Annotated in this window: 219 protein-coding genes, 2 tRNA genes and 1 riboswitch (2 of these 222 running past the window's edge); of the genes, 117 read left to right on the plus strand and 104 right to left on the minus strand. The window is 65.6% G+C overall.

The genetic code is table 11. From position 1 onward, the window contains the following. Positions 1–333 carry the start of a PQQ-dependent dehydrogenase, methanol/ethanol family gene (locus RXV95_RS04700; protein WP_338467853.1) on the minus strand. It extends 1,809 nt beyond the left edge of the window, so only the first 333 of its 2,142 coding nucleotides appear in the window; the start codon lies at positions 331–333; its stop codon lies beyond the left edge, outside the window. Between the two features lie 249 nt (positions 334–582). On the opposite strand from RXV95_RS04700, the gene RXV95_RS04705 reads away from it, so the two are divergent. From RXV95_RS04705 to RXV95_RS04740, 8 genes are all read left to right on the plus strand, one after another. Further along, a complete protein-coding gene (locus tag RXV95_RS04705; RefSeq protein WP_338467854.1) occupies positions 583–2,229 on the plus strand; it encodes a choline dehydrogenase in 1,647 nt (548 codons plus the stop codon). A gap of 79 nt (positions 2,230–2,308) precedes the next feature. Next, the gene (locus RXV95_RS04710) at positions 2,309–2,983 is read left to right on the plus strand and encodes a response regulator transcription factor (RefSeq protein WP_338467855.1); all 675 of its coding nucleotides are present in this window, start codon (positions 2,309–2,311) and stop codon (positions 2,981–2,983) included. Continuing rightward, positions 2,980–3,984 (plus strand): ATP-binding protein, encoded by a 1,005-nt coding sequence (locus RXV95_RS04715; protein ID WP_338467856.1) that lies wholly within the window; start codon positions 2,980–2,982, stop codon positions 3,982–3,984. Before RXV95_RS04710 ends, RXV95_RS04715 begins: the two co-directional genes overlap by 4 nt. Before the next feature lie 50 nt (positions 3,985–4,034). Then, complete coding sequence (locus RXV95_RS04720; RefSeq protein ID WP_338467857.1) at positions 4,035–5,132, plus strand: efflux RND transporter periplasmic adaptor subunit; 1,098 nt, start codon at positions 4,035–4,037, stop codon at positions 5,130–5,132. Between the two features lie 4 nt (positions 5,133–5,136). Continuing rightward, positions 5,137–8,226: a CusA/CzcA family heavy metal efflux RND transporter gene (locus RXV95_RS04725; RefSeq protein ID WP_338467858.1), complete on the plus strand. Its 3,090-nt coding sequence runs from the start codon at positions 5,137–5,139 to the stop codon at positions 8,224–8,226. Beyond that, positions 8,219–8,518, plus strand: coding sequence for a DUF3240 family protein (locus RXV95_RS04730; protein ID WP_338467859.1), 300 nt, complete (start codon positions 8,219–8,221; stop codon positions 8,516–8,518). Before RXV95_RS04725 ends, RXV95_RS04730 begins: the two co-directional genes overlap by 8 nt. Beyond that, a complete protein-coding gene (locus tag RXV95_RS04735; protein WP_338467860.1) occupies positions 8,515–9,780 on the plus strand; it encodes a TolC family protein in 1,266 nt (421 codons plus the stop codon). Before RXV95_RS04730 ends, RXV95_RS04735 begins: the two co-directional genes overlap by 4 nt. Before the next feature lie 77 nt (positions 9,781–9,857). Beyond that, the gene (locus RXV95_RS04740; protein WP_338467861.1) at positions 9,858–11,351 is read left to right on the plus strand and encodes an acetyl-CoA acetyltransferase; all 1,494 of its coding nucleotides are present in this window, start codon (positions 9,858–9,860) and stop codon (positions 11,349–11,351) included. Here RXV95_RS04740 and RXV95_RS04745 read toward each other — a convergent pair. After that, positions 11,348–12,589 (minus strand): CaiB/BaiF CoA-transferase family protein, encoded by a 1,242-nt coding sequence (locus RXV95_RS04745; RefSeq protein WP_338467862.1) that lies wholly within the window; start codon positions 12,587–12,589, stop codon positions 11,348–11,350. The two genes, RXV95_RS04740 and RXV95_RS04745, sit on opposite strands and share 4 nt — an antisense overlap. 50 nt (positions 12,590–12,639) lie before the next feature. On the opposite strand from RXV95_RS04745, the gene RXV95_RS04750 reads away from it, so the two are divergent. Continuing rightward, positions 12,640–13,116, plus strand: a complete 477-nt coding sequence (locus RXV95_RS04750; RefSeq protein WP_338467863.1) for a MaoC family dehydratase — start codon at positions 12,640–12,642, stop codon at positions 13,114–13,116. A gap of 74 nt (positions 13,117–13,190) precedes the next feature. Beyond that, complete coding sequence (locus tag RXV95_RS04755; protein WP_338467864.1) at positions 13,191–13,565, plus strand: VOC family protein; 375 nt, start codon at positions 13,191–13,193, stop codon at positions 13,563–13,565. 44 nt (positions 13,566–13,609) lie between these two features. On the opposite strand, the gene nusB is transcribed toward RXV95_RS04755, so the two are convergent. The 4 genes from nusB to hisG are packed head-to-tail and all read right to left on the minus strand — an operon-like array spanning position 13,610 to position 16,579. Then, a complete protein-coding gene (nusB, locus tag RXV95_RS04760; RefSeq protein ID WP_338467865.1) occupies positions 13,610–14,056 on the minus strand; it encodes a transcription antitermination factor NusB in 447 nt (148 codons plus the stop codon). Further along, positions 14,053–14,580 (minus strand): DUF1993 domain-containing protein, encoded by a 528-nt coding sequence (locus RXV95_RS04765; RefSeq protein WP_338467866.1) that lies wholly within the window; start codon positions 14,578–14,580, stop codon positions 14,053–14,055. The genes nusB and RXV95_RS04765 overlap by 4 nt, the downstream gene beginning before the upstream one ends. Further along, on the minus strand, positions 14,577–15,902 hold the full coding sequence (gene hisD / locus RXV95_RS04770; protein ID WP_338467867.1) for a histidinol dehydrogenase: 1,326 nt from the start codon (positions 15,900–15,902) through the stop codon (positions 14,577–14,579). Before hisD ends, RXV95_RS04765 begins: the two co-directional genes overlap by 4 nt. Next, positions 15,902–16,579 carry an ATP phosphoribosyltransferase gene (gene hisG / locus RXV95_RS04775; protein ID WP_338467868.1) on the minus strand — a complete coding sequence of 226 codons (678 nt, stop codon included), beginning with the start codon at positions 16,577–16,579 and terminating at the stop codon, positions 15,902–15,904. The genes hisD and hisG overlap by 1 nt, the downstream gene beginning before the upstream one ends. Positions 16,580–16,637: 58 nt before the next feature. On the opposite strand from hisG, the gene RXV95_RS04780 reads away from it, so the two are divergent. Then, the gene (locus RXV95_RS04780) at positions 16,638–17,720 is read left to right on the plus strand and encodes a DUF2332 domain-containing protein (RefSeq protein ID WP_338467869.1); all 1,083 of its coding nucleotides are present in this window, start codon (positions 16,638–16,640) and stop codon (positions 17,718–17,720) included. A gap of 9 nt (positions 17,721–17,729) precedes the next feature. Here RXV95_RS04780 and RXV95_RS04785 read toward each other — a convergent pair whose 3' ends face one another. From RXV95_RS04785 to RXV95_RS04805, 5 genes are read right to left on the minus strand one after another with little or no spacing between them, the layout of a single operon-like run. After that, complete coding sequence (locus tag RXV95_RS04785) at positions 17,730–19,073, minus strand: low temperature requirement protein A (protein ID WP_338467870.1); 1,344 nt, start codon at positions 19,071–19,073, stop codon at positions 17,730–17,732. Continuing rightward, positions 19,066–19,971: an alpha/beta hydrolase gene (locus RXV95_RS04790; RefSeq protein WP_338467871.1), complete on the minus strand. Its 906-nt coding sequence runs from the start codon at positions 19,969–19,971 to the stop codon at positions 19,066–19,068. The genes RXV95_RS04785 and RXV95_RS04790 overlap by 8 nt, the downstream gene beginning before the upstream one ends. Continuing rightward, positions 19,971–20,795, minus strand: a complete 825-nt coding sequence (locus RXV95_RS04795; RefSeq protein ID WP_338467872.1) for an SDR family NAD(P)-dependent oxidoreductase — start codon at positions 20,793–20,795, stop codon at positions 19,971–19,973. Before RXV95_RS04795 ends, RXV95_RS04790 begins: the two co-directional genes overlap by 1 nt. Before the next feature lie 39 nt (positions 20,796–20,834). Continuing rightward, positions 20,835–21,278, minus strand: coding sequence for an NUDIX domain-containing protein (locus tag RXV95_RS04800; protein ID WP_338467873.1), 444 nt, complete (start codon positions 21,276–21,278; stop codon positions 20,835–20,837). Continuing rightward, positions 21,275–21,550 (minus strand): BolA family protein, encoded by a 276-nt coding sequence (locus RXV95_RS04805; RefSeq protein WP_338467874.1) that lies wholly within the window; start codon positions 21,548–21,550, stop codon positions 21,275–21,277. Before RXV95_RS04805 ends, RXV95_RS04800 begins: the two co-directional genes overlap by 4 nt. Before the next feature lie 39 nt (positions 21,551–21,589). Here RXV95_RS04805 and RXV95_RS04810 point away from each other — a divergent pair, with 39 nt between their 5' ends. Then, positions 21,590–22,180, plus strand: a complete 591-nt coding sequence (locus RXV95_RS04810; protein ID WP_338468499.1) for a DnaJ domain-containing protein — start codon at positions 21,590–21,592, stop codon at positions 22,178–22,180. 87 nt (positions 22,181–22,267) lie between these two features. Further along, complete coding sequence (locus RXV95_RS04815; RefSeq protein WP_338467875.1) at positions 22,268–24,745, plus strand: zinc-dependent metalloprotease; 2,478 nt, start codon at positions 22,268–22,270, stop codon at positions 24,743–24,745. A 49-nt stretch (positions 24,746–24,794) separates the two neighbouring features. Here the strand turns inward: RXV95_RS04815 and RXV95_RS04820 are convergent, their stop codons facing one another. The 6 genes from RXV95_RS04820 to RXV95_RS04845 form a co-directional block, all read right to left on the minus strand. Beyond that, positions 24,795–26,420 carry an acyl-CoA dehydrogenase family protein gene (locus RXV95_RS04820; protein WP_338467876.1) on the minus strand — a complete coding sequence of 542 codons (1,626 nt, stop codon included), beginning with the start codon at positions 26,418–26,420 and terminating at the stop codon, positions 24,795–24,797. Positions 26,421–26,477: 57 nt separating this feature from the next. Then, positions 26,478–27,734, minus strand: coding sequence for an acetyl-CoA C-acetyltransferase (locus RXV95_RS04825; RefSeq protein WP_338467878.1), 1,257 nt, complete (start codon positions 27,732–27,734; stop codon positions 26,478–26,480). A 33-nt stretch (positions 27,735–27,767) separates the two neighbouring features. Continuing rightward, positions 27,768–28,745, minus strand: coding sequence for a nitronate monooxygenase family protein (locus RXV95_RS04830; RefSeq protein ID WP_338467879.1), 978 nt, complete (start codon positions 28,743–28,745; stop codon positions 27,768–27,770). A gap of 53 nt (positions 28,746–28,798) precedes the next feature. After that, complete coding sequence (locus tag RXV95_RS04835) at positions 28,799–29,956, minus strand: acyl-CoA dehydrogenase family protein (protein WP_338467880.1); 1,158 nt, start codon at positions 29,954–29,956, stop codon at positions 28,799–28,801. 243 nt (positions 29,957–30,199) lie between these two features. Next, positions 30,200–30,646 (minus strand): hypothetical protein, encoded by a 447-nt coding sequence (locus RXV95_RS04840; RefSeq protein ID WP_338467881.1) that lies wholly within the window; start codon positions 30,644–30,646, stop codon positions 30,200–30,202. A 90-nt stretch (positions 30,647–30,736) separates the two neighbouring features. Beyond that, positions 30,737–32,350, minus strand: coding sequence for a phosphoenolpyruvate carboxykinase (locus tag RXV95_RS04845; RefSeq protein ID WP_338467882.1), 1,614 nt, complete (start codon positions 32,348–32,350; stop codon positions 30,737–30,739). Between the two features lie 290 nt (positions 32,351–32,640). On the opposite strand from RXV95_RS04845, the gene RXV95_RS04850 reads away from it, so the two are divergent. The 8 genes from RXV95_RS04850 (at position 32,641) to RXV95_RS04885 (ending at position 38,718) form a co-directional block, all read left to right on the plus strand. Then, the gene (locus RXV95_RS04850) at positions 32,641–33,408 is read left to right on the plus strand and encodes a response regulator transcription factor (RefSeq protein WP_338467883.1); all 768 of its coding nucleotides are present in this window, start codon (positions 32,641–32,643) and stop codon (positions 33,406–33,408) included. Positions 33,409–33,427: 19 nt separating this feature from the next. Further along, entirely contained in the window at positions 33,428–34,990 is a 1,563-nt protein-coding gene (locus RXV95_RS04855) for an ATP-binding protein (RefSeq protein ID WP_338468500.1), read from the plus strand. 9 nt (positions 34,991–34,999) lie between these two features. Continuing rightward, complete coding sequence (locus RXV95_RS04860; protein ID WP_338467884.1) at positions 35,000–35,425, plus strand: HPr kinase/phosphatase C-terminal domain-containing protein; 426 nt, start codon at positions 35,000–35,002, stop codon at positions 35,423–35,425. A gap of 160 nt (positions 35,426–35,585) precedes the next feature. After that, positions 35,586–36,506: an RNase adapter RapZ gene (rapZ, locus tag RXV95_RS04865; protein WP_338467885.1), complete on the plus strand. Its 921-nt coding sequence runs from the start codon at positions 35,586–35,588 to the stop codon at positions 36,504–36,506. A gap of 157 nt (positions 36,507–36,663) precedes the next feature. Beyond that, on the plus strand, positions 36,664–37,074 hold the full coding sequence (locus RXV95_RS04870; RefSeq protein ID WP_338467886.1) for a PTS sugar transporter subunit IIA: 411 nt from the start codon (positions 36,664–36,666) through the stop codon (positions 37,072–37,074). Further along, positions 37,071–37,412 (plus strand): HPr family phosphocarrier protein, encoded by a 342-nt coding sequence (locus RXV95_RS04875; protein ID WP_338467887.1) that lies wholly within the window; start codon positions 37,071–37,073, stop codon positions 37,410–37,412. Before RXV95_RS04870 ends, RXV95_RS04875 begins: the two co-directional genes overlap by 4 nt. Positions 37,413–37,453: 41 nt before the next feature. Then, positions 37,454–38,263 (plus strand): RNA methyltransferase, encoded by an 810-nt coding sequence (locus RXV95_RS04880; protein ID WP_338467888.1) that lies wholly within the window; start codon positions 37,454–37,456, stop codon positions 38,261–38,263. Between the two features lie 53 nt (positions 38,264–38,316). Then, positions 38,317–38,718 (plus strand): META domain-containing protein, encoded by a 402-nt coding sequence (locus RXV95_RS04885; protein ID WP_338467889.1) that lies wholly within the window; start codon positions 38,317–38,319, stop codon positions 38,716–38,718. Between the two features lie 72 nt (positions 38,719–38,790). Here RXV95_RS04885 and RXV95_RS04890 read toward each other — a convergent pair whose 3' ends face one another. The 4 genes from RXV95_RS04890 to recR form a co-directional block, all read right to left on the minus strand. Next, positions 38,791–39,783, minus strand: coding sequence for a hypothetical protein (locus tag RXV95_RS04890; RefSeq protein WP_338467890.1), 993 nt, complete (start codon positions 39,781–39,783; stop codon positions 38,791–38,793). Between the two features lie 2 nt (positions 39,784–39,785). Next, positions 39,786–41,261, minus strand: coding sequence for a DNA recombination protein RmuC (gene rmuC / locus RXV95_RS04895; RefSeq protein WP_338467891.1), 1,476 nt, complete (start codon positions 41,259–41,261; stop codon positions 39,786–39,788). 68 nt (positions 41,262–41,329) lie between these two features. Next, positions 41,330–41,896, minus strand: coding sequence for a peptide deformylase (gene def / locus RXV95_RS04900; RefSeq protein ID WP_338467892.1), 567 nt, complete (start codon positions 41,894–41,896; stop codon positions 41,330–41,332). A gap of 122 nt (positions 41,897–42,018) precedes the next feature. Further along, positions 42,019–42,615 carry a recombination mediator RecR gene (gene recR / locus RXV95_RS04905; RefSeq protein ID WP_338467893.1) on the minus strand — a complete coding sequence of 199 codons (597 nt, stop codon included), beginning with the start codon at positions 42,613–42,615 and terminating at the stop codon, positions 42,019–42,021. A 60-nt stretch (positions 42,616–42,675) separates the two neighbouring features. Between recR and fmt the strand changes: the two genes are divergently transcribed. The 4 genes from fmt (at position 42,676) to RXV95_RS04925 (ending at position 46,097) form a co-directional block, all read left to right on the plus strand. Then, entirely contained in the window at positions 42,676–43,581 is a 906-nt protein-coding gene (gene fmt / locus RXV95_RS04910) for a methionyl-tRNA formyltransferase (protein WP_338467894.1), read from the plus strand. Continuing rightward, entirely contained in the window at positions 43,581–44,330 is a 750-nt protein-coding gene (truA, locus tag RXV95_RS04915) for a tRNA pseudouridine(38-40) synthase TruA (RefSeq protein ID WP_338467895.1), read from the plus strand. The genes fmt and truA overlap by 1 nt, the downstream gene beginning before the upstream one ends. Further along, positions 44,330–45,439 carry a zinc-binding dehydrogenase gene (locus tag RXV95_RS04920; RefSeq protein ID WP_338467896.1) on the plus strand — a complete coding sequence of 370 codons (1,110 nt, stop codon included), beginning with the start codon at positions 44,330–44,332 and terminating at the stop codon, positions 45,437–45,439. The genes truA and RXV95_RS04920 overlap by 1 nt, the downstream gene beginning before the upstream one ends. A gap of 103 nt (positions 45,440–45,542) precedes the next feature. Then, positions 45,543–46,097: a ferritin-like domain-containing protein gene (locus RXV95_RS04925; RefSeq protein WP_338467897.1), complete on the plus strand. Its 555-nt coding sequence runs from the start codon at positions 45,543–45,545 to the stop codon at positions 46,095–46,097. An 81-nt stretch (positions 46,098–46,178) separates the two neighbouring features. Here the strand turns inward: RXV95_RS04925 and cobS are convergent, their stop codons facing one another. Beyond that, entirely contained in the window at positions 46,179–47,171 is a 993-nt protein-coding gene (gene cobS / locus RXV95_RS04930; protein WP_338467898.1) for a cobaltochelatase subunit CobS, read from the minus strand. Positions 47,172–47,446: 275 nt separating this feature from the next. Here cobS and RXV95_RS04935 point away from each other — a divergent pair, with 275 nt between their 5' ends. The 8 genes from RXV95_RS04935 to RXV95_RS04970 all read left to right on the plus strand — a co-directional run bounded on the left by RXV95_RS04935 (position 47,447) and on the right by RXV95_RS04970 (position 52,010). Beyond that, positions 47,447–48,094 (plus strand): TetR/AcrR family transcriptional regulator, encoded by a 648-nt coding sequence (locus RXV95_RS04935; protein ID WP_338467899.1) that lies wholly within the window; start codon positions 47,447–47,449, stop codon positions 48,092–48,094. Further along, a complete protein-coding gene (locus RXV95_RS04940; protein WP_338467900.1) occupies positions 48,078–48,731 on the plus strand; it encodes a glutathione S-transferase family protein in 654 nt (217 codons plus the stop codon). Before RXV95_RS04935 ends, RXV95_RS04940 begins: the two co-directional genes overlap by 17 nt. A 107-nt stretch (positions 48,732–48,838) precedes the next feature. Continuing rightward, positions 48,839–49,618 carry a VOC family protein gene (locus RXV95_RS04945; protein WP_338467901.1) on the plus strand — a complete coding sequence of 260 codons (780 nt, stop codon included), beginning with the start codon at positions 48,839–48,841 and terminating at the stop codon, positions 49,616–49,618. A 48-nt stretch (positions 49,619–49,666) separates the two neighbouring features. After that, positions 49,667–50,293 (plus strand): glutathione S-transferase family protein, encoded by a 627-nt coding sequence (locus RXV95_RS04950; protein ID WP_338467902.1) that lies wholly within the window; start codon positions 49,667–49,669, stop codon positions 50,291–50,293. Continuing rightward, positions 50,290–50,769, plus strand: a complete 480-nt coding sequence (locus RXV95_RS04955; protein WP_338467903.1) for a VOC family protein — start codon at positions 50,290–50,292, stop codon at positions 50,767–50,769. The genes RXV95_RS04950 and RXV95_RS04955 overlap by 4 nt, the downstream gene beginning before the upstream one ends. Position 50,770: 1 nt before the next feature. After that, entirely contained in the window at positions 50,771–51,211 is a 441-nt protein-coding gene (locus RXV95_RS04960; RefSeq protein ID WP_338467904.1) for an SRPBCC domain-containing protein, read from the plus strand. 197 nt (positions 51,212–51,408) lie between these two features. Continuing rightward, positions 51,409–51,771, plus strand: a complete 363-nt coding sequence (locus RXV95_RS04965; RefSeq protein ID WP_338467905.1) for a hypothetical protein — start codon at positions 51,409–51,411, stop codon at positions 51,769–51,771. 38 nt (positions 51,772–51,809) lie between these two features. Beyond that, positions 51,810–52,010, plus strand: coding sequence for a hypothetical protein (locus tag RXV95_RS04970; RefSeq protein WP_338467906.1), 201 nt, complete (start codon positions 51,810–51,812; stop codon positions 52,008–52,010). 23 nt (positions 52,011–52,033) lie between these two features. Here the strand turns inward: RXV95_RS04970 and RXV95_RS04975 are convergent, their stop codons facing one another. Beyond that, entirely contained in the window at positions 52,034–52,690 is a 657-nt protein-coding gene (locus RXV95_RS04975; protein WP_338467907.1) for an alpha/beta hydrolase, read from the minus strand. A 194-nt stretch (positions 52,691–52,884) separates the two neighbouring features. On the opposite strand from RXV95_RS04975, the gene RXV95_RS04980 reads away from it, so the two are divergent. From RXV95_RS04980 to RXV95_RS05005, 6 genes are all read left to right on the plus strand, one after another. After that, on the plus strand, positions 52,885–53,985 hold the full coding sequence (locus tag RXV95_RS04980) for an aminotransferase class V-fold PLP-dependent enzyme (RefSeq protein WP_338467908.1): 1,101 nt from the start codon (positions 52,885–52,887) through the stop codon (positions 53,983–53,985). Further along, the gene (locus RXV95_RS04985) at positions 53,982–55,061 is read left to right on the plus strand and encodes a cysteine desulfurase family protein (RefSeq protein ID WP_338467909.1); all 1,080 of its coding nucleotides are present in this window, start codon (positions 53,982–53,984) and stop codon (positions 55,059–55,061) included. The genes RXV95_RS04980 and RXV95_RS04985 overlap by 4 nt, the downstream gene beginning before the upstream one ends. A 2-nt stretch (positions 55,062–55,063) precedes the next feature. Beyond that, entirely contained in the window at positions 55,064–55,396 is a 333-nt protein-coding gene (locus RXV95_RS04990) for a 2Fe-2S iron-sulfur cluster-binding protein (RefSeq protein WP_338467910.1), read from the plus strand. A gap of 42 nt (positions 55,397–55,438) precedes the next feature. Next, positions 55,439–56,596 carry an iron-containing alcohol dehydrogenase gene (locus RXV95_RS04995; RefSeq protein ID WP_338467911.1) on the plus strand — a complete coding sequence of 386 codons (1,158 nt, stop codon included), beginning with the start codon at positions 55,439–55,441 and terminating at the stop codon, positions 56,594–56,596. 355 nt (positions 56,597–56,951) lie between these two features. Continuing rightward, a complete protein-coding gene (gene parC / locus RXV95_RS05000) occupies positions 56,952–59,237 on the plus strand; it encodes a DNA topoisomerase IV subunit A (RefSeq protein WP_338467912.1) in 2,286 nt (761 codons plus the stop codon). A gap of 26 nt (positions 59,238–59,263) precedes the next feature. Then, positions 59,264–60,037 (plus strand): SDR family NAD(P)-dependent oxidoreductase, encoded by a 774-nt coding sequence (locus RXV95_RS05005; protein ID WP_338467913.1) that lies wholly within the window; start codon positions 59,264–59,266, stop codon positions 60,035–60,037. 40 nt (positions 60,038–60,077) lie between these two features. On the opposite strand, the gene RXV95_RS05010 is transcribed toward RXV95_RS05005, so the two are convergent. After that, complete coding sequence (locus tag RXV95_RS05010) at positions 60,078–62,132, minus strand: thioredoxin family protein (RefSeq protein ID WP_338467915.1); 2,055 nt, start codon at positions 62,130–62,132, stop codon at positions 60,078–60,080. 168 nt (positions 62,133–62,300) lie between these two features. Between RXV95_RS05010 and RXV95_RS05015 the strand changes: the two genes are divergently transcribed. Beyond that, on the plus strand, positions 62,301–63,992 hold the full coding sequence (locus RXV95_RS05015) for an alkaline phosphatase family protein (RefSeq protein WP_338467916.1): 1,692 nt from the start codon (positions 62,301–62,303) through the stop codon (positions 63,990–63,992). Positions 63,993–64,006: 14 nt separating this feature from the next. After that, a complete protein-coding gene (locus tag RXV95_RS05020) occupies positions 64,007–65,239 on the plus strand; it encodes a UbiH/UbiF/VisC/COQ6 family ubiquinone biosynthesis hydroxylase (protein ID WP_338467917.1) in 1,233 nt (410 codons plus the stop codon). Between the two features lie 31 nt (positions 65,240–65,270). Here RXV95_RS05020 and RXV95_RS05025 read toward each other — a convergent pair whose 3' ends face one another. Genes RXV95_RS05025 through hemC form a run of 3 tightly spaced genes read right to left on the minus strand, consistent with a single transcriptional unit; the run spans position 65,271 to position 67,880 of the window. Next, the gene (locus tag RXV95_RS05025; RefSeq protein ID WP_338467918.1) at positions 65,271–66,227 is read right to left on the minus strand and encodes a mitofilin family membrane protein; all 957 of its coding nucleotides are present in this window, start codon (positions 66,225–66,227) and stop codon (positions 65,271–65,273) included. 11 nt (positions 66,228–66,238) lie between these two features. Further along, positions 66,239–66,922: a uroporphyrinogen-III synthase gene (locus RXV95_RS05030; protein WP_338467919.1), complete on the minus strand. Its 684-nt coding sequence runs from the start codon at positions 66,920–66,922 to the stop codon at positions 66,239–66,241. 13 nt (positions 66,923–66,935) lie between these two features. After that, positions 66,936–67,880: a hydroxymethylbilane synthase gene (gene hemC, locus RXV95_RS05035; protein ID WP_338467920.1), complete on the minus strand. Its 945-nt coding sequence runs from the start codon at positions 67,878–67,880 to the stop codon at positions 66,936–66,938. Positions 67,881–67,925: 45 nt separating this feature from the next. On the opposite strand from hemC, the gene tsaD reads away from it, so the two are divergent. The 6 genes from tsaD to RXV95_RS05065 all read left to right on the plus strand — a co-directional run bounded on the left by tsaD (position 67,926) and on the right by RXV95_RS05065 (position 74,935). Beyond that, positions 67,926–68,990, plus strand: a complete 1,065-nt coding sequence (gene tsaD, locus RXV95_RS05040; protein ID WP_338467922.1) for a tRNA (adenosine(37)-N6)-threonylcarbamoyltransferase complex transferase subunit TsaD — start codon at positions 67,926–67,928, stop codon at positions 68,988–68,990. Then, positions 68,987–70,003 (plus strand): NAD(P)H-dependent glycerol-3-phosphate dehydrogenase, encoded by a 1,017-nt coding sequence (locus tag RXV95_RS05045; RefSeq protein WP_338467923.1) that lies wholly within the window; start codon positions 68,987–68,989, stop codon positions 70,001–70,003. The genes tsaD and RXV95_RS05045 overlap by 4 nt, the downstream gene beginning before the upstream one ends. A gap of 3 nt (positions 70,004–70,006) precedes the next feature. After that, entirely contained in the window at positions 70,007–71,530 is a 1,524-nt protein-coding gene (locus RXV95_RS05050; RefSeq protein ID WP_338467925.1) for an oligosaccharide flippase family protein, read from the plus strand. A gap of 113 nt (positions 71,531–71,643) precedes the next feature. Beyond that, positions 71,644–73,338, plus strand: coding sequence for a VWA domain-containing protein (locus RXV95_RS05055; protein ID WP_338467927.1), 1,695 nt, complete (start codon positions 71,644–71,646; stop codon positions 73,336–73,338). A gap of 103 nt (positions 73,339–73,441) precedes the next feature. Next, positions 73,442–74,182, plus strand: a complete 741-nt coding sequence (locus RXV95_RS05060) for an OmpA family protein (RefSeq protein ID WP_338467929.1) — start codon at positions 73,442–73,444, stop codon at positions 74,180–74,182. A gap of 156 nt (positions 74,183–74,338) precedes the next feature. Continuing rightward, on the plus strand, positions 74,339–74,935 hold the full coding sequence (locus RXV95_RS05065) for a hypothetical protein (protein WP_338467931.1): 597 nt from the start codon (positions 74,339–74,341) through the stop codon (positions 74,933–74,935). Positions 74,936–75,044: 109 nt separating this feature from the next. Here RXV95_RS05065 and RXV95_RS05070 read toward each other — a convergent pair whose 3' ends face one another. From RXV95_RS05070 to RXV95_RS05095, 6 genes are all read right to left on the minus strand, one after another. Next, complete coding sequence (locus RXV95_RS05070; RefSeq protein WP_338467932.1) at positions 75,045–75,605, minus strand: hypothetical protein; 561 nt, start codon at positions 75,603–75,605, stop codon at positions 75,045–75,047. Further along, positions 75,605–77,125 (minus strand): peptidase S10, encoded by a 1,521-nt coding sequence (locus RXV95_RS05075; protein WP_338467933.1) that lies wholly within the window; start codon positions 77,123–77,125, stop codon positions 75,605–75,607. The genes RXV95_RS05070 and RXV95_RS05075 overlap by 1 nt, the downstream gene beginning before the upstream one ends. Positions 77,126–77,245: 120 nt before the next feature. Then, positions 77,246–77,566: a HigA family addiction module antitoxin gene (locus RXV95_RS05080; RefSeq protein WP_338467934.1), complete on the minus strand. Its 321-nt coding sequence runs from the start codon at positions 77,564–77,566 to the stop codon at positions 77,246–77,248. After that, positions 77,538–77,816: a type II toxin-antitoxin system RelE/ParE family toxin gene (locus RXV95_RS05085; RefSeq protein WP_338467935.1), complete on the minus strand. Its 279-nt coding sequence runs from the start codon at positions 77,814–77,816 to the stop codon at positions 77,538–77,540. The genes RXV95_RS05080 and RXV95_RS05085 overlap by 29 nt, the downstream gene beginning before the upstream one ends. A gap of 167 nt (positions 77,817–77,983) precedes the next feature. Beyond that, positions 77,984–80,170, minus strand: coding sequence for an excinuclease ABC subunit UvrB (gene uvrB, locus RXV95_RS05090; protein WP_338467936.1), 2,187 nt, complete (start codon positions 80,168–80,170; stop codon positions 77,984–77,986). 58 nt (positions 80,171–80,228) lie between these two features. Beyond that, complete coding sequence (locus RXV95_RS05095) at positions 80,229–82,436, minus strand: penicillin acylase family protein (RefSeq protein WP_338467938.1); 2,208 nt, start codon at positions 82,434–82,436, stop codon at positions 80,229–80,231. A 156-nt stretch (positions 82,437–82,592) separates the two neighbouring features. Here RXV95_RS05095 and RXV95_RS05100 point away from each other — a divergent pair, with 156 nt between their 5' ends. Next, positions 82,593–84,170, plus strand: coding sequence for an AMP-binding protein (locus tag RXV95_RS05100; RefSeq protein WP_338467939.1), 1,578 nt, complete (start codon positions 82,593–82,595; stop codon positions 84,168–84,170). A gap of 87 nt (positions 84,171–84,257) precedes the next feature. Next, the gene (locus RXV95_RS05105) at positions 84,258–85,205 is read left to right on the plus strand and encodes an alpha/beta hydrolase (protein ID WP_338467940.1); all 948 of its coding nucleotides are present in this window, start codon (positions 84,258–84,260) and stop codon (positions 85,203–85,205) included. A 77-nt stretch (positions 85,206–85,282) separates the two neighbouring features. Here the strand turns inward: RXV95_RS05105 and RXV95_RS05110 are convergent. Beyond that, positions 85,283–85,373, minus strand: a tRNA-Ser gene (locus RXV95_RS05110). A gap of 285 nt (positions 85,374–85,658) precedes the next feature. On the opposite strand from RXV95_RS05110, the gene RXV95_RS05115 reads away from it, so the two are divergent. Continuing rightward, positions 85,659–86,525: an EipA family protein gene (locus tag RXV95_RS05115; RefSeq protein WP_338467941.1), complete on the plus strand. Its 867-nt coding sequence runs from the start codon at positions 85,659–85,661 to the stop codon at positions 86,523–86,525. A 163-nt stretch (positions 86,526–86,688) separates the two neighbouring features. Further along, entirely contained in the window at positions 86,689–87,861 is a 1,173-nt protein-coding gene (locus tag RXV95_RS05120) for an amino acid aminotransferase (protein WP_338467942.1), read from the plus strand. Between the two features lie 346 nt (positions 87,862–88,207). Here RXV95_RS05120 and RXV95_RS05125 read toward each other — a convergent pair whose 3' ends face one another. From RXV95_RS05125 to RXV95_RS05160, 8 genes are all read right to left on the minus strand, one after another. Then, positions 88,208–88,414: a hypothetical protein gene (locus RXV95_RS05125; RefSeq protein ID WP_338467943.1), complete on the minus strand. Its 207-nt coding sequence runs from the start codon at positions 88,412–88,414 to the stop codon at positions 88,208–88,210. Next, positions 88,411–89,031: a riboflavin synthase gene (locus tag RXV95_RS05130; protein WP_338467944.1), complete on the minus strand. Its 621-nt coding sequence runs from the start codon at positions 89,029–89,031 to the stop codon at positions 88,411–88,413. The genes RXV95_RS05125 and RXV95_RS05130 overlap by 4 nt, the downstream gene beginning before the upstream one ends. Positions 89,032–89,048: 17 nt before the next feature. Next, entirely contained in the window at positions 89,049–89,993 is a 945-nt protein-coding gene (gene ribD / locus RXV95_RS05135) for a bifunctional diaminohydroxyphosphoribosylaminopyrimidine deaminase/5-amino-6-(5-phosphoribosylamino)uracil reductase RibD (protein WP_338468501.1), read from the minus strand. A gap of 34 nt (positions 89,994–90,027) precedes the next feature. Beyond that, positions 90,028–90,498, minus strand: a complete 471-nt coding sequence (locus tag RXV95_RS05140) for a hypothetical protein (RefSeq protein WP_338467945.1) — start codon at positions 90,496–90,498, stop codon at positions 90,028–90,030. A gap of 42 nt (positions 90,499–90,540) precedes the next feature. Further along, the gene (locus RXV95_RS05145; protein ID WP_338468502.1) at positions 90,541–93,507 is read right to left on the minus strand and encodes an L-glutamate gamma-semialdehyde dehydrogenase; all 2,967 of its coding nucleotides are present in this window, start codon (positions 93,505–93,507) and stop codon (positions 90,541–90,543) included. A gap of 121 nt (positions 93,508–93,628) precedes the next feature. Then, positions 93,629–94,381, minus strand: coding sequence for a SprT family zinc-dependent metalloprotease (locus tag RXV95_RS05150; RefSeq protein ID WP_338467946.1), 753 nt, complete (start codon positions 94,379–94,381; stop codon positions 93,629–93,631). Beyond that, positions 94,374–94,826, minus strand: a complete 453-nt coding sequence (locus RXV95_RS05155) for a YcgN family cysteine cluster protein (protein WP_338467947.1) — start codon at positions 94,824–94,826, stop codon at positions 94,374–94,376. The genes RXV95_RS05150 and RXV95_RS05155 overlap by 8 nt, the downstream gene beginning before the upstream one ends. Further along, complete coding sequence (locus RXV95_RS05160; RefSeq protein ID WP_338467948.1) at positions 94,823–95,467, minus strand: SCO family protein; 645 nt, start codon at positions 95,465–95,467, stop codon at positions 94,823–94,825. Before RXV95_RS05160 ends, RXV95_RS05155 begins: the two co-directional genes overlap by 4 nt. 67 nt (positions 95,468–95,534) lie before the next feature. Between RXV95_RS05160 and RXV95_RS05165 the strand changes: the two genes are divergently transcribed. Both RXV95_RS05165 and RXV95_RS05170 read left to right on the plus strand, forming a co-directional pair. Then, a complete protein-coding gene (locus RXV95_RS05165; protein ID WP_338467949.1) occupies positions 95,535–96,170 on the plus strand; it encodes an ankyrin repeat domain-containing protein in 636 nt (211 codons plus the stop codon). 45 nt (positions 96,171–96,215) lie between these two features. Continuing rightward, positions 96,216–96,875: a COQ9 family protein gene (locus RXV95_RS05170; protein WP_338467950.1), complete on the plus strand. Its 660-nt coding sequence runs from the start codon at positions 96,216–96,218 to the stop codon at positions 96,873–96,875. A gap of 51 nt (positions 96,876–96,926) precedes the next feature. On the opposite strand, the gene RXV95_RS05175 is transcribed toward RXV95_RS05170, so the two are convergent. After that, the gene (locus tag RXV95_RS05175; protein ID WP_338467951.1) at positions 96,927–97,931 is read right to left on the minus strand and encodes a sulfotransferase; all 1,005 of its coding nucleotides are present in this window, start codon (positions 97,929–97,931) and stop codon (positions 96,927–96,929) included. Positions 97,932–98,228: 297 nt separating this feature from the next. On the opposite strand from RXV95_RS05175, the gene RXV95_RS05180 reads away from it, so the two are divergent. The 3 genes from RXV95_RS05180 to ssb are packed head-to-tail and all read left to right on the plus strand — an operon-like array spanning position 98,229 to position 100,890. Further along, complete coding sequence (locus RXV95_RS05180; RefSeq protein WP_338467952.1) at positions 98,229–98,486, plus strand: FeoA family protein; 258 nt, start codon at positions 98,229–98,231, stop codon at positions 98,484–98,486. Next, a complete protein-coding gene (locus RXV95_RS05185; protein ID WP_338467953.1) occupies positions 98,483–100,333 on the plus strand; it encodes a ferrous iron transporter B in 1,851 nt (616 codons plus the stop codon). The genes RXV95_RS05180 and RXV95_RS05185 overlap by 4 nt, the downstream gene beginning before the upstream one ends. A 26-nt stretch (positions 100,334–100,359) precedes the next feature. Further along, positions 100,360–100,890: a single-stranded DNA-binding protein gene (ssb, locus tag RXV95_RS05190; protein WP_338467954.1), complete on the plus strand. Its 531-nt coding sequence runs from the start codon at positions 100,360–100,362 to the stop codon at positions 100,888–100,890. 55 nt (positions 100,891–100,945) lie between these two features. Here the strand turns inward: ssb and pspF are convergent, their stop codons facing one another. Then, a complete protein-coding gene (pspF, locus tag RXV95_RS05195; RefSeq protein ID WP_338467955.1) occupies positions 100,946–102,022 on the minus strand; it encodes a phage shock protein operon transcriptional activator in 1,077 nt (358 codons plus the stop codon). A 182-nt stretch (positions 102,023–102,204) separates the two neighbouring features. Between pspF and RXV95_RS05200 the strand changes: the two genes are divergently transcribed. The 15 genes from RXV95_RS05200 (at position 102,205) to RXV95_RS05270 (ending at position 109,003) form a co-directional block, all read left to right on the plus strand. Then, complete coding sequence (locus RXV95_RS05200) at positions 102,205–102,372, plus strand: hypothetical protein (RefSeq protein WP_338467956.1); 168 nt, start codon at positions 102,205–102,207, stop codon at positions 102,370–102,372. Positions 102,373–102,476: 104 nt separating this feature from the next. After that, positions 102,477–103,229: a phage shock protein PspA gene (gene pspA, locus RXV95_RS05205; RefSeq protein WP_338468503.1), complete on the plus strand. Its 753-nt coding sequence runs from the start codon at positions 102,477–102,479 to the stop codon at positions 103,227–103,229. 3 nt (positions 103,230–103,232) lie between these two features. Further along, the gene (gene pspB, locus RXV95_RS05210) at positions 103,233–103,541 is read left to right on the plus strand and encodes an envelope stress response membrane protein PspB (RefSeq protein ID WP_338467957.1); all 309 of its coding nucleotides are present in this window, start codon (positions 103,233–103,235) and stop codon (positions 103,539–103,541) included. Beyond that, positions 103,538–103,918, plus strand: coding sequence for an envelope stress response membrane protein PspC (gene pspC, locus RXV95_RS05215; RefSeq protein ID WP_338467958.1), 381 nt, complete (start codon positions 103,538–103,540; stop codon positions 103,916–103,918). Before pspB ends, pspC begins: the two co-directional genes overlap by 4 nt. 39 nt (positions 103,919–103,957) lie before the next feature. Beyond that, positions 103,958–104,275 carry a hypothetical protein gene (locus RXV95_RS05220; protein WP_338467959.1) on the plus strand — a complete coding sequence of 106 codons (318 nt, stop codon included), beginning with the start codon at positions 103,958–103,960 and terminating at the stop codon, positions 104,273–104,275. After that, entirely contained in the window at positions 104,272–104,622 is a 351-nt protein-coding gene (locus RXV95_RS05225) for a hypothetical protein (protein WP_338467960.1), read from the plus strand. The genes RXV95_RS05220 and RXV95_RS05225 overlap by 4 nt, the downstream gene beginning before the upstream one ends. Continuing rightward, on the plus strand, positions 104,619–104,906 hold the full coding sequence (locus tag RXV95_RS05230; RefSeq protein WP_338467961.1) for a hypothetical protein: 288 nt from the start codon (positions 104,619–104,621) through the stop codon (positions 104,904–104,906). The genes RXV95_RS05225 and RXV95_RS05230 overlap by 4 nt, the downstream gene beginning before the upstream one ends. A 28-nt stretch (positions 104,907–104,934) precedes the next feature. Next, positions 104,935–105,189 carry a hypothetical protein gene (locus tag RXV95_RS05235; protein WP_338467962.1) on the plus strand — a complete coding sequence of 85 codons (255 nt, stop codon included), beginning with the start codon at positions 104,935–104,937 and terminating at the stop codon, positions 105,187–105,189. A gap of 29 nt (positions 105,190–105,218) precedes the next feature. Continuing rightward, positions 105,219–105,452 (plus strand): hypothetical protein, encoded by a 234-nt coding sequence (locus RXV95_RS05240; protein ID WP_338467963.1) that lies wholly within the window; start codon positions 105,219–105,221, stop codon positions 105,450–105,452. Then, entirely contained in the window at positions 105,449–105,640 is a 192-nt protein-coding gene (locus RXV95_RS05245) for a hypothetical protein (RefSeq protein ID WP_338467964.1), read from the plus strand. The genes RXV95_RS05240 and RXV95_RS05245 overlap by 4 nt, the downstream gene beginning before the upstream one ends. Positions 105,641–105,737: 97 nt before the next feature. Beyond that, positions 105,738–106,154: a SufE family protein gene (locus RXV95_RS05250; protein WP_338467965.1), complete on the plus strand. Its 417-nt coding sequence runs from the start codon at positions 105,738–105,740 to the stop codon at positions 106,152–106,154. A 4-nt stretch (positions 106,155–106,158) separates the two neighbouring features. Further along, positions 106,159–107,433, plus strand: coding sequence for a DUF3422 domain-containing protein (locus RXV95_RS05255; RefSeq protein WP_338467966.1), 1,275 nt, complete (start codon positions 106,159–106,161; stop codon positions 107,431–107,433). Positions 107,434–107,661: 228 nt separating this feature from the next. Next, the gene (locus tag RXV95_RS05260) at positions 107,662–108,042 is read left to right on the plus strand and encodes an STAS/SEC14 domain-containing protein (RefSeq protein ID WP_338467967.1); all 381 of its coding nucleotides are present in this window, start codon (positions 107,662–107,664) and stop codon (positions 108,040–108,042) included. 68 nt (positions 108,043–108,110) lie between these two features. Beyond that, positions 108,111–108,461, plus strand: coding sequence for a YbaN family protein (locus tag RXV95_RS05265; protein ID WP_338468504.1), 351 nt, complete (start codon positions 108,111–108,113; stop codon positions 108,459–108,461). 206 nt (positions 108,462–108,667) lie between these two features. Next, positions 108,668–109,003, plus strand: coding sequence for a DUF202 domain-containing protein (locus tag RXV95_RS05270; protein WP_338467968.1), 336 nt, complete (start codon positions 108,668–108,670; stop codon positions 109,001–109,003). Between the two features lie 41 nt (positions 109,004–109,044). Here RXV95_RS05270 and RXV95_RS05275 read toward each other — a convergent pair whose 3' ends face one another. From RXV95_RS05275 to RXV95_RS05285, 3 genes are all read right to left on the minus strand, one after another. Continuing rightward, positions 109,045–109,446 carry a hypothetical protein gene (locus RXV95_RS05275; RefSeq protein ID WP_338467969.1) on the minus strand — a complete coding sequence of 134 codons (402 nt, stop codon included), beginning with the start codon at positions 109,444–109,446 and terminating at the stop codon, positions 109,045–109,047. A 234-nt stretch (positions 109,447–109,680) separates the two neighbouring features. Then, positions 109,681–109,773: a hypothetical protein gene (locus RXV95_RS05280; RefSeq protein ID WP_338467970.1), complete on the minus strand. Its 93-nt coding sequence runs from the start codon at positions 109,771–109,773 to the stop codon at positions 109,681–109,683. 180 nt (positions 109,774–109,953) lie between these two features. Continuing rightward, a complete protein-coding gene (locus RXV95_RS05285; RefSeq protein ID WP_338467971.1) occupies positions 109,954–110,508 on the minus strand; it encodes a sterol desaturase family protein in 555 nt (184 codons plus the stop codon). A 177-nt stretch (positions 110,509–110,685) separates the two neighbouring features. On the opposite strand from RXV95_RS05285, the gene RXV95_RS05290 reads away from it, so the two are divergent. The 8 genes from RXV95_RS05290 (at position 110,686) to RXV95_RS05325 (ending at position 116,467) form a co-directional block, all read left to right on the plus strand. Then, positions 110,686–111,084, plus strand: a complete 399-nt coding sequence (locus tag RXV95_RS05290; protein WP_338467972.1) for a hypothetical protein — start codon at positions 110,686–110,688, stop codon at positions 111,082–111,084. A gap of 111 nt (positions 111,085–111,195) precedes the next feature. Continuing rightward, complete coding sequence (gene leuC / locus RXV95_RS05295) at positions 111,196–112,647, plus strand: 3-isopropylmalate dehydratase large subunit (RefSeq protein ID WP_338467973.1); 1,452 nt, start codon at positions 111,196–111,198, stop codon at positions 112,645–112,647. Next, entirely contained in the window at positions 112,644–113,138 is a 495-nt protein-coding gene (locus RXV95_RS05300) for a DNA-deoxyinosine glycosylase (protein WP_338468505.1), read from the plus strand. The genes leuC and RXV95_RS05300 overlap by 4 nt, the downstream gene beginning before the upstream one ends. Positions 113,139–113,200: 62 nt before the next feature. After that, complete coding sequence (locus RXV95_RS05305; protein WP_338467974.1) at positions 113,201–113,374, plus strand: hypothetical protein; 174 nt, start codon at positions 113,201–113,203, stop codon at positions 113,372–113,374. An 80-nt stretch (positions 113,375–113,454) separates the two neighbouring features. Further along, positions 113,455–114,057, plus strand: coding sequence for a 3-isopropylmalate dehydratase small subunit (gene leuD / locus RXV95_RS05310; RefSeq protein WP_338467975.1), 603 nt, complete (start codon positions 113,455–113,457; stop codon positions 114,055–114,057). 90 nt (positions 114,058–114,147) lie between these two features. Next, entirely contained in the window at positions 114,148–115,146 is a 999-nt protein-coding gene (locus RXV95_RS05315) for an NADPH:quinone oxidoreductase family protein (protein ID WP_338467976.1), read from the plus strand. A 182-nt stretch (positions 115,147–115,328) separates the two neighbouring features. Next, positions 115,329–116,024, plus strand: coding sequence for a hypothetical protein (locus RXV95_RS05320; protein ID WP_338467977.1), 696 nt, complete (start codon positions 115,329–115,331; stop codon positions 116,022–116,024). 50 nt (positions 116,025–116,074) lie between these two features. Next, positions 116,075–116,467 (plus strand): hypothetical protein, encoded by a 393-nt coding sequence (locus RXV95_RS05325; RefSeq protein WP_338467978.1) that lies wholly within the window; start codon positions 116,075–116,077, stop codon positions 116,465–116,467. Positions 116,468–116,482: 15 nt separating this feature from the next. On the opposite strand, the gene RXV95_RS05330 is transcribed toward RXV95_RS05325, so the two are convergent. The 3 genes from RXV95_RS05330 to RXV95_RS05340 form a co-directional block, all read right to left on the minus strand. Beyond that, positions 116,483–117,103, minus strand: coding sequence for a trimeric intracellular cation channel family protein (locus RXV95_RS05330; protein WP_338468506.1), 621 nt, complete (start codon positions 117,101–117,103; stop codon positions 116,483–116,485). A gap of 16 nt (positions 117,104–117,119) precedes the next feature. After that, complete coding sequence (locus tag RXV95_RS05335; protein WP_338467979.1) at positions 117,120–118,451, minus strand: amidase family protein; 1,332 nt, start codon at positions 118,449–118,451, stop codon at positions 117,120–117,122. 78 nt (positions 118,452–118,529) lie between these two features. After that, entirely contained in the window at positions 118,530–118,949 is a 420-nt protein-coding gene (locus RXV95_RS05340) for a VOC family protein (RefSeq protein WP_338467980.1), read from the minus strand. A gap of 121 nt (positions 118,950–119,070) precedes the next feature. Here RXV95_RS05340 and RXV95_RS05345 point away from each other — a divergent pair, with 121 nt between their 5' ends. Next, entirely contained in the window at positions 119,071–119,475 is a 405-nt protein-coding gene (locus RXV95_RS05345; RefSeq protein WP_338467981.1) for a UrcA family protein, read from the plus strand. 50 nt (positions 119,476–119,525) lie between these two features. Here RXV95_RS05345 and lpdA read toward each other — a convergent pair whose 3' ends face one another. The 8 genes from lpdA to RXV95_RS05385 all read right to left on the minus strand — a co-directional run bounded on the left by lpdA (position 119,526) and on the right by RXV95_RS05385 (position 129,816). Beyond that, positions 119,526–120,923, minus strand: coding sequence for a dihydrolipoyl dehydrogenase (gene lpdA, locus RXV95_RS05350; RefSeq protein ID WP_338467982.1), 1,398 nt, complete (start codon positions 120,921–120,923; stop codon positions 119,526–119,528). Between the two features lie 23 nt (positions 120,924–120,946). Beyond that, positions 120,947–121,474, minus strand: coding sequence for a DUF1877 family protein (locus RXV95_RS05355; protein WP_338467983.1), 528 nt, complete (start codon positions 121,472–121,474; stop codon positions 120,947–120,949). Positions 121,475–121,513: 39 nt separating this feature from the next. Beyond that, complete coding sequence (gene odhB / locus RXV95_RS05360; protein ID WP_338467984.1) at positions 121,514–122,743, minus strand: 2-oxoglutarate dehydrogenase complex dihydrolipoyllysine-residue succinyltransferase; 1,230 nt, start codon at positions 122,741–122,743, stop codon at positions 121,514–121,516. Between the two features lie 47 nt (positions 122,744–122,790). Further along, a complete protein-coding gene (locus RXV95_RS05365) occupies positions 122,791–125,616 on the minus strand; it encodes a 2-oxoglutarate dehydrogenase E1 component (RefSeq protein WP_338467985.1) in 2,826 nt (941 codons plus the stop codon). Positions 125,617–125,886: 270 nt separating this feature from the next. Beyond that, positions 125,887–126,777, minus strand: coding sequence for a succinate--CoA ligase subunit alpha (gene sucD, locus RXV95_RS05370; protein WP_338467986.1), 891 nt, complete (start codon positions 126,775–126,777; stop codon positions 125,887–125,889). 66 nt (positions 126,778–126,843) lie between these two features. Then, on the minus strand, positions 126,844–127,806 hold the full coding sequence (gene mdh, locus RXV95_RS05375; protein WP_338467987.1) for a malate dehydrogenase: 963 nt from the start codon (positions 127,804–127,806) through the stop codon (positions 126,844–126,846). Positions 127,807–127,985: 179 nt separating this feature from the next. Next, entirely contained in the window at positions 127,986–128,327 is a 342-nt protein-coding gene (locus RXV95_RS05380; RefSeq protein ID WP_338467988.1) for a hypothetical protein, read from the minus strand. Between the two features lie 202 nt (positions 128,328–128,529). Then, positions 128,530–129,816 carry a cell wall hydrolase gene (locus tag RXV95_RS05385; RefSeq protein WP_338467989.1) on the minus strand — a complete coding sequence of 429 codons (1,287 nt, stop codon included), beginning with the start codon at positions 129,814–129,816 and terminating at the stop codon, positions 128,530–128,532. Between the two features lie 172 nt (positions 129,817–129,988). Then, a riboswitch (cobalamin riboswitch) is annotated at positions 129,989–130,175 on the plus strand. A 109-nt stretch (positions 130,176–130,284) separates the two neighbouring features. Here RXV95_RS05385 and RXV95_RS05390 point away from each other — a divergent pair. From RXV95_RS05390 to RXV95_RS05405, 4 genes are read left to right on the plus strand one after another with little or no spacing between them, the layout of a single operon-like run. After that, positions 130,285–132,153 (plus strand): TonB-dependent receptor, encoded by a 1,869-nt coding sequence (locus RXV95_RS05390; RefSeq protein ID WP_338467990.1) that lies wholly within the window; start codon positions 130,285–130,287, stop codon positions 132,151–132,153. Beyond that, positions 132,150–132,992, plus strand: a complete 843-nt coding sequence (locus tag RXV95_RS05395; RefSeq protein WP_338467991.1) for an ABC transporter substrate-binding protein — start codon at positions 132,150–132,152, stop codon at positions 132,990–132,992. The genes RXV95_RS05390 and RXV95_RS05395 overlap by 4 nt, the downstream gene beginning before the upstream one ends. Next, on the plus strand, positions 132,989–133,951 hold the full coding sequence (locus RXV95_RS05400) for an iron ABC transporter permease (protein WP_338467992.1): 963 nt from the start codon (positions 132,989–132,991) through the stop codon (positions 133,949–133,951). Before RXV95_RS05395 ends, RXV95_RS05400 begins: the two co-directional genes overlap by 4 nt. Next, a complete protein-coding gene (locus RXV95_RS05405) occupies positions 133,948–134,700 on the plus strand; it encodes an ABC transporter ATP-binding protein (protein ID WP_338467993.1) in 753 nt (250 codons plus the stop codon). Before RXV95_RS05400 ends, RXV95_RS05405 begins: the two co-directional genes overlap by 4 nt. A 77-nt stretch (positions 134,701–134,777) precedes the next feature. Here RXV95_RS05405 and RXV95_RS05410 read toward each other — a convergent pair whose 3' ends face one another. The 5 genes from RXV95_RS05410 to RXV95_RS05430 form a co-directional block, all read right to left on the minus strand. Next, complete coding sequence (locus tag RXV95_RS05410; RefSeq protein ID WP_338467994.1) at positions 134,778–136,832, minus strand: M13 family metallopeptidase; 2,055 nt, start codon at positions 136,830–136,832, stop codon at positions 134,778–134,780. 101 nt (positions 136,833–136,933) lie between these two features. After that, positions 136,934–139,126: a M3 family metallopeptidase gene (locus RXV95_RS05415; RefSeq protein ID WP_338467995.1), complete on the minus strand. Its 2,193-nt coding sequence runs from the start codon at positions 139,124–139,126 to the stop codon at positions 136,934–136,936. Positions 139,127–139,422: 296 nt separating this feature from the next. Beyond that, complete coding sequence (locus tag RXV95_RS05420; protein ID WP_338467996.1) at positions 139,423–139,629, minus strand: hypothetical protein; 207 nt, start codon at positions 139,627–139,629, stop codon at positions 139,423–139,425. Positions 139,630–139,701: 72 nt separating this feature from the next. Next, a complete protein-coding gene (locus tag RXV95_RS05425; RefSeq protein ID WP_338467997.1) occupies positions 139,702–139,944 on the minus strand; it encodes a hypothetical protein in 243 nt (80 codons plus the stop codon). 433 nt (positions 139,945–140,377) lie between these two features. Further along, entirely contained in the window at positions 140,378–141,022 is a 645-nt protein-coding gene (locus RXV95_RS05430) for a septal ring lytic transglycosylase RlpA family protein (RefSeq protein ID WP_338467998.1), read from the minus strand. Positions 141,023–141,171: 149 nt separating this feature from the next. Between RXV95_RS05430 and uvrA the strand changes: the two genes are divergently transcribed. Both uvrA and RXV95_RS05440 read left to right on the plus strand, forming a co-directional pair. After that, entirely contained in the window at positions 141,172–144,084 is a 2,913-nt protein-coding gene (gene uvrA, locus RXV95_RS05435; RefSeq protein ID WP_338467999.1) for an excinuclease ABC subunit UvrA, read from the plus strand. Positions 144,085–144,232: 148 nt separating this feature from the next. Then, the gene (locus tag RXV95_RS05440) at positions 144,233–145,051 is read left to right on the plus strand and encodes a hypothetical protein (protein WP_338468000.1); all 819 of its coding nucleotides are present in this window, start codon (positions 144,233–144,235) and stop codon (positions 145,049–145,051) included. Here RXV95_RS05440 and RXV95_RS05445 read toward each other — a convergent pair. Then, on the minus strand, positions 145,048–146,304 hold the full coding sequence (locus tag RXV95_RS05445; RefSeq protein WP_338468001.1) for a DNA cytosine methyltransferase: 1,257 nt from the start codon (positions 146,302–146,304) through the stop codon (positions 145,048–145,050). The two genes, RXV95_RS05440 and RXV95_RS05445, sit on opposite strands and share 4 nt — an antisense overlap. Before the next feature lie 1,502 nt (positions 146,305–147,806). On the opposite strand from RXV95_RS05445, the gene RXV95_RS05450 reads away from it, so the two are divergent. Both RXV95_RS05450 and RXV95_RS05455 read left to right on the plus strand, forming a co-directional pair. After that, on the plus strand, positions 147,807–148,541 hold the full coding sequence (locus tag RXV95_RS05450; RefSeq protein ID WP_338468002.1) for a hypothetical protein: 735 nt from the start codon (positions 147,807–147,809) through the stop codon (positions 148,539–148,541). A 186-nt stretch (positions 148,542–148,727) separates the two neighbouring features. Continuing rightward, positions 148,728–149,162 (plus strand): CHRD domain-containing protein, encoded by a 435-nt coding sequence (locus RXV95_RS05455; RefSeq protein ID WP_338468003.1) that lies wholly within the window; start codon positions 148,728–148,730, stop codon positions 149,160–149,162. Between the two features lie 965 nt (positions 149,163–150,127). Here RXV95_RS05455 and RXV95_RS05460 read toward each other — a convergent pair. Beyond that, a complete protein-coding gene (locus tag RXV95_RS05460; protein WP_338468004.1) occupies positions 150,128–151,357 on the minus strand; it encodes an argininosuccinate synthase in 1,230 nt (409 codons plus the stop codon). A 38-nt stretch (positions 151,358–151,395) separates the two neighbouring features. Further along, positions 151,396–152,727 (minus strand): MATE family efflux transporter, encoded by a 1,332-nt coding sequence (locus RXV95_RS05465; RefSeq protein ID WP_338468005.1) that lies wholly within the window; start codon positions 152,725–152,727, stop codon positions 151,396–151,398. 131 nt (positions 152,728–152,858) lie between these two features. Here RXV95_RS05465 and RXV95_RS05470 point away from each other — a divergent pair, with 131 nt between their 5' ends. Further along, positions 152,859–153,968, plus strand: coding sequence for a transporter substrate-binding domain-containing protein (locus RXV95_RS05470; protein WP_338468006.1), 1,110 nt, complete (start codon positions 152,859–152,861; stop codon positions 153,966–153,968). Positions 153,969–154,016: 48 nt separating this feature from the next. Here the strand turns inward: RXV95_RS05470 and RXV95_RS05475 are convergent, their stop codons facing one another. From RXV95_RS05475 to rlmN, 3 genes are all read right to left on the minus strand, one after another. After that, on the minus strand, positions 154,017–155,288 hold the full coding sequence (locus RXV95_RS05475) for a cyclopropane-fatty-acyl-phospholipid synthase family protein (RefSeq protein ID WP_338468507.1): 1,272 nt from the start codon (positions 155,286–155,288) through the stop codon (positions 154,017–154,019). Positions 155,289–155,420: 132 nt separating this feature from the next. Beyond that, positions 155,421–155,774, minus strand: a complete 354-nt coding sequence (locus RXV95_RS05480) for a glycine zipper 2TM domain-containing protein (RefSeq protein WP_338468007.1) — start codon at positions 155,772–155,774, stop codon at positions 155,421–155,423. Between the two features lie 166 nt (positions 155,775–155,940). After that, positions 155,941–157,185, minus strand: coding sequence for a 23S rRNA (adenine(2503)-C(2))-methyltransferase RlmN (gene rlmN / locus RXV95_RS05485; protein WP_338468008.1), 1,245 nt, complete (start codon positions 157,183–157,185; stop codon positions 155,941–155,943). A gap of 274 nt (positions 157,186–157,459) precedes the next feature. On the opposite strand from rlmN, the gene RXV95_RS05490 reads away from it, so the two are divergent. Next, positions 157,460–158,131, plus strand: coding sequence for a porin family protein (locus RXV95_RS05490; RefSeq protein ID WP_338468009.1), 672 nt, complete (start codon positions 157,460–157,462; stop codon positions 158,129–158,131). A 66-nt stretch (positions 158,132–158,197) separates the two neighbouring features. Here the strand turns inward: RXV95_RS05490 and RXV95_RS05495 are convergent, their stop codons facing one another. The 6 genes from RXV95_RS05495 to RXV95_RS05520 form a co-directional block, all read right to left on the minus strand. Continuing rightward, positions 158,198–158,692, minus strand: a complete 495-nt coding sequence (locus tag RXV95_RS05495; protein WP_338468010.1) for a hypothetical protein — start codon at positions 158,690–158,692, stop codon at positions 158,198–158,200. After that, on the minus strand, positions 158,692–159,324 hold the full coding sequence (locus tag RXV95_RS05500; protein ID WP_338468011.1) for a phosphoglycerate mutase family protein: 633 nt from the start codon (positions 159,322–159,324) through the stop codon (positions 158,692–158,694). Before RXV95_RS05500 ends, RXV95_RS05495 begins: the two co-directional genes overlap by 1 nt. 118 nt (positions 159,325–159,442) lie before the next feature. Next, the gene (locus RXV95_RS05505) at positions 159,443–159,646 is read right to left on the minus strand and encodes a hypothetical protein (RefSeq protein WP_338468012.1); all 204 of its coding nucleotides are present in this window, start codon (positions 159,644–159,646) and stop codon (positions 159,443–159,445) included. Then, complete coding sequence (locus tag RXV95_RS05510; RefSeq protein WP_338468013.1) at positions 159,646–159,828, minus strand: DUF4169 family protein; 183 nt, start codon at positions 159,826–159,828, stop codon at positions 159,646–159,648. The genes RXV95_RS05505 and RXV95_RS05510 overlap by 1 nt, the downstream gene beginning before the upstream one ends. A 1-nt stretch (position 159,829) precedes the next feature. Beyond that, positions 159,830–160,318 (minus strand): transcription elongation factor GreB, encoded by a 489-nt coding sequence (gene greB / locus RXV95_RS05515; RefSeq protein ID WP_338468014.1) that lies wholly within the window; start codon positions 160,316–160,318, stop codon positions 159,830–159,832. Between the two features lie 10 nt (positions 160,319–160,328). After that, positions 160,329–162,290 carry a lytic transglycosylase domain-containing protein gene (locus RXV95_RS05520; RefSeq protein WP_338468015.1) on the minus strand — a complete coding sequence of 654 codons (1,962 nt, stop codon included), beginning with the start codon at positions 162,288–162,290 and terminating at the stop codon, positions 160,329–160,331. A 149-nt stretch (positions 162,291–162,439) separates the two neighbouring features. Here RXV95_RS05520 and dapA point away from each other — a divergent pair, with 149 nt between their 5' ends. The 6 genes from dapA to recA all read left to right on the plus strand — a co-directional run bounded on the left by dapA (position 162,440) and on the right by recA (position 168,815). Then, positions 162,440–163,321 carry a 4-hydroxy-tetrahydrodipicolinate synthase gene (dapA, locus tag RXV95_RS05525; RefSeq protein ID WP_338468016.1) on the plus strand — a complete coding sequence of 294 codons (882 nt, stop codon included), beginning with the start codon at positions 162,440–162,442 and terminating at the stop codon, positions 163,319–163,321. Positions 163,322–163,380: 59 nt separating this feature from the next. Then, the gene (gene smpB / locus RXV95_RS05530; protein WP_338468017.1) at positions 163,381–163,863 is read left to right on the plus strand and encodes an SsrA-binding protein SmpB; all 483 of its coding nucleotides are present in this window, start codon (positions 163,381–163,383) and stop codon (positions 163,861–163,863) included. A 105-nt stretch (positions 163,864–163,968) separates the two neighbouring features. Continuing rightward, entirely contained in the window at positions 163,969–164,535 is a 567-nt protein-coding gene (locus RXV95_RS05535) for a DUF2062 domain-containing protein (RefSeq protein ID WP_338468018.1), read from the plus strand. Continuing rightward, positions 164,536–165,141, plus strand: coding sequence for a DUF2062 domain-containing protein (locus RXV95_RS05540; protein WP_338468019.1), 606 nt, complete (start codon positions 164,536–164,538; stop codon positions 165,139–165,141). Beyond that, entirely contained in the window at positions 165,138–167,546 is a 2,409-nt protein-coding gene (locus RXV95_RS05545) for a response regulator (protein ID WP_338468020.1), read from the plus strand. Before RXV95_RS05540 ends, RXV95_RS05545 begins: the two co-directional genes overlap by 4 nt. Before the next feature lie 198 nt (positions 167,547–167,744). After that, entirely contained in the window at positions 167,745–168,815 is a 1,071-nt protein-coding gene (gene recA, locus RXV95_RS05550) for a recombinase RecA (RefSeq protein WP_338468021.1), read from the plus strand. A gap of 171 nt (positions 168,816–168,986) precedes the next feature. Here recA and RXV95_RS05555 read toward each other — a convergent pair whose 3' ends face one another. Next, complete coding sequence (locus tag RXV95_RS05555) at positions 168,987–171,092, minus strand: elongation factor G (protein ID WP_338468022.1); 2,106 nt, start codon at positions 171,090–171,092, stop codon at positions 168,987–168,989. A gap of 134 nt (positions 171,093–171,226) precedes the next feature. Here RXV95_RS05555 and RXV95_RS05560 point away from each other — a divergent pair, with 134 nt between their 5' ends. From RXV95_RS05560 to RXV95_RS05575, 4 genes are all read left to right on the plus strand, one after another. After that, positions 171,227–172,057, plus strand: a complete 831-nt coding sequence (locus RXV95_RS05560) for a class I SAM-dependent methyltransferase (protein ID WP_338468023.1) — start codon at positions 171,227–171,229, stop codon at positions 172,055–172,057. Positions 172,058–172,159: 102 nt separating this feature from the next. Further along, the gene (gene alaS, locus RXV95_RS05565; RefSeq protein WP_338468024.1) at positions 172,160–174,811 is read left to right on the plus strand and encodes an alanine--tRNA ligase; all 2,652 of its coding nucleotides are present in this window, start codon (positions 172,160–172,162) and stop codon (positions 174,809–174,811) included. A 32-nt stretch (positions 174,812–174,843) separates the two neighbouring features. Continuing rightward, a complete protein-coding gene (locus RXV95_RS05570; RefSeq protein WP_338468025.1) occupies positions 174,844–175,296 on the plus strand; it encodes a tRNA (cytidine(34)-2'-O)-methyltransferase in 453 nt (150 codons plus the stop codon). Positions 175,297–175,354: 58 nt separating this feature from the next. Next, a complete protein-coding gene (locus tag RXV95_RS05575) occupies positions 175,355–176,281 on the plus strand; it encodes a glutaminase (protein WP_338468026.1) in 927 nt (308 codons plus the stop codon). 55 nt (positions 176,282–176,336) lie between these two features. On the opposite strand, the gene RXV95_RS05580 is transcribed toward RXV95_RS05575, so the two are convergent. Beyond that, complete coding sequence (locus tag RXV95_RS05580) at positions 176,337–178,118, minus strand: cation:proton antiporter (RefSeq protein WP_338468027.1); 1,782 nt, start codon at positions 178,116–178,118, stop codon at positions 176,337–176,339. 137 nt (positions 178,119–178,255) lie between these two features. On the opposite strand from RXV95_RS05580, the gene RXV95_RS05585 reads away from it, so the two are divergent. Beyond that, on the plus strand, positions 178,256–179,599 hold the full coding sequence (locus RXV95_RS05585; RefSeq protein WP_338468028.1) for an alpha-amylase family glycosyl hydrolase: 1,344 nt from the start codon (positions 178,256–178,258) through the stop codon (positions 179,597–179,599). Positions 179,600–179,920: 321 nt separating this feature from the next. Further along, positions 179,921–180,865, plus strand: a complete 945-nt coding sequence (locus RXV95_RS05590) for an OmpA family protein (protein ID WP_338468029.1) — start codon at positions 179,921–179,923, stop codon at positions 180,863–180,865. A 75-nt stretch (positions 180,866–180,940) separates the two neighbouring features. Here RXV95_RS05590 and RXV95_RS05595 read toward each other — a convergent pair whose 3' ends face one another. The 3 genes from RXV95_RS05595 to RXV95_RS05605 all read right to left on the minus strand — a co-directional run bounded on the left by RXV95_RS05595 (position 180,941) and on the right by RXV95_RS05605 (position 184,577). Further along, entirely contained in the window at positions 180,941–182,605 is a 1,665-nt protein-coding gene (locus RXV95_RS05595; protein WP_338468030.1) for a GNAT family N-acetyltransferase, read from the minus strand. A gap of 98 nt (positions 182,606–182,703) precedes the next feature. Beyond that, a complete protein-coding gene (locus RXV95_RS05600) occupies positions 182,704–183,357 on the minus strand; it encodes a hypothetical protein (RefSeq protein WP_338468031.1) in 654 nt (217 codons plus the stop codon). Beyond that, complete coding sequence (locus RXV95_RS05605) at positions 183,354–184,577, minus strand: NADP-dependent isocitrate dehydrogenase (RefSeq protein ID WP_338468032.1); 1,224 nt, start codon at positions 184,575–184,577, stop codon at positions 183,354–183,356. The genes RXV95_RS05600 and RXV95_RS05605 overlap by 4 nt, the downstream gene beginning before the upstream one ends. Positions 184,578–184,752: 175 nt before the next feature. Here RXV95_RS05605 and RXV95_RS05610 point away from each other — a divergent pair, with 175 nt between their 5' ends. Next, on the plus strand, positions 184,753–185,517 hold the full coding sequence (locus tag RXV95_RS05610; protein WP_338468033.1) for a crotonase/enoyl-CoA hydratase family protein: 765 nt from the start codon (positions 184,753–184,755) through the stop codon (positions 185,515–185,517). A gap of 88 nt (positions 185,518–185,605) precedes the next feature. On the opposite strand, the gene RXV95_RS05615 is transcribed toward RXV95_RS05610, so the two are convergent. Together RXV95_RS05615 and RXV95_RS05620 are read right to left on the minus strand one after the other, a co-directional pair. Next, positions 185,606–185,680: transfer RNA gene (locus RXV95_RS05615), tRNA-Val, on the minus strand. 115 nt (positions 185,681–185,795) lie between these two features. Continuing rightward, the gene (locus RXV95_RS05620) at positions 185,796–186,179 is read right to left on the minus strand and encodes a response regulator (RefSeq protein WP_338468034.1); all 384 of its coding nucleotides are present in this window, start codon (positions 186,177–186,179) and stop codon (positions 185,796–185,798) included. Between the two features lie 176 nt (positions 186,180–186,355). Here RXV95_RS05620 and RXV95_RS05625 point away from each other — a divergent pair, with 176 nt between their 5' ends. Continuing rightward, positions 186,356–187,315 carry an N-formylglutamate amidohydrolase gene (locus tag RXV95_RS05625; protein ID WP_338468035.1) on the plus strand — a complete coding sequence of 320 codons (960 nt, stop codon included), beginning with the start codon at positions 186,356–186,358 and terminating at the stop codon, positions 187,313–187,315. A gap of 283 nt (positions 187,316–187,598) precedes the next feature. Here RXV95_RS05625 and RXV95_RS05630 read toward each other — a convergent pair whose 3' ends face one another. After that, the gene (locus RXV95_RS05630; protein ID WP_338468036.1) at positions 187,599–188,387 is read right to left on the minus strand and encodes a SapC family protein; all 789 of its coding nucleotides are present in this window, start codon (positions 188,385–188,387) and stop codon (positions 187,599–187,601) included. Positions 188,388–188,537: 150 nt separating this feature from the next. Then, positions 188,538–189,965, minus strand: coding sequence for an FAD-binding oxidoreductase (locus RXV95_RS05635; RefSeq protein ID WP_338468037.1), 1,428 nt, complete (start codon positions 189,963–189,965; stop codon positions 188,538–188,540). Between the two features lie 154 nt (positions 189,966–190,119). Between RXV95_RS05635 and RXV95_RS05640 the strand changes: the two genes are divergently transcribed. Next, positions 190,120–190,725: a hypothetical protein gene (locus tag RXV95_RS05640; RefSeq protein ID WP_338468038.1), complete on the plus strand. Its 606-nt coding sequence runs from the start codon at positions 190,120–190,122 to the stop codon at positions 190,723–190,725. A gap of 56 nt (positions 190,726–190,781) precedes the next feature. Here RXV95_RS05640 and RXV95_RS05645 read toward each other — a convergent pair whose 3' ends face one another. Continuing rightward, positions 190,782–192,488, minus strand: a complete 1,707-nt coding sequence (locus RXV95_RS05645) for a sulfatase-like hydrolase/transferase (RefSeq protein WP_338468039.1) — start codon at positions 192,486–192,488, stop codon at positions 190,782–190,784. 320 nt (positions 192,489–192,808) lie between these two features. On the opposite strand from RXV95_RS05645, the gene RXV95_RS05650 reads away from it, so the two are divergent. Together RXV95_RS05650 and RXV95_RS05655 are read left to right on the plus strand one after the other, a co-directional pair. After that, entirely contained in the window at positions 192,809–194,209 is a 1,401-nt protein-coding gene (locus RXV95_RS05650) for a DEAD/DEAH box helicase (RefSeq protein WP_338468040.1), read from the plus strand. An 18-nt stretch (positions 194,210–194,227) separates the two neighbouring features. Next, positions 194,228–195,424, plus strand: a complete 1,197-nt coding sequence (locus RXV95_RS05655; protein ID WP_338468041.1) for an MFS transporter — start codon at positions 194,228–194,230, stop codon at positions 195,422–195,424. Positions 195,425–195,437: 13 nt separating this feature from the next. On the opposite strand, the gene RXV95_RS05660 is transcribed toward RXV95_RS05655, so the two are convergent. From RXV95_RS05660 to RXV95_RS05670, 3 genes are read right to left on the minus strand one after another with little or no spacing between them, the layout of a single operon-like run. Continuing rightward, a complete protein-coding gene (locus RXV95_RS05660) occupies positions 195,438–196,601 on the minus strand; it encodes an FUSC family protein (RefSeq protein WP_338468042.1) in 1,164 nt (387 codons plus the stop codon). Further along, complete coding sequence (locus RXV95_RS05665) at positions 196,598–198,904, minus strand: UvrD-helicase domain-containing protein (protein WP_338468043.1); 2,307 nt, start codon at positions 198,902–198,904, stop codon at positions 196,598–196,600. Before RXV95_RS05665 ends, RXV95_RS05660 begins: the two co-directional genes overlap by 4 nt. Before the next feature lie 46 nt (positions 198,905–198,950). Beyond that, positions 198,951–199,826 carry a LysR substrate-binding domain-containing protein gene (locus tag RXV95_RS05670; protein WP_338468044.1) on the minus strand — a complete coding sequence of 292 codons (876 nt, stop codon included), beginning with the start codon at positions 199,824–199,826 and terminating at the stop codon, positions 198,951–198,953. 95 nt (positions 199,827–199,921) lie between these two features. On the opposite strand from RXV95_RS05670, the gene RXV95_RS05675 reads away from it, so the two are divergent. Beyond that, on the plus strand, positions 199,922–201,019 hold the full coding sequence (locus RXV95_RS05675) for a YeiH family protein (RefSeq protein WP_338468045.1): 1,098 nt from the start codon (positions 199,922–199,924) through the stop codon (positions 201,017–201,019). A gap of 27 nt (positions 201,020–201,046) precedes the next feature. Here the strand turns inward: RXV95_RS05675 and gltX are convergent, their stop codons facing one another. The 3 genes from gltX to RXV95_RS05690 all read right to left on the minus strand — a co-directional run bounded on the left by gltX (position 201,047) and on the right by RXV95_RS05690 (position 204,715). Next, entirely contained in the window at positions 201,047–202,384 is a 1,338-nt protein-coding gene (gene gltX, locus RXV95_RS05680; protein WP_338468046.1) for a glutamate--tRNA ligase, read from the minus strand. Positions 202,385–202,503: 119 nt separating this feature from the next. Continuing rightward, on the minus strand, positions 202,504–202,941 hold the full coding sequence (locus RXV95_RS05685; protein ID WP_338468047.1) for a hypothetical protein: 438 nt from the start codon (positions 202,939–202,941) through the stop codon (positions 202,504–202,506). 103 nt (positions 202,942–203,044) lie between these two features. Continuing rightward, complete coding sequence (locus RXV95_RS05690; RefSeq protein WP_338468048.1) at positions 203,045–204,715, minus strand: NAD+ synthase; 1,671 nt, start codon at positions 204,713–204,715, stop codon at positions 203,045–203,047. Between the two features lie 104 nt (positions 204,716–204,819). Here RXV95_RS05690 and RXV95_RS05695 point away from each other — a divergent pair, with 104 nt between their 5' ends. After that, the gene (locus RXV95_RS05695) at positions 204,820–205,755 is read left to right on the plus strand and encodes a ribose-phosphate pyrophosphokinase (protein WP_338468049.1); all 936 of its coding nucleotides are present in this window, start codon (positions 204,820–204,822) and stop codon (positions 205,753–205,755) included. A gap of 45 nt (positions 205,756–205,800) precedes the next feature. On the opposite strand, the gene RXV95_RS05700 is transcribed toward RXV95_RS05695, so the two are convergent. After that, on the minus strand, positions 205,801–206,742 hold the full coding sequence (locus tag RXV95_RS05700) for a helix-turn-helix domain-containing protein (RefSeq protein ID WP_338468050.1): 942 nt from the start codon (positions 206,740–206,742) through the stop codon (positions 205,801–205,803). Positions 206,743–206,916: 174 nt separating this feature from the next. On the opposite strand from RXV95_RS05700, the gene hisN reads away from it, so the two are divergent. The 5 genes from hisN to RXV95_RS05725 all read left to right on the plus strand — a co-directional run bounded on the left by hisN (position 206,917) and on the right by RXV95_RS05725 (position 209,854). Further along, positions 206,917–207,699 (plus strand): histidinol-phosphatase, encoded by a 783-nt coding sequence (gene hisN / locus RXV95_RS05705; RefSeq protein ID WP_338468051.1) that lies wholly within the window; start codon positions 206,917–206,919, stop codon positions 207,697–207,699. A gap of 26 nt (positions 207,700–207,725) precedes the next feature. Next, positions 207,726–208,184: a gamma-glutamylcyclotransferase family protein gene (locus RXV95_RS05710; protein WP_338468052.1), complete on the plus strand. Its 459-nt coding sequence runs from the start codon at positions 207,726–207,728 to the stop codon at positions 208,182–208,184. 87 nt (positions 208,185–208,271) lie between these two features. Continuing rightward, on the plus strand, positions 208,272–208,511 hold the full coding sequence (locus RXV95_RS05715) for a hypothetical protein (protein ID WP_338468053.1): 240 nt from the start codon (positions 208,272–208,274) through the stop codon (positions 208,509–208,511). A gap of 172 nt (positions 208,512–208,683) precedes the next feature. Next, positions 208,684–209,238, plus strand: a complete 555-nt coding sequence (locus RXV95_RS05720) for a hypothetical protein (RefSeq protein WP_338468054.1) — start codon at positions 208,684–208,686, stop codon at positions 209,236–209,238. Positions 209,239–209,533: 295 nt separating this feature from the next. Beyond that, entirely contained in the window at positions 209,534–209,854 is a 321-nt protein-coding gene (locus tag RXV95_RS05725; RefSeq protein ID WP_338468055.1) for a hypothetical protein, read from the plus strand. Positions 209,855–210,055: 201 nt separating this feature from the next. On the opposite strand, the gene rsmD is transcribed toward RXV95_RS05725, so the two are convergent. Genes rsmD through RXV95_RS05740 form a run of 3 tightly spaced genes read right to left on the minus strand, consistent with a single transcriptional unit; the run spans position 210,056 to position 212,568 of the window. Further along, complete coding sequence (rsmD, locus tag RXV95_RS05730) at positions 210,056–210,622, minus strand: 16S rRNA (guanine(966)-N(2))-methyltransferase RsmD (RefSeq protein WP_338468056.1); 567 nt, start codon at positions 210,620–210,622, stop codon at positions 210,056–210,058. Continuing rightward, positions 210,619–211,383 (minus strand): ribosomal large subunit pseudouridine synthase B, encoded by a 765-nt coding sequence (locus tag RXV95_RS05735; RefSeq protein WP_338468057.1) that lies wholly within the window; start codon positions 211,381–211,383, stop codon positions 210,619–210,621. The genes rsmD and RXV95_RS05735 overlap by 4 nt, the downstream gene beginning before the upstream one ends. 9 nt (positions 211,384–211,392) lie before the next feature. Further along, positions 211,393–212,568 (minus strand): aromatic ring-hydroxylating dioxygenase subunit alpha, encoded by a 1,176-nt coding sequence (locus tag RXV95_RS05740; RefSeq protein ID WP_338468058.1) that lies wholly within the window; start codon positions 212,566–212,568, stop codon positions 211,393–211,395. A gap of 82 nt (positions 212,569–212,650) precedes the next feature. On the opposite strand from RXV95_RS05740, the gene RXV95_RS05745 reads away from it, so the two are divergent. Next, on the plus strand, positions 212,651–214,009 hold the full coding sequence (locus RXV95_RS05745; protein ID WP_338468059.1) for an MFS transporter: 1,359 nt from the start codon (positions 212,651–212,653) through the stop codon (positions 214,007–214,009). Positions 214,010–214,017: 8 nt separating this feature from the next. Here RXV95_RS05745 and RXV95_RS05750 read toward each other — a convergent pair whose 3' ends face one another. The 4 genes from RXV95_RS05750 to trpB are packed head-to-tail and all read right to left on the minus strand — an operon-like array spanning position 214,018 to position 218,242. Beyond that, positions 214,018–215,325, minus strand: a complete 1,308-nt coding sequence (locus RXV95_RS05750; RefSeq protein WP_338468060.1) for a folylpolyglutamate synthase/dihydrofolate synthase family protein — start codon at positions 215,323–215,325, stop codon at positions 214,018–214,020. Between the two features lie 27 nt (positions 215,326–215,352). After that, entirely contained in the window at positions 215,353–216,201 is an 849-nt protein-coding gene (gene accD, locus RXV95_RS05755; RefSeq protein WP_338468061.1) for an acetyl-CoA carboxylase, carboxyltransferase subunit beta, read from the minus strand. Next, the gene (gene trpA / locus RXV95_RS05760; protein WP_338468062.1) at positions 216,198–216,995 is read right to left on the minus strand and encodes a tryptophan synthase subunit alpha; all 798 of its coding nucleotides are present in this window, start codon (positions 216,993–216,995) and stop codon (positions 216,198–216,200) included. Before trpA ends, accD begins: the two co-directional genes overlap by 4 nt. Next, positions 216,992–218,242, minus strand: a complete 1,251-nt coding sequence (gene trpB, locus RXV95_RS05765) for a tryptophan synthase subunit beta (protein WP_338468063.1) — start codon at positions 218,240–218,242, stop codon at positions 216,992–216,994. The genes trpA and trpB overlap by 4 nt, the downstream gene beginning before the upstream one ends. Before the next feature lie 284 nt (positions 218,243–218,526). Here trpB and RXV95_RS05770 point away from each other — a divergent pair, with 284 nt between their 5' ends. Continuing rightward, the gene (locus tag RXV95_RS05770; protein ID WP_338468064.1) at positions 218,527–218,991 is read left to right on the plus strand and encodes a hypothetical protein; all 465 of its coding nucleotides are present in this window, start codon (positions 218,527–218,529) and stop codon (positions 218,989–218,991) included. 72 nt (positions 218,992–219,063) lie between these two features. On the opposite strand, the gene RXV95_RS05775 is transcribed toward RXV95_RS05770, so the two are convergent. The 4 genes from RXV95_RS05775 to purB all read right to left on the minus strand — a co-directional run bounded on the left by RXV95_RS05775 (position 219,064) and on the right by purB (position 222,085). Continuing rightward, positions 219,064–219,708 carry a phosphoribosylanthranilate isomerase gene (locus RXV95_RS05775; protein WP_338468065.1) on the minus strand — a complete coding sequence of 215 codons (645 nt, stop codon included), beginning with the start codon at positions 219,706–219,708 and terminating at the stop codon, positions 219,064–219,066. Positions 219,709–219,718: 10 nt separating this feature from the next. Beyond that, positions 219,719–220,393, minus strand: coding sequence for an orotidine-5'-phosphate decarboxylase (gene pyrF / locus RXV95_RS05780; protein ID WP_338468066.1), 675 nt, complete (start codon positions 220,391–220,393; stop codon positions 219,719–219,721). Then, positions 220,390–220,704 carry a lipopolysaccharide assembly protein LapA domain-containing protein gene (locus tag RXV95_RS05785; RefSeq protein WP_338468067.1) on the minus strand — a complete coding sequence of 105 codons (315 nt, stop codon included), beginning with the start codon at positions 220,702–220,704 and terminating at the stop codon, positions 220,390–220,392. The genes pyrF and RXV95_RS05785 overlap by 4 nt, the downstream gene beginning before the upstream one ends. Before the next feature lie 67 nt (positions 220,705–220,771). Then, positions 220,772–222,085 carry an adenylosuccinate lyase gene (purB, locus tag RXV95_RS05790; RefSeq protein ID WP_338468068.1) on the minus strand — a complete coding sequence of 438 codons (1,314 nt, stop codon included), beginning with the start codon at positions 222,083–222,085 and terminating at the stop codon, positions 220,772–220,774. Between the two features lie 276 nt (positions 222,086–222,361). Here purB and RXV95_RS05795 point away from each other — a divergent pair, with 276 nt between their 5' ends. Beyond that, the gene (locus RXV95_RS05795; protein WP_338468069.1) at positions 222,362–224,701 is read left to right on the plus strand and encodes a mechanosensitive ion channel domain-containing protein; all 2,340 of its coding nucleotides are present in this window, start codon (positions 222,362–222,364) and stop codon (positions 224,699–224,701) included. Here the strand turns inward: RXV95_RS05795 and RXV95_RS05800 are convergent. Next, positions 224,663–224,836, minus strand: the end of a protein-coding gene (locus RXV95_RS05800) for an NRDE family protein (RefSeq protein WP_338468070.1). The gene runs 552 nt beyond the window's last position; the window shows 174 of its 726 coding nt (coding positions 553–726); its start codon lies off the right edge, out of view — the gene reads right to left on this strand; the stop codon is at positions 224,663–224,665. The genes RXV95_RS05795 and RXV95_RS05800 overlap by 39 nt on opposite strands.

Genomic DNA, 224,836 nt, shown 5'->3' on the forward strand with positions numbered 1-224,836 from the left:
GTCATAGGCGTTGACCTTGGACCAGGCGGTGCTGGTGTAAAGCACCCCGTCGTGCATCAGCGGGGTCGCTTCCTGCCCGCGCGCGGTGTCGAAATCGGCGTACCAGGCAAGGCCCAGCTTGCCCACGGTCTGGTCGTTCACCTGATCCAGCCCGGAAAACCGCGTCTCGTCGCGGTCGCCGCCATAAGTCAGCCATTCGCCCGCCGGCGTGTTTGCAATCATCGCGTCCGTCACGCCCGAGGTTGCGGCATCGGACGGCGCGCCCGCACCATCGTGCTTCGCACAGGCGGCAAGCGGCAACAGCGCAGCGGCTAACAGCAAGCGGTATTTCATCGGCAATTTCCTCTCCGTCACTCGAGCCGTTTTCCGGCCTCAAGGATCGCCCGGCGCGATTCGAGCGGGTTCATGCCACTGAAATGGCTTAGGGTGAAACCCCTAATCTTGCCGGGCCGTGCAAGAAGACGTGCTCTGGCCGATTTCGCGGCAGCCGGAGGCGGCGCCGCACATTGCCCGCTTGCCTTGCGCCGTCTTCTTGGTGACAAGAGTGTAAACAAGCAAACGGAAGAGGATTTCAACAAGGTCATGGCGGATTCGTCGTTCGATTATATCGTGATCGGTGCGGGCAGCGCGGGATCGGTCCTTGCCGCACGATTGAGCGAAGACCCGCAGACGCGCGTGCTGCTGCTGGAAGCGGGCGGCACGAATACCTCTGTCCTTGTCCGCATGCCCGCCGGCGTGGGCGCGCTGATCAAGCAGAAGGGCAAGCACAACTGGGGCTTCTGGACAGAGCCGGAACCGCACATGGACGGCCGCCGTCTGTGGCAGCCGAGGGGCAAGGGGCTGGGCGGCTCTTCTGCGATAAACGGCATGATCTATATTCGCGGCCATGCGCGCGATTACGACCAGTGGCGGCAGATGGGCCTTGAAGGCTGGTCCTATGCCGAGACGCTGCCCTATTTCAAACGCGCCGAGAATTTCCAGAACGGCGCGGGCGAATACCACGGCGGCGAAGGGCCGCTGGCCGTCAGCTGGGGCGAAAGGACGGGGCATCCGCTGTATCGCGCCAGCATCGAGGCCGGTATGCAGGCGGGGCACAAACTGACGAACGATTTCAACGGGTTCGAACAGGAAGGCTTCGGCAAATACCAGCTTACCATCCGCGACGGCCAGCGCTGGAGCGCGGCGCGCGGCTATCTTGCGCCCGTTGCGGACCGCGCGAACCTGACGATCGTGACCGGCGCGCGCACGCACCGCGTTACGATAGAGGACGGGCGCGCGACGGGCGTCGAATACAGTCTTGGCGAAGGCAAACCGGTCGAACGCGCCGGCGCCGCGCGCGAAGTGCTGGTCTGCGCCGGTGCGTTCCAGTCGCCCCAGATCCTGATGCAATCGGGCATCGGCAATCCCGATGCGCTGGCCGCGCACGGCATCGCCCCTGTGCTTGAACGCAAGGGCGTGGGCGAGAACCTGCAGGACCATCTGGACGTATCGCTCAACTGGGCGTGCCCGCAGCCGGTCACGATCTACAGCCAGACAAAAGGGCTGAAGCAGTTGAAGGTGGGGCTGCAATACCTGCTGACGGGCAAGGGCGCGGGGCGGCAGAACGGGCTGGAAACCGGCGCGTTCCTGAAATCGCGGCCCGACCTCGACCGGCCCGACCTGCAACTGCATTTCGTGCTCGCGATCATGCAGGACCATGCCAAGGTGCGCGCGAAGCAGGACGGTTTCACCATGCACGTGTGCCAGTTGCGCCCCGAAAGCCGGGGGCGGGTGTCGCTTTCGTCTGCCGATCCCTATTCCGATCCGTCGATCCTGATGAACTTCCTTGCGACCGAGGAAGACCGGCGGGCGGTGCGTGAAGGCGTGAAGATCGTGCGCAACGTGGTTGCGCAGCCCGCGTTCGATCCCTTCCGCGGCGAAGAACTGGTGCCGGGCGACGGCGTGCGGAGCGATGACGAGATAGACGCCTTCATCCGCGCCAGGGGTGAGACGATCTATCACCCGGTCGGCACCTGCCGGATGGGCGCGCCGGGCGATCCGATGGCCGTGGTCGACAAGGATTGCAGGGTGATCGGCCTCGACGGGCTGCGCGTGGTCGATGCATCGGTCATGCCCACGCTGGTTGGCGGCAACACCAATGCGCCAACGATCATGATCGCCGAAAAGATCGCGGACACGATCCGCGGCCGCGCCGCCCTGCCGCCTGAAGAGGTGCCTGTCGCGGCCTGACGGAGCCGCGAAGCGCCGTCAGCGTCTGGTCAGGCCCGGGGCGCTATCCTACCTTGTGGATGCGAAAGATGGGCGGGCCGTGCGGATACTGATCGTAGAGGATAACGAAAGGATCGCGAAGCTGACCGGGGCCGGGCTGGCGGCGGCGGGCTTTGCCGTCGATCTTGCGCCCGACCTTGCCAGCGCGGACGACGCACTTCGCCTGGCGCAATTCGATGCGTTGGTGCTCGACCTGGGTCTGCCCGATGGCGACGGGCTGGAGTGGCTTCGCGCAAGGCGCCGCGCGCACACGATTCCGCCCGCGCTGGTGTTGACCGCGCGCGGCGCGCTGGATGACCGCGTGGCCGGGCTGGATGCGGGCGCCGACGATTACCTGGTCAAGCCGTTCGAGGTTGCCGAAGCGGCCGCGCGGCTGCGGGCCTTGCTGCGCCGCCCCGGCACGCGGTCTGACGTGGAACTGGAAATCGGGCCGTTGCGCTTCGATACCAACCGGCGCGATTGCGTGGTCGACGGCAAGCGGCTCGACCTTGCCCGGCGCGAGGCCGACCTGCTTGAGCTGTTGATGCGCAAGGCGGGCAGCGTGGTCAGGCGGCAGGCGATAGAGGACGCGCTCTATTCGTTCGACGCGGCGGTTACTCCCAACGCGGTGGAGGCGACCGTATCGCGCCTGCGCCGCAAGCTGGACCAGGCCGGATGCGGTGACATGCTGCATACCGTGCGCGGTGTGGGATACCTGCTGGAAGAACGCGAATGAGCGATCGCGCCTCGCTCGAACGCCGCCTTACGGGCGGGCTGGCGCTGGTCGGCGCGCTGGGCGCGCTGCTGCTCCTGCTGTTCATCGCGATCGAATACGGGCTGACGCTGCACGTTCTGGCCGACCGGCACGAACTGCCGACGGTCGTTCACGAACTGACCGAACACGTCGTTATCCCGATCCTGGTGCTGATCGTGCCGATGACGCTGGCCGCGCGCTGGGTGATCCGCGCGTCGCTGCGCCCGCTCGAACGCCGGGCGCACGAAATAGACGAAGCCTCCGCGCAGGAACGTGGCTTCCGCGTCGATGTGACCAGCCTGCCCAGCGAAGTCCTGCCCTTTGCCGACGCGGTAAATTCCCTGCTCGACAGGATCGACGACGCCACGCGCGAACAGGAAGCCTTCGCCGCCGACGTCGCGCATGAATTGCGCACGCCGCTTTCGGTGCTGGCGCTGGAGATCGACCGGCTGGACCATCCGGCGGCAGAGCGGCTGCGCGATGACGTGGGCCGGATGCGCCGCCTGATCGACCAGTTGATGATCCTTGCCCAGCTCGACATCGATGTGCCGCAGGCTGACGATGCGCCGGTCGATCTGGTTTCCGTGGCAGAGGACGTGGCCAGCCTGATGGCGCCCATCGCGATCAAGCAGAAGCGCAACGTTGCCGTGGACGTCATGGAGAACGCCACGGTAAACGGCCGACGCGAAGCGATTGTGGCGGCGGTGCGAAACCTCGTCGAAAACGCGCTTCGCGTGACGCCCGAAAGCGGCACGGTCACGATTGTCGTCGGGCCGGGCCGGGCGATTTCCGTGCGCGACGAAGGTCCGGGGCTTGCCGAAGAGGCGCTGGAAATCCTGCGCAAACGCCACTTGCGCGCGGAAAATGCCAGCAGCCGGGGCGCGGGGCTGGGGCTGGCCATCGTTTCGCGCATTGCCGCCGCGCACCACGCGCGGCTGCTGACGCTGCCGGCCGAAAAAACCCTGCGCATCGCGTTCGGGTAATTTACCATACCGTCAGGCACCGGTCAGCTTGCGGGCCTAGTCCGGCGAGCATGACAAGGACAGGTGGACTTTTCCGGACAACCGCGGCCGCGCTTGCGCTGGCCGCTCTCGGCGCGTGTTCCGGCGGCGGCGACAGCGCTGCACCGGAAGCCAGGGCAAGTGTCGCGCCCGGTGTGATCGCGGTCAGCAAGGACCAGGAAACGCGCCTGGGCCTGAAGTGGGCGCAGGCGGCATCGGCAGGCCAGGCGGCGATCGCGTCGCTTGCCGCGACAATCGCCCCGCCGCCCAACGCCCGCGTCGCGGTTACGCCGCTTTATCCGGGGGTCATCAAGCGCATTTACGTTGCGCCGGGCGATACGGTTCGTGCCGGTCAGCCGCTCGCGCTCGTTTCCAGCCCCGACGTCCTGATGCGCGGCGCGGACCTTGCGCGCGCGCAGGCCCAGTTGCGCGTTGCCCAGGCCAATGCCGGGCGGCTTGGCAAGCTGGCGAAGGAAGGCGTGATCGCGGGCGCGCGGGCGGACGAAGCGCATGCCCGGCTCCGCCAGGCGCAGGTCGACGTAGCCGAACAGCAGCGCCTGATCGGCATGGCCGGCGGTTCGGGCCGTTCGGGGACTTATACGCTTTCCGCCCCGATTGCCGGGCGCATCTCTAAAATGACGGCGGAGGCCGGCAGCAGGGTGGACACGATGGAAGCGCCTTTCGTGGTCGATTCCGTCGCCGATTACGAGGTTTCGGCACAAGTGCCGCAAGACCTGATCGGCACGATCCGGCCGGGTATGACGGTGAAGGCCGGCGGCGTTTCGGGCAAGGTATCCTCTGTCGGCGACGTGCTGGACCCGCAGACCCGCGCCGCCACGCTGCGCGCGAAAATCCCGGCGGGTGCGGGCATCGTCAGCGGCGGATCGACCACTGTCACAGTGTTTGGCCCCGCGCCTGCTGGAGCCGTCACCGTGCCGGGAACGGCGGTGACCAACCTGGGCGGCAGCGACGTGGTGTTCGTCCGCGCCGGCGGCGGGGTTACACAACGCAAGATCAAGGCCGGGCCGACAGTCGACGGACGCACGCTGGTGCTTTCGGGCCTGAAGGTGGGCGAACAGGTGGCGGCAACCGGAACGAGCGAACTGAAAGCGCTCGTCCTGGCGCAGTAAGCCCATGCTGCGATCCCTCGTCGCTTTCGCGCTGTCCTATCGCGCCTTCATCGTCGCGGTCGCGCTGGTCGTGGCCGGGCTGGGGGCGTGGGCCTTTTCGAAACTTCCCATCGATGCCTATCCGGATATCTCCACCACGCAGGTCAAGATCATCCTGAAAGCGCCGGGCATGACGCCCGAGGAAGTGGAATCGCGCGTCATCACGCCGATCGAGATGGAGATGCTGGGCATCCCCGACCAGTCGATCCTGCGCTCCACCGCCAAATACGCGATTGCCGACATCACCATCGATTTCAAGGACGGCACCGATATCTACTGGGCGCGCCAGCAGGTGGCCGAACGGCTTTCGGGGGTGATGGGAGACTTGCCGGCATCGGTGCAGGGCGGCCTCGCGCCGATCTCCACTCCGCTGTCCGACATGTACATGTTCACCATCGACGGCCCGCAATCGCTGCAGGAAAAACGCACGCTGCTCGACTGGACGATCCGGCCAGCGCTGCGCACGGTTCCGGGCGTGGCGGACGTGAATTCGCTGGGCGGATTTGTCCGCACCTTCGAAGTGCGGCCCGATCCGCAAGCCATGGCTTCGGCGGGCATTACGATGGCCGATCTTCGCGGCGCGATCGAAAGCGGCAACCGCAACGACGGATCGGGAAGGCTCGCCACTGGCGAAGAGGCGCTGATCGTGCGCGCGGTGGGCGCGATCCAGACGCTGGACGATCTGCGCGCGGTCGTGCTGCGGTCATCACCCGCGGGCATCTTGCGCATCGGCGACGTGGCCACCGTCTCTACCGGCAGCCTGACCCGCTATGGCGCGGTAACCAAGGACGGCAAGAGCGAGACGGTGGAAGGGCTTGTCATCGCGCTTCGCGGCGCGGACGCGCGCGCCGTCGTCTCGGGCGTGAAGGCGCGCCTTGCGGAACTTGAGCCGAGCCTGCCGCCCGGAACCAAGCTGAACGTGTTCTATGACCGGTCGGACCTGGTCGAAAAGGCCGTGGGTACGGTGGAGGAAGCTCTGCTGGAAGCGACCGTGCTGGTCGTGCTGCTGCTGATCCTGTTCCTGGGGGACTGGCGCGCGGCGGGGATCGTCGCGGTCACGCTGCCCATGGCGGCGTTGATTACCTTCCTGGTGATGCGCGGCGTGGGGTTGACCGCCAACCTGATGAGCCTGGGCGGCCTTGCCATCGCCATCGGCATGCTGGTGGATGGCGCGGTCGTGGTGGTGGAAAATATCGTCGAACGGCTGGAGCACGGGGCCGATCATCCGGACAAGGGGCAGAAGCCGCGCCTGAACCTGATCTTCCGCGCGGCAGCCGAAGTGGTTGTGCCGGTGTTTTCCGGCATCCTGATCATCGCGCTGGTGTTCATGCCGCTGCTTTCGCTGCAAGGGCTTGAAGGCAAGTTGTTCGCACCGGTCGCGCTGACGATCGTGATCGCGCTTGCCGGATCCTTGTTGCTGGCGCTGACGGTCGTGCCGGTGCTCGCGTCGTTCGGGTTGCGCGGCCACGGCGGCAGCGATCCGTGGATCATGCGCAAGGTCGCGCCGCGCTATCACGCGCTCCTGCAAGGCGCATTCGCGCGCAAGAAGCTGGTCTATGGCCTTGCCGTGGGCGGTCTTGCGGTTGCGGTGGTGGCCTATGGCGCGGTGGGCAAGACTTTCATGCCGACGATGAACGAAGGCACGATCGTGATGCAGCTTACCAAGCTGCCGTCGATCGGGCTTGCCCACTCGCTCGAAGGCGACATGGCCGCCCAGCGCGCGGTGATGAAGGCGGTGCCCGAAGTCACCAGCGTCATCAGCCGCACCGGGTCTGACGAGATCGGGCTGGACCCCATGGGCCTTAACGAGACCGACAGCTTCGTGACGCTGAAGCCCCAGTCCGAATGGCGCGGCGGGATCGGGGATATCGTGGAAGGCATGCGCACGGCGATGCATGGCCTGCCGGGAATACAGGCGAGCTTCACCCAGCCGATCGACATGCGCGTGTCCGAAATGCTGACCGGCGCGCGCGGCGATCTGGCGATCAAGATCTTCGGGCCGGACCTCGATACCCTGGCGAACCTTGCCGGGCGTATCCAGAAGACGTTGCAAGGGATAGACGGCACGGCCGAGGCGATGACCATGGCCAACGACGAGGTCGACTATATGCGCATCGACGTTGACCGCGCGGCGGCGGGGCGCGTTGGCATGCCGGTGGACCAACTGGAGGATGCCCTGCGCGCGCAAGTGGAAGGGCTGCACGCGGGCGTCGTGGCCGAAGGGCAGAAGCGGGTGCCCATCGTCATTCGCGGAAACGAGGATATCCGCAACGATCCGGCCCGCTTTGCCAACCTGCAATTGCACACGCCCGCCGGCATGACCGCGCGCGCCAGCGATATCGCCACGGTCGAGCGCACGACCGGTCCGGTGAAGCTGAGCCACGAGAACGGATCGCGCTATGCATTGGTGCAGGCGTTCGTTTCGGGCCGCGACCTTGTCGGCTATGTCGATGAAGCGAAGGCGGCCGTCGCGAAGCAGGTGCCGCTTCCGGCGGGTTATCGCCTGGTCTGGGGCGGCCAGTTCGAAAACCAGCAGCGTGCCTCCGCGCGCCTGATGCTGGTGGTGCCCGCCGCGCTGGTGCTGATCTTCCTGGTCTTGCTGGCCACGCTGCGTTCGCTTCGCGCTTCGGCCCTGATCCTTGTCAACATTCCCTTCGCGATGGTCGGCGGGATCGTGTCGCTGTGGATTTCGGGCGAATACCTTTCGGTCCCGGCATCGGTCGGCTTCATCGCGCTGCTGGGTATCGCGGTGCTCAACGGCCTGGTGATGGTGTCCTATTTCCGCCAGCTGCGCGACGAAGGGATGGAGATGGCGCAGGCCGTTCGGCAAGGGGCGGAACGGCGGCTGCGGCCGGTGCTGATGACCGCCACGATCACCGCCTTCGGCCTTGTCCCCCTGCTGTTTGCCAGCGGTCCGGGGTCCGAAATCCAGAAGCCGCTGGCTATCGTGGTGATCGGCGGGCTGGTCAGCTCGACACTGCTCACGCTGGTGCTGCTGCCGATCCTGTTCGAACGATTTGGGGAAGCAAGGGGGAAGGAGGTGTCCGATGTCTAGCCTGCTGTTCACCGTCCACGCCCACCGTTCTGACGAGCAAGCGCTTGTCGATGCGCTGGCGGGCACTGCCCATGCGGCGATCCACGTGCGCAGGGAAACCGTGCACGGCAGCGATTTCAGCGACGCCAGCACGTCGGAAAAGGTCAGCGGCACGCTTGACCGGATCGCGCTTGAAGTCGTGATCGGCGAAGATGCGCTGGACGCGGCGGTTGCCGCGATCGGGGCTTGCCGCCGCGAATATCCGGCGCGCTGGATGGCGCAACCGCTTGCCGGATCGGGGCGGGTGGCATGAAGGCGCTGCGCACTCTTGCGGCAACGCTGCTGTCGGGCGCGTGCCTGGCGGGCCTTGCCGCCGTTCCCGCCCATGCGCAGGAACGCGCTGACCTGCCGCCGCCCGGACTGGTGGCAGAGACACTCGATACGCATCCTTCGGTGGAAGCCGCCGGTTCGGACGTCGATGCCGCGCGTGCCGATGCGAAGATGTTGCGCAAGGGCCCGCACGAAGTGACGTTCGTGGGCAGCTACATCCGCCGGACGGTGGATCGCGAAGGCGGCTTCGACGAATTCGACGGAACGCTGGAACGCGGCATCCGCCTGCCCGGCAAGGCGCGGCTCGATCGCGAGGCGGGCCGTCTGGGCGTGGAGGAAGCGCGGAACAACCATGAGGATGCGCGCCATCAGGCCAGCCTGATGCTGATGGACGCATGGCACGAACTTCTGCGCGCGGGCGCGCTGGCACAAGTCGACCGGGCCGAGGTGTCCAACTACGAAAAGCTGGTCCGGGCGGTGGAGCGGCGCCACCAGTTGCGCGACGCCGCGCAGCTCGATGTCGATCAGGCGCAGTCCGAACTGGCGCTGGCGCGCACCCGGCTGGCGCAGAGCGAAGCCGGTGTCTCCGCCGCAAGGGCACAGCTGGGCGGCCTGTTTCCTGCCTTGCCACTTCCCGAGTCGGTGCCCGAACCCGTTGCCCCGGAACTGCCGGTGGCCGGCGTTTCGACCTTGCGTGATCTCGTCGTTTCGCGCAGCCATGAAATCGCCGCGGCAGAACGCAAGGCAGAGCGCTATGGCGTTCTGGGTGAGCGCGCGATGCGCGACCGCGTGGCCGATCCTACCGTGGGTGTGCGGCTGTTCAGCGAACGCGGCGGGGCGGAACGCGGCGCGGGCGTTGTGCTGTCCGTGCCTATCGGTGGCGGATATCGCAGCGCGGCGGCGGAAAAGGCGGGCGCCGCGGCATCGCGCGCGCGGCTGGAAATGGTGAACGTGCGCCGCCAGGTGAACGCCACCGCAGATGTCGATGCCAGCAACGCCCGCGCGCTATACGCAGCGTGGCAGCGCGCACGCGATGCGGTTGCAAGCGCCGATTCCGCCGCCGGCCTTTCGCGCAAGGGCTATGACGCGGGCGTGGCCGACCTGGCGGACCTGCTGGTGGTGGAACGCCAGGCGCTGTCCGCGCGGCGGGCCGAAGTGGAAGCGCGGGTTTCGGCGCTGCGCGCGATCATGAAGCTGCGCGTCGATGCGCACGACCAGTGGGCGCCGCTTGACGACATGGATTGATCGCGCGCGCGTTTCCGCCTTGCCCCCGCACCGCCGCTGCGCCTAACCGGTTGCAAACAGCAACGCGGGAGTAAGGAATGGACCCGGAAAACCTGCCGGTGATCGTCGGCGTGGGACAGGTTAACGATCGTCCGCAGGATGCGGCCGGAGGGCTGAACCCTGTCGGCCTGATGGCGGCGGCGCTGCGCAAGGCGGAAGCCGATGCTGGCGCGGAAAGCCTGCTGGCCGATGCCGAATGGCTGGGCGTTGTGCGCCAGATTTCCTTCCCGGACATCAAGGATGCCGGGCCGCCCGTTGCCGAAGTGATCGGCGCGGATCGGGCAGAGACGTTCCAGACGCACGGACCCAACGGCGATAGTCCCGTCATGCTGCTGAACGAAGCGGCCAATCGCATCGGTGCGGGCGAGATAAAGGTCGCGCTGGTGGCAGGGGCAGAGGCCTTGCGCACCGCGGCGGCCAAAGTCGCGGCTGCCGAAGGCGGACGCAAGCTCGACGCCACGCGTGAGGCTTCGCACCGCAGGAAACTGGGCTATCCGCAAAGCCACGGCCTCGTCGCGCCGGTGGATGTCTATCCGCTATACGAAAACGCGCTGCGCGCATCGCTGGGCCAGTCGCTGGAAGAGGCGCAGGCCGAAAGCGGGGCGATCTGGTCGCTGTTCTCGCAAGTGGCGGCGGAAAACGAGAACGCGTGGATTCGCAATCCGGTGAGCGCGCAGGACGTTGTCACGCCGACGGAAAAGAACCGTCCCATCGCCTGGCCCTATACCAAGCTGCAGGTCGCCAACGCGGCGGTGAACCAGGGGGCGGGTTTCATCGTTACAAGCGTGGGCGAAGCGCGCCGCCGCGGCATTCCCGAAGCCAGGTGGATCTATGTCGGAAACGGCGCCGCCGCGCACGAATCGGACGATTTCATGGCGCGCGACCGGTTCGACCATTCGCCCAGCATGGAGGTTTCGATCCGTCGCACGCTGGAGCTCAATGCGCTCAAGCCGTCGGACCTCGACGTGGTAGAGCTCTATTCGTGCTTCCCCTGCATCCCCAAGCTGGCGCGGCGGGTGATAGACTGGCCGCTGGACAAGCCGGCCACGGTGTTCGGCGGGCTGACTTTCGGCGGCGGACCGATCGGCAATTACATGAGCCACGCGATAGACAGCATGGTTGACGTGCTGCGCGCCAAAGGCGGGACGGGGCTGCTTTTCGCCAACGGCGGGTTTGCAACGCACAACCACACAATCGCGATCAGCGGCAGGCCGATCCCGGCGGCGAGCTTTCCCAAAAGCTACGATTTCCAGGCAGAGGCAGACGCGGCGCGCGGGCCTATTCCCGCGATGGCAGAAGACTATGCTGGCCCCGCGACCATCGAGACGTTCACCGTGTTCCACCACCGTGACGGCACCCCGCGCGCGGGCGTGGTCGTGGCGCGCACCCCATCGGGCGAACGCACGCTGGCGCATGTTCCGGGGGACGACACGGAAACCATCGCCCGGCTGACGAGCGGCGAAACGGAGGCGGTGGGCACGGTGGGCACCATCGAACCGGGCGAACCGCTTCGCCGCTGGCGGTTCGCCTAAAGGCTCTCTGCAATCACGCCGGCGGCGAGCAGGACATCTATCTCGCTTTCGGCAAGTCCCAGCCGCCCGGCCAGGACGGCGCGCGTGTCCTCGCCCGAACGCGGTGGGGCATGGCGATAGGTTGCGGGGGTTTCCGAAAGCTGCGGCGGGAAACCCAGCACGCGCACTTCCGTCCCGTCGGACCGGGTCATCTCGCGCACCAGTCCGCGCGCGGCGATCTGCGGATCTTCCAGCACTTGGGGGATCGTGTTGACCTTGCCGCCGGGCAGCTTTGCCGCCTCCATTGCCGCAATCAGGTCGTCAGAGCGCCATTCGGCAATCGCGGAGGCAAGCGCTCCGATCATCTCGTCACGCCGCGCGATGCGTCCGGCGTTCGTGGCAAGGCCGGGGTCTTCGGCCATTTCATCCAGTCCCAGCAAACGGCAGAACTGGTGAAACTGCCGATCATTGCCCAATGCCACCAGCACCTGCCCGTCGCTGCAGGCAAAGTCCTGATAGGGCAGTACGGTGGGGTGGGCGTTGCCCATCGCTCGCGGCACCAGCCCCCCATTGAGCCACCCGGCAGACTGGTTCGCCGTCAGCGCCACCAGCGTATCGAGCAGCGCGTTGTCGATTCGCTGGCCCTGTCCGGTAACATCGCGGTGGTGGAGCGCGGCGAGCACCCCGATCGCAAGGTATAGGCCGGTGGTAAGGTCCGCTATCGAAACGCCGGCCTTCAGCGGGCCTGCCCCCGGTTCGCCCTCGGGTCGCCCGGTCACGCTCATCAACCCGCTCATCCCCTGGATCAGGAAGTCATAGCCACCCTTGTCCTTGTAGGGGCCATATTGGCCGAAGCCCGTGATCGAACCATAGATCAGCGCCGGATTGGTCTTGCGCAGGCTTTCATAGTCCAGCCCGTATTTCTCGAGCCCGCCCGCGCGGAAGTTTTCCAGCACGATGTCGCTGTCCGCCGCCAGTTTGCGCACAAGTTCCGCCCCTTCGGGCCGTGCGATGTCGATTGCGACCGAACGCTTGTTGCGGTTGGCGCACAGGTAATAGGCCGAATCGCCCGAACCGTCTTCAAGGAACGGCGGCCCCCATTTGCGCGAATCGTCACCGTGGCCCGGCTGTTCGATCTTGATCACTTCGGCGCCAAGGTCGCCCAGGATTTGGGAACACCACGGCCCGGCAAGAATGCGCGACAGGTCGAGCACGCGAATGCCGGCAAGCGGTCCGGCGGGTTTTTCGGATTCGGTCATCGCCCGCTTCCTTGAGCAAGCCGTGCTGCTGGTGCAAGGGTGCGCACGCATTGGAGAGACGGAGAATGACGATGCCCGGTGTTTGGTTCGACGAGCTTTCGGTAGGGCAGCGTTTCGATCACCCGATCCGCCGCACTGTGACGGATACCGACAATCTGCTGTTCACCACCATGACGCACAACCCCGCTTCGCTGCACCTGGATGCCGAGGCGATGAAGGACAGCGAATTCGGGCAGATCATTGTCAATTCGTGCTTCACGCTCAGCCTGATGGTGGGCGTTTCGGTAGGCGATACCACGCTGGGCACGGCAGTCGCCAACCTTGGCTGGGACGAAGTGCGCTTTCCCAAACCGGTGTTCATCGGCGATACGCTGAACATCGTCACCGAAGTGCTGGAACTGCGCGATTCGAAATCGCGCCCCGGTGCGGGGATCGTCACCTTCCGGCACGAGGCATGGAACCAGCGCGGCGAACTTGTGGCGAGTTGCAAGCGTTCGGGCCTCCAGCGCAAGAAACCGGCCGACTGAGCCAAAGCCTGCTTGACCGGGCCGGACGCGCCCATACAAGTGGCAAAGCGCAACGCAATTTTTGGGAGAAGCGCATGTACAGTCACATGATGGTGGGTTCGAACGATATCGCCCGCTCGAAGAAGTTCTATGACGCGGTGTTTTCCGCGATTGGCGGCAAGCCGGGCATCCAGGATGAAAAAGGCCGCCTGATCTATATGCACAAGGGCGGTACGTTCCTTGTTACCGCGCCGATCGACGGGCAGCCCGCAACCCACGCCAATGGCGGCACCATCGGCTTTGCCATGGATACGCCCGAACAGGCCGATGCCTGGCACAAGGCCGGCATCGATGCCGGCGGCAAGGCGATCGAAGATCCGCCGGGGCCGCGCGAAGGCAGCCCGTTCTATCTCGCCTATTTGCGCGATCCCGATGGCAACAAGCTTTGCGCCCTGCACATGCTGGGCTGATCGATCCTATCCCCCTCCCGCTTGCGGGAGGGGGATAGCCATACCTATCCGCGGACCTGTTTGGCGATGGCGTCCAGCAGTCCGTTGACGAACTTCGCTTCTCTCGCCTCGAAAAAGGCGTGCGCGACATCCACGTATTCGCTGATCGAACTGGCCTTGGGCACATCGTTGCGCGCGGCAAGTTCATAGGTGCCGGCCCGAAGGATCTGCAGCATCGTCTTGTCCAGCCGGGACAGCGACCATCCGTCCGCCAGCCGCCCCTCTATCAGCGCATCGAGTTCGGTGCGGCGGGCGTCCACGCCTTTCACCACATCGTCGAAAAAGGCGACGTCGGCCTCGGCGTATTGGTCGTCCTCAATTTCCGCACCAAGGCGGTGCATGTGAAATTCGTCGAGCAGCAGCGCCATGGGGGTCTTCTCCATGTCGAGCTGGTAGAGCGCCTGCACCGCGGCAAGGCGGGCGGCGGAACGGGCTTGCGATCCGGTTTTCATTGGGTTTTCTTCATTCGCACCGCGCCAAGATAATCGCGCTTGCCCACGTTCACGCCCTTCCACCGGGCGATGTCATAGGCAGTGGTGATGTGGAAATAGAAGTTGGGCAGCGAGAACGAGAGCAGGAAGTCTTCGGCAAGATAGGGAAACGCCCGCTCGCCAAAGCGAAACTCTGTATCGCGGCCTTCAAGCGCATTGATCCGGTCGGCCGGCATGGCCTCAAGCGCGGCGATGGTCTCAGCGATCATCGCTTGCTGTTCGGCAAAGGTCGCGGGTGGGGTGGTGGTGTCGGGCGAGAACGATCCCGCTTCGGTGCCTTCGATGGCGCCCAGCGAATGCACTTTCGCGGACTTCACCTGATAGGAAAAGTCCAGCATGTCGTCGGTCAGTTTCGCGGCGGTGATTTCCGCGTGGTCGAGGCCGTTCGCGTCGCAATGCGCTTCGGCCTTCGACAGCACGCCCGAAAGCGCGCGCAGGCCGCGAACGAAATCGGGGATCAGGATCGCGTGGAGGGTAAGGCTCATGGCTGGCTCTCCTTGGATTGGCTGGCATTCAACTGGCTGGGCAGGCGCAATGCGACAGAGCGGGCGTGCGCCGCAAGCCCTTCGGCCTCGGCCAGCGCAACGGCTGCGGGGCCGATCGCGGCCAGCGCCTCGTCATTCGCGGCGATGAAGCTGGTGCGCTTCATGAAATCCAGCACCGAAAGGCCAGAGGAAAAGCGCGCGCGCCGCCCGGTGGGCAGAACGTGGTTCGGCCCGGCAACGTAATCGCCCACCGCTTCGGGCGTCATGCGGCCAAGGAATACCGATCCGGCGTGGCGGATGCCTTCGAACAGCGTTTCGGCATCGACCGCCGCGATCTCCACGTGTTCGGCCGCCAGTGCGTTGGCCAGGCCGGGCGCTTCGGTCAGCGATGGCACCACGATTACCGTGCCGTGGGCCTCCCAGCTTTCGCGCGCCGCCTTTTCGGTTGGGAGCCTGACGAGCTCGTCTTCCACCATCGCGATCACGGCCTTTGCAAAGTCCGCATCGTCGGTAATCAGGATGGATTGCGCGGCGGGATCGTGTTCGGCCTGCGAAAGCAGGTCGGCGGCGATCCAGCGCGGGTCGTTGTCACTATCGGCAATCACAAGGATTTCGGACGGCCCCGCCACCATGTCGATGCCGACAACACCGTAAAGCTGGCGCTTGGCCTCCGCGACATAGGCGTTGCCCGGTCCGGTGATCACGTCCACCGGCGCGATGTTTTGCGTGCCATAGGCGAGCGCGGCAATCGCCTGCGCACCGCCCACGCGCCACATCTCGTCCACGCCTGCCAGATGCGCGGCGGCGAGCACCAGCGGATTGACCGTGCCGTTGGGCGTTGGCGTTACCACCACCAGCCGTTCGACGCCCGCAACCTTGGCAGGAATAGCGTTCATCAGCAGCGAGGAAGGATAGGCCGCGCGGCCGCCCGGCACATACAGGCCCGCGCCATCGACTGGCCGCCAGCGCGCGCCAAGGCGCATTCCGGTGGAATCGGTATAGTCGCGGTCTTCGGGAAGTTGCGCTTCGTGATAGGCGCGGATGCGGCTCGCCGCGGTTTCCAGCGCGGTGCGCAGTGACGGATCGAGCGCGTCGAAGGCGGCGCGGCAGTCCTGCGCCGAAATCCGCCAGCCGTCTCCTGCCGGGCGGTGCCCGTCGAACCGTTCGGTGAAATCCGCCAGCGCATCATCGCCGCGCGCGCGGACGTCGGCGATGATTGAGGACACGGCCTGGGCCACATCTCCCCCGCTCTCGCGCCTGTCGGCAACAAGGCGCGCGAACGCCGCGGCAAATCCGGGATCGCGGGCGTCCAGCAGTTGCATCAGGCGGCGGCCTTTGGCGCGGAAAGCTCGCGGAACGCATCGATCATCGCGCCGATTCGTGCGCTGTCTTTCTTCAGCGCCGCGCGGTTGACGATCAGCCGCGCCGATACGGGCATGATCTGGCTGGTTTCGACAAGGCCGTTGTCCTTCAGCGTGCGCCCGGTGGAAACAAGGTCGACGATGCGGCTGGCAAGGCCCAGCGAGGGCGCCAGTTCCATCGCGCCGTTCAGCTTCACGATCTCTGCCTGCACGCCAAGCCGTTCGAAATGGCGGCGGGTGAGGTTGGGATACTTGCTGGCGACGCGCGCGTGGCTTTCGCGGAAGACAGGCTCTGCCCCGTCAGTCAGCGCCACGGGTTCCGCCACCGAAAGACGGCAATGCCCGATGTCCAGATCCACCGGCGCATAGAGGTCTGCATAATCGAATTCGTCGATCACGTCGGACCCCACGATGCCCAGATGCGCCGCGCCGTGCGCGACGAAGGTCGCCACGTCGAATGCGCGCACGCGGATCAACGACATATCGGGCCGGTTGGTGGCGAATGACAGCGCGCGCGACTTCTTGTCGTGGAACTCGTCATCGGGCACGACACCGGCACGCGCGAGCAGGGGCAGCGCCTCTTCGAGGATGCGGCCCTTGGGCACGGCGAAAACAAGCTTGCTGGCGGCGTTTGACATGGCCGCGCACTTACGGTCCGCAAGGGCAAAGGGCAAGCATCGGTAAGGATCGGCGGCGATGGCGGATAAGTATGCGTTCTTCGACATGGGCGAAACGGGGGCCGATGCCGTCGCCAGGGCATTCGCCAACCAGATCGCCTATTGCAACGCCAGTGGCGCTCCGGTCACGGGACGGGTCTGCGCCGCGCTTGGCGCGCTGGTCGCGTCGGATGAGCCGGGCGAGTTGCTGGGCCGGGTGCGGGGCTGGCAAGGCGCGCCGCTGGCGGACGCGCTGCCGCTGCGGATCGCGGGTGGCATCCATTCGCTGCACCTGTCGGGTGCGGAACCTTCGCTGGCACAGCTTTATGCGGGCAACGGCGGGATAGACGACGTGGCGATCGTGGCCGGCGCGATCCGTCGCCATGAAGCCGCGTTGCTGCCATGGCTGGACGGGCCGCCGCAGACCAACGAGGCGGGCCGTTCCGCGAACTTCATCGCCGCGATGCTGTGGCTGGCGGACAAGGGATTGCCACAGCGCTTCCAGTGCCTTGAAATCGGATCGAGCGCGGGGATCAACCTGATGCTGGCGCGCTATCGCTATGATCTTGCAGGCGTGGAAGTGGGGCCATCACCGGGCGCGATGCACTTTACGCCCGAATGGCAGGGCAATCCGCCACCCGCGCATCCCATTGAAATCGTATCGGCCAGGGGCTGCGACGTCGCGCCGGTGGATCTGACCGATCCGGCGCAGGCGCTGCGATTGAAGGCCTATATCTGGCCGGAACACACCATTCGGTTCGAACGCATGGAAGCCGCGATTGCCGAAGCGGCCAAGTCCCCACCCGACATCACGCCTATCAACGCGGCGGACTTTGTGGAGGCTGAACTGGCCAGGGCGCAGGAACCGGGCGTTACGCGCGTACTGATGCACTCTATCGTGTGGCAATATGTGCCCCCCGGCCAGCAGGATCGCGTGACAGCGGCAATGGAAGCGGCAGGCGCGCGGGCCACGCCGGAAAGGCCACTGGCGTGGATCGCGCTGGAGGCCAATCGCACGTTGCACCGGCACGAACTGGTGGTGCGATACTGGCCGGGCGGCGGAGAGGGGACGCTGCTCGCCCGCGCGCATCCGCACGGCGCGAATGTCGACTGGCTGGTTTAGGTCCTGACCCTAACGCCCCTTGCGCGCGGCCCTTTCGCGGCGGCGTGCTACGCGGGCGGAGGAAAAGCGGCGCATCCAGTGGCCCAGTCGCCAGTCGCGCGCTTCCATCCGTTCCAGCCAGCCGCCGTGAAAGCTGCCCCACTCCCACGCCGCGATGAAGATGAACACGCCGGTTCCGGCAATTGAGAATGCCAGCGTCGTGGGATGGGCAAGCAGGCCCCACACTGCCAGCATCGCGACCAGCGCCAGCCCGAACGAATGGCTCAGCGGGTTCCACGGATTGCCGCTGGAAATCCGCTTGAACGCCATGTTGCCCCACAGGAACAGCGCCATGCCAGCGCAGGCGATGGCGAGGAATTCGAAGTGCGCGGGTTCCATAGGATGCGCCAGCGACAGTTCGTCCGCCACGGCCAGCACCACGATTCCCGCGACAATGGGCAAGTGCCAATAGGTGAACGCATTGCGCGCGATGCGGCCGGGGTCTTCGGCGTGTTCGATATGGTGCGCGCCGCGTCGCGCGCCGATATCGAAGTAAAGCCACCACAGCGCGAACGATCCGACGAAGGCGTTGACGAAAGCGGCGGCAAGGCCGGGCCGAGGTTCGGCCGCGGCGAAGGTAGCGCCCGTGATGACCAGCCCTTCGCCCAGTGCGATGATGATGAACAGCCCGCAGCGTTCCGCCATGTGCGCGCCCGAAATGTCCCAGTCCGCGCTGGTGGAGCGGCCCATGCCCGGCACGGCATAGAACAGCAGCGGCGCGGTGTATTCAATGGCCAGTGCAAAGGCCCACCACGCCATTCGGTATGCCGGATCGGCGGCCAGCGCGCCAGCCGCCCACGGCAGCGCGGACGCCATGAACCACACCGCGATGCGCAACAGGTTGCGCGCGCCATTCCGCCGGAACTCGCCGCGCGCCCGCGCCACCCACAGCGTCCGCCCCACCTGTATCGCCACATAGGCGGCGGCAAACCACGGCCCGCCCTTGCCGAAAGCGGTGGGGATCGCGCAGCCCAGCACCAGACTGGCCAGCATGACCGCGCCGATCGCCAGCCGGTTGGGTCCGCGATCGGGATCGATCCAGTTGGTCGCCCATGTGGTATAGACCCATGCCCACCACACCGCGAACAGCAGGATCGCGGCCTGCAAGGTGCCTGTCGCATCCATCCTTTCGAGCAGGAAATGCGAAAGCTGGGTTATCGCGAAGACATAGACGAGGTCGAAGAACAGCTCCAGATTGCTGACCGAATTGCCGCCCGCCGCGTCGCGCCGGCGCAGCAGCGTGCGCGACGTTTCATGGCGCGCACCGGCCAGTGCCGCACCGAATGTCGCGCGACCAGTATCAGGGTCAGGCATCGCCCGCGGTGCGTGACAGGAAAGCATCGAGCGCGGCGTTGACCGCATCGGGCGCCTCCCACGGCACGAAATGGCCGCAGCCCGATACTTTCTCTATCGTCAGGTCGGGGATCAGCGCGTCCATCCCTTCAAGGTTCACCGGCGGCAGCGCGAAATCGTCCATCGCCCAGATCACCAGCGTCGGAATCGCCAGCGGCGGCACAGGCGCATCCTTGTACCCTTCGGGCAGCGCGAACGGTGCGTCCATCGGCGGCACGGACATCGGGCTGGCGCGATACCAGTTGAGCATGGCGATGGCCGCATCGGGATCGGCCCAGTCCTGCATCAGCGCCTCGCGCTCTTCCGGCTCCATCATCGGGGATTCCGGGCGTTCGCCAAATGCCTTGAGCAGCATTGCGCCCAGCCCGAACTGGCGTACCATTTCATCGTTCGCGGTATCGCGGAAGGTGCGGAAATACTGACTCGATTCGCGTTGTTGCGGGCTGGTCCACAGCAGGCGCGGGAAGATCACCGGATGCGGCGCGTTGGCGATCACCGCGCGGGTTACGCGATTCTTCTGTCCCAGCAGCGCAACGCCCCAGGCAATCGCGCCGCCCCAGTCATGCCCAAGGATGGTGAAGGTGCCCACGCCCAGTGCATCGGCCAACTGGAAAATGTCGCCGATCAGCTTGTCGGGTGTGTAGTTTTCCGCGCCTTCCGGCTTGGACGATCCGCGATAGCCGCGCTGGTCGGGCGCGATGCAGCGGAACCGGCCTGAAAGATGCGCGATCTGGTGGCGCCAGGTGCGATGCGATTCGGGAAAGCCGTGCAGGAAGATCAGCGCGGGCGCATCGCGCGGGCCGGCATCGACAACGTCCAGCTCGATCCCGCTGGCAAGCTTTACGCGAACCTGCTGCATCAGCCTTCCTCCTTCATCTTTTCGGCATAGCCGCCTGCCACCAGCGCGGCCATCTGGTCGAACAGCGCGTCAGGCGTGCGGCGCAGTTCGCCGATCTGCTTTTCCATGCCCACCGCGACAACGATCTCGCGCTCGTCGGCGGCGATGGCGGCCAGCATGTCCTCGGCCGCCGCATCCGGGTCCAGCCCGTTCTCTATCGCCTTGTCGGAAACGCCGCGCGCGGAACCGTCGGCGGTCAGCGCATTGCGCGCAACGCCGGTGCGGATCGATCCGGGCGCGATAACCTGCACCTTGATGCCAAGGTGCGAAACCTCGGTCCGCAGCGCGTCCGAATATCCGAACAGTCCGAATTTCGCCGCGCTATAGGCGGTGCGCATGGGCGACCCCACCTTGCCCGCCACGCTGGAAATCATCACGATCCGCCCGCTTTCGCGCGCGATCATGCGCGGCAGCAGCGCCTGCGTCAGTGCGATGGGGGCCAGCAGGTCGACGTCGACAATGCGCTGATAGACCGGAAACGCGGTGTCCACGGCAAGGCTGCGCTGCGAAATGCCGGCATTGTTTACCAGCATGTCAATCCCGCCGGAGATCGGTTCGGCCCATGCCCATGCCTTGTCCGCCGCAGCCTGCGCTGCATCATGGTCGGTCGCTTCGAAAGGCAGGATCAGGCAATCGCCGCATCCCATCCCTACTTCGCGCAGCGCCGCCTCGTTGCGGCCCGACAGCACCAGTCGGGCGCCCTTTCCCGCCAGCGCACGCGCCAGCGCCGCGCCTATGCCCGACGATGCGCCCGTGATCCATGCCACTTGTCCGCTGAAGGCCATTCGAATCTCTCCCGTTGTGCTTTTGGGCGCACGATGCGGTCAGCCGGTGCGCTTGTCGAGAATCTCCAGCAGTTCGGGCGGAAAGATCGCTTCGTGCCAGTTGTCCAGTTCGGCCCGCGTGAACCAGCGGTGGTCCTGCATGATGCGCCGCTCAAGCTCTGTATGGCCGCTGGTGTCGACGGTGAAAGCGGGCACGCGCACGCGGAAATAGCGTTCGTCGGCGGTAACCGGTTCGCCGGTCGCGGTGGTGAAGTCATTGCCGCGCACATGGATGGCGGGGCCGGGATCGGCCTCCAGCCCGGTTTCCTCGAACAGTTCGCGCCGCGCCGCGTCGGCAAAATCCTCGCCCGGTTCGCATTCGCCGCCCGCCGTCGCCCAGAACGGGCGGCGCGTGAACGTGAAACGGAACAGGAGCAGCCTGTCGTCGGGATCGATCACCAGCACCCGCGCCGCGCGGCGGATACGCCGTTCGGTCGCGGTCACGCCTCGCCCGGCGCGCGGGCGCGGATGGCAAGGGCGTGCACGCGCTCGCCCGGAATGTCGCCCAGCGCCTTGTTCACCATGCGCTGCCGGTTGACGCGGCTCACGCCTTCGAAAGCGGCGCTTTCGATTTCCACGGTAAAGTGCGATTCGCCGCTGCCGTCGTCGCCCGAATGGCCGCTGTGCTTGGCGCTGTCGTTGATCACCGCGAGCGCGGTCGGCGCGAAGGCGGCGTTGAGTTTCTGTTCGATTTCGTGGGCAATTGGTCCGGTCATGGGTTTTCTTCTAGCGCATCACGCCCCATGTGGAAGCCCGTGAAGTATGACAGGTTTCATGGCCGCGTTTCGGGGAGCGGCCGCCCTTGCGAAGCCCCCGGTTGTGAGGAAGCGGGCGAATTCCGTGCACCGGGGATGCGCCCGGGCGGGTTCGACGGGCCGGGCGAATGGCGCTGGTTCTGCCTCGATCACGTGCGCGAATTCAATTCGGGATACGACTGGTTCGAAGGCATGACGGCCGAGGAGATCCTCGACGCGCAGTCCCCGGTTTCGGGCTGGAGCAGCGAAACGCGCGCCTTCCGCCCCAGCGCCGATGCGGACGCCGCCCCGCGCTGGGCCGATTTCGACGATCCGCTCGATGCGATCAGTGCGCGCGCCCGGATGCGGCGCAACGATTATGCCCGCGCGCAGGAAGCGACCGGGCGCGGCATCCCGCCCGACGAACGGCGCGCTTTCGAAGTGCTGGGCCTTGGTTTCGATGCCGATCGCAAGGCGCTGCGCAGCCGCTATTCGGCGCTGGTGCGCAAGTACCACCCCGATCGCAACGGCGGCGACCGCAGCCACGAAGGCCGGTTGCAGCAAGTGGTCGATGCCTATCAGAAACTGAAGAAGTCCGCCCGCTTCGGCTGACCGGCGCGGGCCGCCGCCACCCCTCTCTTGCGCGTTGCAGCAAAGTTATCCATGCTGGATGCAACAGGGGAAAATATGCGGCATTTCTTGGCAGTTACGATCGCGCTCGCGCTGGCTTCTCCGGCGCTTGCGAAGGAACCCGCCGGCAAGGCGGGTTCGGCGGGCAAGGTGAGCCCGGACAAGGTGTTCGCGGGAAGCACCGCGGTGGCAGGCCTGCTGCCGGTCCATGTCGACAGGGACGGCGGGCGCATCCTGCTGACCTTGCCCGAACCGGACGAGGACGGGGTATCGGTCCGCTATCTCTACACAACGTCACTGCGCACCGGGCTTGGCTCCGCGCCGACGTTCCTCGATCGCGGGCGTGTTGGCAACACGCAGATCCTCGCCTTCCGTCGCATCGGCAAGAAAGTGGCCGTACAGTTCGAAAACCCGCGCTTCCGCGCAACCGGCGCCGCGATGTCGGACCCGGCGGGAAGCGCCGATTTCGCGACCTCGGTCGTGTGGATGGGCGATGTCGCCACCACGCTGCCCGACGGCAGCTATGTGGTCGATATCGCGCCGTTCCTCGCCGCCGACACGCTGGATATCGCCGCGTCGCTGAACCAGAGCGGCGATACGATGGGCACCGGCGAAGGGCGCGACGGGGGCAAGGGCTTCAAGCGCGATGAAAAGCTGAGCGCGGCCTTGCCGGGGTCGTTAAAGGTCTTCCCCGACAACATAGAGGTCGATGCGATCCAGACCTATGTTTCAGACAAGCCGGGGGCGGAAGTCGCCAACATCGCACCCGATCCCAAGAAGGTCAGCTTCACGGTCCATTCCAGCTTCGTGAAACTGCCCGCGCCCGGTTTCGTGCCGCGTATCTACGATCCGCGCATCGGCGGCTTTTCCACGCAGGTCGTCGATTTCGCCGCGCCGCTGGGCGATGACGTGGTGCGCAATTTCGCCAACCGGTTCCGGCTGGAAAAGGTCCATCCCGGCCCTGCGCCATCGCGCGTGAAAACGCCCATCACCTATTACATAGACAGCCGGGCGCCGCAGCCGATCCGCGATGCGTTGATCGAAGGGGTTGGCTGGTGGAACAAGGCATTCACCGCCGCCGGGTTCATCGATGCCTTCGAAGTGAAGCCGCTTCCGCCCGGCATCGATCCGATGGACGTGCGATACAACATCGTGAACTGGGACGACCGCGCGACGCGCGGCTGGTCATACGGTCAGGAAATCGTCGATCCGCGCACCGGAGAGATCGTGAAGGGCATGGTCGTGCTCGGCTCGCTGCGCGCGCGGCAGGATATCCAGATATTCGAAGGGCTGGTCGGCGCAGGCAAGCTGGGCACCGGCGGGCCGAACGATCCCGTCCAGGCCGCTCTGGCCCGGTTGCGCCAGTTGGGCGCGCACGAAGTGGGCCACACGCTGGGCTTCGCGCACAACTTTGCCGCCAGCACGCAGGATCGCGCGTCCGTGATGGACTATCCCGCGCCGCGCATCGGACTGAAGGACGGAAAGCCTGATCTTTCCGATGCCTATGGCGTGGGTGTGGGCAAGTGGGACATGGCGACCGTTGCCTGGCTCTACGGCGCGCCGGACAATGCGGCGGCAAAGGCGAAGGCAGCCGAAACGGTCGCCTCCGGCCTGCGATACGTGAAGGATGACAACGCCCGCGCGCCCGATACCGCCCAACGCTGGGGCGGTCTGTGGGATGACGGCGCGAATCCCACTGACGAGCTGAACCGCATGATGGCCGTGCGCAAGGCGGCCATCGCCAACTTCGGGCTGGGCGCGCTCGGTCCGGGCGAGCCGGTGGCGGACCTGCGCCGCCGCTTTGTGCCGATCTGGCTGCTTCACCGCTATGAAGTGATCGCCGCGGGCAAGGCGATAGGCGGCGCCACGTTCCGCTATGCGGTAAACGGAGGCAGACACGAACGCGCGGTGCCGGTTTCGGCAGCGGACCAGAATGCGGCGATCGATGCGCTGCTGGCGACGCTTTCGCCCGATGCGCTGCGCGTTCCGGCGCGACTGGTGCCGCTGCTCTCGATCCCGGAGGCACCAGGCGGCAACCGGCAGTTCGATATAGAGGTGTTCAAGACGGAGAAGGGACCGCTGTTCGATCCGCTGGTCGCCGCCGATGCCGCTGCGGAGATCACGTTATCGTCGCTGCTTGCACCTGCGCGCCTGGCGCGGCTTTCGGCCCAGCATTCGCTCGATCCGGCCATGCCCGGCGTCGGCGATGTCGCGGACCGGCTGGTCGCCGCCGTGCTGCCCGCGAAGACGGACGCGTTGCAGCGGCGCATCGCCTATCGCGCCATCGTGATGCTGGCCGGGGCCGCGGCGGACAAGGCGACCTCTCCCGATGCGGCGGCTCTGCTGGACCAGAAGGTGCATGACATTGCCGGGCAGTTGGCGCGGCGCAAGGGCGACGCGGCGGAACGCGCATGGGCGGCCAGCCTGTCGCGCAAACTGCTCGATCCGCGCCAGCGTGCCGAACTGGTCAAAGACCTGCCGCGCCGCGTACCCGTACCGCCCGCCGACCCGATCGGCGGAGGCGAAGGCGGCTGGATGGATTTCTGAGGGTCAGGTTCTGCCCTGCAAAACGCTCAAGAGCGGATATTCGTCGCGCTCACCCCGGTATCGCCCGTTCGATAATCGCGCGCGTGTCGATTGTCGCGTCGAACGCGCCATAGGCCATTCCGCGCTGTTCCAGCCGCAGTGTGCAGAACGCTTCGGCCACCGGGCTTTCCCACTCGATCAGCACGGCGGCCTGCGCCATCAGCGCCAACCGTTCCACGCCGAGCCGGGCGGTGCCTTCGTGCAGCCCCTTCCAGTCGAAAGCGGAAAGCGCGCGGTCGTAGGCGGAATTCTGCCCTTGCCGGGCGAGCAGGTACGCGCGCAGCGCCTCGACCGATTCGGGTTCCCGCCCGACGGCACGCAACACGTCGAGCGCGATGACGTTGCCCGATCCTTCCCAGATCGCGTTCAGCGGCGACTGGCGGAACAGGCGCCCCATCGGCCCCGTTTCGACGTATCCCGCGCCACCATGCGCTTCCATCGCTTCATAGATCATGCTCGGCGCGCGCTTGCACACCCAGTATTTGGCGACCGGGGTCAGCAGCCGCGCGATCGGGTCGCCTTCATCAAAAGCCTGCGCCAGCCTTAATCCGATCGCCGTTGCCGCTTCGCTTTCCAGCGCAAGGTCGGCCAGCACGTTGGCCATCGCGGGCTGGTCTGCCAGCCGCTTCTGAAAGGCAGAACGGTGCGCCGAGTGCCACACCGCCTGCGCCAGCCCCCAGCGCATCTGCCCGGCAGAGCCCATCACGCAATCGAGCCGGGTGTGCTGCACCATCTGGATGATTGTTGCCACGCCGCGCCCTTCCGGACCCACGCGGCGGGCCAGCGCACCGTGGTATTCGACTTCGGACGAAGCGTTGGACTTGTCGCCCATCTTGTCTTTCAGGCGCATCACCCGAAAGCCCGTATTGCGCGTACCGTCGGGCAGCCAGCGCGGCAGCAGGAAGCAGGTGAGGCCGCCTTCGGAATAGGCAAGCGTAAGGAACGCATCGCACATCGGCGCAGAGCAGAACCACTTGTGCCCGGTGAGCGAATACCACCCCGCGCCCGTATCCGGCGCAGGGCTCGCGCGCGTGGTATTGGCGCGCACGTCTGACCCGCCCTGCTTTTCCGTCATCGCCATGCCGATGGTGACGCCCGCCTTCTCACCGGCGGGGCGCACCGCCGGGTCATAGCGTCCGGCAAGGATGCGCGGGGTCCATTCGGCGGCCACATCCGGTTCAGCCTCCAGCGCCGCGACCGCGGCATAGGTCATCGTCATCGGGCAGGTGGTGCCCGCATCGGGCTGGGTGGAAAGCATCAGTATCGCGGCGTGGAGCGCGTGGCCGTTTGCCGTGCCGTCCCACGCGGCGTTGGCGAAGCCGCTCTCCAGCCCCAGCCGCATCAGGCCGTGATAGGCGGGATGGAACGTAACTTCGTCTATCCGCCGGCCATATCGATCGTGCGTTTCCAGTACGGGCTGAACGCGGTTGGCCTCAACGCCCCAAGCCTGCAATTCGGCAGAGCCTGAACGCTGGCCAAGCGCAGAGAGCCGCTGCGAATGGGCGCCCGCGCCGGACCTTGTCACCGCATCGCACAGCGCGCGGTCGGTGGTGAACAGGTCGATATCTTCCAGCGGCGGCGGCTGGTTGAATACGTCGTGCGTGTCAAGCGCCTCTACCGGACGGTGTGCAGTCATGTCTCTCTCTCCTGCCGTAACCCTAGCGCGGGCGCGGCAGGAGAGAAATGACTTCGATCAGCCTTCCAGGCGTTCGATGATGATCGCCGGGGCCATGCCGCCCGCCGCGCACATCGTGACGAGGCCATAGCGCCCGCCGGTCCGCTCAAGCTCGTCAACCACGGTGCCGATCAGGATCGAACCCGTCGCGCCGATCGGGTGGCCCAGCGCCATCGCGCCGCCGTTCGGGTTGACCTTGGTGCGGTCAAGCTCAAGGTCGCGGATGAACTTTTCGGCGACCACGGCGAAGGCCTCGTTGATCTCCCAGTGGTCGATATCGTCCTTGGTCAGGCCCGCCTTTTCCAGCACCTTCTTCGCCGCCGGGACCGGGGCGTTCAGCATCAGCGTGGGATCGTCGCCCTGGTTGGCATAGGCAACGATGCGCGCGCGCGGCTTCAGCCCGTGCTTTTCCGCGTATTCCTTGCTGGTGAGAAGAACAGCGGCCGCGCCATCGACCACGCCCGAGGAGTTGCCGGCGTGATGCACGCCCTTCCAGTCGAGTTCGGGGTAGCGGCGCTGGATCTGCTTGCGGAATGTCACGCCGTCGCCAAGATCGAAGTCCGCGATCTTGTCAAAGCTCGCTTTCAGGCCCGAAAGACCCTCCATCGTCGTTTCCGGACGGGGGAATTCCTCATGATCGAGCGCGACGGAACCGTCTTCGTTGTAAACGGTGACCAGCGACTTGTCGAAGCGGCCTTCGCGGATCGCGCGGTCGGCCCGTTCCTGGCTGACCATCGCCAGCGCGTCGAGCGCGTGGCGTTCAATGCCTTCGCGCGCGGCGATCGCATCGCCGCACACGCCCTGGTGCGACTGCGGGTGCATCGCGTCGAGTTCGGGGTTGCCCGAACCCATGCCGAGCGGCTTGAAGCCGGCATTCGCCTGCTCCGCGCCCCAGGCGGCGGTGAAGCTCATCATCTCGGTGCCGCCGGCGACCACGCAGTCCTCCATGCCCGCCATGATCGTGGCCGCGGCAAGGTTCACCGACGTGATGCCGCCGCCGCAGAAACGGTCGAGCGTGGTGCCGCTCGCGGAAATGTCATAGCCCGCCGCCAGCGCGGCCATGCGACCAAGATCGCCCGCCTGCTTGCCGTATTGCGACGAGGTTGACCAGATCACATCGTCGACGGTCGCGGTGTCGAGATTGTTGCGCTCCTTGATCGCCTTGAGCACGGTGGAGGCGAGGTGCTGCGGGTGCAGGTGCGACAGCGCGCCCTTGCCCGGCTTGCCGATGCCGCGCGGCGTGCGGCAGGCGTCGATGATATAGGCTTCGGCCATTTCAGTGTCCTTTCAGGGGTTGTTCGTGAAAAGTCAGACCAGCATTCCGCTCAGGCGGTTGCGGACGATGTCTTCGGCCTCGGCCACGATGCGCTTCACCAGCACATCGCACGTCGGCACGTCGTTGATCAGGCCCTGGATCATGCCCGCGGACCAGATGCCGTGGTTGGTATCGCCGGTATTCAGCCCTTCGCGGCCGCGCACGCCCTTCACCAGGTCCGCTACCGCCTCGAACGGCTTGCCTTCGCGCTCGGCTGCGACGACCTGCTGCGATATTTCGTTCTTCGCCACGCGGGCGGTGTTGCGATAGGTGCGGAAGATGAGGTCGGTCGAACGCTCGTCGTTCTCGACCATCTGCTGCTTGAAGTCATCGTGGATCGGCGCTTCGACCGTCGCGGTGAAGCGCGTGCCCATGTTGATGCCGTCAGCCCCCAGCGCCAGCGCGGCAACCAGCCCGCGCCCGTCGCCGAAGCCGCCGCTGGCGAGGATCGGAATCTTCACCTTGTCGGCCGCCGCGGGAATCAGGATCAGGCCGGGAATATCGTCCTCGCCCGGGTGGCCCGCACATTCGAAACCGTCGATGCTGATAACATCCACCCCGTTGCGTTCGGCCGAAAGCGCGTGGCGAACGGCTGTGCACTTGTGCAGGATCTTCACGCCCTTGGGCTTCAGGATTTCCCAGATTTCGCGCACCGCCGGCGTGCCCGCCGTCTCAACGATCTTCACACCGCCATCCAGCACGGCTTGCGCATAGGCCTTGTAATCGGGCGGATTGATCGTGGGGAACACAGTGATATTCACGCCAAATGGCTTGTCGGTCATCGACCGGCAGCGCTCGATCTCGTCGCGCAGCGCTTCGGGGCTGGGCTGGGTCAGCGCGGTCAGTATGCCGAGGCCGCCCGCATTGGCGACGGCGCTGGCCATCTCCGCCGTGCCGACCCATTGCATGCCGCCCTGCACGATCGGATGTTCGATTTCGAGCAGTTCGGTAATCCGCGTCTTGAAAGGCATCTGGAACTCCCTCTTTTAATTCTTCGATTGCTTGGTTCGATAAGGTGTAGGCGTCAGTAGCTTCGCGGCAGGCCCAGCACGTGTTCGGCCAGGTAACTGAGGATCAGGTTCGTGCTGATCGGTGCGACCGTATAAAGCCGCGCTTCGCGGAACTTGCGTTCCACATCGTATTCCTCAGCAAAACCGAAGCCGCCGTGGGTCTGCACGCACATATCGGCGGCCGCCCAGCTTGCTTCGCTGGCAAGCAGCTTTGCCATGTTCGCTTCGGCCCCCGGATTGCCGCCTGCGTCGTAAACCTGCGCGGCGTGGTGGACCATCAGTTCGGCCGCGCGCATCTGGGCATAGCAGCGCGCGATGGGAAACTGGATGCCCTGGTTCTGGCCGATCGGCCTGCCGAACACCTTGCGCTCACCCGCGTAGGCGGTTGCCTTTTCTATGAACCACTTGGCATCGCCGATGCATTCCGCACCGATCAGGATGCGTTCGGCGTTCATGCCGGAAAGGATATAGCGGAAACCCTTCCCTTCCTCGCCGATCAGGGCCGAGGCGGGTATGCGCATATCGTCGAAGAACACCTCTGTCGTGGAGTGGTTCATCATCGTGCGGATCGGCTTGATCGTCATGCCGCTTCCCACAACCTTGCGCATGTCGACCAGGAAGATCGAGAGCCCTTCGGTCTTTTTCGCCACCTGTTCGCGCGGGGTGGTGCGGGCAAGCAGCAGCATAAGGTCTGAATGTTCGGCGCGGCTGGTCCAGATCTTCTGGCCGTTGACCACGTATTCATCGCCGTCCCTCACCGCAACGGTTCGCAGGGAAAGCGTATCGGTGCCGCTGGTCGGTTCGGACACGCCAAACGCCTGCAACCGCAAAGAGCCATCGGCGATGCCGGGCAGGTATTCGCGCTTCTGTTCTTCGCTGCCGTAACGCAGCAGCGTGTTCATGATATACATTTGCGCGTGGGCAGAGGCACCGTTGCAGCCAGATGCCTGGATTTCCTCCATGATAACGGCCGCTGCATCGAGCTTCAGGCCAGAGCCGCCGTATTCGGGCGGAATCAGCGCGGCAAGGAAACCCGAATGGGTCAGCGCGTCGACGAATTCACCCGGATAGGCCCGCTCCCGGTCCTTCTCGCGCCAATATTCGCCGGGGAATCCTTCGCACAGCGCGCGGACAGCGCGGCGGATTTCTGCGATGTCTTCGTGTTCGGTCATAACCTCGCCCACGCCGAGTCGATTGACCGGCGATTGATTTAATCGCTTGATTAAACCGCTGACGCGATGATGCAACCGCTAATGCGCGTGGGTGGGGATGGTTGGCTTTGGGAAAGCTGCTTTCGGAGTGCGGACTGTCTGCAACGGCTCCGCGTCCGGGATGGCACCCGTTGGCACGCATGGCCGGACGCGGGCGCACAAAGCCGAAATCGCACTTGTCCACTCGCCCTGAATTCCCAGCCCCTAGGCCAGCGGGCCAAGGTCCGGGGCTATCCATCTGCGCCGCGCTTCCACCGAGAACAGCCGTTCGCGCGTGTAGAAGCGCAGTGGCCAGTCGCGCGGGGCCATGTCCGAGGCGAGCAGGCGGTTGACCGCCTCGACCAGCGTCACGCCCTCGGGCAGGCTCACGGCGAAGCGGCGCACGCCTGCGATGTAAAGCTGGGTCAGCGTTTCGTGATAGCCCTGCGTATCGTCGTTGATCCCGCCTTTCGCTGCGTTGAAGGCGCGGATCGCGTTCGGCAACTGCGTCTCGCAGGCGAAATCGGGGCGTTCGCGCACCAGCCACAGGCACGCGGCGAGGTGCGCTTCGTGCGTCCACTCTTCCTTGGGGAGCGAGCGGTCGAGCAGCCCGGTGCCCACGCGGCGCACGGCCTCGTCATCAGCAAACAGGCGGATCGGATGGTCGGTCAAAACGAAAACTCCCGGCAATTCCCGCTGGCGGGAACCCGGGAGCTTTCATGTCCGGTCCCCGCCTGAAGCGGGGACGCGTTCAGGCCAATATCAGGCGGCGACAGTCGCGCCCGGAGCTGCCTGGCGCACGCCTTCGTCGACGTGATCGGCAAATTGCGCGAAGTTGTCGATGAAGGCCTTGACCAGCGTCTGCGCGGTCTCGTCGTAGGCGTCCTGGTCGGGCCACGCGGCGCGCGGGTCGAGCAGCCTGGTATCGACGCCCGGCACGGCCACCGGAACTTCAAAGCCGAAGTTGGGATCCTTCTTGAACTCGACTTCGTTCAGGCTGCCGTCGAGCGCGGCGTTAAGCAGCGCGCGCGTTGCCTTGATCGGCATACGCTTGATGCCCGGCGTCGTCGCCTTGCCGCCCGACCAGCCGGTGTTGACCAGCCAGCACTTCACGCCGCCCTTGGCAATCCGCTCTTTCAGCAGGTTGCCATAGACCGACGGGTGGCGCGGCATGAACGCGGCGCCGAAGCAGGTGCTGAAGGTGGCCTGCGGTTCGGTCACGCCGATTTCGGTTCCGGCCACTTTGGCGGTGTAGCCTGAAAGGAAGTGGTACATCGCCTGCTCGGGCGTCAGCCGCGCGATCGGCGGCAACACACCATAGGCGTCTGCGGTAAGCATGATGACGTTCTTGGGCACCGGGCCGAGGTTTTCTTCCGAAGCGTTCGGAATGAAGTCAATCGGATAGGCGCCGCGCGTGTTCTCGGTCTTGCTGGCGTCGGTGAAATCCAGCTCGCGCGTATCGGGATCGATCGTCACGTTCTCAAGGATCGTGCCGAACATCTTCGTGGTCGCGTAGATCTCCGGCTCGCCCTCGGCCGAGAGGTTGATCATCTTGGCGTAGCAGCCGCCTTCGAAGTTGAACACCGCGGTGTCTGACCAGCCGTGTTCGTCATCGCCGATCAGCGTGCGCGAAGCGTCGGCGGAAAGCGTGGTCTTGCCGGTGCCCGAAAGGCCGAAGAAGATCGCGCTCGTTCCGTCGGCGCCGATGTTGGCCGAACAGTGCATCGGCATCACGCCCTGCGCCGGGAGCAGGAAGTTGAGCAGGCCGAACACGCCCTTTTTCATCTCGCCCGAATATTCGGTGTTGCCGATCAGGATCAGCTTCTCGGTGAAGTTGACCGCGATCACCGTGTCGCTGTTGCAGCCGTGACGTTCGGGGGTCGCCTTGAAGCTGGGCAGGTTGATGATCGTGTATTCAGGCTCGAAGCCGGCCAACTCGTCAGCAGTCGGGCGCACCAGCAGCGTGCGCACGAACAGGCTGTGCCAGGCCAGCTGGGTAAGGACGCGCACGTTGACGCGGTATTCGGGCTGGCTGCCGCCGAACAGGTCGGCAACGAACATCTCGTCCTTGTCGCCGAGCGCGGAGAGGAAATCGGCCTTGAGGTTCGCCCAGTGCTCGCCATTCATCGGCTGGTTGATCGCGCCCCAGTCAACAGCGCTCTCGGTCGTGGCATCGCGAACGATGAACTTGTCCTTCACGCTGCGCCCGGTGAACTTGCCGGTATCGACCAGCAGCGCGCCGTCCCTGGTCAGCACGCCTTCGCCACGCTTCAGCGCCTGCTCTACCAGCGGGGCGGTGCCCAGGTTGGCATGGAGCGTGGCAGGCTGGGGGAAACCCTGCGCAGCGAGCGAGACGTTGAGCTTGGTGTCGGACACTTGGACTTTCTCCGGTCTTGTATTCCGCCGAACTGCCGGCCCTCTCCAGGCCGTGGAAGTTGTTCGGCAGACGTTACGGCGGTCACTATCGCGCAATATTTACGAATACGAATGCGCCCGCGAATCCAGCGTGCGCATAGTTGAGCGCAAAAGCCGCGTCAAATCGCGCGCGCATGAAAATGTTGCGCAGCAATTGCAGATTTCGCCAAGGCAGTTGCATGGCATGCGCAGACAGGCCGGTGCGCGTTGGCGCTTGCCTTTCCTCCCCCTCGCCGTTCTAGATGCCCGGCATGGACGAAGCATCGCGCGACAGTGCTGACCTGCCGGCAAAATCGCCACCGCATGCTGCGCGGGTGATCGCCCTTGTCGACGATGACCGCAACATCCTTACCACCGTTTCGATCGCGCTTCAGACAGAAGGGTTCGCAACCCGGCTCTATACCGATGGCGATACCGCGCTGAAGGCGCTGCTGGAAAACCCGCCGGACCTTGCGGTGTGCGACATAAAGATGCCGCGCATGGACGGGCTGGAGATGCTGCGCCGCCTGCGCGAGAAGAGCGAACTGCCGGTGATCCTGCTGACCAGCAAGGACGACGAGGCGGACGAAGCGCTGGGCCTTTCCATGGGTGCGGACGATTATATCGCCAAGCCTTTTAGCCAGCGCCTGCTCGTGGCGCGAATCCGCGCAATCCTGCGCCGCAGCGAAGTAACCCGGCGCGACGCCGATGCCGAACCGCCGGCGCAGCCGCTGCCCGATCCGATCAAGCGCGGACGGTTGACGATGGACCCGGCGCGCCACCACGTAACCTGGGCGGGCAGACCGGTTTCGCTGACGGTGACGGAGTTCCTGATCCTGGAAGCGCTGGCCATGCGTCCGGGCGTGGTGAAGACGCGCGGCGCGCTGATGGACGCAGCCTATCACGACGACGTGTTCGTCGACGATCGCACCATAGACAGCCACATAAAGCGCCTGCGCCGCAAGATGCGCGTCGCCGATCCGCAATTTTCGGCAATAGAAACGCTGTATGGCGCGGGCTACAGCTTCACCGATGACTGATCCCGCGCCCGCCACGCGCATGGGCGGCGGTCGTCGGACAGGCTCGATGTTCTGGCCGCGCAACCTTTCGCTCACGTCGCGCATCCTGGCCGTGAACCTGATCGCGCTGGGGTTGCTGGCGGGCAGCCTGTTCTACCTCGACAGCTATCGCAAGCAGCTGCTTGGCGAACGCTTCAAGCTGGCGCGCGCCGAAGCGCAGATCACCGCCGACGCGCTGGAAGAGATGAACCCGCGCCAGCGACGGGAACTGGCGGTGCGTGTCGGATCGCAGCGCAAGATGCGCTTGCGGATATTCAATGCGAAGGGCGCGCTTGAACTCGACAGTTTCACGCTGGCCCCGCCCACGTTCACGCTGGTCGATCCGGCAAGCGAATCCTGGCTGCAGACGGCGGCGCGCGCGCTGGACCGCGGGGTGGATTTCATCGTCGGCGCGCCAGACGTGCCGCTATACAGCGAACCCGCGACGGATACGGCGGCGAACTGGCCGGAAGTGGGCATGGCGCGCAAGTACGGCGCGTCGAAGGTGTTCTTCCGCTATGCGCCCGACAGGACGCCGGTGATCACCGCCGCCGTGCCGGTGGGCAAGAGCGGCGAAACGCTGCTTACCCTGCGCAACGCGCCCGACATCACCCAGGCGGTGCGCGATGCGCGCCAGACGCTGGCGATCATCGTGGCGGTGGCGCTGCTGTTTTCCATCCAGCTTTCGCTGTTCCTTGCACGCACCATCGTCCAGCCGCTGCGCACGCTGGTGCGCGCGGCGGTGCGCGTGCGCCTGGGGCGCGACCGCGCGGTGGTTGTGCCGCGCCTGCCCGAGCGCGGGGACGAGATCGGACTGCTGGCGCGCGCCTTTTCGGACATGACCGCCGCGCTGCGCCAGCGCATCGACGCGGTCGAAAGTTTCGCCGCCGATGTCGCGCACGAGCTGAAGAATCCGCTCGCTTCGCTGCGCAGCGCGGTGGACACGATGGACAAGGTGGAAGACCCGGACCTGCGCCGCCAGCTTGTGGGCATCGCCGCGCACGACGTTCAGCGGATCGACCGCCTGATTACCGAGATCGCCGATGCCAGCCGCATCGATGCGGAGCTTTCGCGCGCCACGTTCGAGCCGGTGGACCTGGCGGCGCTGGCCGCGCGGCTGGTCGGCGCGCGCAGCGCAAGGGGCCTGTCGGACGATGCGCCGCAGATCCGCTTTCGCCGGGGGCCGGGTGCGGCCATCGTGGCGGGGGATGCGGCGCGGCTGGAACGCGTGCTGGAAAACCTGCTGGACAACGCCGTCTCCTTCTCGCCGCCCGGTGGCGAAGTGGCGGTGCTGGTGGCCGGCGGCGATGCCGGTGTGCAACTGACCGTGACGGACGAAGGGCCGGGCATCCCGATGGCCGAACGCGAGAAGGTGTTCGACAGGTTCCACTCGGTCCGCCCGCCGGACGAGGCGTTCGGTTCGCACAGCGGCCTGGGCCTCGCCATCGCGCGCACGATCGCCACCGCGCATGACGGCACGCTGGATATTGCCGACAGGGCCGACGGCCGCAGCGGGACGTGCATGGTGCTGACCCTGCCCGCTGCCCGCAACGGCGCGCAATAAGGAGGCGAAATGACGACGATCCGCCAGGCCACCTGCGTTGCCATCGGGCGCAGGGCGATCCTGATCGAAGGGCCACCGGGCAGCGGCAAGTCCAGCCTTGCGCTGGCGCTGATCGACCGGGGGGCAACGCTTGTCGGCGATGACGGCATTGTGCTTGAACCGGTCGACGGCCTGCTGGTGGCAGCACCGCACCCGCGCACCGAAGGCAAGCTGGAAGTGCGCAACGTGGGGCTGGTTTCCATGCCGGCCGTCGGCGGCGTTCCGGTGGCGCTGGTGGTGCGGCTTTCACCCGATGCGCCGCGCTGGATTTCCGCACCGGACAGGGCGGTGATCGAAGGCTGTCCGCTGCCCGCAATCGCGCTGTGGCCCGATAGTCCGGCCCTGCCCCTGCGCGCGGAATATGCGCTGGACCTGTATGGCCTTGCCATAGACTGACCGATTTGCCGAACCGGCCCGGATCGCGCGCGGGGCACGAAATGCACGGGTGGCGGAGCAAAAGGCAGGCGCGCAGGGGCGCGGCGATTTGTCCCAATCGTGGAATGTGCGCAAACAGCCTCTTTCCAAGCGGCGCGGATAGCGGCAAGCCGGGCGGATTATGGATGGCGAGTCGCAGGCCACACCCCAGCGAATCCTGCTGGTCACCGGGCTGCTCGGCGCGGGCAAGACCACTGCGTTGCGCGTGCTTGAGGATCTGGGCTGGGAAGCGATCGACAATTTCCCGATCCGCCTGCTCGACCGTTTGCTGGAAACCGAATCGACCGGGACCGGGCACGATACCGCGCCGCTTGCGATCGGCTTCGATTCGCGCACGCGCGGGTTCGATCCGGCCTGGATCATCGAGCGGGTAAAGGAACTGTCCGAGCGGCCGGACCTCGACGTTACCACGCTGTTCCTCGACTGCGCGGGACGCGAGCTTGAACGGCGCTATAACGAAACGCGCCGGCGCCACCCGATGAGCGAGGACAAGCCCGTCGGCACCGGCATCGCCGCCGAGCGCGAATTGCTGGCCCCGCTGCGCCGCTGGGCGGACATGGTGATTTCCACCACAAGTTATTCCAGCAACGACCTGCAACAGGCGATTCGCCAGCAGTTCGGCGAAGACAGCCCGCAGCAGTTGACCATCACGGTCAGCAGTTTCGGTTTTGCGCGCGGCACGCCGCCGCTGGCCGACCTGGTGTTCGACATGCGCTTCCTGGACAATCCCCACTGGGACGAAACCCTGCGCCCCATGACCGGGCAGGACAAGGCGGTGGGCGATTACATCCGCCGCGATCCCGCCTTCGATGAAGCTTACACGCGGATTCGCGACCTGCTTTTGCTGCTGCTTCCGCGCTATCGGGCGCAGGGCAAGGCCTATGTCCACATCGCGTTCGGCTGCACCGGCGGGCGCCACCGTTCGGTCTTTACCGCCGAAACCATCGCTTCCGCCTTGCGCGACGCGGGATTTTCACCCACATTGCTGCACCGCAACCTGGGGTCCCGGGCAGCAGACCTGCTGGAAGGCTCCAGACGATGAACGCAGGGGCGCATTTTCTGATTCACGTAAATGGCCAGGACGGCCGGCACGCAGCCGGCGACGGCATGACGCCAAGCCGGCGTTCAGCTTCTTGCCGCTATACTGATAACGTCGCGCCGCTATACTGGCCGGCCGCGATTCGGAGCATAATTCTTTCATGATCGGACTTATTCTGGTCACGCACGGGGCGCTCGCAGACGAATTCATCCATGCGATGGAGCACGTTGTGGGGCGCCAGAGCGATATTGTCGGCGTTTGCATCGGGCCGAATGACGACATGGAGAAACGCCGCAAGGAAATTGCCGACGCGATTCGCCGCGTCGACAGCGGCGACGGCGTGATTATCCTGACCGACCTGTTCGGCGGAACGCCGTCCAACCTCGCCATTTCGCTGATGCAGGCGGGCCGGGTGGAAGTGATCGCGGGGATCAACCTGCCGATGCTGATCCGGCTGGCGAAGGCGCGCAATTGCATGGGCGTGCGCGAAGCGACCGCCGCCGCGCGCGAAGCCGGGCGCAATTACATTACCGTCGCGTCCGAATTTCTGGGACAGGATGCGCTGCAATGACCGACCTGGGGGGGAGCGATCTGGAAGGAAGCGATGCCGGCGGAGACGCGCAGGCATCGATCCTGCGTGAAACGCTGACGATAACCAACAAGCGCGGGCTGCACGCGCGCGCCAGCGCCAAGTTCGTCAACACCGTGTCGAAACTGCCCGACGGAGTGGAAGTGACGGTCATCAAGGACGGGACCGAAGCCGCGGGCGGCTCTATCCTCGGCCTGATGATGCTGGGCGCGGGGCAGGGCGATACCGTGGAACTGGTCGTTTCCGGCGATGGCGCGGTGGCCGATGCCGCGTTCGCCAAGCTGGCCGGGCTGGTGAAGGACGGTTTCGGCGAGGACTGACCGCCGCCGGACGTTACCTAGCCCTGGACCGCAGCAAGCCAATGCCCCGCCGTCACATCACCGGATTCTCCAATCCCACCGTCAAGTTCGTGCGGTCATTGCGCGAAAAGAAGCATCGCAAGCGCGAGGGCAAGTTCCTTGCCGAAGGCCTGCGCCTGTTGACCGACGCGCGCGAATGCGGGCGGCTGCCCAAAATGCTGCTGATGGCGGAAGGGCGCGATCCGCACCCCTTGCTGGATGCGCTGGAACAGGCGGTGGAAGGCGCGGGCGGCGAAGTGATAGAGCTTCCGGGCGAAATCCTTGCCAAGGTGACGGGCAAGGACAATCCGCAGGCCGTTGCCGGCGTTTTCGCCGAATTCGACACGCGACTGGACCGCATTGACCGTTCTGCCGCGCCGATCTGGCTGGTCGCGCATGCGCTGCGCGATCCGGGCAACCTTGGCACGATGCTGCGTACGGGCGATGCCGTGGGCGCGGGCGGGTTGATCCTGATCGACGATTGCGCCGATCCCTTTTCGGTGGAAGCGGTGCGCGCCAGCATGGGCGCGGTGTTCACGCAAGGGATCGCGCAGGCGCGCTGGGATGAATTCCTGCCGTGGTTGCGCGGGGGAGAAGGGCAGCTTGTCGCCGCTTCCCTGCGCGATGCGCAACCCTATCGCGGCGCGCCCTATGCGGCCCCGTGCTTCGTGATGGTCGGCAACGAATCGCGCGGATTGCCGGAGGAATACGAAATGGCGTGCGACTTGCGCGTGACGATGCCGATGCGCGGGCGGGCGGACAGCCTGAACGCCGCCGTCGCCGGCGCGGTGCTTGCCTACGAGGTGCTGGCGACCCTCGAAAACCGGGGATAACGCGCGCGCCGTTCAGGAAGCGCAAAGCCTTGTGCGCTATTGTGCGGTGCATCATGAAGATGCCGGCTGCCCTGCTGCTTGTCGCTATTGCCGCCCTTGGCGGATGCACCACCGCGCGCTCTCCGGGGTGGTCGCTGGCGGGCACGGCCTGGCAAATCACGCAGATCGATGGCCAGGCGCCCGCAAAACCCGATGCGGCGCACGTGCGTTTCGAAGGCGACCGGCTTTCGGCCAGTGTCGGCTGCAATGCGATTGGCGGGAAATACCGCGTGGACGATAACCGGCTGATCGCCGGGCCGCTGATATCGACGCGCAAGTTCTGCGATGGGGAAGTTGGCGCGCAAGAGCAGGCGGTAAACGCCCTGCTGGCCGCCGCGCCGATCGTCAGCCATGATGGTGACAGGCTGCAACTGGATTCGGGCGGCCACACGCTCGACCTGCGCAAGAAATCCTGACGGGCGTTTCGTGATCCGCGCCTGACGCGCGGCAGCGCGTTCAATTCCCGGCCCGTTCAGTCCCCAGCCCGTTCAGTCCCCGGTGACGAAGGCGGTGATCTGCCACGTTCCGTCGCGGCGTTCGGCGATCAGCCTGTAATCCAGCACGCTGCGCAGTTTCGCGGTCAGCACATAGCCGTCCTGCTTTCCGGCGCGGGTGCGCACCGGGGTGTACTTCGCCGTCGAATCGAACTTGCCGCCCGGCACGGCAACCATCGGCCAGTCGAGCGTGGCAAGCGTGCGCGCATCGGCATCGGGTTTTGCGCGCAGCGGCACCGCCTCGCCCGTGACCAGCATCGTATCATAGGGATCGATTCCGGTCGGCAGGTTCCAGAAATACCACGGCATCGCCACGATCCCGTCCGCCACCGCACAGCCGAGCGGCATGATGCGCGAAAGCTGGCTCCACAGCCCGCGCCTGCGATCGGAAAGCCGTTTGCGCAGTTCCGCGCGGCCCGATCCGCCGCCATAGTCCAGCTTGACCTCTGGCCGGGCCAGCCGGGCGAAGGCATCCGCGTCCTTTTCGGCAACGGCTTTTGCCAGCCGTTCGTGGAAGGCGCTCCATCCGGGCAGCGATGCGCAATCGTTGCGCGGGGCGAAGCGTTTTTCCGCGACCGGCTTCGGACCGGCACCGCTCGTAGCGGGGGATGTCGGGGCGGGGGCCTGAGACGCGGCGGGTGCCGGGGATGGATGCGGCGTGGAAAGCGAAAGCGTTGGCAGTGCGGCAGGCGCGTCTATCGCAATCTCGCGAGCGGGTTCGTTTGGCGAGGCCGAAGGCGTGGCGCGCACCGGGACGATGAGCGCGGGAGAGGGCGCCGGCGAAGGGACCGGAAGGGGCGGAACCGGAGGCGGGGCGACTGCGGCCGGCGGCGGCGGGGCAGGCGCCTCGGCGGCGGCAGGTGCCTCGGCCGTGAGCCGCGCCTCTGCCTGCCTTGCGCCATGGGCCTCGCGCTGGCATCCGGTGAGGGAGCAAACGGCAAGGGCCAGCATCGTGGAGGTCGCCAGCAGCCGAGCCGATATTGCCATGCCTACCCCTTTTGTGCCGAATCCCCGTTCGTGGCTTCAACGTCCGGTAGCGCCGACTGTTCCGTTAGGGCTTCCGCGTGGCGCGGAACAGCTTCGATCTCGTCGATATCCTCAACTTCGCGCTTGCCGATTTCTATGCCCTTGTCTTTCAACCGGCGCGCGCTCGACATCACGTTGCGTTCGAAGCTTCCGACGAACTTGTTGTAGTTGTTGACCGCCGATCCCAGGCCCGATCCCACGCGCTTCAGGTGTTCGCCTGCCGTGGCGATACGGTCATACAGTTCACCGGCCAGTTCGCCGATCGCGCGCGCTTCCTGCGCCAGCGCATCCTGCCGCCATACCTGCGCCACGGTGCGGGCAATGGCGACAAGGTTGGTGGGCGTTGCCAGCAGCACCTTGTTGCGGAACGCATAATCCCAAAGCTCCGGATCGTGTTCGAGCGCGGCGGCCACGAAGTGTTCGCCCGGCACGAACATCACGACGTAATCCGGCGCATCGTCGAACTGGCTCTGGTACGATTTGGCGCCCAGCGCCTGCACATGGGTGCGCATGGATGCGACGTGCGCTTTCAGTGCGGCATCGCGCGTTGCGTCGTCGTTCGCCTCGAAGGCTTCCTGATACGCGTTGAGCGATACCTTGGCATCGATCACCAGCACCTTGCCGCCCGGAATGCGGACGATCGCATCGGGCCGCAGCCTGCCGTCCTCCGTATCGATCGAATGTTCGGTAATGAAATCCGTGTGTTCGGACAGGCCGCACTGTTCCAGCAGGTTCTGCAACGCGCGTTCGCCCCAGCGGCCGCGCGCCTTGGGTGCATTGGTAAGCGCGTTGCCCAGCCGCGCGGCTTCGGCCTTCACCTGTTCCTGCCCGGCGCGCATCTGTTCGATCACGCCTTTCAGTTCACCGAACGAATCGACGCGCTTCGCTTCCAGCGCGGCAACCTGTTCCTCGTAGCTTTTCAGCCTCTCGTTGACGGGCTTCAACAGCGAGGCGACCGCTTCCTTGTTCGCCTTTTCCGAATTGCCGAAGCGTTCGCCCGCCGATTTCAGGAATTCTTCCTGCGCCTTGCCGAGCACTTTCGATCCGGTCAGCTCGAACTCCTTGCGCAGCGATTCCTGCGCTTCGATCAAAAGCCGCTTCTGTTCGTCGAAGTTCGCCGCCTTTTCGCGCAGCGTTGCCAGTTCGGTCGAAAGCTGGCGCTGTTCGCGTTGCAGCGTTTCAACCGCCTGGGCATGATCGCGCCGTGCGGCGTCCAGCGTTTCCGCCAGTGCGTCGGCCTGTTTCGCGCGTTCGCTGGCACCGGCAAGGTCGGTAATCGCCTGGCGGAACCTTTCGTCCAGCGCCTTTGCCTCCGCATCGCGCTCCGCATGACGCGCACGCCATTCGGCGACGGGACGCGAGGCGAAATAGAAGCCGAGCAGCAGGCCGACGACAAGCCCGGTGACAAGCGTGAGGATGGCAAGAAGTGTAGGGTCCATCGTGCGATCCTATGCGGAACGCAACGGGAACGCCAGAGGGGATCGGGAATATCCCCCGGCCAGTTGCCTCACGCCGCCTTGCGCAGCTTGTCCAGCTTCTTCAGCGCCATGTTGCGCTTCAGGCGGGACAGGTGGTCGATGAACAGGATGCCTTCGAGGTGGTCCATCTCGTGCTGCAGGCACGTGGCCATCAGCCCTTCCAGGTCTTCCTCGTGCGTCTTGCCGTCCAGATCCTGCCAGCGCACGCGGCAGCGGGCCGGGCGTTCGACTTCGGCATAGATCTCGGGCACCGAAAGGCAGCCTTCGTTATAGACCGAATGTTCGTCCGACGGGTCGAGAATCTCGGGGTTGATGAAGAGCCGCGGTTCCTTTTTCGTGGGCTGGTGGGTGTGTTCGTGCCCGCCATGGTTGCACACTTCGGGCTCCGCGTCGGGATCGTCGGGCTGGAGATCGATCACCAGAACGCGCAGCGGCACGCCCACCTGAATGGCGGCGAGGCCGATGCCGGGGGCTTCGTACATCGTCTCGAACATATCGTCGACGAGCGTCCTGAGCTCGTCATCGAACGTGGTCACGGGTTCGGACACCGCCTTCAGGCGCGGGTCGGGAACTTCAAGGATCTCGCGAATAGCCATGCCTTGCAGATAAGCGCGATGAGAGCGGTTCGCAAGGAATCGTGCGCGCGGGAATTGCGATCAGCGTGATCGTTTGCCCACGCCCGGCGCGTCACGCTTGCGGGGTGGGCAAACGTGCCGGCTTAACCCACCGGCCTTCTGGCGCGCAGCGCCTGCGCCAGTGTGCCCTCGTCCAGATAATCCAGCTCGCCACCCACCGGCAGGCCATGCGCGAGTTGCGTCACGCGCACGGGCATGCCTTCGAGCCGTTCGGCGATATAGTGCGCGGTGGTCTGCCCCTCCAGCGTGGCGTTCATCGCCAGCACCACTTCGTCGATCCCGCCCGCGCCGATCCGGTCAAGCAGGCTGGCGATGGTCAGGTCTTCTGGCGTTACGCCGTCCAGCGCGGAAAGCCGACCGCCCAGCACGTGATAGCGCCCGGTGAACAGCCTTGCGCGGTCAAGCGCCCACAGGTCCGCCACGTCTTCCACCACGCAGATGCTGCGCTGGTCGCGGCGCGGATCGGCGCAGACGCCGCAGGGGTTCGACGTGTCGACGTTGCCGCAGGTGGAGCATTCGACCAGCGTATCGCGCACTTGCGCCAGTGCTTCCACCAGTTGCACCAGCGACGTTTCGCGCCGTTTGATCAACCACAGCACCGCACGCCGCGCCGAGCGGGGGCCAAGCCCCGGCAGGCGGGCGAGCGCGGAACTGAGTGCCTCGATCTCTTGCGATGCCATGGTGCGGGAGATAGGGCCGCGCAGCGTGATCGGAAAGACCGGAATGGGAAAAGACCAGGAATGCGCGTGATCTTCATGGGAACCCCCGGCTTTGCCGTTCCGGCGCTTCTGGCGCTGGCCGATGGCGGGCACGATGTGGTGGCCGCCTATACCCAGCCGCCGCGCCGGGCGGGGCGGGGCAAGAAGCTGCAGCCTTCTGCGGTGCAGCTTGCGGCCGAAGCACGCGGGATAGAGGTGCGCCATCCCCTGTCGCTGAAAGGAGTGGAGGAACAGGCCGCATTCGCCGCGCTCAAGGCAGATGTCGCGGTGGTCGCCGCTTATGGCCTGATCCTGCCGCAAGCCGTGCTCGATGCGCCGCGCCTTGGCTGCCTGAACGTCCACGCCAGCCTCTTGCCGCGCTGGCGCGGGGCGGCGCCGGTGCAGCGCGCGATCCTGGCGGGCGATGTGACAACCGGCGTTACCATCATGCAGATGGAAGCGGGGCTGGATACAGGGCCGATGCTGGCGAAAGCCGCCGTGCCGGTGGAAGGCAAGACGGCGGGCGAACTGACCGAAGAACTGGCGGAAATCGGCGCGCGGCTGATGGAAGGCGTGCTGGCCGAACACGAACGCTTCCACCCCGTTCCGCAAGGCGAGGACGGCGTTACCTATGCGAAGAAGATCGACAAGGCGGAAAGCCGGCTGGATTTCACGCGGGCGGCGGTGGAGGTGGAACGGCAGGTCCGCGCTTTCGCGCCCGCGCCGGGGGCATTTTTTGAGCTTGAGGGGGAACGCTATCGCGTGCTGGCGGCTTCGGTGGTCGAAGGCGCGGGGCAGCCGGGCACTACGCTCGACGATGCGCTGACCATCGCGTGCGGAGAAGGCGCGATCCGCCCGATCATGGTGCAGCGCGCGGGCCGCCCGGCGATGGATACGCCGTCTTTGCTGCGCGGGCGCGCGATACCGGCGGGAACGCGGCTCGGCTGATGCCCCGTTTCGCGCTCACCATCGAATTCGACGGCGGTCCCTACATGGGGCTGCAACGGCAGGCGCACGGGCCGTCTGTGCAGCAATCGGTGGAAGATGCGGCGTTCGAAGTGACGGGCGAAAAGGTTACGCTCCACGCCGCCGGGCGCACCGATACCGGCGTTCACGCGCTGGCGATGCGCGCGCATTTCGATCTGTCGCGCGATTTCGATCCGTTCCGCATGGGCGAGGCGCTGAACGCAAAGCTCAAGCCGCAGCCCATCGCCGTGCTCGATTGCCGGATCGTGCCCGATGACTGGCACGCCCGCTTTTCGTGCATCGGCCGGTCTTACCAATACCGCATCGCCAACCGCCGGGCGCCGCTGGCGCTGGAGGCGGGGCGCGCGTGGAGGATCGCGCGCGAACTGGACGCAGGCGCGATGCACGAAGCCGCGCAGGAACTTGTCGGCCTGCATGATTTCACCACGTTCCGCTCCGTCCATTGCCAGGCGCAAAGCCCGGTCAAGACGCTCGACCGGCTGGACGTGCGGCGCGAGGGCGATCACGTTATCATACGTGCGGCGGCGCGCAGCTTCCTGCACCATCAGGTCCGCTCCATGGTCGGGTGCCTGTCACTGGTGGGAGAGGGGCGCTGGACGCGCGCGGACCTTGCCGATGCGCTCGCCGCAAAAGACCGTTGCAAATTGGGACTTAATGCCCCACCCGAAGGGCTGTACTTCGTAAAAGCAACATATCCGGGAGAAGAGTGATGACCACCACGGGCAAGCAGATCTTCACGACGCTGGAAGCGGACGGCACGCTGACCGTCGAAGTGGCCGAATCCACGTTCCCCGATCCCACCGGCAACCAGGTGCTGGTGAAGATGGAGGCCGCGCCGATCAACCCTTCGGACCTTGCGCTGCTGTTCGGGCCTGCGGACCTGAAGAACGCGACCTATTCGCCGGGCAAGGTCGTCGCGAAAATGCCCGAACCTTTCGCCAGCGGGGCGAAGGGCCGCCACGGCCAGCGCCTGCCGGTGGGCAACGAAGGTGCGGGCACGGTGATTGCGGCGGGCGATTCGCCGGCGGCGCAGGCACTGGTCGGCCAGCGCGTCGCCTGCGTTCCGGGCCATGCCTATTCCGAATACGCGATTGCCGATGCGATGATGTGCCTGCCGCTGGGCGACATTTCCGCGCGCGACGGCGCTTCGGCTTTCGTCAACCCGATGACATCGCTCGGCTTTGTCGAGAACGCGAAGATGGAAGGCCAGAAGGCTATCGTCCATTCGGCGGCGGCTTCCAATCTTGGCCAGATGCTGCTGCGCATCTGCCAGGAAGACGGGATCGAACTGGTCAACATCGTGCGCAAGGCCGAACAGGCCGAACTGCTGCGGGGGATGGGCGCGAAATACGTGGTCAACTCGTCCGACCCGGACTTCATGAAGCAGCTTCGCGAAGCGATCGACGCGACCGACGCGTTTTACGGCTTCGATCCGATCGGCGGCGGCACGATGGTCGATTCGGTCTTCAAGGCGATGGAGCAGGTCGCCGTGTCGAAGATGAAGGACTATAACCGCTATGGCTCCAACCAGCAGAAGAAGATGTACATCTACGGCCGTCTGGACCTTGGGCCGACCATCCTGACGCCCGCATACGGCTTTGGCTGGACGCTTGCCGGATGGCTGCTCACGCCGTTCCTTGCCAATGCCGGAATGGAAACGATGCAGCGCATGCGCCAGCGCGTTCTGGACAACCTGACAACCACCTTCGCCAGCCACTACAAGGCCGAGGTCAGCCTTGAGGGCATGCTCGAAAAGGACGCGGCGATCGACTACGCCGCGATGAACACCGGCGAGAAGTACCTGGTCGTCCCCGCCTGACGCGGGAGCAAAACCGGCTCTTGTCCATTGTAAGGAGGAAGGGCGCGTCCGCGGCCCCCGCCGCACGCGCCTGCCCTTGCAATCACGGACAGGAGCATTGCCGATGGCGACCATCGCCGAACCCGAAGCGAAATTTACAGATACCCGCACGCTGCGCGAAAATGCGCGCAAGGACATAGAGCAAGGCCCGGTCACCTCGTCCTATCCCAAGGACCGCGAAGTGATCGTAGAACAGCTGAACAAGGCGCTGGCGACCGAGTGGGTTTGCGTGATGCGCTATATGCGCCACTACTACATGGCGGACGGTATGGTGTCTGAGCCGATCAAGGCGCATTTCCTGGCCCACGCTCAGGAAGAACAGGGCCATGCGGGCCAGTTGGCCGAACGCATCGTGCAACTGGGCGGAGAGCCCGACCTCGATCCCGCGACGTTTACCGGCCGGAGCCATGCCGAATACCGCGAAGGCAACTCGCTGAAGGACATGGTGAAGGAAAACCTTGTTGCAGAGCGTATCGCGGTGGAAGCCTACAAGGAACTGATCGCCTATGTGGCGGACCGCGATCCCACCACGCGCACGATGCTGGAAGGCATCCTGGCGATGGAAGAAGACCACGCCGACGAATTCCGCGACCTGCTGGAAGGCTGGCAGGGCGACTGATCCACGACCAGGCCCCGCATGAACGAAAAACGGCGCCTCCCATGCGGGGGCGCCGTTTTGCATTTGCAGTGCGATAATGCGTTACGCCTTGTGGGCGACGCTTTCCGGCAAATCCTTGTTGAACACCCGCTGGTAGTATTCGGCCACCAGCATGCGTTCGCTCTCGTCGCACTTGTTGAGGAACGAGAGGCGGAAGGCGAAACCCACGTCCTTGAAGATTTCCGCGTTCTGCGCCCAGGTGATGACCGTGCGCGGGCTCATCACCGTGGAGATATCGCCGCCCATGAAGCCTTGCCGGGTCAGGTCGGCCACGCGCACCATGTCGGCAATGGTCTTTTCGTCCATGCCCGGCACCTTCTTGTGCACGATCTCGCTCTCCACCGCGCCGGGCAGGTAATTGAGGCCGACGATGATGTTCCAGCGGTCCATCTGCGCCTGGTTGATCGCCTGCGTACCGTGATAAAGCCCGCTGGTATCGCCGAGGCCCACCGTGTTGGCGGTGGCGAACAGGCGGAAATAGGGGTTCGGGCGGATTACGCGGTTCTGGTCGAGCAGCGTCAGCTTGCCTTCGGTTTCCAGCACGCGCTGGATCACGAACATCACGTCGGGCCGCCCCGCGTCGTATTCGTCGAACACCAGCGCCACCGGGTGCTGCAATGCCCAGGGCAGCAGGCCTTCGCGGAATTCGGTGACCTGCAAGCCGTCGCGCAGCACGATCGCATCACGGCCGACAAGGTCGATACGGCTGATGTGGGCATCCAGGTTGATGCGCACGCAGGGCCAGTTGAGCCGCGCCGCGACCTGCTCGATGTGGGTCGACTTGCCGGTGCCGTGATAGCCTTGCACGATCACGCGGCGGTTGAACGCAAAGCCCGCCAGGATCGCCAGCGTGGTGTCCGGATCGAAGACGTATGTCTCGTCGATGTCGGGCGTCCGCTCGTCCGGCGCGCTGAAGGCAGGCACCTTCATGTCGATATCGATCCCGAAGGTCTCGCGCACGTCAACCTCGCGGTCGGGCGCGGTCAGGACGGTGCCTTCGGAATTGTCGGTCTTGATGTTGGATATCTCGGTCATCGCCCCCGTCGCCTATAGGGATGTAGCGCCTGCTGCAATATCCTTGGCCAACAGATTGCGATTTGCCGGCCGGGAGAATGCCCGTTGCGGAAGGTTTGCTGCGTTGCGCTGTCGCCCTTCGTCGGCAATGCGCGCGATTGAGTGGCCCGGTGCGCCGGTGCCGCCACGCCCCTGACGGCGCGCCTTTCGCCAGACCGCCTCTGAAAGGAAACGAGTGGAGACCGTGCGTCGGTGCCGGCGCTGGACACATACCAACCGGTTGGTATGTTGCGGCCATGATTCCGAATCGCCCCTTCCGTTCCCCTCCGCAAAACGCGCGCGGCAAGCTGCTCGAAGCAGGAATAAAGCTGGTGCGCGCAAACGGGTTCGCCGCGACGTCGGTCGATCAGCTGTGCACCGATGCGGGGGTTACCAAGGGCGCGTTCTTCCACCATTTCCCCAGCAAGGAAGCACTGGGCGTGGCCCTGGCGGACTATTGGTCCGAAAGCACCGGGGCCTTCTTCGCCGATGCGCCGTTCCACGCGCTGCCCGATCCGGTCGACCGCGTGCTTGGCTATATCGACTTGCGCATCGCCTTGCTGGACGGCCCGCCAGAGGCGTTTTCGTGCGTTGCCGGAACGATGGTGCAAGAGGCGTTCGGGTCCAGCGACGCAATCCGTATCGCCTGCGAAGCCAGCATCCTGGGCAATGCCCGCGCGCTGGAAGACGATATCGCGGCGGCGCTTGCCGCGCGAGGCGTGGAGGGCGTTACCGCGTCCAGCCTGGCGCAGTTCGTGCAGGTCGTGATCCAGGGCGCCTTCGTGCTCGCCAAGTCGCGCGGGGAACGCATCGCGGCCGATGTCGCGCGCGAACAGCTTGGCCACCTCAGGCGCTATTTCGAAATGCTCTTCAAACAGGAGACTTCAGATGCCGATGAATCCTGATGCTGCGATAGAAGTGACGGCCTTTGGCTGGGTGCCCGATTTCGCGCGCGGACAGGTGCGGGATCTGCGCGTGAGATGGGCGCTGGAGGAAGCGGGCCTTTCCTATCGCACGCGCCTGCTTACCGGAGAGCGGCCCGCCGAATATTATCGCGAACAGCCCTGGGGGCAGGTTCCGTTCTATCGGGAAGGCGCGCTGCAACTGTTCGAGTGCGGCGCAATCGCGCTGCACATCGCCGAACGATCCGAAGCCCTGTTGCCGCGTGACGAGGTGGGGCGCGGGCGGGCCATCGCCTGGCTGTTCGCGGCGCTCAATTCGATGGACGTTCCGGTGATGGGCCATGTCGTCGCCACGGCGTTCCATGCGGACGAGCCATGGTCGCCGGGCGCGTCGCGCGCGTTTGGCGAGTTTCTGCGCGGCCGCCTTGCCCGGCTGGGCGACTGGCTGGGCGACAGCGAATGGCTTGAGGATCGCTTTACCGTGGGTGACCTGATGATGGTGGCGACGCTGCGCAGCGATCTGGCGCTGGAGCATGCGCCGGACAATGTCGTTGCCTATGTCCGGCGCGGGGAAGCGCGCCCCGCCTTCCGCCGCGCGCTTGACGCGCACCTTGCGGACCTGTCCCCGGACCCGGCCTGACGGGCGTATCGCGTTCGCAAATCGGACCATTGGCGAGAGTTGGACGCCGAACCCCCGCACGATCTGCCGGCGATCTGCCGACAGGCCCGACATAAAGGAGCAGGACAATGGCTGACGGCTTCATCTGGTACGAATTGATGACCACCGATCCGCAGGCGGCGCGCGCGTTTTATCGCGCGGTGGTCGGCTGGGAGATCGAGGCGGAACCCGCCGGAGAGATGGATTACCGCATGATCGTGCGATCGGACGGTGGCCATGCTGGCGGCGTGTTGCGCCTGACCGACGCAATGCGCGACGGCGGCGCACGGCCCGGCTGGCTGGGATATCTCTACACCGCGGACGTCGATGCGCTTGTCGCCGCGACCGTGGCCGACGGCGGCAGCGTGCATATGCCCGCCGTGGATATGCCCGTCGGCCGCATGGCGATGATCGCCGATCCGCAGGGCGCGACGTTCTATGCGATGACGCCGGTCCCGCCCGAAGGCCGGCCCGATGCGCAAAGCGACGTGTTCTCTGTCGACCGGCCCCAGCACGTGCGCTGGAACGAACTGCAAAGCACCGATCCTGCCGCTTCGGTCGCGTTCTATACCGGGCATTTCGGCTGGACCCAGGAAGGCGCGATGCCGATGGGCGATCTGGGCGATTACATGTTCATCCAGCAGGACGGCGTGGGCATCGGCGCGATCATGCGCAAGCTGCCGCATGTGCCGGCCAGCGCATGGGGCTTCTATATCGGCGTCGACGATATCGACCGGGCGGTGACGGCGGTCGGGCCGGCGGGCGGCAAGCTGCTCGGCCCGGTCGAGCAGATCCCCGGCGGCGAGTTCACCGTCCACGCAGCGGACCCGCAGGGCGCGGCATTCGGACTGGTTGGCCCGCGCGGTTGATTGCATTATTCGTTCTATATATGTTCCAAACGCGAAGGGAGAGTCGCCGTGGCCGAATACACCTTCTACACCAACCCCATGTCGCGCGGGCAGATCGCGCGATGGGCGCTGCACGAGGCGGAGGTCGATTACGAGCAGGTGCTGGTCGACTGGGCGGACAGGCCCGCCGGGCTGATAGAGGCGAACCCGATGGGCAAGGTGCCCACCATCGTCCACCACGCCGAATGGGGTGACCGCGTGGTGACGGAAGCGGCGGCGATCTGCGCCTATCTTGCCGAAATGCACCCGGAGGCTGGGCTCGCCCCCTCGGACGAGGAAATGGCGGACTATTATCGCTGGATGTTCTTCGCGGCGGGGCCGCTGGAACAGGCGATCGTCGCGCGGTCGATGGGCTGGACCGTTCCGCCAGAGCGCGAAGGCATGGTCGGATTCGGATCGATGGCGCGGACGATGAACGCCATAGGCAGCCACTTCATGGAACACGACTGGGTTTGCGGCGGGCGCTTCACCATGGCCGATGTCTATGTCGGCAGCGCGATCGACTGGGGACTGAACTTCGGTTCCATCCCGCCAGAGCCCGAATTCGTCGCATATGCAGAGCGTTGCCAGGCGCGGCAGGCCTACAAGGCGGCCAAGGCAATCGACAGCAAGCTGATCGGGGAGAGCCGCAAATGACCGGTGTAACGCTTTGCCTGTGGTATGACGGGACCGCGCAAGATGCCGCGCGCTTCTATGCCGCGACCTTCCCGGAAAGTTCGGTGGACGCGGTGCACCGCGCACCCGCCGATTTTCCCGGCGGCCATGCGGGGCAGGTGCTTACGGTGGAATTCACCGTGCTCGGCATCGGGTGCATCGGCCTGAACGGCGGCCCCGCGTTTCCGCATACGCAGGCATTCTCGTTCCAGGTGGCGACCGATACGCAGGAAGAAACGGACCGGTACTGGAGCGCTATCGTCGGCAACGGCGGAGAGGAAAGCGCCTGCGGATGGTGCAAGGACAAGTGGGGCCTTTCCTGGCAGATCACGCCCCGCGCGCTGACGCAGGGCATGGCTGACCCGGACCCTGCCGTGTGCAAGCGCGTGTTCGAAGCGATGATGACGATGAAGAACATCGACATCGCCGCCATCGAAGCGGCACGCAAGGGAGCCTGACATGCACGAACTTACCGTAACCCGCCATATCGCCGCGCCGCCCGAAAAGGTGTGGCAGGTGATGACCGAACGCATGGGCGAATGGTGGTGCCCCGCGCCGTGGCGTGCGGTGATAGAGCGGATGGACCGCGCGCCGGGCGGCCGCTCGCTGGTCGTCATGCACGGGCCGGACGGGGAGGAAAACCGCCATCCCGGCTTCATCCTGGCCTGGGACGAGGGGCGCCGTATCGCCATGACCGACGCGATCGTGGACGACCTGCAACCCTCGGGGCCGTTCATGATAGGCATCTGGGAGATCGAGCCCGATGGAGCGGGAACGCGCTATACCGGCCGGGCGCGGCACTGGACGCCCGAGGCGCTGGCGCATCATCGCGAAATGGGATTCGAACCCGGCTGGGGCGCGGTGGCCGACCAGTTGAAGGCGCTTTGCGAAGCGCCCTGATTGGTTGCGGACGGCGGTCGCGCTTCGTACGGAAATCGGCCGGGGCGCGATAAACGGCGCATTGCCGCTCGTCTGCCGCCGCGTCACGCCCCGGCCCGGATCAATTACCTGTCTCCTGGTGCGGTTGGGCGTTGGAACTGTCGCCCGACGGGTCTAGGATCGCGGGCCGGGAATATTTGCAGGAAGGAATCGCGGACATGAGCATTTTCGACCAGATCCTTGGCCAGGTGGCCGGCAACGTCGACGTCCAGAATCTGGCCGCGAAAGTGGGAATCGATCCCGACCAGGCGGAAAACGCCATTGCCGCGCTGGCGGCGGGGCATCAGGCGAAGGGCGATACGGTGGAAGTCGCCGCCGCGAACACCGGGCTGGATACCGGCATCCTGCAACAGATCATGGGCCACATCGGCGGCGAAGGATCGCTGGGCCAGTTCGCCTCGATGCTGGGCGAACACCCCGACGCGCTGCAGAAGGTGAGCGGCTTCCTTGACCGGGACGGCGACGGCAACCCGATCAACGACGTGATGGGCATGGCCAAGGGCCTGTTCGGCGGCAACTGAGCCAGTCGATACGGACCTGACGAAAAGCCTGCCGGGGAATGCTGGACGCCGCCCTTTCACTGATGATGCTGGCCTGCATCGCCCTGCTTCTGGGCGCGGCCTATCTGTTCCGGCGCGGCGAACGCAAGCGCCCTGCGCTCATGGTTGTGGCCGCATTGGTGTTGGCGGTGAATATCGGGATATGGACCTTGCCGACGACGGGCGGCGATGCGCCGCTGAGCAAGGTGGAAGGGCGGTAGCCGCAAGGGCGACCGCCCGCCCCTTACTTGATCGGCGAATCGGGCGCGAGGCGCATGTCGAGGTAGTTGTCGACAGAGCGCATCAGGTCGTCCATCTCGTTCTCGAAGAAATGATTGGCGCGCGGAATTTCGTCGTGATGGATGGTGATGTGCTTCTGCGTGCGCAGCTTGTCGACCAGCTTCTGCACGGCGGACGGCGCAACGACCGTGTCGCCCGCGCCCTGGATGATGATGCCCGAACTGGGGCAGGGCGCCAGGAAGCTGAAATCGTACATGTTGGCCGGCGGCGCGATGGAAATGAAGCCGCGGATTTCCGGGCGGCGCATCAGCAACTGCATGCCGATCAGCGCGCCAAAGCTGTATCCGGCCACCCACGTGGTCTGTGCTTCGGGGTGGATCGACTGCACCCAGTCGAGCGCGGAGGCCGCGTCGGACAGTTCGCCGATGCCGTTGTCGAAGCTGCCCTGGCTGCGGCCCACGCCGCGGAAATTGAAGCGCAGGGTGGCAAAACCGCGCGCCACGAAGTCCTTGTAGAGCGCCTGGGTGATGCGGTCGTTCATCGTGCCGCCCGCCTGCGGGTGCGGGTGGAGGATCATGGCAACCGGCGCGCGCGGACGCGAAGCGGGCTGGAAGCGGCCTTCGAGGCGACCTTCGGGACCGGGGAAGATGACTGCGGGCATCGTGCTTGGTGGCTTTCCTGAAACGTGCGGGCCTAAATCGTGCGAACCGGCCCTGGGGCGGGGACTTCCCTTCTGCGGGGATGCGTCCACCAGCCGGGGGCTGTGAATTCGGAGAGCCGCCTATATAGAAACGGAACGTGCGAAAGCAATCATTCCGAACATCCGGAACCATGCGCAGACCATAAGCGAAGACCTTGCCAGACCGCATCTATCTCGATCACGCCGCCACCACGCCGCTGCGCCCCGAAGCGAAAGCGGCGATGGATCACGGCTTTTCCATCTGGGCCAACCCGTCCAGCCCGCACGCCGAAGGCCGCCGTGCGCGCGCCGCGCTCGAGGATGCGCGAGCGCGGGTAAAGGCGGCGCTGGAATGGGACGGGGAGGTGATCTTCACCAGCGGTGCAAGCGAGGCCGCGCAACTGGCGTTCGACAACGCGAACCTCCCCGGACGGGCTGCCAGCGCGGTGGAGCACGATGCGATCCTTGGGCCTGCCCGCGCGCGTGGCGCGCGGCAGGTTGCGGTGCGCGCCGATGGCGCGGTCGATCTCCAGGCGCTGGATCGCGCGGTGTCCGGGCAGGAAGATGGCGAAGGCGGCGTGGAGGAACGCACGCTGGCCGCGATCCAGCACGTCAATTCGGAAACGGGCAACCGCCAGGATATCGGCCTTGCTGCCGAAGTGGCGCACGGCAGGGGCGGCTTGCTGCTGGTCGACTGCGCTCAGGGCGCGGGCAAGTTCGCGGTGCCGCGGCTTGCGGACATGGCCATCGTTTCGGCCCACAAGTTCGGCGGGCCGATCGGCATCGGGGCGCTGCTGGTGAAGGATTATGCCCTGCTCAGGCCCGTCGGCGGGCATGAGCGCGGCTATCGCCGGGGGACGGAAAACCTGCCTGGCGCGCTGGGCATGGCGGCGGCGCTTGAGGCCTGCGCGCAGCCCTATGTCGATCCCGATGCGCTTGCCCCGCTTGACCGGTTCGCGGACGAAGTGCGCGCGCGCGGCGGGTGCTGGCTGGCAGACCGGTTGTCCGACCCCACGCCGTATATCCGCTCGCTCGCCATGCCGGGCATCGGCGGCAGCGCGCAACTGATGCGGTTCGACCTTGCCGGCATCGCGGTCAGCCAGGGCAGCGCGTGTTCAAGCGGGACGATGAAGCGCAGCCACGTGCTCGATGCGATGGGGCTGGACGCGGACATCGCGGGGCGCACGATCCGCATCAGTTTCGGGTGGAACACGACCCGCCGTGAGGTCGAACGGTTTTGCGAGACCTGGCTGGATATGGCACCCAGGGCCGCATGATCTATCTCGACTACCAGGCGACAACGCCGCTCGCCCCTGAAGCGCGCGAGGCGATGCTGCCTTGGCTGGGCGGGCCGGAAACCACGGGGTTCGGCAACCCGCACAGCGCGCACCGGATGGGGCGCATGGCGATGGCGGCGGTGGAGGTTGCGCGCGAACAGGTGGCGAAGCTGCTGCCGCCGGGCGGCCGCGTGGTGTTCACCAGCGGCGCGACCGAGGCGTTGAACCTTGCGATCCTTGGTTCGGGCGCAAAGCGGCTGGCGGTTTCGGCGATCGAGCACGGCGCCGTGCTCGACACCGCGCGCGTCGCCGATCCCGCGCTGCGCGTTATCCCGGTGGATGGCGACGGGCTGGTCGCCCCAGACGCGGAAATTCGCGCGGGCACCGGGCTTGTCGCGGTGATGCAGGTGAATAACGAGATCGGCACGGTCCAGCCGGTCGATGCGCTGGCGGACCGCGCCCGTGCGGCAGGCGCGCTTTTCCTGTGCGACGCGGTTCAGGGCGCGGGCAAGATCGAAGCGCCGAAAGGGGCGGACCTGATCGCGCTTTCCGCCCACAAGCTGTATGGCCCCAAGGGCATCGGCGCGTTGTGGGTGCGCGACGGGGTGAATCTGTCGCCCGTCCAGCACGGCGGCGGGCAGGAAGGCGGCTTGCGGTCCGGCACGCTGTCCCCCGCGCTTTGCGCCGGGTTCGGCGCGGCGGCAGCCCTGTGCATGGAACGGTGGGAAAGCGATGCACAGTATGTGGAAAAGCTGTGGACGCGGCTTCGCGCGCATTTCGCGGGCTGGACGCTCAACGGCAGCGCGGATGCGCGCTGGCGCGGCAATTGCAATATCCGGAAGGAAGGGCTGGACGTCGCAAGATTGATGTCCGATTGTCGCAACATCGCCATCTCGGCGGGGTCTGCGTGCGCGAGCGGATCGGGGCGTCCAAGCCACGTCCTTCGCGCGCTGGGCCTGACAGACCGCGAGGCGAAGTCCGCGATCCGGATCGGGTTCGGACGTTATACCGGAGAGGACCAGATTGACGAAGCTGCCGCGCAGATCCTCGCCGCGGCCGACGCGCAGGGAGTTTGAGCATGGTCCGTGTCACCTTCATTACCGACAAGGGAGAGCGGGTGGAGGCGCAGGGCGAGGAAGGACAGCAACTGCTTGAACTCGCGCAGAACGCGGGGATGCCGCTTGAAGGCACCTGCGAAGGGCAGATGGCCTGTTCCACCTGCCACGTGATCGTTGCACCCGATTGGTTCGACAGGCTGCCCGAAGCCTGTGACGACGAGGAAGACATGCTCGACCTTGCCGCAGGCGTCACCCGCACCAGCCGTCTTTCGTGCCAGATAGACCTGACGGCGCAGCTCGACGGGCTGGAAGTGCGCATCCCGGCGGAAAGCAACGACATGCAGCGGGAATAGCGCTGGTACTGACGGGCCGGGGTGGCGCGAAAAGGAGAGGACATGACCGCGATTAACCTGCCGCGCGTGATCCGCATCGGCGGCGGCGCACTGGCCGAACTGCCGCAGGCATTGGAACAGTGCGGTCTGTCGCGGCCCTTCGTGGTGACGGACCGCTTCCTGGTCGAACACGGCTATCTCGACCGCCTGTTGGAGCCGCTGCGCGCCGCCGGGCTTTCGGCGCAAGTCTTTGCGGATACCGTTCCCGATCCCACCGTGGCGGTGGTGGAGGCCGCGCTTGCCGCGCTGCGCGACAGCGGGTGCGATTGCGTGCTGGGTTTTGGCGGCGGCAGCCCGATAGATACCGCCAAGGCAATCGCCGCGCTGGCGCTCACCCCGCGCCCCATCCCCACGATGAAGGCGCCTGCCGTCACCGATACGCCGGGCCTGCCCATCGTCGCGGTGCCGACCACCGCCGGCACCGGATCGGAAGCAACGCGCTTCACGATCATCACGGACGAGGTGAGCGATGAAAAGATGCTCTGCGCCGGGCTGGCCTTCCTGCCCACCATTGCCGTGGTCGATTATGAACTGACGCTGGAAAAGCCCGCGCGGCTTACCGCCGATACCGGCATCGATTCGCTCACCCACGCGATTGAGGCTTACGTGTCGAAGCGCGCGAACCCGTTTTCCGACGCGATGGCGCTTTCTGCGATGAAGCTGATCGCGCCCAATATCCGCACGGCTTGCGCCGATCCGGGCAACCGCGCCGCGCGCGAGGCGATGATGGTGGGCGCACACCATGCAGGGATTGCCTTTTCCAACGCCAGCGTGGCGCTGGTGCACGGCATGAGCCGCCCGATCGGCGCGTTCTTCCATGTGCCGCATGGGCTTTCAAACGCGATGCTGTTGCCCGCCGTCACCGCCTTTTCCGCCCCGTCCGCCCCGCAACGCTATGCCGCCTGCGCCCGCGCGATGGGCGTTGCGCGCGAAGGGGAGGGCGACCAGTCGGCGGTGGCGCGGCTGGTGGAGGAACTGGGCGCCCTGAACGCCGACCTTTCGGTGCCGACGCCCCGCGCCCACGGCATTGCAAAGGCGCGCTGGTTCGACCTGATCCCGACGATGGCCGCGCAGGCGATTGCTTCCGGCAGCCCGGCGAACAACCCGCGCGAAGCGGACGCGGAAGACATCGCGCGACTTTATGAAGGGGTGTTCGGGTAGGGGGGCTGGTCGCGCCTGGGCGCACGTATTGGCGATTGACGAATGTCGGCTGGCCGGAACACGCGAAGAAAAGCTGTCTGTGCGGACACGCCCTTCATTGTGGACATTCGCCTACCCCCACCCGTCATCCCAGCGAAAGCTGGGATCGTTGTCGACTTGGTGCTCGCTATCGGCAATGGGCTGGTAGGGTTGTGGTGTCCTGTAATCGGGGTGGCTGCCGATTTGCCTTGTCGTGAGCGATCCCAGCTTTCGCTGGGATGACGGAGGTAGAGGCCGCTTCCACCCCCATTCATCAGTGGATCACGGCCATTCCGCCATTCCCCGCGCGCGCGCGCATTGCTAGGGCAGGGCCAAGATGCCGACCGATACCCAGGAACCCGATCCGTTCGACGCCATCGTTGACGCGCCGTTCGATTCCGCGCTGTCAGAGCGTTACCTTGTCTATGCGCTGTCCACGATCACCGCGCGCAGCCTGCCCGATCTGCGTGACGGGTTGAAGCCGGTCCACCGCCGCCTGCTGTGGGCAATGCGCGGGCTGAAGCTTGATCCGGCGGGCGCGTTCAAGAAATCGGCGCGCGTGGTGGGCGATGTGATCGGCAAGTTCCACCCGCATGGCGATGCCAGCGTTTACGATGCGATGGTGCGGCTGGCGCAGGATTTTTCGCTGCGCTATCCACTGGTCGAAGGGCAGGGCAACTTCGGCAATATCGATGGCGATAACGCCGCCGCCTATCGGTACACCGAAGCGCGGCTGACCAAAACGGCGATGCAACTGATGGCCGGGCTGGACGAAGGCACGGTCGATTTCATCCCCACTTACAACGGAGAGGAGGAAGAGCCGGAGATATTTCCCGGCCTGTTCCCCAACCTGCTGGCCAACGGCGCCACCGGCATCGCGGTGGGCATGGCAACATCCATCCCCAGCCACAACGTGCACGAGATTATCGATGCCACGCTGATGCTGGTCGATAACCCCAACGCCACGCATGAAGAGGTCATGCAGGTGTTCAAGGGGCCGGATTTCCCCACCGGCGGCCTTGTTGTCGACAGCCCCGAAGCGATCAGCGCGGCTTACGAAACCGGCAAGGGCGCGCTGCGCGTGCGCGGGCGCTTTTCCACCGGGCGCGGCGATGATGGCGCGTGGGAGGAAACGGGGATCGAGAAGCTGGGCGGCGGCCAGTGGCAGCTTGTCGTTTCCGAAATCCCCTACATGGTGCCGAAGGGCAAGCTGATAGAGCAGATCGCGCAGGCGATTGCCGACAAGAAGCTGCCGATCCTGGAAGACGTGCGCGACGAAAGCGATGAACAGCTCCGCATCGTGCTGGTGCCCAAAAGCCGCAATGTCGATCCTGACCTGCTGAAGGAAAGCCTTTACAAGCTGACCGATCTTGAAAGCCGGTTTTCGCTGAACCTCAACGTGCTGGACGCCACGCGCACGCCGGGGGTGATGGGCGTGCGGCTGATCCTGCGCGAATGGATCATCGCGCAGATAGACATCCTGCTGCGCCGCACGCGCCACCGGCTGGATAAAATCGCAAACCGGCTGGAACTGCTGGAAGGCTATATCATCGCCTTCCTCAACCTTGACCGGATCATAGAGATTATCCGCACAGAGGATGAACCAAAGCCGGTGATGATGGCCGAATTCGGGCTGACCGACCGGCAGGCCGAAGCGATCCTGAACATGCGGCTGCGCAGTTTGCGCAAGCTGGAAGAGATGGAACTGCGGCAAGAGCGCGACGATCTGCTGAAAGAGCAGGACGATCTGAACAAGCTGCTGGAAAGCCCCGCCCGACAGCGCACCCGGCTGAAGCGCGATCTGGCCGCGCTGCGCAAGGACTATGCCGAGGATACCGCGCTGGGCGCGCGCCGCACCACGATTGCAGAGGCGCAGCCCGCGGTGGAATTCAGCATGGACGCGATGATAGAGAGAGAGCCGGTGACGGTGATCCTTTCGCAGCGCGGCTGGATTCGCGCGGCCAAGGGGCACGTCGCGCTGGATGGCGAGTTCAAGTTCAAGGAAGGGGACGGCCCGGCTTTCGCGTTCCACGCGCAGACCACGGACAAGCTGCTGGTCGCCTGCGACAACGGGCGCTTCTATACGCTGGGGGCGGACAAGCTGCCCGGCGCGCGCGGTTTTGGCGAGCCGATCCGCACGATGGTGGATATCGATGCCGATGCGCACATCGTCGCGATCATGCCGCACAAGCCCAAGGCGCAATTGCTGCTGGCCAGTTCGGCCGGGCGCGGGTTCGCCGCAGAGGCCGACGAACTGCTGGCCGAAACGCGAAAAGGGCGCGCGGTCGTTACCACCAAGCCCGGCGTGAAACTGGCCGTGGTGCGTGAGATCGCGCCAGAGCACGATCACGTGGCTGTGGTGGGTGAAAACCGCAAGCTGGTGGTCTTCGCGTTGTCCGAACTGCCGGTGATGGCCAAGGGGCAGGGCGTGACGCTGCAACGCTATCGCGACGGCGGCATGTCCGACGTTACCACCTTCACACTGGCCGACGGGCTCAGCTGGAAGATGGGTGGCGAAACCGGGCGCACGCGGACAGAGCCGGAAATGCATATGTGGAAGGTTGCGCGCGGCGCGGCGGGGCGCTTGCCCCCCAACGGCTTTCCGCGCGATAACCGGTTCTGACAAAAAACGATCCCGGGGAGGAAATTTTGGAAAAACCGCGCTTTTCGCTGGAGGGCCGCGTCGCCCTGATCACCGGCGCATCGTCAGGCCTTGGCGCGCATTTCGCGCGGCTTTTCGCGGCGGCGGGTGCCAGCGTGGTGCTTGGCGCACGACGGGTTCAGCGGATCGAGGCGCTTGTGGCCGAGATCGAAGGCGCGGGCGGAAAGGCACTGGGCGTCGCGATGGACGTGACCGACGAAGCATCGGTTCTCGCCGCCTATGACGCGGCAGAGGCGCGCTTCGGCACGGTCGATACGATCGTCGCCAATGCAGGACTCGCCGCTGCGGGGCGTTCCATCCACCTGCCGCTGGACGATGTGCGCCGCCTGATCGATACCAACTTCACCGGCGTTTACCTGACCGCGCGCGAGGGCGGCAAGCGGATGATTGCCGCCGGCATGAAACAATCGGAGCGGGGGCGCGTGATCCTGATCGGTTCGATCACCTCGATGATGACCGGCCAAGGTGACAGCGCCTATGCCGCGACCAAGGCCGCCGTATCGCATCTTGGCCGCCAGTTCGCGCGCGAATGGGTGCGTCAGGGGATCAACGTGAACGTGATCCACCCCGGCTATATCCGCACCGAGATCGATGGCGAATGGTTCGACAGCGAAGGCGGCAAGGCGCAGGTCGCAAGCTGGCCGCGCCGCCGCTTTACGGAGATCACCGCGCTGGACGATCCGATGCTGTTCTTCGCCTCGGACGCGTCGCGGCAGGTGACGGGCACCGATATCGCGATCGACGACGGGCAGAGCCTGTAAACGAAAACGCCTCCGCCCCGGATAGACGCGGGACGGTCGGTCACGCCCCTTTCGCGAGGTCCGGCAGCGTATCGGGGGTCAGCACTTGCGGCAGCTTTTGCGGGACGCCCCCGCCTGCCGGATACCACAGGTAGAGCGGTACGCCTGCGGCGCCCTGGCTGGTCAGGAACCTCGTGATTTCCGGATCGCGCCGCGTCCAGTCGCCGCGCAGGGTTATGACGCCGGCGGACTTGAACGCATCGCGCGTTGCCTCGCGCTCTATCGCCAGCCCTTCGTTCACCTTGCACGAAAGGCACCAGTCGGCGGTGAAATAGACGAACACCGGCTTGCCCGATTGGCGCGCCCTGGCCAGTGCCGCTTCGCTGTAGGGCTGCGCGTTCAGCAGGCTGGCTTCGGCCGCCGCTCCGTTCGAGGCAAGCTGCGGCGCGGCAAAGGCGGCCAGCGCGCCCAATGCGACAATACCCGGCAGCACCCAGCGCGCCGATGGCGCCATGCGCTTCTGCGCGCGGCCCGATGCGGCCAGAACGATCACCAGCACCACGGAAAGTGCGATGGCGGCGGCTGCGAAGACCGCTCCGCCCAGGCGCCATGCCAGCCACGCCAGCGCCAGCGCGGTCAGCCCCATGGGGATCGCCATCAGGTGCCGGAAGCGGTCCATCCACGGGCCGGGTTTGGGCAGCATCCCGCGCAGCGCGGGCACGAAGCCGATCAGCAGGAACGGCAGGGCAAGGCCCAGGCCGAGCGCGGCGAACACGCCAAGCGCCATGAACCACGGCAGAACCAGCGCCGCACCCATCGCCGCGGCCATGAACGGGCCGGTACAGGGCGTGGCGACGAACGCGGCCAGAAGCCCCGTGCCGAACGCGCCCGATTTCAGTGCCCCGCGCTCGATCGAAAAGCCGGGAATCTCGTAAACTCCGGCAAAGTTCGCGGTGATCGCCACGGCCAGCAACAACAGCGCGGCAACCACGCCCGGTTCCTGCAACTGGAACGCCCAGCCCACCTGTTCGCCTGCCGCGCGAAGGGCCAGCATCACCCCGCCCAGCGCAAGGCTGGCGGCGATCACGCCGGCGGTATAGGCAAGCCCTTCCACGTGCGCGTCGTGCGCATTGCTGCGCGCAAGGTGCAGCGCTTTCAGGCTCAGGATCGGGAACACGCACGGCATCACGTTGAGTATGACGCCGCCGAGCAGCGCCAGCCCCAGGATCAGGGCAAACGACATCTGCGGGCCGGAGGCTGGCTTGCCTGTTTCGACGGGCGTCCCGCCGGTTGGGACCGGACCCGGTTTTGCGACGAGTGAGATTCCCCCGGCATCCCCACCGATGGCCAGCACGCCGCTGATCGTTTTCGGGTCGGGCAGTCCGATGCTTTTCGCGCGCTTCATCGCCACGACCACGGTATTGCCGTTTCGCGTGACGGCTTGCGGCGCGCCATAGTCTATCACGCCGTCCTCGGCGATGAAGAAGTGCGGGTTGGCGATCCGTGCCGTTTTGGGAAACGGAATGGCAATGCGCAGGGTATCGGGCGCAAGCGCGAACGTGCCGTCCTGGTCCAGCGGGGCGGGAAGCGCCGCAAGCCACGCGGAAAAGCGCGGGTCGGGCGTTGCGGTTTCACCCGGCTTCGCAACCTTGACCGCGCCGGACAGCTCCGCCTTTTCGGGCACGCAGATTTCGTGCGTACAGGCCAGCCACTGGGCCTTTACCGAGATCGGCAGCGTCGCGCCGGGGGCCGCGTCTTGCGGCAGCTTGAGGGGGACGAGAACCGCGTATTCGTGCTCGTAAACATGGTTCATCAGGCCGGAAAGCAGCAAGGTTTGCGGCACCGGGTATTGGGGCTGGCCGGCGCTGGCGCCAGCGGGAAGCGACCAGTCGAGCGTCATGCCGTATCCCGCATCGCCAGGGTTCAGCCAATAGCCGTGCCAGCCCTTTTCCGGCACCATCTCTATCGCCATCGTCACCGTATCGCCGGGGTGGGAGGGCGCTTCCGCGACCAGCCTTGCCTGGATATGGTTGGCCATCGCCGCGTGCGGCAGGGCAAGCGCGGCAAGCAGCAGCGCGATCAGGCGGGCAAGCGTTCTAAAGGGCTGGAAAGGCATCGGTATATGACAGTTCCGGGTCGGCTAATCCCCCTTGCGCGGGCCGCCTGGGGGCGGCAACAGGGGCCGCGTCCTGTTCCTAGGATTGCGGTCGGCCCAAGTCCAGCCTGTCTAATGGCGGCCGGTCTGCCCGATGAAGTCCTGCGTGCCCAACGGAGTTGCCCTTCCATGATCCTTCGTCGTCACACGGTCCGTCTGCTTGCCGGTGCTCTTGCCGCCGCCATGCTTGTGCCCGCCGCGCCTGCCCTAGCCAAGCCGCAGCAGGCCGCAACCGCGCCCGCGCTGCAGGTTGCGCCCGATGCGCCCAGGCTGGTCGTCGCGATCTCGGTCGATCAGTTTTCCGCCGCGCTTTTCGCGGAATATCGCAACCACTTCAGCCACGGCTTCGCGCGTTTGCTGGCGGGCGCGGTCTATCCCTCCGGTTTCCAGAGCCATGCGGCGACCGAAACCTGCCCCGGTCACTCCACGATCATGACCGGCGACCATCCCAACCGCACCGGCATCATCGCCAACCACTGGATCGACCAGAACGCGGCGCGCGCCAACAAGTCCATCTATTGCGCGGAGGACGAGACGAAGACCGCCGCAACGCCCGGTGACTATGTCGCGTCGGTCGGCCACCTTCGCGTGCCCACGCTGGGCGACCGGCTGAAGATGGCCAGCCCGCAAAGCCGCAACGTCGCGGTTTCGGGCAAGGACCGCGCCGCCTTGATGATGGGCGGACACGATACGGACCAGGTCTGGTGGTGGAAGGACGGCGCTTTCGTGACGCTGGACGGCAAGCCCGCCGACCGCGCGGCCGGCATCGAAAACGCCTGGCTGGCAAAGGCGCTGGCCGCGCCGTCTCCGGCGTTCGATCTGCCGACGTGGTGCGCAACGCGCGATCATCCGGTCAAGGCGGGCGACGTTACCGTGGGCACCGGCCGGTTCGCCATCGCCGCGGGCGACACCAGGGGTTTCCGCACTTCTCCGCGGCTGGACGCGGCAACGCTGGACCTTGCCGAAAAGCTGGTGGCCGAAATGCAGCTGGGCAAGGGACCGGCACCGGACGTGCTGTCCGTCAGCCTGTCCGCCAACGACTATATCGGCCACGCCTATGGCACCGAGGGCGCGGAAATGTGCATCCAGGCCAACGCGCTGGACGTGGAACTGGGCAAGTTCTTCGATTTCCTCGATGCGCAGGGCATCGATTACGTCGTGGTGCTGACCGCGGATCACGGCGGCTTCGACTTGCCCGAACGGCAGGAACAGCAGGGCATGCCGATGGTGCGCCGCGCGGACAAGTCCACCTCTGCCGCGGTGATTGGCCGGCAGGTGGCCCGGAAGCTGGGCATCGCCATCGATGGTCCGCTGATCCTGGGCGAGGGTGAGGCCGGCGACTATTACGTGAACAAGGCGCTGCCGGCGGACCGGAAGGCGCAGGTTGTCTCCGCCGCCACGGCAATGCTGGAAAAGAACCCCGAAGTCGCGGCCGTCTTCACGGCGGACGAACTGGCCGATACCCCGGCGCCAACCGGCTCGCCCGAGACGTGGAGCCTGCGCGAACGCGCGCGAGAGAGCTTCTATGAACCGCACTCGGGCGATTTCCTGGTGCTGCTCAAGCGCAATATCGTGCCGATCCCAGATCCCAAGCCGGGCTATGTCGCCACGCACGGCAGCCCGTGGGACCACGACCGGCGCGTGCCGATCCTGTTCTGGCGCAAGGGGATGGCCGGGTTCGAACAGCCCAACCCCGTCGAAACGGTGGACATCGCGCCAACGCTTGCGGCACTGATCGGTCTGGACGTAAAGCCGGGGGACATGGACGGGCGGTGCCTCGACCTTGACGAAGGACCGGGCGATACCTGCCCGGCGCAATGATGCTGGAGTGGTGAATGACAGAGGGCGACCGGCGTGACGTGGTGATCCTTGGCGGCGGGCTCGTCGGCATGACGCTGGCGATCGGGCTCGCCCGGGCCGGGATCACGTCGCACGTGGTCGACGCGTCGGACCCTGCTGCGCAGACGGCGGCGGGTTTCGACGGCCGCGCCTCCGCCATCTCGACCGCAAGCTGGAATCTTTATACCAACCTCGGCATGGCGGACGAGCTGGCGAACAAGGGCTGCCCGATCGAAGCCATCGCGGTGACGGACGGGCTGAAACCCGGCCGGATCGATTTCCGCCCGACGCAAGAGGAAGGCTCGCTGGGCCGGATGTTCGCCAATCGCGACCTGCGCGTGGCGATGTATGCCGCCGCCGCGCGCGAAACGGCGATTGCCTTTCACACCAATGCCCGCGTTGTCAGCCGTGAGCGGGGCGAACACGGCGTGTGCGTGACCCTTTCGGATGGCAGCAAGCTGGCGGGCAGCCTGCTGGTGGGCGCCGAAGGGCGCGGTTCCCCCACGCGCGAAGAGGCCGGGCTGGCACCGGCGCGCTGGTCCTACGGCCACCGCGCGCTGATTACCGGGCTGGCACATGAAAAGCCGCACGAAGGCGTTGCATGGGAAATCTTCTATCCCGCCGGGCCATTCGCGCTTTTGCCCCTGCTGGATGGCGACCCCTCCGCCAAAGGGTTCACGCACCGCTCCGCGCTGGTGTGGACCGTGGCGGAAAGCGATGCGGCGGGCGTTCTCGCGCTGTCAGATCGCGCGTTCACGGCGGAAGTGGAAAAGCGCATGGGCGGCATCTTCGGCGCGGTAGAGGTCGTCTCGAAGCCGATGTCCTTCCCGCTCAACTTCCACCATACCGCGCGCATCGTCAGCGATCGGCTGGCGCTGGTCGGCGATGCCGCGCACGGGATGCACCCGATCGCCGGGCAGGGCCTGAACGTGGGCCTGCGAGACGTGGCTGCGCTGGTGGAAGTGCTGACCGACGGGATGCGGCTGGGGCTGGAACCGGGCGATGCGCAATTGCTGGCACGCTATGAACGCTGGCGCGCGGCGGACACGCTGATGGTGTCGGCGGCGACCGACGTGCTGACCCGCCTGTTCGGCGTGCCCGGCAGGTTGCCGTCGGCGGTGCGCCGTTTCGGCATGGCAGGCGTGCAGCGTTTCGCGCCGCTGAAGCGCTGGTTCATGGATGAGGCGCGCGGGATGAGCGGCGATCTGCCGGAACTGCTGCGCGGCTGACCGGCCCGGTTTTCAGGTCGCGTTCGGGTTATCAGGTCGCGTTCGGCGTGGCCGAGGCACTTGCTGAAGGCGATGCGCCGGGGGACGGCGAGGCGCCGGCCGAAGGCGCGGCAAGCGGCTTGGGCGCGGGGCGGACCGATGCGGGGGCCTGCGGCGAAAGGATTGCCGCCGTTTCCAGCTGGTCCAGCGCCTGCTGGGTCGCGACATAGCTTTTCGCCTGCGCGATCCAGTCACCGGCAATCTCACGGCCGGGCAGGCGTTCGACTTCGGCGATGGCCGCATCCACGCGGCCCCCGGCAAGGAAAAGGCGCGCGCGTTCAAGGCGCTTTTTCGGCGCGGGCGAAGGCTTGTCGTCGTGGCGGATCACCACCAGCTCGCCAAGCTGGCGCTTGAGCCAGCTCCAGCTGCTTTCGTCGGGCACGCTGCCCACAAGCTCAGGCCCCATGGCGGCAAGCCCCTGGCTCAGTTCGTCGATGGTGACGGGGTTGCGCGCGGCTTCGATCACGCGCTTCACCGCGCCCGGCTGGCTTTCGCCGAAGCGCAGGCGCAACTGGCCTTCAAGATAGCCGAGCGGCTGCCCGCGTTCGATCATGCGCCGCGCCGCGAAGGCGACCAGCAGCGCTTCGGCCTGCGTGGCATTGCCCGAAGCGGCATCGGCCTGGCGGTTGAGTTCGGCCATCCGTGCCTCAAGCGCGGCCAGCTTGGCATTCGCTTCGTCAATCGATGCCGTGGGGTTGGGGGCGGGCGTGGCGGCGGGACTGGCGGCCGCGCTCAGCATCGGTTGCGGTGCCGCGCTTTCCAGCGGAGGCTGGGCTTCGCGGTTGATATCGATCCACCCGCTGCGCCAGCCGACCCACCCCGCGATCACGGCACCCGCCAGCAAGGCCGCGGCAACCACTGCCGCTACGCCGCGCGCACCCATGCCGCGCGGTGCGGCGCCGGGCCGCGATAAGACATCGTCCTGCATATCTGTTGTCGGCGTATCCATTGACCCGTTCGCTATCGTGTCTGGCACATTTGGTCCGCCAGCGCCAGCAGCGCGGCATCGCTGCGTTCGCCGGCGCATTCCACGCGCGCCCAGCCCGTTCCCGCCGCCTGAGCTATGCGGGGGGCGAGGCAGGCCAGTGAGATGCGCGCGCGTTCGATCCCGGCTGTATCGCAGGCGGTGGCGAAATGGCGCGCGGCCTCGCCCGAATGCAGCAGCATGACCGCGCCGCCGCGCAGCACTTTGGCAAGCGCATCGGACATGGGGAGGCGGGCGACGCGATAGGCCGTCACGGTATCGACATGGACTTGCGGCGAAAGCGCCAGATCGACCCGCGCTTCGCCCGCAAGGCGCAGGTAATGCCCCGGCGCCAGCGCTTCGGCCACCGCTTGCAAGCCTCCTTCGCCGGTGGACGCAACGGCAAAGCCCGCGTCGCGCGCGGCATCTGCCGTCTTGGCGCCAACCGCGTGGACCGGCAGGGCGCGCAATGCGCCAAGTCCCGCGCCGCCGTGGCGGAACAGGTTGGCGCTGCCCGCCAGCAAGCCGCGATAGCGCGCCGGATCGGGCGGCGTCCACGCCACCGGTTGCACGTCGAACAGCGCTTCGCCCCGGACATCCATTCCGGCGTCCCGCGCCTTGCGCAAGGTTGCGGAAAGCCCCGGTTCGGGCCGGATCGCGACGACGGGCAAGCGGTCCATCAGCCGCGCGCCGTCATTCTGCGGGCGGTCCGCCGAAGTGCGCGCGGATGCCTTCGGGTGCGGCGTCCAGCAATCGTGCGGCAAGCGCGGCCGGGCCTGCCGCGTCATTCGCGGGAAAGCGGGCCTCGTCTTCGATCCGCAAGCTGCCGTCCGGGCTGAACAGCGCGGCGCGCAACACGATGTTGCCTTCCGCCGCTGTGGTGAGAACGGCGATCGGGCTGTGGCAATTGCCGCCAAGGCCCAGCAACAGCGCGCGTTCTGCCCGGATCGCGGCATGGCTGGGCGCGTGGTCGACAGCGGCGATGATTTCCACGATGTCCGCGCGTCTGGCCAGGCACTCCAGCCCGATGGCGCCCTGCGCCGGTGCGGGCAGGAAGGTGTCCGCCGGCAGGACATGGCCGACGCCGGTCTGGTCCAGCCGTTCCAGCCCCGCCGCCGCCAGCAGCGTGACATCGGCCTCCCCCGCCTGGAGCTTCGCCAGCCGCGTCGCCACGTTGCCGCGAAACGTCACCGCCGAAAGATCGGGCCGCAAGTGCAGCATCTGCGCGGCGCGGCGCGGGGCGCTGGTGCCCACCCGCGCGCCCTGCGGGATCGCGGCGATACTTTCCGCCCCCACCAGCACGTCGCGCGCATCGGCGCGCGCAAGCACGGCGGCGATGGTGAATTCCGGTGGACGGATCGTTTCCACGTCCTTCATCGAATGCACCGCTGCGTCTATCTCGTGCGCGTCCAGCCAGGCATCCAGTTCCTTGGTCCACAGCGCCTTGCCGCCGATTTCGGCCAACGGGCGATCCTGTATGCGGTCACCGCTGGCGGTGACGGGGACGAGTTCTATGGCGCTTTCGGGCCAGCCGTGCGCCTGGCACAGCCGGCTGCGGGCTTCCTCGGCCTGCGCCAAGGCCAGCGGGGACTGGCGCGTGCCAAGGCGCAGCGGCTTATCGGGTAAGGGCGTGTTCATGCGCGGCTTGCCCTAGACCGCAAACCGTCTAAGGGGAACCCGTTCATGGCGCTGATCCTCGGCATCGAATCCAGCTGCGACGAAACCGCGGCGGCCATCGTCGATTCGCACGGCGATACGCTGGAGACGCGCGTCATCGCGCAGCGCATCGCTTCGCAGGACGAAGCGCATCGCCCTTATGGCGGGGTCGTTCCCGAAATCGCGGCGCGCGCCCATGCCGAAGTGCTGGCGCCGATGGTGGGCGCGGTGCTGGCCGACGCGGGAATGACGCTGGACGACATGGACGCGATTGCCGCCACGGCGGGACCGGGGCTGATCGGCGGAGTCATGGTCGGTCTTGTCACCGGCAAGGCGCTGGCCATGGCGGCGGGCAAGCCGCTGATCGGCATCAATCATCTCGAAGGCCACGCCCTTTCGCCGCGCCTTGCCGATCCGGCGCTTGAATTTCCCTATCTGCTGCTGCTCGTTTCCGGCGGACATTGCCAGTTGCTGGAAGTGCGCGGGGTGGGCAATTACCGCCGCCTTGCGACCACCATCGACGATGCGCTGGGCGAAGCGTTCGACAAGACCGCAAAGATACTCGGCCTTGGTTATCCCGGCGGCCCGGCGGTTGAGCGGCTGGCGCGCGAGGGTGATGGCGCGGCCGTGCCCCTGCCGCGCCCGCTGGTAGGATCGGGAGAGCCGCATTTCTCGTTCGCGGGGCTGAAAAGCGCGGTCATGCGCGCCAAGGCGGGCGGGCAATATGCCGATGCGGATATTGCCGCATCGTTCCAGCAGGCGGCGCTCGATTGCGTGATAGACCGCACGCGCGGCGCGCTCGACGCGACGGCGGGGGATGAAGGCGCAGGGATTACCGCGCTTGTTGTCGCGGGCGGGGTTGCCGCCAATTCCGCGCTGCGCGGCGCGCTGGTATCGCTGGCGGCGGATTACGGCTTGCCCCTTGTCGCGCCGCCGCCGAAATTGTGCACGGACAACGCGGCGATGATCGGCTGGGCCGGGGCGGAGCGTTTTGCAGCGGGCCATGTCGACCCGCTCGACCTTCCGGCGCGGCCACGCTGGCCGCTCGATGCCGATGCGGCGCCGGTTCGCGGAGCGGGGGTGAAAGCATGACGGTGCAACAGGACGCGGGCCGGACCCCGCAAAAACCGGCGGTTGGCGTTGTCGGTGCCGGCGCCTGGGGAACCGCGCTGGCCCAGATGCTCGCCTCCGACGGACGCGAGGTGCTGCTGTGGGCGCGCGAGGCGGAAGTGGTGGACGAAGTGAACGCCGCGCATCGCAACACGCCGTTCCTGCCGTCCGCGCGCCTGCACGACACGATCCGCGCGACGGGCACGCTTGCCGACTTGCGCGATCTGCCTGTCCTCCTGCTGGTAACGCCCGCCCAGTTCCTGGGCCGCATTCTGGGCGAGATGGGGCGCGGGCAGGGCGACCTGGTGCTTTGCGCCAAGGGGATAGAGGCGGGCAGTATGCGGCTGATGGCCGACGTGGCGCGCGAAGCCGCACCGCAAGCCAGCCTTGCCGTGCTGTCCGGTCCCACTTTCGCCCATGAAGTCGCCGCCGGCCTGCCCACCGCGGTAACGCTTGCCTGCTCGGGCGGGGAGGAACAGTGGCTGCGGCTTTCCGATGCGATCGCGCGGCCCGCGTTCCGGCCATACTATTCGGACGACATCGTCGGCGCGGAAATCGGCGGCGCGGTAAAGAACGTGCTCGCCATCGCCTGCGGCGTTGTCGAGGGGCTGGGCCTTGGCCAGAACGCGCGCGCCGCGCTGATCAGCCGGGGTTTTGCGGAGATGCTGCGCTTCGGGCAGGCACTTGGGGCGCAGGCGGAAACGATCTCAGGCCTGTCGGGCCTGGGCGACCTTGTGCTCACCTGTTCGTCCACGTCGAGCCGCAATTTTTCGCTGGGCAAGGCGCTTGGCGAGGGTGCGCGCGCGACGGAGCTGCTGGCCAACCGGGCGACCGTGGCCGAAGGGGCGTCCACCGCGCCTGTGCTGGGCCGGATCGCGCGCGAAAAGGGCATTTCGATGCCTATCGTCGAAGCCGTCGAAGCGCTGCTGGACGGGACCATGCCCGCCGCCAGCGTGGCCGAAGCGCTGCTTTCCCGGCCCTTGCGCGCGGAATAGACCTTGCCAGGCAGTTCATCATCCGACGACAAGTCCGATATCGCCGCGCTGGCGAAAGGCGGGCGGACCAATTTCTTCGGCTTCCTGCTGCGGCTGGCCGCCAGCCTGCCGTTCCTGTTCATCGCCGGGCGTCTTTACGGGGCAGAGGCACTGGGCCGTTTCGCGCTGGCGATCATCGCGGTGGAATTCGCCGCGCAGATCGCCACGCTCGGCCAGAAGCGCGGCATTGCCCAGCAACTCGCCAGTCCCGATTGCAATGCTGCCGGCGTGGTCGCCGACGCGATGCTGCTTTCGGTCATGGGGTCGGCGGTGCTTGCCGGTGCGCTGTTCGCCCTGCCGCAACTGATGTTCCCGCAACAGGATTTCGATACGATCGAACGGCTGCTGCCGCTGACCGTGCTGCCGCTTGCGCTTACCGACATCGCGCTTGCGGCGCTGGCCTTTCGTTATGACATCGCCGCGACTGTCCGCGCCCGATCGATCGTCCAGCCCTGGACGCTCTCGATCATGGCGCTGGTGCTGTGGTTCGTGATGCCGGTGGACGGGCTGATCGCAGCCTACGTGCTGTCGATGACCGCCGCGATGGTTACCGCGATGATCCCGCTGGTGCGCAGCTATGGCTTGCCGCGCCATTGGTCGCCGCACCCCATAACGCTGGGGCGGCTGGCGCTTCGCAACCTGCCGCTGGCTGGCGCGGATGCGGTGGAGTGGGGCACCCGGCGGCTCGATATCGCGATCCTCGGCCAGTTTGCGCCGGCTTATGCGGTGGGCGTCTATTACGTGGCGCAGCAGGTGGCCAGCCTGCCGCAGAAGCTGAAGACCAGTTTCGAACCGATCCTTGGCCCGGTGATCACGCGCAACCTGGCCGAAAACAACTATCGCGCCATTGCCAGCCAGGTCTGCCAGGTGGGGTTCTGGATCATCGCCGCGCAGGCCGGCATCGCGCTGGCGCTGGGAATTCCCGGCGAAGGGGTGATGGGACTGATCGGGCCGAACTTCGTGGGCGGCACAGGCGCGCTCGCCCTGCTGCTGTTCGCGGAAGTGGTCGCCGCGACGGCGGTCGTCAGCGAAGCGGCGCTGATCTACATGGCGCGCATGCGCAACCTGTGGATCAGCCTTGCGACTATCGGCTTGCAGGCGGTGTTGACGGTGGCGCTGATCCTTGCGGTCCGCGCCGCGCCGGGATGGACCCTGCCGGGCGGATATCGCTTCGATCCGGAAAAGGTGGGGCTGTTCCAGGCCGCCGCCGCGGCACTGGCGCTGGCCATATCGCTGGGCTTCGCATCGATAATGAAATCGCGCCTGCTGTCGCGCCTGTTGGGTCAGCGTGTGAACAACTGGCGCTGGGCGCTGGTCTGGGCAGCGGCGCCCGCGGGGCTGGTCGGCTGGCTGGCAGGACGGTTCCTGCCCGAATGGGCAGAGCTTTCGTTCGGCATCGCCGCGATCCTGCTGGTCTATGGCGCGGTCATCTGGCGGCTTGGATTCGGACCGGAAGACCGCGTGCTGTTCAAGCGGCAACCGGCCTGACGCTCCGTTCCGGAGCAAACGTTTCATCGCAGCTACGAAACATTCAGTCGGCATTCACGGCCGTTGCGGCCTCTTGGTTTGCGGGATGAAGATGAACGGGAAGGGGAGTTCCCATGCACTTCGCGAAGCGGCCGGCATTTCCGGTTTCGATTGCCTTGATCACGGCCATGCTATCCGCCTGCGCGGCGGAACAGCGGCAGGTTGCCAGCAACAGCGCGGACAGTGTGGTCGTGACCGGCCAGCGCAAGGAAGCCGGGACGGCAGGCGATGCGTCGATGGCGCAGCCGCCGTCGCCGCGCGGGCCGGCCGCCCCGCTGGCGCCGCCCCCACCCGCGCCTGCGATGATGGCGGCCCCGCAAGCCGGCCAGTACGTGCGCACCCGGCCGTTCGTTCCGCCCGTCCTCGTCCCCGCCGATCCCGGCCGCGAACGTTATGACGGCAAGGACGTAAGCCCGGTCCACCTTGTGGCGCAGGAGCCGGTTTCCACGTTTTCCATCGACGTCGATACCGGGGCCTATGCCAACGCCCGCCGATTCCTGGAGGGCGGGCAGATGCCCCCGCGCGATGCGGTGCGCACCGAAGAGATGATCAATTACTTCCGCTATGACTATCCACGCCCCGACACGCGCGAAACGCCGTTTTCGGTGACAACGGACGTGGCGAAAACGCCATGGAACGCGCGGACCAAACTGCTGCGCATCGGCCTTCGCGGATACGACCTGCCGGCAAAGGGGCGTCCGCCCGCGAACCTGGTGTTCCTGGTGGACGTTTCGGGGTCCATGGGATCGGCGGACAAGCTGCCGCTGGTGAAGACCGCGCTTTCCGCGCTGGCGAATGAGCTGGGGCGGCAGGACCGGGTGTCCATCGTCGTCTATGCGGGCGCCGCGGGCATGGTGCTTGAACCCACCAACGACACGGCAAAGATCCGCGCCGCGCTGAACCGCCTGCATGCCGGTGGATCGACAGCGGGCGGGGCGGGTTTGCAGCTTGCCTATCGCATCGCGGAAGACAACTTCGTCAAGGGCGGGGTAAACCGCATCCTGCTGGCGACGGACGGCGATTTCAACGTCGGCGTGTCCGATCGCAAATCGCTGATCCGCATGGTGGAAGACGAGCGGGACAAGGGCGTTACGCTTACCACGCTGGGCTTCGGCACAGGCAATTACAACGAAGCCATGATGGAACAGATCGCCGACCACGGGAACGGCAACTATTCCTATATCGACAGTGCGCTGGAAGCCCGCAAGGTGCTGGCCGAAGAGATGAGCTCCACGCTGTTCACCATCGCCAGGGATGTGAAGATCCAGGTGGAGTTCAACCCGGCGGCCGTATCGCAATACCGCCTGCTGGGGTATGAAAACCGCGCATTGCGCGAAGAGGATTTCGATAACGACCTTGTCGATGCGGGAGAAATCGGCGCGGGCCACCAGGTTACCGCGATCTACGAGATCGTTCCCGCGGGTAGCGAGGGCTGGATCGCTCCGCACCGCTATGATGCGCTGGCCGCATCGGGCAAGGCGCGCGAAATGGCTTACGTAAAGCTGCGCTACAAGTTGCCCGATGGCGATAGCTCTCGGCTGATAGAGCGGCCCGTGGCGGCGGCGCTTATGCGCACGGCGCGCACGCCGTCGGGCGATTTCGCCTTCGCCGCCGCGGTGGCCGCCTATGGTCAGAAACTGCGCGCCGATCCGTTGCTCTATCGCTATTCGTTCGCGGACATTGCCGGGCTGGCCGGACGGCAGGATGACTATTACCGGCAGGAGTTCATTCACCTGGCAAGGCTTGCCGGTTCGCTGAAGGCGGAGTGACTGGGTCGCGGCTGTTCCGGCGCCCGTTGCGCTCCACATCGGTGATTCCCGCTGCGGACGCGGCCTTCACAAGCGCACCGCGTTCTGGAATGAACCGTGCTGCATGACACCGGGAAAGAAACACGCGATCGGCCTTGTGGCCGTGCTGGTGGTGGCCGTCGCCAGCCACTTTGCCACAGGGCCGTCGCTTATCGCGCGGCTGAAGGCGCAATCGCGCGCCGCGCTCGATGCGCACGGCGGGCGCGACGTGACGGCCGATTTCACTTCGCTGGCCGGGCTCTATACCCGCCATGCCCGCCTTTCGACCGACCAGCGGCTGGGTGAGGAACGGCGCATGGAACTGGCGCAGGCGGTGGCGCGGATTCACGGCATGGGCGCGGTCACATGGGTGCGCGCACCGGGGCTGGAGGAAGATCGCGCGCTGCAGGCCCGTTTCCCGCCCGATCACTGCCAGAAGGATGTCGAAGGGCTGCTTTCGGTGCGGACCATCCGCTTTGCGGAAGGCAGCGCGGCGATAGACCCCGCCAGCCTTCCGCTGGTGCGCGAAGTGGCGGAAGCGCTGCGCCCGTGCAGCGGGTCGCGCATACTGGTTTCGGGGCACACCGATCCGGTGGGTAACGAGGATGCGAACCTGCGCCTGTCGCAGCAGCGGGCCGAAGCCGTGCGCAGCGAACTGGTGCGGCTTGGGTTGTCGCCCAGGCAGATCGTGGCAAGGGGGTTCGGTTCCTCGCGCCCGCTTGAAAGCACGTCGCCCGACGATCCGGCCAACCGGCGGATCGAGTTCGAGGTGCTGGAAGTCCCGCCGATCAAACTGACGCCGATCGACCGGCCGGCCGCGCAATGACGGAAACACGATGAAGGGAGCAGGGCCATGCCGCTGGTGATTGAAACAATCCTGCTTTGCCTGTTCGCCTATGCGTTCGGGCTGGCCGCCGGGTGGTTGATCTGGGGGCGCCGCGCGCAGTAGGCCATTCGCCACATAACTGGGGACATTCGAATCATGATCCAACTGATCGAGGCGAACTGGATCGCGCTCGTCGTCGTGCTGCTGCTGGGCATCGTCGTCGCTTGGTGGGTGTGGGGCCGGGGCAAGCCCGCCGCGCCGCAGCGCGATGTGAAGGATGTGCTGTCCGAAGGGGCGGAGCGCGCGAAAAGCAACAAGGCGCTGGTCGATGCACCCTCTGCCGCGTCAACGGCATCCTTCGCGGCGAGCGGGCCGGACATCTTCGGCGGCATTGGCGAACTGGCCGCGCACGGCGCCGAGGAAGAGATCGAGGACGCGAAGGAAGCCGCCGCCAAACAGGCGGAAGCCGCACCTGCCCCGGCGCCCGCCCCTGCGCCTCCCCCTGCACCGGAGAGCGCCGACGACCTTTCGCGCATCAAGGGCGTGGGGCCGAAGCTGAAGGCGCGGCTTGCCGAACTGGGCGTGACAAGTTTTGCGCAGATCGCCGCCTGGACGGACGAGGACATGGCGAAAATCGACGCGCAGCTCGGCTCTTTCGCCGGGCGTCCGGCGCGCGATGCCTGGGTAGATCAGGCAAAGCTGCTCGCCGGCGGCGATACCGCCGCCTACGAAGCGAAGTTCGGCAAGTTGTAATAACCAAAGCGCGATATGCCTGACTCATCGCGCTTTGGTTAAGCCCGTGTGGCGCTTGAACATTTCCGAGGCGTGATGCGTCAGCATCCTGGCGCCTTGGAATAAGACGTCAGCCGGCGGTCGATGCGGCTGCCGGCTGATTTCGGCACGCGTTCACAAGATCGCGGATAACGGGCGAACCGGTCACGTCGATCTCGCCGCCACCCGGCAGCGTGGCGGTAAACGTGCGGCCCATGAACACGTCGCTCAAATCATCGGCGGCCGGCATCGACCCGCGCCAGACATAGCCGCCCTTGCCCGAAGGATCGGGCACGGCATCGACCGGAAGACGCAGGATCCTGCGGTTGCCGATCAGCGCGAAAAGCGCCTTCGCCCCCACCGGCGCCGCCACGTTGCGCGTTATCACAAGCGCGCCCTTGCGGCAGGCAACAGAAAGCTGCGCCCGCTCACCCGCATAGCCGAACCCAGCCGCGCCGGCGTCCGCCGCGCGCCATTCGGGCTTCTCGTCCGGCGCATGGCTGGGCGATGCCAGCGGCGCGGGCGAAGGCAGCGGCAGGTTCACCGCGTCCAGCGGATCGCTGCTGGCCTGCGCGCCCGGCGCCATGCCGCGATTGCACGCGGCCAGCGCCAGAGCGGCAACAATGGCCGGCGCCAGGCGAAACCGGCGCATCACCGGCCCGTTTCGTAGCTCGACATGATGTCATGGCGCAGCGCGGCGCCGCTGTCCGGGCGTGAATAGAACATGTGCCCGCCGGGATAGACGTGAAGGTGGATGCGGTTCTGCACACCGAAGCTGGGCATCTGCGCAACGATCAGCCGCGAACCGAAATAAGGGCAGGAAAGGTCGTTCCAGCCGTGGACGATATTCACGACCATCTTCGGATCGGTGGCGATCGCCTTGCGCAGGTCCGTTACCGGCTTGTCGGTATCGTCGCGCTTCCAGTCCTGGTTCACCTTGTAGGACAGCGCGTTATAGCGCGCATCCACGTCCCAGCCGACCTGTCGGGTGATGAAATCGACCATCGCGGATGTCGTCGGCGCGATGATCGACGTCAGCATCGGGTCGTTGTACTTGGGCCACGCGCTGCCCGGAAAGGGATCGAACGCGGTTACGTTGGAATCGTAGACCGAACCGATCAGCCCCTGGCTGCGGCGGATCTGGCGCAGGTACGTCTCGATATCGACGCGTCCGTTCAGCTGACGGACCAGTGCCGGATCGAGCCCGGTAAGATCGGCGACTTTCGCGGACAGCCGATCGGTCGCGGCCTTGTCTTGCGGGCCGGCCAGGAAATCCTCGACGAACCGGGTGCGGGCGTAATCCTCCACCGGCTTCATCGTCGCATCGTTCAATGGCTTGCCTTCACGCTCGAAATGGCCTGCCGCCATCGCCGGAAGGTTGATCATCCAGCGCAGCGGAGACAGCGCATCGTCCTCGCCGATCGCGGGCGGGTCCAGATAGGGGGAAACCATCGTGATGCCCGAAACGCCCACGCCCATCTGCGTTTGCAGGTAATAGGCCAGCCGCGGCACGCGATATCCGCCATAGCTTTCGCCCACCAGGTACTTGCGGCTGGTCAGCCGGTCGTTGCGCAGCAGCCAGTCATAGACCACGCGGCTGAGGTAATGGATGTCGGAATCGGCGGTGAAGAAGTCCTTCTTCGATTTCTCCGCATCCTCGCGGCTGCGCGAAAAGCCGGTCCCGATGGGATCGATGAACACAAGGTCCGTGAAGTCGAGCCACGAATTGGCATTGTCGTGCAGAACGGCCGGATCGGACGGCGCGTCGCCCTTGTCGCCAAAGGCCACGCGCTTCGGGCCGATTGCGCCGAGGTTGAGATAGACGGACGATGCACCGGGGCCGCCGTTGAACGCGAACGTAACCGGCCGGTTCGCCGGTGCGCCCGGCACGGTGTAGGCGGTATAGACGACTTCGCCGATCGTCTGCCCCTTGTCGTCCTTTACCGGGATAGAGCCGACAGTGGCGAGATAGTTGACGCTGTGCCCGCCGATTACCGCCGATTGCCTGATCGACTTGGCGGCGGGAAACGGCTTGAAGTTCTTGGAAAAATCGGTGGGAGAAGCGTCCTTGGCATCGGCTGCCTTGTCGCTTCCCGCCTTGTCGGCGGCATGGGAAACAGTGCTGGTCGCGCCCATCGCGAGCGCGATGCAGGCCAATTTGAGAAATCGCATGAAATTCGCCCCTTCGGCTGGCGCCCGGCACGCCATCGGCCGCGCACCCTAACGCCCGGATGGAAGGGCGCAAGGGGGAGTGGTTGCGATTGAACCTACTTTCCCCACTTCCGCTGTGTCTCAGGCTGCGCGCGGCACAATGCGGTCAAGGTCGCCGTTCAGCGCGCGCTTGGCGGCGCGCAATTCATGATCGTCCTGCAGGCCGAGGAAGAAGCCTTCCGACATTCGGAAATACCGGCCAAGCCGCAAGTCGAGTTCGCCGTCGACTGGTGCGGTTCCGTCGATCATCGCCTGAAGGCGCGCCGGTTCGACCGCGATGGCATTCGCCAGTGCGGTGCAGTCCAGCCCAAGCGGCTCCATGAATTCCGAAACCAGCAGATCGCCCGCGTGCGGGTTGTCGAGCCATTCGGAATCAGTGGTAGTCGACGATTTCGACGTCATGCGCTCCATCCTTCCAGACGAAACATATACGCCATTGCATCGTAATTGAAATGGAGTGCTGACCTGCGCGATCCCCGGACAGGGCGTGAAGCCGGTTGCCGGGTGGATTGGTGAGTTCGCCGACGGCCTTGACGCGATTGAGCAAGGACAGCTTCGCCAAGGCGCGTTGCTGGATATCGTCTGGCAGCTTTCGGCTGCGCTTGCCGTTCCAGATGCGTTCTGTTTCGCGGTTGGCGAAAGAGTGAATCATTCCAAGAACATATATCGCTGCAAACGGGCAAGCCAACATGAAGCCGGGCCGTTTCCACCCATTTGTCTCTCGCCGTATCAGGGCAATTTTGTGAAATAGTGATCTTTGTAGTGAAATCGATTGGCGGTTTTAGAAGGCTTCAAATCTCTAATTCTAGTCGAACGCGGTCATCGCCCCCACTTCCGCTGTGTCTTGCCATAGCGCGTCTTGCGCGTGCCGGGTTTGCCTTCGTTGCTGCGGCCCACCAGCGGGGCTTTTTTGTCGCCTTCGGCCAGACCGAGTTCGCCCGCTTCCAGCCGCCGGATCTCGTCGCGCAGGCGGCCTGCTTCCTCGAATTCGAGGTCCGCCGCCGCGGCGCGCATGCGTTTTTCCAGATCCTCAATATAGCTGCGCAGGTTGTGGCCGACGAGGTTGTTGCGATCATCATCCTCAAGCTCGACCGTCACGCCGTCCTTGCTCGCGGTATCGGCCACGATATCGGCGATGCGGCGCTTGATGGTCGCGGGGGTGATGCCGTGCTTTTCGTTGAACGCGCGCTGCTTTTCGCGGCGGCGTTCGGTTTCGGCCATCGCGCGTTCCATGCTGCCGGTGATCCGGTCGGCATAGAGGATCACGCGCCCGTCCACGTTGCGCGCGGCGCGGCCGATGGTCTGGATCAGTGACGTCTCGCTGCGCAGGAAACCTTCCTTGTCGGCATCCAGAATGCAGACCAGCCCGCATTCGGGAATGTCCAGCCCTTCGCGCAGCAGGTTGATACCCACCAGCACGTCGTAAACGCCCATGCGCAGGTCGCGGATCAACTCGATGCGTTCCAGCGTCTCCACGTCGGAGTGCATGTAGCGCACGCGCACGCCCGCTTCGTGCATGAACTCGGTCAGGTCTTCCGCCATGCGCTTGGTCAGCGTGGTGACGAGTGTGCGATAGCCCTTTTCCGCGGTCGTCTTGCACTCGGCAATGCAGTCCTGCACCTGGTCTTCGACCGGGCGGACCTCTACCGGCGGGTCGATCAACCCGGTGGGGCGGATCACCTGTTCGGCAAATACGCCGCCCGACTGCTCCATTTCCCACCCGCCGGGCGTGGCGGAAACGGCAACCGTCTGCGGGCGCATCGCGTCCCATTCGTTAAAGCGCAAGGGCCGGTTGTCGATGCAGCTTGGCAGGCGAAAGCCGTATTCGGCCAGCGTCAGCTTGCGCCGGTGGTCGCCGCGCGCCATCGCGCCGATTTGCGGCACGGTCTGATGGCTTTCGTCCACGAACAGCAGCGCGTTGTCGGGCAGGTATTCGAACAGCGTGGGCGGCGGTTCGCCCGGCAGGCGGCCGGTAAGGAAGCGTGAATAGTTCTCGATCCCCGCGCAACTGCCCGTCGCCGCGATCATCTCAAGATCGAAATTGGTGCGCTGTTCCAGCCTTTGCGCTTCCAGCAACCGGCCTTCGGCGTTCAGTTCCTTCAGCCGTTCGGCCAGTTCGAACTTTATCGCTTCGGCCGCCTGTTTCATCGTCGGGCCGGGGGTGACATAGTGCGAATTGGCGTAGATGCGCACTTTGTCTAGGCTTGCGCCTTTCTTGCCAGTCAGCGGATCGAATTCGGCGATCTCCTCGATGTCGTCGCCGAAGAACGATACGCGCCAGGCCATGTCCTCATAGTGCGAGGGGAAGATTTCCAGGTTGTCGCCCCGCACGCGAAACGTGCCGCGTGAAAAGGCGGCATCGTTGCGCTTGTATTGCAGGGCGACGAGCTTTCGGATGATCTCTCGCTGGTCGACCGTGTCGCCCTTCTTCAGATCGAAGATCATGGCCGAGTAAGTCTCGACCGAGCCGATGCCGTAAAGGCACGAAACCGACGCGACGATAATCACGTCGTCGCGTTCCAGCAGGGCGCGCGTGGCGGAATGGCGCATCCGGTCGATCGCCTCGTTCACGCTCGATTCCTTTTCGATATAGGTATCGCTGCGCGGCACATAGGCTTCGGGCTGGTAATAATCGTAATAGGAAACGAAATATTCCACCGCGTTGTCGGGGAAGAAGCTCTTGAACTCGCCGTAAAGCTGGGCGGCCAGGATCTTGTTGGGCGCAAGAATCAGCGCCGGGCGCTGCAATTGCTCGATCACCTTGGCCATCGTGAAGGTCTTGCCAGAGCCGGTGACGCCCAGCAGCACCTGCGTCTTCTCGTCCTCGCGCACCGATTCGACCAGTTCCGCGATCGCCTGTGGCTGGTCGCCCGCCGGCTCATAGTCGGATTCGATGCGAAAGGCCTTGCCGCCGTCCGATTTTTCGGGGCGCTGCGGCTTGTGCGGGACGAACGCTTCGGACGTATCGGGCTCTTCCAGCCCGCGGCGGATGACGAGTTCAGCCATGGCGCACGATATGGACGTTCCCTGTGCGTTCCGCAATGCGCTTGGGATCGCCGGGGCGTTATTGGCCGGGGCTATAGCGCCGCTCGACGTGGCCCTTCAGGTCTTCGGGCCAGAAATAGACCGGGCGCAGATTGCCGTCGGCATAAAGCTGCGCCTCGTCGCGGAAATGGGGAGAGGCGGGATCGCCGCTTTCGCCGCCCGCCGTTACCGCCCATGCGCGGACCTTAGGCCCGAACTCCACCACCGCGACAAAGCTGTTGCCGCTGTTGCCGTAATACTTCTTCGTGTCCGGATAGAGCTTCGGGCCGAATGAGGCGAGCGAGCCCCAGACGGCGGAGGTGAACGGCACCGGAATGCTGGGTTTCGCATCGTCGAAATGCGGCACGATGCTGTCATCCAGCCGCTGGAACCGGTTCACGTCTCCCCACGCGACGCGCCATGTGCCGAAATCGCGTTCCAGTTGCGCAACCGCCTTGTCGAGCGCGTCGATGCGCTGTTCGGGCGTCGTGTGCGCGGCAAGGTACATCGCCAGCCGCATATGCGCGGCCTGTGCCTTGTCCCCCAATTGATCGCCCAGCGTATCGCCCCAGAACACCGCCAGCGTGGTGGCCTGCGAACCATAGCCCCAGCGTTCGTCCCAGCGGCGCAGCAGGCGGGCGGGCTCGGCCAGCCGCGCCTTGCGCGCGTCGCTTTCGGGCATGGCATCGAAATCGGCCAGCAGCTTGGGCACCAGAACGGCAAAGGCGGGCAGGTGGCTGTCGAACGCCGCGCCGATCAGCTTCGCGGCGGTGAAATCGTGCCTGCCTTTCAACACCTCGTCGGCATGGACGCCGCGGAAGTTGGGACCAGCCTGGTCCATGTAGCGCGGATAATCCTTCGCTTTCGGGCTGTCCGGGCCGGCCGCATCCCACGGCCAGTCGTTGGTGTTGTGGACCCAGCCGATTCCCGGATTCTCGACCGAGGGCAGGGTGGAAAGGGCGTGCAATCCCTTCCAGTCGGTTGCCGGATTCGCCCCGTCGACCGGCTCGCGATAGTCGAAACGGTCATCGCGCACCGGCACGAACTGCGGGTGGAGATAGGCGATCTCTCCCTTCGCGTCGGCAAAGATCGTGTCGTTGGACGAATTGGCCTTGCGGTCCGCGATCTTGAGGTAGCTGGCAAGGTCCGTTGCGGTGGTGCGCAGCCAGCTCTGCTCCAGCGCGGGGATCGGTTTCCACATCAGCGCTTCGGCAATCCACTTGCCGCCCGTTTCGGCCACGATCGGGCCGTGATGCGTGCGATAGGTGGTGAAGCGCCGGTGGCCCATCGTGCCGTCTGCCTTGCGAAAGGCGATCTCCACGTCGCTGCTGGAAACGGGCCGCAGCCTGTCTCCATAGCGGTAGAACAGCTTGCCGCCCTTGCGCACGATCGTTTCCGCGAACTGGTCGACATTGTCGACGCCGGAGGATGTGTGCATCCAGCCGATCTTCGGGTTGAACCCCTGATAGATGAAGAACTGCCCCCACGTGGACGCGCCATAGGCGTTGAGCCCCGCGTCGCTTGTCATCTGCAGTTCGGACCGGAAATAGAAGCTGGTGTGCGGGTTGATCAGCAGCAGGGCATGGCCGTCCGCCGTGTTCGCGGGCGCTATGGCGATGCCGTTCGATCCGCCCGGTTCCTTGCGCAGCGCGCCGGTTTCCAGCGCGGTCGGCGGAATCTGGCGGTGTTCGTAGAAGCCTTGCAGCTGCGTCAGCGAAATCCGCTCTATATCGCCGCCGATGCTGCCTTCGGTGAAGGACAGCGCCATCCACGGCTCGAAGCGGGTCAGTACCCTGGGGTGCACGTCGGGGTGGGTTGCAAGGTAATAGTTCAGCCCGTCCGCCCAGGCGTCCATCAGCTTGCGCAGCCAGGCGGGGCTTTGCCGGTATTGCGCCTTCAGCGTGGCCGGATCGACATAGAGCCGCTGGCGCAGGTCTTGCCAGATCGCGCTTTCGCCGTCGGCTTCTGCCTTGCGGCCGAGCGCGGTGAGATAGTTCGCCTCGATCCGGCCGAAATCGTCTTCCGCCTGCGCGTAGATCGCCCCGAATACCGCGTCCGCATCGCTCTTGCCGTGGACATGGGCGATGCCCCAGTCGTCGCGCGTGATCGTGACGCGCGCCGCCTCGGCCTGCCAGCGCGCCCGGTCGGCGGATGTGGCGGAACCGGGGGCGGCGTGCGCAGCGGCGGCGGGAAGCAGGAATGCGCCTGCAAGCGTGACGGCGCGCAGGCCGGACAGCATCGTTACCATGCGGCCACGCTATCGGCACCGCCGCGCCCCGGCAAGCGCGCACCGTCCGAAATGGATTTACGCTGGACTTGGCCGTGGGAAGCAAGGCAATCGACCGCGAAAGGCCGGAAAAGGCCGCCGCGAAGCAAGAGGATGCGATAGGAAGGGATGCCCGAAATGAACCACGAACGCCCGATCACTCCGTTCGAAGGGATGGACATCCGGTCATTGATCGACATGCAGGCGCGCCGCCGCGCCGATCATCCCTTCCTGGTGTGGGAGCCGTTCGAGGGAGAGGGGCAGAGCTGGACTTACGCGCAGTTCGCCCGAACCGTGCGCCGCTTCGCCGCCGGGCTGCAAGCGCGCGGGGCGAAACCGGCGGACCGGGTGATCGTCCACCTCGACAATTGCGCGGAATCGGTGATCGCGTGGCTGGGCTGCGCCTATGCCGGCGTCGTGCCGGTGACGACGAACGCCCGCGCGGTGAAGGACGAGCTTGCCTATTTCGCGCAGCATTCGGGCGCGGTCGGCGCGATCACCCAGCCGCGCTTCGCATCGCTGGTGAAGGATGCCGCGCCGCACCTCGGCTGGATCGCGGTGACGGAAACGGACAACGGCGCGCCGCCGCAATGCGACGTTTCCGCCTTTGAACCGTTCGCGGCGATAGACGGCGACCCGGCCACGCTGGCGGAGCGGCCGCACGATCCCTGGGCGCCGTTCGGCATCCAGTACACCTCGGGCACGACCGCACGGCCCAAGGCGGTGTTGTGGACTCACGCCAACGCGCTGTGGGGCGCGCGCTCCTGCGCGACGAACGAAGACCTTCGCGCAGATGACGTCCACCTTGTCCACCTGCCGCTGTTCCACACCAATGCGCAGTCCTATTCGGTGCTGGCATCGCTGTGGGCCGGGGGCACGGCGGTTCTCATGCCGCGTTTCTCGGCATCGCGGTTCTGGCCGGTTTCGCTGAAGCACGGGGCCACCTGGACATCGGTGGTGCCGTTCTGCGTCAAGGCGCTGATGGACCGGCCCGTGCCCGAAAATCATTCATACCGCCTTTGGGGCAACGCGATCTGCTCGCCCCCGACCGATGCGCATTTCGGCATCCCGACGATCGGCTGGTGGGGCATGACCGAAACGATCACGCATGGCACCGTCGGCATCGCCCATCACGACAATGCGCCGATGTCGATGGGCAGGCCCGCACCGGGATACGAGATCCACGTGCGCGACGATGACGGCAATCCTGTCGGCCCCGGCGAAGTGGGCAACCTGCTGGTGCGCGGCGTGCGCGGGGTTTCGCTGTTCCTCGAATACGCGAACAATCCCGAAGCGAGCGCGGCGGCCTTCACGGCGGACGGGTTGTTCATCACCGGCGACCGCGTGATGCTGGGGGAAGATGGCTGGTTCTATTTCGCCGACCGGTCGAAGGACATGCTGAAAGTGGGCGGCGAAAACGTCGCGGCCTCTGAAATCGAACGCGTCGTGATGACGGTGCCGGGAGTAGTCGAAGTGGCGGTGGTCGCCATGCGCCACGCCATGCTTGACGAGGTGCCCGCGGCTTTCGTGATCCCCCAGTCCGGGCACGCGGACGGGCTGGAGCAACGGATCGTGGAAGCCTGCGCGGCAAACCTTGCCTCGTTCAAGCTGCCGCAGCTTGTCCGCCTGGTCGAAAGCCTGCCCCGCTCGACGCTGGAAAAGGTTGCAAAGGCCGAACTGCGCGCCATGCTTGATGCAGAGGCCCAGGCGACCTGACGGGATCGATCCCGCCGGTCGGCGGTTGGGTGGATCGGTAACGCATCCCGCAAGCGGGGTGTCCAGGCAATTGGAAAGGCCGGCGTAATGGCGAATATCTTCAAGACGGCGCTGGGCGGTATCGGCGCGGCAGTGGCGGCATCTGCGGGGCTTGCCGCCTTTACCGCGTGGAACCGTTCGCGCGCGGAACAGATGGTGCCGCCCGATGGCCGGTTTGCCGATGTGGAGGGCGCGCGGCTGCACTACGTGGACATGGGCGAAGGCGCGCCGATCGTCATGGTCCACGGGCTGGGCGGTCAGTTGCGCAACTTCACCTATGCGCTGGCAGACCGGCTTGCGCCGCATCACCGGCTGATCATCGTCGACCGGCCGGGATCGGGCTATTCCACGTTCACCGGGGATGGCGATCACGGCCTCGCCGCGCAGGCGGCAACGATTGCCGGGCTGATCCGCAAGCTCGATCTGGGGCGTCCGCTGGTGGTCGGCCACTCGCTGGGCGGCGCGATTGCACTGGCCATGGCGCTCGATCATCCCGGCGATGTCGGCGGGCTTGCCTTGCTCGCGCCGCTGACCCAGCCGATGGATACCGTGCCCGACGTGTTCAGGGCGCTGGAACTGACCTCCCCGCTTGCCCGCACCGCGCTGGCATGGACGCTGGCCGCGCCGCTCGGCAAGCTCCAGGCCGATGCCTCCACCGCAGAGATATTCGCGCCCGAACCCGTTCCCGCCGATTTCGAGACGCGGGCAGGTGCGGCGCTTACGCTGCGGCCCGAAGCCTTCGTCGCCGCCTGCGCGGACGTGGAAGCCGCGCGGGACGAGATGGAAGGGATCGCGGCGCGCTATGGCGAGCTGAACATGCCCGTGGGCATCATGTTCGCCACCGGCGATCGCCTGCTCCCCTGGCAAGACCACGGCCAGACAACCGCCGCTGCGATCAAGGGCGCGGACCTGAAGACGATAGAAGGCGGGCACATGTTTCCGCTGATGCAACCAGCAGTCACCGCCGACTGGATACTGGAACGCGCCCGAGTGTGACGCGCCTGACCGGAGGTCTATCGGCACCTTCGCGGCCCGGCGCATTCATGATGCGCGTGCACCGTCGCTTTTGAAGGTGGCGGAGACGGAGGGATTCGAACCCTCGGTACCCTGATAGAGTACGGTTCCTTAGCAGGGAACTGGTTTCAGCCACTCACCCACGTCTCCGAGCCCTTGGCCGGGAGCGCGCGCTATAGCGGCGCTGTGTGGCGGGGACAAGAGGGTGGCTGATCCGATGGCGCGGCGATTGTCGAAATTGTCGCGCGGGGCTGAAAAACCTCTGGATTCGGGGCGGATTTCGCAAATTCGGGGCGGCTGATCGCAATTTCGACTCGGCTCATCGCCCATTCATTGTGGTGGCGACACGGTTGGATTCTGCTGCAACCGGACGGATGCGGCGCGCGGCGCGGGATCTTCGCCGCCACCATCCGGGAGACGAGGGACACGTTTATCATGAGTATTTTTCGCAAGGCCACCGTGCTGATCGCAGGTATCGCAATGGGCGCCGCCGCACCGGCCCTTGCGCAAGTGCAGACGATCGATCCGAACACCGCGATCGACGGCGATCTGCAGTCGCCCTCCCAGCAACCGGCGTCCCAGCAACCGGCGGCCCAACCGGCCGACGCGCAGTTGCCGGCGACGCAGACACCGCCCGCGACCGCCGGGGCGGACTATGCCACGCCGGTTGGCAGCGAAGCGGGCACCACGCCCGCGCTACCGGCCCAGACTGCCGATGCGACTGCCGCGCCTTCGGTCGATGCGGGCGCTCCGGCTAGCGTCGCATCCGCAGACGCGCCCGCGCAGCAAGCGGCCAAGGCTGCCGAAGGCGATGGCGGCGCGACCTGGCACGAGGACGACCTGATCGGCGCGGCCGAAGGCGTTTTCGGCAAGGGCGCAAAGGGCCTTGCCACGATGATCGAGGACATCCTGAAGAAGCAGGGCGAACCCAACGGCTATATCGTCGGACGCGAAGCGGGCGGCGCCTTCATCTTCGGCCTGCGTTATGGTTCAGGCACGCTCTATCACAAGATCGAGGGCCAGCGCCCGGTTTACTGGACCGGGCCGTCGATCGGCTTCGATGCCGGGGCAGAGGCGGGCAGCACCTTCGTTCTGGTCTACAACCTCTACGACACGGAAGACCTCTACAAGCGGTTCCCGGCGGGCGAAGGGCAGGCCTATCTGGTGGGCGGCTTCAACGCGAGCTACCTGCGCCAGGGCGACGTGGTGTTGATTCCCATCCGCATGGGCGTTGGCCTGCGCCTTGGCGTGAATGCCGGTTACATGAAGTTTTCACACAAGCAGAAGTGGCTGCCGTTCTGAGCAACGGGCCGCTTCCGCTCGCCTGAGCCGATCGGGTCGCGCTGATCGCTCACACCGCCACACAGGCGGAGGCATGACAAAATATTGCCCCGGCGGGGTTGCCCAAGCGCGCCTCCGGCGGCATGGAGCGCGCGTTTCCCCAGCCGAAAGCCGGATACGCGCCATGCTTGAAAACCTTGAAGCCCAACCCGCCGACGCGCTGCTTGCCCTGATCAAGCTGCACAATGCCGACCCGCGCGCCGACAAGATCGACCTTGGCGTTGGCGTTTACCGCACCGGACAGGGCGAAACGCCGGTTTTCGGCGCGATCAAGGCGGCAGAGCGCAAGCTGGTCGAAACGCAGGAATCGAAGGCCTACCTCGGCCCCGAAGGCGACATGGAATACGTCAAGGCGCTGATGCCCTATATCTTCGGCAAGGACGTGGACCTTGACCGGGTCGAGGGCATGCAGACGCCGGGCGGAACCGGGGGCGTGCGCCTTGCCGCCGATATCGCGAAGCGCGCGGGGGTGAAGCGCGTGTGGCTGGGCACGCCAAGCTGGCCCAACCACGCCCAGATCATTTCCAACGTCGGGCTTGAACTCATGCCGTTCGGCCACGTCGCGGCGGATGGCACCGCCGATCTCGATGCGCTGAAGGCCGCGCTGGATCAGGCGGAGCCGACCGACGCGATCATGCTGCACGGCTGCTGCCACAACCCCACCGGCGTCGATTACACGCACGAACAGTGGGACGAAGTTGCCGCGCTGCTGGCGGCCAAGGGCATCCTGCCGATCATCGACCTTGCCTATCAGGGGCTGGGCCACGGCATGGACGAGGACGCATACGGGGTGCGCCGCGTGCTGGTTTCCGTGCCCGAGGCACTGATCGCCTATAGCTGCGACAAGAACTTCGGCCTCTATCGTGACCGCGTGGGCGCGTTCTACGTGATGGCGAAGAGCGAAGAGGATCTTGCCGTCGCGATGTCGAACGGCGCGTCGCTGGCGCGTGCGAACTGGTCGATGCCGCCCGATCACGGCGGCGCGGCGGTGCGCATGGTGCTGGAAGACAAGGCGCTGACCGCCGAATGGCTGGATGAACTGGACACGATGCGAGAACGCATTCGCCAGGTGCGCCAGCGGCTGGCCGCGGCGGGCAAGGCGGGGACGATCGACCTTGTGCCTTATGGCCACCAGAACGGCATGTTCGCGATGATCCCGCTTGGCAAGGAGCAGATCCTTGCCCTGCGCGAAAAGCACGGCATCTACATGGCCGGATCAGGCCGCATCAACGTGGCGGGCCTGACGACGGGAAACATCGACAAGTTCATCGCCGCGCTGGCGGACGTTGCGGGATAATACCAACCTGCACTGATCCCAACCCATGAGGATTGCCCTTCCCCGTTCGCTGGCGAGGAGTGGCCGCAGCTGCGATGTGGTTCATCGTCGCAAGGCTGCGACGAAGTCCAGCGGGCGGGGAAGGGCAACCCTTCGGGCGATTTCTGGCGGCCCCCGAACAGCGTCGCGCCCTTGGTATGATGAACCACATCATCCCTTCGGGCGCTCCTTGCCGGAAGCCGCTAGGAACCGTCCTCATGGGTTGGGATCAGTGCAGGTTGGTATAATACCAAGGCGCGATGAGCATGACTCATCGCGCCTTGGCCAAGCCCGTGTCAGGCGATTGTCCGCTATTGCCGATTGTCCGCTATTTCGACGTGGCCGGGGCGGGGTGGTTCGTGCCGGCGGTCCGCGTGGGGATAGGCGAAAGCAGGATCGCCAGCGCCGCGGCCACGCCGAGCACGCCCCACACCGGGCGACGCTTGCGGAAATCGAATACCGCGCGCAGCAGGCAATAGGCGGCCGCGAAGAACTGCGCCGCCAGCCACAGGGTAATGCTGCCGATCTCTATCAAGAGGCCATCAGTCCCTGCATGCGCTTCAGGTAACGGGCGAGAACGTCTATCTCCAGGTTCACCGCGTCGCCTTCCGTCAACCCGCCCAGCGTGGTGACTTCGGCGGTGTGGGGAATCACGTTGAGGTCGAACTCGGCCGATCCATCCTCGCGGTCGCGCACGTCGTTGACGGTCAGCGATACGCCGTCGACCGTGATCGATCCCTTGGCCGCGACATAGGGGGCAAGCTCGGCCGGCGCCAGCACCGTGAACCGGTGCGATCCGCCGATTTCCTTCACGCCCACGATCCGGCCCACGGCATCTACATGACCGGTAACGATGTGGCCGCCCAGCTCGTCGCCGACTTTCAGCGCCTGTTCCAGGTTCAGCTTGCGCCCCCCGGACCACATTCCCTGCGGCGTGCGCGCCTGCGTCTCGCCCGAAACGTCGACCGCGAACCATGCGTCGCCCGCCGTGCCGCCGCGGTCGATCACCGTCAGGCAAACGCCGGAACAGGCAATCGACGCGCCGATCGCGATGCCTTCGGGATCATAGGGGCAGGCGATCACGGCGCGCAGGTCCGCCGGGGTCGAAACCTCGCGGATGGTGCCGATGGCGGTAACGATACCGGTGAACATGGGGTTTGGCTCTCCTGTCAGCGCGTCCGCTCGTATACGTCGAGCGTGTCGCTGCCAAGCAGGCGCCGGTCGGCCAGGCGCCAGCGTCCGTGTGCTTCGCCAAGCGAGCCAAGGCCGATGTCGCCCACGCAGGGGCGGCCATCGCCGATCACGACAGGCGCGCGATAGAGCAGCAGGCGGTCGACCCTGTCGGCGGCAAGGAAGGCGGCGGCAGCGCCCGCGCCACCTTCGATCATCAGGTGTTGCGCGGTGCCGAAGGCGTCCGGTGCGGCCGCCTCGGCAACGCGCTGCCAGCCGTCGGGCGCCTTGCCCCGCGTCAGCACGAAGCGTTGCGGGCTGCGCGCGTGGAGGCCGGGAAGGCGCACATCGAGGCGCGGCGAATCGGCGCGCAGCGTTTCGCCGCCCACCAGGATCGCATCGACGCGAGAGCGTTCGAGATGGCCGTGCGCCCGCGCTTCCGGGCCGGTGATCCATCGGCTCGACCCGTCGGGCAGCGCGATCTTCCCGTCCAGCGAGGTGGCAAGCTTCAGCGTTGTGTGCGGGCGCCGCTGATGCATGCGCAGCAGGTATCCGGAAAGCGAGGCGGTCGCGGCGGCGGTGGGCACGATCTCGGCCTCGATCCCCGCCGCGCGCAAGGCGGCGATGCCGCTTCCGGCCGTGCGCGGATCGGGGTCTGTCACGCCGATAGCCACCCGCGCGGGTTTCGCGGCCAGCAGCAGCGACGTGCACGAAGGCCCGCGCGTGCTGGTGTGGGCGCACGGTTCCAGCGTTACATATACGGTTGCGCCGGCGGCAGCGTCGCCTGCCTGTTCCAGCGCTTCGGCTTCGGCATGGGGGCGCCCGCCCGCGCGGGTCCATCCCCTGCCGACAACCCGGCCGGCGTTGACCACTATCGCGCCTACGGCGGGGTTTGGGCGGGCCAGCGGCCGCCCGCGCGCGGCAAGCGCGGCGGCGGCGTCCATCCAGTCGCCATCTGCCCGGCTATCGGCGGGGCGATCAGTTTCCCGTTGCGGGGGCGGTGCCGTCACTCTTGAGCGTCTGCTTGAGGATCGCTTCGTCGCGTTTTTCCTGCGCGGCCCTTTTCGCGGCGCGTTCGCGATCGCCTTCCTTGATGAATTTTTCGGTGTCCATGCCGAAGAAATCGCCCATCGCCTTGTAACGATCGCGAACGACCTTCGCGTCGGCGGCCTTCTCCGCATCCGCTGCCGCGCGCGCCTTCATCGCCGCGACGTTGCCCTTTTCGATCTGGGCATCGCTGCGGCCGGGCAGGAAGCTGGGGAAATAGATCACCTTCAGCGGCTTGGGCATCGCGCTGTAGTTCTGGCCCACGAACACCAGGAAGATCGAACCCGTCATCGCCGCCGAAAGCGCGATGAAGCGCCAGCGGTATTCCTGCGGGCGGATGAACTGCTGGCGCAGATCCCGGATCGCCCTGACAGGGGAGACGTTCTTGAAGAAACCTTTCATCGTGTCCCTAGATAGGCTTCCGCACGGGCGATTGCCAGTGCCCTAAAGCTCTTCGTCCAGGCTGAGCAGAGAGGCATTGCCGCCCGCGCTGGTCGTGTCGGTGCTGGTCACCCGCTCTACGCAGAAGCGTGGCAGGTAATGCGGGCCGCCCGCTTTCGGCCCCGTGCCCGAAAGACCTTCGCCCCCGAACGGCTGGCTGGCGACGATTGCCCCGATCATGGAGCGGTTCACGTAAAGGTTGCCCACGCTGGCCCGCGCCTCGACGATATCGGCAACCCGCGCGATGCGGCTGTGCAGACCCATCGTCAGCCCGAATCCCTTGGCGTTGACGCGCGCGACGGTTTCTTCCAGCCGCCCGGTCTTCCACGTGGCGACGTGGAGCAGCGGGCCGAACCATTCGGCATCAAGGTCTTCGACCGAATCGAGCCGGATCACCGTGGGCGGCACGAAAAGGCCGTCGGCGGGCACGTCCACCGTCTTCGTCACCCGGTCCGCCACGCTGGCGCGATAGGCCATCAGCTTGTCGTAGGCGGCCTTGTCGATCACCGGACCGACATCGGTGGACGGGTCAGCCGGATCGCCGATAACCAGCGCGTCCATCGCGCCGTGCAGCATTTCCAGCGTGCGCTCGGCGATCTCTTCCTGAAGCAGCAGCAGGCGCAGGGCAGAGCAGCGCTGGCCGGCAGAGCGGAACGCGCTGATCACGATATCGCGCACCACCTGTTCGGGCAGCGCGGTGGAATCGACCAGCATCGCGTTGATGCCGCCGGTTTCCGCGATCAGCGGCGGAATCGGGCGCACGGTGTTTTCGTCAGGGTCTTCCAGCAGCGCGCGGGCGATGCGCTTTGCCGTCGGGACGGAGCCGGTGAAGGCAACGCCGTCTATCCGCGCGTCGCCCGTCAATGCCGCGCCCACCTCCGCGCCGCCGGTGGCGACGTGCAGCACGTCTTGCGGAACGCCCGCCTCGTGCGCCAGCGCGATGGCCCAGCGGCCGATCCGCGGGGTCTGCGGCGCGGGCTTGGCGATCGCCGCGTTGCCGGTGGCAATGGCCGCGGCGGTTTGTCCAAGGAAAATCGCCAGCGGGAAGTTCCACGGCGCGATGGTGGCCCACACCCCGCGCGGCGCCATGCGCAGCACGTTCGTTTCGCCCGTCGGCCCCGGCATTTCGCGCGGTTCCATCAGAAGCACCGCCTCGCGCGCGTAATAGCGGCAGAAATCCGCCGCCTCGCGCACTTCGCCCAGCGCATCGGGAATGGTCTTTTTCGCTTCGTGCACCAGCAGGGCGAAAGCCTCGTCGCGCCGTTCTTCCAGCAGGTCTGCCAGGCGGTGCAGGATCGCCGCGCGTTCTTCCACCGGCGCCGCCGCCCACTTCGGCGCGGCGGCGCGGGCGGCCGCGACCATCGAAGCAACGTCTGGCTGCGCAAGCGTGGGAAGGGCGGGGGCTTTCGCCAGTTTCGCGGCAACCTCTGCCAGCACGCGCCGGTCGTTAAGGTCTATCCCGCGCGAATTGCCGCGCAGCGGCTCGAACAGGTCGATCGGCAGCGGGATCGACGGGTGGCGCGTGCCCTTGCCCGCTGCCGTTCTGGCCACGGGATCGGCCAGCAGGTCCGCCTCGTTGATGTCGGCTTCGGCCAGCTGGTGGACGAAACTGGTGTTCGCCCCGTTTTCCAGCAGCCGCCGCACAAGGTAGGCCAGCAGGTCGCGGTGCCCGCCCACCGGGGCATAGACGCGACAGCGATAGCCGTCCTTGCGCACCAGCTTTTCGTAAAGCCCTTCGCCCATGCCGTGCAGGCGCTGGAACTCGAAATCGCCGGGCGCCACGGCCATGTCCCGCGCCCATTCGATGATCGTTGCCACCGTGCGCGCATTGTGGCTGGCAAAGGCCGGTTCGATATGGCGCGCGGCCAGCATCTCGCGCGCGCAGGCAAGGTAGCAGACATCGGTATGCGCCTTTCGGGTGAACAGGGGATAGTTGTCCAGCCCCTGTTCCTGCGCCCACTTGATCTCGCTGTCCCAATAGGCGCCCTTGACCAGCCGCAGCTTCATCTGCCGCCCGGTCGCCTCGCCCAGCGCATCGGCCCAGCGGATCACGGCGCGCGCGCGCTTGGAATAGGCCTGCACCGCCATGCCCAGCCCGTCCCACCCTTTCAGCGCGGGATCGGCGGCCAGTGGCGCGATTATGTCCAGGCTGAGGTCGAGCCGTTCGCTCTCTTCCGCGTCGATGGTAAGCGCAATGTCGTGCGCCGCCGCCTTCGCGCACAGTTCGCGCATCATCGCCGTCAGTTCGGGGATGCAGGTTGCCGCGTGGCTCGCTTCATAGCGGGGATGGAGCGCGGAGAGCTTGACCGAGATCGAGTGCCCGTCTGTCGCTGCCTTGCCCACCGCGTCGATCGCATTGGCATAGCTTTCGAAATAGCGCCGCGCATCGGCGTGGGTGCGCGCCGCTTCGCCCAGCATGTCGAAGCTGGCGGTAAAGCCCTTGTGCTCCCCCTTGCGCATGCGCGCCATCGCTTCGTCGATTGTCCGGCCCATGACGAAGACTTCGCCCATCAGGCGCATCGCCGCGCCCACCGCCTGCCGCACGAAAGGCTCTCCGCTGCGCGCGACCAGGCGGCGCAGCGCGCTCGATTGCGGCTCCACGCCGATCACCGCGCGGCCCAGCACCAGCCCCCACGTGGCCGAATTGACCAGTGCTGAGGTTGAACGGCCCGAATGCGCGCGCCAGTCCGCCTCTCCGATCTTGTCGGCGATCAGCAGGTCGGCGGTGTCGGGATCGGGCACGCGCAGGAACGCTTCGGCAAGGCTGAGCAGCGCAAGCCCTTCGTCGCTGTCCATCCGGTATTCGGCCATGAAGCGGTTGACCCAGCCGCCGTCCTGCGCCTTGCGCAATTCGGCCACCAGCGCGTGGCCGCGTGCAAGGATGCGCTGCTCGTCGCCGGGCGCCGACGAAAGCGCGGAAACCAGCGGCGGCACCGCATCGGGTTCGGCAATGCGGTGAAGGTGGCGCATATCCGCGCGGGCCGAGGCCATGGCAGGGGTGGCGACCGGGTTGGACAGGGGCGATTCGCGGTGCGGTTCCATGTCCGGCCACTAATCCAAACCGGTTACGAATGCGACCGGAATCGCGGTGTCAGCCGAACGGTTGGTAAAGCCCGCGGCCTTCGCGCTTCAGCCAGCGATTGGCCGCGTCGATATCCCCCTCAAACAGCCGGTCCAGCGCGGCATGGAAAGCCGGGCTGTGGTCGAAATGGGCAAGGTGCGCCACTTCGTGCGCCACGACGGACCGGCGCACATGGTCGGGCGCCATGACCAGCCGCCAGTTGATGCGGATCGTGCCGTCGGACGCGCAACTGCCCCAGCGGCGCTGCGCGCGCGACAGCGCAAGGCGCGGCGCATCCTGCCCGGCGCGGGCGCAATATTCGGCAAGATCGGCGGTCAGAAGCCGAAGCGCCTCACCCTCAAGCCAGCGCGCAAGCCGCGCGGCAATCGCGTCCGCCGGCCCGCCGACGCGGATCGCGTGCCCGTGGAGGGCAGGGCGGCGCGGGTGCGCTTCATGCCAGTCGATCGCCAGCGGCTCTCCGCGATAGGGCACCGTTCCGCCGGGGCGCGGCACAACGGGTTCGGGCAGCGCGGACAGCGCGCGCGCGATCCAGTCCGCCCGGCTGCGCGCGAAGTCCTCGGCATCGGCAATGCGCGCCCACCGCGGGATCGAAACGCGGATCTCGCTTCCATCGGGTGACAGGCGCAGCGTCATGCGGCGGGCGTTGGCAAGGCGCCGCACCGCCAGCGGCAATGCGCGGTCGCCAACCGGGATCAGCAGGGGTTCGCGCTCTGGCTCGTCCGGCGCGCCGCGGATGCCCGCCCGGCGCAGCCAGTCAATCATCGCCGTCCCGCGATCCGACGACGTGATCCTCCAGCGGCCCGGCCACAACCTCGCTCACCACCCGGCCGATCACGGAGATCCCCGCGCGGCGCACCGCGTCGCGATCGCCGCAGACAAGATAGTGCCATTCGGGCAGCGGCAGGTCGCGCGCGCGCAGGCGATAGGCGCAGGTCTTCGGCAGCCAGGGCAGCGTTCCGGCAAGTTTCGGCGTCAGGCGCAGGCAATCGGGCACCAGCGCGCGGCGGTGGCGATAGTCGGAACAACGCGCCGTCCCGGTGTCGAGCAGACGGCAGGCGACGTTGGTATCGTGGATCTCGCCGGTATCGGCATCTTCCAGCTTGTGCAGGCAGCACTGGCCGCAACCGTCGCACAGCGCTTCCCATTCCTCGCGGCTCAGCGTTTCCACCGGCCGCTCCCAGAAGGGGCGGTCAGCACGGGCGGTCAATGAATCCACTTTTCCATCTCGGCGGCCACGTTCTTGCCGTTCTTGTCGCCCGGCAACAGCGCGATCGGCTTGCCGTCCTTGCCCATAAGGTACATCGCGCGGCTGTGGTCCATCAGGTAATCCTGCGGCGAGGTGCCGGGACGCTTCTTGTAATAGACCGCCCATTCCTTCGCCGCCCTGGCGACCTGATCCGCGGTGCCGGTAAGGCCGACAAGCTGCGGCCCGAAATTGGCGGTGTATTCGCCCATCACCTGTGGCGTGTCGCGCGCGGGATCGATCGAGACGAAGATCGGGACCACCTCCTTCGCAACCGCCGGATGGTCTTTCGCGAACAGGCGATAGCCCTGCATCAGGTTCTGCAGGTCCACCGGGCAAACGTCGGGACAGAAGGTATAGCCGAAATAGAGGATTCGGTACTTGCCGTTGAAATCGCTGTAGTGGACGGTCTTGCCGTCCTTGTTCACCAGCGTGAACGGGCCGCCGATTCGCGCACCGGCAAGCGGCGCGTTGGCGTCTGAAGCGCCGGGCGAACAGGCCGGCAGCGCCAGCGAAAGCGCAGCGATTGCCGTGGCTTGCAGCGCGTAACGGACATATCGCGAAATGGTGCGGGGCGTGGTTGGGGGCATGGCGCGGCGGTTCATGCTCTGCTAACCCCCGGCTTGCAAGGGCACAGTCGAAACAGGTCATCGCCGAAGCAGGAGGAATTACGTGAGCAAGGGCATCCGGGGCAGGGTTTCGCGCAAGGTGCGCGGCGCGATGCTGATAGCGAGCCTGGCGGGCATGGCCACGGCCTCGATCCCCGCACACGCGCAGTTCTCAGACAGTCACGATTTCCTTGAGGCGGTGAAAAAGCGCGACGGCGAAAAGGTCACCAACTTCCTGAACGAACCGGGCACGCAGATCGTCAACACCCGCAATTCCACCACGGGCAAGACCGCGCTGCACATCGTCGTCGAACGGCGCGACCTGCTGTGGCTCCGGTTCCTGATCCAGCACGGTGCCGATGTGAACCTGCGCGACGTGAAAGGCATCAGCCCGCTGATGGAAGCGGTGAATCTGGGCTGGAACGAAGGCGTGGACGAACTGATCAAGCACGGCGCCAAGGTGGACGATACCGACGATACCGGCACGACCCCGCTGATCAACGCGGTTCACCGGCGCGACGTGGCGATGGCGCGCACGCTGATCGCGGCGGGCGCCAATCCCGACAGGCCGGACAATTCGGGCCGCTCCGCACGCGATTACGTGCAACTCGACGGGCCGGGAAATCCGGTTTACGACGTGATCGACCGGATCAAGAAGGGATCGGTGGAAAGCAAGAAGACCTACGGCCCTTCGTTCTGACAGATTCGAATTGCGCCCGTTGAGATTCCGCCGCAGGTGAAAACGATGTCCGTCGCGCCAGACGCCACCCTTGACGAAATCCGCATTGCGCTGGCCCCGGCGATTGCCGATGCGGCGGTGTTCGACGGCTGGACCGGGGCGGCGCTGGATTCGGCCGCAGAACTGGAAGACGTGGACCCGGCGGTTGCGCGGCTTGCCTTTGAAGGCGGCGCGATGGCGATGATCGGCGCGTGGATCGAATCGATCGATGCCGAAATGGCGGCGGCGCTGCCCGCCGAGGAACTGGCGAAGCGCAAGATAAGGGAGCGTATTCGCGACCTGGTGCGCTTCCGGCTGGACGCGCTGGAAGGCAGGGAAGAGGCGCTGCGCCGCGCGCTGGCGATCATGGCCATGCCGCAGAACGTGCCCGCCGCGCTGAAGCACGGCTGGCACAGCGCCGACCTGATGTGGCGGCTCGCCGGCGATACGGCGACCGATTACAACCACTATTCCAAGCGCACCATCCTGGGATCGATCTATGCCGCGACACTGGCGGTATTCGCCGAGGACAAGAGCGAAGGCCACGCGGAGGCCCATGCCTTCCTCGACCGGCGGATCGAAGGCGTGATGAAGTTCGAAAAGGCCAAGGCGCAGTTCCTGAAGCCGCGCGACGAAAACTTCAGCATGATGCGTCTGCTGGGCCGGCTGCGCTATCCCGCAAGCTGACCGGCATCGGACCGATCGGGCGGAATTTGTCCGCGCCGCCTATCACGCCGCCTATATGGAATAGCCGAACCTGTCCCAAATCCCGCGGCCATAGCGGCGCTGTTCCTGCCCCGCGATATAGCGATCGTTGCTGTTTTTCAGCGTGGCGAAGCGCCCGGCGCTGGCCAGCGGTTCGTCGCGCGGTTCCATCCATTCGCCTATCGGCGTTGCCGCCAGCGCGGCTTCGGGATCGATGCAGAAATCCTCATAGCGCACGACGCAGGTATCGCGCGGATCGAATTCTGCATGGGCCAGCGCATGGGCGGTGTGCCAGTGTTCGACCAGATGTTCGACCGGGGATCGCGTCCATTTCAGCGTGGCGGCGGCAACGGCGCGCGGATCGCGGACCATCACGATGAAGCGCGCGCCGGGAAACGTCGCGCGCAACCAGGCGATCTTGGTAAGGTTGGGCGGGCTCTTTTCCAGCAGCGTCGACGACCGGCCGACGACATAGCGTTGCCAACTGCGCAGTATCCTTTCGCGCGGGGTGCGCGATGTCGCCAGCTTCGCCACTTCGCGGCGCATCGCCGCGCTGAAGGCAAAACGGCCCGGCCCGCCAAAGCGCCTGTCTTCCGAATAGACGTCTTGCAGGTGCTGCCCTTCGCTTTCGGGCACATCCGCGCGAAGGTGGGAAACGTGGTAGTGCGCGTGGATATAGTCTTCCAGCAATGTCGTGCCCGACCTGTGAAGGCCGCAGATGAACACGATCCGGTCGATCTTCGGATCGGCGGCATAGGCGACGCCGGGCAGGCGCATGTCCGTTTGCGCCACAAGCCGCTTCAGCACGGGGACACGGCGCACCAGGCGCACAAAACGCCATTTGAGATAGGGAATCGCGGGTTGCGCGGGCCGGGCGTTGCCGGGGCGAGTGGGCACCGCATTGGCCGGGGGCCGCGTCGCAGGCGGGGCCGCAACGCTTCCCGGTGCCAGTCCGTCGCGGCGCGTCGCGGACGCATCGCGTGGCGAATGGGCAAGGCGCGACGCCTTGCCGGCAAAAGTGCCGATCCCGATCTCCATGGCGCAAAACATGGACTTTCGGGCCGCGCAGGGCAATCCGCTTGCGGTAAGCGGTGCGGCGGCGATTACGGATTGTTACACACTGTTGTTGATTTTGAACCCGATTTTGAACGCAGCTTTCCCGGCTGATACACAAAATTACGCTCAGTTTCGGTGATTTGCCCGTCCCGACCGCAGGTTAACGACGCAATGTCCGTTTCGGATGAAAAATGGCACGGCCCGGGCGCGGCAATTTGACTTCGATCAATTATTGCGAATGACTTGCAATATGTCCGCCGATCTGGCAGCGGACGGCTCGTGACACTTGACCAGCTTCCCCTTGGCAGCACCGCGCGGATCGTCGCGGTGGATTGGGATCTCCTCGTTCCCGAGGAAGGGCAGCGCCTGCGCGCGCTGGGAATCGACGAAGGGGCGCAGGTCAGCCTTGCCTATCGCGGCATCCTTGCCGGGCGCGATCCCCTGGCGATAGAGATCGGCCGGATGACGATCGCGCTGCGCCGCATCCATGCCGCCGCGATGGCCGTGGAAATTCTGGAAATCGCAGGGGCGCAATGACCCGTGGACCGTTGATCGCCGCGCTGGTGGGCAATCCCAACGCCGGGAAAAGCGCCCTGTTCAATGCCCTGACCGGCGCGCGTCAGAAAATCGCCAACTATCCGGGCGTTACGGTCGAGCGCAAAGCAGGGCGCCTGACGCTTCCGACCGGTGAGCCGGTGGAACTGATCGACTTGCCCGGTTCCTATGGCATGGCCGCGACCAGCCCCGACGAGGAAGTGACCCGCAAGGTCGTGATGGGGGAGCAGGAAGGCCAGGCCCGCCCCGATGTGCTAATCGTCGTGCTCGATGCATCGAACCTGGAACAGCACCTTGTCTTCGCGCAGGAGATCATCGAACTCGGCCTGCCGACGGTGGTCGCGCTCAATATGCTCGACCTGGCGGAGCGTGACGGGCTGACGATCGATCCCAAGGCGCTGGAAGTGGCGCTGGGCGTGCCGGTGATCCCCACCGTCGCGGTGCGCCGCAGGGGCCTTGGCGAACTGGGCGAGGCGATCGGCAGCGCGCGTGACAGCCACCGCGCGCCGGACCATCACCGCCCGCACGTGACGCTGCCCGAAAGGCGGATGCTGGCGCGCGAGATGGCGCAGGGCGCGATCCTTTCGGAAACCGCCAGGCACCGCATCCACGCGCGGATGGACAAGGTGCTGCTCAACCCGTGGCTCGGCCCGCTGATCCTTCTCGCGCTGCTGTTCGTGGTGTTCCAGGCGGTGTTCACCTGGGCCACGCCGTTCGTCGATGCGCTGGACGGCGGCGCCACGGCGCTGGCGGACGTGGTTCGCGCCACGCTGCCGCCGTCGCTGTTTCGCGACCTGCTGACCGATGGCGTGATCGCCGGGGTCGGATCGGTCGTGGTGTTCCTGCCGCAGATCCTGATCCTGTTCTTCTTCATCCTGACGATGGAGGCGACCGGATACATGGCGCGGGCCGCCTTCCTGATGGACCGGCTGATGGCTTACGTGGGGCTGTCGGGGCGAAGCTTCATCCCGCTGCTTTCCAGCTTTGCCTGCGCGATACCCGGCATCATGGCCACGCGCAGCATCTCGGACCCCAAGGACCGGCTGACCACGATCCTGATCGCTCCGCTGATGACCTGTTCGGCGCGGCTGCCGGTCTATGCGGTGATTATCGCCGCGTTCATTCCCAACACGAAAGTCGGGCCGGGTATCGGGTTGCAGGGGCTGGTCCTGTTCGGCCTCTATATCTTCGGCATCATCGGCGCGATGATCGTGGCGATGGTGCTGCGCCGCTCTGTCACCAAGGGGGCGGCCAGCGGCTTCATCATGGAACTGCCGAAATACCAGCTGCCCACGCTAAAGGATCTTGCGCTGGGCCTGTGGCAGCGCGCGTGGATATTCCTGCGCCGTGCGGGCACGATCATCTTCACCGCCACGGTCGTTCTGTGGCTGCTGCTCAACTTCCCGCGCGCGCATCCGGGGCAGGACCAGGTCGATGCTTCCGTGGCCGGGCATCTGGCGAACGGACTGGCCGTGGTGGTAGAGCCGATCGGCTTCAACCGCGATATCGCGCTGGCGCTGATCCCGGCGATGGCCGCGCGCGAGGTTGCCGTCTCCAGCCTGGCGACGACTTATGCGGTATCGTCAAACGACGAAGCGGCCACCGATACGGCGCTTGTCTCGCAACTGCGTTCGCGCTGGAGCCTGCCCACCGCGCTGGCCTTCCTGGCGTGGTTCGTGTTCGCGCCGCAGTGCCTTTCCACCATCGCCGTGACGCGGCGAGAGACAAATGGGTGGAAATGGCCCGGCTTCATGTTGGCTTACCTGTTCACCCTCGCCTACATCTTTGCGGGAATCACCTATTGGAGCGCGATGGCGCTCGGTCTTTAGAATCTCGCGAGAGGAAGTGCGGAACAATGGCAGGCAGCGTCAACAAGGTCATCCTCGTCGGTAATCTCGGCGCAGATCCGGAAGTGCGCACCTTCCAGAACGGTGGCCGCGTGTGCAACTTGCGCATCGCCACCAGCGAGAACTGGAAGGACCGCGACGGTAACCGCCAGGAACGCACCGAATGGCACAGCGTGGCGATCTTTTCCGAAGGGCTGGTGGGCGTTGCCGAACGCTATCTGCGCAAGGGCAGCAAGGTCTATATCGAAGGCCAGCTTCGCACCCGCAAATGGCAGGACCAGAACGGGCAGGACCGCTATTCGACCGAAGTCGTGCTGCAAGGCCCCGGCGCAACGATGACCATGCTGGACGGCGCACAGGGCGGCGGCGGTGGTGGCGGTCAGCGCGGCGGTGGCGGCGGCTGGAACGACGGCGGCTCGGGCGGCGGCTCACGCGGGGGTGCATCGGGCGGCGGCTGGAACCAGGGCGGCGGCGGATCGCAGGGCGGTTCGGGCGGCGGCGGCTTCTCCGACGATCTGGACGACGATATTCCGTTCTGATGCGATGCGCACGGCTCCGGCCATCCTGACGGATGATCAGCCGGCAGGCGTCAATTCACCCCGTTTCGCGCCGGGGCTTCGCGCGCCCTTGCTGCTCCCGCTCGTTCAGGCCGTGCTTTTTCAGGCAGTGGCGTAGCTGGTCGTATGTAAGGCCCAGCGCCCTGGCGGTCTTGCGCTGGTTATAGCGGTGCTTGCCAAGGTGGTGTTCCAGGATCGCCCGTTCGTGGGCGTCCACCGCGCCGCGCAAGTCGCCTATCGTATCGTAATCGAACGGCAGGGCCGGTGCGGGCGCGGCCTGGCCCGCCGCTTTCGCGGTATCGTTTGCCGGATCGGGAGCGACCGGCCCGCTTTCCGGCTTCCACGGGCTGTCGAACGGATCGAACTGCACGTGGGCGATCGCGCTTGCCCAGTCGTCCCAGCGATAAACCGCGCGTTCCACCACGTTGCGCAGTTCGCGCACGTTGCCGGGCCAGGGATATTCCTCCAGCGCCTGCGCGGTGTGGTCTGCAAAGCCGGGCCAGGCTTCCCATCCCAGCTCGGCGGCCATGCGGCGGCCGAAAAAGTCGGCCAGCACCCCCACGTCGCCTTCGCGGGCGCGCAGCGGGGGCAGGGTGATGACTTCAAAGCTCAGCCGGTCGAGCAGGTCGGCGCGAAAGCGGCCTTCCTCTACCGCGCGCGGCAGGTCTTCGTTGGTCGCGCCGACGATGCGCACGTCCACCCGGCGGGGCTTAGATGCGCCGATGCGCGTCACTTCGCCATATTCGATCGCGCGCAGCAGCCGCTCTTGCGCGGCCATCGAAAGCGTGCCCAGTTCGTCAAGGAACAGGGTGCCCTTGTCGGCTTCCTCGAAGCGCCCCTCGCGCGCGCGCATCGCGCCGGTGAAGGCGCCGGCTTCGTGGCCGAACAGTTCCGCCTCTATCAGCGTTTCGGGCAGGGCGGCGCAGTTCATGATGATCAGCGGTTCGTCCCACCGCGTGGACAGGCGGTGCAGGCGTTCGGCGATCAGTTCCTTGCCTGTTCCGCGTTCTCCGATCACAAGGACGGGGCGCCGCATCGGCGCGGCGCGGCTGGTGCGTTCGACCGCATCGAGAAAAGGGCCCGACTGGCCTACGAACTGCGTGTTGCGTTCCATTGCCGATCCATAGCAAATTTTCCCAATATTGCGAGAAAATTCCCAAGTCGTTCGTCGAATTGCCCTGCCAGAACCGCGTAATCCGGCGATTTTCGCAGTTTGGCACACCCCTTGCTAAATCATGAACAAACACTGGAACACGCCCTGCGGGGCAGCAAATTCGAACGACGGAGACCCCCATCATGTACACCACCGGTTTCTTCTCGACCACCCTGGGCCGCGCGGCCCTGGCCAGCATCCTGGCGATGGTCGCGATGAACTGCGTCGCGCTGTCGAGCCAGTTGCGCGCCGAACCCGCCGCGTTCGCGTCGGGCACGACGGGCGTGACGATCAGCGGCGAGTTGGCGTGAGCGAGGAACGCACACCCATAGGGCCGGGGCGCGCCAGCCCCCCGACCGGCGACGAAGCCCCCCGTCGCCGCGCCCCGGCCCGACCTTCCCGTTTCGACGAGGAGCTGGAAGCGCTGCGCACAGGCCAGCGCGATTCCCGTCCCACTTTCACCACCGGAGTATCTTTCATGGGCATATTCTCGCGGACGCGCGACATCATTGCCGCCAACTTCAACGACCTTCTCGACAAGGCCGACGACCCGGCCAAGATGATCCGCATGATCATCCTCGAAATGGAGGAAACGCTGGTCGAAGTCCGCGCCAGCGCGGCGCGCACCATTGCCGACCAGAAAGAGATGCACCGCCACACGGTGAAGCTCGACAAGCTTCAGGCCGACTGGGCGGACAAGGCGCAGCTCGCGCTGTCGAAGGGCCGCGAAGACCTGGCTCGTGCGGCGCTGGTCGAAAAGAAGAAGGCCGCCGACATGGCAGACCAGCTGAAGGCCGAGATCGTGGTGCTCGACGATGCGCTGCGCGCCTATGAGCAGGACATCGAAAAGCTGCAGAACCGCCTGCGCGAAGCGCGCAGCCGCCAGACGGCCATCGCCGCGCGGCTGGAAAGCGCGGAAAACCGGGTGAAGCTGCGTACGCTGCTTTCGACCGAGCGCGTGGACGACGCGATGGCGCGCTTCGACCAGCTGGAACGCCGCGTGGACTATGCCGAAGGCCGCGCTGACGCGCTGAGCCTGGCCGACAGCAACCAGACACCGTCGCTCGCCGACGAGATCTCGGCCCTCGAAGGGGCGGACAAGATCGACGAGGAACTGGAAGAAATGAAGCGCGCGCTCGGCCAGGGCGGCGAGACGAAGGAGGACTGATCCGTGCTTGACGACCTTATCCCCGTGTTGGCGATCGTCACGCTCTTCATCGGTCTGCCGTGGCTGATCTTCCACTATATTACCAAGTGGAAAACCGCCGCCACGCTGACCACCGGCGATGAAGCGCTGCTGGAAGAGCTCTACCAGCTTGCCCGCCGCCTGTCGGACCGGATGGAAACGGTCGAGCGGCTGGTTGCCGCCGACAACCCCGAATTCAAACCCTCTCGCCTGACGCAGATCCAGGAGATGGATGAACAGCCCCTGCGCGAGCTGGACCGCTTGCTCGCCGAAAAGGAAAGGACGCCCAAGTGAACAGCCCCCGCACCCGCTTCTACCGCGACAAGCTTCACGGCAAGATCATGGGCGTGTGTTCCGGCATCGCCGACTACACCGGCGTCGATGTCCTGTGGATACGGCTTGGCGCGGTGCTGCTGACGATCAGCGGCCTGGCCGGGATCACCATCCCCGCCTACATCATCATCGGCCTGTTCGCGGCCAATAAGCCCGAACATCTTTACGGCAGCCAGGAAGAACAGAAATTCTGGCAGGGCGTGCGCCAGTCGCCGGCCCGCACCGCCCGTGAGGTTCGCGCGCAGTTCCGCGATATCGACCGCCGCCTGGCCGATGTGGAGCACTATTACGTTTCATCCAACCCGCGCCTGTCCGCAGAGATCGAACGGCTGCGCTGATACCCCGTGCCGGGGGATGTTTGAGGGGAGTTTTCTGACATGGACGCCGGAGTTATTGGCGCGCTGATCCCGATCTTCGCGCTCTCCATCCCGATTGTCGCGATCATCGCGCGGCACCGCACCAAGATCATGCAGATGCAGATCGAGGCTGCCGCGAACCAGACCGCCGAAAAGGCCGCGCAATACGCCTCGCACACGCAGGAGCTGGAAGAGCGGGTGCGCGTCCTGGAACGCATCGTCACCGACAAGGGCTATGACGTCGGCACCCAGATAGACGCGCTGCGCGACGCCCGCGAGATCGACCGCCAGATAGAAGCCCTGAAGGGCGACCCCGCGAAAGAGGAGCGCGCGCAATGAGCCCCGCAGCCATCCCGATCCTGAACACGGTCCTGCCCTTTGCCGCGATCGTGAGTGTTGCCGGCGTGGGCGGGTGGGTCGTCACCACCTGGATGCGCATCAAGAACGGCTATCCGCTCGACGGTGCATGGGGACAGGCGGTCTATCCGAAGACAGACCGCGAATCGGTAGAGCGCGTAAAGCTGCTTACGCAGGAAAACGCGCAGCTCCGCGCCGAACTGGGGTCGGTGAAAGACCGGCTCGCCAATGTCGAGCGCATCGTCACGGACGGCGGCTATCATCTCGACCGCCAGATCGAGGCGCTTCGCGGCGAAAGCGACCCCGCGGACAAGGAAACGCAGCAATGAGCGCGGCGGACACAATGGCGCTGCTCGGCATGGTCGTGCTCGTCATCGTGCTGATCGGCGTGGCCGGCGACGTTTACAAGCGCCGCCTGGCCTTCAAGGAGCGCGAGCTTGAACTGATGAGCAAGAGCAGCGCCCAGGAAGCCGCGCAGTTCGCCGCGCAGGCCGAACGCCTGGAACAAAGGGTGCGCGTGCTTGAACGCATCGCCACCGATGCCGATGCGGGCAAGGCGGGGGCGGACATCGCGGCGCAGATCGAAGGTCTGCGCGATCCTGCCGTCAACTGAACCGAATTTCGCCAAGGAGTAACGTGTCGTGAGTTTCTGGAGCGCCATTGTCCTGATCGTCGCCATTGTCGCGTTCGCGAAGATGCGAGGCGCGCGGTTCGGGGTGCACGTGCACGACCGCGAGCAATCCCGCCCGCCGCAGGTCGACGAAAGCTATACGCGAGAGCTTGAACGCGAAGTCGCCGACTTGCGCGAACGCGTGAAGGTTCTGGAACGCATCGCCACGGACGGGCGCGACACGAAGCGCCTTGCCAGCGAAATCGAATCGCTGCGCGACAGCTGAACCGCACTGGATACCGGGAGAACGCCATCATGGCCGCCGAACCTGTAATCATCGCAGCCGCCGCCCTTGCCGGGCTGCTGATCGCCGCCGCCGCTTTCCTGAAGGCGTGGACGGGCTGGCTCCAGCTGAAGGCGCGCGAGCTTGACCTGCATCGCCCCCATGCAGAAGGCGGTGCGCCCGCCGGCATGGCGCGGATCGAGATCGCGGACCTGAAAGAGCGCATCCGCAAGCTGGAAGCCATCGCATCGGGAGTGGACCTGTGAACACCGTGATCGTGCAAAGAAGCGCGGGCGGCGCGGCCAAGGCCGGAATCGGCTTCGGCAGCGCGCTGGCCATCGCGATTTCGTGGAGCGTCAACCACTCGGTGATCTGGGCGATCATCCAGGGCCTGCTCTCCTGGTTCTACGTAATCTATTACGTGTTCACCCGGCCCGGCGGCGTCTGGGGCTGATTGCGCGGCGGCATCGTTTCCGGCAAGGCCGCTGTTGGACGAAGGTGCACATGGCCCCGGCTTCCGCTGAACTGGCGTTTGGGTTAGAGCGCGGACCATGCGCAGCCTTGACGATATCCGCGAAGAATACGAATTCCTTGACGGCGACGACCGCTATCGCCTGCTGATAGAGCTTGGGCGGGAGCTTGAGCCAATGCCCGATCCGCTGAAGACGGACGCCACGCTGGTACGTGGCTGTTCGGCCAGCGTCTGGGTCTATCCGGTGGGTGAAGACGGCGGGAAGCTGCACTTCCTGGCCGACAGCAACGCGGCGATCACCAAGGGTATCGTCGCGCTGGTGCTGTCCGCCGTGCAGGACCGGCCGGCGCAAGAGGTTGCCGCGATGGACGTGGCCGCCGCGCTGGACCCATTCGACCTGAAAAACCAGCTTTCCTCCAACCGCACGCAGGGCGTTCCGAACATGATCGCGCTGGTAAAGCAGCACGCGGCGCGCCTCGCCGCCGGTGCCGATTAGGCCGGTGACCTTCCGCGAGCATCCGCTGCGGCGACAGGTCGTTGGCGAAATGCATTTGCGCCGCTGGCCGCCGCTCGGCGTGCCGGGCACGATCTTGCAATGGGTGCGGACGGTGGCGGAGGACGAGCGCGCCGCCGAAGCCGCGCTGATAGAGCGGGGCGCCACGCTGCTTCCGGGCGATAATCCGCGCCACAAGGCGGGCACGCTGGCGGACGGCATATCGTTCGTGTGGGAAGGGCACAGCGAAGGCAGCAGCCTTGCGATCTTCGTCAGCCGCGCGGACACCGCGTGCTTCCATTCGCCGGAACAATGCGCGGACCTGGCCCCGCTGATCGCCTGGGCCGAGGCCATGCCGGGCGAAGTGATCCGCGCAACCCGCATCCACCTGGCGGCGGACGAGGCTTGCGCGCAGGCGGTGGTGGACGCGACCGGATTCGATCCGCTGGAAATGGTTTCCTGCCACGTCGGCGCGGGATCGCGGCTGTGGTCCGATTTCCGCGTCCAGCCCGATGGCTATGGCCGGCTGGTAATCGCCGCCAACGGGGCCGAGCCGCACGATTTTTCCCGCCTGGTGAAGCGGGTGCAGGAACTGGGAAACTATCGCAACATGGCGCTGATCGGGTTGCCGCCCGCGCGCGCGGCGTGGCCAACGCTGAATGCGGTGGAAGCGCAGCTGCGCGAACTGGGCGCGCAAGTGTCCGACCCGGCGGTTACGGACGACCGGCTGCTGGCCGATTTATCCGACCTGTCGCTGGAACTGGTGTCGGTCGCCACATCGGTCAATTACCGGATGAGCGCGACCGCCGCCTATGCGCGGCTGGTGGAAGAGCGGCTGGACGAACTGGACGTGAAGCCCATCGCCGGATTCCAGTCGCTTTCGGAGTTCAACCGGCGCCGCTTCCTGCCCGCCGTGCGCACCTGCGCGGCGCTGACCGATCGCGAACGGCAGCTTTCGCTGCGCGCGCAGCAGCTTTCCTCCCTGCTTCGCGTGCGGATCGAGACGCGGATCGAAAACCAGAACGCGCAGTTGCTGGGATCGATGGAACGCTCTGTCGGGATGCAGTTGCGCCTGCAGGAACTGGTAGAGGGCCTGTCGGTCGTCGCGCTCAGCTATTACGCGATCAGCCTTGTCCACTATGTGCTGAAGGGGCTTGAGACGCGCTGGCATTTCGATGAGGCGGTGGTGATCGCGGTGCTGATCCCGATCACGGTGCTGGCGGTGTGGGCGCTGGTCCATCGCCTGAAGCATCGCCTGCTGGGCGGAAGTGACGGGCACTAGTGGATTGATTTTGACATTTGCTTCCCCCCAGCCGGATAGCGAGGTTGCAAATGTCAAAATCGAAAAATACACTAGAATCATAATATTGCTAGTGGTCCGAAAAGATTCTGACATTTGTCGCTACCCAGCCGGCAGGGATGCAAATGTCAGAATCGGACCACTAGATCCTGACGCCGGGAATTGCGCCCGGTCGAGTCGGAAGCCTATGCTGCGCGAACCAGCGGACAAGTGGAGGACGACGACATGATCGAGGTGCTTTCCGGTTTTCCCGAGGACGTCGCCGCATTCGCCTGTCACGGCAAGGTGACGCGCGAGGAATACGAATCCGTGCTGATCCCCGCGCTGGAAGCCCGGTTCAGGGAACACAACCGGCTGCGGCTCTATTACGAAGTGGCCGACGATTTCGACGTGATCCAGTTCGGCGCGATGTGGGACGATTTTCTTGAGGGCATGAAGCACCTCTTGCAGTGGGACCGCATCGCCGTGGTCACCGATGTGCAGTGGATACACATGACGATCCGCGGCTTCGGCTTCTTCGTGCCCGCGCCGCTGCGGGTGTTCCCGCTTTCGGAAAAGGACGAGGCGCGAAGCTGGATCACCGCCGCTTGAACGACGGAGACAGGGCCACAAACGAAAGTCCGCCGGGCCGGGACGTTCCCGAAACCCGGCGCGCACGGCTGCGCCGCCACCTGTGGATGGCGTGCGGCATCCTGTCGGTCGCGCTGGGGGCGATCGGCGCGTTCGTGCCGGTCATGCCGACCACGATCTTCCTGATAATCGCGCTGTTCTGCTTCGCCCGCAGCCATCCGGAGTGGGAGCAGCGCCTGCTGGATCACCCGCGCCACGGCCCCACCTTGCGCGCCTGGCGCGAACGCCGCGCCATTCCGCGTGCGGGCAAGGTGGGCGCGCTGGGCACGATGGCGCTGAGCGTTGCAGCGACCGGGCTTCTTGCCGGGTGGAAATGGGCGCTGATCCCGCTGGGCGTGATGGCGACGGTGGGCCTGTGGATCGCGACGCGTCCCGAATAGGGCGGCGGCGGATGTCGATGCGATTGGATCGGATGCATCGGGATTTGCGATCAAGGGCCACGGGCCGCTAAGTCTCTTTCGGCGGATATACGTCAGCCCGGCTTTGGCAAATCACGAGGATTCCGATGGCAACCCCCGGTCCGGATCGCACCCCTGAAAATGCAGGCGGGGAAGATGCTGGCAAAGCAGCCGCCGAAAACAAGCCGGTGACCGCGGCCAATCGCTTTCTCGACCATTCGGCGAATGAGCGCACGTTCCTCGGCTGGGTCAGGGTCGCACTGTCCATTCTGGCCATCGCGCTGGTTCTGGAGAAGCTGGACGTGCAGAAAGAATCCAGCAAGGCCGATATCCGCCTGTTGGGCGCGACGGCGGTCGTGGGTGTGCTGGTCCTGCTGGGCGCGACGCTGAAATACCTGCGTATCCGCGCGCGGATTATCGCGGGTGAGGAACCCGATCATGGCATCCCGCTGCTCGATATCGCGCTCGCCTTCGCAATCGTCGTGATGTTCGCGGCGCTGCTGGCGACGCATTTTGTGGCGTGATGGAACAGCGGCGCGGTAATCTGGTCGCGGCCCGCCACGTCCTATCGCCAGCGCAGCAGCGCGAACAACTGCCGCCGCCACGGCCACAGCAGCACCGCGTTGCACAGCACCGTCAGCGCGCCGAACACGTATTCCACCACGCCGGGATCGAGCACGAAGTTCCAATAGGCGATCACCACGGTCAGCGGCGCGCAGGCCAGCGCGGCGGGCAGGACCGCACGGTTCGCCAGCACAGCCAGCGCGATCAGCACTTCCATCGCCTTGATCCAGGCGAACAGACCCGAATGGATCATCGCCAGCGTGAACTCGCGCGCCAGCGGCGTGTGCCCCAGCGGCTGAAGGTTGAAGGGCGTGAAATACTCTATGCCGGAAAACAGGAACCACCCGCCAAACACCACGCGCACCGTGGTATAGAGCCAACTGCGCCGAAACCCGCCTGCCAATCGATCCTCCGCTCTTTATCGTAACGACCGTTATAGTCACCGGGACGTGCTGGCAAGGGCCGGGCCTCTTTCAAACCCGAGTAGCAACGTCAGGGCCAAAGTTGGCGGGGTCGGGCCGCGACCCCTTCGCCCGTCATCCCAGCGAAAGCTGGGATCGCTCCCGTCAAGGCGATATGTTCGAAAACGTCGCTCCACCCTGGATTGGCATTCTCGATCAATTCAATCTCGATCAGTTCAATTTTCCACGCCCATGCGATGTTGCATGACACGAGCGGACAAATCGGAAGTAACCCCGATATACGGAACGCCATCGCGCTTTTTGGTCATGATATAGACCCAGCCGCCCACAGCAGTTTGCCAGCACGGAGCCGACAACGATCCCAGCTTTCGCTGGGATGACGGGTGCGGGAAGGGAAACGTCCGCTAAGGGGGGCGGTCAGGCAGCTTTGTTGCCGAGAAGCGTAGATAGCGGACGTTGAGCCATCCGATCAAATTTGCCCACGCCGCCTAGTCTTCTGACAGCGAAGTCACGTATCCGCGCGCATCGTCGCTGCCGGGCGTTCGGACTTCGGCGAGTCCCGCTTTGCGCTGGGCTTTCAACTCTGCCTTCAGCCTCGCCGGATCGCGTGCGAAGACGAAGCCGAAGCTGACGCCGCCGTGCTTGCCGATCGTCGCGTGGTGCAGCTTGTGCGCCTGCACCAGCCGCCGGGCATAACCGCGCCTCGGCACCCACCGGAACCAGCGCTGGTGGACCAGCCCATCGTGCACCAGCGTATAGATCACGCCATAGAACAGCACGCCCAGCCCGATCCACGTGCCCGGCGCCCACGCGCTATTGCCCATGATGAGCGGGCTGCCGATGGCGAAGAAGGTGATGCTGATCGCTGCGCCGACGAGGGCGTAGAGGTCATTCTTCTCGAAGAATCCGTCGTGTGGTTCGTGGTGATCGCGGTGCCAGCCCCACCCGAAGCCGTGCATCACGTATTTGTGGCTGACCCACGCGACGCACTCCATGGCGATCACGGACGCAACAACGATCAGGGCGGCAACAAGCGGCGGCATGACTGCCTTATAGCGCCGCCCGCGCGCGGCGACACCACCTAACCGGCCTGCCAGGGCGCGACATTTTCTTACAAAGCTACACGATCCTGCGACCGGTCATTTTACGGGCGTTCATGTTTACGGCGATATTTCTGAATGCACGGAACGACCCCGTGGATTGAAGAAGGAAGCAGAACCATGCGCAACGTGATGAAGATCGCCGCCCCCGCCCTGATCGCCGCGATGGGCCTTGGCGCCGCCATGCCCGCCCAGGCGGCCACGCCCTATCACCGGGTGGACGGCTATCACCGGGCGGACAACGCCAACTGGCGCGAAGCCCGCCAGATATCCAACCGGATCGACCAGCTTCAGCGGCTGGTCAACCGCGCGGACCGGCGTGACGGTATCTCGCGGCGCGAAGCGCGCGGCCTTCGGCAGGATGTCAATCAACTGCGCCGCACCTATAACGCCTATAGCCGCAACGGGCTGAGCCACCGCGAAGCGCGACTGCTCGATCGCCGGATAGACCGCGTGAAGGCGCGCCTCCAGATCGAACGGCACGATCGCAACGGCCGTGACAATTTCCGCCGCCGGTAAGGCGCGAAGAATGCGGTAATTGCCGCAACGGGTAACAAAATTGCCCGAATGATAGTGAAGGCGCGCTCTTTCCTGCTTGAATTGCGGGGAGGGCGCGCCTAACCGCGCCATATGCCGAAAAATCCCCAAGCCCCGCGCACGCTGTACGAAAAGATCTGGGACGCCCACGAGGTTGAACGCCGCGACGACGGCACCTCGCTGATCTATATCGATCGCCACCTGGTCCATGAAGTGACCAGCCCGCAGGCGTTCGAGGCGCTGCGCGCATCGGGCCGCAAGGTGCGCCGCCCGGACCTGACGCTGGCGGTGCCCGATCACAACCTGCCCACCACCGCGCGGCTCGATGCCGAAGGCAAGCGCCTGCCCATCGCCGATCCGCAAAGCGCGGCCCAGCTTGCCGCGCTGGAAAGGAACGCGCCCGAAGCGGGCATCCGCTATATCGGGCCGACCGACCTTGAACAGGGCATCGTCCACGTCGTCGGGCCGGAGCAGGGGTTTTCGCTGCCGGGCGCGACCATCGTCTGCGGTGACAGCCACACCGCCTGCCACGGCGGCATCGGCGCGCTGGCTTTCGGTATCGGCACCAGCGAGGTCGAACACGTGCTGGCCACGCAGACGTTGCAACTGAAGCGTTCGAAGACGATGGAAGTACGCGTCGACGGAGAGCTTGGTCCCGGTGTGACCGCCAAGGACGTTGTCCTGCACATCACCGGTGTGCTGGGCGCGGCGGGCGGCACCGGCCACGTGATCGAATATACCGGCTCCGCCATTCGCGGCCTTTCCATCGAGGGGCGGCTGACCGTTTCCAACATGGCGATCGAACACGGCGCGCGCGCCGGGCTGATCGCGCCCGATGAAAAGACCTTCGAATACGTGAAGGGCCGCCATTTCGCGCCCAGGGGGGGCGATTGGGACGCGGCCGTGGAATGGTGGAAGAGCCTCGCCACCGATCCGGGCGCGCAATACGACCGGCAGGTGCTGATAGACGCGGCGCAGATCGCGCCCAGCGTCACCTGGGGCACCAGCCCGGAAGACGTTGTGCCGATCACGGGCAGCGTGCCCGATCCCGCCAGCTTCCCCGATCCTTCAAAGCAGGACGCGGCGCGCAAGTCGCTGGATTACATGGGGCTTGAACCCGGCCAGCGCATGACCGACGTGGCCGTGCAGAACGTGTTCATCGGATCGTGCACCAACAGCCGCATCGAAGACCTGCGCGCCGCCGCCGCCGTGCTGAAAGGCAGGCACAAGGCGGAAGGCGTGAAATGGGCCATCGTGGTGCCCGGATCGGGGCTTGTGAAGAAGCAGGCCGAGGAAGAAGGGCTTGACCGCATCTTCATGGACGCGGGCCTTGAATGGCGAGAGCCGGGCTGCTCGGCCTGTCTGGGCATGAACCCCGACAAGGTGCCAGCGGGCGAGCGCTGCGCATCGACCAGCAACCGCAATTTCGTGGGCCGGCAGGGGCCGGGTGCGCGCACGCACCTTGTCAGCCCAGCGATGGCGGCCGCCGCGGCGGTTACCGGCCGGTTGGCCGACGTGCGCGAACTGGCGGAAGCACAGGCCTGACCCGCAAGGCCTCATTCGGTCCGCACGTATCGCCGCGCACGCGCGTTCTGGTGCTCGGCAGCCTTCCGGGCGAGGCGTCGCTGCGCCAGCAGCGTTACTATGCGCATCCGTCCAACCGTTTCTGGCACCTTGCCGGTGCGGTGATCGGGGTGGACCTGCCCGCGCTCGGTTACGAAGCGCGGCTTCGCGCGCTGGACGACGCGGGGATCGGGCTGTGGGACACCATCGCCAGCGCGCGGCGCGAAGGCAGCCTGGATACCGCGCTGCGCGAGATCGAGGCGCGGCCGCTGGCCGACTTCGTGGCCGCGCTGCCCCAATTGCGCGCGGTGGCTTTCAACGGCGCGGCCTCGGCCAGCATCGGGCGGCGACAACTGGGCGAACCGGACGGGCTGACACTGGTTGACCTGCCGTCCAGCAGCGCCGCCAACGCCGCCATGCCGCTGGCGGAAAAGCAGGCGCGCTGGGATATCCTGCGGAAATTCCTCGATTGAACCTTGCAAAGCCGCCCGGCCCAAACCCATATCGAAGGAAGTGGAATTGCAGGGAGCATGGCGTGAGCGACACTGACGAAAAGGGCGGCTGGACCGAAAAGGCGGCTCTTGCAGGGGCGGCAATCGGCTCCGCGGCGCTGGCTGCCGCGCTGCTTTATGCCTCTCGCCGCCGTGAAAAGAACACGAAGCCCACCGCGCCGCCGCCGCATCCGGAAGACGCGCCCGAAACCGATTGACGGGCGCGGCGCCGCAATCCTGTTGCGCAAAGGTGCATCTGGACTGTTGCGATCTTGCGCATCGGGCCTATAGCGGCGGCATGGAACCTGTGAGCACGATAGACGGCCGCGCGATCCCCTTCGGCCGCAAGAACATCGATACCGACATCATCATTCCCGCGCACTGGTTGAAGACCATCACGCGCGACGGCCTGGGCCAGGGCGCTTTCGAGGCGCTGCGCCAGGATCCGGACAACATTTTCGATTCCGAAACGTTCAAGGGCGCGCCGATCCTGATCGCGGGCGACAACTTCGGCTGCGGGTCCAGCCGCGAACACGCGGCCTGGGCGCTGATGGACATGGGCGTGAAGGCGGTGATCGCGCCGTCGTTTTCCGATATCTTTTCGGGCAACGCCTTCAAGAACGGCATCCTTACCGTGGTGCTGCCGCAACCGGCGATCGACCGGCTGATGGAAGTGGCGCAGACCGATCCGGTCCATATCGACCTTGAAGCGCAGAGCGTGACCACGCCGTTCCAGGACCGTTTCACCTTCGAGATCGATCCGTTCCGCAAGCACTGCCTGCTGAACGGGTTGGACGAAGTGGGCCTGACGCTTGAGCGCGGGGATGCGATTTCGGGCTATGAAGCGAAAGTGCGGGCAGAGCGGCCTTTCCTTGCGAAAGGCACGTCCGTCGCCGCATAATCCTTAACCGGGCGCTTAAATGCGCTTGGCTTTCGCGCCCGAAACTGCTTTCCCCTTGGGCTAACAAACCAGACCCATGGGAGAATCCAGATGAAAGCCCTGCGCACGCACGCCGTTGGCGGACCGGACACGCTTACGCTTGATGAAGTGGATGCACCCACGCCAGCCAAGGGACAGGTCGTGGTTCGGGTGAAGGCCTGCGCGATCAACTTTCCCGATACGCTGATCATCCGTGACATGTACCAGTTCAAGCCCGAGCGGCCTTTCGCGCCGGGGGGAGAGCTTTCGGGCGTGATCGAGGCGGTGGGCGAAGGCGTTACCGACTGGAAGGCGGGCGACCGCGTGATCGCCAGCACCGGAAACGGCGGCCTTTCCGAAATGGTCGCGGTGGACCAGGGCCGGCTCTATCCGCTGCCCGAAGGCGTGAGCTTCGAGGCCGGTGCATCGCTGCTGATGACATACGGCACCACGATCTATGCGCTGAAGGGGCGCGGCGACATCAAGCCGGGCGAGACCATGCTTGTGCTCGGCGCGGCGGGCGGCGTCGGCATATCGGCGATCGAACTGGGCAAGGCATTCGGCATGAAAGTGGTCGCCGGCGTTTCCAGCGACGACAAGGCGCAGTTCGTGCGCGATGCCGGTGCGGATGAGGTCGTGGTCTATGGTCGCGGTCCGTTCGACAAGGCGCAATCGAAGGAACTGGCGGGCAAGTTCAAGGATGCCTGCGCACCCGGCGGCGCGGACATCGTCTATGACATCGTGGGCGGCGACTATGCCGAACCGGCGCTGCGCAGTATCGCGTGGGAAGGGCGCTATCTGGTGATCGGCTTCACCGCCGGTATCCCGAAGATGCCGCTCAACCTCACGCTGCTGAAAAGCTGCGACATCCGCGGCGTGTTCTGGGGCGCCTTCGCCGCGCGCGAGCCGCAGAAGAACGCAGCCTTCATCGCCGAACTGTTCGATCTGCTGAAGGCCGGGAAGATCAATCCGCGCGTTTCCGAAACCTTCCCGCTCGAACGCGGTGCCGAAGCGATCGCCATGCTTGAGGATCGCAAGGCGCTGGGCAAGATCGTGGTGACGATGGGATGAAAACCGGGGCGGTTGCGGGATGGAACGCGCATCCTGCAACCGCCCCGCCCCCCGGTCACCCGCCGGTCTTCGTCAGCCATGCGTATTCCCGGCAGGCCGGAACGCCGGGAACCTGCCGCAATGTTCGCCGGTTCGAACAGTGGCCCGTTCGCATTCGGGCCGCTCGCCATCGGGAATGCATCATGAAGTTCCGCACCACGGCATTGGCCTTCGCCGTGCTGGCTTTTGCCTCTACTGGCGGTTGCAGGCAGGAGCAGCCGGGGGCCGCAAACGCCACGCAGTCGTCAGGCGCGCCTGCACCTGCCGAGGCGGCGGCGCGTCACGCAGCTTTTCTGGCGGCGGCCATGCCCTTCAAGGCGCTGGCAGAACAGGCCCAGACCGCGAACGACGCAACATTGAAGGCGTTGATCGGCGCGGCGCGCAAGGCGGCCGACGGCGTTTCGACGAAGCTGGATGCTTCGAAGGATGTCATTCTACGCCAGCAGCTCAAGGCGATAGACGCGGCCCGCGCCAGCGGCGAACGGACCGATCTGGCGCTGGGGGCGGCAGAGTGTTTCCGCATCCTGGCAAGCGAAGCGCCCGATAACGGGCGGGTGCCCGTGGCGGTAAACCTGCTGGATTATGCCGGGTTCCGCTATCGCGCGGCGCTTTCCGCCAGTCCCGCGCGGTGGAGCAATGCGGAAGGGGCGATACGGTTCGCCCAGCGGCAATGGGCGGGGTTGAGCGGACAGGTCGCGGACCCGGACTTGCGCAATGCGGTTATCGCATCGCTCGACGATATGCATAACGCAAGCACGTCTCACGATGCCGCCGCAGGCCGGAAGGCCGCGAATCGCGCGCTGGACCTGATCGACAGGCTTGGTGCCAACCTGCACTGATTTCCGTGATGCGAGTTGACCTGTCGGCAAGGCGCACTAGATCTTTTGCCATGCTTCGAATCCCTATCGCACTTGCCGCCCTTGCGCTGGTTGCGGGCTGTTCGAATGCCTGCACCGACACCCCCGTTTCCAGCAGTCCGTCGCCCGACGGTGCCTTCAGGGCCGTGCTGTTCCAGCGCGATTGCGGCGGCGCGAAGGCGGCCCGGTCAACGCAGGTCAGCCTTACGCAGGATGGAGACCGGCTGACCGGTGGCGGAGACGTGTTCCGCGCGCAAGACAACGACGGTGCGGCCCGCAAGGGCAGCTGGGGCGGCCCGTGGGCCGAAGTGGAATGGACCGGCCCCCGGCAACTGGTGATCCGCTATGCCGCGAAGTCCCGGATATTCGAAAAGGAACATGCGGTGCAGGGGGTTGAGATCACCTATCAGCCCGTAACGCGCTGAGGGCGGCAAAGGCCGCTATTCCTTCCCCCCGTAAGCCGGCAGCCCCAGCTTCCACCGGATCGCCGCGCCGCGCAGGGCAAAGCCCGCCGCCGCCGCGACGGTCCACGCCAGCGCCTTGGGCAGGGCAAGCGCGTTGCCCACCGCGCAAAGCGTGGCGGACAGCGCGGTGGCGGTAACGTATAGTTCCGGCCGCATCAGGATGGACGGGCGGCCCGCCAGCACGTCGCGGATGATGCCGCCCACGCAGCCTGTAATCACGCCCATCAGCACGGCGGGCACCGGGCTGATGCCGTATCCCAGCGCCTTCGCCGTTCCCAGCACGGCATAGGCGCTGATCCCCAGCGCGTCCGCCCATTCCAGCACCGGCTTTTCCCACCAGCGGCTGGGCGTCAGCCACGTGATCGTCGCCACGCCAAGGCATACCGCCGCCACCCACTTGTCGTGCACCCAGAACACCGGCGCGCCGATCAGGAGATCGCGCACGGTGCCGCCGCCCACGCCGGTGACGAGCGCGAAGAACACCATCGTCACGAACGTCTGGCGCAGCCGCGCGGCAAGCAGCGCGCCGGTCAGCGCGAAGAGCGCGACGCCCGCCAGATCGAGCGCGGCGATCACGCTGGCAATGTGCGGGGCGATTTCGTCCAAGGTGCGATCAGGCTCCCATGACGGCGCCGATGGCCCTGGCCGCCGCGATGCAATCAAGGTCTGCCCACTTTGGCCCGATCACCTGCATGCCGCAGGGCAGCCCGCCGCTTTCGCCCACCGGCACAACGGTGGAAGGCAGGTTGGGGTATGTGGCGATGCCCGCCCAGGCAAGCGCCGCGCCAGAGCTTTCTTCCTTGCCGTTGATTGTAACCGTGCCTTCGAACACGCGCCCTTCGCGTGAAGGGATGGCCAGCACCGGCGCGGGCGGGGCCAGCACGAAATCGTGGGCGAGGAACAGTTCTGCCCATTCGAATTCGCACCGCGTCTGCGCGTCCAGCATATCGAACCAGTCGCTTGCCGTGGCGCGTTTTCCGTCCGGGCCGGGCGCGCCGCGCGCCATCGCGACGTTCAGCATCTTCAGGTAATCGCGCTGCTGGCGGGCAAGGTCGGGCAGGGCGGCGCTGGTCCGCACGACCCTTGCGCCCGCCGCTTCCAGTGCGGCGGCCGCCGCGTCGATCACGCCGCGCACGGCATCGTCCACCGGGCTGCCGGGCCAATCGAGCAAGAGCAGGAACGAAAGGTCTTTCAGGTCGCGCGGGCGGGCGCGGATCGGCACGGTCGCGGTGCGTTCCACCAGCAGCGCCAGGTCGTCCGCATTGCGCGCCAGCGGCCCGGCGATAGACAGCGCGCCGTCGTGCGCGTCGATACCGGCCATGGCGGGATGATCGTGGCCGTGCTTGGGAACCAGCCCCCAGCTCGTCTTGTGTCCCCACACGCCGCAGAAATGCGCGGGCACGCGAACCGATCCGCCGATGTCCGTGCCGAATTCGCATGGCACCATCCCGCTGGCCACCGCCGCCGCCGATCCGCCGGACGATCCGCCGGGGCTGCGCGAAAGGTCATGCGGGTTGGCGGTGCGGCCATAGACCGGGTTGGTCGATTGCCAGTCTGCAAGGTCGGGCGGCACGTTGGTCTTGCCCAGGAAGATCGCGCCCGCGTGGCGCAACTGGCGGACCACGTGCGAATCGCGCTTCGCAACGTTGCCCACGTATTCCGCATGGCCCCAGCAGGTGGGCAGGCCGGCGATATCGAAACTTTCCTTGATCGTCATCGGCACGCCGAACAGCGGCTTTCCGGGGTGTGGCGCGGCGCCGTCAAGCTTGCGCGCGGTATCGCGGGCGCGGTCAAAATCGCGGACGACCACCGCGTTGATCGGGCCGTCCAGCGCCTCGATCCGCCCGATTGCGGCGTCGACGGCTTCCAGCGGCGACATTTCCTTGCGCGCAATGCGCGCGGCCATGTCTATCGCGCCCGGCTCGTCGGTAAGTTTCAGGATCATGTCGGCGCCTCTCCCTGGCCGTTGTCCGCTGCGCGCAACATGACGGCTTTGCGCGCCCGTGCAAGGGGGCGGGACGGGCTATTCGGTGGCGAAAAGCTGGCCGAGGTCGGCAAATGCCTTCATTTCTATCGCGTTGCCGCTGGGATCGCGGAAGAACATTGTCGCCTGTTCGCCCGGCTGGCCGGCAAAGCGGACGTGCGGTTCGATCGCGAAATCCACGCCCGCCGCCTTCAGCCTGTCGGCCAGTGCCTGCCAGTCGGCCATGTCCAGCACCACGCCGAAGTGCGGCACCGGCACATCGTGACCGTCGACCGGGTTCGATGCCGCATCGCCCGCGCCGGGCGCCAGGTGCACCACGATCTGGTGGCCGTAAAAATCAAAGTCCACCCAGTCGGCGGCGCTGCGTCCTTCCCCGCAGCCCATCACCCCGCCCCAGAAGGCGCGGGCCTCTGCAATGTCACGGACAGGGAAGGCGAGGTGGAAGGGGCGCATGGTCATGGCTGCTCGATACAGCGGGTGATGGATCGTGGAAACAGCAGACTGGTCGGAACAGGACGGGCGTCCCGTGCATTCCATCGTCAAGGAGTGCAGCCGAGGGAAGGACCCGAGGAGGCACACGATGCCCCGCAAGATTTTACCCGTTTCGATTGTCGCGGCCCTTGCCGCGATGGTCCCGTTCACCCCCGCCAACGCCACGCCGGCAACAACGCACGCGGCGCCCGCGCAGCCGGCGATCACCGTGCGCGCTCCGAACGCGCGCCGCACCGGCACCACCTATTCCGGCATACCGGTCTTTACCTACACCGCGTCGTCGGTGGTGCATTATGGCGACTTGAACCTGGCTTCGCTGGCGGGACGCGACGCGCTGCACAGTCGCGTCCGTGTTGCCGCGACAAGCGCGTGCGGGCGGCTGGATCACGCCTATCCGGTCCAGACCGAATATACGAGCGATTACAAGTGTATAAACCGCGCCGTGGCGGGCGCAAAGACGCAGGTGCGCGCCGCCATCGCGGCGGCGGCCTGAAATCGCACCGGCCGGCAGCGCCTCTGCGCCGCCGGCCGGATCGCGAACGATCAGATGTGGATCGGCTTGCCGGTCACGCCCATCGCCGCTTCCTTGATCGCTTCGGAATGCGTGGGGTGGGCGTGGCAGGTATAGGCGATGTCCTCGCTCGTCGCGCCGAATTCCATTGCGATGGCCGCTTCGGCGATCATCGTTCCGGCGACGGCGGCGATGCACCACACGCCCAGCACGCGGTCAGTCTTCGCATCGGCGATGACCTTTACGAAGCCGTCGGGCTCGTGGTTGGTCTTGGCGCGGCTGTTGGCGAGCATCGGGAATTTCGAGGTTTTCACCTCACCCTTTTCCTTCGCCTGTTCCTCGGTCAGGCCAACGCCCGCGATTTCGGGCCAGGTGTAGACGACTGAGGGAATCACGTCGTGGTTCACGATGCCGGTCTGCCCGGCGATGTTCTCCGCCACCGCGATGCCTTCATCCTCGGCCTTGTGCGCCAGCATGGGGCCGGGGATCACGTCGCCGATTGCCCAGACGCCGTCTACCTTGGTGGCAAAATCGTGGTCGGTTTCGATCTGTCCGCGCTGGTTGGTTTCCAGCCCGATCTTCTCAAGGCCCAGCCCGTCGGTATTGGGCTTGCGACCGATGGAAACCAGCACGCAGTCGGCTTCCAGCGTTTCCGCGTCGCCGCCCTTCGCGGGTTCAAGCGTAAGCGTGGCTTTCGCGCCCTTCACGGCAACGCCTGTAACCTTGGTGCCAAGCTTCAGCGTCATGCCCTGCTTCTTGAAGATCTTGGCCGCTTCCTTGCGCACGTCCATGTCCATGCCCGGCAGCAGCTGGTCGAGGAATTCGACCACGGTGACCTCCGCGCCCAGGCGGCGCCAGACAGAGCCGAGTTCCAGCCCGATCACGCCGCCGCCGATCACCACCATCTTTTTCGGCACCTTGGGCAGTTCCAGCGCGCCGGTGGAATCGACCACAACCTTCTGGTCTATCTCGACGCCCGGCAGCGGGGTTACGGAAGACCCGGTGGCGATCACCACGTTCTTCGCGGTGTAGCTTTTCCCCTCGACGGATACGGTATGCGCGTCTTCAAACGTGGCGCGGCCGTTCAGCCAGTCCACCTTGTTCTTCTTGAACAGGAACGCCACGCCCTTGGTCAGCCCCTCGACCGCGTCCTTGCGCTGTTCGTGCATCTTCGCAAGGTTCAGCTTCGGTGTCACGTCGATGCCCATTGCGGCCATCGCGCCGTTCTTCGCCGCGTCGAAATATTCGCTGGCGTGCAGCATCGCCTTGCTGGGGATGCAGCCCACGTTGAGGCACGTGCCGCCCAGCGTTTCGCGACTTTCGACGCAAGCGGTCCTGAGGCCCAGTTGCGCGGCGCGGATCGCGGCCACATAGCCGCCGGGTCCGGCACCGATCACGAGGACGTCATAGTCGTAGGTCTGGTCAGCCATGGCTTCGTGGGTATCCGTTCAGTTCAGTTGATCATCGCCAGCGCATCGAGCTTGCGCTTCGCGCCTTCGCGCAGGAACGAACGCAGGCGATCCACGTCGTCCATCACGAAATCGAGCCCGCCTTCGCCGTCTTCGAGCATGAGCTGGGCGTTATAGACATCGTCGCGGACCATCGCCTTGGGGTCATACCGCTTGCGCAGGTCCGCGTTGCTGACGGCTTCCAGCGCCGTGTGCGCCGCGGCGATCGCATCGGCGGGGATCAGCCAGGCCGGGCCATAACCCTGGTCCTTGCCGATCTTCTGGAACCGCCCGACGATGACCGAAAGCGGATCGTCCGTTGCCCCGGCCGCGCCGGTCAGCAGGTAATGGATCGCCTGCCACTGTTCGTCGAGGTCGAACGGGATCGCCGGGTTATGGATCTCGGCCGGCGCATCCAGCAGGTCTTCATTGAGGTCGAAACCGCTGATGAACGCGCCGATCCCTTCGGGATTCGCCCGCATCTGCTCCACCGTGTCGGCGTCGGCATATCGGGCTGTCCAGATCATGCTCATGAATAAATCTCTTGATTGCCTTTCAGGTCTGTCAGGGCCTTACAGGTCGATCAGTATCCGCGTGGGATCCTCGATCGCTTCCTTGATCGTTTTCAGCGCGGTCACCGCCTCGCGTCCGTCGACCAGACGGTGGTCATAGGACAGCGCGATATACATCATCGGGCGGATCACGATCTCGCCGTTCACCACCACCGGGCGGTCTTCGATGCGGTGCAGGCCCAGCACCGCCGACTGCGGCGGATTGATGATCGGGGTGGACATCAGGCCGCCGAAGATGCCGCCGTTGGAAATGGTGAAGGTGCCGCCCTTCATGTCTTCCATGGTCAGCGCGTTTTCGCGCGCGCGCTTGCCAAGGTCGCCGATCGCCTTTTCGATATCGGCAAAGCCCAACTTGTCGACATTGCGCACCACGGGCACGACCAGCCCGTTCGGCGCGGAGACCGCAACCGACAAGTCGACGTAATCGAAATAGACGATCTCGTCGCCGTCGATCTGCGCGTTGACCGAAGGGATGTCCTTCAGGGCAAGGCAGGCGGCCTTGGCGAAGAAGCTCATGAAGCCGAGCTTCACGTCATGCTTCTTGGCGAAGATGTCCTTGTACTTTTCGCGCGCGGCCATCACCGCGCTCATGTCCACGTCGTTGAACGTGGTGAGCAGCGCGGCATTGTCCTGCGCGCTTTTCAGGCGCTTGGCGATCGTCTGGCGCAGGCGGGTCATCCGCACGCGCTCCGTCTTGCGCTCGCCGCCGGTGTCGCTCGCCGGCGCGGATGCCGGCGCGGGGGCGGGCGAAGCGGACTTGTTCTGCGCGGCGGCCAGCACGTCGTCCTTGGTGATGCGGCCGTCCTTGCCGGTGCCCTTGATCGTGGCCGGATCGATGCCGTGTTCAAGCACCGCGCGGCGCACCGCGGGCGAAAGCACGGGCGAACCGTCGCCGCCTTCCTCTGCCGCTTCGGTTTCGGCCGGGGCAGCGGCCTTTTCGGCGGCCTGTTCCTTGGCGGGGGCGGGCGCGGGCTTGGCCGCAGCCGCGCCAGAGCCTTCCTCGATCACCGCGATCAGCGTGCCGACCGTAACGGTATCGCCTTCCGCCACCATCTGCTGGCCCAGAACTCCCGCGACGGGCGAGGGCACGTCCACCGCGACCTTGTCCGTCTCCAGGCTGGCGATGGGCTCGTCTGCCGCCACCGCTTCGCCCGGCTGCTTCAGCCACTGGCCAACGGTAGCTTCGGTGACGCTTTCGCCCAGCGCCGGAACCTTTACTTCACTCGACATTCTTGAACCCTTCCTTGGGCTTGAACCCTTCCGTGGGGAGGATGCACTCAGTTCTTCTTCGCGCGGCGGATCTCGTCGCGGACGGACAGGCCCAGCGCGTCGGCGACGAGCGCAGCCTGTTCGGACACGTGGCGCGAGGCAAGGCCCGTGGCGGGGGAGGCGCTGGCCTGGCGGCCGGCATAGCGCGGCCGCGCGACCTTGCATCCGGCCTGCGCCAGCGATTCCTCCACCAGCGATTCGACGAAGAACCACGCACCGTTGTTCTTCGGTTCTTCCTGGCACCACACGACCTCTTCCAGATTGGCCATGCGCGACAGGCGCAGCGCCAGCGGATCGCCGGGGAAGGGATAGAGCTGTTCGATGCGGATGATCTGCGTATCGTCGATCCCCGCGGAATCGCGCGCTTCGATCAGGTCATAGGCGACCTTGCCCGAACACAGCACCACGCGCTTCGTCTTCTCGTCCGGCGCGGGGCTGGTATCGGAAAGGATGCGCATGAAGTGCCCCTCGCCGATGAAGTCCGAAGCGGCCGACTTCGCCATCGGATGGCGAAGCAGGCTCTTGGGCGTCATGATGATCAGCGGCTTGCGGAACGAACGGTGCATCTGCCGGCGCAGCACGTGGAAGTAATTGGCCGGCGCGGTGATGTTGCACACCTGCATGTTGTCCTGCGCGCAAAGCTGCAGATAGCGTTCGAGCCGCGCCGAGGAATGCTCCGGCCCCTGGCCTTCGTATCCGTGGGGCAGCAGCATCACCAGCCCGTTGGCGCGCAGCCACTTGGCTTCCGATGCCGCCACGTACTGATCGATCACGATCTGCGCGCCGTTGGCGAAATCGCCGAACTGCGCTTCCCACAGCACCAGCGTCTTGGGGTCGGCGCTGGCATAGCCGTATTCGAAGCCCAGCACGCCGTATTCGGACAGCGGGCTGTCATGCACTTCGAAGCGGCCGTGCGGCAGCGTGGACAGCGGCACGTACTTGCGCTCGTCGGTCTGGTCGACCCACACCGCGTGGCGCTGGCTGAAGGTGCCGCGGCCCGAATCCTGGCCCGAAAGGCGCACGTTGTACCCCTCGGTCACAAGGCTGCCATAGGCAAGCGCCTCGGCCGTCGCCCAGTCGAACCCTTCGCCGCTTTCGAACATCGCGCGCTTCGCATCGAGCACGCGGCCCAGCGTGCGGTGGATCTTCAGGTCGTCGGGCACCGTGGTGAGCGTGCGGCCCAGGCTGTCGAACAGCTTGGCCTCTATCCCGGTGTGCACGTTGCGCCGCGCGGTTTCCGGGTCGACCGGCTTGTTGAACCCGCTCCACCGGCCGCCAAACCAGTCTGCCTGGTTGGCCTTGTATCCCTTGGCGGCCTCGAACTCCGCGTCCAGCGTGGCGGTAAAGCGGTCCTCGTTCTCGCCGCGCCAGTTCTTGTCGATCACGCCTTCGGCAATCAGGCGGTCCGCATAGACGGCGCTGACCGGCGGGTGCTTCTTGATCTTCGCGTACATCAGCGGCTGGGTGAAGCTCGGCTCGTCACCCTCGTTGTGGCCGAAGCGGCGATAGCACCACATGTCGATCACGATGTCGCGGCCGAAGCGCTGGCGATAGTCGATCGCCAGCTTGCAGGCGAAGGTAACCGCTTCGGGATCGTCGCCATAGACGTGCAGGATCGGCGCCTGGACGCCCTTCGCCACGTCGGACGGATAGGGCGATCCGCGGCTGAACTGCGGGCTGGTGGTAAAGCCGATCTGGTTGTTGATCACGAAGTGGATGCAGCCGCCGGTGTTGTATCCGCGCACGCCGGAAAAGCCGAAGCATTCCCACACGATGCCCTGGCCGGCGAAGGCCGCGTCGCCGTGGATCAGCACGGGCAGCACCTGCTTGTGCTTGTCCTTGCCGATATCGTCGCGGAACGCCTGGTAGGCGCGCACCTTGCCCAGCACCACCGGGTCCACCGTTTCCAGGTGGCTGGGGTTGGGCATCAGGCTCATGTGCACCTTGATTCCGTCGAAATCGCGGTCGGTGCTGGTGCCGAGGTGATACTTCACGTCGCCCGATCCGCCCACGTCGTCCGGGTTGGCGCTGCCGCCCGAAAATTCGTGGAAGATCACGCGATAGGGCTTGGCCATCACGTTGGCGAGCACGTTCAGGCGGCCGCGGTGCGCCATGCCGTAAACGATCTCGCGCACGCCCAGCTGGCCGCCATACTTGATGACCGCTTCCAGCGCCGGGATCATCGATTCGCCGCCGTCGAGGCCGAACCGCTTGGTGCCGACGTATTTCTTGCCCAGGAACTTCTCGTACTGCTCGCCGCGGATCACCGCGCCAAGGATCGCCTTCTTGCCTTCGGGGGTGAAGTCGATCGACTTGTCGCCGCCCTCGATCCGTTCCTGGATGAAGCGGCGTTCCTCGACATCGGCGATGTGCATGTATTCGAAGCCGACATGGCCGCAATAGTTCTGCTTGAGGATGTTAACGATCTCGCGGACCGTCGTCCATTCAAGCCCCAGGTTGCCGCCGACGAAAACCCGGCGGTCGAGCGCCGCGCCGGTGAAGCCGTGGTATTCGGGCGTCAGGTCCGCCGGAAGGTGCTGGTGCGAAAGGCCCAGCGGATCGAGATTGGCGGCCAGGTGCCCGCGCACACGATAGGTGCGGATCAGCATCATCGCGCGGATCGAATCCGATGCGGCCTGTTCCAGCGCCGCTTCGTCAATCGCCTTGCCCGCGTCCTTGGCAGCCTTCTTGATGGCCAGCTTCATCGCCATCGGGTCGAGCGCGGCGGTCAGGTCGTCGTCGCTCGCCGCGTCGGTCAGCGGCCATTTCGCCCGCTGCCACGATGGGCCGGGCTGGGGATCGTCGGGTAGAAAATCGTGCAGTTCTTGACCCATGGGGCACCTGTGCAACGCCGGGGTTTCCGGCTGGGGGGATGGGCGACGCCGCGCCGTCCATCCGGCTTTATCGACAATCGTGCTCCGTTTCGGTTCCGGAAAAACCGCAGGTCCGCGCCGAAACGGGCGCATCTGGCTGGTCTTTCCCCCCGGAACCGCCCCCGGCCGGAGCAGCATTATTATTATCGTTGCGTTCCGGACAAGGACGGCAACCGCCCCGGCCGGTTCACCCCCGGCGCGAACGGAAAACCCGCCCGCGCCGGGTATGGATCAGACGCGTTCCTTCAGCAGCGCGTCGAGCGTCACGCCCAGTTCGCTGGGCGAGGGCGAGACGCGGATGCCCGCTGCTTCCATCGCCGCGATCTTGTCTTCGGCGCCGCCCTGGCCGCCCGAAACGATCGCGCCGGCGTGGCCCATACGGCGGCCCGGAGGGGCGGTGCGGCCCGCGATGAAGCCCACCATCGGCTTCTTGCGCCCGCGCTTTGCCTCGTCCTTGATGAACTGCGCGGCTTCTTCTTCCGCCGAACCGCCGATCTCGCCGATCATGATGATCGACTTGGTTTCGTCGTCGGCCATGAACAGTTCCAGCACGTCGATGAAGTTGGTGCCGTTCACCGGATCGCCGCCGATGCCCACCGCCGTCGTCTGGCCAAGGCCGATCTGGCTGGTCTGGAACACCGCTTCATAAGTGAGCGTGCCCGAACGCGATACCACGCCGACGCTGCCCTTCTTGAAGATCGAACCGGGCATGATGCCGATCTTGCATTCGTCCGGGGTCAGCACGCCGGGGCAGTTCGGGCCGATCAGGCGCGAGTTGCTGCCCGAAAGCGCGCGCTTCACGCGCACCATGTCGAGCACGGGGATGCCTTCGGTGATCGCCACGATCAGTTCGATGCCCGCGTCGATCGCTTCGAGGATCGAATCCGCGGCGAACGGCGGCGGCACGTAGATGCACGAAGCGGTCGCGCCGGTCGCGGCCTTCGCTTCGGCAACGGTGTTGAAGTTGGGCAGGCCGATGTGCGTGCTGCCGCCCTTGCCGGGGGTCACGCCCGCAACCATCTGCGTGCCATAGGCCAGCGCCTGTTCGGTGTGGAACGTGCCGGTGGCGCCGGTCATCCCCTGGGTGATGACCTTGGTGTTCTTGTCGACGAGGATGCTCATCTGGGACCGTCTCCTGGGGAGGCTTCAGAGAAAAAGGCGGGCTCTGTCGCGGGCCCGCCGAATGGATCAGCCAAGGCTGGGTTCGATTTCCTTGCAGGCGACCAGCAGTTCCTTGACCGCGTCGACACTGACCTGGAGGTTGGTCTTTTCCTCGGCGGAAAGTTCGATTTCCACCACGTCTTCGATGCCGTCCGCGCCGATCACGGCGGGTACACCGACATAAAGGCCGTCAACGCCGTACTTGCCTTCGACGTGCGCGGCGCAGGGCAGGATGCGCTTCTGGTCGCCCAGATAGGCTTCGGCCATCGCGATGGCGCTGGTGGCGGGCGCGTAATAGGCGGAACCGGTCTTGAGCAGGCCCACGATCTCGCCGCCGCCCTTGCGGGTGCGATCGACGATTTCGTCAAGGCGGCCGGCGTCCACGCCCTTGATCTTCGCAAGGTCATGCACGGGGATGCCGCTGATCGTGGAATAGGACAACACGGGCACCATGGTGTCGCCGTGGCCGCCCAGAACGAAGGCGTTCACGTCCTTCACCGAAACGCCGAATTCCCAGGCGAGGAACGTGGCGAAGCGCGCCGAATCGAGCACGCCGGCCATGCCGACGACCTTGTTGGCCGGAAGGCCGGAGAATTCACGCAGCGCCCAGACCATCGCGTCGAGCGGGTTGGTAATGCAGATGACGAAGGCATCGGGTGCGTTGGCCTTGATGCCTTCGCCAACCGACTTCATCACCTTCAGGTTGATGCCCAGCAGGTCGTCGCGGCTCATGCCCGGCTTGCGCGGCACGCCGGCGGTGACGATGATCACGTCCGCGCCCGCGATATCGGCATAGTCGTTGGTGCCGGTGATCTTCGCGTCGAAACCTTCGATCGGCCCGCACTGCGAAAGGTCGAGCGCCTTGCCCTGGGGCATGCCCTCGGCAATATCGAACAGGACGATGTCGCCCATTTCCTTCTTCGCGGCGAGGTGGGCGAGGGTGCCACCGATCATGCCGGAACCGATAAGGGCGATCTTCTTGCGAGCCATCAATTGCTCCTTCCCGTAATGTGCGGGAGCTTCATCCGAACGACCGACACGCGCGCAGCTTCCCGAGCCCCGCGGACAGGAGGCGCCTGGCGGATGAAGGCCACGTAGGCGCGCGAAGGAGCGATTGCAACCGCGAAAACGGCCCTATTTGGCGGTTTAGTTGATAATGGTTTGCAGTATCAGCAAGCCGTGGCGGGCCATAATCCGCGCTCATGCCGGGCGGCAAGGTCGCGCGCAAGCCGGCGGTCCAGCGTATGGCATACCGCAAGCCACCAGGCGGTCGAATCCTCGTCGTCCGCGCGCGCGGCCTGTTCGGCGCGATGCCCGGCCTGCTGCGCTGCGGAAAGGCCGTGCGCGGCGAACAGGCGCAGCGCCGCGGCAAGCACCATGCCATCGTCGAACCGCGTATCGGCATCGTTCGCGTGGTTGTCGTTTACGGGGTGCAGGCCGCGCAGGCGATGCACGCGGGCTCCGGTAAGCTGGGGCGCGGCGCGGCCGTATCGGGGGGCAAAGTGCAACATTCTCGTATTCTCCGGACTCGCGCATTTCTGGTCTGTTCGCGCAGGTCTGTTCGCGCATTAGTCCCCCCGCGAATAACGATGCGTGTGGCGGCATGGTCAAAACACCATTAACCGCCCGTATCGTGTGGAAATTGCGGCGGAATGTTGAAGGTGGCCAATGACGGCGGCCAAGGCGGCAGCCCTGGCGCCGGATTGAAGGGGTTCAATCGGCCGGTTGGGCGATCCACCGGCCCGCGTTTTCATAGCCCGGCCTTACCTTGCCCGCGTCCGGCAAGGTGCCGGCCTTGTAAAGCGATTCGCCCCCGCGCGCGCGCACTTCGGGCGCATAGGCGGGCCGGTTCCCGCCGGGCAGGGGCGTCTGCCCGAAAGATGCCTGTCCTGCCGCTGTCTGGCCGGCCGGCCGGGCAGAACCATCCTGCACCGCTGCCGCCGCTTCGGCCTGCGCCCGGGCCTGTCCCGCCTCGAACGCCTTCGCCAGCGTGATCGGATCGGCGCTGTCGAGCGGGGCCGGGGTCATGCTGCGCGGGTGCGGCGCGGCGGCGGGTTCGCGCCCCGCATAGGCCGCATCGAACGCCGCCGCGCGGCCCATCGCGCCGGGCCAGCGGAAGAACAGGTGCGCACCGATCGCGCCCACCTTTATCATCTGCGCATCCCACGCCGGGTGGACGGCGGCGGTATGGTAATGCGTGGCAAGGCCGACGGGCGCATAGACATAGCCTGACAGGGCATCGGCCGCGACGCGCCGCGCGCGGTCCCAGAAGGCGGGCACGGGCCGGCGGGCCATCGATCCGTCGCAGGCGAACGAAAACTGGCAGCCCGCCCGTTCGGACCCCTGATAGACCACACCGCAGACCGAATCGGGATAGGCCGGGTGCGCAACCCGGTTGAGCACCACTTGCGCCACCGCGCGCTGCCCGGCGTCGGGTTCGCTCGCCGCCTCGTAATAGATTGCGGCGGTCAGGCATTGCAGCGCGCGCCCGCGATCGGCCGCGGGGCCGGAAAGCACCATCGGCTGCGCGGCCGGGCCGCCTGCATCGTCGGTCCGCGCGGGACTTTCATCGTCGCGGTGCGACTGGTCCCACGCGGATTCGGCCTGCGCGGGCCGGATCAGGCCCGAATCGCGCGGATCGACATAATAGAAGGCCGAACCGGGAAAGCTCTCGCCCGGTGTCTCGAACGGTTGCAGCCGTCCGGCCCCCGCTTCTGCGTGCGCGGGCCGGATTCCGCCCGGGTTGCCCCAGCCGACGGTGCCCATCGCCAGCCCCAGCGCGCCGACCGCGGCCACGCCGCCCAGCCGCTGGCGCCACTTGCGCGGGCGGGAAAGCGCATGGCGCAAGCTGGTCATGTCGCGGCGGCGGATGCGGCCAGTAAAGTCGCGCGGACGCTCCGCCGGAAGCACCAGTGCCGCCGCGCGCGCACGCACGGCCTGCCGGTCCGCGGCGGGCGCGGGCGGCAAGGCAACGGGGCGGTAGGCGATCGTCAGCGGCATGGTGGTGGTTCGTGGCCGGTAGGCGCTTTCCCTCAATCCTCTTCCTGTCAGCCGCTATCGCGCGCGCGACGTCCGCGCATCGGCGCTTTTCGCCCCGTCCCGCAGCGGCACAGGGGCAATGCCTATCGTAAACGTCTTAAGAACCTTGCCCGCGCGGCGCGGCTGGCGTAGGTGCGCCGCCGACGCCACCGGTGCCCGCAAGGGCTGCCAAGGGAAGCCGGTTCGAAACCGGCGCTGCCCCCGCAACTGTAACCGGCGAGCGCCCGGCCGATATGCCACTGGTCCCCCGCGGGCCGGGAAGGCGGCCAGGGCGCGATGACCCGGAAGCCAGGAGACCTGCCGGTGTGTGGTCGTTCGCGCGGTCGGGCGGGGTGTACCGGACGCAGCCGGAAGGACGGGCGCTTTGGTCCCCGCGCGTCCTCCCGCCATGGACGGCAAAGCTGTCCGTGGGCCGGGAGGAATATGCGAATGAAGACCCTTATACCCGCCGTTGCCATTGCGTTGCTGCCAGCCTCCGCCTGGGCGCAGACGGGCGACGATGCCATCACCGTGCTGGGCACCGGATCGGCGATGCCGCTGGACCTGACCGGTCAGCCGGTAACGGTGATCGACCGGCAAGAGATCGATTCGATTCAGGGCGGCGACCTGACCCGCGTGCTGGAACGCGCGCCGGGCGTAACCTTCGCGCGTAACGGCGGACCGGGCGCGCAGACCGCGCTGTTCGTGCGCGGTGCGGCCTCGCAGCAATTGCTCGTGCTGCTGGACGGGGTGCGGATGACCGATCCTTCCGCGCCATCGGGCGGAACCGACCTGGGCAACTTCGACGCGATGAGCATCGGCAAGGTGGAACTGCTGCGCGGATCGAACAGCGTGATCTGGGGGTCGGACGCGCTGGGCGGCGTTCTGGCGCTGACCAGTCGCGAAGCGAACGGGCTGCAAGCAAGCGCGGAGGGCGGCTCTTACGGAACCTTCGACGGGCAGGCGAGCGCCGGGATCGCGCGTGACGCCTATGCCGTGAACCTGACCGGCGGCTATTCCACCACAGATGGCGTATCGGCTGCGGCCACCGGCACGGAGCCTGACGGGTTCGACCAGTGGCGCATCGGCGGCAACGCGCGGATCGACATCGCCACCGGCCTCAGCTTCGTCGCCACCGGCCGTTATGCGCAGGGCAAGCTTCAGATCGACGGTTTTCCGCCGCCCACCTATACCTTCGCCGATACGCCGGAATACCAGAAGACCAAGCAGGCGAGCGGTCGCGCGGGGCTGCGCTATCGCTCGAAAGCGCTGGACCTCGACGCCGGGTTCGCGATGTACGACACGCGCCGCGCCTATTTCGATCCGTCGCAGCCCGCGCCCTATACCTTCGAATATGGCTATGCCGGACGCAGCGAACGGATCGACCTGACCGGGCGCTGGCGCCTGCCGCACAGCCTTGCGCTCGATTTCGGGGCGGACAGCGAATGGTCGCGCTATTCGGGCACCTATGACGCAAGGCAAAGCGCCAACCTCACCAGCGGACACGCGATGATCGGTTACTACGGCAGTCGCGCGACCCTGGCTGCCGGACTGCGCGTGGACGATCATTCGCGCTTCGGCAGCGAAGTGACGTTTGGCGCGAACGGCACGTTTGTGGTGACGGACGGCCTTCGCCTGCGCGCCAGCTATGGTCAGGGGTTCAAGGCGCCCACGCTCTACCAGCTCTATTCGAATTACGGCAACGCCGCGCTCCGGCCCGAACGGTCCGACAGCTATGACGCGGGGCTGGAATGGAGCGCGCATGACGGCACGGCGCGCGTGTCGCTCAGCGCGTTCCGCCGCGATACGCGCGGGCTGATCGACTATGTTTCGTGCTGGGGCGTGACCAGCGGGATCTGCACGAACCGGCCCTATGGCACATACGACAACGTGGGCCGCGCGCGCGCGCAAGGCATCGAGGCAGACGTTGAACTGCGCCCCAGTGACCGCCTGACCGTGCGGGCCGCCTATACCTATGTGGAAGCGACAGACCGTACGCCGGGCGCGTTCACGCAGGGCAACGACCTCTCTCGCCGCCCGCGCAACGCGCTGACGCTTTCGGCGGACTGGACCACGCCGCTTGAAGGGCTGAAACTGGGCGGCGACGTGCGCATGGTTTCCGACAGTTTCGACGATGCGGCCAACACCGTGCGGCTGGACGGCTATGCCCTGGCCACCCTGCGCGCCAGCGTGCCGGTGGGCGAACACCTGGAACTGTTCGGACGGATAGAGAACCTGTTCGACGTGAACTACCAGGCCGTGGCGGGATACGGCACCTATGGCCGCGCCGCCTTTGCCGGCGTGCGGGTGCGGATGTGATCGCCGCGCGCGGCCTTGTCCTTTCGGGCGCGCTGCTGGCTTCGGCCTGCTCCGCCGCGCCCGCAAGGGAGGCCGCGCGCGTCCATCCCACGATCGTCAGCCTGAACCCGTGCAGCGACGCGGTGCTGACGACCGTCGCCGATCCGGGGCAGATCCTTGCGATCTCGTCCTACAGCCACGATGCCGGTTCAAGCTCCATGAACCTTGCGACCGCGCGGCGTTTTCCGGCGACCGGCGGAACGGTGGAGGAAGTGCTGGCGCTGCACCCCGACATCGTGGTGACGGGCAGCTTCATCGCGCCAGCCACGCGCAATGCGTTCAACCGGCTGGGCCTGCGGGTGGAAACCATCGGCATCGCGCATTCGGTGGCGGAAAGCGAAGCGCAAGTGCGCAAGCTGGCGGCCATTGCCGGGCATCCGGCGCGCGGGGCGGCGATGGTGGCACGGATAGAGGCCGCACTGGCCGCCGCCGCGCCGCCGCCCGGAGCAAGGCCTGTCCCTGCGTTGATGTGGCAAGGGGGCGGCATGGTTCCGGGCAGCGATACGCTGGTGGCGGACATGATGCGGCGCACCGGCTTTGCCAGCGTTTCGGGCGCAATGGGTCGCCACCAGGCAGACAAGCTGCCGCTGGAACAGGTGCTTGCCCATCCGCCGCGCGTGATCCTTGCCGCGGGCGACGCGCGCGGGAACGAGGACCGGATGCTGCATCACCCGGCCCTTGCCGCACTGACCGGAACCACGCGCGCCGCGTTCGCGCCCAACCTGCTCTATTGCGGCGGACCGACGATTATCCGCGCGGCGGCGCGACTGGCCGAAGTTCGGCAAGAGGTGGCGCGATGACTCGCGTCACGCCGATCCTGCTGATCGCGCTGCTGGTTGCGGTGCCGCTATCGCTGCTGGCGGGGCGCGTGTGGATCGATCCGTTGCACCCGCAAGTCGCCAATGCCGCTGTGATCCTGATGGATCTGCGCCTGCCGCGCGTGCTGCTGGCGCTGGTGGTGGGCGCCGGGCTGGGGGCAAGCGGCGCGGCGATGCAGGGATACTTGCGCAACCCGCTGGCCGATCCCGGCCTGTTCGGCATCGCGCCCGGCGCGGCGCTGGGCGCGGTCTGTGCGTTCTTTTTCGGCTATGCGGCACAGGGCTGGCTGCTGCCCGTTTTCGCGCTGGCGGGAGCGGCGGGCGCGATGGCGCTGCTCGCCCTGATCGCCGGGCGCACGGGCAGCGTCGCGTTGTTCACGCTGGCGGGCATGATGATCGCCAGCCTCGCCGGTGCGCTGACCAGCCTGGCGATCAGCCTTTCGCCCAACCCCTTCGCGCTTTCAGAGATCGTGACTTGGCTGATGGGCGCGCTGGCGGACCGGTCATGGCATGACCTGTGGATCGCGCTGCCGCCCACCGCGATCGGCCTTGCGCTGCTGTGGCTGGCGGGGCGCAACCTCGATGCGCTGACGCTGGGCGAAGCGGCAGCGCGTTCGCTGGGCGTGCGGCCGGAACGGCTGTTGTGGCTGATGGTGCTGGGCGTGGGCTTCACCGTTGGTGCGGGCGTGGCGGTGGCGGGGATCATCGGCTTCGTCGGGCTGATGGTGCCGCACATGGTGCGCCCTTTCACCGACCGGCGGCCGTCCTCGCTGCTGGTGCCGAGCACGCTGGGCGGGGCGCTGCTGCTGCTGGTTGCCGATTGCCTGTGCCGGGTGCTGCCGCTGCAGGGCGGCGAACTGAGGCTGGGCATCGCGCTTTCGCTGCTGGGGGCGCCATTCTTCCTGGTGCTGCTGTTGCGAATGCGAAAGGGCCTGGCATGAGCGAACTTTCCGCCAGTAACCTTTCGCTTCCCGCGCGCCTGCACAGGGTAAGCGCCGCGCTGCGCCGGGGGGAGGTTACCGCGATCTGCGGGCCGAACGGCGCGGGCAAGTCCACGCTGCTCGCCTGTCTGGCCGGGCTGCTGCCGCCTGCCAGCGGAGAGGTGCGGCTTGCCGATAGGCCGCTTGCCACGCTGCCCCCCAAGGAACGCGCGCGCACCATCGGTTTCCTGCCGCAAGACCACGAGGTTGCCTGGAACCTGACGGCAGAGGCGCTGGCCGGGCTGGGACGCCTGCCGTGGGGCACGTCCGCTAAGGAGGATTGCGCCCACGTGGCGGCCGCGCTGGCCGCGCTGGACATGACCGGCCTTGCCCGCCGCCGGGTCTCGACACTTTCGGGCGGTGAAAGGGCGCGTGTCCTGCTGGCGCGTGTGCTGGCGGGCGCGCCGGGCTGGGTGCTGGCGGACGAGCCGCTGGCAAGTCTGGACCTTGCGCACCAGCTTTCGCTTGCCGGCCACTTCCGCGCGCTGGCGGCGGGCGGCACCGGCGTGGTGCTTGTGCTGCACGACCTTGCACTGGCGATGAACCGTGCGGACCGCGTGCTGGTGCTGGACAAGGGAACGCTCGCCGCGGACGGCCCGCCGGACCGTGCATTGTCGGCCGAAACGATTGCCCGCGTATGGGGCGTCAACGCGCGATGGCTGGGAGAGCCGGGGCAGCGCGCACTCGTGGCTGATACCAACCTGCACTGATCCCAGCCCATGAGAATTGCCCTTCCCCGTCATCCCCGTGAGGGCGGGAATGACGGGATTGGGGGCCGGTGCCGGGTTTACCAGATACGCGCGCGCTTTGCGGGCGCGATGTAGAGCTTTTCGTCCGGCGTCACGTTCCATGCCTTGTACCACGCATCGACGTTGCGCAGCGGGGCATAGGCGCGAACCTCTCCGGGGCTGTGCGGATCGGTGGCGATCTGGTTGGCCAGCGCATCGGGCCGTGCCTTGCTGCGCCACACCTGCGAATAGGCAAGGAAGAACCGCTGGTCGCCGGTCAGCCCGTCCATCACCGGCGGGGTGTGCCCGTCAAGGCTGCGGTGATAGGCGTCCAGCGCCACCAGCACGCCCGCGAAGTCGGCGATGTTTTCGCCCATCGTCTGTTCGGGCTTGATGAAGCTGCCCTTCACCGGCTCGATCCTGGCATACTGGTCGCCGAAGACCTTGGACTGTTCGACGAAGCGCTTGGCGTCCGCCGGGGTCCACCAGTCGCGCACCTTGCCGGTCGCGTCGACCTTGCGGCCCTGATCGTCGAAGCCGTGGCTGATTTCGTGGCCGATGACCACGCCGATCGCGCCATAGTTCACCGCCGGATCGGCATGCAGATCGAAGAACGGCGGTTGCAGGATACCGGCCGGGAACACGATCTTGTTCTGGTTGAAGCCGTTGTAGGCATTCACCGTCTGCGGGTCCATGCCCCATTTCTTGCGGTCCACCGGCTTGCCCAGGTCTTCCATCTCATAGGCGTGGTTGAATGCCGCTGCGCGTTCCACGTTGCCCAGCAGGTCATCCGCCTTGATCGTCAGGCCCGACCAGTTGCGCCACTTGTCGGGATAGCCCACCATCACGTCCATGCGCGAAAGCTTTTCCAGCGCCTGCAGCTTGGTGGCGTCCGACATCCAGGTGTTGTGGCGGATGCGGTCGGCCATGCCGATCTTGAGGTTGGCGACCAGCTTTTCCATCGCCGCCTTGGCCGCCGGCGGGAAATAGAGCTTCACGTATTGCTGGCCGACAAGCTGGCCGACCTGGCCGTTCACCAGGTTCACGCCGCGCTTCCAGCGCGGTTCCAGCGTTTTCACGCCCGAAAGCGTCTTCGCATAGTCGAACCGCGCGTCCACGAAATTCTTGGAAAGATAGGGCGCGGCCTGGCTGGTGACGTGGAAGCGTTCCCACGCCTTCAGCGTATCGAGCGGCGTCTTCGCCACGATCTGCGCGATGTCGCGGATCGCGGTCTTCTCGCCCACGATCATGCGGCTCTGTTCGGGAACCTTGGCGCCGGCGAAATAGGCCGCCCAGTCGACACCCGGGGCATAGGCCGCGAATTCGGCCGTGCTCATCGGGTTGTTGGTCTTGTCGATGTCGCGCGATTCCTCGTTGGTCCAGCTGACCTTGGCGATCTCCGTCTCGAAGGAAAGGATCGCGTCGGCCTTGGCTGCGGCATCGGGCGTGCCGGTCATTTCCAGCGCCTTCTGCACCCAGGTGCGATAGGCTTCGCGCTGCGGCTTGAACTTGTCGAGCAGGTAATAGTCGCGGTTGGGCATCCCCAGCCCGTCCTGCCCGATATAGAGCACGTTGATGTTGGGATTGGCGGTATCGGCATAGACGAAAGTGCCGATGACCGACGAACCCAGCGCGCCGCCGCTTTCACCCATGAACTTCGCCAGTCCGGCCTTGCTGTCGATGGCCGAAACCTTGTCGAGATCGGCTTTCAGCGGCTGCCAGCCCAGCGCGTCAAGGCGCGCGGTGTCCATGAAGCTCTTGTAGAAATCGCCGTACTTGCTGCCGGCGGGCGCTTCGGTGATGATGTCGCGCGTTTCCTTCTGCACGCGGTCGAACGTGTCGCGGAACGCGCCGATGGACGAGCGGTCGTCAGGGATCGAGGCGTTCTTGCGCCAGGTTCCCCATGCATATTCGTCCCAGTCGTTGCCCGGCTTCACGCTGGTATCGCGTGCGGCAAGGTCCACGCCGAAGGGCGCGTAGAAGGGCGTGTCGGCCGCCTTTGCGGGCGTTTGCGCGGGGGCGGGGGCAGCGGTTTCGTCCGCCGAAGCCGCCAGCGGCGCCGCGGCAATCGCGCCCAGTGCGGCGCAGGCAAGAAGCATGGAACGTTTGATCATCGTCGGGTCACCATCGAAAGGCGGCCCGCCCGGCGGGCCTGGTTGAACGGGCGGTGCGAAAGCCGGCGAACCGGGCCGCCGCACCGCCAGGTCGGATTGTCTTATTCGGACACCTGGTCCAGCCCGCGGGCCTTGATCATCGGGCCGACCTCTGGATCGTGCCCGGTGAAGTTGCGGAACATCACGCCGTAATCTTCCGAATGCCCGCGCGACAGGATCATGTCGCGGAAGCGCTGGCCATTGGCGCGGGTCAGGCCGCCGTGATCCTCGAACCACTGGAACGCGTCGTGGTCCAGCATCTCGGTCCACAGGTAAGCATAGTACCCGGCGGCATAGCCGTTGGCCCAGATGTGGCGGAAATAGCTTGAGCGATAGCGGGTGGGCACGTCGGCCACGTCAAGCCCGGTTTCGGACAATGCCTTCTTCTCGAAAGCGTCCACGTCCTGCTTGCCCGCGTCCGCGGGAAGCGAGTGCCACTTCATGTCGAGCATCGCGGCGGCAACCAGTTCGCCCAGCGCATAGCCCTGGTTGAACTTCTGCGCCTTCTTCACCTTGGCCATCAACTCGGCCGGCATCGGCGCGCCGGTCTTGTAATGCTTGGCATAGTTGGCCAGCACCTTGGGATCGGTCGCCCAGTTTTCGTTGAACTGGCTGGGGAATTCCACGAAGTCGCGCGCGGTGTTGGTGCCCGAGATCGACGGATAGCGCTGGTTGGACAGCATCCCGTGCAGCGCGTGGCCGAATTCGTGGAACATCGTCGTCACGTCGTCGAACGTGATCAGCGCGGGCTGGCCCGGCGCGGGCTTGGTGAAGTTCTCGACGTTGTAGATGACCGGCTTTGTGCCGAGCAGCGTCGATTGCTCGACGAAGTTGCTCATCCACGCGCCGCCCTGCTTGTTGTCGCGCTTCCACGGGTCGAGATAGAACAGCGCCAGCGGGCTGCCGTCGGCGTCGAACACCTCGTACACCATCACGTCCGGGTTATAGACGGGGATGTCGGTGCGCTTCCTGAAGGTCAGCCCGTAAAGCTGGTTGGCGGCATAGAAAACGCCGTTTTCCAGCACGTTGTGGATTTCGAAATACGGCTTCACCTGGCTTTCGTCGAGGTCGTACTTCTGCTTGCGCAGCTTTTCGGCATAGTATTCCCAGTCCCACGGCTTGACCGTGAACTTGCCGCCCGATTTGGCGATCACGCCGTCAAGTTCCTTGACCTCGCGGTCCTGTTCGGCGCGCAGCGGCGGCACCAGCCCTTGCATGAACTTGATGGCGGTGGCGGGCGTTTTCGCCATCTGGTTGTAAAGCGTGAAGCTGGCATAGTCGGGATAGCCCAGCAGCCTGGCCTTTTCCGCGCGCAGCTGCGCCAGTTCGGCCACGTCGGCGCGGGTATCGTTGGCATCGCCGCGCTCGCTGCGCATCCACGAATGTTCGAACAGTTCGTGCCGCGTCTCGCGATTGTCGAGAGAAGACAGCGCGGGCTGCTGCGTGGTGTTCTGGAGCGAGAGGACATAAGTGCCGTCGGGCAATCCGCGGTCCTTCGCCGCCTTGGCCGCGGCCGCAATCGCCGCATCGGACAGGCCCGCCAGCTTTGCCTTGTCCTTCACCACCAGCGCGCCGTCCTTGGTGCCGGCGGTCAGCTTCTGGCCGAAATCGGTCGAAAGTGAGGACAGCTTGCCGTTGATGTCCTTCAGCGTGGCCTTGTCCGCCGCGTTCAGCAGCGCGCCGTTGTGGACCATCTGCTTGTAGGTAAGCGTCAGCACCTGCATCTGGTCGGGTGCGAGGCCCAGCGTGTCGCGCGCGTCGTAAAGCGTCTTCACGCGGGCAAACAGCTTGTCGTTCAGCACGATGAAATCGTTGAGTGCGGCCAGTTGCGGCGAAACCGCGCTGTCCACCTTGTCCAGCGTATCGTTGGTGTCGGCGGCCTGTACCGCGCCGAACACGTTATAGACGCGGGTCAGCATCTTCCCCGATTTTTCCAGCGCGACGATGGTGTTGTCGAAGGTGGGAGCGGCGGGGTTGTCGGCAATGGCCTGGACTTCGGCCTTCTGGATGGCGATGCCCTGCTCGATCGCGGGCTGGTAGTCGCTGTCCTTGATCTTGCTGAAATCGGGGGCGTGGAAGGGCAGGGTGGAAGGCTGCGCGAAGTATCCGGTGCCCTGCGGGATCGCGGGGGCGGCACTGCTTTCCTTGGTGGCGGCGTTCTTCGCCTGGCCCGTAGATGCCATGTCGGCGTTCTCCATCGTGGCGCAACCCGCGAGCGCCAGCGCGCCCAGCGATACCAGTCCCATTCTGATCATGAGGTTTCCTTCAGTCCCTTTAATCGCCGCCCCGCGCGACCCTGCGCCCGGCGGCAGCCTCCACGCAGGAGGCGAAATACTCTCAACAGAAACCTGTTTTAACGGCGCTTCCGCGCGGCGCAAGCGAACCGCCCCCGCTTGTCGAGCCGAGTATGTCGTTCGTCGATAGGGGGTTGGGCAAGGCGGCGGATTTCATCCGTTCCGGCGCAAATCCGTCAGGAAACCGTCAGGTTTCCGCGATCTGGATGATGCGAGTATGGGCGATTCAGGCCGAGTCCGGCCCCGGTATGGCGCGGTCAGTGTGTGGTGCGCAGGGCGTTCCACGTCGCGCGCCCGCCGTCGGCCAGCAGCGCGGCGATGGCCGCTTCGCGCCGGGGGCCACGCGCGGGGAGGGCGGTGCCCATCACTTCCTCAATCCAGATGCGGCGGGGGTCGCTGGCCCGGACAGCCTGGGTGCCGGGAGAGGCGGCGGGGCGGGGATGGCGGGGTTTCCAGAACATCATGGACAACCCTCTATCCCGATTCGCGCCGGGCCGCTGTGGCGTGCCGCACAGTTGCGGGAAATCGGCCCGCGATCAGGAATTGCCGGCCGGTCCATCGTCCTTCTCGTTCGGGCTGGTGTTGCGCGCTTCGTCGCGGTGCGGACCGTGCGCCATGCTTTCGGTCATCGCCGCTGCGAAAGTGACGACGAAGTGTTCCATGAAGCTCATCCGTTCCGCCAGCGGGATCGCCGGTCCGGAATGGCCGCATTCACCGGCCGCGCGGCAGAACAGCGTTTCGGCCGGGGCGTGGCGGTGGGTTTCGGGGTCGATCATCATGTTCGCGTCGATCAGTGGAATATGCCTCTCGCACAAGCATATGGCATGGTTACCACCAGATTGATTGTATCGGTGCGACAGCGGGACGGAAAAGTTGCTCCGCGCGCGCAGGCAAGCGCGCATCGGGCGCCGTTTCCGGACCGTGTGGACAACCTGGATCGTTCGGTTCGGTGTCCGCTATATGCTGAGCTTGGCGGGAAAGCGGCCGTTGCGGATGCGACGACAATTCAGAAGTTGTGCTGGCCCACCCCCAACCCCTCCCGCAAGCGGGAGGGGGAGCGAGACTTGCGCCGCCGCAGGCGGTGCTAGTCGCAGCGGGGTGGGCAAATATGCGAGGGCAGCCTCCCCCCAATCCCGCCATTCAACGCCGCGTCGCTTGCTCTCCGAAATCTGTCGGTCGTTCGCGCCGGAATTTGTCCACGCGGCCCGGCCCCTACAGCGGACCCACCCCGCGCTCGAACTGTTCGCGCAGCGATTCCAGCACGCGGCCGCGCACCGGGGGCAGGGCTTCGGCCGCCTTGCCTTCGCGCAATCGCTTGCGGTCCTTTTCGGGCGGGGCGATCACGCGCACCCGCACCGCCGCCTTGCCCTGTGCGCGAATGCCCAGTTCTTCCGCGGCGCCCTTTGACAGGTCGATAATCCGCGCGGGATCTCCGAACGGACCGCGATCGTTGATCCGCACGATGATCCGCCGTCCGGTGCCCAGCGCGGTGACTTCCACATAGCTGGGCAGCGGCAGGGTCTTGTGCGCGGCGGTGATCCAGGCGGGGCGGAACCGCTCTCCGCTGGCGGTCTGCGTGCCGCTTTCGTTGCCGTACCACGTGGCATAGCCCAGCATGTCGTAATCCGGTTGCGCGGCGGGCCGATAGGTCGTGCCGCGCACGGTATAAGCCGGCCCGATGCGCACCGGCACGTCCGAAACCGGGCGATAGGCCGGGTGGGAGGCGCAAGCGGAAAGGGTGAGGGCGGCAATGGCGGGTGCCAGGGCGGGTGCCAGGGCGGGTACAGGCGCGCGCCGCGCGCGAACGGGCGCCGGACCTGCCGCGCGGCTGCGGATTTCCCGCCAATTCAGGCGCATGGCGTTTCCCATCGCCGCCCTTCCTCCACCACGCCGGGCGCGAAGGCAATTGCAATTCCCTCCATTGTCCCCACATCGCCCGCCTGTCCGGCCCGGCCCGGTTCGGCGGCGCTTGCCCGGCGCGAACAAATCTGGAACATACCGTCCCCATGAGTCTATCCGAAATTACGATACGCGGCGCGCGCGAGCATAACCTGAAGGGTTTCGATGTCGTGCTGCCGCGCGACAGGCTGATCGTGATCACCGGTCTTTCGGGATCGGGCAAGTCCAGCCTTGCCTTCGATACGATCTATGCCGAAGGGCAGCGCCGCTATGTCGAGAGCCTTTCGGCCTATGCGCGCCAGTTCCTCGAGATGATGCAGAAGCCCGATGTCGAACATATCGACGGGCTTTCCCCCGCGATCAGCATCGAGCAGAAGACGACCAGCCGCAACCCGCGCTCCACCGTGGCGACGGTTACGGAGATCTACGATTACATGCGCCTTTTGTGGGCGCGCACGGGCGTGCCCTATTCGCCCGCCACGGGCCTGCCGATCGAAGCGCAGACGGTGTCCAACATGGTGGACCGGGTCATGGCGCTGCCCGATGGCACGCGGCTTTACTTGCTGGCCCCGGTGGTGCGCGGCCGCAAGGGGGAATACCGCAAGGAACTGGCCGAATGGCAGAAATCGGGCTTTACCCGCGTGCGCATCGACGGGGAGATGTATGCGATCGAGGATGCCCCCGCGCTCGACAAGAAATACAAGCACGACATCGAAGTGGTGGTCGATCGCCTGGCCGTGCGCGAAGGGATCGAGACGCGGCTGGCCGACAGCTTCGAAACCGCGCTGAAGCTGGCCGAAGGGCTGGCCTATGTGGACCTGGCCGACGGCAACGTGCCGGGGCGCGAGGAGGAGGACACCGGGGGCGCCCAGGAACAGAAGCTCAAGGGCGCGGGCCTGCCGCCCAACCGCATCGTGTTCAGCGAAAAGTTCGCCTGCCCGGTCAGCGGCTTCACCATCGAGAGCCTGGAGCCGCGCCTGTTCAGCTTCAACGCGCCGATGGGCGCGTGCCCCGCGTGCGACGGGCTGGGCGAAAAGCTGCTGTTCGATCCGCAGCTCGTGGTGCCCAACGAAACGCTTTCGCTGAAGAAGGGCGCGATCGTGCCGTGGGCGAAGTCCAACCCGCCGTCGCCCTATTACATGCAGGTGCTGGCCAGCCTGGCGAAAGCCTATGAGTTTGACCTCGATACGCCGTGGAACGATCTGGAGCCCGACCAGCGGATGATCATCCTGCACGGCACGGGCGGGATGCCGGTGCCGCTCACCTTCAAGGACGGGCGCAAGGAATACACCGTCAACAAGGCGTTCGAAGGCGTGATCGGCAATCTCAACCGCCGGATGCTGCAGACCGAAAGCGCCTGGATGCGCGAGGAGCTGAGCAGGTTCCAGGCCGCCCACCCGTGCGAGGCCTGCGGCGGCAAGCGGCTGAAGCCCGAGGCGCTGGCGGTGAAGGTGGCGGGAGAGGACATTTCCACCGTCACCCGCTTCAGCGTGGGCGACGCGGTGGGCTGGTTCAAGGATCTGCCCGCCAGGCTGACCGACCAGCAGAACCAGATCGCGAAGGCCATCCTGAAGGAAATCGACGAGCGGCTGGGCTTCCTCAACAACGTGGGCCTCGATTACCTCAACCTCGACCGCACCAGCGGCACGCTTTCGGGCGGGGAGAGCCAGCGCATCCGCCTTGCCAGCCAGATCGGCAGCGGGCTTTCGGGCGTGCTCTATGTGCTGGACGAGCCTTCCATCGGCCTGCACCAGCGCGATAACGACCGGCTGCTGGAAACGCTCAAGCGCCTGCGCGATCTGGGGAACACCGTGATCGTGGTGGAGCACGATGAAGACGCGATCCGCCATGCCGACCATATCGTCGATCTTGGCCCCGGCGCGGGCGTCCACGGCGGAGAGATCGTGGCGCAGGGCGCGCTGAAAGACATCCTGAAGGCGAAGCACAGCCTCACCGGCCAGTATCTTTCGGGCAAGCGCAGCATCGAAGTGCCGAAAACCCGCCGCAAGGGCAACGGCCACACGGTGCGCGTCGAAAACGCCAGCGCCAACAACCTCAAGGGCGTGACGGCCGAGTTCCCATTGGGCACCTTCTGCTGCGTCACCGGCGTATCGGGCAGCGGCAAGTCCTCGCTCACCATCGACACGCTGCAGGCGGGCGCCAGCCGCATGCTCAACGGCGCGCGGGTGATCGCGGGCGCGCACGACGCGATCCGCGGGCTGGAAATGTGCGACAAGGTGATAGAGATCGACCAGTCGCCCATCGGCCGCACCCCGCGCAGCAACCCGGCCACCTATACCGGCGCCTTCACCCAGATCCGCGACTGGTTCGCCGGCCTGCCCGAAGCGCAGGCGCGCGGGTACAAGCCGGGGCGCTTCAGCTTCAACGTGAAGGGCGGGCGGTGCGAGGCGTGCCAGGGCGACGGCCTCATCAAGATCGAAATGCACTTCCTGCCCGACGTTTACGTCACGTGCGAGGAATGTGGCGGCAAACGCTATAACCGCGAAACGCTGGAGGTGAAGTTCAAGGGCCACTCCATCGCCGACGTGCTGGACATGACGATCGAGGACGCGGAGGAGTTCTTCAAGGCCGTGCCGCCCATCCGCGACAAGATGCACATGCTGAACGAGGTGGGGCTGGGCTATGTGAAGGTGGGCCAGCAGGCGACCACGCTATCGGGCGGCGAGGCACAGCGGGTGAAACTCGCCAAGGAACTCAGCCGCCGCTCCACCGGGCAGACGCTCTATATCCTCGACGAGCCGACCACCGGCCTCCACTTCGAGGATGTGAGGAAGCTGCTGGAGGTGCTGCACCGGCTGGTCGACCAGGGCAACAGCGTGGTAGTGATCGAGCACAACCTGGATGTGATCAAGACGGCGGACTGGATTGTTGATCTTGGGCCTGAGGGCGGTGTGCGTGGGGGGGAGATTGTTGCCGCCGGAACTCCCGAACAGATCGCCACGGAGGAACGGTCGTTTACCGGGGCATACCTCAAGCCATTGCTCGACGTGCGGCAATGATGCCTGCCCCCGCGAAAGCGGGGGGCGGTCGGGACGCCGGAGGATGTGGCGAAGGATGCGCGGAGTTTTACGGGGCAATACCTCAAGCCTCTTTTAGGTGTCCGCAGGGGCGATTGAAGCGGTGCGATCCATTTTCTAAGGAACGTCCATGGACGAAGAATCAGTCGTATCAAAGGTCGCCGAACTTACCGCGTGGTGGATTTCACAGCGCACTGCAAAAATAGAGCAAATTGAGCACGGTTCAATGGAGGTGAACCCATTTCTTGCTCCGTTAATTTGCGCCTTACATGGGCTGGACGATGCCCGAGAGTTGGCCAACTTTGTAACTGCGGGCCATTTTTATATCGGGCATGGCACGGGCTTTGGCAAACTTATCGATGAGAAGATACTGCCGCGTGCCTTTGGAACAGAAAAATTGGACAAGGCGTTCCGTCTTCGCAACGATCTTACAGATCCTGCCTTCGACGATATCGATCATATCGTAAGAAAACCCGAAGGAATTTATTTACTTTCTCAAAAAGCGAGCAAGTGGACGATTCAACTCGGGCAGGCGATGGGTTTGAACCGTTCGTTCAAATCGCTTCTGAACATGAGAGATCGTGGTGAGATTGATTTCCAGAAGATCATTGTTGGCGTTTTTTACGGACACGGAGACGATTTAACTGATAAATATCGTATATTGAGAGGCGTTACGACCGGGGCTGCTCATGACGTGGTTGATATTTCTGAACATGTGGAAGTTTTGTCAGGACGGTCTTTCTGGGCATGGCTGGCCGGAGATGCCAAAGCGCAGGAGTGGGTTGTAAAGGGCATATTCCGCGCGATCCGTGAAGCTGCATCCGATGAAGGGCGGGCCGAGAAAGCAACTAATGAAGCCGATGGTGAAATGACTGGAATGTTATCCAATATCGGGGATATAAATGACGAAGATGATTGGATTAAATTCATTAATATGGTCAATCGCTAAGCGAATAGTCGTAAATCGTCATCGTAATAGCTGTGATTTCCAGCCAGCGCCTCTCCTTTGTGCCAATACCGCTTTGTCCTGATATGAGGGCGAATGTGAATGACATCTGGAGCGTTGTGCGCTTCAGATGGAATACCAAAGTCTGTAGGCGCTTGCGCTTCTGTATCGCACAAGAGCTTTGCAATCGCGTCTCCGGCGACTTTTCCCAGCCTCACCGGCACGGCATTGCCTATCTGTCGGTATTTTTCCGCCGTCGTGCCCGCGAATTTCCAATCGGACGGAAATTCTTGAATTGCTGCACATTCGCCTACGGTCAGGGCGCGTAGATCATCAGGATGGCACATACTTGTTGATGCGTGATTTGGCATTGTCACGACGGTGGGGCTTGGAAAATCCCAGCTCAGCCGTCGCCAGGTCGCACTTCGACCACCTTTCAAATACCAACTTTTGCCCATGGATTCCTTTTGGATGTCCACGGGAAGGCTGCGCCAATTGCCGCCAGGAGGCACCATCGACAGGTATCGCAGTTTCCTTGCGCTGAAATTCATCAGTTCAGGGCAAGGGTCGCAGAAATCTTTTCCGATTACGTCACGTAAACTCGTGAATGGCGGCAATCGATCTTCCGGACGATTGCTATGTGTCGGCTTGGGCATCGAAGCCTGCCCTCCCAGACGATTGCCAAGGATCATCAAACGCTCCCGAATTTGCGGTGCGCCGTAGTTTGCCGAATTCACCAAAAAGGCCTGGGCCTGATAGCCGGCTTGGGTGAAACCCTTCAGTAGTTCTTGAAGCAAGCTCCCCTTTTCCGACATCCATATCTCGAAATCATTTACGTCGTTCGTTCTCTTTTTGGGAACAAGCGGCATTGAATGAAGGCCGCGAACATTTTCCATCAAGAAGGTTTTGGGCTTCAGTTCTCGCACCATTCGCAGATACTCGAAGACCATTTGCCCACGCGGATCCAGTGTCCCTTCACGATTGCCGTAAACCGAAAATGACTGGCACGGCGGACCGCCAGCAAGAAGATCAAGTTCGCCTGCAGCGATGCCCGACATTTCCGTGAATTTACGCTGGGTCAGATTTTCAATGGAATCGTCGAAGATCGGCATTTCGGGCCGGTTCAACCGCATCGTGGCGATCGCACCCTTATCGATCTCGTTCGCAAACACGCATGCGCCGCCTGCCTCTTCCAATCCCAGATCCAGACCCATTGCGCCTGAGAAAAGCGACGCGAAAGTGAACTTGGTGCTCATCAAGACCTCTTCGTTCCTGTTATGATCTTAACAAGCGCAGGAAGCATGGCAATGCTAGGGCCAATCCTAACGTCCAAAGTTGAGGGAATTTCCACAGGGCTGAGCTGCGATATGACAATGGGCTTCACTTTCCTACACACCCCCGCATCCCCTATCCCCTCCGATCCTGTTTTGTTCCGCATGAGGCGCAGCGATGGATCGGCATTCCGGGGACCCCCAATTCGACAACCGGCCGCACCGGCCTTCGGGCGAGGGCGCGCTCGGCGCTTGCGGTGACGGGCGCGCGGGCGATCCCGGCGAAGACTCGGGGGCGGGGTTCGGGCGGGGGTGGATTCCGGCCTCGCGGGATATCGGGTTGCCGGGGGATGATTCCCCCCTCCCGCTTGCGGGAGGGGTAGGGGGGTGGGCCTGCGACGGTTCCTCGGGCGGTGTGCCTGATCTGATCTCGGATTTGCCCACCCCTAGCCCCTCCCGCAAGCGGGAGGGGGGAACAGGGACCGCCCAGGCCACCGCTCCGCAATACCGCCACGATGGCTGGACGCGCGCGCGGCGCGTGCGGTTTCTTGATGCGCTGGCCTCGTGCGGCTGCGTCCGCTCGGCCGCGGCGCGGGTGGGGCTTTCGTTCCAGTCGGCCTACCTGCTGCGGCGGCGCGATGCGCTTTTCGCGCAAGGGTGGGACGCGGCGCTGGTGCTGGCGCGCGCCGTCGCGGAAAGCGAGCTGGCCAGCCGCGCGCTGAACGGCGTTACCGAAACCGTCTATTACCGGGGAGAGGCGGTGGGCAGCCGCACGCGGTTTGACAGCCGCCTGCTGCTGGCGCTGCTCGCCCGGCTCGATGCGCGGGCCGCCGATCCCCATGCGCAGGCCTCCGCCCGCCACTTCGACGCGCTGCTCGCCGACATTGGCGACGGGGAAGAGCCGCCCGCGCCGGACGAGGCGTGGCAGGCGCCGCCCGAACGCGCGGAATGGATAGGGCAGAGCGACGCGGGTGCCTGTTCCGCATGGCCGGAAGAGGACGCCGGCGAAGGCGCGCCGGAAGACGCGCCGGCGGACGGGCAGGGGGATTCGGATGGGGACAGGGACGCGGACGGGGATGATGAGGACGCGTGGCTCTTGCAAACCGCGCGCCGCCGCGCCCGCGCCGCCGAACAATGGGACCGCGCCCGCGCGGAAGCCATCGCCGCGGTCGATGCCGCCTGCGAAGCGCACGGCAAAAGCAGGGCCGGGGGCTGCGCGCCGGTCGAATACAAGTCGCTCGACGCCGTGCGACCGGCACCGCGCGAAAAAGCGCCGGACGCACCGCCGCCACGCCCCCGTCAACACCGTCAACTTCGCGCGGTCGGCCACGCTCCCGATCCGGTCGCGCGCTCGGTCGCCGACGCAGCGCCCCCGCCATACGTAGCAGGCCCTATCCCCGCGTTCGAAGCCTTGCAGGGCTTTCCCCCTACACCGGCAGAACGGCCCGCGCCGGATTGCCCGGCCGGTCGGGAAAAGGGGAAATGTCGTGGAAAATCGATCAGCCGGATGGGGCCGGGCGCTGGGCTTCTGCGTGGCGGGGCTGGCCTTTGCGGGGCCGCAAGGCGCGCGGGCCGAAACGCCGGGGTTCGATCTTTCCTCGCTGCCCGGATCGCGGGTGGCGGTGCCCGGTGCGGATGCACGAGTCCGGAGTGCCGGTCCGTCCGTATCGAGCCTGCCCGGGCCGCGCTTTGGCCTTGCGCCTCGTGCCGCGATCCCGGCGGCCGCGTTGAACGCGGGATTGCTGACCCACCGGGTGGAAATCGAACGGCCGCCGGTATCAGGCGAAAGCGGGCAGGGCGAAAGAGAGGAAGGCCGGCACGTGCCGACGCCGACCGTGAAAGACCCCGCTGCTGCTCGACCGGCGGCGAACAAGGCGGACGCCAACACCCTGCACATCACCTATACCGCGCAATCGCGGGACGATCGGCTGCGGCGAACCAACCGCCGGCTGGAGTTTGCTTTCCAGGCGATCAACGCGCTCGACGCCGCAATGACGATCGGTTGCGTAACGCGGAGCAACTGCCGGGAGATGAACCCGGTCTATGGCAGCAATCCCGATGTGGGCAGGGTCATCGTGGTAAAGGCCGCAACCAGCGTGCTCCATCACGTGATCTATCGGCTGGTTGACCGGAAAGATCCCGGCGCCGCCAACGTGTTCCAGTACGTCAGCGTGGGCATCGCGGGCGGCGCGGTGCTGTGGAACCTGGCCGTCGTCCTATGATTGCGGCGGCGGGCGGCCCCGATCGTGCGGCCGTCGGTGCCGCCGGTTTCGCGCCCTGTCCAACGGCTGTCAGCCACGTCCGGCCCGGCTGTGCAATCGCGCGGGCGGTTGTCACGGCGCGCCACAGGGGCCATGTGGGGGGCGGTAGAGGGGGGACGATGCGCCCCAGTTTAGGAGGAGAACCCCATGAACCGCCCGATCCTGATCGCCGCCGCCGCACTTTCCGCCGCGGGCCTTTCCGCGACGCCCGCGACCGCCGAATCCGGCACGATGCTTTCCACCCAGTTGCAGGGCGCGAACGAAGTGCCCGGCCCAGGCATGACCGGCGCGACGGGCCAGGCCTCCGTCATGGTCTATCCCGACCGGGGCTATGTCTGCTGGTCGCTTGACGTGCAGAATGCCGGAACGCCCAACGGCGCGCACATTCACAAGGCCACGGCCGGACGCGAAGGCGGCGTTGTCGTGCCGCTGGAAACGCCGGAAGGCGGGATGAGCCAGGGATGCAAGAAGGTGGACAAGGCGCTTGCCGCCGATCTCGCCACCAATCCGGCAGGCTATTACATCAACGTGCACAATGCCGAATATCCGAAGGGCGCGGTGCGCGGCCAGCTTATGCCGTAAATCGCGCAGCGGGCGGGAACTCGTCCGCCCGGCGCTTCGCGCTTTCGCGAACGGGCGAGGCATGATGGAGCCACGCGGAGCGGAATGGTTCGCAATCCGGACCAGCTTGACGACTTTGGCCGACCGCGCATTCAGGGCTGCATGAAGCGAAGCCAGATGCAATCTGCTGGATGCAATGGGCCGGAATGCAAATGAGGGCCGGGATCGCTCCCGGCCCCCACTCTCGTCCACCGCTGGCTTACGGTGTGGTCCCTTGCCATTCCCGCCGGGCGCCGTCTCGGACTGCCTTCGGGGACCGAAGCCCCTTGGCTGCTGCCGGGTCTCGCTTGCGCGAGCGTGCCGCCAGCTATCCGCAGCCATCCCTTTGCTCTGCCTCTTCGCCAAGGCGAGGAAGCGCGACCGGGTACCTGTCCGTCCGCCGGCCCGAAGGCCTGGGGCGGGCGCTGGTCTTTCCCGTTGTGGGCACCGCTCCCGAAACGGCAGCGCACGAATGCGCCTCGCTGCTCCGGACGGACCTCCGCGTGGGAAGGACCTGCCCTGGGCCATGTGTTCCGCCTTGCGTCATCGCGGTTTCCGGCCGAAGCCTTCCATCCGTTCCGACGCCGGCCCGATCACCGGCCTTCCGGCTTTCCGATCCTGTTCGGACAACACTTCTCTGCAGTCGAAATCGTGCGGCGAGGCACTCTTCCGAACGGCATCGATTTGCCGGCTTTCAAGGTTCGGGTCTCTGTGAAAACACCTTGTTTCCAGTGGCTTGCGCCGCCTTCAATTAGACTGTTTTCCCTTTCGACACCTGAATGCTGCGCCCGCTTGGTGAGTCGCGCAAGGCGGAATCGCCAAAGTTATCCACAGAAACGCAAATTCCGTGTGGACAACACTGGATAACCCCGTCAAAGGGTCAGATTCGGCGCTGCCGCAGCAGCACCGATTCTTTCATCAGCGCCAATTCTTCGATCAGCGAACGATCAGCCGCGATCCCGCTGCGCCAGAAGGCGCAGGCGCAGGGCGTTGAGCTTGATGAAGCCCGCAGCGTCCTTCTGATCGTATGCACCGGCATCGTCTTCGAACGTCACATGCCGTTCGGAATAGAGCGAGTCGGGCGACTTGCGGCCAACAACCTGTGCCAGCCCCTTGTAGAGCTTCAGGCGCACGGTGCCGTTCACGCGTTCCTGCGAATGGTCGATCGCCGCCTGCAGCATCTCGCGTTCCGGTGCGAACCAGAAGCCGTTGTAGACCAGTTCGGCATATTTGGGCATCAGCTCGTCCTTGAGGTGCGCCGCGCCGCGATCAAGCGTAATGCTTTCCATGCCGCGATGCGCGATCGCATAGATCGTGCCGCCCGGGGTTTCATACATGCCGCGGCTCTTCATACCGACGAAGCGGTTTTCGACGAGGTCGAGCCGACCGATACCGTGCTTTCGGCCAAGCTCGTTCAGCTCGGTCAGCAGCGTGGCGGGCGACATAGCCTTGCCGTTCAGCGCGACGCCATCGCCCTTTGCGAAGTCGATGGTGATGTATTCGGGCGCATCCGGCGCGTCTTCGGGATTGGCCGTGCGCGAATAGACATAGTCGGGCGTCTCTTCCCACGGATCTTCCAGCACCTTGCCTTCGGATGAGGTGTGCAGAAGGTTCGCGTCGGTAGAGAACGGGCTTTCGCCGCGCTTGTCCTTCGGCACCGGGATCTGGTGCGCTTCGGCCCAGGCGATCAGCGCGGTTCTGCTGGTGAGATCCCACTCACGCCACGGCGCGATGACCTTGATGTTGGGATCGAGTGCATAGGCGCACAGTTCGAAGCGCACCTGGTCGTTGCCCTTGCCGGTCGCACCGTGGGCGATGGCGTCTGCCCCGGTTTCGCACGCGATTTCGATCAGGCGCTTGGAAATCAGCGGGCGCGCGATCGAGGTGCCCAGCAGGTAATCGCCTTCATAACGGGCGTTGGCGCGCATCATCGGGAACACGAAGTCGCGCACGAATTCCTCGCGCAGATCGTCGATATAGATGTGCTTGTCGGGGATGCCCATCAGCTCGGCCTTCTTGCGCGCCGGCTCAAGCTCCTCGCCCTGGCCGAGGTCGGCGGTGAAGGTCACCACTTCGCAATTGTAGGTGACTTGCAGCCACTTGAGGATGACGGAAGTGTCGAGCCCGCCCGAATAGGCCAGCACGACGCGCTTGATGGATTCGTTGCCCTTGCTCATGGCCCGTGCGCCTAGGCCCGCTTTCGCTACATCGCAAGTTATTGCCGCGATTCAACCGTGCGCAGAAGCGCGGGCAGGTGCATCCCCAGCGCCAGCGCGCGATAGATATAGGCCAGGCACAGCGCGATCCACACGCCGGTTTCGCCTTGCCCGCGCAGCGCCAGGTCGGTCGCGATGTAAAGCGCGGTCGCGGCAATCGCCGCGTTGCGAAGGGCGCGGGTTCGCGTCACGCCGATGAACACGCCGTCCAGCAGCCACGCGGGCGCGCCGATGGCGGGAATGATCGCGGCGAATGGCAGCATCGAACCGGCAACCGTCCGCACATCCGCGTTTGTGGTGAGCAGGCCGACAAGCGGTTCGCCCGCCAGCATGAACAGCGCGGCAAAGGCGATTCCGGAAGCAACGCAGAACTCCGCTGCAAGGCGCATCGCGCGGCGCATTGCCTCTGCCGACCCGGCGCCGATGGCCGAACCGATCCGCGCCTCGGCGGTAAACGCGAACCCGTCGAGCACGAAGGCGGATACGGATACGAACTGCATCAGCACCTGGTTGGCGGCCAGCGCGGTGGCGCCAAGCCGGGCGCCGGCATTGGTGAACCACGCGAAAAGCAGCAACAGCGCGACAGTGCGCACCATGATGTCCGCGTTCACCGCGAACAGGCGCTTCAGTGCCTGACCGGCGAAAAGCGCGCGGGATCGAAGGCCGCGCAGCACCAAAAGGCCGCCGGTCTCGCGTGTGGCGATGAAAAGGCCCGCTGCCAGCGCGGTCCATTCGGCGCAGGCGGTGCCCAGTCCCACGCCCCGCGCGCCGAATCCGAAATGCCAGACGAAAGCGATGTCGAGCGCGGCGTTGACCAGGTTCATCACGATCTGAAGCGCGAGCGCGGCCCGCGTGCGTCCCAGCCCCAGCAGCCAGCCGTTTATCGCATAGACGGCAAGCGCCGCCGGTGCGCCCAGGAAGCGCGCGGTAACATAGCCGTGCGCGGCCGCGTCCAGCTTTTCCCCGCCGGCCAGAAGGGCAAAGGCAAGCGGCACCAGCACGACTTGCGCGGCCAGAAGAAGCAGGCCCAGCGCAAAGCCAAGCGCAAGTCCGCGCAGCAGCATGGCCTCTACTTCGGCATCGTCCCGGCTGCCGTGGGCCTGCGCGGTCATGCTCGTCATCCCCATGCGCAGGAAGCCGAAGGTCCAGAAGACGAAGTTGATGATCGTGCTGCCCAGCGCCACGCCGGCCAGTGCGGCGGCATCGCCGGTGCGACCAATAACGGCGGTATCGACAAGGCCGACAAGCGGCACCGTCGTCTGGCCGAGGATGATCGGCCATGCCTGCGCAAGGATGGCGCGGCGGGTCAGCGCGGAAGGGAGACCGGACACGCCCGGGTGGTGGCATGCGGGCGCCCGGGCGACAAGATGCACCGGTTCGGCGGTGGCAGGTGCAGCATCGCCACAAACCGTGCTAGGGCGCTGCGATCATGTTTGCGCACGGGGTCAGGCGAGGAGAACGGATGTTCGGTTGCAGGAAAGTATCGTCCGGAATTCTCTATTGCCTGCTTGCCCTGCTTGCAGCCTTCATTGCTGCCCCATCCGCGATGGCGCAGGATGCGGCACACACGTCCGGCGCGGACATGGCGGTTGCCACGCACGAGGCGCCGCCGTTCGCGATGAAGGACGACAAGGGCAAGTGGCACGGGCTGGCTATCGACCTGTGGCGCAAGATCGCGGCCGAGCACAAGTTGGGCTTCCATTTCGAGGAAGCGGACCTTGCGGACATGGTCGATGGCGTGGCCGACGGTCGATATGGCGCCAGCGTCGGCGCTTTGACGATCACCGCCGCGCGAGAGAAGAAAGTCGATTTCACGCAGCCGTTCTATACCACCGGCTTCGGTATCGCCGTGCGGAACGAATCACCCGGATTCCTCTCGATGGTGAGCGCGTTCTTCACCTGGAGCTTTCTGAAAGCCGTGCTGGCCTTGTTGACCCTGCTGGCGTTTGTGGGCTTCCTGTTCTGGCTGGTGGAGCGGCGGCACAATCCCGAACAGTTCGGGGAAGGCTGGGGCGGCATCGGTTCGGGCCTCTATTTCTCCGCCGTCACGATGACCACGGTCGGCTATGGCGACAAGTCTCCGCAAACGTCCGCCGGCAAGGCCATTGCCATCGTATGGATGTTTGCCGCGATCATCGTTATTTCCACTTTCACAGGCATGATCGCGTCTTCGCTGACGGCAGGCCACTTGCAGGGTGCGGTAACGGGGCCGGACGATCTTCCGTCGGTGAAGGTTGGATCGGTGCCGGATTCGGCCAGCCAGGGCTGGCTGGCAAGCGACCGTATTCCATTCACCGGATATGCCACCGTGCAGGATGGCCTCGCCGCGCTGCGAGACAAGAAAATCGACGCCTTCGTCTATGATGCGCCGATCCTGCGGTACGAGGTGAAGAGCGGGAAAAACATGGACGGCCTGCGCGTGTTGCCGGGCAGTTTCGGCCGGCAGGACTATGGCTTTGCCTTGCGGCAGAACAGTCCCTTGCGCGAATCGATTGACGTTTCGCTGCTCCATGCGGTGCAAAGCGATGCGTGGCGCAGCGAAGTGGCGCAAGTGCTGGGCAAGCGCGACTGACAGACCCCGGGCGGGCGGCGCGCGGTATTCCGTTCGCGCCGCCCGCGGCTAGCGTCCCTGTCCGATCGGGACCACCTTGGCATCGCTTGATCCCACGGCGGCAAAGGCTTTTTCCGCGTCGTGAATATAGTTGCGCGTCAACGGCAGCACGTCGCGGCGGCGGGCGTACTGGATCTGGAAGTTGACCATGTTGCCGTCTTCGAACACCGTCGCCGCGCCTGCCAGATAGAACATCCACATGCGATAAAAGCGTTCGTCGTACCGCTCGACGATCAGGTCGTGGTTCGCTTCGCAGCGCTTGTACCATTCGCGGATCGTCTTGCCGTAGTGGACGCGCAATATCTCGATATCGGTGGCCAGAAGGTGTGCCCGTTCGCTGGCGGCGACCGTTTCCGAAAGGGCGGGGATATAGCCGCCGGGGAAGATATACTTGCGCGTGAAGGCATCGGTAACGCCGGGAGGGCCGACGCGCCCGATGGTGTGGATCAGCATGGCGCCGTCATCGGCCAGAAGATCGTGACAGGTCTGGAAGAACGTATCGAAATTCGGCGCGCCGACATGCTCGAACATGCCGACTGAAACGATGCGGTCATACGGGCCGGTCACGTCGCGATAGTCGGTAAAGCCGAACGTCACGTCACCCGCCACGCCTTCGCGTTCGGCCCACTGCTTGGCATAGGCGATCTGTTCGCGTGACAGCGTTACGCCGTGGACCTTCACGCCCGCCACCCGGTTGAGGTGCATCGCCATGCCGCCCCAGCCGCAGCCGATATCCAGAACGCGCATGCCGGGCCGAAGGTCCAGCTTGGCCGCGATGTGGTTCATCTTGGCGATCTGCGCCTGCTCCAGCGTTTCGACGCCTTCGTCCCAATAAGCGCAGGAATACTGCCGGTTTTCGTCAAGGAACAGCTCGTAAAGCTGGTCGCCCAGGTCATAGTGGTGCGCCACGTGCTTGCGCGAAGCGTTGCGCTGGTTGACCTGGTCGAACTTGCTGGACAGCGTATCGACCGTGCGGGAGATCAGGCCCGGCGGTTCGAACAGGCCTTCCTTTTCCCACGGGTTGTTCCGGCGCATGAAAGAGATGAAGTCCAGAATGTCGCCGCCGCCGATGTCGATGCGGTCGTCCATGAACGCCTCTGCCAGCCCAAGCTGGGGGTGGCGCGCGATGTACGAGGCAACCTTGCGGTCCTTCAGGGTAAGCTCGAGGTCGGGCCACCCCGCTTCGGGCGTACCGTATCGCTTTGCCTTCCCGTCCGGCTGGCGGACAGTCAGCGTTCCATGCGTCACCAGGCGCTTCAGCGCGCGGTCCAACAACATCATCGACATTTTTGGGCGACCACTCCTGCTTGTTCGTTCAACCGGCCGGTTGAACCGGCCTTGCTGATACAAATAGCAAAACCGGCGCCGGGTTCCCCCGACGCCGGCCAGTGATGTCAGCCTTTTGCACTGCAATCAACGGCAGTGAGCGGGGCCCTTGGCGATTTCGTGTCCGATCAGGGCGCCGGCAGCGGCCCCCAGCACGGTTCCAGTGGTGCGATCGCCATGTGTGTCGATCGACCGGCCGACCAGCGCGCCGGCAACGCCGCCAACCAGCGTGCCGACCGTCCCGTCTGAGCGGCGGCAGCGATAGCGGCCGCGATCGTCGCGCCAGTAACGGATGCCGTTGTCCGTGCGGTAATAGTGGCGCTCCGCCTCGTGCTCGCGATGCCCGTGGGCGGGTGCCCAGGGCGGCGGATCGGCCAGCGCCGGCGTGGCCATGGGAAGGGCGAAAGCGGCCATCGTGACCGCGAGGATGGGCTTCTTCATATTCAATCTCCGGCTTTCCCCGATGGGATAGGACCATCAAGCAACGCCCCATGATCGCCTGCGATCCACAACGCCCGATGAACGCGCGAGATTAACGGCGTTTCAACGATAGGCCGTTGGATGGTAGCGACGGACCGTTCGGACCCGTTGTGCAGGCAATAATGCCTCAGGCTTCCAGCGCGGCCTGCTTTTCGGCGGCCAGCCGGTCAAGCTCGGCGCGGCTCTTCTTTTCGGCGGCGGTCTTCAACTGGCCGCAGGCGGCATCGATGTCGCGCCCGCGCGGGGTGCGCACCGGCGCGCTGATGCCCGATTCGAACACGATTTCCGAAAAGCGGCGTACCCGCTCTGGCGTGGAACATTCGTATGGCGCGCCGGGCCAGGGGTTGAACGGGATCAGGTTGACCTTGGCGGGAAGGTTGTACTTGCGGATCAGGCGCACAAGTTCGCGCGCGTGATCGTCGCTGTCGTTCTTGTCCTTCAGCATCACGTATTCGAAGGTGATGCGCCGCGCGTTCGAAGCGCCGGGATAGGCGGCACAGGCGGCCAGCAGCTCTTCCAGGCCGTATTTGCGGTTGAGCGGAACGATTTCGTCGCGGATTTCCTTGGTAACCGCGTGGAGCGAGACGGCGAGGTTCACGCCGATCTCCTCGCCGCAGCGTTCCATCATCGGCACGACGCCGCTGGTAGAAAGCGTGATGCGACGCTTTGACAGGGCAAGACCTTCGCCATCCATTACCAGCTTCAGCGCGTCGCGCACGTTGTCGAAGTTATAGAGCGGCTCACCCATGCCCATCATCACGATGTTGGTCAGCAGGCGCCCGTCCGCGGTATATTCGGCCGCAGTCTCGTCGTCGGGCATGTCCATCCGGCCCTTGGGCCATTCGCCCAGCGCGTCACGCGCCAGCATGACCTGGCCCACGATCTCGCCCGGCGTCAGGTTGCGCACCAGTCGCATCGTCCCGGTGTGGCAGAAGCGGCAATTCAGCGTGCACCCGACCTGGCTGGAAACGCACAGCGTGCCCCGGTCCGCATCGGGGATGAACACCATCTCGAAGTCTTGCCCGTCGGCCGTGCGCAGCAGCCACTTGCGCGTTCCGTCCGAAGAAACCTGCGCTTCGACCACTTCGGGGCGACCGACCACGAAGCGTTCGGCCAGCCACGGGCGCATCGTCTTGGCGATATCGGTCATCGCGCCGAATTCGGTCACGCCGCGATGATAGAGCCAGTGAAACACCTGCTTGGCGCGCAATTTCGCCTGTTTCGCGTCCAGCCCGGCATCCTCGAACAGCGCGGCGATGGCCTTCTTCGGCAGGCCGAGAAGGTCCACGCGTCCGTCGTCGCGCGGGGTGACGCCGTCGACAAGTCCGGGGCGCGGAACGGCGACGGGATCGATATGGCCGGGGATCTGCATGGGCGCGCATATAGTCACCGGTGCGGCCCAATGAAAGAAGAACGCGCCCGCGTGCGTGCCGCGGGCCCGCGAAACACCGGCCGGCCGGTCTTCGTTCCGGCCGTTCGTCGCACCCGGAATGCGTCTTGCCGTGCCAGTGTTGCCTTAATAACACATTGGTTTTGTTGTATTATATTCAGGAAACCAGATCGCCGTTCCAACCATTTGATGGGTCCACCGCCACGCAGCGCCGGCAAGGCTTGCGCGGCGGCGACTTACGAATGGAGATACCACCATGAAGACTGTTCTTGCCATCCTTGCCGCAGGCAGCGCGATTGCCGTTGCCAGCCCCGCACTTGCGCAGGACGATCCCGGCGAAGCATTCACCGGCCCGCGCGTCGGCGTTGAAGTCGGCTATGACCACATCCGTTCGGGCAGCAGTGTCGACAATGACACCACGCGCGATATCAAGCAGTCGATCGACGGCATCGAATATGGCGGCGTGATCGGATACGACGTGCCCGTGGGCGAACGGCTGCGCGTGGGTGCTGAAGCGTCCTATGCCGGCAGTTCGGCCAGCTGGGACAATAACAACAACGTTCCCAACACCTTCAACCTGGGTCACGTGCGCGCGGATCGCGAAATCTATGTCGGCGGCCGCATCGGTTACGTCACGTCGCCGCGCACCATGGTTTACGTGAAGGGCGGCTACACCAACCAGCGCTTCCATATGGAAGGCACGGACGGAACCACCGATCTGTCGCAGCGCCTCGACACCGATGGTTACCGCGTCGGTGCGGGGATCGAATACGCGGTGAGCCGCCACGGCTATATCGGCGCGGAATACCGGTATTCGAACTATTCCAAGGGTGAGTTCGACTTCAACGGGAACACGCCCGATTCCAGCCGGTTCAACATCGATACCGATCGTCACCAGGTTGTGGCGACGCTGGGCTATCGCTTCTGACGCATGGCGGCCGCGACTGCGGAGATACGGGGCGGGCCGGGAAACCGGTCCGCCCTTTTCGCGCGGTCAGTTCGCGGCGCAGCCCAGCGCGGCGGCGTCCATCGCGCTGGCGACACCGTCCAGGTTGTAATAGTCGCGAAACAGGTGGCCGTCGGCGGCGCGCGCGGAAATGACCATCCCGCTTGCAGAGCGCATGGCCGCCACGATGGCCGCATCCATGCGCTTGTCCGCCGCCCAGGCGTCCGTCTTTCCGGGCACGAGGTCGAAGTGCGTGCCGCTTACCGCCAGGTGCGCGGGGCTGTGCGCGGCCAGCCGGTGCGACAGGCGGAAATAGACCTGGCCGCGAACGCCGCGCTTTGGCCAGGTGGCAATCGTCGCGTATGGCTGGAAGGTCGGTTTGTCTCGGGCGGTGCTGTCGGCAACGGCGATGGCGTAGCATCGCGGAACGCCCGCATCGCGGAACGCGGCCCAGTTGCCGAACACGCCCAGGCTGTCACGCGCCAGGGCGGGAAGCGACACGAGCGCGGCGGCGATGACAGGCAGGGCCAGCGCCCGGCGCATCAGGCGTGCTCCACTCCGTGGGGTGAGCCGTAAAGCACCTGTTCCACGCCGTGTTCGACCAGTGCGATCGATCCCTGCACAAGGCTGGGCGCAATCGGGACACCGTGCTCTCCGTGAGCCGCAAAACCGCCCATCAGCCCGCGCAGGACGCGGCTGGAAATGCCGTGCATCACCACGATGTGATCGCCCCCGCAACCCGAAACGCTTTCCATCCAGCGTTTCAGTCGCGCGGCGATATCGTGATAGTCCTCGCCGTCCGGGGCCGGGCGCAACAGGTGGTCTGCAATGACGATGGGGCCGTGTTCCGCCTCCACGTCGTCGTAATAGCGGCCGCACCAGCCGCCCATGTCGATTTCCTTCAGGTCGTCCGTGCGCTGCGCGTCGAACCAGTCGATCCCCAGCGCTTCGCAGATCAGCGATGCGGTCTGCAGCGCGCGGCCGGTTTCGGATACGTGGAGCGTCACATCGGGGCGCTTGCCCAGTTCCGCCAGCAGTTTCTGCCCCATGGTTTGCGCCTGTTCGAAGCCGAGCGCGGTCAGCGGGGTGTGGATGTGGTTCGCCTGCAACCGGCGCGCGGCATTATACACCGTTTCGCCGTGGCGCATGATGAAGAAACGTCCGGGGATAGTCATGCCCAGCGGGCTAGCAGGGCGTTTGCACAATGCAAATACATCCGTTGGCTCTGCGCTGCCGAACGCCGGTTGCGCAACGCCGCCAGGCAGGTTCGGGAACGCCGGACAGGCCGGTCCGTCATCCCTCGATCAGGTCGAGATAGGCGACAACATCGTTGTCGGTGGCGATGAACAGGCCGCCCTGCACGTCATCGGGCTGCTGCGCGGCGATGCCCAGCGCTTCTGTCAGCGGGCCGTAGAACAGTGTTGTGGCCGCGCCGCCTTCGGTCACGGCGTCGAGGTGGTAAAGCCGCACCGTCGCTTCGCCGAACGTGCTGCGCATCAGTCTTCCCTTTCGCGCCGCGCGCCGTCGATGCGGGCCGCATCGCGCGCCTGGTCAAGGCGGGTTGCCGTGCGCTCCGCCTTGCCGGCGCCGTGCTTCGCGCGGTTCTCTTCTGCCCTTGCCTGTGCCTCGTTCCGGCGCTTTGTCTTGCGCGCCATGCGCAGGTTGACGATCTCTGCCATGTCAGGCGCCTGCCGGATAGGTGATCGCCATGATCTCCCATTCCTTTTCGCCGCCAGGCAGGCGCACCGTGCGCAGATCCCCCACGCGCGCGCCGCGCAGCGCACGGGCGATGGGGGCGCTCCAGCCGATGCGGTTCGCGCTCGCGTCCTGCTCGTCGTCGCCCACAAGGGTAAGCGTGCGGCGGTTGTCGTCCTCGTCCGCAATTTCCACCGTCGCGCCGAACAGCACCCGCGCGCGGTCTTCCTGCCGCGCGGGGTCTATCACCCGCGCCGCCTTCATCCGGCGGGCGAGGTGCGAAAGCTCGCGGTCGATTTCGCGCATCCGCTTGCGGCCATAGATATAGTCGCCGTTTTCGCTGCGGTCGCCGTTGCCCGCCGCCCAGCTTACGACCTCGACGATCGCGGGGCGTTCGGTGCCCAGCAGATGGTCGTATCGCGCGCGCAGCGCCGCCAGCCCGGCGGGCGTGATCGGGTTGCCGTCCGGCTTCATTGCAGGTGCCTCAGCCCGGAGTATTCTTGCCGAGATAGTGGCTGAGCGGATTGGACCCGGAATAGCCCGCCTTGTCGGGATTCATCGAATCATAGACCACCGCGTTTTCCAGCACGTGCTGGACATAGCCGCGCGTCTCGGTCAGCGGTATTTCCTCGATCCACTTTACCCAGTCGACAGCGCCCGTGCGCGGATCGCCGTTGCGGCGCAGCCACTTGTTCACGTTGCCCGGACCCGCGTTATAGGCGGCAACGGCCAGCGGATAAGACCCGCCGAAATAGTCCATCATCCGCCCGAAATAGGTCGCGCCCAGCTGCAGGTTATAGCTTGCATCGTCCATCAGCGCGGTGCGGTCATAGGACAGGCCCATCTTGCCCGCCTGTTCGCGCGCTGTGCCCGGCATCAACTGCATCAGCCCGCGTGCCCCGGCGTGGCTGACCGCGTTTTGCGCGAACTGGCTTTCCTGACGGGTGATCGCGTGGATCATCGTCCAGCTCTGGTCATAGCCATAGGGCACCGGAATGCGCGGGAAGGATATGTGCTGGAAATCCAGATATCCCTTTTCCGCTGCTGACCGGCCCAGGATCACTCCCAGGTCGCGCCGGCCAAGGTCGCGCGCCAGGTCGGCGACCAGCACGTGCTGCGCCTCTGTCTGCTGGTCGTCAGAAATCTTGCGGAAAAAGCGCACCGCCGTTCGCCAGTCGCTTTCGCGCGCCACTTCGCGCACCGCCCTGGTGATCGGTTCCGCCATGAAGGCGGCACGCTGCTGCGCGGTGGGCTGGATCTGCGAATCCTCGGCGAACTTCGGCATCGGCTTGCCCAGCCGCTCAAGCGAGAGCTGGCCATAGTACTGGTCCGCATATTGCGCGGCCATCTCGAAATATTTCTGCGCGCCGGTCCGGTCGCCCGCCTTGGCGGCGGCGCGGCCTGCCCAGTAAAAACCCTTGGAGCGTGTGCCCGGCGTGCGCGCGGCGGCGCCATAGCGATAGAACAGCGGCGCGGCTTCGCGCGGTGCGCCAAGATCCCAGAGCGCCTGTGTGCCCCCCAGCCACATCAGCGAAGTATAATCGTCGCGCAGGCCATAGCTGCGCTTCGAAATGTCCTCGCCCGCATCGAAGGCATCGTCGATCCCTTCGGAAATGCGCACGGCAAGGCTGGGCGAGCCGTCATCCGCCGCGCCGCGTGCGTTGACCAGAAGTTCTTCCACCCACTCTGCATCGTCCTGCGGCTTGCTTGCCAGCAGCGGGCGGTTGGCAAGCAGGCCGCGCGCGGCCTGTCCCTGGCCGGTCTTTCGAAGCTGGCGCGCGCGAAGGTAGAGGAACCCCGGATCGGAATTGAGTGCCTGCGGCGTTGCCGGCACACCGGTTGCATAGGGATCGCTTCCGGCCAGCGCTGCGAGGCTTGCCGCATCGATCCCGCGCCGCGCGGGAGAGACGAGCGCAAGCTGCCGCTCGGCCCCGGCCTGGTCCCCCTGCCACAGCAGCGCTTCCATCCGCGCGTCCTGGTCTGCCTGGGTGAAGGTCGATCCCCAGGACGTTACCAGCGCGGCTTCGGCCTGTGCGCTCATCGATCCGCCGCGCCACGCCTCGCGCGCGACCTTGGCCGCATCGGGACGGCCCATCGCCTGAAGCGCCAGCGCGTATTGCGCGCGGGCGGCATTGGTCAGCGGCGGCAGCTTGTCGAAAAACGCGACAAGCTGGCCGGGCGCGACATAGGTATCGGCAAGCGTCGCTTCGGCATAGCGGCGCAGCTTCGTCTCCTCGGGGAAACCGGGATAGGCAAGCACGAAGCCGGCATAGTCGCTGAACGAGAAGCGACTGGAACTGGTAAGCAGTTTCCAGCGCTGCACCGCCTGGGCCATCGGCCCTGCCTGCGTTGCGACCAGCTGCGCGCGGGCCTTGTCCCACTCGCTGGCTTCGTTGGCATGGCAGGCAACAGACAGCGCCAATCCCGGCACCACAATGGCGGCCAATCCAAGTTTCCTGAGCACGGCTTTTGCGTCCATGCTGGACATCATGCGTTGCGGCTCCTTATCAGGCGCTGAATATATGACCCCCCGCAGGCCTGGCGCCGATTTTCGACGCTTGTTCCTTGTGTGGCGCATTTTGAGGGAATTTGTCCATGTTTTCCGGCTCGATTCCGGCTCTGGTGACTCCTTTTCGCGATGGGGCGTTCGACGAACCCGCGTTCCGGCGACTCGTCGACTGGCAGATAGAGAACGGATCGTCCGCGCTTGTCCCCTGCGGGACCACCGGCGAAGCCTCTACCCTGTCGAACGCCGAGCACCACCGCGTGATCGAAGTCTGCGTTGAACAGGCGGCCGGCCGCGTTCCGGTGATCGCCGGGTGCGGCAGCAACGATACGATGAACGCGTCGCTGCACATGACCTTTTCGAAGAAGAGCGGCGCTTCGGCGGCGCTGCTGGTCGTGCCCTATTACAACCGGCCCAGCCAGGCGGGGATCATCGCCCATTTCAGCTATCTGGCCGAACACCACGACCTGCCGATCGTACTGTACAACGTGCCCGGTCGCACGGTGACCGACATGAAGCCCGAAACGGTATGCGAACTGGCGAATCGCTATCCCGACAAGATCGTGGCGATCAAGGACGCGGGCGGAATCCTTTCGCGCGTAACCGATCACCGCATGGGCATCGGCAAGGATTTCTGCCAGCTTTGCGGCGATGACGTGCTGTGGCTGCCGCACAACGCGGCGGGCGGCGTCGGGTGCATTTCGGTGACGGCCAATGTCGCGCCGAAGCTGTGCAGCGAGTTCCAGACCGCGATCGCCGCGAACGACCTTGCCAAGGCGCGTGAGCTGAACGACCGGCTTTACCCGCTGCATTACGCGATGTTCGAGGATGCATCGCCCGGCCCGGTGAAATACGCGCTGTCGCGCCTGTTCCCCGATATCAGCCCGGACCTGCGCCTGCCGCTGGTGGAAATCAGCGACGCGGCGAAGGCGGCGGTGGACGCGGCGCTGGAACACGCGGGGCTGGTGTAGGGTGCGCGCGGCGCGGGGGGCTTCCCCTTGCGCCCCGCAATGCCTACATCGCGCGCCATATGGCCCGTCCCACTCCACAAACGTTCGACAAGAGAAAGGTCGTCGCGGAAAACCGCCGCGCGCGATTCGACTATCATATAGAAGACAAGCTCGAGGCCGGGATCGTGCTGACCGGCACCGAAGTGAAGTCCTTGCGCTTCGGTGAAGGGTCGATCGCCGAAAGCTATGCCGAAGTGAAGGATGGCCAGGTCTGGCTGATCAATTCGAACGTGCCCGAATTCAGCCACGGCAACCGCTTCAACCACGAACCCAAGCGCCCCCGCAAGCTGTTGCTGCACGAACGCGAAATCGACCGGCTGACCGGCGCGGTGGAGCGCAAGGGGATGACGCTGGTTCCGCTGTCGATCTATTTCAATTCGCGCGGGCGGGCGAAGGTCGAACTCGCGCTCGCCAAGGGCAAGAACGTGGCCGACAAGCGGCAGACGATCAAGGAGCGCGACTGGGCGCGGGACAAGGCGCGCCTGATGCGCGATCACGGCTGATTGCAGCCGTTTCCGCGCTTTCCTTCATCAAAGCGAAAGCCCTCCTGTGTCATGGTGTCCGCCACTTGAACGGGACCGGTTGGACGCCCATTTCTTGACGGGATCATGAACAGGAAGATCACACGTTGGGCCGCGCGCAACATGCCGACGCGGGAAGGGCTTGCCGCCAACAGGTTCATGCGCCCGTTCGCCCATCGCGTGTTGCGTTCCGACCTGTGGCGTTTCACCCGGCGTTCGGTGCCGCGCGGTGTCGCGCTGGGGATGCTGGTGGGCATCATCGTGCCGTTCGCGCAGATATTCTTTGCCGCGCTGTTCAGCTTCACCATCCGTGCCAACGTGCCGGTGGCGGCGGCGACAACGTTCGTCACCAATCCCTTCACCACGCCGCTGATCTGGATTGCCGCCTACCAGGTGGGCAGCGTGATGCTGCGCGTGGATGCGGCCACGGTGGTGGCTCCCGTCAGCACCGCGATGGCGCAGACCGAGTTCGACAAGGCGCTGCAATGGCTTACCGGCGCAACGCTGGTGACCGCCTTCGGCCTGGTGGTGATCGCGGTCGTCGCCTCCGCCGTCAGCTATCTGGTCACCGGCTGGGTCTGGCGCTGGCGCGTTGCGCGCAAGCGGAAAACGCGTCTCGACAGCGCGCGGGCAAGGGGCCATGTGACGGCCTGAATGGCTGACACGAAACGCAACGAACAACCTGAGGCAAGGCGGGGCTGGTTCCACCGGCTTGTCCCCACGCGCGACCAGCTGGCGAACAACCGCTGGCTGAAGCCGTTCTCGCACAACATCCTGCGACCCGAACTGTGGCGCTTCACGCGCCGATCGGTTCCGCGCGGCGTCGCGCTGGGGTTGTTCATCGGCACTATCATCCCGATGGCGCACTTCCTTGTCGCGGCCGCGCTGGCGGTGTTCGTGCGCGCGAACGTTCCGGTCGCGCTTGCCGCCACATTCATCGGCAATCCGTTCACGGTCGCGGGAATCTGGTGGCTTGGCTATCGTATCGGAGAGGCCTTGCTCCATGCCGATGCGATGACGCAGGTTGCGCCCATGGCGACGGCGATACAGCAGACCCAGGCCGACCAGTTGCTTACCCGGCTGACTGGCGCGGGAGAGGATACCGCGATCGGCCTGCTGGTTATCGCCACCACGTGCGCGCTTGTCGGCTATGTCCTTTCGTCGTGGATCTGGCGCTGGCGGGTCGCGCGTCGCCGCCGCAGCCGGCTTGACGCCGCGGCGGGCGGGCCGGACGGCACGGGCGGAGTGTGGGGCGCATGAGCGGAGACGCGGATCGCCTGGCGGAAGGTGTGGCGCCCGCCCGCGACGTTGCGCTTGCGGGACTGGCGATGTTGGCCAGCGCCGTTTTGCTGTGGCTGGTTTCCGGGCAATTGCTGCTGGGCGCGGCGTTCCTTGCCGCCGTCGTTTCCCTGGGCGCTATCGTGCTTGTCCTTGCGCGCAGGCCCAGTGCCGAGCCCGCGCCCGATTTCGCGTCGCCCGACTGGTCCGTTACGCACGCCGCGATAGAGCGCGACGACATGGCCGTGGCCATCACGGACCGCGCCGGTCGCCTTGTCTGCGCCAATCGCCGCTTTACCGACTGGTTCGGTGCCGCTGCCGCGCCGCCGCGCCTTCCGTTCGAACCGTCCTCCGCAGCAGCGCTGGAGGAAACGACGCGCAGCGCCTGGCGCGACGGGAGGGCCGAAACCGAAGCGCTCGAATCCGAAAGCGGCAGCTGGACCGGCGTCGTCGAACGCGCGGGGCGCGGCGGGGATCATCTCGTCTGGCGTTTCACGCCGCTCGTCACCGGCGATATCGTCGGGGACATGATCGGCCATATCGGCGGCAAATTGGGCCGGGCGCTGGCGCGCGAAGGCGCGCAGGCCGCGGTCGTCGCGCCCGACGGAACGGTGCTCGCCGCCAATCCCGCGTTTGCCCTGCGCGCGACGGGAGAGGACAGCGCGGATATTGCCGGAAGCGATTTCGTCTCGTTCCTCCGCTCCGACGATCAGGAGCGGATTTTCTATGCGCGCGAAGGGACCAAGGGCGTTCCGGTCCGCATATTGCACTTTCCCGTTGCGGACCCGGACGGTCCGGACGATCCCGATCCTGCCCGGACGCCGTCGCTGTTCATGCTGATCGACAACCAGGGCGGCATGGGGGATGCACGCACAGGGCTGCCGCAGATAGAGGCGCTGCTCTCGCGTCTGCCGCTGGGTCTGGCGATGACGGACAGGGACGGTCGCTTCTTGTTCGCCAACAGCGCTTTCCTGCGCGCCGCGGGATGCGAGGAAGGTGCGATCCCGCCCTATCCTTCTGATCTTGTGATCCGAGAAGACAAGTCTGCCCTGTCCGATGCGGTGCGTCGCCACGCCCAGGGCGGCGCGAATGCGGCGGGCGACGTGGCCGTGCGGCTGCGCGTTTCGCCGGAAGAGCCGGTGTCCCTCAGCCTAGCGGGCGTGCGCGGGCTGGGCGAGGGCTCGGTGCTGCTTTCCCTGAAGGATTCGAGCGAGGAAACCCGCCTCAAGCGGGAAATTGCGCAGGCCACCAAGATGCAGGCGGTGGGCCAGCTGGCCGGCGGCGTGGCGCACGATTTCAACAACGTGCTGACCGCGATCATCGGATATTGCGACCTGATGCTGATGCGCCATACGCCGGGCGACAGCGATTATGACGATATCCAGCAGGTAAAGGCCAATTCGAATCGCGCGGCTTCGCTGACGCGGCAATTGCTGGCCTTTTCTCGGCAACAGACGCTGCGGCCCGAAGTGCTGCAACTGCCGGACGTCGTTTCCGAGGTTTCGGCGCTGCTCAAGCGCTTGCTGGGTGAAAAGATTGAACTGGTGGTGCGGCACGACCGTGACCTGGGCCTTGTTCGCGCCGATCCGGTGCAGCTTGAACAGGTGCTGCTCAACCTTGCCGTGAACGCGCGCGATGCGATGGCCGGGAACCAGGGCGGCGTGCTCAAGCTCGCCACCCGCCGCGTGACCGCGCAGGACGTGCGCGCGATGAAGAGCGAGATCCTGCCGATCGGGGATTATACCGCGCTGGTGGTTGAGGATAACGGTCACGGCATCAAGCCCGCGCAGATCGGCAAGATCTTCGAACCGTTCTTCACGACCAAGGAAAAGGGCAAGGGCACCGGACTGGGCCTGTCCACGGTTTACGGCATCGTGAAGCAATCGGGCGGCTTCATCTTCGCGGAAAGCGAAGTGGGGCAGGGCACGCGCTTCTCCATCTACCTGCCGGTCCATGTCCCGGCTCCGGAAGAACCGTTGGCAGCGGAAAAGCAGGCGCCCGCGAAGAAACGCGAATGGAGCGGCGGCGGCAGTATCCTGCTTGTCGAGGACGAGGATACCGTGCGCGCCGTGGCAGAGCGCGCGCTGACCCGGCAGGGTTACGAAGTGACCACTGCCGCCGATGGCGAGGAAGGGCTGGACGCCATCGCTTCTGGCGGCAAGTTCGACCTGGTGCTGACCGACGTGGTTATGCCCAGCATGGACGGCCCGGCAATGGCGCGGGAGATCCGCCGCCTGCTGCCCGACCTGCCGGTGATGTTCATGTCCGGCTATGCCGAAGAGCAGTTGCGCAAGGACATCGACATCCCCGACATGTATTTCCTGGCCAAGCCGTTCAGCGTTCCGCAGATCGTCGCGGCGGTGGAGACCGCGCTTCGCGGGGGATAAATCACACCGATCTGGCGCGATGTGGAACGGACGTGCAAAGCCTGATCGTTTTGCGTGATGCATAAACCATTGAAATAAAACGGTCCGTTCGGGTTGGAACGAAAATATTGTTCCCCTCTTGTTCCATAAGAACAAACAGGATACAACTGCGCCTGTTGACGGTTCGTGTGAGCCAACTCTAGGCAAGGGGACGTAGCCATGGCGGCGCAGCTCAAGCTCATTCAGGAAGGCAAAGACAAGGACATGGACCGGCAGAAGGCGCTTGATGCGGCGCTTGCACAGATAGATCGCGCGTTCGGCAAGGGCAGCGCGATGAAGCTCGGATCGAAAGAGACCATGCAGGTCGAAGCGATCTCCACCGGCAGCCTGGGGCTGGATATCGCGCTGGGCATCGGCGGATTGCCGCGCGGCCGGGTGATAGAGGTTTACGGCCCGGAAAGCTCTGGCAAGACGACGTTGGCGCTCCACGTTATCGCGGAAGCGCAGAAGGCCGGCGGCACGGCGGCCTTCGTCGACGCGGAACACGCGCTCGACCCGGTCTATGCCAAGAAGCTGGGCGTCGACATCGACGAGCTGATTGTTTCGCAGCCCGATACGGGCGAACAGGCGCTGGAAATCACCGATACGCTGGTGCGGTCGAACGCGATCGACGTGCTGGTGGTCGATTCGGTCGCAGCTCTCGTCCCCCGCGCTGAAATCGAGGGCGAGATGGGCGACAGCCACGTCGGCCTTCAGGCCCGCCTGATGAGCCAGTCGCTGCGCAAGCTGACCGGTTCGATCAGCCGCTCGCGCTGCATGGTGATCTTCATCAACCAGCTGCGCATGAAGATCGGCGTGATGTACGGGAACCCCGAGACGACGACCGGTGGCAACGCGCTCAAGTTCTATGCCTCTGTGCGGCTCGACATCCGCCGCACGGGCCAGATCAAAGACCGGGACGAGGTGATCGGCAATGCCACCCGCGTGAAGGTTGTGAAGAACAAGGTCGCCCCGCCGTTCAAGCAGGTTGAATTCGACATCATGTATGGCGAGGGCATTTCCAAGATCGGTGAGATCCTGGATCTTGGCGTGAAGGCCGGGGTGGTGGAAAAGTCCGGTTCATGGTTCAGCTATGACAGTGTGCGGATCGGCCAGGGCCGTGAAAACGCCAAGACCTTCCTCAAGGAAAATCCCGAAATGTGTTCCCGGCTGGAAGCTGCGATCCGCGGCCACACCGACCGGGTGGCCGAGGAGATGATGACGGGTCCGGACGCGGACGACGACGCCTGATCCTCGAGCGCGGCCGGGCAACCCCGCGCCCGGCCGCGAAACCCAAAAGCCGCCGCGCCCCCCGGCAGGGGCGCGGCGGTTTCCTTTATGCGCAGCCCCGGTGTGCCCAGTTTCGGTGCGCGCGATCACGGTATGCGCGGTTCCGGCGCGCGCGTGCCAATGACGCAAAGATCAGGCCAGCTCTACCGCCCGCTCCTTCACCACTTCGCTCGCCTGTTTGCCTGCCAGTTCGGCCAGGTGGTCGAACCCGGCGGTATAACTTGCCAGACCCTGACTCAGCGATCGCAGTTCGGCGTCAAGTCCGTAAAGCCCGCTTTCGGGCAGCAGCGCCTCAATCCGCTCCCACCGATCCCATTCGGGATGCGGGCCAAGCCCCATGATCTGCCCGCGCCGGCTGGAGAGTGCCGACCCGGCCTTCGATCCCGTTCCGGCCGGCGTATCGACGGTAATCCTGCTCATCGGTTCCAGAAGATAGGGTGCGGCCTTTTCCAGCGCGTCCGCCATCGCCATGCGCCCTGCGATGCGGAAGGCGAGTTCCGAGGAATCGACCGAATGGAACGATCCGTCGGTCAGCGTCACCGCCACGTCCACAACGGGAAAGCCCAGCGGCCCCTTGATCATCGCATCCTTGATCCCGGCCTCGACTGCGGGAATCCACTGCTTGGGGATGACCCCGCCGCTGATCCTGTCTTCGAAGACGAAGCCCGCGCCGCGTTCCAGCGGCCGAATTTCGATCACCGCGTCGCCATACTGGCCGTGCCCGCCCGATTGCTTCTTGTGCCGCCCGCGCGCACCGGCCGGTTTGCGGATCGATTCGCGATAAGCGATGCGCGGCGGGTGGGTATCCACCGCAACGCCATAGCGCCGCTCAAGGCGTGCGAGCACGACCTGCAGGTGTTCGTCGTTCACCCCGCGCAGCAGCGTTTCGTGGCTTTCCTCGTCCTGCTCCCATTCCAGCGCAGGGTCTTCCTCGCACAGGCGGTGGAGAGCGGCGGACAGCTTGACGTCGTCCTTCCGGTCGCGCGTGCTGATGGCCATCGCCGCATTGCGCGCCGGGTACTCCACCAGCGCGTCACCCAGTTGCGGCGCGCTGCCCGAACCCAGCAGCATCCCGCTGCGTGCGCCATCCACCTTGGCGACCGCTACCACGTCGCCCGGGCGCGCTTCGGGCAACTTGGCGGTCTTTTCACCCTGTAATGCGAAGATCGAGCCGGTGCGCGCTGCCTCCCCGCCGATCGACAGGTCATCGCCTTCGTGCAGCGCGTTGCCCAGCACGCGGCCCAGCGCCAGCCGCCCCATAGAGCCGCCATTGGCAACCTTGAACACGTGCAGCGCGCCACCTTCGGCCAGGCCCACGCGCCGTGCGGCCGCATCGGGCCAGGGCGTTTCGTGGCGCAACATCTTCAACAATCGCCGCACGCCGCCGTCGGTCAGGGCCGAACCGAACAGCACCGGCACCACTTTCGCCTGCGCGGTATCGTCGGCAAGGTCGTGCATCACGGTATCCTGCGTGGGCACTTCGTCCATCAGCAGCGCTTCAAGCAGTTCGTCGTCGAAATCGGCCAGCGTTTCCAGAAGCCTGGTGTGCTCCTCCTTCTCGCGCACGGCGAGCTCTGCCGGAATCTCGACCACCTCGGACGCTTCGCCCGGGCGATAGCGATAGGCGCGTTCCAGCGCGACATCGACATAGCCGGTCACCTGCTCGCCGTCGCGGATCGGGAATTCGCGCAAGGCCAGCGGTTCGCGGCTCATCGGTTGCAATGCGTCCAGTATCTCGCGCACCGATCCCGCACGTGCGCCGTCCATCTTGTTCACGAAAATCGCATGGGGCAGGCCTGCTTCGTCAAGCCGCCGCAGGATCGGACCCGCAAGTCCCGCGCGTTCGGGGCTGGGGTCTATCACCACGATCGCCATGTCGCAGCTGGCCAGCGCGGCCAGCCCGTCGGATGCGAAGCCGATACCTCCGGGCGTGTCGATCAGGGCGAAACGGTCGCCCAGGTATTCAAAGTGCGAAAGGTTGAGTTCGGTCGAGCCGCCTCGCTGGCGCGCCTCCGGACTGGCGTCGCCCACGCTGGTGCCCGCTTCCACGCTCCCCTGGCGCGTCGTTGCGCCGCTGGCGTAGAGCATTGCCTCGGCGAGGCTTGTCTTACCCGTGCCGGCCGGCCCGACCAATGCGACCGCACGGGTTGGCCTGCTGCCGGCCGCGGATTCCCGATTTGTGGTGTTGCCCATGATCGCCTCCTTCATGTGCGAAGGCGCGCCGGGCGCGAAGGTCATCCCATATGGCCTCGTGTCAGGCGCGCTCTGGGGTTCGATGGATTGGATGCTCTGCCTCTCGCCGGTGAGTCGCAAGCGGAATCTGGCGTGCGGGAAGGCTTGTCGCGACGAGCCGTGGCACGTAGCGATCGGGCATGACATCGAATCGCGATTGGGAAGGCCGCGTCGGCCACGCATGGGCGGCCGAATGGCTGCGCACGGACCGCAGCTTTGGCGAACTGACACAAACGCTGCTGGCGCGAATCGCGCCGCTTGCCGGCGCGCGCATCCTCGATATCGGTTGCGGCGCTGGCGAGTTGTCGCTGGCGTTTGCGCAGGCGCGTCCCGATGCGCAGGTAACCGGCCTCGACCTCAGCCCGGAATTGCTGGATGCCGCAAGCGCGCGCGGGGGGGACCGGGCAAACCTGTCGTTCGTCCAGGCCGATGCAAGCGAATGGCGGCCCGATGAAGCGCCGGACCTGCTCGTCTCGCGTCACGGGGTGATGTTCTTCGACGACCCGCGCACCGCCTTTGCGCACATCGCGGGCTTTGCCGCGCCCGGCGCGAACCTGGTGTTCTCCTGCTTTCGCGCGCCTGCTCACAACCGGTGGGCGGGTGAGGTGGCGCAGGCCGTAGCGCCCGATGCGACCCAGGGTTCCCCCGACGGATACGCGCCGGGACCGTTCGGTTTCGCCGATCCCGCGCTGGTGGAGGATATCCTTACGTCGGCGGGCTGGCGCGACGTATCGCTGACGCCTGTCGACTACGCCTATGTCGCGGGCGTAGGAAAGGGCGAGGCGGCAGTGGAAGACGCGCTTTCGCTGCTGCGCCGCATCGGCCCCGCCGCGCGCGCGCTGCGCGAGCTTCCGGAGGCGGAGCGTACCGCCGCCGAATCGCGGTTGCGCACCGTGCTGGAAGCTCGGCGCGAAGGCAGCCAGATCGCGTGGCCGGCGGCCGCCTGGATCGTTTCTGCGCGCAAGGGCTGAGCGGGTTTCCATGCCACACCGGCGCGTTGTTCGACGGTGCCGATCACTCTTGGCGACGAAACGTGCTTGTTAGGCGCCGGAACTGCCCTTAATCCGCCCCGCATGATTTCGACCAACGACATCCGCCGGTCCTTCCTCGACTATTTCGGCCAGAACGGGCACGAGATCGTGCCGTCCGCACCGCTGGTGCCCTATAACGATCCCACGTTGATGTTCGTGAACGCGGGGATGGTGCCGTTCAAGAACGTGTTCACGGGGCTTGAGACGCCGCCTTCGCCGCGCGCCACGTCGTCGCAGAAATGCGTCCGCGCGGGCGGCAAGCACAACGACCTCGACAATGTGGGCTATACCGCGCGGCACCACACCTTCTTCGAAATGCTGGGCAACTTCAGCTTCGGCGACTATTTCAAGGAGCAGGCGATCCACCACGCGTGGACGCTGCTGACGAAGGAGTGGGGGCTTCCGGCCGAAAAGCTGCTCGCCACCGTCTATCACACGGACGACGAGGCGTTCGAGCTGTGGAAGAAGATTGCCGGGCTGCCCGAAGACCGGATCATCCGCATCGCCACCAAGGACAACTTCTGGGCGATGGGCGATGACGGCCCGTGCGGCCCGTGCAGCGAAATCTTCTTCGATCACGGCGAAGGCATCCCGGGTGGCCCTCCGGGTAGCCCGGACGAGGACGGCGACCGCTTCATCGAGATATGGAACCTTGTTTTCATGCAGTTCGAGCAGGCGGCGGGCGAGATCACCGGCGACCTGCCCAAGCCCAGCATCGATACCGGCATGGGGCTGGAGCGTATCGCCGCCGTGCTGCAGGGCGTGCATGACAACTATGATACCGACACGTTCCGCCACCTGATTTCTGCATCCGAAACGCTGACCGGCGTTGCCGCCGAGGGCGAGGCAACCGCCAGCCACCGCGTGATCGCCGATCACCTGCGCTCAACCAGCTTTTTGCTGGCCGACGGCGTTCTGCCCAGCAACGAAGGGCGCGGATACGTGCTGCGCCGGATCATGCGTCGCGCGATGCGCCACGCGCACCTGCTGGGCGCGCAAGAGCCGCTGATGCACCGGCTGGTGCCCGCGCTCGTCACCGAAATGGGCGCCGCCTATCCCGAACTGGGCCGGGCCAAGGCGCTGATCGAGGAAACGCTGCTGCGCGAGGAAGTGCAGTTCCGTCGCACGCTGGCGAACGGGTTGAAGCTGCTGGATGAAGCGACCGCCGGAATGGGCGACGGGGGAGAGCTTCCGGGCGAAACCGCGTTCAAGCTCTATGACACATACGGGTTCCCTTACGACCTGACCGAAGATGCACTGCGCTCTCGCGGGATTGCGGTGGATCGCGAAGGCTTCGACGCGGCGATGGCGCGGCAGAAGGCGGCTGCGCGCGCGGCATGGAAGGGCAGCGGGCAGGCCGCCGACAGCGAGGTGTGGTTCGATATCGCCGAACGCGAAGGCGCGACCGAGTTCACCGGCTACACCTCTGTCAGCGGCGATGGACAGGTCGTCGCTCTGGTGAAGAACGGCAAGGAAGTGGACAACGCCGGCGCGGGCGACACGGTCGTGGTGCTGACCAACCAGACGCCTTTTTATGGCGAAAGCGGCGGGCAGACCGGCGATACCGGCACGATCACCGGCGGGGACGGGCTGAATCTGGAAGTAACCGATACGTCGAAGCCGCTGGGCCGGCTCCACGCGCATCACGCCAGGGTCGAAAGCGGGACGATCAAGGTGGGCGACACCGTGCACATGACGGTTGATGTCGAACGCCGCAACGCGATTCGCGCCAACCACTCTGCCACGCACCTTGTCCACGCGGCGCTGCGCAACCGTCTGGGCGGCCACGTGACGCAGAAGGGATCGCTGGTCGCGGCGGACCGCCTGCGCTTCGACTTCTCGCAGCCGACCGCCCTGACGGCGGATGACATCGCCGCGATCGAGGCCGAAGTGAACGCGGAAATCCGCGCGAACGATCCGGTCAGCACGCGCCTGATGACGCCAGATGACGCGATTGCGGCTGGCGCGATGGCGCTGTTCGGAGAGAAATACGGCGACGAGGTGCGCGTGCTTTCGATGGGCCGCGATACCGAAGGCAAGAGCTATTCGGTCGAACTGTGCGGAGGAACCCACGTGCGCGCCACCGGCGATATCGGCCTGTTCCGCATCGTTTCGGAAAGCGCGGTCAGTTCGGGCGTGCGCCGGATCGAGGCGCTGACCGGCGAGGCCGCGCGCCAGTGGCTGGTCCATCGCGAAGACGCGCTGAAACACGCGGCCAGCCTGCTGCGCACGACGCCTGAGGACGTGGAAGGCCGCGTCGCAACCCTGCTTGACGAGCGCAAGAAGCTGGAACGCGAACTGGCCGAAGCGAAAAAGGCGCTGGCGCTGGGTGGCGGAGGCGGCGCCCCCGCACAGGCGGCGGACGAGAATGTGAACGGCGTAACGTTTTCCGGCCAGGTGATCGAAGGGCTCGAAGCGAAGGAATTGCGCGGGCTGATCGATCAGGCGAAGCAGCGCATGGGTTCGGGCGTCGCGGCAATCGTTGCCGCGGGCGAAGGCAAGGCGGCCATTGCCGTTGGCGTGACCGATGACCTGACGGGCAAGGTAAGCGCAGTCGATCTGGTGCGTGCGGGCGTGGAAGCGCTGGGCGGCAAGGGCGGCGGTGGCCGTCCCGACATGGCGCAGGGCGGTGGCCCGGATGGCGCCAGGGGAGCCGAGGCCATCGCGGCGGTGAAGGCGGCGCTGGCGGGTTAGCGCAGGCCCGCCCGCCCGCGATGGAGCCGATCATGCGCATCGCCCTGTTCGAACCGGAGATTGCCGGGAACGTCGGCGCCGTTCTGCGGCTTGGCGCGTGCCTTGGCGCGGCGGTCGACCTGATAGAGCCGATGGGATTCATCTGGAACGACCGGCGCGTCCGTCGCGCCGCGATGGACTATATCGACCATGTGACCATCGCGCGCCATGCCGGGTTCGATGCCTTCCGCGCGACCACGGGATCGCGCAGGCTGGTGCTGTTCACGACCAAGGCAAACCATTCAGCCTACGATTTCGAATACCGGCCAGACGACGTGCTGCTGTTCGGCAAGGAAAGCGCGGGCGTTCCCGCATCGGTTGCCGATCTGTGCGATGCGCGGGTTCGCATTCCGCTGCGATCAGAGGTCCGGTCATTGAACCTTGCGACCGCGGCATCGCTGGCGCTGGGAGAGGCCTTGCGGCAGACGGCCACATTGCCGCAATGAAGGAAGCCTCTCCACGCGGCAGGCAGGCCATCACGCGCAAGCATCCATCGGAAACGGCATGATCGATATCGAAAACATCGTGACCGAAATCGCGGAGGAGATGCGCGCGCACAAGGATCGCGGCACCGTCGCCTCCTATATTCCGCCGCTCGCCTGCGTGCCCGACAGCAAGTTCGGCGTCGCGGTGGTGATGGCGGACGGCACCATCCATTCCGCGGGCGACGCGGACGAGGCATTTTCGATCCAGTCGATATCGAAGGTCTTCGCGCTGACGCTGGCGCTGGGCGCCGTGGGCGACCAGTTGTGGAACCGCGTGGGGCGCGAGCCTTCGGGAACGCCGTTCAACTCCATAGTCCAGCTTGAGACGGAGCACGGCATTCCGCGCAATCCCTTCATCAACGCGGGCGCAATCGTTCTGTGCGACGTGTTGCTGGGCCGGCATCAGCCGCGCGAGGCGATCGGCCAGATGTTGCGCTTCGTGCGGACCCTGTCCGGGGACGATGCGATTGCCATAGACGAGACGGTGGCGGGCGGAGAGCAGGACACCGGCTTCCGCAACCGGGCGCTGGCCAATTACATGCGCGCATTCGGCAACATCCACGCGCCGGTGGAGCGGGTGCTGGGCACCTATTTCCATTTCTGCGCGCTGGCGATGAGCTGCCGCCAGCTTGCCTTGGCGGGTCGTTTCCTGATGGACGGCGGGCGGGTGGACGGGCACTCGATCGTCACGGCCAGCCGCGCGCGGCGCATCAACGCGCTGATGATGAGCTGCGGCCATTATGACAATTCGGGCGATTTCGCCTTTCGTGTGGGCCTTCCCGGCAAGTCGGGTGTGGGCGGAGGCATCCTGTCGGTGGTTCCCGGAGTGGCGAGCATCGCGGTATGGTCGCCCGGCCTCAATCCCAGCGGCAATTCGCAGCTCGGCACGCTTGCGCTGGAACGGCTGGTGCAGCGCACCGGGTGGAGCGTGTTCGAGCCGCGCTAGCGGCAGAGGGGTTCATCCCTTGCGGCCATTCCGATTGTGAAAGGGATAGGAATCTTCACACCTCACGTCGCAAGGTGGTGCTCTTCAGCTTGGGTCTTTCGCTCAGCCCGCCTTCGCGCATGATCTGGTCGCGGAATTCGTCGCGCTTTTCGTGGATCGATGCGATCACCGGCCCCATCGGCACCCCAAGGTCGACCAGCACCGCTTCGGACAGTTGCAGCGAACTTTCCAGCGCTTCGGGCACGGCCTGGCTTGCGCCGTTGCGATAAAGTTCCGCGGCGTGGACGCTGTCGCGCGCGCGCACGATGATCGGCAGGTCGGGAAACAGGCCGCGCAGCTTCTTCACGATGCGGCTGACGAGCACAGGCTCGTCCATCGTCAGGATCACCGCGCGTGCATCGGCGATATGCAGCTTTTCCAGCAGGGCATCGTTCAGCACGTTACCGAACAGCACCGGGCGACCCGCCTTGCGTCCGCTTGCGACCATTTCCGGCGCGCTGTCTATCGCCACGTATCGTTGGCCGTGCGCGCTCAACATGTCTCCGATCAGGCGGCCGATGCGTCCGTATCCCAGGATCACGGCCCGCCCTTGCGCGTCCGCCTCGTCATCCGTCGGCGGCATTGCGCCTTGCGCATCGCCCTCCAGCTTGCGCCCCACCGCGCGCCCGGCGATGGCGAGCAGGGGCGTGATGGTAAGGCCGATGGCCGCCACGATCTGCCAGAACTGCGCGGTGCCGGGCTGGATCAGCCGCGCTTCCGCCGCGGCGGCCAGCACGATCAGCGTGGTTTCCGAAGGGCTGGACATCAGGATGCCGGTTTCCGCCGTCGTGCCGCGTCCGGCACCCGTCAGGCGCAGCAGCACGCCGGTGACGATGGCCTTGATGATGACCACGCCGCCAACGCCCGCCAGCAGCAGCCAGCGGTTCTCCCACACAAGCCGCAGGTCTATGCCCATGCCGATTGTGATCAGGAACACGCCCAGCGCCAGCCCCTTGAACGGGGCCGTGATCGTCTCGACCTCTGTATGGTATTCGGTTTCCGCGATCAGTAGCCCCGCCAGCAGTGCGCCCATGATCGGCGAAAGGCCTACCGCGCTGGTGGCAAGCGCGCTGGCGATGACGACCAGCATCGTGGCCGCCAGGAACAGTTCGGGGCTTTTGGTCCGGGCAGCCTGCGCGAACAGGCGGGGCAGCAAGACGCGCCCGAAGACAAGCATGGCCAGCACCACCAGCAAGCCGCCGACCAGCGTGTCCGTAAGGCTGGGCGCGCCTTCCGCCGCCGCCGCTGGCCCAAGCGCGCCCAGCAGGAAGACGATCGGCACCAGTGCGATATCCTCGAACAGCAGCATGGAAAGCGATGCGCGGCCCACCGCGCTCTGCACCCCCGCGATGGGCAGGACCAGCGCGGTGGACGACAGCGCCAGCGCAAGGCCCAGTGCAACCGCGCCCACCGTATATTCGCCCAGCATCATCAGCACTGCGGCCATGATTGCCGCCGATCCCAGCAGCTCTGCCGCGCCCAGCCCGAAAACCATGCGCCGCATCGCCCAAAGGCGATTGAACGACAGCTCCAGCCCGATTTCGAACAGCAGCAGGATTATGCCGAACTCGGCAAAGGGCGTGATCGCCTCAGGCTCTGTAATCGTGATGTAGGAAAGCCACGGGTGGCTCTCCACCATGCCGCCGAGGCCATAGGGGCCGACCGCGAGGCCGACCAGGATGAAGCCGATCACCGGTGTGATGCGCAGCCGCGCGAAGGCCGGGATCACGATTCCGGCCGCGCCCAGGATGACAAGCGCGTCGGACAGCGCGGTGGAAGGTGCGAATTCGGCGGCCATGAGAGACGGTTATGCCATGCCGGTCGTGCTTGTCACCTGTGGCAAGCGGCCGCCGGGCATACGAATACCTCCTGTCCGGACCGACATCGCTTGCTAGGTCTGCCGAAGGCGCGAAACGCAGCCCACGGGAGAGACGAATGGCACGGCGAAACATCCTTGGCGCAATGATGGCGGGCGCAATGGCGCTGGGGCTTGCCGCACCGGCAACCGCGGCACCGCAATTGCCCGAAACGCAAGGGGTGAGCGCGGTTCACCATCCCGCATGGGCACGCAACGCCAACATCTATGAGGTCAACATCCGGCAATACACGCCCGAAGGCACCTTCCGCGCCTTCGAGAAAAGCCTGCCGCGCCTGCGCAGGATGGGCGTGGACGTGTTGTGGATCATGCCCGTCAATCCGATCAGCAAGGAAAAGCGCAAGGGAACGCTCGGCAGCTATTACGCGGTGCAGGACTATTACAAGGTCAATCCCGAATTCGGCGACATGGACGATTTCAAACATCTCGTCGCCACCGCGCATCGCATGGGCTTCAAGGTGATCCTAGACTGGGTGGCGAACCACACCGGATGGGACAACGTGTGGGTGAAGCAGCATCCCGACTGGTACAAGCGCGGCGCTGACGGGCAGCTTGAAGGCTATCATTACACCGACCCCAACGATCACCACACCGAGGTATGGGCGGATGTGATCGGGCTGGACTATTCCAGGCCCGCCGTGCGCAAGGGCATGATCGACGCGATGACCTTCTGGGTGAAGCAGACCGGCATCGACGGTTTCCGCTGCGACGTGGCCTGGGCCGTGCCGACAGATTTCTGGGAACAGGCGCGCACCGCGCTCGACAAGGTGAAACCGGTCTTCATGCTGGCGGAGGCGGAAACCCCCGCACTTCAGATGCACGCATTCGACATGACCTATGACTGGACGCTCTATCACACGATGGTGAACGTGGCGCAGGGCAAGGCCGACGCGCGCGACCTTGCGAAGCTCTATACCGATCCGGCGATGCGCTTTCCCGCGGGCGCCTATCGCATGACCTTCACCAGCGACCATGACGAGAATTCGTGGGCCGGAACCGACAGGGAACTATATGGCGACGGCGCGGATGCGATGGCTGTGCTTGCCGCAACGCTGCCGGGGATGCCGCTGATCTATTCGGGGCAGGAAGGCGGGCTGGACAAGCGGCTGAAGTTCTTCGACCGCGATCCGATCGACTGGCACGACTTCCACCGCGCCGCGCTCTACCGGCGGCTGCTGGCGCTGAAGCACCGGCATCCCGCCCTGGCGAACCCGCTGACGCCCGGCAACCTGCAACTGATCGCTACCGGCAACAACCACGTGTTCGCGTTTCGCCGGGTGGCCGGGCGCGACCGGGTGACGGTTGCGGTGAACGTCAGCGGCGTGGCCCAGACTTTCGCGCCGGATGGCGGTGCGCGGCGCACGCTGAAGCCGTGGGGCTGGTCGATTTCCACCCGGCGTTGAGCGGCCCTTCCAGCCGTCTTTCGCGGCAAATCGCCGCCCATGGACCCGCAGGGACGGGGCGATGGCGTGCGTTGATTTGACGGTTCATCGCACCGGGGGCTCTTATTAACGCCACTACGGGCGGTATTGCCGATTGCGTTCATGTGCTAGAAAGGGGCCTGCAAACAGGACGCCCGTGCCGTTCACGTGCAGCATTTGTGCTGCATTGCTTACGTAGCGAGTTGAAGGGGGCTGACAGCCGGACACGCCAAGTGGGGGGGCAGTCGGTCCGAATGCCGCGGTCTTGCAGGCCCGGCTGGTGTAGTTTGTGGGAGTATCGATATGAGTGTCCTTTCCAAGAAGCCAAAATTCCTCCTTTCGGTTGCCATGCTGGCGTTGCCGATGTCGGCGGGTGTCGCCGCGCAGGCGCAGACCGGTGAACTGCCGGCGGCGCAGGCGCAGGCCCAAGCGGCCGAATCTCAATCCGCCGATCCGATGGCGACCATCTACGGCCAGATTCCGGCTGACCTTTCGGGCATGCCCGACGGGCCTGAGATCGACGGCATCATTTCCGCGCGCAGCGGGCACAAGATGCAGATCACCAGCCAGGACGGCACCAACACCGTGCTGGGCATCAGCGACGCCACCGAAATCAAGTCCAGTGGCGGATTCCTGGGGTTGAACCATGACAAGCTGGCAGCGGATTCGCTGCTCAACGGCCTGCCAGTGTCCGTGAAGACGGTGCAGTGGAGCGGCGGCCTGCTGGCAAGCAAGGTCGAACTGAAGAGCAAGGATCTCAAGACCGCGACGATGATCCGCAACGGCACGTCGCAGCAGTTCGCGCAGCAGGGCGCGGCGATCAACAAGAACGCCGCCGCAACCGAGGCGCTGCGCGGGCGCATGGGCGATATCGACAAGTACAACATCAAGGGCACGACCGATGTTTACTTCGATACCGGCAAGTGGAACCTGTCGCCTAAGGCGCAGAGCGACCTGTGCGCGGCCGCTTCGCAGGCAGACGGCATGGACAACGCCCTGCTGCTCGTCGTCGGTTATACCGACTCGGTCGGCAGTGAGGATTACAACCAGGTGTTGAGCGAACGCCGCGCGGGCCGCGTGGTCAACTATCTCCAGCAGAAGTGTGGCTGGAAGCCCTGGCGCATGCTTACTCCCACCGGCATGGCGGAATCCGATCCGACGGCTGACAATTCCACGGCCGCGGGCAGGGCGCAAAACCGCCGCGTTGCGGTGAACATCCTCGTCAGCAAGAGCGTTGACGGCATGTAATCGATTGGGGGTGGACCACACGGTCCACCCCTTTTTCGTTCGGCCTTGTAAGGTCGTAACGCCCGGCGGAGGGTTCTACCCGTGCCCCGGCAACGGCTTTGCAGTCGGGCGCGGACGGCTGGCGGCGTGGCTCTTGGTCGGGTCGTCCCAGTCGATGCGGTAAAGGTCGAAGCGCCGGTCCGCCAGGTTGCGCACCGATCCTTCCGCGCGGGCCCAGTTAAGGTCCGCAAGGTTCACATCGCAGACCGTAAGCGTCTCCACGTTTTCGCTTGCCTCTGCCGCGATCCCGTCGCGCGCGAAAGGGAAATCGCACGGCGTCAGGATGCAGCTCTGCGCATACTGGATGTCCATGTTTGCGACGTTGGGCAGGTTGCCCACGTTGCCGCTCATCACCACGAAGCACTGGTTCTCGATCGCGCGCGCCTGGCAGCAATAGCGAACGCGCAGGTATCCCTGACGGCTGTCGGTACAGAACGGGGTGAAGATGATGCGCGCGCCTTCATCGACCAGGCGCCGGGCGAGTTCGGGGAATTCGCTGTCATAGCAGATCAGCACGCCGATCGGTCCGCAGTCGGTGGGGATCACGTCGATGCTGTCGCCGCCCTTGATGTTCCACCAATAGCGTTCGTCCGGCGTGGGGTGGATCTTTTCCTGTTCGTGCACCGAACCGTCGCGCAGGCACACCATCGCCACATTGTGGATGTCGCCATCGTCCATGCGCGTGGGGTGCGATCCGCCGATGATGTTGACGTTATAGCGCATCGCCATTTCGGCCAGCGCCTTGCGGATCTTCGGCGTGTAGCGGCTCAGCGCCTCGACCGATTCGACAGGCGAAAGCTCGCGCTCCTCGAAGCTCAGCAATTGCAGCGTGAACATTTCGGGGAAGACGATGAAGTCGGCCTCGTAATCGGCGGCAACGTCGATGAAGTATTCGACGTTGCGCATGAACTCGTCGAAGTCCTTCACCACGCGCATCTGCATCTGGCAGGTGGCAAGCCGCACGCTTTCCACGCCGCGCGGCAGGCGCATCTTCACCGGCTTGTCGCGCTCTACATAGGGATTGCGCCACACCATGTGCGTGGCAAAGCCGCGGCTCGCCTTGTCCTCCGGCAGGTAGTCGGCAAGGATTCCCACCGGCTCAAACCCGTTGGCCAGGTGGAAGCGGATAACCGGATCGTGGCGTTTGCCGGCAATTACTTCGTCGAGGTAATCCTGCGGATCGGGAAACTTGCGGCGGGCGCGGGCAAGGCCGGGCATCCGGCCGCCGAAGGCAATGCCCGAAAGGTCGCGCTCTTCCGCCAGCGCGCGGCGTTCTTCATACAACCGCCGCCCGATGCGCGCCCCGCGCACCTTGGGATCGACCACCAGTTCATAGCCATAAAGCCAGTCGCCAGTGGGATCGTGGCGCGAACCGAAGCCGTTGCCGGTAATTTCTTCCCAGCTGTGCGGTTCCAGCGCGATTTCGCCCGAAATCTGCATCGACGCGCAATATCCCACCACGTCGCCGTCCAGCACGGCCACGAAACAGCCTTCGGGAAAGTTGTTGATCTGGCCCGCGATCTGGCCCTGCGTGTAATCCTGCCCGTCTCCATAGGCGCGCTTGATCAACTGCCAGATGCCGCGCACGTCGGCGTTGCGCGCCTGGCGCAGTTCCAGCCGGGCCTTGGTGCCATCGGGCTTGCGTGCGGTTGCCGGGCGTTTTGTCCGGCGCCGCGGCGCGGGCTTCTTGTCGGTTGCCATGCGGATCGTTTCTCCTCTTGGTCGGCGCTGTCTAGCAACCAACCCCGCAGCGGGCACGAGGTTTCACCGGGAGTGGTCCGGAGCGGCCGGTGGCCGGTTCAGTGGGCGGCGAACAGCGCGTCTACCGAACCGCCGTCTTGCGCCAGTTCGCGCGCCACGCGGCGGCGGCCCTCATAATAGATCATGGCCGGGTGCGTCTTGCCCCTGGCCTTCAGTGCCGCGACGTCGCTGTCCGACAGGCTGCTTTCGCGCGCGACATAGTCGCAATAGCCTTCGCGCAGCCATGCCGGCTTGCGCGCGTCGACCGTCAGGCCGAAATGGCGGCGTTCCATGCCGTGGCAGGTTTCGTGCGCGATCACGCCCGACAGGGTGCGCGTCCCGCCGATCGACAGGCCATTGAAGATGCGGTCGGCGGCAAGGTTGCTGCGGTTCATGATCACCGCTTCGTTGAGCGGCCGGGTCAGGGCGAAGGCGCCCGACGTGCCCAGCGCCAGCCACCTCCAGCGCCAGCCGCCGCCCGTCAGGAACACATGGCGGCCTTCAGGCATCCGCGCGATGGGGCTTGCCGCAACCAGCGCGTCGGCGCGGCCCAGCACCTTGCGCAGCTGCGCATCGGGCAGCGGGGCGACCGACCAGACGGTGGTCGCCCCGATATGTGCCTTGTAGGGGAAGGCCAGAAGCTGCGGGGCGATTACCGGCCCGGCCGCGATCAGGGCCGCGACCGTACCGATTATGCCCCGCTTCCAGTTCACTGCCAGTTCGCCATTTCCGCTTCCAGTCCGTCGACGATGGCCTGGAAGAACTGTTCGGTGGTCATCCATGCCTGGTCCGGGCCGATCAGCAGCGCCAGATCCTTGGTCATGTTGCCGTTTTCGACCGCCTTGATGCACACCTTTTCCAGCGTTTCGGCAAAGCGAACCACGTCCGGCGTATCGTCGAACTTCCCGCGATACATCAGGCCGCGCGTCCAGGCGAAGATGCTGGCGATCGGGTTGGTGCTGGTCGCCTTGCCCTGCTGGTGCTGGCGATAGTGGCGGGTGACGGTGCCGTGCGCGGCTTCGGCTTCCACGGTCTTGCCGTCGGGCGTCATCAGCACGGAGGTCATCAGGCCCAGCGAGCCAAAGCCCTGCGCCACGGTGTCCGACTGAACGTCGCCGTCATAGTTCTTGCACGCCCACACGAACTTGCCCGACCACTTGAGCGCGGAGGCGACCATGTCGTCGATCAGGCGGTGTTCGTAGGTGATGCCCGCTTCGGCGAACTTTTCCTTGAAGCCTTCGGTGTCGAACACTTCCTGGAACAGATCCTTGAAGCGCCCGTCATAGGCTTTCATGATCGTGTTCTTGGTGGACAGGTACAGCGGCCACTTCAGGTTCAGCGCGTAGTTCATCGAAGCGCGCGCGAAGTCGCGGATCGAATCGTCGAGGTTGTACATCGCCATCGCGACGCCCGCGCTGGGGAACTTGAACACTTCCAGGTCGATCGTTTCGCCGTTGTCGCCGTCGAACACCAGCCGCAGCGTGCCGGGGCCGGGGATCAGCGTGTCGGTGGCGCGATACTGGTCGCCGAAAGCGTGACGGCCGACCACGATGGGATCGGTCCAGCCCGGAACCAGCCGGGGCACGTTCTCGATCACGATGGGTTCGCGGAACACCACGCCGCCCAGGATGTTGCGGATCGTGCCGTTGGGCGACTTCCACATCTTCTTGAGCTTGAATTCCTCGACCCGGGCTTCGTCGGGCGTGATCGTGGCGCACTTCACGCCTACGCCGTATTCCTTGATCGCGTTCGCCGCGTCCACGGTGATGCGGTCATCCGTTTCGTCGCGCTTTTCGACCGAGAGATCGTAATACTTCAGGTCGACGTCGAGATAGGGGAGGATCAGCTTTTCACGGATCCATTCCCAGATGATCCGGGTCATTTCGTCGCCGTCGAGTTCGACGACCGGGTTCTTCACCTTGATCTTGGCCATGTCTATCCTGTCTTAGTCCCGGGGAGATTTGCGTGCGTCCTTAGCAAACCCGCGCCTTGGCGCAAGGCGCGCGGTCCTGTTTGCGCAATTCGCTCTGGACAGCGGGGTGGAGGCAGTCCAAGTGTCTTAACCGAGCGATTAACAACCCGCAATCGAGAGAGGAGCACGGTTCGCCATGAGCGATGCAGAAGTCCTGACCGAGGTCGACGGCAACGTCCTTGTCGTCACAATCAACCGCCCCGAAGCCAAGAACGCCATGACCAAGGCCGCCGCCGAAGGCATTTCCGCGGCGATGGACCGGCTGGAAGCGGAGAATGACCTGCGCTGCGCCATCCTGACGGGTGCTGGCGGCACGTTCTGTTCCGGCATGGACCTCAAGGGGTTCCTGCGCGGCGAATCGCCGTCCATCGAAGGGCGCGGATTTGGCGGGCTTTCCCAGTGGACGCCCAAGAAACCGGTCATCGCCGCGGTCGATGGCTATGCGCTGGCCGGCGGCATGGAACTGGCGATGGCCTGCGACCTGATCGTGGCCAGCAGCACGTCGAAGTTCGGCATTCCCGAAGCGAAGCGCGGCCTTGTCGCGGCGGCGGGCGGCGTGATCAAGCTGCCGCGCCAGATTCCGCCGCGAGTCGCCATGGAACTGGCGCTGACCGGCGATTTCATCGACGCCACACGGGCCTATGAACTGGGTTTCGTCAACCGCGTGGTCGAAGGCCCGGCGATCGGCGAGGCGAAGGCGCTTGCCGCGAAGATTGCCGAGAACGGACCGCTTGCCCTGATCGCGTCCAAGGCGATCGTGCGCGAATCGTTCGACTGGACCGAAGAAAACATGTGGGACAAGCAGGCCGCCTATATCGGCCCGGTGTTCTCATCCAGCGACGCGCGCGAAGGCGCGGCGGCCTTTGCCGAAAAGCGCAAGCCCAACTGGAAGGGCGCCTGAACGCCGCTTCGCAGCGCCCCGTTTCGATGGGGCCGGAAAACGAAAAGGCCCCGCGTTGGCGGGGCCTTTTTGCGTTTTGTGGGGCCGGTGGTGGGCGTAGCAAGGATTGAACTTGCGACCCCTACGATGTCAACATAGTGCTCTACCACTGAGCTATACGCCCGATCCAGCCGGATCCCCGCTGCGGGCCAAGGCCCGGCGAGAGGCAGCCCTTTAGCTTCGCCTTGGCCGCCTTGCAAGCCGCTTGTGCGCGCGGACCGTGCCCGGCCCGATTCCGGTCAGTTGATTCCCGATCCGATAGCCGCCGCGTCGGCAAAAACGCGCTCTACCTCAAGCACGAGGTCGCGCAGGTGGAACGGCTTTGACAGCACGCGTGCCTGCGGCGCTTCGCGGTTTGCCTTCAGCGTTACCGCGGCAAAGCCGGTGATGAACATCACCTTGGTCGTCGGGCTGACTTCTGCGCAATGCTGGGCCAGTTCGATTCCGTCCATCTCGGGCATCACGATGTCCGAAAGCAGAAGGTCGAAGTGCTGGCTTTCCAGATAGGGCAGTGCCGCCGTGCCGCGATCGACCGCGACAACGTCATAGCCTGCGTTTTCCAGGGCGCGCGCAAGATAGGTGCGCATCGCTTCTTCGTCTTCTGCCAGCAAGATGCGGATCATGGTTACCTGCAAGTTCGCTTTGTCGGTTCGTCAATGCAATTGCCCCGCCACGGGGGCAATTCACCCCGTTCCGCCGGGGAAACACGGCCATACACCGAAACGGGTTAAGAATCTCCGGCCATCTTCCCGTTGACCGACTTTGACACACTCCTTGTGGACGGGCACCAAGGGAAATCATGGATTCCCGGGCCAAGGACACTCCCGATTCGCGAATCGTCACGGCGGGTGGCCGCATTCCCGGTCAGCCGGGCGCGCCCGCGTTCACCCTGACCGTTCATGATCCCTCTTCGATTCCCGTGCTTGTATCCGTGCCGCATTCGGGGCGCGCCTATCCGCCGTCGCTCATCGAAGGGATGCGCCACCCCGCCCATGCGGGGCTGAGGCTGGAAGACAGGTATGTGGACGTGCTGGGCAAGCGGATCGCCGATGAAACCGGCGCGGCTCTGCTGGTCGCCCACGCGCCACGCGCGATGATCGACCTCAACCGAGCGACCGACGATGTCGATTGGGAGATGGTCAGCACGCCGCCGCCACCCGGAACCGCCACCGCCGGACTTGCCGGGCGCGCCCGTGGCGGGCTGGGCCTGGTGCCGCGCCGCCTGCCCGGCTTTGGCGAACTGTGGAAGCGGCGCATCGACGGCGCGGACCTGTCCGCGCGCATCGACGACGTCCACGAGCCCTATCACCGCGTCCTGGGCGAGACGCTGACCGCGCTGCGCGACAGATGGGGCGCGGCCTTGCTGATCGATCTTCATTCGATGCCGCCGCTGCGCGCACGGGGAGCCGAACCCGCCGCCAGGATCGTGGTGGGCGATCGCTTCGGCGCGTCCTGCGCGGGCGAACTGGTAGGCGCGGCGTTCGGATATCTGGGCAGGTCGCGCATGCCGTCCGCGCACAATCGTCCCTATGCGGGCGGTTACGTTCTGGAACGTCACGCCGCGCGCAAGGCCGGGCTCCATTGCCTGCAGATCGAAGTGGACCGCAGCAGCTATCTCGACAGCAGCCTTACCGAACCGGGGCCGCGGCTGGACGATATGACAGACGTGCTGGCCGGCCTTGTGCGGCGCCTTGCCGGGGAAGTGGCGGAACTGGGCCGCGAAGGCGATTCGGACCGCTGGCGCATGGCGGCGGAGTAGGCTCGTCCCAGGCGGCTGCCGGGCCGTTCGATCTTCCGGAAAGCACCACCCAAGAAAAAACCACCTGGAGCAATGCTCCAGGTGGCCAAGGTTCAGGGAGGAGGTGCACCGAAGTGCACCGTATCGCGCCGAGCCATGAGGGGAGCATCGACGCAACACACTCAGAATAGGGTGAACATCCGGGCCGTGCAAGGGTGTTTGCCCGTAATGATCGCGAATGTTAGCGTTTTTTCACCACCAGGCACCCGGTGCCCGGCGGTGAAATAGCGCGAAAGGGCCGGGTTCAGGCCTCGATCGGCGCGTTGGCGGCGGCCGCGCTGGGCCCCTTGCCCTGCTGCTGCTGCATGCCGAAAATCGTGCTCATCAGGTCGAGCGAGAAGATGTGCGCATAAAGCAGCGGCAAAAGGCCGTTCTGTGCCCAGGTGCGCAAAAGGTCGCCGCGCATGTCGCGCAGCTTTTCCTGGTTGATCATCTTGAATCCGCGATAGACGAACGGCTGCTCGACACCCGGCTGCTGGATCGAAACCTCGCCATCCATCAGAAGGTCGTGCTTCGTGATGTCCTCGATGAACTGCTGGGTGCGCATTCCGGCCTGTTCGAAGTTCTCGCAGAACTGCAGCGCGCCCTTGGTGACTTCGCTGGGTTCGCCATCCGTGAACAGCGGTTCGCCGTCCTCGAATTCGCCAATCAGGTTGCAACTCGGATCGAAGCACAGGGAAAGGTCATCCGAACTGGGGTTCAACTTCGCCAGAAGGAACGGATAGCGGCGCGCATAGGCGGGGATATAGACGCCTTCCTGCGTGACCGCGCCATCTTCGCCGATGAATACGTTCACGCCTTCGTTCAGGCCCATCAAGGCCAGCGGAACGGGATTGTCGCCCGCCGCGAAGATGATCGGGAAATGGCGCTGGGCCTGCGGGAATTCCTCGACCGTCAGAGGCACGGCGTGCATACCGGCCAGCCACGGCGCCTTTTCGGCGGGGCGCGCGCGCCACGTCGCGTGGTCGCGGCTGTTGAGCGGCATGAGATCCTTGTAGAGCATCGGCAGGTTGTTGGCAGGCGCGCTGGCCATCGTGTCTCTCCGGAAGAAAATCGGTCGGACGGGAGCGATTCCCGCCCCCCGTGGAAATGAAGCCGCGCTATTACGGTCAGCGCGCGCCGCGGTCAAATGCCTGAGCGAGGAATATCGGCCGTTCGCAGACTCGCATAAGCTGAACGCGCGCTAAACCAGCTTTCCGGGGTTCAGCAGCCCTTGCGGGTCAAGCGCCTGCTTGACCCGGCGCATCATGCCAAGCGCCACCGGATCGCCCAGCCGCGCCAATTCGCTTCGCTTCAACTGGCCGATGCCGTGTTCGGCGCTGATCGATCCGCCGAAGCGGGTTACCATGTCATGCACTTCGCGGCTGATTGTCTTGCCGTCTGCCGCATACCACGCTTCAGCGTCGGTGCCGGGCGGGGCGATGACGTGGAAATGGATGTTCCCGTCGCCCAGGTGGCCGAAGCCGATCGCGGTCGTGCCCGGCCATTCGGCCTCCAGCGCGGGCACCGCCGTTTCGACGAATTCGGGCATGCGTTCCACGGGGACGGAGATGTCGTGCTGCACCGCGGGGCCGATTGCGCGTTCGGCGGGAGAGATCGATTCGCGGATTTTCCAGAAGTCCTCTGCCTGTGCCTCATTCTGCGCGATCGCGGCATCGGCCACCAGTCCGCGTTCGAACGCGGCGACAAGCAGCTTTTCGGCCACCGGGCCAAGCCGGTCCGTGCTGTCCGAGTCGGCGACAAGTTCGATCAGTGCGTGCCAGCGATGTTCGTCCGCCAGCGGTGCGCGCGCGTCGGGCAGATAATCCAGCACGGCGCGCAGCGAATGCGCGGGTAGCACCTCGAAGCCTTCCAGCATCGCGCCGGCCATGTCCTGCGCGATCAGCAACAGCGCGCGGGCATCGTCCAGGCTGGCGCAACCGGCCCAGAGCACGCGGCGATCGGCAATCGCGGGCTCCAGCTTCACCGTCGCGGCGGTAACGATCCCAAGCGTTCCTTCCGACCCGATCAAGAGCTGCTTCAGGTCGAAACCCCGGTTGTCCTTCTTCAGCGGGGTAAGCTGGTCGAACACGCTGCCATCGGCCAGCACCGCTTCCAGCCCCAGCACCAGAGCCCGCATCGATCCGTGGCGCAGCACTTGCGTGCCGCCGGCATTGGTGGAGATCAGCCCGCCCACCGTGGCCGAACCCTTGCCGCCCAGCGACAGCGGAAAGCGCAGGTCTTCGCGTTCGGCCGCCTCGTGCAGCACCTGCAGGATCACCCCCGCTTCGCAGGTTGCGGTGCGCGCCTGCGCATCGATCCGCCGGATCGCGTTCATCCGCCGGGTGGTCAGCAGCACCGCGCGTCCGCTTTCGTCCGGCGTCGCGCCGCCCGACATTCCCGAATTGCCCCCTTGCGGCACGATCGGCACGCCGTGGTCCGCACAGAGTTTTACGAAGGCGGCAAGCTGCGCGGTATCCGCGGGCGATGCCATGCCCAGTGCGCGTCCGGTAAAACGCCCGCGCCAGTCGGTCAGCCACGGCTCCATCGCGCCGGCATCGGCGGTCCAGCCCTTGTCGCCGAGCAGCGCGTGCGCCTTGGCGGCGAAATCCTTGTTTGCGGGCACATCCATCGTTTTCAGCAGCTAGGGACCGAACCGGGCCGGGGCAATGTCTTTTCCCACCAGTTAAGCGACTGTTCAAATCGTGGCCCTAATAAGGCAGACACAGAGTGATGGCGCCGGTCAGGGGGCGTCGCAGAGGGATACGCTTAACAGCACAAGCACCATGACGCCGGGACTTGCCCAGATTCTGCTGCCGTTGGCGATGCTGATTGCCGGGCCTGCCGATGGCCCGCCGCCCGACGCCGCCATCGCAAGCGGTCCCGTTCCCGTCGCCGAGGTGGGAACGAGCTGGCGTCTGGCCGAATGGCCTGCGCCGGTGCAAGCCGATGCTGACGCGCCGCAGGGGCCGGCGCGCGACATGATGCGGTCAGGCTGGCGCCCGCAGACATGGGACCAGGTGCGCATCGAACAGCGCCTTACCATCCGCATTGCCCCGCACCGCGCGCGCCGGCGCGACATGCTGGCGGCAATTCCATCCGGCCCTATGCCGCAGCGTTTTGTTGAGAGGCGATCCGTCCGTTGCCTGCCGGTGGGCGGGATCGCAGGGGTGCAGGTTGCGGGCGACGACAGGCTGGTGCTGTTCATGCGCGACCAGAGGCTGATCGGCGCAAACCTGGAAAAAGCGTGCAGCGCGCGCGATTTCTATTCGGGGTTCTACCTTGAAAATTCCAGCGACGGAAAGCTGTGCGCGAAGCGCGACATATTGCATTCGCGTTCCGGCATGAATTGCGGCGTCAGCCGGATGCACGTGCTCGTCCCGGCGGACTGACCGCGACTTGCATCGCGGTCAGGCCGGGTCGGCGCGAACGGCGCAGTTGCGCGCGCTCAGTTCCCGAAGAAATTGATCTGTTCGTCCGGCGGATACTTTTTGAGCACCGCGCGATAGCGGGCCAGTTCGCGGCTGATCCCGATGGCCACCGGGATGTGCCGGATGGTCAGCGAGTTCTGTTCCTGCGGATCGGAATAGAGATTGAACAGCGCCCCCGCGTTGGTGTTGGTCACGCTGCCGGTAAAGCCGCCGTGGTTGCCGTTCATCGTATGCGCGGCCGGTTCCTGCGCCAGAAGGGCAAGTTTCCATTCGTCCATGCGGATCGCGGCAAGGCGGTTTGTCCAGTAATAGATGATGGAGCGGCGGTTGCTCGCCCCCTGGTCGGCCAGCAGGAACGATGTCTGGTCGATCCCGTCGAGATACTGGCCCTTGTCCATCTGCGCCCCGATCGCCGCGCCGCGCACGCCTGCAAGATCAAGCGCGGTGGGCAGGATGTCGGCAAAGTCGAACAGCCCGTCCGACCGGCGCGGCTTTATCATGTCCTTCCAGTAAACGAAGAACGGCGCGCGCACGCCGCCTTCCCAGGTCGATCCCTTGCCGCCGCGGAACGGGGTCCGTGCATGGGGCTCGATCTCCTGCTCCGGCCCGTTGTCGGACGTGAAGATGATCATCGTGTTGTCCAGCTCGCCCGTTTCCTGAAGCGTCTTGTAGAGGCGGGCGAAGATATCGTTCATCTCCACGATGCAGTCGGTATAGTTCGTCCGCGCGGGCGAGCGGCCCAGGTAATGCGCGTTGGGATAGTTGTCGAAGTGGCAGCCGCGCGTGTTGTAATAGAGGAAGAAGGGCTTCTTGTTGCCCTGCTGCTTCTTCAGGAAATTCACGCCATAGTCGGCCCAGCGTTGATCGAGGTCTTTCATGTAGTCGACCGTGATCAGGCCGACCTTCTCGATTGGTCCGCCCTTGCTGGCGTGCACGTCGTATTTGTCGAAGGGCGCGTTCTCGATCATCTTCGTGCGCGTGGGGCTCAGCGCGATTTCGGGGTTGATGTCGGAATCACGCCACTCGGTGTACATGTCGGAAACGGACAGGAACCCGCGGAAATCGTCGAAGCCCACGTTCTGCGGCTGCGATCCGGTGTTCTCGCCCACGTGCCACTTGCCGATCGCCTGGGTGACATAGCCCTGCTTCGACAGCATGGAGGCGATCGTGGACTTGCCGTTCAGCCCGCCCGGCTCACCATACATCGGCGGGCGCAGGATGCCGTGATGCACAGGCAACTGCCCGGTCAGGATCGTGGCGCGCGTGGGCGAACAACTTGGCTGCGAATAGGCCGAGGACAGGATCAGCGACTGGTCGGCCACCCGGTCAACATCGGGCGTTGGCGCGCCCACGGCCGCGCCGCCGCCGTTGAAGCCGAAATCCATGTACCCCACGTCATCCATAAGGAAGACAAGCACGTTGGGCTTCTTGCCGGTCTTCTTTTCCAGCGCGGCGAGCTTCGCCTCCACTTCATTCTGCTGGTCGGGATGCTCGATCACCGGTTCCATGTTGTCGGCCACTTTCCTGGCGGGAACGCCGATGTACTGGTCCTGGAAATCGTATCCGGGCGCGTTGCCGCGCTTGATCGGGCCGTCGTTGCCGGGGCCGGTTACCACGCCGGGTTCCGCCGCGTGCACCAAGGGGGCCAGTGTCATCGCTCCGCTGCCGATTGCCAGCGCCATCGCCGCGCAGCGTGAAAGGGCCGCGCCCCGGATCCTACCCATCGAACTCTCCCATCCTGTTTTGACCCGGCCTTCGGCGGGCGGCGGCAGGATACCCCTGCTTGCGCCAGATGCATGCCAAATATTTGACAATTCTGCGGACTGCACGCGCGTGACGGGCAGGGGTGACAAATCGGTCGCGCCGGCAGGGTAAATTCATCGCCGACGGTGGGCAAACCAAGCGATTTCTTGACTCTCGCGCTGCAATAGGCATAGCGCCGCCAATCCGGCTTTGCGCATTCCGGCGCTACCGGTGGTCGCGACCAGAACACACCCGCGCGGGACGGATTTTCCTCCGCGCCACACTTCGGAAACCGTACTGCATGAGCTTTGCCGATCTCGGCCTGTCTGACGAATTGCTGAAATCGGTCGAAGCGGCCGGTTATACCGAGCCGACTCCGATCCAGGCGCAGGCGATCCCCAGCGTCCTGATGATGCGTGACCTTATCGGGATCGCGCAGACCGGCACGGGCAAGACCGCCAGCTTCGTGCTGCCGATGATCGACATCCTGGCCCACGGGCGGCGCCGCGCGCTGATGCCGCGTTCGCTGATCCTTGCCCCCACGCGCGAACTGGCGGTGCAGGTGGCCGACAACTTCGAGAAGTACGGCACCAACCACGACCTGAAGATGGCGCTGCTGATCGGCGGCGTGCAGATGGGCGACCAGGTAAAGGCGCTGAACGAAGGCGTGGACGTGCTGATCGCCACGCCCGGCCGCCTGATGGACCTGTTCGAACGCGGCAAGATCCTGCTGACGGGCTGCGAACTTCTGGTGATCGACGAGGCGGACCGGATGCTCGACATGGGGTTCATCCCCGATATCGAGACGATCTGTTCCAAGCTTCCCGCTCAGCGCCAGACGTTGCTGTTTTCGGCGACGATGCCCCCGCCGATCAAGAAGCTGGCCGACAAGTTCCTGTCGAACCCCAAATATATCGAGGTTGCGCGCCCCGCGACTGCGAACACCAATATCGCCCAGCACAAGGTCTTCGTTTCGAACCGCGGCAAGCGCGATGCGCTGCGCCGTCTGCTGCGCAGCGAAGACGCGCGGACCGCCATCGTGTTCTGCAACCGCAAGACCACGGTGCGTGAGCTGAACAAGAGCCTGAAGCGCCACGGTTTCGCCAGCGGCGAGATTCACGGGGACATGGACCAGTCGGCGCGGCTTGCCGAACTGGACCTGTTCAAGGACGGCAAGGTCAACATCCTTGTCGCGTCGGACGTTGCCGCGCGCGGGCTGGATATCAAGGGCGTGTCCCACGTGTTCAACTTCGACACGCCGTGGCACCCCGATGACTATGTCCACCGCATCGGCCGCACGGGCCGCGCCGGGGCAACCGGCCGCGCGTTTACGTTCGTCGCGCCCGAAGATGCCGAAGCGATCGAGAACGTCGAGAAGCTGACCGGCGGCGCAATCCCCGTCTACCAGCTTGAGGGTGAAGCCGCCGCTGACAGCGGGGACGAGCGCAAGGCGGACAGGAAGCCGTCGCGCGGCCGCAAGGCCAAGGATGACGGCAAAAGCGATGGCGGCAGGGACGAAAAGACCGCCCGCCGTTCGCGCAAGGCGGAATCAGTGGAACCGCAGGACAAGGCTGAGCGCCCGGCCCGTCCGCGTCGCGACGGAACGAAGCCGCCGGCAAACACCCGGCCGGAATCGCAGGACGAACCCGGCGCGTGGAACGGCCCCGTTCCCGGCTTCCTCAGCGTTTCGGCGCTGAACTGACGCGGTAGCCGCGCCGCCATGCCCGGCGCATCGCAACGGACCGGCCTGCCGCGCACCGTATGGGCGCTGGGCCTCGTCAGCCTGTTCATGGATCTCTCGTCAGAAATATTCCACGGGCTGCTGCCGCTGTTCCTTACCACCACGCTGGGGACAAGCGTCGCGCTGGTCGGCGTGATCGACGGGATTTCCGAAGCGACCGCTTCGATCACCAAGGTCTTTTCGGGCGCCATATCGGACCGGATCGGGCGGCGGCGTCCGTTGATCCTGCTCGGCTATGGCATGGCCGCCGCGTCGAAACCGCTGTTCCCGCTGGCTGGCAGCGCGGCAACGGTACTGGGCGCGCGGTTCGTCGACCGCATCGGCAAGGGGCTGCGCGGCGCGCCGCGCGACGCGCTGATCGCAGATGCCACAGCGCCCGACATGCGCGGGCGCGCCTATGGCTTGCGGCAGGCGCTGGATACCGTCGGCGCATTCCTTGGCCCGTTGGCGGCGGTGGTGCTGATGGCCGTTTTCGCGGACGATATGCGCACCGTGTTCTGGATTGCGACCGCGCCTGCGTGGATCGCGGTTCTGCTGGTGCTGTTCGCGGTGCGCGATGTGCCGGGGCAGGCGGAATCCGCCACGAAACGCTCGGCGCTGCGGTGGAGCGATATTGCAGACCTGCCGCCCGGGTTCTGGCGGGTGACCGCGATCGGTGTGCTGTTCACCCTGGCGCGGTTTTCAGAAGCTTTCCTTGTCCTGCGCGCGCATGATCGTGGCCTGCCGCTCGCTTATGCTCCGCTGGTGCTGGTGGCGATGAACCTCGTCTATTCGCTTGGCGCCTATCCGGCGGGCGCGTTGGCGGACCGGGTGGGGCCGTCGCGCCTGCTTGCCGCGGGGCTGGCGGCGCTGATTGCGGCCGACGCCCTGCTCGGCTTCGGGCAGGGGCTGTGGGTCGTCTTCGCCGGAATCGCGCTGTGGGGCGCGCACATGGCGCTGACGCAGGGCGTGCTTTCGCAAATGGTGGCGGCACAGGCCCCGCCAGAGCGTCGCGCATCGGCGTTCGGCCTGTTCAACCTTGCCACGGGCCTTGCCATGCTGGGCGCGAGCCTTGTCGCCGGCGTGCTGTGGGATGCCGTGGGGCCGGGCGCAACATTCGTGGCTGGCGGCGGCTTCGCGGTGCTGACGCTGGCAGTGCTGGGATGGGCAAGGTTCAGCCTGTCCAGGGCGAACTGAACGCGGGCAGGCATTACTCGCCGTGGTCGGGCCGGCCCTCGACTGGTGGTTTGTTGCCGGGATGGGATACGGCGGCGGCGGGCGGAACCGGCGATGGAACCAGCCAGTGCCACGCGAGCAGGATCGGTTCCAGCATCGCCATGCCGAACAGGATGCCCGCCAGCCGCATCAGCGCGGGCGTGATCTCTGCCTCGGAAAGGTTGTCCGGCAGAAGCGTCACCAGAACGGCCAGCGTGAATTGCAGGCCGATATAGGCGCGCTGGGTCGGGCCGTTCTCTATATGTCGCCCGATCATGATGCCAATGGCGGTGCCCAGAAGGATGATCGCCGGATCGCCGCGCGCCAAAAGCACGAAGGCAAGCGACAGCAGGCCGCCCGCCATACAGCCCATCGCACGGTGCAGCAGGCGGCGGCTGACCGGAACAAGCCCGCCCGAGGGAAGCCCGGCCACTGGCACGATCATCACCGCCATGATCGTCACCGCGACCTGCGGCAGTACTTCAACGTTCCAGTATCGCGCGATTGCCGGCAGCACGGCCAGTGCAATGCCTGCCTGCGCCGCGTGGCGCGCGGCCTGCGGGTGCCAGCGCACCGGCACCGGGCGTGCGCTGGGCTTGCGCCATTCCCGCCGCGCGATTGCCCTTGCGGTAATGCTGACGAACACGCAGGCGGCGGTCCCGGCGGCAACCTCTATCAGTCGCGTGCGGGCGACCTGCCAGGTATCGAACGCCGGGTGGGTCAGCGCGTCCAGCAGGATCATTTCGAACGTGATGCCTGAGATGAACCAGGCATAGGCGCGCTTCTGCGTCAGCATGCCATAAAGGCCCATTGCGCCGATCGCGGCAGCCGCGACCATCGCCACGGGCAGCGACCGCGCGGCGAGCGGGAGCACAACCAGTGCCAGTCCCGCACCGATGGCCGTGCCGATCAGGCGCAGCACACCGCGCAGCACCGTTTCGGCAACGTCGCCCTTCATCAGTATGAAAGCGGTGAAGGCGGCCCAGCCGACCATCCCCGCGCCCAGTCGCCAGGCCAGCGCGATGGCGAGCATGACCGAAACGACGCAAGCCAGCTCGTCCGCCATGCGCGCATCGGGGGTGAGGAAATCGCGCACCGTCATGCGGAGCGCCGCGCGCGCCTTTCCGAGCGGCACGCCGAGGCGCGCCGGTCGTGTCAAGCAAGCCTCACGAAGCTGTCTATCACCCGTTTGCGGCCCGTCTGCTCGAAGTCGATCTCCAGCTTGTTGCCTTCCTGCGCGGCAACGGTGCCGTATCCGAACTTGTCATGGAACACGCGCGCGCCCACCGCGATGTCGCCGCGCGATTTCGCAGCATAGCTGGCCGCGCTGCGCGTGCTTTCAACGATGCGGCGGGGGGCCGGATCGTATTCGCGTGCCGCCGCGCGTTGCCAGCCGGGGCCGCGCGTCATCGCGTGGCCGGGCTTCGCGCGGGCGACGTCGGCAAATGGATCGGACTGTTCGGACCACTGCGCGCGCCACAGCGATGCGCCGCCGGTCAGCGTGGTTTCTTCCTCTATATGGTCGGCGGGAAGTTCGGCGATAAAGCGGCTGGGGATCGAACTGGTCCACTGGCCATAGATGCGCCGGTTCGCCGCGTGCAGGATCGTGCAGCGCCGCCTTGCGCGCGTGATCGCGACATAGGCAAGGCGGCGTTCCTCTTCCAGCGATGCAAGCCCGCCTTCGTCCATCGCGCGCTGCGAAGGGAAAACCCCTTCTTCCCAGCCGGGCAGGAACACCTGGTCGAACTCCAGCCCCTTTGCCGCGTGGATGGTCATGATCGTGACCTTCTCCTCGTCCGGGGACGCATCGTTGTCCATCACCAGGCTGACGTGTTCCAGAAAATCGCCCAGCGTTTCGTATTCCTCCATCGCGCGGGTCAGCTCGGCCAGGTTTTCAAGCCGCCCGGCCGCCTCGGCGCTTTTCTCCGCCTGCAAGACCTGCGTGTATCCGCTCTCGTCCAGCAGCGTGCGCGCCAGTTCCGCCGGGGTGAGGGCGGAACTTTCGGTGCGCCAGCGCGCAAAATCGCGCATCAGACCGGCAAGTGTATTGCGCGCGCGTGCCGGAAGCTCGTCCGTATCGCAGATTTCCACCGCCGCCGCGGCCAGCGGGATGCCGCGCGCACGCGCCAGCCGGTGCATCTTCTCCACCGTCTTGTCGCCCAATCCCCGTTTGGGCGTGTTGACGATGCGTTCGAAGGCGAGATCGTCCGAAGGCTGCGCGATTACGCGCAGGTATGCCAGCGCGTCGCGGATTTCGGCGCGTTCGTAAAACCGGAAGCCGCCCACGATGCGGTATGAAAGGCCGATCTGGATGAAGCGGTCTTCCAGTTCGCGCGTCTGGAACTGCGCGCGCACAAGGATGGCGATCCGGTCCAGCGGGGCGCCTTCGCGTTCCAGCCGCTCTATCTCGTCACCCACGCGGCGCGCTTCTTCCGGCCCGTCCCACACGCCGATCACGCGCAGCTTGTCGCCGCGCGGTGCCTCGGTCCACAAAGTCTTGCCCAGCCGCTCGGAGTTTGCGCCGATCAACGTGGACGCGGCGGCAAGGATCTGCGGGGTAGAGCGATAGTTCTGTTCCAGCCGGATCACTTTCGCGCCGGGGAAATCCTTTTCGAAGCGCAGGATGTTCGCCACTTCCGCCCCGCGCCACGAATAGATCGACTGATCGTCGTCCCCCACCACGCAGATGTTCTTGCGCGCCTGGGCCAGCAGGCGCAGCCACAGGTACTGCACCGCGTTGGTGTCCTGGTATTCGTCCACCATGATGTACTTGAAGCGCTGCTGGTACATCTCCAGCACTTCGCGGTCCTTGCGGAACACGTTGAGCATATGCAGCAGCAGGTCGCCGAAATCGCAGGCATTCAGCGTGCGCAGCCGTTCCTGATACTGGCGGTACATCTGTTGCCCGCGCCCGTTGGCATAGGCTTCGTTCTCCCCGGCATCCAGATCGTCCGGGTTCAGCCCCTTGTTCTTCCACCGGTCCAGCAGAGAGGCGAGCTGGCGTGCGGGCCAGCGCTTTTCGTCAAGGTCGTTCGCGGCGATCAGCTGTTTCAGCAGGCGCAACTGGTCGTCCGGGTCGATGATCGTGAAGTTCGATTGCAGGCCGACCAGTTCCGCATGGCGGCGCAGCATCTTCGCGCCGATCGCGTGGAACGTGCCCAGCCACGGCATCCCTTCCACCGCCGGGCCGATCAACTGGCCCACGCGTTCGCGCATTTCGCGCGCGGCCTTGTTGGTGAAAGTGACGCACAGGATCTCGCTCGGCCAGGCAAGGCGATTGCGCAGGATATTCGCAAGCCGGTGGGTCAGCGCCGCGGTCTTGCCCGTGCCGGCGCCCGCCAGCATCAGCACCGGACCTTCCGTTGTCGTCACGGCTTCGCGCTGCGGCGCGTTCAGCCGGTCAAGGAACGGGTCCGGTGATTCGCCGGCCGGGGAAGAGGGGGATTCGGGTGCTTGCGTCACCCGGAACGATTAGGGAACGCACCCGCGTTCCACAAGGGGCGGCCCGTCAATTTCCGTCGACCAGCGTCAGCAGCGCTTCGGCCGCCGCGCTGACATAGCGTTCCTTGTGGCGCAGTTTGAAGAATGGGCGCGGGCCAAGCGGGAAGGGCAGTTCCAGCAGTCGTCCCGCCTCGATTGCCCAGGCCACTACCAGCGATGAAAGCGCGGCGATTCCCGCGCCTGCCTCAACCGCGGTGCGCACGCCTTCGTTCGACGGCAGGGTAAGCGTGATGTCCAGCCGCGCCGGGTCTATGCCGTGCGCCGCCAGCGCCGCGTCGAAGCTGGCGCGCGTGCCCGAACCGGCCTCACGCGAGACCCACCGCGCCGCGCGCAGCCATTCCGCGTCAACCTTTTCGGGAAGGGGCTGGGAAGCGGTCTGCACCAGCATCAGCCGATCGGCGTCGATCTCGCGCACGGCAAGCGCAGGGCGATCCACCGGACCTTCGGCAAAACCCAGATCCGCGCTGCCGTCCTCCACCCGCGCGGCCGCCTGTTCGGAGTTGCCGATGGCAAGATCCACCGTGATCCCCGGATGGAGCGCATGAAAGCGCACCAGAAGCGGGGGAAGCCAGTAGGCAGCGATGGTCTGGCTGGCGACAAGGTGCAGCGTGCCGCGCGAAAGGCCCGCCATATCGTCCAGCACCGCTTCCGCGCTGGCGGCGCGCGCCAGAACGGCGCGTGCTTCGTCAAGGAACGCACGGCCCGCATCGGTCAACGCGATACCGCGCCCCACCCGGTGGAACAGGCGCACCCCGTGCCGCTGCTCAAGCGCGGAAATGGCCGAGGACGCGGCCGACTGCGTAAGGTTCAGCGCGCGCGCGGCGGCGGTCACGTGCTCGCGCTCTGCCACGGCGACGAAGATGCGAAGCTGTTCCAGCGTCATGGCAAACCAATCGCATATATCGATTGAAACCACAATTATGATGCGTTGGATTAATGCATTTAGTATCATCTAATGAGCGCATGAAAGGACATTTCATGGCTTCCATCGCTCCCCCGCGTCCCACGTTCATGGGCATCAAGTTTCCGTCGTTGAAGGAAATCCTTCCCGGCGTGCTGCTTTGCGCCGTGGTGACAGGCGCGGCCTATGCCGCGCAGTCGGTGGAAGTGGAGCTTGCGGGCAAGGCCTGGCTGGAAGCACTGGTGCTGGCCATCGTCATCGGCACGATCGTGCGCACCGCGTGGACGCCCAGCCCGATGTGGCACAAGGGGATCGACTATTCCGCCAAGTTCCTGCTGGAAGTTGCGGTGGTTCTGCTGGGCGCATCGATCAGCGCGGCGACACTGGTGGCCACGGGGCCGGCGCTGTTGCTGGGCATCGTCGCGGTGGTTTCCATCGCCATTCCTTCAAGCTTCCTGATCGGCCGGATGCTGGGCCTGCCGCATCGCATGGCGCTGCTGGTGGCCTGCGGCAACTCGATCTGCGGCAATTCGGCCATCGCCGCGGTCGCCCCGGTGATCGGCGCGGATAGCGAGGACGTGGCCGCGTCTATCGCCTTTACCGCCGTGCTGGGCGTGATCGTGGTGCTTGCGCTGCCGTTCCTGGGCGTGTGGCTGGGGTTGGCAGATCACGCATACGGCGCTTTTGCGGGCCTTACCGTCTATGCAGTGCCGCAAGTTCTTGCGGCCGCCGCGCCGATGGGGGCGCTGGCGCTGCAATCGGGCACGCTGGTAAAGCTGGTGCGTGTGCTGATGCTTGGCCCGGTCTGCATGGTGCTGGCCTTCGTCGCGCCTTTCCTGCCGCACGAAAAGGCGCCGGGCGATGAAGTGACGGCTGGCGGAGAGGAACGGCGCACCGGCCTTCCGCCGCTTTCCAAGCTGATGCCGTGGTTCATCATCGGCTTCCTGGTGATGATGGCGCTGCGTTCGTTCGACCTGATCCCGCACGAATTGCTGGGGCCGATCGGTTTCGCCTCGACCGCGCTTACCGTGCTGTCGATGGCGGCGCTGGGGCTGGGCGTGGACGTGCGCACCGTGGCGCGGGCGGGCGTGAAGGTGACGACGGCCGTTACGCTCTCGCTCGTCGCGCTGGGCACGCTCGCCTTCGCCGTTTTGCATCTTACCCACGCGGCCTGATTTTCGCCTCGCGGGCCGGCGGAACGGTCAGCCCGCCGCCTCGCGCAGCCGCGCAGTGGCCCGTTCGCGGCCGATCAGCGGAAGAAGCTGCTTCATGTCGGGGCCGTGGTCCATGCCGGTAAGCGCCTGGCGCAGCGGCAGGAACAACGCCTTGCCCTTGCGTCCCGTTCCGGCCTTCAGCGCGCCGGTCAGCGTGTGCCACGGATCGTCGCCCCAGTCGCCCGCTTCCAGCGTATCGGCGGCATTGGCCAGATAGCCGCGCGTCTCTTCGTCGAATGCGGGGGCATCCACCGGGCCGGTAACGATGCGCCACCAGTCCGCCACTTCGTCCATATGCGCAACGTTGGGGCGGATCGCGTCCCACGCATCCTCGCCCATGCCCTGCGGCAGCAGGTGCGAAACGCGCGCGTAAGGCAGGCGGTGGACGATCTGGGCATTCAGGCGGTGCAGTTCCGCTTCGTCGAACCGGGCGGGCGCGCGGCCGAATGTGGCAAGGTCGAACGTTTCGACCACTGCCGTGCGTTCTGCAATCGCCTCGACCGGCTGCGAGGTGCCCAGCCGCGCCAGCAACGCCACCAGCGCCTCCGGCTCTATCCCCGCCTCGCGCAGTTGCGCCACGCCCAGCGAGCCGAGCCGCTTGGACAGCTTGCCTTCGCTTCCCACCAGCAGCGCCTCGTGCGCGAAGCGCGGCGCTTCGGCGTTCAGCACATGGAACATCTGGATCTGCAAGGCGGTGTTGGAAACGTGATCCTCGCCCCGCAGTACGTCGGTTACGCCCATCGCGATATCGTCGATGGCGCTCGGCAGCATATAGAGCCACGATCCGTCGGCGCGGCGCACCACCGGATCAGACATCTGTGCGGGATCGAACTTCTGGTGCCCGCGGATGCCGTCTTCCCATTCGATCGGCGCGGCATGGTCCAGCTTGAAACGCCAGTGCGGGGCCACGCCCGCCGCCTCCTTCTCCGCCCGTTCCGCATCCGAAAGGTTCAGCGCGGCCCGGTCGTATATCGGCGGCAAGCCCCGCCCCAGCAGGATCTTGCGCTTAAGCTCAAGCTCTTGCGCGGTTTCAAAGCAGGGGTAGATGCGGCCAGCCTCGCGCAGCGTGGCAAAGCCCGTCTCGTATCGGTCGAACCGCGCGGACTGGCGTTCCTCGCCGTCAGGTTCCAGCCCCAGCCAATTCAGATCGGCGCGGATCGCCTCAACATATTCCTCGCGACTGCGCGCGGCGTCGGTATCGTCGATGCGCAGCAGGAAGCGACCGCCGGCCTTCTTTGCCAGCAGCCAGTTGTGCAAGGCCGTGCGGATATTGCCGACGTGCAGGTGCCCGGTGGGCGACGGGGCGAAACGCGTGGTAACGGTCATGCGCCGCCCTATAGCGACTTGGCCGCCTTGCGCTAGGTGCTGGCCGCGCTGCCTGGTGGTCCGATCCTGACATTCGCACCCCTGCCGGCCGGGTGGCGACGGATGTCAAAGTCAATCCACTAGGCGGCGGCCAGCGCGATGGCGAAGGCGACGCAGGCGGCGAACAGCGCCTCGTGCCGCTCAGGGCGCACGAATCCATTCAGGATATGTCCGAACGCCGCGCGATCGCCCTTTTCGGCCGTTCGCATCATTGCCGAGAGTGCAGCCTCGTCGGCGGACAGTCTGTCGCTGGATGTGTGGTGCGCGTCGAACGGCACGGGCCACATGCGATTTATGCAGCGCCGCAGCGCCGCGAATTCCAGCGCAGCGCCGAGACTGTGCAGGCGCAAGGCGATATCGGCCAGCGGATCGCGGCCTTCCTGCTCCATCTCGGACGAATGGCGCATCGACATCACGGCGTGCAGGGCGGGAAGCGGTTGTGACTGGATATTCACGGGGCGGGCCAGTGCGCGCAGCGCCTTGTCGAACCTGGGCGTTGCTTCGGGGCGGTCGGGCAATGCAAGTTCCTGATTACGAACGAATCGCACGGGAACCTAGTGCGCAAGGCCCAGTCGTCAAGTTTAATGAGAATTAATTGCAAGAACGTGAGGCGAAACGTGCCTAAGCCGAGCGGAATGCATTCGTGATCGGATATCGCCTGTCCCGGCCGAAGTTGCGCATGCCCAGCTTCACCCCCGGCGCGGCCTGCCGCCGCTTGTATTCGGCAACGTAAAGCAGCCGTTCGATCCGCGCCACGGTATCGCGGTCGAAGCCTTCGGACACGAGCTGGTCCACACTCTTTTCGTGTTCCACCAGGCCCAGCAGGATGCCGTCGAGCACGTCGTAGGGCGGCAGCGAATCCTCGTCCTTCTGGTCCTCGCGCAGTTCCGCGCTGGGCGGCTTGGTGATGATCCGTTCGGGAATCACTTCGCCGACCGGGCCAAGCGCAAAGCCGGGCCGCGCCCTGTTGCGCCATTTCGAGATTGCGAAAACGGTCGTCTTGTAAGCGTCCTTCAGCGGGTTGTAGCCGCCGTTCATGTCGCCATAGATCGTGGCATAGCCCACGCTCATCTCGCTCTTGTTGCCGGTGGTCACCAGCATCGGCCCGAACTTGTTGGAAAGCGCCATCAGCAACACGCCGCGGATGCGCGATTGCAGGTTTTCCTCGGTAAGGTCGGGTGATCGGCCCGCAAACACCGGCGCGAGCATATCGGTGAAACCTGCGACGGCAGGCTCTATCGGAATGGTGTCGAGCCGGGTGCCCAGCGCCTTTGCGCAGGCTTCCGCGTCTTCCAGGCTTTCGGGCGCGGTATAGCGGCTGGGCATCATCACGCACCACACCCGGTCCGGCCCCAGAGCATCGACGGCGATCGCCGCGCAAAGCGCCGAATCGATCCCGCCCGAAAGACCCAGCACCACGCCGGGGAAACGGTTCTTGTCCACATAGTCGCGCAGCGCGAGCACCATGGCGCAATAGATATCCTCCGGGTGTTCGGCCAGTTCGTGGACTTCGCCCGGCGCGCAGCGCCAGCGATGGCCCTTGCCCGCCGGAACCTTGTTCCAGCGGGTATCGACAACGGCCTCTTCCCAGTCGGGCATCTGCACCCAGACCGCGCCTTCGGGACCGACGACGAAACTGGCGCCGTCGAACACCACCTCGTCCTGCCCGCCCACGCGGTTGACATAGGCGAGCGGGATGCCGGTATCGATCGCGCGCCGCTTTGCCACGCCGTCTATCCGCAACTCGTCCTTGTCGATCTCGTAAGGGCTGCCGTTCACGCAGATGAAGATTTCCGCGCCCAGTTCGGCCAGGTGGCGGCATACGTCGGGGTGCCAGATATCCTCGCAGATCGGCAGGCCCAGCATCGCGCCTTTGAACAGCACGGGTTCGGGAAGGGGGCCGGGCATGAACAGGCGCTTTTCGTCGAACGTGCCGTAATTGGGCAGCTCGTACTTGAACCGCGTTGCCGCCACGCGCCCGCCTTCCAGCAGGGCAACGCCGTTATGCAGCGCGCCGTCGCGCACGAAAACGCTGCCCACCAGCATTGCCGGTCCGCCGTCTTCGGTGGCCGCGGCCATGCGTTCCAGTTCGATCGCGGCGCGCTCTATCAGTGCCGGTTTCAGCACCAGGTCTTCCGGCGGATAGCCGATAAGTTGCATTTCCGGGAAAACGATGAGGTCCGAGTGCAGCGATTTCTCGCGCACCTTCAACATCGCATCGGCATTGCCGGGAAGATCGCCCACCTTCTGGTTGAGCTGGGCGAGCGTAATGATCAGGCTGCTGTCTGGCATGAATCGCTGATTAGGTCAGTGGATGCCATTGCGGCAAGCGTTGCAATGCGCCTGTCATTTTGTATGGCCCCGCCAAGGGCAAGGGCACTAGGGATTCGCAGCAAATGAAGATCATGGCCGGTAACAGCAACCTGCCGCTCGCACGCGCGATCGCGGGTTATCTCGAAATGCCGCTGACCGATGCCAGCGTGCGACGCTTCGCGGACGAGGAAATCTTCATAGAGATCCATGAGAACGTGCGCGGCGAGGACGTGTTCCTGATCCAGTCGACCAGCTATCCCGCGAACGACAACCTGATGGAACTTTTGATCGGCATAGACGCGCTGCGCCGCGCATCGGCCCGGCGGATCACCGCGGTAATCCCCTATTTCGGCTATGCCCGGCAAGACCGGAAGCCCGGCCCGCGCACGCCGATTTCGGCCAAGCTGGTTGCCAACCTGATTACCGAGGCAGGGGCCGACCGTGTGCTTTCGGTCGATCTTCACGCCGGCCAGATCCAGGGTTTCTTCGATATCCCGACGGACAACCTGTTTGCCGCGCCGGTCATGGCCGCCGATATCCAGAGCCGCTATGGCGGGCAGGATCTGATGGTCGTTTCGCCCGACGTGGGCGGCGTGGTCCGCGCGCGCGCGCTGGCCAAGCGACTCGACAATGCGCCGCTGGCCATCGTCGACAAGCGGCGTGACCGGCCGGGTCAGAGCGAGGTGATGAACATCATCGGCGATGTGAAGGGCCGCACCTGCATCCTGATCGACGACATCATCGATTCGGGCGGCACGCTGTGCAACGCGGCGCAGGCGCTTCTGGACGAAGGTGCGGCAGGCGTTTCAGCCTATATCACCCACGGCGTGCTGTCGGGCGCCGCGGTTTCGCGGGTCGCCAACTCGGCGCTGAAGGAACTGGTGATTTCCGACACGATCCAGCCCACGCAAGCCGCGCTGGACTGCGAACGCATCCGCATCCTTACGATTGCCCCGCTGATCGGCGAAGCGGTGCGCCGCATTGCCGACGAAAGCTCCGTTTCCAGCCTGTTCGATTGATCGGGGGCGCGGCAGGCGTGCTGCGTCGCCGTTCGGCAAAAATGCCTATTCCCAAGGCCGGATCGCACCCGGCGCAAGCCGCGCGATCATCTCAAGCCGCCGGGACTGGCGGTTTTCCAGCGCCGCGGTCATCAACGGCTGGGGCCGGTTGACGAACTGGTTGGGCGACAGGCCGAACAGCGCGATAAATTCGCGGATCAGGTGGCTCTGGTCGTAATAGCGCAGCGCGATTTCCTCCGCCTCGGCCTGGTCGGCCACGCCGCGCATGTGGCTCGCCATGTCGAGCGCCCTTGCACGGCGCAGCACCTGTTTGGGCGGCATACCGAAGTCGCGGCTGACGATGCGCTGGAGGCGCTTCTGTTCCACGCCCAGATCCTGCGCGATCACCCTGACCGTGCGGCTGGGGTCGGTATAGGCGGCGGCTTCGAAACGGGCGGTAACCGGGTCCGGTTCGCGCCCGCCGCGCCGGTCCACCATCTCGCGAATCGCGTCTTCCATAGCGCATACCCATGTTTCCGGATCGGCGCCGGGTTCAAGGATCGAGAACATCGATTCGGACGATTCGCCGCACTGGTTCAGTGGCACGATGCAATCGAGCGTGTCTGCAATCTTCGGCCCCGCCAATGCGTGGCAGGCGCCCGGCCTGAAAGAGAAGCCGGTGCTGACGAAACCGCCCTTTACCCGGATCGGCATCCTGCGGGTATGCGGTCCACAGAAAATCGCCGCGCTTCCCAGCGAAAGCGGGCCGCGCTGGGTTTCGGCGTGCCATTGTCCCGAAAGCTGTATGCGGATGTTGGGCGTATCGTTGAACAGCCCGCAATCAAGCACATAGTCGTCAGGCGCGACGACCTTGGTTACATAAAGCCGGGCTATCCACGGTGCGAGGTCAGCGGCGGGTGCGCGGTTGTACGAGATCGGCTGACCGTCGCGCGTCAGGCCGCTGCCCGATGCGATCGCGCGGTCGATTGCCGGCCTGTTGTCGCTCATGTCTTGCCCTGTACCTTTGCTTATGCGCAATCCCTTGCCACGGCTCCGGTGACCGGGCTGTGCGCCCGTTCACTTATTGCTTACCACAAAAAGGGCCGAAGGCGGCGAAAATCGCAAGGTATGCCTTCCCGATCCTGCTTGACCGCGCACTGCCAGCGCGGGCACAGCCCGTTCATGAACCTCGATGACGATATCGTGCTGGCAAGCCGGCTTGCTGACGCTGCCGGTGATGCGATCCGCCCCTATTTCCGCAGCGGCCTTGCGTCCGAACGGAAGGGCGATGCCACGCCGGTGACGATGGCGGACCGCGCGGCAGAGGAAGCGATGCGCGCGCTGCTGAAGGCCGAAGCGCCCCGCGACACCGTGATCGGCGAGGAATTCGGCGCCAGCGCGGGAAAGTCGAAGCGCAGCTGGGTGCTCGATCCGATTGACGGCACCACCGCCTTCCTCGCCGGCCGGCCGCTGTTCGGCACGCTGATCGCGCTGGTGATCGAAGGCTGGCCGGTGCTGGGCATTATCGACCAGCCTATCCTTGGCGAACGCTGGATCGGCGTCTCGGGCCGGGCCACCACGCTGAACGGCCAGCGCGTGCAGACCCGCGCCTGCCGCGAACTATCGGACGCCAGCCTGGCGACCACCGGCCCGCAATATTTCGACGATCACGACGGCGCGCACTTCATGGGCCTTGCCGCGAAAACCGATCACAAGCGCATGGTGATGGGCGGCGATTGCTATAACTACGCGATGCTGGCCAGCGGCTTTATAGATGTGGTCTGCGAAGCGAACCTGAAACTGCACGACTGGGCGGCGCTGGTCCCGATCGTCGAAGGGGCGGGCGGCACGATGTGTGACTGGAACGGCGATCCGCTGCATTCGGGAAGCGACGGGCACGTGCTGGCGCTGGGCGATCCGGCGCGGCTGGAAGACGTGGTAGAGGCGCTGGCCTGCCATCACTGAACGCGGCGGGTGGAGAGACGAAAGCGATGCGTTTCTTCTTCTATGGAACCCTGCTGGCGGGCAGCGACAATCCGGTTGCCGCGCAAATCCACGCAAGACTCCAGCCCGCCGGTATGGCGAGCGTGAAAGGCGCGCTGTGGGCCATCCCCGATCCGCTCGGCTGGTTTCCTGCGCTGGTCGCGGATGAAGGCGCGGGCGCGGTGCGCGGAATGATCTATGAAGCGCGCGCGACCTTCGACGCGGCGGATCTGGCCCGCATGGACGCCTATGAGGATTGCGATCCGGCGCACGCTGATGCCTCTCTCTATTTGCGCCGCGCGTTTGCGGTGATGCCCGAAGTCGCGAGCGGCAGCCGCGGCGAGGCGCAGGTCTATGTCTGGAACCGCCCCGTGCCCGATGGCGCGCGCGCGATCCCCGGCGGAGATTTTCGCGCGTGGCTGGCGGCGGAAGGGCTGGCGCAGTTCACCGGCCTGCGCGAGGGCTGAACGGCCCCATTGCGCCATTCGGCCCAACGCGGAGCCTCTACCGGCGGCCTTGTTGACTCCGCCGGATACGAGGCAGAAACTGCCGATGTGGAGCAATATCTTACAGGCCTTCTCCATCCGGCGAGCGTCCTGGTCAGCATCGGGGCGTTTTGCGGCCTTGTCGCATCGTTTTACTGGCTGAAGGTTGTGCGCGCGCACGGCAGGAATGCAACGTCGATCGGTCTGCGATTTTCCAACGATATTCGCGGCGCCGCGGCATGGACCGCGCTGGCCATGGGCCTGGCATCACTGGGCTATCTGCTTGGCCGCCTGACAGGGGAATTCTGACGGTAATCGCGTGCCTGGCGGATTCGCCACGCCGCAGGACAGGAGACGTAACCGCAAATCGGCCCTGGCCCACCGGCGCAATGAACGCCGATCCGCATTGCCCGGAAGCCTGCGCTGGCCGTGGCCCCATCATGGATGGACTTGCGTACCCGATTGAGCAGGAGGACAGCATATGCCGACATCAGGCGGTTCCCGCCCCATCCGCGAAGCGGTGGCCTATTTCGATACAGCCAAGGACATAGAGGCCGCGATAGACGAGCTTCTGCGATCGGGTTTCGACCGCGCGGAAGTGAGCCTTCTGGCAACCGAAAGCGCGGTGGAGGAAAAGCTGGGGCACAAATATCGCAAGGTATCCGAACTGGAGGACGATCCGGCGGTGCCGCGCACGTTCTATGTGCCGACCGAATCCATCGGCGGGGCGGAAGGGGCGCTGATTTCCGCGCCGCTCTATCTCGCGGCCTTCTCCACGATAGGGGCGGTCGTCGCTTCGGGCGGATCGTTGCTTGCCGTGATCGCGGCGGCGGTCGCCGCCGGCGGGGCTGGCGGAGCGCTGGGCACGGTGCTTGCGCGCCTTGTTGGCGATCATCATGCGCAGTACCTGCAGGAACAGATGCGGCATGGCGGGCTGCTTCTGTGGGTCCGCACGTGGGACAAGGCCGATGAGGAGCGCGCCGTGGCCATCCTTACCCGGCACACCGGGCACGACGTTCACATCCACGACGGTTGAGCGAGCCGCCGGCAACGGCGGCATCATTGTGTGCCGCCATACCCGCTCTATTTTTTCGCCGCTACGTTGCGTCGGTTTTCTACCGTGTTCCACCTTCTTGCGGGAAAATCGGGCGGGCTGGCGACGGTGCGTTCAATGCGGCCGTCACGTCGCCCGGCCATGCAGGAAATTCGCGCTGCGGGAACAGGCAGGCCGCTTCGCGTGTTTGGAACGCAATCGCTGTCCGGTTCGCCCTTGCCGGGCGCACGGGAAGTGCCGGGCAGGGAAGTGCCGGGAAAGACTAGGAGAAATTCCGATGAACACAATTACGGGTCTTTCGATTGCCGCTTTCGCCGCCATCGGGCTGGTGTCCGCGCCGGCCTTGGCAAAGCCCCACGCGAGGCATGACGCCCAGCCTGCCGCGCAGATCGTCAAGCGCGATGCACGCGGCCACGCCACTGTCGTGCGCATCAACGGCAACGAATACGAAGTGTGCACAAAGCAGATGACAGACAGCTGCATCAACCCGCGCCAGGCCGGTCTCAACTGGGGCAACCGTCCGCTGGGCTATTGGCCGGGCAAGCCCGCTAGCGACTTTTCCGGCAAGATTCCGCCGAAGCCGGTCCCGGGCGTCTAAGACCCTGAACTGCGGGCGCCGCCTCGAACGAACGCTGGCGCAACCGAGACGAGAATCATAGGGACTGCCGGGTTTTAGGCCAGGTGGAGCCGAGAATGGGGCTGTTGCGAAACCCGGAGCGCAGCGTACTTCAGTACGTGAGCACCGGAAGTTCGCATAAGTGCCGTTCGCAGGCCCGCATGGGCTGAAACCCGGCGATCCCTAGGCGGCGCCTGCCAGCCTTGCGAGGTGGATCATCGCCTTGCCCACCTTTCGGGTCGCCACGATATCCAGGCCCTTCAGCATGGGTGTTTCATCGGCGGCGGTTTCCAGGCTGATCCACGTCGCGTCGCCGATCCAGCCGAGCCGCCGCAGCTTGTCCAGCGCAACCGCGCCCGCGCCGGTGTGATACGGCGGATCGAGCAGCATCAGGTCAACCGGCTGTTTCGCCGGGCCAAGCGCCAAAGCGGACGAAGCGCGCACATCGCAGCGGTCCGCGGCGCGCAGGGCGGCGATATTGGTGCGGATCGCGCGGATCGCGGCGGCGTCCTGTTCAACGAAAATGCACTTCGCCGCACCGCGCGACAGGGCTTCCAGCCCCAGCGCGCCCGACCCCGCGAAAAGGTCTGCCACTTCAAGCCTTTCGAAGCTGCCCAACCTGCTGGCGAGCATGGAAAACAGTGTCTCGCGCGTCCGGTCCGCCGTGGGGCGCGTGGCATCGCCCTGCGGCGCGCGCAGCGGGCGTCCGCGCCATTCGCCGGCAACGATACGCAGTCCGCCCGGCCTCATGCGCGTTTCAGCCCCTTGCGGAAGCGTTCGACCTCTATCTGCTTCACTTCGTCTGCCTGTCCGCGCGGCAGGTCGCCCAGCAGGAACGGCCCGTATGCGGTGCGGATCAGGCGCGATACCTGCAGGCCCAGATGTTCCAGCACACGGCGCACTTCGCGGTTCTTGCCTTCGGCCAGCGTCATCTCGATCCACTGGTTGCGGCCGGTGCGGCGTTCCATGTTGGCGTCGATGGAGCCATAGCGCACGCCGTCGATAGTGATTCCTTCGATCAGGTCTTCCAGCGCCTGCTGGCTCACATCACCGAAGGTCCGTGCGCGATAGGTGCGCGGAACGCCAGTGGCGGGCAGTTCCATCGCGCGCTTCAACTCGCCATCGTTGGTAAGCAGCAGCAGCCCTTCGGTGTTGAGGTCCAGTCGACCCACCGGCATCAGCCGCGGCGTGCCTTTGGGCAGCGCGTTGCGCAGCGCGGTGTAGATGGTGGGCCGCCCCTTAGGATCGCGTTCCGCCGTGATCAGGCCGGACGGTTTGTGGAAGCGGAACAGGCGCGGCGCCTGCGGCGCGGCGACGGGCTTTCCATCGACGGTCACGCCTTTCAGGGACGTGAGCAGCGTGGCGGGCGTCGTCACCAAATCGTCGCCGATGCGGATGCGGCCGTCGGCGATCATCCGCTCGACCTCGCGGCGGCTGGCGACACCGGCGCGGGCGAGCAACTTGGCGATACGGTCGCCGCTGCGCTCGTCAGTGTTCTTCGGGGCGTTCATCGCGGCCCTTTAGCCGTTGGCGAGCGCGGCGTCACCCTTTGCCATCTCCTCGGTGCAGATCTCGTGGAAACGGCGGATGCCGCCTTCCAGCGTTCCCAGCGTAAGCTGCGTGACGGCGCCGGTTTCCAGCCCTTCCTGCCCCAGTGCGGCCGCGCGGAAATCCTCGCTGGCGAAAACCCCGCCGTCCAGAAGTTCCCAGCTACGCCTCCAGTGGCTTTCCGCCTTCTCGCTTTGCGGGGGCTGCGGGATCAGCATGAAGTCTTCCGCCATCGTGCGGTTCACACCCTGCGGCATGATTGTCATCACGTTCACGTAATCGGGGCTGACCACGATCACCGTCGCCGGGAAAAGCTGGTAGGCGAAAGTGCCGACCTTGCGCAGTTCGTCCCAGTCGGAAAGGTCGATCCCCTCCATCTCCGCCGCACGCCCGACCAGCGACCGCTGGTGCGGCCCGATCTGATCCCCGGCGGTTATGCCGTCCTTGAAGAAGGGCGCGATGGTCGCGGCGTGGAGGCGCAGCACGTGATAGCTTTCGAGGAAGGCATCCATGATGAGCTTCCAGTTCGATGCGACCAAGTGCGTGCGGCGTTCGTAAAGATGCTTGCCCGCAAAGCCGATCGCATCGAAATCGCGCCCAACTTCGGCCGCGTCCGAAAAGTCCGCGCCTTCGACGGGCGAGAACCAGATCAGCCCGCCCGATTCGTGACTCGGCAGTTCGACAAGGCCGTGCGCGTCCTTGTCGAAGCCGGGGAAAGTATCGGGCCGGGGCAGGGCGAGCAGGCGTCCGTCGGTGGCATAGCTCCACGCGTGATAGGGGCAGACCATCCGTTTGCCCTTCGCCACCGCGCAGCCTTCGACCAGCCGTGTGCCGCGATGACGGCAGACGTTCATGAATACGTGCGCCTTGCCGTCACCGTCGCGGGTGATCAGCAGCGGCCGCCCGGTGGCATCGTGCGCCACGCTCATGTTCGGGTCGGGAAGCAGCGCGGACGGGCACAGCACTTGTGGCATCCGGTCGAACAGGGTGCGCTTTTCGCGCGCCCAGTGGTCCGGATCGATATAGACCGAGGCCGGGACGTGCCCGACACCGGCGTTGCTGCGCGCCTCTCCCGCGGCGACCTTTCGTGCCAGGGCGAGCTGGCCATCGGTCGGGCGCCGCCGCGTGACCGTGTCGTTGTTGTTCATGGGGGCTATGATTACCCGAAATCGCGGCTAGTTTCGCGCGTAAATTGCAGCCGGCAAATTTCAATCCGGGGAAAGGTCGCGAATGACATCGAGTGCTGGCGGGACGGACGGCGGTGAAGCGCGCAAGCTGTGGGATTCGGTGGAACCCTATCTTGAAAAGGAATCGCTTGCCGCGTTCTTCCTGGGCGTTTCTTCCGGCTATCCGTTCTCGCTGCTCGCCGCGACCCTGACGACGCGGCTGGCGCAGGACGGGATCGAAAAGTCCACGATTACCGCGTTCACGCTTGCCTTCTTCGTTTACAACTTCAAGCCGCTGTGGGCGTGGATCATAGACGGCGTGCGCCTGCCGCTGCTTGGCCGGATGGGGCAGCGCGTGGCGTGGATGATCGTGACGGGCCTGCTGGTCATGGCGGCAACGATCAACCTTGCGCTGGTCGATCCGGCGAAGGACATCGGCGCGACGGTGGCCGCCGCTGTCCTGCTGGGTTTTGCGGGGGCCAGCTTCGACATCGTGATCGACGCTTTCCGGATCGAGACGCTGAAGCCCTACCAGCTTGGCGTCGGGTCGGGGATGAGCCAGTACGGCTGGCGCATCGGGGCGGCGGGTGCCGGCGCGCTCGCGCTGGTCGTCGCGGCGCGCAGCGACTGGCACATGGCCTATGCCGCGTGCAGCGTCTTCGCGCTTCCCGCTATCCTGACCGCGGTGGTGCTGGGTGAGCCGAAGCGCCACCAGGTTACCCATGAAAAGCGCGGAATGGCCGATATATGGGAGTCCATTTCCGGACCTTTTGTGGAATTCTTTCGCCGTTCGGGCGCGTGGCTGGTCCTCGCTTTCATCCTTGTCCACAAGATTGGCGATACGCTGGCGAACCTTACCTTCCGGCTGCTGTTCAACGATCTGGGATTCAGCAACGACGAAATCGCGCTTTATGACGTGGGCGTGGGCTTCTGGGCGCTGATCGTCGGCGTGTTCGTGGGCGGCATCCTCTATGCTCGGCTTGGGCTTAAACGCTCGGTGCTGATCGCGCTGGTGCTGATGGCGGTATCCAACCTGTCGTTCGCGTTGCTGGCCGCCGCCGGTCATTCCAACCTTGGCATGGCGGGCGCGATCGGGTTCGAGAATTTCGCCAGCGGCTATGGCGGCGTGGTAGTGGTCGCCTATTTCTCCGCGCTGTGCGACCTGCGCTTTACCGCCGCGCAATATGCGCTGATTTCCGCGGGGGCGAGCTTTGTGGGCCGCCTTGTCACCGGCACCACGGCGGGCGCGCTGATCGAAGCGATGGGCTATGTGAACTTCTACCTGCTCACCACGGTCGTCGCGCTGCCGGGCATCGCGCTGTTCTGGTGGATGATGCGCACCGGGCTGGTCGATGCATCGATGGGGACGGCGGGCGAAGTGGGCCCGGGTGACGCGCGCAACGACGATACCGCGTTCGACTGAGGCAGCGTTCAGTCCGGAATTTCGCCGTTGAGGCGCAGCACCTCTCCCGCGACGTAAAGCGATCCCGCGATCAGCACGTCGCCCGGCGCATCGAGCGCGGCCAGCGCCGTGGTCACGTCCGGATAGCTTTTCACCGGCAGGTCGGTGAACGGCGCGAAGTCTTCGGGGGCGTGCGCTTCGTGTCCGGGGGCGGGCACGATCGAAACGCTCAGCAGCTTGCCCGCCAGCGGTTTCAGGATGGCTGCCGGGTTCTTGCTGGACAGCATGCCCATGACAAGGTGCAACGGCGGTTCATCTGCAAAGTGGCGCGCGATGGCCTGCCCCGCGTCCGGATTGTGCCCTCCGTCCAGCCAGATCTCGCGCCCGGGGGCGACTTCGGTCAGCGGGCCGTGCGAAAGGCGCTGCAGACGGGCGGGCCAGCGCGTGTCGACAATGCCCTTTCCCGCGGCGTCCATCGATATCCTGAAGGCATTCTGGTGACGCAGCATGGCCACGGCCAGTGCCGCGTTGTCTGCCTGGTGCAGGCCGGCCAGCGCGGGCAGGGGAAGCGTTAACCGGCCTTGCCCGTCCCGATAGTGGATCGAACCTTCCGCCTCGGCGAACCAGTCGCGTCCGCGCATGAACAGCGGTGCGCCGATGCGCTCAGCAGCCGCCTTTATTTCGTGCGCGGCTGCATCGGGATAGCCTTGCGTCACCAGTGGCACGCCGCGCTTGGCGATGCCCGCCTTCTCGAACGCGATCCGGGCGAGGGGATCGGCGGGCACGCCATCTTCGGGCACCAGAAGGAAGGCTTCGTGATCCAGCCCCAGCGTCGCGATGCCGCAGACCAGCGGCGCCCGCATCACGTTGGTCGCATCGAAGCGCCCGCCAAGCCCGGTTTCGATCACGCAGGCATCGGCGGGCTGGCGCGCGAAGGCCAGGAACGTCGCCACCGTGGTCACTTCGAAGAAGCTCGGCCCCATGTCGCCCGCCGCGTCGAGCACTTCGGCCAGCAGTTCCGCCAGCATCGCGTCCGATATCAACGCACCGGCAACGCGGATGCGCTCGTTATAGCGGACCAGATGCGGTTTCGTTGCAGAGTGGACGGTGAGCCCCGCCGTCTCCAGGATCGCGCGCAGGTATGCGCAGGTCGATCCCTTGCCGTTCGTTCCGGCAACGTGGAACACAGGCGGCATCGCGTCCTGCGGATTGCCCAGCCGCGCGCACAGTTCACGCACCGGATCGAGGCTGAGCCGCCCCTGCGGCAAGGACAGTGTGCCCAGCCGGTCAAGCTGGGCCTGCACCGCCGGATCGTCCGAGATCGCGAAGTCTTTCATCGGCGGTGCTGATCGGGGGGAGTGCCGTCAGGCCGCCCTGGCCGCCGTCAGGTAATCCAGCGTGGCCGTCAGCGTATCCTTCAGGTCGCGCCGGTGGACGACCATGTCGACCATGCCGTGATCGTGCAGGTATTCGGCGCGCTGGAACCCTTCGGGCAGCTTTTCGCGGATCGTGTCCTGAATCACGCGCTGTCCGGCGAAACCGATCAGCGCGCCCGGTTCGGCGATCTGCACGTCGCCCAGCATCGCATAGCTGGCGGTGACGCCGCCCGTGGTCGGGTCCGTCAGAACGACGATGTAAGGCAGGCCCGCCGCGCGAAGCTGCGAAATGGCGACCGTGGTGCGTGGCATCTGCATCAGCGACAGGATGCCTTCCTGCATCCGTGCGCCGCCCGCTGCCGTTACCGCGATATAGGCGCACTTGTCTTTCAGCGCACGCTGCACCCCGGCAAGGAACGCATCGCCCACCGCCATGCCCATCGATCCGCCCATGAAGGCGAATTCCTGCACGCCGACAACCGCCTTTCGGCCGCCGATCGAGCCTGCCGCGTTGGTCAGCGCATCGGGGTGCGGATTGGCTGCGCGGGCGGCCTTAATGCGGTCGGTGTATTTCTTCGAATCGCGGAATTTGAGCGGGTCTTCCTTCACCTTGGGGGCGGGAAGGATTTCGAACCCGGCATCCATCAGTTGTGCCAGCCGCGCGTCCGCACCGATGCGGCCATGATGTTCGCAACGCGGGCAGACGGAGAGGTTATCCTCGTACTCCTTGACGAACAGCATCTCGCTGCACGCGGGGCACTTGATCCACAGGTTGTCGGGCGTCTCGCGCTTGGGCGAGAAGGGCAGGGCGTTCCTGACGCGGGTTATCCAGCTCATGCCGATTCCTTACGCGATTGATGCACGGCTTGCGAGAGGGCGCTGGTCAGCTCGCGGATCGGGCCTGCCGCGTCCGCGCCGTGCTGGCCGACAAGATCGACCAGCGCGGAGCCGACGACCACGCCGTCCGCCACCCTGGCGATTTCGCGCGCCTGTTCGGGAGTGCGCACCCCAAAGCCGACCGCGACGGGCAGATCGGTCGCGGATTTCAGCCGCGCGACCGCGTCTTCGATAGAGCCGAGCGCCGCCTGCTGCTTGCCGGTGATCCCCGCAACCGAGACGTAGTAAAGAAAGCCGGACGAGCCTTCGAGGATCGTGGCGAGCCGCGCTTCGTCCGAGGTCGGCGTGGCGAGGCGGATCAGCGAAACGCCCTTGTCGCGCAGCGCCGGGCCAAGCTCGGGGTCTTCCTCGGGCGGAATGTCGACGCAGATCACGCCGTCAACGCCCGCTTTCGCGCATTCGGCGCCGAACCATGCGCCGCCCCGGATGGTCATCGGGTTGGCATAGCCCATCAGCACCAGCGGCGTTTCGGGGTGTCGCGCGCGGAAATCGGCTGCGATCTTCAGGATGTCGGCGGTTTTCGTTCCGGCGCCAAGGCTGCGAAGGTTCGCGGCCTGGATCGCCGGGCCATCGGCCATCGGATCGGTGAAGGGCATGCCCAGCTCAATCACGTCCGCGCCGCCTTCGACCAGTGCATCGAGCAGCGCGGGGGTGGCTTGCGGAGTGGGATCGCCTGCGGTGATGAAGCAGACGAGGGCGGGGCCGCGCGAGAAGGCTTTTTCGAAGCGGCTCACAGCTTTACCCCCAGATGCTCGGCCACGGTGAAGATGTCCTTGTCGCCGCGCCCGGAGACGTTGACCAGCACGATCGTGTCCTTGCCCATCTGCGGCGCAACCTTGGGCAGCGCGGCGAGCGCGTGGGCGCTTTCCAGCGCGGGGATGATGCCTTCCAGCTTGCAGCACAGCTGGAACGCGTCGAGCGCTTCGTCGTCGGTGATCGGCAGGTACTTCACGCGGCCGCTTTCGTGCAGCCACGAATGTTCGGGGCCGATGCCGGGATAATCCAGCCCTGCGCTGATAGAGTGGGCTTCGGTGATCTGGCCGTCCTCGTCCTGCAACAGATAGGTCTTGTTGCCGTGCAGGATGCCGGGGCCGCCGCCCGTCAGGCTGGCCGCGTGCTGGCCGGTCTCGATCCCGTGCCCGGCGGCTTCCACGCCGATCATCTCCACGTCGCGGTCGTCAAGGAACGGGTGGAACAGCCCGATGGCGTTCGACCCGCCGCCCACGGCCGCCAGCAGCATGTCGGGAAGGCGCCCGGTGCGCGAAAGCATTTGCGCGCGCGCTTCCTTGCCGATCACAGACTGGAAGTCGCGGACCAGTTCCGGGTAGGGGTGCGGGCCGGCTGCGGTGCCGATGATGTAGAAGGTGTCATGCACGTTGGCGACCCAGTCGCGCAGCGCCTCGTTCATCGCGTCTTTCAGCGTTTTCGCGCCGCTTTCGACCGGGATCACTTCGGCGCCGAGCAGCTTCATGCGGAACACGTTCGGCCGTTGCCGCTCAACATCCAGCGCGCCCATGTAGATCACGCAGGGGAGGCCAAAGCGCGCGCAGACCGTGGCGGTGGCGACGCCGTGCTGGCCCGCGCCGGTTTCCGCGATGATCCGCGTCTTGCCCATGCGGATCGCCAGCAGGATCTGGCCGATGCAGTTGTTGATCTTGTGCGCGCCGGTGTGGTTCAGCTCCTCGCGCTTGAACCACACTTGCGCGCCGCCTTCAGGCCGCCCTTCGGCGGCCGCAATTTTGGCGAAATGCTCGGTCAGGCGCGGCGCGAAATAGAGCGGGCTGGGGCGGCCGACATAGTGTTCCAGAAGATCGTCGAACTCGGCCTGGAATGCCGGATCGGCCTTTGCCGCGCGGTATTCCCGTTCGAGATCCAGGATCAGCGGCATCAGCGTTTCGGCGACATAGCGGCCACCGAACTGGCCGAAATGGCCGCGATCGTCGGGCTGGTTGCGGAAGCTGTTGGGCGTCTGTTCGGTCATGGTTTCTGCTTGCCTTTGGTCGCGCCGCGATTGGCAGTTTCGCGTCGCGCTGTCCAGTGAATCGCGGACCTCTGCGATTGAGGCGCGGGCGGGGCAATTTGCCCCGATGTGGATACCAATTGCGACAAATCTGGTTCCGAACGCACTAAACCACAGAAAATCAATATGATGGCGTGAATCCTGACGGTTTTCTTTCTTTGCCGTTCATCCGTTTGACAGATTGCCGGGCCTAGGTCCGCGTCACCGGCTGACGCTGGTAAATTACTGAAAATAAGGAAATACTTATGCGACTGATAATCGCTTCGCTTGCCGCCGCCGCATCTGTCGCCGCGGTCGCAACCCCTGCATTCGCCAACGATGCCCGCGTCGAACTGCGCACCGGGCTGGGCTGGAGTGACGGCCTTCCCTCCAAAGCGACCGTCGGCGGTGCCGTCGGTTACGATGTGAACGCGGGGCCAGCCTTTGTCGGCGTTGAACAGTCGGTCGACAAGGTGCTGGCCAGCGGCAGCAAGGCGCGCTGGGGCAGCTCCGTGCGCGCCGGCGTCGCGGTAACGCCCAGCACCCGGCTCTATGCCACGGCCGGCTACAACTATGGCGTCGGCCCGAACGCAACCGACATCGGCGGCGGTGTGGAGCACAATTTCTCGATGTCTCCGCTCTACGGAAAGATCGAATACAAGCACTTCTTCACCGAAGACGGCGCGCGTGACACCAACGCGGTGCTGGTCGGCGCGGGATTGCGGTTCTGACCGGATAGACAGTCGCCAAAGCCACGTCGGCGAGGGAGGGCGGCCCCTGTGCGGGCCGCCCTTTCGTTTGTGTTATTCGCCGCGTGCCGCGCGGCAGAACGCGGCGATCTTCGCCGTGTCCTTCACCCCCGGCGCGCTTTCCACGCCAGACGAGGTATCGACCAGCATCGCGCCCGTGATCGCAGCGGCTTCGGCAACGTTTTCGGGAGTAAGGCCGCCCGCAAGGCCCCAGCGCAGCAGATGGTGCGCGCCCTTCATAAGGTTCCAGTCGATGCGCAGGCCCGTGCCGCCGGGCAACGGAGCGCCTTCCGGCGGTTTGGCATCATACAGTGCGAGATCTGCTGCACCGGCGTAAGCTTGGGCGGCGTCCAGGTCCGTGCGTTTGCGCACCCCGATCGCTTTCCATACTTCGCGCCCGGTCCCCGACCGGATGCGGGCACAAAGGTCCGGTGCTTCCTTGCCGTGAAGCTGGATCACGTCGAGCGCGGCCATTGCCAGCACGGCGTCGACCTCGGCGGGTTCCGGGTCGACGAACAACCCGACCACGCGCGTGCGCCCAGACGCGCGGGCGACGAGCGCGGCGGCCTGTTCCGGCGAGACCGAGCGCGGGCTTTTCGCAAAGAAATTGAGGCCGATGTATTCGGCGTCTGCGGCCACCGCCGCATCCAGCGCTTCGGTGGTCCTGATGCCGCAGATCTTGATCGCGGGCGCGGGCATGATGTGCGGCCTAAAGCGTCGCTTCGATCAGCCGCGCGGCCTCCAGCGGGTCTTCCGCGCGGCTTATCGGGCGCCCGATCACAAGCACGCTGGCGCCGGCATCGCGCGCTTCGCGCGGCGTTACGGTGCGCTTCTGGTCGCCGGACTTGCCGTCTGCCGGGCGCAGGCCGGGAACGACGAAGAACCCGTCCTTCCATTGCTGGTGGACCGCCGCCACTTCGTGCCCCGAACAGACGATCCCGTCGAGACCCGCACTGTGGGCGAGATCGGCCAGCCGCAAGGCCTGATCGTGCGCCGATCCGGAAATCCCGGTGCGCGACAGGTCGCCGTCGTCAAGGCTGGTCAGCACCGTGACGCCCACGACCTTGCATCCGTCTGATGCGGCGGCCTTGGCGTCTTCCATCATCGCGCGTCCGCCCGACGCATGGACCGTTACGATCGAAGGTTCCAGCACATGGATCGCCTGCATCGCGGCGGCGACGGTGTTGGGAATGTCGTGCAATTTCAGGTCGAGGAAGATCGGCAGGCCCAGCTTGTGGATTTCGTGCACGCCGTGGTGCCCGTGCGCGCAGAAGAATTCCAGCCCCAGCTTCAGCCCGCCAACGTGGGCGCGCACCTTCTGGCCAAGGGCGATGGCGGAATCGAGCCTGGGCAGGTCGAGGGCAAGATAGACAGGGTTGCTCACGGGGTTTCGCTCGTTCCGGATTGGCTGGCTTCGAGTTGCGACGATGTGGCGAGCGGCGCGCTCGGCACCTGTGCTGCGATGGTGTTTTCAAGCGAGGAGATCCGGCGCTTCATGCGCCAGCGCGTGACCTTGTGCAGCGCCCAGGTGGGTAGCAGGCCAAGCAGGAAGGCGACGATCACCAGCGCGGGCAGCTTGGTTTCAAGCACCAGCCCTTCCCAGATGCGCACTTCCACGGTCTGCCAGTTGGCGAGCGTGAACAGCGCGAGCGCAACCGCAATCACGATCCATACGATCGTCCGGATGATCTGCATGCGTCTGATCCCCTTGGTCTGTGGCCCGCGATGCTAGGGCGCTTTGCAGTCCAATGCCAGTGGCGGCTTATTTGCCGAAAACGCGATCGAAAATCGCGTCGACGGCCTTGAAGTGATAGCCGAGGTCGAACTTTTCCTCGAGCTGCTGCGGGCTGAGCGCCGCGGTCACTTCCGGATCGGCCTTCAGCAGTTCCAGAAGGTTCAGTTGCCCATCCGATTCCCACACTTTCATCGCGTTGCGCTGGACAAGGCGATAGGCCGCGTCGCGTTCCAGCCCCGCCTGCGTCAGCGCCAGCAGCACGCGCTGTGAATGGACGAGACCGCCCATCCGGTCGAGATTCTTTTGCATCCGTTCCGGATAGACGACCAGCTTGTCGATAACCGACGTAAGCCGGCCAAGCGCGAAGTCGAGCGTGATCGTCGCATCCGGTCCGATGAAGCGTTCGACCGACGAATGCGAGATGTCGCGCTCGTGCCACAGCGCCACGTTCTCCAGCGCGGGGACCACGGCGGAGCGAACCATGCGGGCAAGGCCGGTCAGGTTCTCGGTCAGCACCGGGTTGCGCTTGTGCGGCATGGCGGATGAACCCTTCTGGCCGGGCGAGAAGTATTCTTCCGCTTCCAGAACCTCGGTGCGTTGCAAGTGCCGCACTTCCACTGCCAGTCGTTCAATGCTGCTGGCGATCACACCCAGCGTCGCGAAGAACATCGCGTGGCGGTCGCGCGGGATAACCTGTGTGCTGACCGGATCGGGCTCTAGCCCCAGCTGCTCTGCCACATAGGCTTCGACCGACGGATCGATATTGGCGAACGTGCCCACCGCGCCAGAGATCGCGCAGGTCGCGATTTCCTTGCGCGCGGCAACAAGGCGCGTCTTGCAGCGGGCGAATTCGGCATAGGCCTGCGCCAGTTTCAGCCCGAAGGTGGTCGGTTCGGCATGGATGCCGTGGCTGCGGCCGATGGTGGGGGTGTATTTGTGTTCTTCGGCCCGGCGTTTGATCGCGGCAAGCAGGGCGTCGAGGTCGGCCAGCAGGATATCGCTGGCGCGCGCAAGCTGCACCGCCAGCGTGGTGTCCAGCACGTCCGAGCTTGTCATGCCCTGGTGCATGAAGCGCGCTTCGGGGCCGACCTGCTGCGCCACCCAGTCGAGGAAGGCGATCACGTCATGCTTGGTGACCGCCTCGATCGCGTCGATTGCGGCAACGTCGATTGCCGGATCGGTCTTCCACCAGTCCCAAAGCGCCTTTGCTCCGCTTTCCGGCACGACGCCCAGTTCGCCCAGTTTCTGCGTGGCGTGGGCTTCGATTTCGAACCAGATGCGATAGCGGGCCTCTGGCTCCCAGATCGCGGTCATCGCTGGGCGGGCGTAGCGGGGTACCATGGTCGACTCCGGTTCGATGGGGCTGCGGTTTGCAGAATGCTGGCGCGCGGCTAGGGGGCGCGGGCGCAAATGGCAAGGGCAAGCGCCGTATAACGCAATCGTCCGGCTAATCTTTCCGCGCGGTTGCTAGAAATGCGGGCCTGCGGCATGAACGCGCGATATCGCGGCTTGGACGATAGGATCGCGTCGACCGACATGGTGCCTTTAAGCAGAACGAAACGATGGCTAGCCGTGGCGTGCGCCTTGTTGTGGGCATCCGCATTCGGGGCATTCGCCATGATCCCGGCGGCCCATGCGGCGCAACCTGCCGATACGATATTGGAAGGGTTCAACGCCGATGCCGCGCAGGCGCTGGCGTTGCTGCGAAATTCGTCCGGAAAATCCGACAAGGAAACGCAGCGTGAAATCGACCGCATGCGCGACACGCTGGCGAACGATCGCGACAACGCGCAATCGCTGGCCGACAAGGGAACGATCGAGACGCGTCTGACGCAGTCGGAGATCGAGGCGCTCGGCGCCGCGCCCAAGTCCGGTGAGAGCGAACCGCCCGCGCTTGCCGCGAAGCGCCGCCAGCTTGAGGACCAGCTTGGCCTGCAAATGCTGCCGGTCCTGCGCTGGCGAGAGGCGCAGGCGCGGTCCGCCACGCTGGTGGATGAACTGGACAGCCGGTCTGCGGCGATGACCCGCGCGCGCCTCATGACGCACGGATACTCGCCGCTTGACCCGCGCCTCTGGCACGGCGCGCTGGTTGAAACGGCGCGTATGTTCTCGGTGGGGGCTGACAGGATTGCCGCCGTCAATGCGCGAATCGGCACACTGGCGATCATCGGGCTTGCGGCTTTGGCGCTTGTGCTGCTCGTCGTGCCGCCGTTGCTGTTCTACCGGGGCTGGACCCGCGTTCGCGTGAAAGTGGAAGGCCGCATCATCATGGCCGCCCACCTGTGGCGCAAGCTCGGCATGGCGCTCGCGCTCGACGCGGTATCGCTTGTCGTCTTCATTGCCGTTCTGGCGCTGGTGATCGCGGGCATTTCGCTGGCGATGCTGCCGCTGGCCGGAAACGCGGCGGTCAGCGAAATCGCGATGTCGATCCTGCTTGCCAGCCTGCTGCTCGCGTTCGCGCAGTGGCTGGGCCGTTCGGTCCTGCTTTCGCCGATCCATGACCTGCGGCTGATCCGTTTCGCGCCGGAACCCGCCGGGCAAGCGTTGATGGTCGTCCGGTTTCTTGGCCTGATGCTGACGTTCGAGGCCGTGATCGGCGTGACGGAGAAGGCGGGCACCATCGGCGCTTCGTCCGCCAGCCTGCTTTCCGGGCTGTTGCTGGTCGCGGGGTGCTGGCTTTTGTGGCGTCTCGCGGGACTTATCCGCAACGGCGCACGCGAACCCCGCCCGGAACCGGCTCCTGACGACCCGCAGCCCGCGCGGATGGATTTCGCCACGCCGATCAGCCGGGTTCTGGGCGGCTTCGCGCTGATCGCCGCGCTGACGGCGCTGGCAGGATACATCATGCTGGCGCGCGAGATATTTTCAGACCTCCTGCTCAGCCTGGCGGTGGTGACCATCGCGGTCTATTTCCACCGCGCGGTGAAGCTGGTTCTGCGCGCGCTGGCCGACGGCCCGCTGCATCTCTATCGCCGCGTGCTGCATTTCGTTCCGATGGTGAGCGGGCTTTTGCTGACGCTTGGTGTTGCGCTTCTGGTCGCACTGATCTGGGGCTATCGCATCCAGCAGGTGAGCGACGCGGTGGTGGCGCTGCGGACGGGTGTGAAGTTCGGCAATATCAACCTTTCAGCCGGAGACGTGCTGAAATTCGCGGTGGTCTTCGGGCTCGGCTATATGCTCACCCGCTGGATACAGGGCTTCCTGCGTGTGGCGATCCTGCCAGAGTTCGGCATGGACAAGGGCGTGCAATCGGCACTGGTCACCGCGCTGGGCTATGCCGGGATACTGATCGCGGCGCTGGCGGCGATCGCCTCTACCGGGCTTGACCTGACCAGCCTGGCGTTCGTTGCCGGCGCCCTGTCGGTAGGTATCGGCTTCGGCCTTCAATCGGTGGTGGAGAATTTCACCAGCGGCATTTTGCTGCTGATCGAACGGCCGGTGCGCGAAGGCGACTGGATCGTCGTTGGCACCAACGAAGGCATCGTCCGCAAGATTGCCGTGCGTTCTACCCGGATCGAAACGTTCGACGGGCATTATATCATCGTCCCCAACTCGCAGCTCATCAGCAGCGCGGTGAAGAACGTTACTTTCACCGGCGGCGTTGCGCGGGTGCTGGTGGAGGTGGGGGTCGCCTATGGGTCGGACTATGAGGAAGTGCGCCGGATACTGCTCGACATCGCCGACAAGGAGACAAGGATCGTCGATCAACCGGCGGCAAGCGTGTGGATGACCGGATTTGCGGACAGTTCGGTCAGCTTCCGCCTTGCCTGCTGGATCGACAGTGCGATGAACACGGGTGGCATGCGGTCCGATCTGCATTTCCAGATTGCCAGCCGCTTTGCCGAAGCGGGGATCGATATCCCCATTCCGCAGCGCGACATCTACATCCGCACAATGCCTTCGGCCGGAGCGGAAGGGTCAGGCGGGCCAGCGAAAGGCGATGCGACTCTCGCCTGACGGTTCGCCATCGGGGTCGAAGCGCCGTTCCGCGATGCGTCCGTTCCCTGCGTTGTCGATGGTCACGACGGTAGAGCAGCGCGTGCCATAGGCCGGGTCACGGATGAAAACCGGGCTGAAGGGCAGGTCCGGCCC

This window comes from Novosphingobium sp. ZN18A2 (genome assembly GCF_036784765.1).
Taxonomy (GTDB): domain Bacteria; phylum Pseudomonadota; class Alphaproteobacteria; order Sphingomonadales; family Sphingomonadaceae; genus Novosphingobium.

Bases quoted from the DNA above. Each gene is read 5' to 3' on its own strand.
- RXV95_RS04995 (WP_338467911.1), top strand. From the start codon at position 55,439: ATGACCGCGATTAACCTGCCGCGCGTGATCCGCATCGGCGGCGGCGCA.
- RXV95_RS05070 (WP_338467932.1), bottom strand. From the start codon at position 75,605: ATGCGCCGGTTTCGCCTGGCGCCGGCCATTGTTGCCGCTCTGGCGCTG.
- RXV95_RS05220 (WP_338467959.1), top strand. From the start codon at position 103,958: ATGGACGCCGGAGTTATTGGCGCGCTGATCCCGATCTTCGCGCTCTCC.
- ssb (WP_338467954.1), top strand. From the start codon at position 100,360: ATGGCAGGCAGCGTCAACAAGGTCATCCTCGTCGGTAATCTCGGCGCA.
- RXV95_RS05340 (WP_338467980.1), bottom strand. From the start codon at position 118,949: ATGACCATGCGCCCCTTCCACCTCGCCTTCCCTGTCCGTGACATTGCA.
- RXV95_RS04960 (WP_338467904.1), top strand. From the start codon at position 50,771: ATGCACGAACTTACCGTAACCCGCCATATCGCCGCGCCGCCCGAAAAG.
- RXV95_RS05720 (WP_338468054.1), top strand. From the start codon at position 208,684: ATGCCGACATCAGGCGGTTCCCGCCCCATCCGCGAAGCGGTGGCCTAT.
- RXV95_RS04850 (WP_338467883.1), top strand. From the start codon at position 32,641: ATGGACGAAGCATCGCGCGACAGTGCTGACCTGCCGGCAAAATCGCCA.
- RXV95_RS05645 (WP_338468039.1), bottom strand. From the start codon at position 192,488: ATGGGTAGGATCCGGGGCGCGGCCCTTTCACGCTGCGCGGCGATGGCG.
- RXV95_RS05140 (WP_338467945.1), bottom strand. From the start codon at position 90,498: ATGAAAGGTTTCTTCAAGAACGTCTCCCCTGTCAGGGCGATCCGGGAT.
- RXV95_RS05410 (WP_338467994.1), bottom strand. From the start codon at position 136,832: ATGATCAAACGTTCCATGCTTCTTGCCTGCGCCGCACTGGGCGCGATT.
- RXV95_RS04945 (WP_338467901.1), top strand. From the start codon at position 48,839: ATGGCTGACGGCTTCATCTGGTACGAATTGATGACCACCGATCCGCAG.
- RXV95_RS05400 (WP_338467992.1), top strand. From the start codon at position 132,989: ATGACTCGCGTCACGCCGATCCTGCTGATCGCGCTGCTGGTTGCGGTG.
- RXV95_RS05320 (WP_338467977.1), top strand. From the start codon at position 115,329: ATGAAGTTCCGCACCACGGCATTGGCCTTCGCCGTGCTGGCTTTTGCC.
- hisN (WP_338468051.1), top strand. From the start codon at position 206,917: ATGAACCTCGATGACGATATCGTGCTGGCAAGCCGGCTTGCTGACGCT.
- greB (WP_338468014.1), bottom strand. From the start codon at position 160,318: ATGAAGCCGGACGGCAACCCGATCACGCCCGCCGGGCTGGCGGCGCTG.
- RXV95_RS04805 (WP_338467874.1), bottom strand. From the start codon at position 21,550: ATGACCGGACCAATTGCCCACGAAATCGAACAGAAACTCAACGCCGCC.
- RXV95_RS04820 (WP_338467876.1), bottom strand. From the start codon at position 26,420: ATGACTGCACACCGTCCGGTAGAGGCGCTTGACACGCACGACGTATTC.
- RXV95_RS05380 (WP_338467988.1), bottom strand. From the start codon at position 128,327: ATGTTGCACTTTGCCCCCCGATACGGCCGCGCCGCGCCCCAGCTTACC.
- smpB (WP_338468017.1), top strand. From the start codon at position 163,381: ATGGCCCGTCCCACTCCACAAACGTTCGACAAGAGAAAGGTCGTCGCG.
- RXV95_RS05225 (WP_338467960.1), top strand. From the start codon at position 104,272: ATGAGCCCCGCAGCCATCCCGATCCTGAACACGGTCCTGCCCTTTGCC.
- RXV95_RS04890 (WP_338467890.1), bottom strand. From the start codon at position 39,783: ATGGCAATATCGGCTCGGCTGCTGGCGACCTCCACGATGCTGGCCCTT.
- RXV95_RS05390 (WP_338467990.1), top strand. From the start codon at position 130,285: ATGAAGACCCTTATACCCGCCGTTGCCATTGCGTTGCTGCCAGCCTCC.
- rlmN (WP_338468008.1), bottom strand. From the start codon at position 157,185: ATGCAGATCCCCGGCCATATCGATCCCGTCGCCGTTCCGCGCCCCGGA.
- RXV95_RS05575 (WP_338468026.1), top strand. From the start codon at position 175,355: ATGATCGATATCGAAAACATCGTGACCGAAATCGCGGAGGAGATGCGC.
- RXV95_RS04975 (WP_338467907.1), bottom strand. From the start codon at position 52,690: ATGCCCGCAGTCATCTTCCCCGGTCCCGAAGGTCGCCTCGAAGGCCGC.
- RXV95_RS04970 (WP_338467906.1), top strand. From the start codon at position 51,810: ATGCTGGACGCCGCCCTTTCACTGATGATGCTGGCCTGCATCGCCCTG.
- mdh (WP_338467987.1), bottom strand. From the start codon at position 127,806: ATGGCTCGCAAGAAGATCGCCCTTATCGGTTCCGGCATGATCGGTGGC.
- RXV95_RS05585 (WP_338468028.1), top strand. From the start codon at position 178,256: ATGGCACGGCGAAACATCCTTGGCGCAATGATGGCGGGCGCAATGGCG.
- RXV95_RS04875 (WP_338467887.1), top strand. From the start codon at position 37,071: ATGACCGACCTGGGGGGGAGCGATCTGGAAGGAAGCGATGCCGGCGGA.
- RXV95_RS05500 (WP_338468011.1), bottom strand. From the start codon at position 159,324: ATGACTATCCCCGGACGTTTCTTCATCATGCGCCACGGCGAAACGGTG.
- RXV95_RS05145 (WP_338468502.1), bottom strand. From the start codon at position 93,507: ATGCGCCACCTTCACCGCATTGCCGAACCCGATGCGGTGCCGCCGCTG.
- odhB (WP_338467984.1), bottom strand. From the start codon at position 122,743: ATGTCGAGTGAAGTAAAGGTTCCGGCGCTGGGCGAAAGCGTCACCGAA.
- RXV95_RS04705 (WP_338467854.1), top strand. From the start codon at position 583: ATGGCGGATTCGTCGTTCGATTATATCGTGATCGGTGCGGGCAGCGCG.
- alaS (WP_338468024.1), top strand. From the start codon at position 172,160: ATGATTTCGACCAACGACATCCGCCGGTCCTTCCTCGACTATTTCGGC.
- ribD (WP_338468501.1), bottom strand. From the start codon at position 89,993: ATGGACGCCGCCGCCGCGCTTGCCGCGCGCGGGCGGCCGCTGGCCCGC.
- tsaD (WP_338467922.1), top strand. From the start codon at position 67,926: ATGGCGCTGATCCTCGGCATCGAATCCAGCTGCGACGAAACCGCGGCG.
- RXV95_RS04720 (WP_338467857.1), top strand. From the start codon at position 4,035: ATGACAAGGACAGGTGGACTTTTCCGGACAACCGCGGCCGCGCTTGCG.
- RXV95_RS05555 (WP_338468022.1), bottom strand. From the start codon at position 171,092: ATGACCTTCGCGCCCGGCGCGCCTTCGCACATGAAGGAGGCGATCATG.
- RXV95_RS05495 (WP_338468010.1), bottom strand. From the start codon at position 158,692: ATGCGCCGGGCGCTGGCCCTGCCTGTCATCGCCGCCGCGCTCGTGTCG.
- RXV95_RS05590 (WP_338468029.1), top strand. From the start codon at position 179,921: ATGAGTGTCCTTTCCAAGAAGCCAAAATTCCTCCTTTCGGTTGCCATG.
- RXV95_RS04985 (WP_338467909.1), top strand. From the start codon at position 53,982: ATGATCTATCTCGACTACCAGGCGACAACGCCGCTCGCCCCTGAAGCG.
- RXV95_RS04955 (WP_338467903.1), top strand. From the start codon at position 50,290: ATGACCGGTGTAACGCTTTGCCTGTGGTATGACGGGACCGCGCAAGAT.
- lpdA (WP_338467982.1), bottom strand. From the start codon at position 120,923: ATGGCTGACCAGACCTACGACTATGACGTCCTCGTGATCGGTGCCGGA.
- RXV95_RS04825 (WP_338467878.1), bottom strand. From the start codon at position 27,734: ATGGCCGAAGCCTATATCATCGACGCCTGCCGCACGCCGCGCGGCATC.
- RXV95_RS04730 (WP_338467859.1), top strand. From the start codon at position 8,219: ATGTCTAGCCTGCTGTTCACCGTCCACGCCCACCGTTCTGACGAGCAA.
- RXV95_RS05505 (WP_338468012.1), bottom strand. From the start codon at position 159,646: ATGCGCAGCACGTTCGGCGAAGCGACGGTGCGGCTTTACCACCTCGAC.
- RXV95_RS05620 (WP_338468034.1), bottom strand. From the start codon at position 186,179: ATGATCCGCATCTTGCTGGCAGAAGACGAAGAAGCGATGCGCACCTAT.
- rapZ (WP_338467885.1), top strand. From the start codon at position 35,586: ATGGATGGCGAGTCGCAGGCCACACCCCAGCGAATCCTGCTGGTCACC.
- RXV95_RS05335 (WP_338467979.1), bottom strand. From the start codon at position 118,451: ATGATCCTGAAACTTACCGACGAGCCGGGCGCGATAGACATGGCCGCG.
- RXV95_RS04715 (WP_338467856.1), top strand. From the start codon at position 2,980: ATGAGCGATCGCGCCTCGCTCGAACGCCGCCTTACGGGCGGGCTGGCG.
- RXV95_RS05750 (WP_338468060.1), bottom strand. From the start codon at position 215,325: ATGAAAGACTTCGCGATCTCGGACGATCCGGCGGTGCAGGCCCAGCTT.
- RXV95_RS05540 (WP_338468019.1), top strand. From the start codon at position 164,536: ATGGCTGACACGAAACGCAACGAACAACCTGAGGCAAGGCGGGGCTGG.
- pspF (WP_338467955.1), bottom strand. From the start codon at position 102,022: ATGGAACGCAACACGCAGTTCGTAGGCCAGTCGGGCCCTTTTCTCGAT.
- RXV95_RS05250 (WP_338467965.1), top strand. From the start codon at position 105,738: ATGCGCAGCCTTGACGATATCCGCGAAGAATACGAATTCCTTGACGGC.
- RXV95_RS05420 (WP_338467996.1), bottom strand. From the start codon at position 139,629: ATGATGTTCTGGAAACCCCGCCATCCCCGCCCCGCCGCCTCTCCCGGC.
- parC (WP_338467912.1), top strand. From the start codon at position 56,952: ATGCCGACCGATACCCAGGAACCCGATCCGTTCGACGCCATCGTTGAC.
- RXV95_RS05015 (WP_338467916.1), top strand. From the start codon at position 62,301: ATGATCCTTCGTCGTCACACGGTCCGTCTGCTTGCCGGTGCTCTTGCC.
- RXV95_RS05545 (WP_338468020.1), top strand. From the start codon at position 165,138: ATGAGCGGAGACGCGGATCGCCTGGCGGAAGGTGTGGCGCCCGCCCGC.
- uvrA (WP_338467999.1), top strand. From the start codon at position 141,172: ATGAGTCTATCCGAAATTACGATACGCGGCGCGCGCGAGCATAACCTG.
- RXV95_RS05635 (WP_338468037.1), bottom strand. From the start codon at position 189,965: ATGGATGTGCCCGCAAACAAGGATTTCGCCGCCAAGGCGCACGCGCTG.
- RXV95_RS04830 (WP_338467879.1), bottom strand. From the start codon at position 28,745: ATGCCTTTCAAGACGCGGATTACCGAACTGCTCGAAATCGAACATCCG.
- RXV95_RS05030 (WP_338467919.1), bottom strand. From the start codon at position 66,922: ATGGACCGCTTGCCCGTCGTCGCGATCCGGCCCGAACCGGGGCTTTCC.
- RXV95_RS04965 (WP_338467905.1), top strand. From the start codon at position 51,409: ATGAGCATTTTCGACCAGATCCTTGGCCAGGTGGCCGGCAACGTCGAC.
- RXV95_RS05160 (WP_338467948.1), bottom strand. From the start codon at position 95,467: ATGAACCGCCGCGCCATGCCCCCAACCACGCCCCGCACCATTTCGCGA.
- RXV95_RS05020 (WP_338467917.1), top strand. From the start codon at position 64,007: ATGACAGAGGGCGACCGGCGTGACGTGGTGATCCTTGGCGGCGGGCTC.
- RXV95_RS04870 (WP_338467886.1), top strand. From the start codon at position 36,664: ATGATCGGACTTATTCTGGTCACGCACGGGGCGCTCGCAGACGAATTC.
- RXV95_RS05610 (WP_338468033.1), top strand. From the start codon at position 184,753: ATGAGCGATGCAGAAGTCCTGACCGAGGTCGACGGCAACGTCCTTGTC.
- RXV95_RS05285 (WP_338467971.1), bottom strand. From the start codon at position 110,508: ATGCCGCCGCTTGTTGCCGCCCTGATCGTTGTTGCGTCCGTGATCGCC.
- RXV95_RS05785 (WP_338468067.1), bottom strand. From the start codon at position 220,704: ATGCAGATCATCCGGACGATCGTATGGATCGTGATTGCGGTTGCGCTC.
- RXV95_RS04725 (WP_338467858.1), top strand. From the start codon at position 5,137: ATGCTGCGATCCCTCGTCGCTTTCGCGCTGTCCTATCGCGCCTTCATC.
- RXV95_RS05490 (WP_338468009.1), top strand. From the start codon at position 157,460: ATGAAGACTGTTCTTGCCATCCTTGCCGCAGGCAGCGCGATTGCCGTT.
- RXV95_RS05150 (WP_338467946.1), bottom strand. From the start codon at position 94,381: ATGATTGACTGGCTGCGCCGGGCGGGCATCCGCGGCGCGCCGGACGAG.
- RXV95_RS05010 (WP_338467915.1), bottom strand. From the start codon at position 62,132: ATGCCTTTCCAGCCCTTTAGAACGCTTGCCCGCCTGATCGCGCTGCTG.
- RXV95_RS05455 (WP_338468003.1), top strand. From the start codon at position 148,728: ATGAACCGCCCGATCCTGATCGCCGCCGCCGCACTTTCCGCCGCGGGC.
- RXV95_RS04755 (WP_338467864.1), top strand. From the start codon at position 13,191: ATGTACAGTCACATGATGGTGGGTTCGAACGATATCGCCCGCTCGAAG.
- RXV95_RS04740 (WP_338467861.1), top strand. From the start codon at position 9,858: ATGGACCCGGAAAACCTGCCGGTGATCGTCGGCGTGGGACAGGTTAAC.
- hisD (WP_338467867.1), bottom strand. From the start codon at position 15,902: ATGCAACTGCTGGACGCCCGCGATCCCGGATTTGCCGCGGCGTTCGCG.
- RXV95_RS05480 (WP_338468007.1), bottom strand. From the start codon at position 155,774: ATGAAGAAGCCCATCCTCGCGGTCACGATGGCCGCTTTCGCCCTTCCC.
- hisG (WP_338467868.1), bottom strand. From the start codon at position 16,579: ATGTCAAACGCCGCCAGCAAGCTTGTTTTCGCCGTGCCCAAGGGCCGC.
- recA (WP_338468021.1), top strand. From the start codon at position 167,745: ATGGCGGCGCAGCTCAAGCTCATTCAGGAAGGCAAAGACAAGGACATG.
- RXV95_RS05535 (WP_338468018.1), top strand. From the start codon at position 163,969: ATGAACAGGAAGATCACACGTTGGGCCGCGCGCAACATGCCGACGCGG.
- rsmD (WP_338468056.1), bottom strand. From the start codon at position 210,622: ATGAGGCCGGGCGGACTGCGTATCGTTGCCGGCGAATGGCGCGGACGC.
- RXV95_RS04855 (WP_338468500.1), top strand. From the start codon at position 33,428: ATGGGCGGCGGTCGTCGGACAGGCTCGATGTTCTGGCCGCGCAACCTT.
- RXV95_RS05740 (WP_338468058.1), bottom strand. From the start codon at position 212,568: ATGAACAACAACGACACGGTCACGCGGCGGCGCCCGACCGATGGCCAG.
- RXV95_RS04790 (WP_338467871.1), bottom strand. From the start codon at position 19,971: ATGCAGCAGGTTCGCGTAAAGCTTGCCAGCGGGATCGAGCTGGACGTT.
- RXV95_RS05625 (WP_338468035.1), top strand. From the start codon at position 186,356: ATGGATTCCCGGGCCAAGGACACTCCCGATTCGCGAATCGTCACGGCG.
- RXV95_RS05240 (WP_338467963.1), top strand. From the start codon at position 105,219: ATGGCCGCCGAACCTGTAATCATCGCAGCCGCCGCCCTTGCCGGGCTG.
- nusB (WP_338467865.1), bottom strand. From the start codon at position 14,056: ATGAAAACCGGATCGCAAGCCCGTTCCGCCGCCCGCCTTGCCGCGGTG.
- RXV95_RS05415 (WP_338467995.1), bottom strand. From the start codon at position 139,126: ATGATCAGAATGGGACTGGTATCGCTGGGCGCGCTGGCGCTCGCGGGT.
- RXV95_RS05510 (WP_338468013.1), bottom strand. From the start codon at position 159,828: ATGGCAGAGATCGTCAACCTGCGCATGGCGCGCAAGACAAAGCGCCGG.
- accD (WP_338468061.1), bottom strand. From the start codon at position 216,201: ATGAGCTGGATAACCCGCGTCAGGAACGCCCTGCCCTTCTCGCCCAAG.
- RXV95_RS05280 (WP_338467970.1), bottom strand. From the start codon at position 109,773: ATGACCAAAAAGCGCGATGGCGTTCCGTATATCGGGGTTACTTCCGAT.
- RXV95_RS05065 (WP_338467931.1), top strand. From the start codon at position 74,339: ATGATCCAACTGATCGAGGCGAACTGGATCGCGCTCGTCGTCGTGCTG.
- RXV95_RS05745 (WP_338468059.1), top strand. From the start codon at position 212,651: ATGACATCGAGTGCTGGCGGGACGGACGGCGGTGAAGCGCGCAAGCTG.
- RXV95_RS05700 (WP_338468050.1), bottom strand. From the start codon at position 206,742: ATGAGCGACAACAGGCCGGCAATCGACCGCGCGATCGCATCGGGCAGC.
- RXV95_RS05200 (WP_338467956.1), top strand. From the start codon at position 102,205: ATGTACACCACCGGTTTCTTCTCGACCACCCTGGGCCGCGCGGCCCTG.
- gltX (WP_338468046.1), bottom strand. From the start codon at position 202,384: ATGACCGTTACCACGCGTTTCGCCCCGTCGCCCACCGGGCACCTGCAC.
- RXV95_RS05055 (WP_338467927.1), top strand. From the start codon at position 71,644: ATGCACTTCGCGAAGCGGCCGGCATTTCCGGTTTCGATTGCCTTGATC.
- RXV95_RS05605 (WP_338468032.1), bottom strand. From the start codon at position 184,577: ATGGCCAAGATCAAGGTGAAGAACCCGGTCGTCGAACTCGACGGCGAC.
- recR (WP_338467893.1), bottom strand. From the start codon at position 42,615: ATGGCATCGCAAGAGATCGAGGCACTCAGTTCCGCGCTCGCCCGCCTG.
- RXV95_RS05080 (WP_338467934.1), bottom strand. From the start codon at position 77,566: ATGACGTCGAAATCGTCGACTACCACTGATTCCGAATGGCTCGACAAC.
- RXV95_RS04765 (WP_338467866.1), bottom strand. From the start codon at position 14,580: ATGAGCCTTACCCTCCACGCGATCCTGATCCCCGATTTCGTTCGCGGC.
- purB (WP_338468068.1), bottom strand. From the start codon at position 222,085: ATGGTACCCCGCTACGCCCGCCCAGCGATGACCGCGATCTGGGAGCCA.
- RXV95_RS05475 (WP_338468507.1), bottom strand. From the start codon at position 155,288: ATGATGTTGTTGGACCGCGCGCTGAAGCGCCTGGTGACGCATGGAACG.
- RXV95_RS04785 (WP_338467870.1), bottom strand. From the start codon at position 19,073: ATGCCTGACCCTGATACTGGTCGCGCGACATTCGGTGCGGCACTGGCC.
- RXV95_RS05170 (WP_338467950.1), top strand. From the start codon at position 96,216: ATGTCCGTCGCGCCAGACGCCACCCTTGACGAAATCCGCATTGCGCTG.
- RXV95_RS05405 (WP_338467993.1), top strand. From the start codon at position 133,948: ATGAGCGAACTTTCCGCCAGTAACCTTTCGCTTCCCGCGCGCCTGCAC.
- RXV95_RS05425 (WP_338467997.1), bottom strand. From the start codon at position 139,944: ATGATGATCGACCCCGAAACCCACCGCCACGCCCCGGCCGAAACGCTG.
- hemC (WP_338467920.1), bottom strand. From the start codon at position 67,880: ATGAACACGCCCTTACCCGATAAGCCGCTGCGCCTTGGCACGCGCCAG.
- RXV95_RS05130 (WP_338467944.1), bottom strand. From the start codon at position 89,031: ATGTTCACCGGTATCGTTACCGCCATCGGCACCATCCGCGAGGTTTCG.
- RXV95_RS05770 (WP_338468064.1), top strand. From the start codon at position 218,527: ATGCGACTGATAATCGCTTCGCTTGCCGCCGCCGCATCTGTCGCCGCG.
- RXV95_RS05710 (WP_338468052.1), top strand. From the start codon at position 207,726: ATGCGTTTCTTCTTCTATGGAACCCTGCTGGCGGGCAGCGACAATCCG.
- RXV95_RS05695 (WP_338468049.1), top strand. From the start codon at position 204,820: ATGAAGATCATGGCCGGTAACAGCAACCTGCCGCTCGCACGCGCGATC.
- RXV95_RS05725 (WP_338468055.1), top strand. From the start codon at position 209,534: ATGAACACAATTACGGGTCTTTCGATTGCCGCTTTCGCCGCCATCGGG.
- RXV95_RS05085 (WP_338467935.1), bottom strand. From the start codon at position 77,816: ATGATTCACTCTTTCGCCAACCGCGAAACAGAACGCATCTGGAACGGC.
- RXV95_RS05060 (WP_338467929.1), top strand. From the start codon at position 73,442: ATGACACCGGGAAAGAAACACGCGATCGGCCTTGTGGCCGTGCTGGTG.
- RXV95_RS04935 (WP_338467899.1), top strand. From the start codon at position 47,447: ATGATTCCGAATCGCCCCTTCCGTTCCCCTCCGCAAAACGCGCGCGGC.
- RXV95_RS05100 (WP_338467939.1), top strand. From the start codon at position 82,593: ATGAACCACGAACGCCCGATCACTCCGTTCGAAGGGATGGACATCCGG.
- RXV95_RS05175 (WP_338467951.1), bottom strand. From the start codon at position 97,931: ATGGAGATCGGGATCGGCACTTTTGCCGGCAAGGCGTCGCGCCTTGCC.
- RXV95_RS05315 (WP_338467976.1), top strand. From the start codon at position 114,148: ATGAAAGCCCTGCGCACGCACGCCGTTGGCGGACCGGACACGCTTACG.
- RXV95_RS05650 (WP_338468040.1), top strand. From the start codon at position 192,809: ATGAGCTTTGCCGATCTCGGCCTGTCTGACGAATTGCTGAAATCGGTC.
- RXV95_RS05355 (WP_338467983.1), bottom strand. From the start codon at position 121,474: ATGAGCATGATCTGGACAGCCCGATATGCCGACGCCGACACGGTGGAG.
- RXV95_RS05430 (WP_338467998.1), bottom strand. From the start codon at position 141,022: ATGCGCCTGAATTGGCGGGAAATCCGCAGCCGCGCGGCAGGTCCGGCG.
- RXV95_RS05385 (WP_338467989.1), bottom strand. From the start codon at position 129,816: ATGCCGCTGACGATCGCCTACCGCCCCGTTGCCTTGCCGCCCGCGCCC.
- RXV95_RS04940 (WP_338467900.1), top strand. From the start codon at position 48,078: ATGCCGATGAATCCTGATGCTGCGATAGAAGTGACGGCCTTTGGCTGG.
- uvrB (WP_338467936.1), bottom strand. From the start codon at position 80,170: ATGGCTGAACTCGTCATCCGCCGCGGGCTGGAAGAGCCCGATACGTCC.
- leuC (WP_338467973.1), top strand. From the start codon at position 111,196: ATGCCGAAAAATCCCCAAGCCCCGCGCACGCTGTACGAAAAGATCTGG.
- RXV95_RS05325 (WP_338467978.1), top strand. From the start codon at position 116,075: ATGCTTCGAATCCCTATCGCACTTGCCGCCCTTGCGCTGGTTGCGGGC.
- RXV95_RS05105 (WP_338467940.1), top strand. From the start codon at position 84,258: ATGGCGAATATCTTCAAGACGGCGCTGGGCGGTATCGGCGCGGCAGTG.
- RXV95_RS05795 (WP_338468069.1), top strand. From the start codon at position 222,362: ATGATCCCGGCGGCCCATGCGGCGCAACCTGCCGATACGATATTGGAA.
- RXV95_RS05025 (WP_338467918.1), bottom strand. From the start codon at position 66,227: ATGGATACGCCGACAACAGATATGCAGGACGATGTCTTATCGCGGCCC.
- RXV95_RS05095 (WP_338467938.1), bottom strand. From the start codon at position 82,436: ATGGTAACGATGCTGTCCGGCCTGCGCGCCGTCACGCTTGCAGGCGCA.
- RXV95_RS05630 (WP_338468036.1), bottom strand. From the start codon at position 188,387: ATGGCCAGCGCGCCTGCCAACAACCTGCCGATGCTCTACAAGGATCTC.
- RXV95_RS05595 (WP_338468030.1), bottom strand. From the start codon at position 182,605: ATGGCAACCGACAAGAAGCCCGCGCCGCGGCGCCGGACAAAACGCCCG.
- RXV95_RS05120 (WP_338467942.1), top strand. From the start codon at position 86,689: ATGCTTGAAAACCTTGAAGCCCAACCCGCCGACGCGCTGCTTGCCCTG.
- RXV95_RS05670 (WP_338468044.1), bottom strand. From the start codon at position 199,826: ATGACGCTGGAACAGCTTCGCATCTTCGTCGCCGTGGCAGAGCGCGAG.
- RXV95_RS04880 (WP_338467888.1), top strand. From the start codon at position 37,454: ATGCCCCGCCGTCACATCACCGGATTCTCCAATCCCACCGTCAAGTTC.
- RXV95_RS05690 (WP_338468048.1), bottom strand. From the start codon at position 204,715: ATGCCAGACAGCAGCCTGATCATTACGCTCGCCCAGCTCAACCAGAAG.
- RXV95_RS05560 (WP_338468023.1), top strand. From the start codon at position 171,227: ATGACATCGAATCGCGATTGGGAAGGCCGCGTCGGCCACGCATGGGCG.
- rmuC (WP_338467891.1), bottom strand. From the start codon at position 41,261: ATGGACCCTACACTTCTTGCCATCCTCACGCTTGTCACCGGGCTTGTC.
- sucD (WP_338467986.1), bottom strand. From the start codon at position 126,777: ATGAGCATCCTCGTCGACAAGAACACCAAGGTCATCACCCAGGGGATG.
- RXV95_RS05230 (WP_338467961.1), top strand. From the start codon at position 104,619: ATGAGCGCGGCGGACACAATGGCGCTGCTCGGCATGGTCGTGCTCGTC.
- RXV95_RS05570 (WP_338468025.1), top strand. From the start codon at position 174,844: ATGCGCATCGCCCTGTTCGAACCGGAGATTGCCGGGAACGTCGGCGCC.
- RXV95_RS05365 (WP_338467985.1), bottom strand. From the start codon at position 125,616: ATGGGTCAAGAACTGCACGATTTTCTACCCGACGATCCCCAGCCCGGC.
- RXV95_RS05440 (WP_338468000.1), top strand. From the start codon at position 144,233: ATGGACGAAGAATCAGTCGTATCAAAGGTCGCCGAACTTACCGCGTGG.
- RXV95_RS05445 (WP_338468001.1), bottom strand. From the start codon at position 146,304: ATGAGCACCAAGTTCACTTTCGCGTCGCTTTTCTCAGGCGCAATGGGT.
- RXV95_RS05290 (WP_338467972.1), top strand. From the start codon at position 110,686: ATGCGCAACGTGATGAAGATCGCCGCCCCCGCCCTGATCGCCGCGATG.
- RXV95_RS05470 (WP_338468006.1), top strand. From the start codon at position 152,859: ATGTTCGGTTGCAGGAAAGTATCGTCCGGAATTCTCTATTGCCTGCTT.
- RXV95_RS04745 (WP_338467862.1), bottom strand. From the start codon at position 12,589: ATGACCGAATCCGAAAAACCCGCCGGACCGCTTGCCGGCATTCGCGTG.
- RXV95_RS05640 (WP_338468038.1), top strand. From the start codon at position 190,120: ATGACGCCGGGACTTGCCCAGATTCTGCTGCCGTTGGCGATGCTGATT.
- RXV95_RS05675 (WP_338468045.1), top strand. From the start codon at position 199,922: ATGGCTTCCATCGCTCCCCCGCGTCCCACGTTCATGGGCATCAAGTTT.
- RXV95_RS05655 (WP_338468041.1), top strand. From the start codon at position 194,228: ATGCCCGGCGCATCGCAACGGACCGGCCTGCCGCGCACCGTATGGGCG.
- cobS (WP_338467898.1), bottom strand. From the start codon at position 47,171: ATGACCGAGATATCCAACATCAAGACCGACAATTCCGAAGGCACCGTC.
- RXV95_RS05775 (WP_338468065.1), bottom strand. From the start codon at position 219,708: ATGCCCGCGCCCGCGATCAAGATCTGCGGCATCAGGACCACCGAAGCG.
- RXV95_RS05115 (WP_338467941.1), top strand. From the start codon at position 85,659: ATGAGTATTTTTCGCAAGGCCACCGTGCTGATCGCAGGTATCGCAATG.
- RXV95_RS04925 (WP_338467897.1), top strand. From the start codon at position 45,543: ATGGCGACCATCGCCGAACCCGAAGCGAAATTTACAGATACCCGCACG.
- RXV95_RS04780 (WP_338467869.1), top strand. From the start codon at position 16,638: ATGGCGGATAAGTATGCGTTCTTCGACATGGGCGAAACGGGGGCCGAT.
- RXV95_RS05460 (WP_338468004.1), bottom strand. From the start codon at position 151,357: ATGAGCAAGGGCAACGAATCCATCAAGCGCGTCGTGCTGGCCTATTCG.
- RXV95_RS05735 (WP_338468057.1), bottom strand. From the start codon at position 211,383: ATGAACGCCCCGAAGAACACTGACGAGCGCAGCGGCGACCGTATCGCC.
- RXV95_RS04835 (WP_338467880.1), bottom strand. From the start codon at position 29,956: ATGACCGAACACGAAGACATCGCAGAAATCCGCCGCGCTGTCCGCGCG.
- RXV95_RS05345 (WP_338467981.1), top strand. From the start codon at position 119,071: ATGCCCCGCAAGATTTTACCCGTTTCGATTGTCGCGGCCCTTGCCGCG.
- fmt (WP_338467894.1), top strand. From the start codon at position 42,676: ATGCGCGTGATCTTCATGGGAACCCCCGGCTTTGCCGTTCCGGCGCTT.
- RXV95_RS04735 (WP_338467860.1), top strand. From the start codon at position 8,515: ATGAAGGCGCTGCGCACTCTTGCGGCAACGCTGCTGTCGGGCGCGTGC.
- RXV95_RS04885 (WP_338467889.1), top strand. From the start codon at position 38,317: ATGAAGATGCCGGCTGCCCTGCTGCTTGTCGCTATTGCCGCCCTTGGC.
- RXV95_RS05045 (WP_338467923.1), top strand. From the start codon at position 68,987: ATGACGGTGCAACAGGACGCGGGCCGGACCCCGCAAAAACCGGCGGTT.
- RXV95_RS04990 (WP_338467910.1), top strand. From the start codon at position 55,064: ATGGTCCGTGTCACCTTCATTACCGACAAGGGAGAGCGGGTGGAGGCG.
- RXV95_RS05580 (WP_338468027.1), bottom strand. From the start codon at position 178,118: ATGGCCGCCGAATTCGCACCTTCCACCGCGCTGTCCGACGCGCTTGTC.
- RXV95_RS04795 (WP_338467872.1), bottom strand. From the start codon at position 20,795: ATGGCCTTCAGCGGACAAGTGGCATGGATCACGGGCGCATCGTCGGGC.
- trpB (WP_338468063.1), bottom strand. From the start codon at position 218,242: ATGACCGAACAGACGCCCAACAGCTTCCGCAACCAGCCCGACGATCGC.
- RXV95_RS05185 (WP_338467953.1), top strand. From the start codon at position 98,483: ATGACCCGTGGACCGTTGATCGCCGCGCTGGTGGGCAATCCCAACGCC.
- RXV95_RS04860 (WP_338467884.1), top strand. From the start codon at position 35,000: ATGACGACGATCCGCCAGGCCACCTGCGTTGCCATCGGGCGCAGGGCG.
- dapA (WP_338468016.1), top strand. From the start codon at position 162,440: ATGTTTTCCGGCTCGATTCCGGCTCTGGTGACTCCTTTTCGCGATGGG.
- truA (WP_338467895.1), top strand. From the start codon at position 43,581: ATGCCCCGTTTCGCGCTCACCATCGAATTCGACGGCGGTCCCTACATG.
- RXV95_RS05075 (WP_338467933.1), bottom strand. From the start codon at position 77,125: ATGCGATTTCTCAAATTGGCCTGCATCGCGCTCGCGATGGGCGCGACC.
- RXV95_RS04920 (WP_338467896.1), top strand. From the start codon at position 44,330: ATGACCACCACGGGCAAGCAGATCTTCACGACGCTGGAAGCGGACGGC.
- def (WP_338467892.1), bottom strand. From the start codon at position 41,896: ATGGCTATTCGCGAGATCCTTGAAGTTCCCGACCCGCGCCTGAAGGCG.
- leuD (WP_338467975.1), top strand. From the start codon at position 113,455: ATGGAACCTGTGAGCACGATAGACGGCCGCGCGATCCCCTTCGGCCGC.